Source organism: Aliivibrio sp. A6 (assembly GCF_028765505.1).
Lineage (GTDB): Bacteria > Pseudomonadota > Gammaproteobacteria > Enterobacterales > Vibrionaceae > Aliivibrio > Aliivibrio finisterrensis_A.
This window is the reverse complement of the sequence record NZ_JARACR010000004.1, coordinates 1-227,254: the sequence shown is the minus strand read 5'-3', so window position 1 is coordinate 227,254 and position 227,254 is coordinate 1. Positions and strand designations below refer to the sequence as shown.

General features: G+C 39.3%; 213 protein-coding genes and 2 other RNA genes. 138 read left to right on the top strand and 77 right to left on the bottom strand.

Annotated elements, in window-relative coordinates:
- Window positions 1–159 precede the first annotated feature (159 nt).
- The 3 genes from PVK70_RS04470 to gltB all read right to left on the bottom strand — a co-directional run bounded on the left by PVK70_RS04470 (window position 160) and on the right by gltB (window position 6,724).
- Window positions 160–594, bottom strand: a complete 435-nt coding sequence (locus PVK70_RS04470) for a DUF1499 domain-containing protein (protein WP_422836531.1) — start codon at window positions 592–594, stop codon at window positions 160–162.
- Window positions 595–704: 110 nt separating this feature from the next.
- Window positions 705–2,177 carry a glutamate synthase subunit beta gene (locus tag PVK70_RS04465; protein WP_130047732.1) on the bottom strand — a complete coding sequence of 491 codons (1,473 nt, stop codon included), beginning with the start codon at window positions 2,175–2,177 and terminating at the stop codon, window positions 705–707.
- Entirely contained in the window at window positions 2,177–6,724 is a 4,548-nt protein-coding gene (gltB, locus tag PVK70_RS04460) for a glutamate synthase large subunit (protein ID WP_130047733.1), read from the bottom strand. The genes PVK70_RS04465 and gltB overlap by 1 nt, the downstream gene beginning before the upstream one ends.
- 570 nt (window positions 6,725–7,294) lie before the next feature.
- On the opposite strand from gltB, the gene PVK70_RS04455 reads away from it, so the two are divergent.
- The 3 genes from PVK70_RS04455 to PVK70_RS04445 are packed head-to-tail and all read left to right on the top strand — an operon-like array spanning window position 7,295 to window position 11,109.
- Window positions 7,295–8,236 (top strand): TIGR01212 family radical SAM protein, encoded by a 942-nt coding sequence (locus tag PVK70_RS04455; protein WP_130044914.1) that lies wholly within the window; start codon window positions 7,295–7,297, stop codon window positions 8,234–8,236.
- 54 nt (window positions 8,237–8,290) lie between these two features.
- Window positions 8,291–10,654 (top strand): aerobic respiration two-component sensor histidine kinase ArcB, encoded by a 2,364-nt coding sequence (gene arcB, locus PVK70_RS04450; RefSeq protein ID WP_130047734.1) that lies wholly within the window; start codon window positions 8,291–8,293, stop codon window positions 10,652–10,654.
- An 8-nt stretch (window positions 10,655–10,662) separates the two neighbouring features.
- Complete coding sequence (locus tag PVK70_RS04445; protein WP_130047735.1) at window positions 10,663–11,109, top strand: membrane lipoprotein lipid attachment site-containing protein; 447 nt, start codon at window positions 10,663–10,665, stop codon at window positions 11,107–11,109.
- 72 nt (window positions 11,110–11,181) lie between these two features.
- Here the strand turns inward: PVK70_RS04445 and arcA are convergent, their stop codons facing one another.
- Complete coding sequence (arcA, locus tag PVK70_RS04440; protein WP_130059996.1) at window positions 11,182–11,901, bottom strand: two-component system response regulator ArcA; 720 nt, start codon at window positions 11,899–11,901, stop codon at window positions 11,182–11,184.
- Between the two features lie 446 nt (window positions 11,902–12,347).
- Between arcA and PVK70_RS04435 the strand changes: the two genes are divergently transcribed.
- The 4 genes from PVK70_RS04435 (at window position 12,348) to thrC (ending at window position 17,923) form a co-directional block, all read left to right on the top strand.
- Complete coding sequence (locus tag PVK70_RS04435) at window positions 12,348–12,824, top strand: putative 4-hydroxy-4-methyl-2-oxoglutarate aldolase (RefSeq protein WP_130047737.1); 477 nt, start codon at window positions 12,348–12,350, stop codon at window positions 12,822–12,824.
- A gap of 401 nt (window positions 12,825–13,225) precedes the next feature.
- Window positions 13,226–15,685 carry a bifunctional aspartate kinase/homoserine dehydrogenase I gene (gene thrA, locus PVK70_RS04430; RefSeq protein WP_130047738.1) on the top strand — a complete coding sequence of 820 codons (2,460 nt, stop codon included), beginning with the start codon at window positions 13,226–13,228 and terminating at the stop codon, window positions 15,683–15,685.
- A gap of 1 nt (window position 15,686) precedes the next feature.
- Window positions 15,687–16,643 (top strand): homoserine kinase, encoded by a 957-nt coding sequence (gene thrB / locus PVK70_RS04425; protein WP_130047739.1) that lies wholly within the window; start codon window positions 15,687–15,689, stop codon window positions 16,641–16,643.
- Window positions 16,640–17,923 carry a threonine synthase gene (gene thrC / locus PVK70_RS04420; RefSeq protein ID WP_130047740.1) on the top strand — a complete coding sequence of 428 codons (1,284 nt, stop codon included), beginning with the start codon at window positions 16,640–16,642 and terminating at the stop codon, window positions 17,921–17,923. The genes thrB and thrC overlap by 4 nt, the downstream gene beginning before the upstream one ends.
- Before the next feature lie 124 nt (window positions 17,924–18,047).
- Here the strand turns inward: thrC and grcA are convergent, their stop codons facing one another.
- Complete coding sequence (grcA, locus tag PVK70_RS04415) at window positions 18,048–18,425, bottom strand: autonomous glycyl radical cofactor GrcA (RefSeq protein ID WP_045102834.1); 378 nt, start codon at window positions 18,423–18,425, stop codon at window positions 18,048–18,050.
- Between the two features lie 362 nt (window positions 18,426–18,787).
- On the opposite strand from grcA, the gene nfo reads away from it, so the two are divergent.
- The 3 genes from nfo to PVK70_RS04400 all read left to right on the top strand — a co-directional run bounded on the left by nfo (window position 18,788) and on the right by PVK70_RS04400 (window position 20,930).
- Window positions 18,788–19,636, top strand: coding sequence for a deoxyribonuclease IV (nfo, locus tag PVK70_RS04410; RefSeq protein ID WP_130047741.1), 849 nt, complete (start codon window positions 18,788–18,790; stop codon window positions 19,634–19,636).
- A complete protein-coding gene (gene ung, locus PVK70_RS04405) occupies window positions 19,636–20,304 on the top strand; it encodes a uracil-DNA glycosylase (protein ID WP_130047742.1) in 669 nt (222 codons plus the stop codon). Before nfo ends, ung begins: the two co-directional genes overlap by 1 nt.
- A 98-nt stretch (window positions 20,305–20,402) precedes the next feature.
- Window positions 20,403–20,930, top strand: coding sequence for a hemerythrin domain-containing protein (locus tag PVK70_RS04400; protein ID WP_130044932.1), 528 nt, complete (start codon window positions 20,403–20,405; stop codon window positions 20,928–20,930).
- 66 nt (window positions 20,931–20,996) lie between these two features.
- Here the strand turns inward: PVK70_RS04400 and PVK70_RS04395 are convergent, their stop codons facing one another.
- Window positions 20,997–21,176, bottom strand: a complete 180-nt coding sequence (locus tag PVK70_RS04395; protein ID WP_165366873.1) for a DUF3545 family protein — start codon at window positions 21,174–21,176, stop codon at window positions 20,997–20,999.
- Window positions 21,177–21,925: 749 nt separating this feature from the next.
- Between PVK70_RS04395 and PVK70_RS04390 the strand changes: the two genes are divergently transcribed.
- The 4 genes from PVK70_RS04390 to PVK70_RS04375 all read left to right on the top strand — a co-directional run bounded on the left by PVK70_RS04390 (window position 21,926) and on the right by PVK70_RS04375 (window position 26,194).
- Window positions 21,926–23,359, top strand: coding sequence for an alanine/glycine:cation symporter family protein (locus PVK70_RS04390; RefSeq protein ID WP_130047743.1), 1,434 nt, complete (start codon window positions 21,926–21,928; stop codon window positions 23,357–23,359).
- Window positions 23,360–23,471: 112 nt separating this feature from the next.
- Complete coding sequence (yaaA, locus tag PVK70_RS04385) at window positions 23,472–24,251, top strand: peroxide stress protein YaaA (protein WP_130047744.1); 780 nt, start codon at window positions 23,472–23,474, stop codon at window positions 24,249–24,251.
- Window positions 24,252–24,505: 254 nt separating this feature from the next.
- Window positions 24,506–25,366 carry a small-conductance mechanosensitive channel MscS gene (gene mscS / locus PVK70_RS04380; RefSeq protein WP_130047745.1) on the top strand — a complete coding sequence of 287 codons (861 nt, stop codon included), beginning with the start codon at window positions 24,506–24,508 and terminating at the stop codon, window positions 25,364–25,366.
- A gap of 132 nt (window positions 25,367–25,498) precedes the next feature.
- A complete protein-coding gene (locus PVK70_RS04375) occupies window positions 25,499–26,194 on the top strand; it encodes an oxidative stress defense protein (protein WP_130044937.1) in 696 nt (231 codons plus the stop codon).
- A gap of 76 nt (window positions 26,195–26,270) precedes the next feature.
- Here the strand turns inward: PVK70_RS04375 and serA are convergent, their stop codons facing one another.
- The 5 genes from serA to zapA all read right to left on the bottom strand — a co-directional run bounded on the left by serA (window position 26,271) and on the right by zapA (window position 29,614).
- Window positions 26,271–27,500, bottom strand: coding sequence for a phosphoglycerate dehydrogenase (gene serA, locus PVK70_RS04370; RefSeq protein WP_130044938.1), 1,230 nt, complete (start codon window positions 27,498–27,500; stop codon window positions 26,271–26,273).
- A gap of 193 nt (window positions 27,501–27,693) precedes the next feature.
- Window positions 27,694–28,350, bottom strand: a complete 657-nt coding sequence (rpiA, locus tag PVK70_RS04365; RefSeq protein ID WP_130047746.1) for a ribose-5-phosphate isomerase RpiA — start codon at window positions 28,348–28,350, stop codon at window positions 27,694–27,696.
- A gap of 142 nt (window positions 28,351–28,492) precedes the next feature.
- Window positions 28,493–29,074 (bottom strand): 5-formyltetrahydrofolate cyclo-ligase, encoded by a 582-nt coding sequence (locus PVK70_RS04360; protein WP_130044940.1) that lies wholly within the window; start codon window positions 29,072–29,074, stop codon window positions 28,493–28,495.
- Between the two features lies 1 nt (window position 29,075).
- Window positions 29,076–29,256: non-coding RNA, 6S RNA (gene ssrS / locus PVK70_RS04355), on the bottom strand.
- A 31-nt stretch (window positions 29,257–29,287) separates the two neighbouring features.
- The gene (zapA, locus tag PVK70_RS04350; protein WP_165366879.1) at window positions 29,288–29,614 is read right to left on the bottom strand and encodes a cell division protein ZapA; all 327 of its coding nucleotides are present in this window, start codon (window positions 29,612–29,614) and stop codon (window positions 29,288–29,290) included.
- Between the two features lie 256 nt (window positions 29,615–29,870).
- Between zapA and PVK70_RS04345 the strand changes: the two genes are divergently transcribed.
- The 3 genes from PVK70_RS04345 to PVK70_RS04335 are packed head-to-tail and all read left to right on the top strand — an operon-like array spanning window position 29,871 to window position 32,856.
- Window positions 29,871–30,440 (top strand): YecA/YgfB family protein, encoded by a 570-nt coding sequence (locus PVK70_RS04345; protein WP_130047747.1) that lies wholly within the window; start codon window positions 29,871–29,873, stop codon window positions 30,438–30,440.
- An 11-nt stretch (window positions 30,441–30,451) separates the two neighbouring features.
- The gene (ubiH, locus tag PVK70_RS04340; protein WP_165367153.1) at window positions 30,452–31,639 is read left to right on the top strand and encodes a 2-octaprenyl-6-methoxyphenyl hydroxylase; all 1,188 of its coding nucleotides are present in this window, start codon (window positions 30,452–30,454) and stop codon (window positions 31,637–31,639) included.
- A gap of 2 nt (window positions 31,640–31,641) precedes the next feature.
- Window positions 31,642–32,856 carry an FAD-dependent 2-octaprenylphenol hydroxylase gene (locus PVK70_RS04335; protein WP_130047749.1) on the top strand — a complete coding sequence of 405 codons (1,215 nt, stop codon included), beginning with the start codon at window positions 31,642–31,644 and terminating at the stop codon, window positions 32,854–32,856.
- A 251-nt stretch (window positions 32,857–33,107) separates the two neighbouring features.
- Here the strand turns inward: PVK70_RS04335 and PVK70_RS04330 are convergent, their stop codons facing one another.
- Both PVK70_RS04330 and ygfZ read right to left on the bottom strand, forming a co-directional pair.
- Complete coding sequence (locus tag PVK70_RS04330; RefSeq protein ID WP_130044945.1) at window positions 33,108–33,311, bottom strand: DUF1107 domain-containing protein; 204 nt, start codon at window positions 33,309–33,311, stop codon at window positions 33,108–33,110.
- Between the two features lie 543 nt (window positions 33,312–33,854).
- Window positions 33,855–34,811: a tRNA-modifying protein YgfZ gene (gene ygfZ / locus PVK70_RS04325; RefSeq protein ID WP_130047750.1), complete on the bottom strand. Its 957-nt coding sequence runs from the start codon at window positions 34,809–34,811 to the stop codon at window positions 33,855–33,857.
- Between the two features lie 181 nt (window positions 34,812–34,992).
- Here ygfZ and PVK70_RS04320 point away from each other — a divergent pair, with 181 nt between their 5' ends.
- Together PVK70_RS04320 and PVK70_RS04315 are read left to right on the top strand one after the other, a co-directional pair.
- Window positions 34,993–35,253: an FAD assembly factor SdhE gene (locus PVK70_RS04320; RefSeq protein ID WP_130044947.1), complete on the top strand. Its 261-nt coding sequence runs from the start codon at window positions 34,993–34,995 to the stop codon at window positions 35,251–35,253.
- The gene (locus tag PVK70_RS04315; protein WP_338000487.1) at window positions 35,225–35,614 is read left to right on the top strand and encodes a protein YgfX; all 390 of its coding nucleotides are present in this window, start codon (window positions 35,225–35,227) and stop codon (window positions 35,612–35,614) included. The genes PVK70_RS04320 and PVK70_RS04315 overlap by 29 nt, the downstream gene beginning before the upstream one ends.
- A 52-nt stretch (window positions 35,615–35,666) precedes the next feature.
- On the opposite strand, the gene nadB is transcribed toward PVK70_RS04315, so the two are convergent.
- Window positions 35,667–37,286 (bottom strand): L-aspartate oxidase, encoded by a 1,620-nt coding sequence (gene nadB / locus PVK70_RS04310; RefSeq protein WP_165367152.1) that lies wholly within the window; start codon window positions 37,284–37,286, stop codon window positions 35,667–35,669.
- A 317-nt stretch (window positions 37,287–37,603) separates the two neighbouring features.
- On the opposite strand from nadB, the gene rpoE reads away from it, so the two are divergent.
- The 11 genes from rpoE to acpS all read left to right on the top strand — a co-directional run bounded on the left by rpoE (window position 37,604) and on the right by acpS (window position 46,806).
- Window positions 37,604–38,182, top strand: coding sequence for an RNA polymerase sigma factor RpoE (gene rpoE / locus PVK70_RS04305; protein WP_130045021.1), 579 nt, complete (start codon window positions 37,604–37,606; stop codon window positions 38,180–38,182).
- 29 nt (window positions 38,183–38,211) lie between these two features.
- Window positions 38,212–38,829, top strand: a complete 618-nt coding sequence (locus tag PVK70_RS04300) for an RseA family anti-sigma factor (RefSeq protein WP_130047753.1) — start codon at window positions 38,212–38,214, stop codon at window positions 38,827–38,829.
- The gene (gene rseB / locus PVK70_RS04295) at window positions 38,829–39,806 is read left to right on the top strand and encodes a sigma-E factor regulatory protein RseB (protein ID WP_130044951.1); all 978 of its coding nucleotides are present in this window, start codon (window positions 38,829–38,831) and stop codon (window positions 39,804–39,806) included. The genes PVK70_RS04300 and rseB overlap by 1 nt, the downstream gene beginning before the upstream one ends.
- 5 nt (window positions 39,807–39,811) lie before the next feature.
- Window positions 39,812–40,297: a SoxR reducing system RseC family protein gene (locus PVK70_RS04290; protein WP_130047754.1), complete on the top strand. Its 486-nt coding sequence runs from the start codon at window positions 39,812–39,814 to the stop codon at window positions 40,295–40,297.
- A gap of 89 nt (window positions 40,298–40,386) precedes the next feature.
- Window positions 40,387–42,180, top strand: a complete 1,794-nt coding sequence (gene lepA, locus PVK70_RS04285) for a translation elongation factor 4 (RefSeq protein ID WP_130047755.1) — start codon at window positions 40,387–40,389, stop codon at window positions 42,178–42,180.
- Between the two features lie 118 nt (window positions 42,181–42,298).
- Complete coding sequence (gene lepB / locus PVK70_RS04280; protein ID WP_130047756.1) at window positions 42,299–43,201, top strand: signal peptidase I; 903 nt, start codon at window positions 42,299–42,301, stop codon at window positions 43,199–43,201.
- A 10-nt stretch (window positions 43,202–43,211) separates the two neighbouring features.
- On the top strand, window positions 43,212–43,883 hold the full coding sequence (rnc, locus tag PVK70_RS04275) for a ribonuclease III (RefSeq protein WP_130044955.1): 672 nt from the start codon (window positions 43,212–43,214) through the stop codon (window positions 43,881–43,883).
- Complete coding sequence (era, locus tag PVK70_RS04270) at window positions 43,883–44,848, top strand: GTPase Era (RefSeq protein WP_130044956.1); 966 nt, start codon at window positions 43,883–43,885, stop codon at window positions 44,846–44,848. Before rnc ends, era begins: the two co-directional genes overlap by 1 nt.
- A 133-nt stretch (window positions 44,849–44,981) precedes the next feature.
- Window positions 44,982–45,698: a DNA repair protein RecO gene (gene recO / locus PVK70_RS04265; RefSeq protein WP_130047757.1), complete on the top strand. Its 717-nt coding sequence runs from the start codon at window positions 44,982–44,984 to the stop codon at window positions 45,696–45,698.
- Window positions 45,695–46,426: a pyridoxine 5'-phosphate synthase gene (pdxJ, locus tag PVK70_RS04260; RefSeq protein ID WP_130044958.1), complete on the top strand. Its 732-nt coding sequence runs from the start codon at window positions 45,695–45,697 to the stop codon at window positions 46,424–46,426. The genes recO and pdxJ overlap by 4 nt, the downstream gene beginning before the upstream one ends.
- Window positions 46,426–46,806: a holo-ACP synthase gene (gene acpS / locus PVK70_RS04255; protein ID WP_130047758.1), complete on the top strand. Its 381-nt coding sequence runs from the start codon at window positions 46,426–46,428 to the stop codon at window positions 46,804–46,806. Before pdxJ ends, acpS begins: the two co-directional genes overlap by 1 nt.
- A 168-nt stretch (window positions 46,807–46,974) precedes the next feature.
- On the opposite strand, the gene barA is transcribed toward acpS, so the two are convergent.
- Window positions 46,975–49,764: a two-component sensor histidine kinase BarA gene (gene barA, locus PVK70_RS04250; protein WP_130047759.1), complete on the bottom strand. Its 2,790-nt coding sequence runs from the start codon at window positions 49,762–49,764 to the stop codon at window positions 46,975–46,977.
- Between the two features lie 174 nt (window positions 49,765–49,938).
- Here barA and rlmD point away from each other — a divergent pair, with 174 nt between their 5' ends.
- From rlmD to rpoS, 14 genes are all read left to right on the top strand, one after another.
- Complete coding sequence (gene rlmD, locus PVK70_RS04245) at window positions 49,939–51,255, top strand: 23S rRNA (uracil(1939)-C(5))-methyltransferase RlmD (RefSeq protein ID WP_165367151.1); 1,317 nt, start codon at window positions 49,939–49,941, stop codon at window positions 51,253–51,255.
- Between the two features lie 71 nt (window positions 51,256–51,326).
- Window positions 51,327–53,564 carry a GTP diphosphokinase gene (gene relA / locus PVK70_RS04240; protein ID WP_130047761.1) on the top strand — a complete coding sequence of 746 codons (2,238 nt, stop codon included), beginning with the start codon at window positions 51,327–51,329 and terminating at the stop codon, window positions 53,562–53,564.
- 203 nt (window positions 53,565–53,767) lie between these two features.
- Complete coding sequence (locus PVK70_RS04235) at window positions 53,768–54,901, top strand: flagellin (RefSeq protein ID WP_130047762.1); 1,134 nt, start codon at window positions 53,768–53,770, stop codon at window positions 54,899–54,901.
- A gap of 100 nt (window positions 54,902–55,001) precedes the next feature.
- Window positions 55,002–55,823 carry a nucleoside triphosphate pyrophosphohydrolase gene (gene mazG / locus PVK70_RS04230; RefSeq protein WP_130047763.1) on the top strand — a complete coding sequence of 274 codons (822 nt, stop codon included), beginning with the start codon at window positions 55,002–55,004 and terminating at the stop codon, window positions 55,821–55,823.
- Window positions 55,824–55,954: 131 nt separating this feature from the next.
- Entirely contained in the window at window positions 55,955–57,595 is a 1,641-nt protein-coding gene (locus PVK70_RS04225) for a CTP synthase (RefSeq protein ID WP_130047764.1), read from the top strand.
- A 79-nt stretch (window positions 57,596–57,674) separates the two neighbouring features.
- Complete coding sequence (gene eno, locus PVK70_RS04220) at window positions 57,675–58,973, top strand: phosphopyruvate hydratase (protein ID WP_130047765.1); 1,299 nt, start codon at window positions 57,675–57,677, stop codon at window positions 58,971–58,973.
- Window positions 58,974–59,145: 172 nt separating this feature from the next.
- The gene (gene ftsB, locus PVK70_RS04215; protein WP_130047766.1) at window positions 59,146–59,430 is read left to right on the top strand and encodes a cell division protein FtsB; all 285 of its coding nucleotides are present in this window, start codon (window positions 59,146–59,148) and stop codon (window positions 59,428–59,430) included.
- Window positions 59,431–59,433: 3 nt separating this feature from the next.
- Entirely contained in the window at window positions 59,434–60,150 is a 717-nt protein-coding gene (gene ispD / locus PVK70_RS04210; RefSeq protein WP_130047767.1) for a 2-C-methyl-D-erythritol 4-phosphate cytidylyltransferase, read from the top strand.
- Window positions 60,150–60,626, top strand: coding sequence for a 2-C-methyl-D-erythritol 2,4-cyclodiphosphate synthase (gene ispF, locus PVK70_RS04205; protein ID WP_130044969.1), 477 nt, complete (start codon window positions 60,150–60,152; stop codon window positions 60,624–60,626). The genes ispD and ispF overlap by 1 nt, the downstream gene beginning before the upstream one ends.
- Window positions 60,627–60,638: 12 nt before the next feature.
- Window positions 60,639–61,685 (top strand): tRNA pseudouridine(13) synthase TruD, encoded by a 1,047-nt coding sequence (gene truD / locus PVK70_RS04200; protein ID WP_130047768.1) that lies wholly within the window; start codon window positions 60,639–60,641, stop codon window positions 61,683–61,685.
- Window positions 61,686–61,715: 30 nt separating this feature from the next.
- Window positions 61,716–62,477 (top strand): 5'/3'-nucleotidase SurE, encoded by a 762-nt coding sequence (gene surE / locus PVK70_RS04195; protein ID WP_130047769.1) that lies wholly within the window; start codon window positions 61,716–61,718, stop codon window positions 62,475–62,477.
- Complete coding sequence (locus PVK70_RS04190) at window positions 62,477–63,103, top strand: protein-L-isoaspartate(D-aspartate) O-methyltransferase (RefSeq protein ID WP_130044972.1); 627 nt, start codon at window positions 62,477–62,479, stop codon at window positions 63,101–63,103. The genes surE and PVK70_RS04190 overlap by 1 nt, the downstream gene beginning before the upstream one ends.
- Window positions 63,104–63,108: 5 nt before the next feature.
- Window positions 63,109–64,104 carry a peptidoglycan DD-metalloendopeptidase family protein gene (locus PVK70_RS04185; protein ID WP_130047770.1) on the top strand — a complete coding sequence of 332 codons (996 nt, stop codon included), beginning with the start codon at window positions 63,109–63,111 and terminating at the stop codon, window positions 64,102–64,104.
- A 55-nt stretch (window positions 64,105–64,159) separates the two neighbouring features.
- Window positions 64,160–65,122, top strand: a complete 963-nt coding sequence (gene rpoS / locus PVK70_RS04180) for an RNA polymerase sigma factor RpoS (RefSeq protein WP_130047771.1) — start codon at window positions 64,160–64,162, stop codon at window positions 65,120–65,122.
- A gap of 79 nt (window positions 65,123–65,201) precedes the next feature.
- On the opposite strand, the gene PVK70_RS04175 is transcribed toward rpoS, so the two are convergent.
- The 3 genes from PVK70_RS04175 to PVK70_RS04165 are packed head-to-tail and all read right to left on the bottom strand — an operon-like array spanning window position 65,202 to window position 68,134.
- A complete protein-coding gene (locus tag PVK70_RS04175) occupies window positions 65,202–65,837 on the bottom strand; it encodes a CDP-alcohol phosphatidyltransferase family protein (RefSeq protein ID WP_130047772.1) in 636 nt (211 codons plus the stop codon).
- Complete coding sequence (locus PVK70_RS04170) at window positions 65,830–66,477, bottom strand: ATP-binding cassette domain-containing protein (RefSeq protein ID WP_130047773.1); 648 nt, start codon at window positions 66,475–66,477, stop codon at window positions 65,830–65,832. Before PVK70_RS04170 ends, PVK70_RS04175 begins: the two co-directional genes overlap by 8 nt.
- Window positions 66,437–68,134 (bottom strand): ABC transporter permease, encoded by a 1,698-nt coding sequence (locus PVK70_RS04165; RefSeq protein WP_207216407.1) that lies wholly within the window; start codon window positions 68,132–68,134, stop codon window positions 66,437–66,439. Before PVK70_RS04165 ends, PVK70_RS04170 begins: the two co-directional genes overlap by 41 nt.
- Window positions 68,135–68,791: 657 nt before the next feature.
- On the opposite strand from PVK70_RS04165, the gene PVK70_RS04160 reads away from it, so the two are divergent.
- On the top strand, window positions 68,792–70,006 hold the full coding sequence (locus PVK70_RS04160; protein WP_130047775.1) for a NupC/NupG family nucleoside CNT transporter: 1,215 nt from the start codon (window positions 68,792–68,794) through the stop codon (window positions 70,004–70,006).
- Window positions 70,007–70,083: 77 nt separating this feature from the next.
- On the opposite strand, the gene PVK70_RS04155 is transcribed toward PVK70_RS04160, so the two are convergent.
- Window positions 70,084–71,412, bottom strand: a complete 1,329-nt coding sequence (locus PVK70_RS04155; protein WP_130047776.1) for an anaerobic C4-dicarboxylate transporter — start codon at window positions 71,410–71,412, stop codon at window positions 70,084–70,086.
- A 255-nt stretch (window positions 71,413–71,667) separates the two neighbouring features.
- Window positions 71,668–72,606, bottom strand: coding sequence for a homoserine O-acetyltransferase MetA (metA, locus tag PVK70_RS04150; RefSeq protein ID WP_130047777.1), 939 nt, complete (start codon window positions 72,604–72,606; stop codon window positions 71,668–71,670).
- Between the two features lie 226 nt (window positions 72,607–72,832).
- On the opposite strand from metA, the gene PVK70_RS04145 reads away from it, so the two are divergent.
- On the top strand, window positions 72,833–73,249 hold the full coding sequence (locus tag PVK70_RS04145) for a YeeE/YedE family protein (protein WP_130047778.1): 417 nt from the start codon (window positions 72,833–72,835) through the stop codon (window positions 73,247–73,249).
- 9 nt (window positions 73,250–73,258) lie between these two features.
- A complete protein-coding gene (locus PVK70_RS04140; protein WP_130047779.1) occupies window positions 73,259–73,690 on the top strand; it encodes a YeeE/YedE family protein in 432 nt (143 codons plus the stop codon).
- 77 nt (window positions 73,691–73,767) lie between these two features.
- On the opposite strand, the gene PVK70_RS04135 is transcribed toward PVK70_RS04140, so the two are convergent.
- The gene (locus tag PVK70_RS04135; RefSeq protein WP_130047780.1) at window positions 73,768–74,187 is read right to left on the bottom strand and encodes a VOC family protein; all 420 of its coding nucleotides are present in this window, start codon (window positions 74,185–74,187) and stop codon (window positions 73,768–73,770) included.
- Between the two features lie 575 nt (window positions 74,188–74,762).
- On the opposite strand from PVK70_RS04135, the gene cadC reads away from it, so the two are divergent.
- Window positions 74,763–76,385, top strand: a complete 1,623-nt coding sequence (cadC, locus tag PVK70_RS04130; RefSeq protein WP_130047781.1) for a lysine decarboxylation/transport transcriptional activator CadC — start codon at window positions 74,763–74,765, stop codon at window positions 76,383–76,385.
- An 80-nt stretch (window positions 76,386–76,465) separates the two neighbouring features.
- Here the strand turns inward: cadC and PVK70_RS04125 are convergent, their stop codons facing one another.
- Complete coding sequence (locus PVK70_RS04125; protein ID WP_130044985.1) at window positions 76,466–77,935, bottom strand: alanine/glycine:cation symporter family protein; 1,470 nt, start codon at window positions 77,933–77,935, stop codon at window positions 76,466–76,468.
- A gap of 657 nt (window positions 77,936–78,592) precedes the next feature.
- On the opposite strand from PVK70_RS04125, the gene cadB reads away from it, so the two are divergent.
- The 3 genes from cadB (at window position 78,593) to pdxY (ending at window position 83,129) form a co-directional block, all read left to right on the top strand.
- A complete protein-coding gene (gene cadB, locus PVK70_RS04120) occupies window positions 78,593–79,927 on the top strand; it encodes a cadaverine/lysine antiporter (RefSeq protein WP_130047782.1) in 1,335 nt (444 codons plus the stop codon).
- A 117-nt stretch (window positions 79,928–80,044) separates the two neighbouring features.
- A complete protein-coding gene (locus tag PVK70_RS04115) occupies window positions 80,045–82,183 on the top strand; it encodes a lysine decarboxylase CadA (RefSeq protein ID WP_130047783.1) in 2,139 nt (712 codons plus the stop codon).
- A gap of 76 nt (window positions 82,184–82,259) precedes the next feature.
- Entirely contained in the window at window positions 82,260–83,129 is an 870-nt protein-coding gene (gene pdxY / locus PVK70_RS04110; protein WP_130047784.1) for a pyridoxal kinase PdxY, read from the top strand.
- Between the two features lie 96 nt (window positions 83,130–83,225).
- Here pdxY and PVK70_RS04105 read toward each other — a convergent pair whose 3' ends face one another.
- Window positions 83,226–84,299, bottom strand: a complete 1,074-nt coding sequence (locus tag PVK70_RS04105; RefSeq protein ID WP_130047811.1) for a hypothetical protein — start codon at window positions 84,297–84,299, stop codon at window positions 83,226–83,228.
- A complete protein-coding gene (locus tag PVK70_RS04100; RefSeq protein WP_130047785.1) occupies window positions 84,299–85,348 on the bottom strand; it encodes a hypothetical protein in 1,050 nt (349 codons plus the stop codon). Before PVK70_RS04100 ends, PVK70_RS04105 begins: the two co-directional genes overlap by 1 nt.
- Before the next feature lie 397 nt (window positions 85,349–85,745).
- Between PVK70_RS04100 and PVK70_RS04095 the strand changes: the two genes are divergently transcribed.
- The 4 genes from PVK70_RS04095 to PVK70_RS04080 all read left to right on the top strand — a co-directional run bounded on the left by PVK70_RS04095 (window position 85,746) and on the right by PVK70_RS04080 (window position 88,748).
- A complete protein-coding gene (locus tag PVK70_RS04095) occupies window positions 85,746–86,375 on the top strand; it encodes a magnesium transporter (RefSeq protein ID WP_130047786.1) in 630 nt (209 codons plus the stop codon).
- Window positions 86,376–86,651: 276 nt separating this feature from the next.
- Window positions 86,652–88,112, top strand: a complete 1,461-nt coding sequence (locus PVK70_RS04090) for a glutathione synthase (RefSeq protein WP_130047787.1) — start codon at window positions 86,652–86,654, stop codon at window positions 88,110–88,112.
- Between the two features lie 190 nt (window positions 88,113–88,302).
- Window positions 88,303–88,620, top strand: a complete 318-nt coding sequence (locus PVK70_RS04085; protein ID WP_242504767.1) for a helix-turn-helix domain-containing protein — start codon at window positions 88,303–88,305, stop codon at window positions 88,618–88,620.
- Window positions 88,617–88,748, top strand: a complete 132-nt coding sequence (locus tag PVK70_RS04080; protein ID WP_274441271.1) for a hypothetical protein — start codon at window positions 88,617–88,619, stop codon at window positions 88,746–88,748. The genes PVK70_RS04085 and PVK70_RS04080 overlap by 4 nt, the downstream gene beginning before the upstream one ends.
- 107 nt (window positions 88,749–88,855) lie before the next feature.
- Here the strand turns inward: PVK70_RS04080 and PVK70_RS04075 are convergent, their stop codons facing one another.
- Entirely contained in the window at window positions 88,856–90,382 is a 1,527-nt protein-coding gene (locus tag PVK70_RS04075) for a hypothetical protein (protein WP_130047788.1), read from the bottom strand.
- Between the two features lie 112 nt (window positions 90,383–90,494).
- Here PVK70_RS04075 and PVK70_RS04070 point away from each other — a divergent pair, with 112 nt between their 5' ends.
- The 3 genes from PVK70_RS04070 (at window position 90,495) to PVK70_RS04060 (ending at window position 93,979) form a co-directional block, all read left to right on the top strand.
- Window positions 90,495–91,886 (top strand): hypothetical protein, encoded by a 1,392-nt coding sequence (locus PVK70_RS04070; protein ID WP_130047789.1) that lies wholly within the window; start codon window positions 90,495–90,497, stop codon window positions 91,884–91,886.
- 330 nt (window positions 91,887–92,216) lie between these two features.
- Window positions 92,217–92,855, top strand: a complete 639-nt coding sequence (locus PVK70_RS04065) for an inovirus Gp2 family protein (protein ID WP_130047790.1) — start codon at window positions 92,217–92,219, stop codon at window positions 92,853–92,855.
- Window positions 92,856–93,034: 179 nt separating this feature from the next.
- The gene (locus PVK70_RS04060) at window positions 93,035–93,979 is read left to right on the top strand and encodes a DUF4339 domain-containing protein (protein ID WP_130047791.1); all 945 of its coding nucleotides are present in this window, start codon (window positions 93,035–93,037) and stop codon (window positions 93,977–93,979) included.
- A 34-nt stretch (window positions 93,980–94,013) separates the two neighbouring features.
- On the opposite strand, the gene PVK70_RS04055 is transcribed toward PVK70_RS04060, so the two are convergent.
- The 7 genes from PVK70_RS04055 to radC all read right to left on the bottom strand — a co-directional run bounded on the left by PVK70_RS04055 (window position 94,014) and on the right by radC (window position 98,334).
- Entirely contained in the window at window positions 94,014–94,445 is a 432-nt protein-coding gene (locus PVK70_RS04055) for a hypothetical protein (RefSeq protein WP_130047792.1), read from the bottom strand.
- A gap of 77 nt (window positions 94,446–94,522) precedes the next feature.
- Window positions 94,523–94,879, bottom strand: a complete 357-nt coding sequence (locus PVK70_RS04050; RefSeq protein ID WP_130045001.1) for a hypothetical protein — start codon at window positions 94,877–94,879, stop codon at window positions 94,523–94,525.
- Window positions 94,876–95,610: a hypothetical protein gene (locus tag PVK70_RS04045; RefSeq protein WP_130047793.1), complete on the bottom strand. Its 735-nt coding sequence runs from the start codon at window positions 95,608–95,610 to the stop codon at window positions 94,876–94,878. Before PVK70_RS04045 ends, PVK70_RS04050 begins: the two co-directional genes overlap by 4 nt.
- 313 nt (window positions 95,611–95,923) lie before the next feature.
- Window positions 95,924–96,814, bottom strand: a complete 891-nt coding sequence (locus PVK70_RS04040) for an LPD25 domain-containing protein (protein WP_130047794.1) — start codon at window positions 96,812–96,814, stop codon at window positions 95,924–95,926.
- Between the two features lie 77 nt (window positions 96,815–96,891).
- Entirely contained in the window at window positions 96,892–97,359 is a 468-nt protein-coding gene (locus PVK70_RS04035; RefSeq protein WP_130047795.1) for a DUF2787 domain-containing protein, read from the bottom strand.
- A gap of 64 nt (window positions 97,360–97,423) precedes the next feature.
- Entirely contained in the window at window positions 97,424–97,867 is a 444-nt protein-coding gene (locus PVK70_RS04030; RefSeq protein ID WP_130047796.1) for a DUF2787 domain-containing protein, read from the bottom strand.
- Entirely contained in the window at window positions 97,867–98,334 is a 468-nt protein-coding gene (gene radC / locus PVK70_RS04025; RefSeq protein ID WP_130047797.1) for a RadC family protein, read from the bottom strand. Before radC ends, PVK70_RS04030 begins: the two co-directional genes overlap by 1 nt.
- Before the next feature lie 170 nt (window positions 98,335–98,504).
- On the opposite strand from radC, the gene PVK70_RS04020 reads away from it, so the two are divergent.
- From PVK70_RS04020 to PVK70_RS03995, 6 genes are all read left to right on the top strand, one after another.
- Window positions 98,505–98,696: an AlpA family transcriptional regulator gene (locus tag PVK70_RS04020; RefSeq protein WP_130047798.1), complete on the top strand. Its 192-nt coding sequence runs from the start codon at window positions 98,505–98,507 to the stop codon at window positions 98,694–98,696.
- Window positions 98,697–98,786: 90 nt separating this feature from the next.
- Complete coding sequence (locus PVK70_RS04015; RefSeq protein WP_130047799.1) at window positions 98,787–99,278, top strand: ribonuclease HI; 492 nt, start codon at window positions 98,787–98,789, stop codon at window positions 99,276–99,278.
- 119 nt (window positions 99,279–99,397) lie between these two features.
- Complete coding sequence (locus tag PVK70_RS04010) at window positions 99,398–101,725, top strand: ATP-binding protein (RefSeq protein ID WP_130047800.1); 2,328 nt, start codon at window positions 99,398–99,400, stop codon at window positions 101,723–101,725.
- On the top strand, window positions 101,709–102,785 hold the full coding sequence (locus PVK70_RS04005) for a hypothetical protein (RefSeq protein WP_130047801.1): 1,077 nt from the start codon (window positions 101,709–101,711) through the stop codon (window positions 102,783–102,785). Before PVK70_RS04010 ends, PVK70_RS04005 begins: the two co-directional genes overlap by 17 nt.
- A gap of 4 nt (window positions 102,786–102,789) precedes the next feature.
- Window positions 102,790–103,515: a hypothetical protein gene (locus PVK70_RS04000; RefSeq protein ID WP_130047802.1), complete on the top strand. Its 726-nt coding sequence runs from the start codon at window positions 102,790–102,792 to the stop codon at window positions 103,513–103,515.
- Window positions 103,515–105,335 carry an Eco57I restriction-modification methylase domain-containing protein gene (locus tag PVK70_RS03995; RefSeq protein ID WP_130047803.1) on the top strand — a complete coding sequence of 607 codons (1,821 nt, stop codon included), beginning with the start codon at window positions 103,515–103,517 and terminating at the stop codon, window positions 105,333–105,335. The genes PVK70_RS04000 and PVK70_RS03995 overlap by 1 nt, the downstream gene beginning before the upstream one ends.
- A 196-nt stretch (window positions 105,336–105,531) precedes the next feature.
- Here the strand turns inward: PVK70_RS03995 and PVK70_RS03990 are convergent, their stop codons facing one another.
- The 3 genes from PVK70_RS03990 to smpB form a co-directional block, all read right to left on the bottom strand.
- Window positions 105,532–106,773 carry an integrase domain-containing protein gene (locus tag PVK70_RS03990; RefSeq protein ID WP_130045013.1) on the bottom strand — a complete coding sequence of 414 codons (1,242 nt, stop codon included), beginning with the start codon at window positions 106,771–106,773 and terminating at the stop codon, window positions 105,532–105,534.
- Between the two features lie 189 nt (window positions 106,774–106,962).
- Window positions 106,963–107,329, bottom strand: a transfer-messenger RNA (tmRNA) gene (gene ssrA / locus PVK70_RS03985).
- 73 nt (window positions 107,330–107,402) lie between these two features.
- Window positions 107,403–107,888, bottom strand: a complete 486-nt coding sequence (gene smpB / locus PVK70_RS03980) for an SsrA-binding protein SmpB (protein ID WP_130047804.1) — start codon at window positions 107,886–107,888, stop codon at window positions 107,403–107,405.
- Window positions 107,889–107,989: 101 nt separating this feature from the next.
- On the opposite strand from smpB, the gene PVK70_RS03975 reads away from it, so the two are divergent.
- Together PVK70_RS03975 and PVK70_RS03970 are read left to right on the top strand one after the other, a co-directional pair.
- Window positions 107,990–108,427: an SRPBCC family protein gene (locus tag PVK70_RS03975; protein ID WP_130047805.1), complete on the top strand. Its 438-nt coding sequence runs from the start codon at window positions 107,990–107,992 to the stop codon at window positions 108,425–108,427.
- Complete coding sequence (locus PVK70_RS03970; protein ID WP_130045015.1) at window positions 108,414–108,725, top strand: RnfH family protein; 312 nt, start codon at window positions 108,414–108,416, stop codon at window positions 108,723–108,725. Before PVK70_RS03975 ends, PVK70_RS03970 begins: the two co-directional genes overlap by 14 nt.
- An 80-nt stretch (window positions 108,726–108,805) precedes the next feature.
- On the opposite strand, the gene bamE is transcribed toward PVK70_RS03970, so the two are convergent.
- The 3 genes from bamE to nadK all read right to left on the bottom strand — a co-directional run bounded on the left by bamE (window position 108,806) and on the right by nadK (window position 112,070).
- Window positions 108,806–109,162, bottom strand: coding sequence for an outer membrane protein assembly factor BamE (gene bamE, locus PVK70_RS03965; RefSeq protein ID WP_130047806.1), 357 nt, complete (start codon window positions 109,160–109,162; stop codon window positions 108,806–108,808).
- 229 nt (window positions 109,163–109,391) lie between these two features.
- Entirely contained in the window at window positions 109,392–111,059 is a 1,668-nt protein-coding gene (recN, locus tag PVK70_RS03960; RefSeq protein ID WP_130047807.1) for a DNA repair protein RecN, read from the bottom strand.
- Window positions 111,060–111,185: 126 nt separating this feature from the next.
- Window positions 111,186–112,070 carry an NAD(+) kinase gene (nadK, locus tag PVK70_RS03955; protein ID WP_130047808.1) on the bottom strand — a complete coding sequence of 295 codons (885 nt, stop codon included), beginning with the start codon at window positions 112,068–112,070 and terminating at the stop codon, window positions 111,186–111,188.
- Between the two features lie 193 nt (window positions 112,071–112,263).
- Between nadK and grpE the strand changes: the two genes are divergently transcribed.
- From grpE to PVK70_RS03935, 4 genes are all read left to right on the top strand, one after another.
- Window positions 112,264–112,848: a nucleotide exchange factor GrpE gene (grpE, locus tag PVK70_RS03950; protein WP_130047809.1), complete on the top strand. Its 585-nt coding sequence runs from the start codon at window positions 112,264–112,266 to the stop codon at window positions 112,846–112,848.
- A 224-nt stretch (window positions 112,849–113,072) separates the two neighbouring features.
- Window positions 113,073–114,977, top strand: a complete 1,905-nt coding sequence (gene dnaK / locus PVK70_RS03945; protein ID WP_274441270.1) for a molecular chaperone DnaK — start codon at window positions 113,073–113,075, stop codon at window positions 114,975–114,977.
- A 318-nt stretch (window positions 114,978–115,295) separates the two neighbouring features.
- Window positions 115,296–116,438, top strand: coding sequence for a molecular chaperone DnaJ (gene dnaJ / locus PVK70_RS03940; protein ID WP_105062839.1), 1,143 nt, complete (start codon window positions 115,296–115,298; stop codon window positions 116,436–116,438).
- Window positions 116,439–116,620: 182 nt separating this feature from the next.
- Window positions 116,621–117,715 (top strand): DUF3541 domain-containing protein, encoded by a 1,095-nt coding sequence (locus PVK70_RS03935; protein ID WP_130047726.1) that lies wholly within the window; start codon window positions 116,621–116,623, stop codon window positions 117,713–117,715.
- Window positions 117,716–117,815: 100 nt separating this feature from the next.
- Here PVK70_RS03935 and PVK70_RS03930 read toward each other — a convergent pair whose 3' ends face one another.
- The 3 genes from PVK70_RS03930 to rdgC form a co-directional block, all read right to left on the bottom strand.
- On the bottom strand, window positions 117,816–118,070 hold the full coding sequence (locus tag PVK70_RS03930) for a YfhL family 4Fe-4S dicluster ferredoxin (protein WP_063659444.1): 255 nt from the start codon (window positions 118,068–118,070) through the stop codon (window positions 117,816–117,818).
- Between the two features lie 3 nt (window positions 118,071–118,073).
- Window positions 118,074–119,462, bottom strand: coding sequence for a prephenate-dependent tRNA uridine(34) hydroxylase TrhP (gene trhP / locus PVK70_RS03925; protein ID WP_130047725.1), 1,389 nt, complete (start codon window positions 119,460–119,462; stop codon window positions 118,074–118,076).
- A 308-nt stretch (window positions 119,463–119,770) separates the two neighbouring features.
- On the bottom strand, window positions 119,771–120,682 hold the full coding sequence (gene rdgC, locus PVK70_RS03920) for a recombination-associated protein RdgC (RefSeq protein ID WP_207215638.1): 912 nt from the start codon (window positions 120,680–120,682) through the stop codon (window positions 119,771–119,773).
- A 213-nt stretch (window positions 120,683–120,895) separates the two neighbouring features.
- On the opposite strand from rdgC, the gene phoB reads away from it, so the two are divergent.
- The 8 genes from phoB to PVK70_RS03880 all read left to right on the top strand — a co-directional run bounded on the left by phoB (window position 120,896) and on the right by PVK70_RS03880 (window position 130,040).
- Window positions 120,896–121,588, top strand: coding sequence for a phosphate regulon transcriptional regulator PhoB (gene phoB / locus PVK70_RS03915; protein ID WP_130044007.1), 693 nt, complete (start codon window positions 120,896–120,898; stop codon window positions 121,586–121,588).
- Window positions 121,589–121,623: 35 nt separating this feature from the next.
- Window positions 121,624–122,922, top strand: coding sequence for a phosphate regulon sensor histidine kinase PhoR (gene phoR, locus PVK70_RS03910; protein ID WP_130044008.1), 1,299 nt, complete (start codon window positions 121,624–121,626; stop codon window positions 122,920–122,922).
- A gap of 7 nt (window positions 122,923–122,929) precedes the next feature.
- Entirely contained in the window at window positions 122,930–123,919 is a 990-nt protein-coding gene (locus PVK70_RS03905; protein WP_130044009.1) for a PstS family phosphate ABC transporter substrate-binding protein, read from the top strand.
- A gap of 75 nt (window positions 123,920–123,994) precedes the next feature.
- Window positions 123,995–126,208, top strand: a complete 2,214-nt coding sequence (locus PVK70_RS03900) for an ABC transporter permease subunit (protein WP_130047724.1) — start codon at window positions 123,995–123,997, stop codon at window positions 126,206–126,208.
- 25 nt (window positions 126,209–126,233) lie between these two features.
- A complete protein-coding gene (gene pstA / locus PVK70_RS03895) occupies window positions 126,234–127,757 on the top strand; it encodes a phosphate ABC transporter permease PstA (protein ID WP_130047723.1) in 1,524 nt (507 codons plus the stop codon).
- Window positions 127,758–127,761: 4 nt separating this feature from the next.
- On the top strand, window positions 127,762–128,580 hold the full coding sequence (gene pstB, locus PVK70_RS03890; protein ID WP_130047722.1) for a phosphate ABC transporter ATP-binding protein PstB: 819 nt from the start codon (window positions 127,762–127,764) through the stop codon (window positions 128,578–128,580).
- A 38-nt stretch (window positions 128,581–128,618) separates the two neighbouring features.
- Window positions 128,619–129,317: a phosphate signaling complex protein PhoU gene (phoU, locus tag PVK70_RS03885; RefSeq protein ID WP_130044013.1), complete on the top strand. Its 699-nt coding sequence runs from the start codon at window positions 128,619–128,621 to the stop codon at window positions 129,315–129,317.
- A 162-nt stretch (window positions 129,318–129,479) separates the two neighbouring features.
- The gene (locus PVK70_RS03880) at window positions 129,480–130,040 is read left to right on the top strand and encodes a VC2662 family protein (protein WP_130044014.1); all 561 of its coding nucleotides are present in this window, start codon (window positions 129,480–129,482) and stop codon (window positions 130,038–130,040) included.
- A gap of 251 nt (window positions 130,041–130,291) precedes the next feature.
- On the opposite strand, the gene PVK70_RS03875 is transcribed toward PVK70_RS03880, so the two are convergent.
- The 3 genes from PVK70_RS03875 to PVK70_RS03865 form a co-directional block, all read right to left on the bottom strand.
- Window positions 130,292–130,786, bottom strand: a complete 495-nt coding sequence (locus PVK70_RS03875; protein WP_130047721.1) for a hypothetical protein — start codon at window positions 130,784–130,786, stop codon at window positions 130,292–130,294.
- 504 nt (window positions 130,787–131,290) lie between these two features.
- On the bottom strand, window positions 131,291–132,214 hold the full coding sequence (locus PVK70_RS03870) for a LysR family transcriptional regulator (RefSeq protein WP_130047720.1): 924 nt from the start codon (window positions 132,212–132,214) through the stop codon (window positions 131,291–131,293).
- A gap of 328 nt (window positions 132,215–132,542) precedes the next feature.
- Window positions 132,543–133,472, bottom strand: a complete 930-nt coding sequence (locus PVK70_RS03865; protein ID WP_130047719.1) for a LysR family transcriptional regulator — start codon at window positions 133,470–133,472, stop codon at window positions 132,543–132,545.
- Window positions 133,473–133,604: 132 nt separating this feature from the next.
- Here PVK70_RS03865 and PVK70_RS03860 point away from each other — a divergent pair, with 132 nt between their 5' ends.
- Both PVK70_RS03860 and PVK70_RS03855 read left to right on the top strand, forming a co-directional pair.
- Entirely contained in the window at window positions 133,605–134,243 is a 639-nt protein-coding gene (locus PVK70_RS03860) for an AcfA family outer membrane beta-barrel protein (RefSeq protein ID WP_130047718.1), read from the top strand.
- Between the two features lie 45 nt (window positions 134,244–134,288).
- The gene (locus PVK70_RS03855; RefSeq protein ID WP_130047717.1) at window positions 134,289–134,651 is read left to right on the top strand and encodes a YgiW/YdeI family stress tolerance OB fold protein; all 363 of its coding nucleotides are present in this window, start codon (window positions 134,289–134,291) and stop codon (window positions 134,649–134,651) included.
- Window positions 134,652–134,737: 86 nt separating this feature from the next.
- On the opposite strand, the gene PVK70_RS03850 is transcribed toward PVK70_RS03855, so the two are convergent.
- Both PVK70_RS03850 and PVK70_RS03845 read right to left on the bottom strand, forming a co-directional pair.
- Window positions 134,738–135,481, bottom strand: a complete 744-nt coding sequence (locus PVK70_RS03850; protein WP_130047716.1) for a copper homeostasis protein CutC — start codon at window positions 135,479–135,481, stop codon at window positions 134,738–134,740.
- Window positions 135,482–135,729: 248 nt separating this feature from the next.
- A complete protein-coding gene (locus tag PVK70_RS03845) occupies window positions 135,730–136,338 on the bottom strand; it encodes a peroxiredoxin C (protein WP_122034387.1) in 609 nt (202 codons plus the stop codon).
- A 148-nt stretch (window positions 136,339–136,486) separates the two neighbouring features.
- On the opposite strand from PVK70_RS03845, the gene PVK70_RS03840 reads away from it, so the two are divergent.
- The 3 genes from PVK70_RS03840 (at window position 136,487) to aceA (ending at window position 140,908) form a co-directional block, all read left to right on the top strand.
- On the top strand, window positions 136,487–137,386 hold the full coding sequence (locus tag PVK70_RS03840) for a hydrogen peroxide-inducible genes activator (RefSeq protein WP_130044024.1): 900 nt from the start codon (window positions 136,487–136,489) through the stop codon (window positions 137,384–137,386).
- A 574-nt stretch (window positions 137,387–137,960) separates the two neighbouring features.
- Window positions 137,961–139,565: a malate synthase A gene (gene aceB / locus PVK70_RS03835; RefSeq protein WP_130047715.1), complete on the top strand. Its 1,605-nt coding sequence runs from the start codon at window positions 137,961–137,963 to the stop codon at window positions 139,563–139,565.
- Between the two features lie 14 nt (window positions 139,566–139,579).
- Complete coding sequence (aceA, locus tag PVK70_RS03830) at window positions 139,580–140,908, top strand: isocitrate lyase (protein WP_130047714.1); 1,329 nt, start codon at window positions 139,580–139,582, stop codon at window positions 140,906–140,908.
- 97 nt (window positions 140,909–141,005) lie between these two features.
- Here the strand turns inward: aceA and PVK70_RS03825 are convergent, their stop codons facing one another.
- Window positions 141,006–141,449, bottom strand: coding sequence for a CBS domain-containing protein (locus PVK70_RS03825; protein ID WP_130047713.1), 444 nt, complete (start codon window positions 141,447–141,449; stop codon window positions 141,006–141,008).
- A gap of 243 nt (window positions 141,450–141,692) precedes the next feature.
- Between PVK70_RS03825 and queA the strand changes: the two genes are divergently transcribed.
- The 5 genes from queA (at window position 141,693) to secF (ending at window position 147,371) form a co-directional block, all read left to right on the top strand.
- Complete coding sequence (gene queA, locus PVK70_RS03820; protein WP_130047712.1) at window positions 141,693–142,745, top strand: tRNA preQ1(34) S-adenosylmethionine ribosyltransferase-isomerase QueA; 1,053 nt, start codon at window positions 141,693–141,695, stop codon at window positions 142,743–142,745.
- Window positions 142,746–142,946: 201 nt separating this feature from the next.
- Window positions 142,947–144,074 (top strand): tRNA guanosine(34) transglycosylase Tgt, encoded by a 1,128-nt coding sequence (gene tgt, locus PVK70_RS03815; RefSeq protein ID WP_130047711.1) that lies wholly within the window; start codon window positions 142,947–142,949, stop codon window positions 144,072–144,074.
- A gap of 91 nt (window positions 144,075–144,165) precedes the next feature.
- Window positions 144,166–144,498, top strand: a complete 333-nt coding sequence (yajC, locus tag PVK70_RS03810; protein WP_130044029.1) for a preprotein translocase subunit YajC — start codon at window positions 144,166–144,168, stop codon at window positions 144,496–144,498.
- Between the two features lie 53 nt (window positions 144,499–144,551).
- Window positions 144,552–146,408: a protein translocase subunit SecD gene (gene secD / locus PVK70_RS03805; protein ID WP_130044030.1), complete on the top strand. Its 1,857-nt coding sequence runs from the start codon at window positions 144,552–144,554 to the stop codon at window positions 146,406–146,408.
- A 12-nt stretch (window positions 146,409–146,420) separates the two neighbouring features.
- Entirely contained in the window at window positions 146,421–147,371 is a 951-nt protein-coding gene (secF, locus tag PVK70_RS03800; protein ID WP_130044031.1) for a protein translocase subunit SecF, read from the top strand.
- Between the two features lie 74 nt (window positions 147,372–147,445).
- Here secF and PVK70_RS03795 read toward each other — a convergent pair whose 3' ends face one another.
- From PVK70_RS03795 to map, 3 genes are read right to left on the bottom strand one after another with little or no spacing between them, the layout of a single operon-like run.
- Window positions 147,446–147,826, bottom strand: a complete 381-nt coding sequence (locus PVK70_RS03795; RefSeq protein ID WP_130044032.1) for a DUF3461 family protein — start codon at window positions 147,824–147,826, stop codon at window positions 147,446–147,448.
- A 30-nt stretch (window positions 147,827–147,856) separates the two neighbouring features.
- Entirely contained in the window at window positions 147,857–150,478 is a 2,622-nt protein-coding gene (gene glnD / locus PVK70_RS03790) for a bifunctional uridylyltransferase/uridylyl-removing protein GlnD (protein WP_130047710.1), read from the bottom strand.
- A gap of 59 nt (window positions 150,479–150,537) precedes the next feature.
- Entirely contained in the window at window positions 150,538–151,365 is an 828-nt protein-coding gene (gene map / locus PVK70_RS03785) for a type I methionyl aminopeptidase (protein ID WP_130044034.1), read from the bottom strand.
- A gap of 355 nt (window positions 151,366–151,720) precedes the next feature.
- On the opposite strand from map, the gene rpsB reads away from it, so the two are divergent.
- The 21 genes from rpsB (at window position 151,721) to PVK70_RS03680 (ending at window position 174,268) form a co-directional block, all read left to right on the top strand.
- On the top strand, window positions 151,721–152,449 hold the full coding sequence (gene rpsB, locus PVK70_RS03780) for a 30S ribosomal protein S2 (RefSeq protein WP_130047709.1): 729 nt from the start codon (window positions 151,721–151,723) through the stop codon (window positions 152,447–152,449).
- Between the two features lie 134 nt (window positions 152,450–152,583).
- A complete protein-coding gene (gene tsf / locus PVK70_RS03775; RefSeq protein WP_130047708.1) occupies window positions 152,584–153,429 on the top strand; it encodes a translation elongation factor Ts in 846 nt (281 codons plus the stop codon).
- A 165-nt stretch (window positions 153,430–153,594) separates the two neighbouring features.
- A complete protein-coding gene (pyrH, locus tag PVK70_RS03770) occupies window positions 153,595–154,326 on the top strand; it encodes a UMP kinase (RefSeq protein ID WP_130047707.1) in 732 nt (243 codons plus the stop codon).
- Between the two features lie 35 nt (window positions 154,327–154,361).
- Window positions 154,362–154,919, top strand: coding sequence for a ribosome recycling factor (frr, locus tag PVK70_RS03765; RefSeq protein ID WP_130044038.1), 558 nt, complete (start codon window positions 154,362–154,364; stop codon window positions 154,917–154,919).
- A gap of 135 nt (window positions 154,920–155,054) precedes the next feature.
- Entirely contained in the window at window positions 155,055–155,816 is a 762-nt protein-coding gene (locus PVK70_RS03760) for an isoprenyl transferase (RefSeq protein WP_207216401.1), read from the top strand.
- Between the two features lie 3 nt (window positions 155,817–155,819).
- The gene (locus PVK70_RS03755) at window positions 155,820–156,659 is read left to right on the top strand and encodes a phosphatidate cytidylyltransferase (RefSeq protein ID WP_130044040.1); all 840 of its coding nucleotides are present in this window, start codon (window positions 155,820–155,822) and stop codon (window positions 156,657–156,659) included.
- Window positions 156,660–156,762: 103 nt separating this feature from the next.
- Window positions 156,763–157,965 carry a 1-deoxy-D-xylulose-5-phosphate reductoisomerase gene (gene ispC, locus PVK70_RS03750; protein WP_130047705.1) on the top strand — a complete coding sequence of 401 codons (1,203 nt, stop codon included), beginning with the start codon at window positions 156,763–156,765 and terminating at the stop codon, window positions 157,963–157,965.
- Between the two features lie 2 nt (window positions 157,966–157,967).
- A complete protein-coding gene (gene rseP / locus PVK70_RS03745; RefSeq protein ID WP_130047704.1) occupies window positions 157,968–159,326 on the top strand; it encodes a sigma E protease regulator RseP in 1,359 nt (452 codons plus the stop codon).
- Between the two features lie 28 nt (window positions 159,327–159,354).
- Window positions 159,355–161,781, top strand: a complete 2,427-nt coding sequence (gene bamA, locus PVK70_RS03740) for an outer membrane protein assembly factor BamA (RefSeq protein WP_130047703.1) — start codon at window positions 159,355–159,357, stop codon at window positions 161,779–161,781.
- Between the two features lie 74 nt (window positions 161,782–161,855).
- Window positions 161,856–162,371 (top strand): OmpH family outer membrane protein, encoded by a 516-nt coding sequence (locus PVK70_RS03735; RefSeq protein WP_130044044.1) that lies wholly within the window; start codon window positions 161,856–161,858, stop codon window positions 162,369–162,371.
- Window positions 162,372–162,379: 8 nt separating this feature from the next.
- Window positions 162,380–163,399 (top strand): UDP-3-O-(3-hydroxymyristoyl)glucosamine N-acyltransferase, encoded by a 1,020-nt coding sequence (gene lpxD / locus PVK70_RS03730; protein WP_130047702.1) that lies wholly within the window; start codon window positions 162,380–162,382, stop codon window positions 163,397–163,399.
- A 127-nt stretch (window positions 163,400–163,526) separates the two neighbouring features.
- Entirely contained in the window at window positions 163,527–163,979 is a 453-nt protein-coding gene (fabZ, locus tag PVK70_RS03725) for a 3-hydroxyacyl-ACP dehydratase FabZ (protein WP_130047701.1), read from the top strand.
- A gap of 2 nt (window positions 163,980–163,981) precedes the next feature.
- Window positions 163,982–164,770 carry an acyl-ACP--UDP-N-acetylglucosamine O-acyltransferase gene (gene lpxA / locus PVK70_RS03720; RefSeq protein WP_130044047.1) on the top strand — a complete coding sequence of 263 codons (789 nt, stop codon included), beginning with the start codon at window positions 163,982–163,984 and terminating at the stop codon, window positions 164,768–164,770.
- A 73-nt stretch (window positions 164,771–164,843) separates the two neighbouring features.
- Entirely contained in the window at window positions 164,844–165,995 is a 1,152-nt protein-coding gene (lpxB, locus tag PVK70_RS03715; protein ID WP_130047700.1) for a lipid-A-disaccharide synthase, read from the top strand.
- A 4-nt stretch (window positions 165,996–165,999) separates the two neighbouring features.
- Window positions 166,000–166,623, top strand: a complete 624-nt coding sequence (rnhB, locus tag PVK70_RS03710; RefSeq protein WP_130047699.1) for a ribonuclease HII — start codon at window positions 166,000–166,002, stop codon at window positions 166,621–166,623.
- Window positions 166,623–170,102, top strand: coding sequence for a DNA polymerase III subunit alpha (gene dnaE, locus PVK70_RS03705; RefSeq protein ID WP_130047698.1), 3,480 nt, complete (start codon window positions 166,623–166,625; stop codon window positions 170,100–170,102). The genes rnhB and dnaE overlap by 1 nt, the downstream gene beginning before the upstream one ends.
- Before the next feature lie 51 nt (window positions 170,103–170,153).
- The gene (accA, locus tag PVK70_RS03700) at window positions 170,154–171,113 is read left to right on the top strand and encodes an acetyl-CoA carboxylase carboxyl transferase subunit alpha (RefSeq protein ID WP_130047697.1); all 960 of its coding nucleotides are present in this window, start codon (window positions 170,154–170,156) and stop codon (window positions 171,111–171,113) included.
- 73 nt (window positions 171,114–171,186) lie between these two features.
- Window positions 171,187–172,536: a tRNA lysidine(34) synthetase TilS gene (gene tilS / locus PVK70_RS03695; RefSeq protein WP_130047696.1), complete on the top strand. Its 1,350-nt coding sequence runs from the start codon at window positions 171,187–171,189 to the stop codon at window positions 172,534–172,536.
- A gap of 51 nt (window positions 172,537–172,587) precedes the next feature.
- Window positions 172,588–172,899: a c-type cytochrome gene (locus tag PVK70_RS03690; RefSeq protein WP_130047695.1), complete on the top strand. Its 312-nt coding sequence runs from the start codon at window positions 172,588–172,590 to the stop codon at window positions 172,897–172,899.
- Window positions 172,900–172,976: 77 nt separating this feature from the next.
- Window positions 172,977–173,315 (top strand): nitrogen regulatory protein P-II, encoded by a 339-nt coding sequence (gene glnB, locus PVK70_RS03685; protein WP_060991646.1) that lies wholly within the window; start codon window positions 172,977–172,979, stop codon window positions 173,313–173,315.
- Window positions 173,316–173,401: 86 nt separating this feature from the next.
- A complete protein-coding gene (locus tag PVK70_RS03680) occupies window positions 173,402–174,268 on the top strand; it encodes an endonuclease/exonuclease/phosphatase family protein (protein WP_130047694.1) in 867 nt (288 codons plus the stop codon).
- Here the strand turns inward: PVK70_RS03680 and PVK70_RS03675 are convergent.
- The 3 genes from PVK70_RS03675 to gloB form a co-directional block, all read right to left on the bottom strand.
- Entirely contained in the window at window positions 174,249–174,941 is a 693-nt protein-coding gene (locus tag PVK70_RS03675) for a YIP1 family protein (RefSeq protein ID WP_130047693.1), read from the bottom strand. The two genes, PVK70_RS03680 and PVK70_RS03675, sit on opposite strands and share 20 nt — an antisense overlap.
- Window positions 174,938–176,503, bottom strand: coding sequence for a lytic transglycosylase (locus PVK70_RS03670; protein ID WP_130047692.1), 1,566 nt, complete (start codon window positions 176,501–176,503; stop codon window positions 174,938–174,940). Before PVK70_RS03670 ends, PVK70_RS03675 begins: the two co-directional genes overlap by 4 nt.
- 111 nt (window positions 176,504–176,614) lie before the next feature.
- Window positions 176,615–177,373: a hydroxyacylglutathione hydrolase gene (gene gloB / locus PVK70_RS03665; protein WP_130047691.1), complete on the bottom strand. Its 759-nt coding sequence runs from the start codon at window positions 177,371–177,373 to the stop codon at window positions 176,615–176,617.
- A 51-nt stretch (window positions 177,374–177,424) separates the two neighbouring features.
- Between gloB and PVK70_RS03660 the strand changes: the two genes are divergently transcribed.
- Entirely contained in the window at window positions 177,425–178,165 is a 741-nt protein-coding gene (locus PVK70_RS03660) for a methyltransferase domain-containing protein (protein ID WP_207215640.1), read from the top strand.
- Here the strand turns inward: PVK70_RS03660 and rnhA are convergent.
- Window positions 178,162–178,635 (bottom strand): ribonuclease HI, encoded by a 474-nt coding sequence (gene rnhA / locus PVK70_RS03655; RefSeq protein ID WP_130047690.1) that lies wholly within the window; start codon window positions 178,633–178,635, stop codon window positions 178,162–178,164. The genes PVK70_RS03660 and rnhA overlap by 4 nt on opposite strands.
- A 37-nt stretch (window positions 178,636–178,672) precedes the next feature.
- On the opposite strand from rnhA, the gene dnaQ reads away from it, so the two are divergent.
- The 3 genes from dnaQ (at window position 178,673) to PVK70_RS03640 (ending at window position 181,037) form a co-directional block, all read left to right on the top strand.
- Window positions 178,673–179,401, top strand: coding sequence for a DNA polymerase III subunit epsilon (dnaQ, locus tag PVK70_RS03650; RefSeq protein ID WP_130044060.1), 729 nt, complete (start codon window positions 178,673–178,675; stop codon window positions 179,399–179,401).
- Between the two features lie 9 nt (window positions 179,402–179,410).
- The gene (locus PVK70_RS03645) at window positions 179,411–180,673 is read left to right on the top strand and encodes a TIGR03503 family protein (RefSeq protein ID WP_130047689.1); all 1,263 of its coding nucleotides are present in this window, start codon (window positions 179,411–179,413) and stop codon (window positions 180,671–180,673) included.
- A 172-nt stretch (window positions 180,674–180,845) separates the two neighbouring features.
- Window positions 180,846–181,037, top strand: coding sequence for a hypothetical protein (locus PVK70_RS03640; protein ID WP_242504764.1), 192 nt, complete (start codon window positions 180,846–180,848; stop codon window positions 181,035–181,037).
- Between the two features lie 72 nt (window positions 181,038–181,109).
- Here the strand turns inward: PVK70_RS03640 and fadE are convergent, their stop codons facing one another.
- Complete coding sequence (fadE, locus tag PVK70_RS03635; RefSeq protein ID WP_130047687.1) at window positions 181,110–183,557, bottom strand: acyl-CoA dehydrogenase FadE; 2,448 nt, start codon at window positions 183,555–183,557, stop codon at window positions 181,110–181,112.
- 353 nt (window positions 183,558–183,910) lie between these two features.
- Between fadE and lpcA the strand changes: the two genes are divergently transcribed.
- The gene (gene lpcA, locus PVK70_RS03630; RefSeq protein WP_045102705.1) at window positions 183,911–184,492 is read left to right on the top strand and encodes a D-sedoheptulose 7-phosphate isomerase; all 582 of its coding nucleotides are present in this window, start codon (window positions 183,911–183,913) and stop codon (window positions 184,490–184,492) included.
- Window positions 184,493–184,565: 73 nt separating this feature from the next.
- Window positions 184,566–185,393: a class II glutamine amidotransferase gene (locus PVK70_RS03625; protein WP_130044064.1), complete on the top strand. Its 828-nt coding sequence runs from the start codon at window positions 184,566–184,568 to the stop codon at window positions 185,391–185,393.
- Window positions 185,394–185,444: 51 nt separating this feature from the next.
- Here PVK70_RS03625 and purN read toward each other — a convergent pair whose 3' ends face one another.
- Both purN and purM read right to left on the bottom strand, forming a co-directional pair.
- Window positions 185,445–186,083, bottom strand: coding sequence for a phosphoribosylglycinamide formyltransferase (gene purN, locus PVK70_RS03620; protein ID WP_207215637.1), 639 nt, complete (start codon window positions 186,081–186,083; stop codon window positions 185,445–185,447).
- 133 nt (window positions 186,084–186,216) lie between these two features.
- On the bottom strand, window positions 186,217–187,257 hold the full coding sequence (purM, locus tag PVK70_RS03615; RefSeq protein ID WP_130044065.1) for a phosphoribosylformylglycinamidine cyclo-ligase: 1,041 nt from the start codon (window positions 187,255–187,257) through the stop codon (window positions 186,217–186,219).
- Between the two features lie 231 nt (window positions 187,258–187,488).
- Between purM and upp the strand changes: the two genes are divergently transcribed.
- Window positions 187,489–188,115 carry a uracil phosphoribosyltransferase gene (gene upp / locus PVK70_RS03610; protein ID WP_005420493.1) on the top strand — a complete coding sequence of 209 codons (627 nt, stop codon included), beginning with the start codon at window positions 187,489–187,491 and terminating at the stop codon, window positions 188,113–188,115.
- 77 nt (window positions 188,116–188,192) lie between these two features.
- Here upp and PVK70_RS03605 read toward each other — a convergent pair whose 3' ends face one another.
- A complete protein-coding gene (locus tag PVK70_RS03605; RefSeq protein WP_130047686.1) occupies window positions 188,193–189,443 on the bottom strand; it encodes a uracil-xanthine permease family protein in 1,251 nt (416 codons plus the stop codon).
- Window positions 189,444–189,649: 206 nt separating this feature from the next.
- Here PVK70_RS03605 and PVK70_RS03600 point away from each other — a divergent pair, with 206 nt between their 5' ends.
- Window positions 189,650–190,801, top strand: a complete 1,152-nt coding sequence (locus PVK70_RS03600; protein ID WP_130047685.1) for a DUF2066 domain-containing protein — start codon at window positions 189,650–189,652, stop codon at window positions 190,799–190,801.
- Window positions 190,802–190,879: 78 nt separating this feature from the next.
- Here the strand turns inward: PVK70_RS03600 and PVK70_RS03595 are convergent, their stop codons facing one another.
- From PVK70_RS03595 to PVK70_RS03585, 3 genes are read right to left on the bottom strand one after another with little or no spacing between them, the layout of a single operon-like run.
- Entirely contained in the window at window positions 190,880–191,311 is a 432-nt protein-coding gene (locus PVK70_RS03595) for a DUF2069 domain-containing protein (RefSeq protein ID WP_130044068.1), read from the bottom strand.
- A gap of 20 nt (window positions 191,312–191,331) precedes the next feature.
- Window positions 191,332–191,682 (bottom strand): arsenate reductase (glutaredoxin), encoded by a 351-nt coding sequence (gene arsC, locus PVK70_RS03590; RefSeq protein WP_130047684.1) that lies wholly within the window; start codon window positions 191,680–191,682, stop codon window positions 191,332–191,334.
- A 16-nt stretch (window positions 191,683–191,698) separates the two neighbouring features.
- Window positions 191,699–193,153: a beta-barrel assembly-enhancing protease gene (locus PVK70_RS03585; RefSeq protein ID WP_130047683.1), complete on the bottom strand. Its 1,455-nt coding sequence runs from the start codon at window positions 193,151–193,153 to the stop codon at window positions 191,699–191,701.
- A 163-nt stretch (window positions 193,154–193,316) separates the two neighbouring features.
- Here PVK70_RS03585 and PVK70_RS03580 point away from each other — a divergent pair, with 163 nt between their 5' ends.
- Both PVK70_RS03580 and PVK70_RS03575 read left to right on the top strand, forming a co-directional pair.
- On the top strand, window positions 193,317–193,538 hold the full coding sequence (locus PVK70_RS03580) for a sulfurtransferase TusA family protein (RefSeq protein WP_130047682.1): 222 nt from the start codon (window positions 193,317–193,319) through the stop codon (window positions 193,536–193,538).
- A gap of 8 nt (window positions 193,539–193,546) precedes the next feature.
- Window positions 193,547–194,617: an AI-2E family transporter gene (locus PVK70_RS03575; protein WP_130047681.1), complete on the top strand. Its 1,071-nt coding sequence runs from the start codon at window positions 193,547–193,549 to the stop codon at window positions 194,615–194,617.
- Window positions 194,618–194,715: 98 nt separating this feature from the next.
- On the opposite strand, the gene bcp is transcribed toward PVK70_RS03575, so the two are convergent.
- Both bcp and PVK70_RS03565 read right to left on the bottom strand, forming a co-directional pair.
- Entirely contained in the window at window positions 194,716–195,183 is a 468-nt protein-coding gene (bcp, locus tag PVK70_RS03570; RefSeq protein ID WP_165367149.1) for a thioredoxin-dependent thiol peroxidase, read from the bottom strand.
- 28 nt (window positions 195,184–195,211) lie between these two features.
- The gene (locus PVK70_RS03565; protein ID WP_130047679.1) at window positions 195,212–195,742 is read right to left on the bottom strand and encodes a glycine cleavage system protein R; all 531 of its coding nucleotides are present in this window, start codon (window positions 195,740–195,742) and stop codon (window positions 195,212–195,214) included.
- 274 nt (window positions 195,743–196,016) lie between these two features.
- Here PVK70_RS03565 and dapA point away from each other — a divergent pair, with 274 nt between their 5' ends.
- Window positions 196,017–196,898: a 4-hydroxy-tetrahydrodipicolinate synthase gene (gene dapA / locus PVK70_RS03560; RefSeq protein WP_130047678.1), complete on the top strand. Its 882-nt coding sequence runs from the start codon at window positions 196,017–196,019 to the stop codon at window positions 196,896–196,898.
- An 11-nt stretch (window positions 196,899–196,909) separates the two neighbouring features.
- Entirely contained in the window at window positions 196,910–197,962 is a 1,053-nt protein-coding gene (bamC, locus tag PVK70_RS03555) for an outer membrane protein assembly factor BamC (protein ID WP_130047677.1), read from the top strand.
- Window positions 197,963–197,998: 36 nt separating this feature from the next.
- Here the strand turns inward: bamC and PVK70_RS03550 are convergent, their stop codons facing one another.
- From PVK70_RS03550 to PVK70_RS03535, 4 genes are read right to left on the bottom strand one after another with little or no spacing between them, the layout of a single operon-like run.
- Window positions 197,999–198,199, bottom strand: a complete 201-nt coding sequence (locus tag PVK70_RS03550) for a DUF2897 family protein (protein ID WP_130047676.1) — start codon at window positions 198,197–198,199, stop codon at window positions 197,999–198,001.
- Window positions 198,200–198,201: 2 nt separating this feature from the next.
- Window positions 198,202–198,870, bottom strand: coding sequence for a M15 family metallopeptidase (locus PVK70_RS03545; RefSeq protein WP_130047675.1), 669 nt, complete (start codon window positions 198,868–198,870; stop codon window positions 198,202–198,204).
- Between the two features lie 56 nt (window positions 198,871–198,926).
- Window positions 198,927–200,060, bottom strand: a complete 1,134-nt coding sequence (gene dapE, locus PVK70_RS03540) for a succinyl-diaminopimelate desuccinylase (RefSeq protein WP_130047674.1) — start codon at window positions 200,058–200,060, stop codon at window positions 198,927–198,929.
- A 50-nt stretch (window positions 200,061–200,110) separates the two neighbouring features.
- A complete protein-coding gene (locus tag PVK70_RS03535; protein ID WP_165366830.1) occupies window positions 200,111–200,458 on the bottom strand; it encodes an ArsC family reductase in 348 nt (115 codons plus the stop codon).
- Between the two features lie 188 nt (window positions 200,459–200,646).
- On the opposite strand from PVK70_RS03535, the gene PVK70_RS03530 reads away from it, so the two are divergent.
- Entirely contained in the window at window positions 200,647–200,931 is a 285-nt protein-coding gene (locus tag PVK70_RS03530; protein WP_130047729.1) for a type VI secretion system PAAR protein, read from the top strand.
- 165 nt (window positions 200,932–201,096) lie between these two features.
- On the top strand, window positions 201,097–201,378 hold the full coding sequence (locus tag PVK70_RS03525; protein ID WP_130044082.1) for a winged helix-turn-helix domain-containing protein: 282 nt from the start codon (window positions 201,097–201,099) through the stop codon (window positions 201,376–201,378).
- Between the two features lie 113 nt (window positions 201,379–201,491).
- Here PVK70_RS03525 and PVK70_RS03520 read toward each other — a convergent pair whose 3' ends face one another.
- The 3 genes from PVK70_RS03520 to narQ are packed head-to-tail and all read right to left on the bottom strand — an operon-like array spanning window position 201,492 to window position 204,150.
- Window positions 201,492–201,827, bottom strand: coding sequence for a DUF4156 domain-containing protein (locus PVK70_RS03520; protein WP_130047673.1), 336 nt, complete (start codon window positions 201,825–201,827; stop codon window positions 201,492–201,494).
- Between the two features lies 1 nt (window position 201,828).
- Entirely contained in the window at window positions 201,829–202,440 is a 612-nt protein-coding gene (locus PVK70_RS03515; RefSeq protein ID WP_130047672.1) for a response regulator, read from the bottom strand.
- 18 nt (window positions 202,441–202,458) lie between these two features.
- Window positions 202,459–204,150 carry a nitrate/nitrite two-component system sensor histidine kinase NarQ gene (gene narQ / locus PVK70_RS03510; RefSeq protein WP_130047671.1) on the bottom strand — a complete coding sequence of 564 codons (1,692 nt, stop codon included), beginning with the start codon at window positions 204,148–204,150 and terminating at the stop codon, window positions 202,459–202,461.
- A gap of 188 nt (window positions 204,151–204,338) precedes the next feature.
- On the opposite strand from narQ, the gene napF reads away from it, so the two are divergent.
- From napF to PVK70_RS03480, 6 genes are all read left to right on the top strand, one after another.
- Window positions 204,339–204,857, top strand: a complete 519-nt coding sequence (gene napF, locus PVK70_RS03505; RefSeq protein WP_130047670.1) for a ferredoxin-type protein NapF — start codon at window positions 204,339–204,341, stop codon at window positions 204,855–204,857.
- The gene (locus PVK70_RS03500; protein ID WP_130044087.1) at window positions 204,857–205,141 is read left to right on the top strand and encodes a chaperone NapD; all 285 of its coding nucleotides are present in this window, start codon (window positions 204,857–204,859) and stop codon (window positions 205,139–205,141) included. Before napF ends, PVK70_RS03500 begins: the two co-directional genes overlap by 1 nt.
- Window positions 205,138–207,627: a periplasmic nitrate reductase subunit alpha gene (napA, locus tag PVK70_RS03495; protein WP_130047669.1), complete on the top strand. Its 2,490-nt coding sequence runs from the start codon at window positions 205,138–205,140 to the stop codon at window positions 207,625–207,627. Before PVK70_RS03500 ends, napA begins: the two co-directional genes overlap by 4 nt.
- Window positions 207,628–207,703: 76 nt before the next feature.
- Window positions 207,704–208,177, top strand: a complete 474-nt coding sequence (locus PVK70_RS03490; protein ID WP_130047668.1) for a nitrate reductase cytochrome c-type subunit — start codon at window positions 207,704–207,706, stop codon at window positions 208,175–208,177.
- A gap of 32 nt (window positions 208,178–208,209) precedes the next feature.
- Complete coding sequence (locus PVK70_RS03485) at window positions 208,210–208,785, top strand: NapC/NirT family cytochrome c (protein ID WP_069593673.1); 576 nt, start codon at window positions 208,210–208,212, stop codon at window positions 208,783–208,785.
- 9 nt (window positions 208,786–208,794) lie between these two features.
- Window positions 208,795–208,926, top strand: coding sequence for a TIGR02808 family protein (locus PVK70_RS03480; RefSeq protein ID WP_069593672.1), 132 nt, complete (start codon window positions 208,795–208,797; stop codon window positions 208,924–208,926).
- Between the two features lie 144 nt (window positions 208,927–209,070).
- On the opposite strand, the gene PVK70_RS03475 is transcribed toward PVK70_RS03480, so the two are convergent.
- Window positions 209,071–209,424, bottom strand: coding sequence for a DUF2956 domain-containing protein (locus PVK70_RS03475; protein ID WP_069593671.1), 354 nt, complete (start codon window positions 209,422–209,424; stop codon window positions 209,071–209,073).
- 224 nt (window positions 209,425–209,648) lie between these two features.
- On the opposite strand from PVK70_RS03475, the gene PVK70_RS03470 reads away from it, so the two are divergent.
- The 3 genes from PVK70_RS03470 to PVK70_RS03460 all read left to right on the top strand — a co-directional run bounded on the left by PVK70_RS03470 (window position 209,649) and on the right by PVK70_RS03460 (window position 211,495).
- On the top strand, window positions 209,649–210,098 hold the full coding sequence (locus tag PVK70_RS03470; protein ID WP_130047667.1) for a DUF2919 domain-containing protein: 450 nt from the start codon (window positions 209,649–209,651) through the stop codon (window positions 210,096–210,098).
- Between the two features lie 16 nt (window positions 210,099–210,114).
- The gene (locus PVK70_RS03465) at window positions 210,115–210,507 is read left to right on the top strand and encodes a hypothetical protein (RefSeq protein ID WP_130047666.1); all 393 of its coding nucleotides are present in this window, start codon (window positions 210,115–210,117) and stop codon (window positions 210,505–210,507) included.
- Between the two features lie 82 nt (window positions 210,508–210,589).
- Window positions 210,590–211,495 carry a Dyp-type peroxidase gene (locus tag PVK70_RS03460; RefSeq protein WP_130047665.1) on the top strand — a complete coding sequence of 302 codons (906 nt, stop codon included), beginning with the start codon at window positions 210,590–210,592 and terminating at the stop codon, window positions 211,493–211,495.
- A gap of 82 nt (window positions 211,496–211,577) precedes the next feature.
- Here PVK70_RS03460 and crr read toward each other — a convergent pair whose 3' ends face one another.
- From crr to cysZ, 5 genes are all read right to left on the bottom strand, one after another.
- The gene (gene crr / locus PVK70_RS03455; RefSeq protein ID WP_130044093.1) at window positions 211,578–212,087 is read right to left on the bottom strand and encodes a PTS glucose transporter subunit IIA; all 510 of its coding nucleotides are present in this window, start codon (window positions 212,085–212,087) and stop codon (window positions 211,578–211,580) included.
- 74 nt (window positions 212,088–212,161) lie between these two features.
- The gene (gene ptsI, locus PVK70_RS03450) at window positions 212,162–213,886 is read right to left on the bottom strand and encodes a phosphoenolpyruvate-protein phosphotransferase PtsI (RefSeq protein WP_130047664.1); all 1,725 of its coding nucleotides are present in this window, start codon (window positions 213,884–213,886) and stop codon (window positions 212,162–212,164) included.
- A 56-nt stretch (window positions 213,887–213,942) separates the two neighbouring features.
- Window positions 213,943–214,200 (bottom strand): phosphocarrier protein Hpr, encoded by a 258-nt coding sequence (gene ptsH / locus PVK70_RS03445; RefSeq protein ID WP_005420435.1) that lies wholly within the window; start codon window positions 214,198–214,200, stop codon window positions 213,943–213,945.
- A gap of 319 nt (window positions 214,201–214,519) precedes the next feature.
- Window positions 214,520–215,488 carry a cysteine synthase A gene (cysK, locus tag PVK70_RS03440; protein WP_130047663.1) on the bottom strand — a complete coding sequence of 323 codons (969 nt, stop codon included), beginning with the start codon at window positions 215,486–215,488 and terminating at the stop codon, window positions 214,520–214,522.
- A 129-nt stretch (window positions 215,489–215,617) separates the two neighbouring features.
- Complete coding sequence (gene cysZ, locus PVK70_RS03435; RefSeq protein WP_130047662.1) at window positions 215,618–216,376, bottom strand: sulfate transporter CysZ; 759 nt, start codon at window positions 216,374–216,376, stop codon at window positions 215,618–215,620.
- 302 nt (window positions 216,377–216,678) lie between these two features.
- On the opposite strand from cysZ, the gene zipA reads away from it, so the two are divergent.
- The 6 genes from zipA (at window position 216,679) to gltX (ending at window position 225,538) form a co-directional block, all read left to right on the top strand.
- Window positions 216,679–217,626, top strand: a complete 948-nt coding sequence (gene zipA, locus PVK70_RS03430; protein WP_130047661.1) for a cell division protein ZipA — start codon at window positions 216,679–216,681, stop codon at window positions 217,624–217,626.
- Window positions 217,627–217,717: 91 nt separating this feature from the next.
- Window positions 217,718–219,724, top strand: coding sequence for an NAD-dependent DNA ligase LigA (ligA, locus tag PVK70_RS03425; protein ID WP_130047660.1), 2,007 nt, complete (start codon window positions 217,718–217,720; stop codon window positions 219,722–219,724).
- Window positions 219,725–220,250: 526 nt separating this feature from the next.
- Complete coding sequence (locus tag PVK70_RS03420; RefSeq protein WP_130047659.1) at window positions 220,251–221,546, top strand: porin; 1,296 nt, start codon at window positions 220,251–220,253, stop codon at window positions 221,544–221,546.
- Window positions 221,547–222,011: 465 nt separating this feature from the next.
- Window positions 222,012–223,118 (top strand): porin, encoded by a 1,107-nt coding sequence (locus PVK70_RS03415; protein ID WP_130047658.1) that lies wholly within the window; start codon window positions 222,012–222,014, stop codon window positions 223,116–223,118.
- A 78-nt stretch (window positions 223,119–223,196) separates the two neighbouring features.
- Entirely contained in the window at window positions 223,197–223,961 is a 765-nt protein-coding gene (locus PVK70_RS03410; protein WP_130047657.1) for a YccT family protein, read from the top strand.
- A 149-nt stretch (window positions 223,962–224,110) separates the two neighbouring features.
- Entirely contained in the window at window positions 224,111–225,538 is a 1,428-nt protein-coding gene (gene gltX, locus PVK70_RS03405; RefSeq protein WP_130047656.1) for a glutamate--tRNA ligase, read from the top strand.
- A gap of 125 nt (window positions 225,539–225,663) precedes the next feature.
- Here the strand turns inward: gltX and PVK70_RS03400 are convergent, their stop codons facing one another.
- Entirely contained in the window at window positions 225,664–227,070 is a 1,407-nt protein-coding gene (locus tag PVK70_RS03400; RefSeq protein ID WP_130047728.1) for a tetratricopeptide repeat protein, read from the bottom strand.
- Between the last annotated feature and the right edge of the window lie 184 nt (window positions 227,071–227,254).

Here is a 227,254-nt window from a genome sequence, read left to right as displayed (position 1 = left end):
GGGGGTCGCGGGTTCGAGTCCCGTCCACTCCGCCACTATATCAAGAAAGCCCTAATCGAAAGATTAGGGCTTTTTTACGTCTGTATGAAAGTTGAATGATGCAGAATAGACACTGCGGAATGGTAGTTCAGTTGGTTAGGCTTTTTATTACAGGCCTTTTTATTTAGAAATTATGTTTTTTTCTAGTAGCATCGTTCTTAATTGTTCTACGCGTTTTCTATTTACACCAAAGTCAGAGTGTCCAGTACGAGACTCTGAACGAACAATAAGATTGCTCCCTTCTATTCTAAGCTCTAAGTCATCAACAAAGCGAAAGACCGTACTTGTTGATTCTATTCTGGCGTAGTTTTCTTTAATTACCGCTATTTTTGCTCCTTTCAGTTGTTCTGCTATTTGAGCGATAGTCTCTATTGTTGTGTTGGGGTTATTCAGTGTGAAAGGGGCGGCGCTGAAGTCAGCTCTAGCTTCTAGTGTAGAGATACAATTAGGTTTATCTGCACACATCATTTTTGATTTATCAGGCATATTGTCGATTCCTTTACTGCAGGCGGTAAGTGTTAGCAATATTGAAAATATGGTGAGTATTTTTATCATAGGTAAGTTCATTATTTTGAATAGGCGTTGTCAGTATAGAATAAAAAAGGCCAACATCGAAATGTTGGCCAAAGGTTTGGAAGGAAACCTGAATTAATCTATTTTAAAAACTAGGATGCAGATAGCATTAGTGAATCCGCTTTTGCTTCTAGGTTCGAGTTACCCATTAGGTAAGCATCGATTTCTCTAGAGCATTCACGGCCTTCATTAATACAACGTACAATCAGGGATTGACCAGTACGCATATCACCCGCGGCAAAAACACCTTTTTGATTGGTTGCATAACCATCTGTTGCTACGTTACCACGGTCATCCAGTTTAATATCTAGTTGAGCTAATACACCTGTAGGTTCTGGGTGCAAGAAACCCATAGCCAAGAAGGCTTGATCACAAGGGATCACTCGTTCGCTACCAGCGACTTCATCAAATCCTGGGCGTTCACCTGGTTTCGCATCTTGCCAAACGATATCAGCAATACGTAGGCCTTTCACATTACCTGCATCATCAGAGATAAATTCTTTGGTTAGGATATTCCAATGACGCTCACAGCCTTCTTCGTGAGAAGTAGTTGTTTTCATGATCATTGGATATTGAGGCCAAGGCATATTTGCAGGGCGTTTTTCTGGTGGGATCGGCATGATCTCAACCTGAGTAATACTTGCTGCGCCATGACGATTCGATGTACCTACACAGTCAGAACCTGTATCGCCACCACCAATAACAACAACATGCTTACCTTTAGCGTGGATCTCTTTAGTTTTAAGATCCATATTATTAGCACGGCGATTGTTTTGACCTAGGAACTCCATCGCAAAGTGAACGCCATTGAGTTCACGACCTGGAATTGGTAGATCTCGTGGAACAGTAGAACCACCAGTGAGTAGAACGACATCGAAGTCTTGGCGTAATTGCAGGGCATTAATATCGACACCAATATGCGCATTTACTTCAAACTTGATACCGGCATCAGCCATTAAGTTGATTTTACGATCAATGATATCCATACCTAACTTGAAATCAGGGATACCAAAGCGCAGTAGACCACCAACTTTTTCATCGCGTTCATAGACAGTGACAGAGTGACCAGCACTGTTTAATTGTTCAGCCGCGGCTAAACCAGCAGGACCTGAACCGATAATAGCAACCGTTTTTCCTGTGCGAGAACGAGGTTTTTTAGGTTGCGCGTACCCTTCACGGTACGCGGTTTCTACAATCGTTTTTTCGATATTACAGATAGTGATTGGGTCTTGATTGATACCAAGAACACAAGCACTTTCACAAGGAGCAGGGCACACTCGACCGGTGAATTCAGGGAAGTTATTGGTTGAACTTAAGATCTTCCATGCTTCTTCCCAGCTATCACGGTATACCGCATCATTAAACTCAGGAATGATGTTACCGATAGGGCAACCGTTGTGACAAAAGGGAACACCACAATCCATACAACGAGAGGCTTGTGTGCCAATCTTATCGCCAAATTCTTCGTTTAAAACAAATTCTTTATTGTCTTGAATTCGAACCGTTGGGTCGAGTTTCTTTGGTAGCTCACGACCATGTTCTAAAAATCCAGTAGGCTTACCCATTATACTGCCTCCACTTCTTCCGTTTGTGCCTGTTGTGCTTCAGCTTTACGCTTTTGAAGAACCGCTTTGTAGTCACGCGGCATCACTTTAGCCAGAGAGGCTAAGTTTGCTTCAAAGTTATCTAAGAAAGACTGAGCAACTTCACTTCCTGTGAATTCAACATGCTTAGTTAGCATTTCTAATAGAAGATCTTTATCTTCTTGTTCAATAGGGTCTAGGTCGACGAGTTCAGGGTTTAGTTTGCTTTCGAAATCACCAGACTTATCCCAAACATAGGCAACACCACCGCTCATACCTGCCGCAAAGTTACGACCCGTTGAGCCAAGGATAACGGCAACACCACCAGTCATGTATTCACAACCGTGATCACCAACCCCTTCTACAACGACTTTTGCACCTGAGTTACGTACACAGAAGCGCTCACCAGCCATACCACGAATATACGACTCACCAGAAGTTGCGCCGTAGAAACAGACATTACCGACAATAATGTTATCTTCAGCGACAATCGTTGATTTTTCGTTTGGATAAAGCACTAGCGTACCGCCAGATAAACCTTTACCCCAATAGTCATTCGCATCGCCTTCGACTTCAAATTTCACGCCTTTTGCAAGGAATGCACCTAAACTTTGACCAGCAGAGCCATTGAACTTCACGTTCATTGGTTGTGGTAAGCCTTGGTCTTTATACACTTTTGATATCTCATTCGACAGCATAGTACCTACACTTCGGTCGGTATTTAGGATATCGAACTCAGCAGTAACTGTTTCACCTTTCTTTAGAGCAGGAATAGCAGCTTGGATAAGCTTGCGATCAAGAACATCTTCAAGATTATGCTGTTGTTGAATTTGGTTATAAATTCCATCTTCAGCACGAGGTTGTTCAACATGGAGTACTGGAGTTAAATCTAAGTTTTTGTATTTCCAATGGCCGATATCATCACGAACTTTTAGTTTATGAGATTGACCTACCATTTCATCGATAGAGCGGAAACCAAGTTCAGCCATCACTTCTCGTAGACCTTCAGCCATGTATTGGAAGAACGTAACTACGTCTTCTACGCGGCCGTCAAAGCGCTCACGCAAGGTTTTATTTTGTGTTGCGATACCAACAGGGCAGGTATTCTTATGACACTTACGCATCATGATACAACCTTCAACAACCAGAGCTGCGGTTGCTACGCCCCATTCTTCAGCACCAAGAAGCGTTGCTACTGCAAGATCTCGAGGTGTTTTCATTTGGCCATCAGACTGAACAACGATACGGTTACGTAACCCATTTTTCAGTAGTGTTTGGTGTGTTTCTGCTAGACCAAGTTCCCACGGAAGGCCTGTATGACGGATAGATGACATTGGCGATGCACCCGTACCACCATCAAAACCAGCGATAAGAACGACGTCTGCTTTTGCTTTGGCTACACCAGAGGCGATAGTACCAACACCCGCCTCAGATACTAACTTAACGTTAACGCGACCTTTACGGTTGGCGTTTTTCAGATCGTAAATAAGCTGTGCTAAATCTTCGATTGAATAAATATCATGGTGTGGCGGTGGTGAAATCAGACCAACTCCAGGAGTTGAGTGACGTGTCGCACCGATCCAATCATCGACTTTATCACCAGGTAGTTGACCACCTTCGCCAGGTTTTGCACCTTGAGCCATCTTAATTTGTAGCTCATCAGCGTTAGTTAGGTAGTAAGACGTTACACCAAAACGACCAGAAGCTACTTGTTTGATTGCTGAGCGTTCCCAGTCGCCATTGTCTTTTTTCTCAAAACGAATCGGGTCTTCACCACCTTCGCCTGAGTTAGATTTAGCGCCGATACGGTTCATTGCAACAGCAAGTGTTGAGTGAGCTTCGTGTGAGATAGAACCAAACGACATTGCACCAGTGGCAAAGCGTTTTAGAATATTCTCAATTGGCTCTACTTCTTCTAAAGGAATAGATCCTGCTGGATTTTTGATGAAATCTAATTGGCTACGTAATGTTGCTGCATCATCACCTTGATCATCAACCGCCTTCGCGTATTTCTTAAATTTCCCGTAATCTTTATTACGAGTTGACTCTTGAAGCAGTGAAATTGTCTCAGGGTTAAACAGGTGTTTTTCACCACGTTGTTTCCACTGATATACGCCACCCACATCAAGTACTTGAACAGGGATCTCACGAGTTGGGTAACCAACACGGTGACGGATTAACACTTCTTTTGCGATATCATCAATCGTTAGACCTTGGATACGAGAAACGGTCCCTGTGAAGTATTTATCAACCACTGATTTACTGATACCAAGCGCTTCAAAGATTTGGGCACCATGGTATGACTGCAGTGTTGAAATACCCATCTTAGAGAAGATCTTAAGCAGGCCGCCGTTAACCCCTTTACGGTAGTTATCAAACAATACTTTTGGATGTACTGTTGGGTCTAGCTTTTTAACTCGTTGAAGTTCAACAATGGTTTCAATAACAAGATATGGGTTAACTGCGTTTGCGCCGTAACCAACCAATGTTGCAAAGTGATGAGTTTCACGAGCATCACCCGTTTCAATTACGATGTCACATTTAGCACGTAACCCTTTACGAATTAGGTGGTGATGAACCGCACCAACTGCAAGCATTGCAGGAATAGCTGCGTGGTTTGAGTTTACTGCGCGGTCTGTTAGTAGAATGATAGAGTAGCCATCAACGACGGCATCTTCTGCATACTGACAGATACGTTTAAGTGCACGCTCAAGTTTGCCAGCATCTTCATTGGCTTGGAATACGATATCTAGCGTTTTAGCTTGTAGATGCTCGTTATCAATAGCACGCAGTTTTTCTAGCTCAGAGTTAGAAAGAACCGGTGATTCAAGTTCAACTTTCTGGCAGTGCTCAGGCGTTTCAGCAAGTAAGTTTTGGTCTTTACCTAAATAAGTGTTTAGCGACATAACCATACGCTCACGGATCGGGTCGATCGGTGGGTTAGTTACTTGAGCAAACAACTGCTTAAAGTAGTTAGATAAATGCTGTGATTGATGAGATAGAATCGCCAGTGGCCAATCGGCACCCATTGCAGTTAATGGCTCATAAGCCGTTTTTGCTAATGGTAGGATAATCTCATTCACTTCTTCAGAGGTAACACCAAACGCTTGTTGACGGTTAAGTAGGCGCTCAGGAGAAGGTTGGCTGTATTGGTTTGTTGCTTCAGGCAGCTTATTTAAGCTTAATAGGTTCTCTTCAACCCATTTTTCATAAGGTTGTGAGTTCGCAATGCCGTCTTTTACTTCTTCATCAGAAATAATTCGGCCTTGCTCTAAGTCAGCAACAAAGATACGTCCCGGTTGCAGACGACCACGGAACTCAACATTTTCTGGGGCAATTTCAACAACACCAGATTCTGATGCCATGACAAGGAAATCATCTTTAGTTACGGTATAACGAGAAGGACGAAGACCGTTACGATCAAGAGTAGCACCTACTTGGACACCATCGGTGAAACAAACAGACGCAGGGCCATCCCAAGGTTCCATTACGTTTGCGTGGTATTGATAGAACGCACGACGTGTAGGGTCCATGTTTTTATTTTCTTGCCACGCTTCAGGGATCATCATCATTAATGCGTGAGGCAAGCTGCGGCCAGAAAGAACCAGCAGTTCTAACGCCATATCAAAGTTCGATGAATCCGAGCTGCCTTCCTGACAAATCGGAAGTAGCATATCCATCTCTTGCTGGCTAAATAAATCAGACTCGATGATAGCTTCACGCGCTTTCATCCAGTTCAAGTTACCACGAACGGTATTAATCTCACCATTGTGCGCGATGTAACGGAATGGTTGAGCTAAACGCCAGCGAGGGAAGGTATTTGTAGAGAAACGAGAGTGAACCAGCGCTAATGCCGTCACCATTGTTGGATTTTGTAAATCAAGGAAGTACTGTGGTACTTGTTCAGTTGTTAATTGACCTTTATAAACAAGTGTTTTGTACGATAGAGAGTTAATGTAGAAGTCATCACCAATATTAGAAATACTCTCCAAACATACTCGAACAGTGTAGTTACGTAGAACATACAATTTACGCTCAAGCTCTTCTGGTGTCATTGATGGGCCACCAGAAATAAATACATGCTCAAATTGAGGCTCTGTACTTAGGGGATCGTCGCCTAGCATTGAATTATCAACAGGGAGAACACGATAACCAATGATTTCTAAATCAAGACGCTGAGCATTACGCTCTAAAATATCTCTACATTGTTGACGTTTATGCTCATCCTTAGGGAATAAGACAACACCAACACCGTATTTCTCAAAAGATGGCAGTTTAATACCAAGTTTTCCGGCTTCTTCTAATAAAAACTCATGAGGCTTTTGTAAAAGAATACCCGCGCCATCACCACTGCATGGATCACAGCCTTGACCACCGCGATGCTCCATACGAGCAAGCATATCAAGTGCTTGAGTGACTACATCATGAGATTTGCGGTTTTTGAGGTGAGCGACAAAACCGATACCACACGCATCATGCTCCAACTCGGGAGTATACATGCCTTGTGTATTCTGCTCTCTATCTACCATAGATACATCCTTCCAGTATTATGCAGACACAACTTCTCTACGTAAGTTTCTGTCTAGTCCTTTGCTAAATTTTAAATCGCACTTGCTGTGAGTTAGTCTCAAGAGGTAGCAAGTTTGAATCCATTCTGGTGTTTGCGGGCATCACTTAACATGACGTGCAAACAAACCCAATCCATTGTGGTATCTATCAAATACACCTTTATCCATTGTATTTGTTGTTTGAGAGTAGATACCACTATCGAAAAACCACAACATTCGTGTTGGTGGCAAATTAAACTATATTAACGATGTAACTATCCTACATTTTTGTCATATTAAATACCAACGAAAGTTGCACGTAATTTTCACTTTTTTTACTCAAAGTGAATAAGTATTTATAATAATTCGGCTTTTTTTACGATAAATTGCCTCTTTATGCGCCTTTTATTGATATAAATTACAATTAAGATGGGTGAATTTCGATATTATTTACGGTCTTTTTTTACAAACGAGTTAGCAACTTTCACAAATAGGAGTGAGACTTCTTTTTATTTGTGAACTAAGTGTTTGATTTATTAATTGGTTATCGCAATGCAACTTCATGAACTAGCAAATACCTTTGGGCAAGATCTACAACGCCGTTATGGCGAAAAAGTACATAAACTTACTCTTCATGGTGGTTTTAGTTGCCCAAATAGAGATGGAACAATTGGGAAAGGGGGGTGCACCTTTTGTAATGTCGCTTCATTTTCTGATGAACAAGAGCAGTTCAAATCGATTCATGATCAACTGACAGATAGAGCTGGGGAAGTGCAGAGAGCGAAAAAGTATCTTGCTTATTTCCAGGCGTATACGAATACCTTTGCTGAAGTGCAGGTATTAAGAAATATGTATGAAGAAGCACTTAAGTCGGCCAATATTGTTGGATTATGCGTTGGAACTCGTCCTGATTGTGTGCCAGATGCCGTATTGGATTTACTAAAAGGGTATGTTGATGATGGTTATGAAGTTTGGTTAGAGCTTGGGTTACAAACGGCCAATGATAAAACGTTAAAGCGTATTAATCGAGGACATGATTTTGCCTGTTATGATGAGATTACTCGTAAGGCGAGATCGCTTGGAATTAAAGTGTGTACTCATTTAATTATTGGTTTGCCGGGAGATACTCAAGATGACTACCGAGCGACATTAGCAAAGGTACTTGAAACGGGGACCGATGGATTAAAGCTGCACCCTTTGCATATCGTAGAGGGAAGTACCATGGCAAAAGCATGGCGAGCAGGAAAAATTGAAGCACCAGAAATGGATGATTATGTTGATATAGCTTGTGAGTTAATCCGATTAACGCCACCAGAGATTGTGTATCATCGAGTGTCAGCAACAGCAAGACGACCTACTTTACTTTCGCCATTATGGTGTGAGCCTCGCTGGTTAGGGTTAACTAACGTAGGTATGGCCCTTAATAAAAAAGGGGCGCAAGGTTCTCTGATAAACCAACCCTTCAAATATACAACGCCAATATTGAAAAAATAACTCAAATAGAACTAACCCTGATATTATTTAGTTGAATACTATCAGGGTGTGTTTATGAAGCAGTTAAAAATTCTCGCGCAATTTTATGTCGATCTCATGGTGAGACTTGGCATTGTTCGTTTTAGTCTCTTACTTGCCATTGCATTAGTCGCATTGGCCGTTATTGTCCAAGTTGGCGTTACACTTGTATTAAGTGGTGAAGTCAATGACCTAGACATTGTCCGTTCCGTTTTCTTTGGTTTGCTTATAACGCCTTGGGCTGTCTTTTTCTTATCTGTCGTCGTTGAACATTTAGAAGACTCACGTCAGAGACTTTCTAAATTAGTCAGTAAAATGGAAGAGATGCGTACTCGTGATTTAGAGTTAAATAAAAAATTAAAGGGCAATGTTAAGAAACTTAACCAAGAAATTGAAGAGCGTGAAAAAGCAGAAGATGCTCGACAAGAAGCGATGGAAGATCTAGAAAATGAAGTTTTTCAGCGTGAAAAAGCACAATTAGAGTTAGCAGAACAAACCGCATTACTTCGATCTTATTTAGATACTTCTCCAGATATTATTTATTACCGTAATGAATTAGGTTTATTTTCTGGCTGTAATAAAGCCATGGAAGAGCTGACGGGTAAAACAGAAAAAGAATTAATTGGTTTATCTCCTAAAGACGTTTATAACGCAGAGGTTGCAGCAAAAGTTATTGATACCGATAGACAGGTACTGCAAGATAATAAACCATTAACTTATGAACAATGGCTAGATTACCCTGATGGGCGAAAAGCATGCTATGAGCTCAGTAAAATTCCTTTCTATAGTAAATCGGGACGCCATCTTGGTTTAGTCGGCTTTGGGCGAGATATAACAGAGCGCAAAGAGTATGAAGAGGCACTACAAAAAGCCAGTCGAGATAAAACCACCTTTATTTCTACCATTAGCCACGAATTACGCACGCCACTAAATGGTATTGTGGGCTTAAGTCGAATGTTATTAGATACCCGTCTTGATGATGAACAGCATAACTATATGCGAACCATTAATGTCAGTGCGATCACGCTTGGTAATATTTTTAACGATATTATCGATATGGATAAATTTGATCGTCGTAAATTAGAGTTACTTCCAAAACCTCTTGATTTTATAAGCTTTGTTACTGAGATGGAAAATATTTCAGGTTTGATGGCTGAGCAAAAAGGTCTTCGTTTTGATCTTGAGCGATTAACAGACTTACCAGCAAATATTAGTGTTGATAGTACACGTTTGCGACAGGTACTTTGGAACCTAGTTGGTAATGCCACTAAATTTACCAAAGAAGGTAGCGTTATAATGTCGGTTGGTGCTGAAATTTATTCAGACAGTGCTGAGATCACTTTTGAAGTTGAAGATACAGGGATCGGGATCCCTGAATCAGAATTAGATAATGTTTTCGCCATGTATTATCAAGTTAAGCAAGGCAAAGATAATCTGCATGCTGTAGGAACAGGCATTGGCTTAGCGGTATCTAAAGAGCTTATTAATCTGATGGATGGAGACATTACCGTCAGTAGTGAAATAGGTTTTGGTAGTACATTTACCGTAACGATCAATGTGCCATTAGTCGATTCTGTAGAAGAAGAGGAGGCGATGCCGGAGGTAAAAAGCGCGAAGTCATTACGTATTTTTATGCTGGAAGATATTGAATTAAATATCACGGTTGCTCGCTCGCTGCTTGAAAGTCTCGGACATACTGTAGATGTTGCCATGTGCGGCGAAGATGCTCTTAACCGATTTGATCCAGCCAAATACGATTTAGCGTTACTTGATATTCAATTACCAGATATGACAGGGTTTGATGTTGCTCAAGCATTAAGAGAAAGGTTTGATGAGTTACCGCCACTCGTTGCTTTAACTGCTAATTTATTAAAAGAAAAAGATGAATATTTTGAAAAAGGCATGGATGAAGCAATAAGCAAACCTCTGAGCGTTAAAGCTTTAACTGAGGTGCTTGAGTTATTTTCAATGTCGGATAAGAAAATAATTCAAAAGCAATTACAGCAACCGATTAAAACGGATGAGCAGTTGGAAAATGAGCAATTGATTGAGCGTTTATTGGATGTCGAGATGTTAGAGTCATACATTGATATTGTTGGTACTAAACCTGTTTATACCAGTATTGAGATGTTTGAAAAGAGTATGAAAGAATACATTCAAATCTTAGATACTAATATGACAGCAAGAGATCAAGACGGTATTGTATTTGAAACACATAAGATGAAAGGTGCTGCAGGCTCTATTGGGTTAAAGCATATTCAACAAATCGCTCAAAAGGCTCAATCGCCAGAATTACCTGCGTGGTGGGAAAATATTGATGATTGGGTTGAAGAAATCAAAAATGAATACGAACATGATATTCAAATTTTAAAAAGCTGGTTAGAGCAGCAAGATAAGTAAGGAATAATATGAAAAAGGTACTATTTGCCGCAACACTAATAACAGCTTTATCTGGTTGTCAAATGACGAATCAATCAGAAGCGGATTGGAAACAAGATAATAAAATTGAAATGATGAATGCCAAAATTGAATTGAATTCAGCTATTTGGATTGATCAAATGCCAACCATAGGCGAAAAAACAGATGAAAGTAAGGTTAATTTTGCACTGACATTAACATCAGAACAAGTAATTGCGCCTGAGTTAATGATTGATAAAGTTATTCTTCGTCAAGGTGATAATTCGTGGTCATTATCAGATGATGAGTTCGAAGTGAGAGTTCATGATAACCATACATGGGAAGTTACAGGTCAATCTTTCTATAATATAGATGCGACACAAGTTATTGATATTGCGATTGAAGCAAATAATGAGTGGATTGTTGAAACTGATGTTCAGGTTGATACGGTTTATTAGTTGTTTTGTATAAACTAAAAATGCCCAGCTATCACTAGCTGGGCATTTTTTATTGGATAAAATAAAAGAGGTTTATAGCTCTTCTAAATCACCACAAAAACGGTAACCTTCACCGTGAATCGTAGCAATGATTTCTGGAGTATCAGTTACTGATTCAAAGTGCTTACGGATACGACGAATTGTCACATCAACCGTACGATCGTGCGGCTTAAGCTCACGACCTGTCATTTTTTTCAGAAGATCAGCACGAGTCTGGATCTTACCTGGGTTTTCACAGAAGTGAAGAAGAGCACGGAACTCTGAGCGAGGAAGCTTGTAGCTTTCGCCGCTTGGACTAACAAGAGAACGGCTATTAATTTCAACTGTCCAGCCATTGAACGCATAACGCTCAACTGTTTTCTTATCTTCAACAGTTGTGCTTTGGTTCATTGAACGAGTTAATAGGTTACGAGCACGAATAGTAAGTTCGCGAGGGTTAAATGGCTTAGTGATGTAATCATCAGCGCCAATTTCTAAACCTAAAATCTTATCAACTTCGTTATCACGGCCTGTTAGGAACATAAGAGCCATATCACCACGCTCGCGAAGTTCACGAGCAAGAAGAAGGCCATTTTTGCCTGGAAGGTTGATATCCATAATCACAAGATTAAGTTGTTGCTCAGAAAGCACAGTGTGCATCTCTTCGCCATCGCTCGCTTCAAAAACATTGTAGCCTTCAGCTTCAAAAATGCTTTTAAGTGTATTACGAGTTACGTGTTCATCTTCAACGATTAGGATCTGAGGGGTTTGCATGGGCGGTACCTAACTAACTGGTTAAAGTCAAAAGTAGAATTAATAGTACTAATTCTATAATAAAAAATTTACAAATAGGAAATATATTCTTCAATAGTAAACTAAAATGTTAATTGAAGAATAGAAACCTAAACGGTACGCCATCCTTGGTGGTTGTTATTGAATATATAATCAATAACATGATAAAGCTCTAAATTCGTGAGCTACTCGCTGAAACTCCAATAGAAGGGAGATTTTAATCCCTTAACACCACTCTAACAATAACCGATTTTTATTTCCATACATTTTATTGATTTAAGTCAATATCAACTAAGGTCAATACAGTGTAGTAATAAATATAGACATATATCTATATTAAAATTGTAAATATCTATACGATTTGTCGCTAAATATTTTAACAAATGTTGTTATTGTAGAGTCAACTTTACAAACAAGGAGAAAATAAAATGGATTTATTACCTGATATTTGTGATCAATTTGAAGAGAAAGTACAGCTGATTGATGTCGAGTTTAAAAACTATGGTGGAAAAGCATGCTTTTATGGTGAAATTGTAACAGTTCGTTGCTATCAAGATAACTCTTTAGTAAGAGAGGTTTTGCAAACTAGCGGAAAAGGCAAGGTGTTAGTGATTGATGGTAACGGCTCTTGCCAAAAAGCGTTATTGGGTGATCAAGTCGCTACACTTGCGGTAGAAAACCAATGGGAAGGCGTTATCGTTTATGGTGCAGTACGTGATGTCGGTGCGATACAGAATATGCCATTAGGTTTGAAAGCGCTAAATGCCTCCCCATTTAAGACAGAAAAAAGAGGAGCAGGAGAAAAACAAGTGTCCGTTACTATTAATACTCAGATCATTTCTCCTGGTGATTATATTTATGCTGATCTTAATGGGGTTTTGATGAGTAAAGAGTTGTTAATTTAATTGCAGAAGTTAAATCTATAAAATTTTATTTTATATTTAATACTCAATAACTTGAGGCGATATATTCTTCTTTTGTTAAGTGAATGAGTAAATTTTCGGTTGACTTGTAAGCAGAAAGTAAGGTAGTTATGGTATATCGCAATCATTTATTTCAGAGTTTTTATAATATGTTTACTATCAGCTCAATGATTATTACCACAACAATTACCGGCACCATGGTTGCTGGGGTGGGTTGATACGCGTAAGTATTTTAAAAAGCCCGCCCTGATTTTCAGAGCGGGTTTTTTTTTGCAATTTCGTTACTAATTCTTAACTGTATTCTTTCATTATTGACCGAAAAGGTTATTATGCTAAGAGCAGTAAGGATACTGTAGTAACACTCGTTTTTAGGGAGGATAGAAATGCGAGTATTAAAGTTTGGTGGTTCGTCATTAGCCGATGCAGATCGTTTTTTACGTGCCGCAGATATTATTGCCAATAATGCACAACAGCAAGACGTTTCAGTTGTGTTATCAGCTCCAGGAAAAGTGACTAATAAATTAGTTTCTGTAGTAGATAATGTTCTTAGCAATGGAGAAGCAGAATTACAGATTACAGAGCTAGAATCTACGTTTATTCAGTTATTTGATGGTATTTCTAACGCTCTTCCGCAAGTTGATCTTAAAACGCTTGAAAACAAGCTAAAAGACTCTCTTTCTCAACTTCGTCAATACGTCCATGGGATCACCTTATTAGGTATGTGTCCAGATAACGTATACGCAAAAATTATCAGTAAAGGCGAGCGCATTTCTATTGTAACAATGAAAGCGGTGCTTGAGGCCAAAGGCCAACCGGCAAGTCTTATTGACCCTGTTAAATATCTATATGCTCGCGGTGATTTTCTTGAAGGTGCTGTTGATGTTGATATCTCAACGCTTAACTTTAAAAATGAACCTTTGCCTTCTGGGCATGTAAACATTATGCCGGGTTTTACTGCGGGTAATGCAAAAGGTGAATTAGTTACTCTGGGTCGTAATGGTTCAGATTATTCTGCAGCTGTACTTGCAGCCTGTCTTCGTGCTGAATGTTGTGAGATCTGGACCGATGTTGACGGTGTCTATAATTGTGACCCTCGATTAGTTGATGATGCACGTTTATTAAAATCATTAAGCTATCAAGAAGCAATGGAACTCTCTTATTTTGGAGCCTCTGTTCTGCATCCAAAAACAATCGCACCTATCGCGCAATTCCATATTCCTTGTTTGATTAAAAACAGTTTTAACCCTCAAGGCCCTGGTACTTTAATTGGACAGGATACTGGCGAAGATAATCTTGCGATTAAAGGAATTACAACACTAAACAACTTAACAATGGTTAATGTCAGCGGTCCGGGAATGAAGGGCATGGTTGGCATGGCAAGTCGTGTATTTGGTGCGATGTCTACTTCTGGTATCTCCATTGTTCTTATTACACAATCCTCTTCAGAGTACAGCATCAGTTTCTGTATTGAAGCTGAAGACAAATGTAAGGCTGAGCAAGTATTAAGAGAAGCGTTTGAACTTGAATTAAAAGATGGCTTACTAGAGCCGGTAGAATTCACTGATAACGTAGCAATTGTAACCTTAGTTGGTGATGGTATGCGTACATCTAAAGGTGTCGCATCTCAATTTTTTACTTCTTTAACTGAAGTAAACGTTAATATTATTGCCATTGCACAAGGTTCTTCAGAGCGAGCAATTTCAGCTGTTATTCCAGAAGATAAAATCTCTGAATCAATTAAAGCCTGTCATGAAAACTTATTTAACAGTAAGCATTTTTTAGATGTGTTTGTTGTTGGTGTTGGTGGCGTTGGTGGCGAACTTGTCGATCAGATTAAGCGTCAGCAGCCAAAACTTGCAGAGAAAGGCATTGAAATCCGTGTTTGCGGTTTAGCAAATAGCCGTGGTTTATTGCTTGATAGTAAAGGTATTCCGCTAGAGACTTGGCGTGATCGTATGAGTAATACGTCAGAAGAATTTAGTTTAGCTCGACTGATTGCTTTGGTACAACGTAACCATATTATTAACCCTGTGATTGTCGATTGTACTTCTGACCATGGAATTGCAGCTCAGTATGTTGATTTCTTATCCGCAGGTTTCCATGTTATTACGCCAAATAAAAAAGCCAATACCGACTCAATGGCGTATTACCATCAATTACGTAATGCAGCGCGCGGTACTCGTCGTAAATTTATGTATGAAACAACAGTAGGTGCTGGTCTACCTGTTATTGAGAACTTGCAAAATCTCATTGCAGCAGGTGATGAGCTTGAAAAGTTCAATGGCATTTTATCTGGCTCTTTATCTTATATCTTCGGTAAGCTAGATGAAGGAATGTCGTTAAGCGAAGCAACAAATGTTGCAAAACAAAACGGCTTTACTGAACCTGACCCTCGTGATGATCTTTCAGGTATGGATGTCGCTCGTAAGTTGCTTATTCTTGCTCGTGAATCCGGCCTTGAAATAGAGCTAGATGATGTAGAAGTTGAGCAAGCTCTGCCACCAGGTTTTGATGATTCTGGCACAGTTGATGAGTTTATGGCTCGCCTTCCTGAAGCGGATGCTTATTTTGCTCAAGAGTCAGCAAAAGCGGCAGCAGAAGGTAAAGTATTGCGCTATGTTGGTGAAATTCTAGAAGGTAAATGTAAGGTACGTATTGCTGCTGTTGATGGTGATGATCCTATGTTTAAAATCAAGGATGGTGAGAATGCGTTGGCTTTTTATAGCCGCTATTACCAACCAATTCCATTAGTATTACGTGGTTATGGCGCAGGAACCGAAGTAACCGCTGCTGGCGTGTTCTCTGATTTAATGCGTACGCTTGGTTGGAAATTAGGAGTATAAAATGAGTGTTGTTGTTTATGCTCCAGCATCAATTGGTAATGTAAGTGTAGGCTTTGATGTATTAGGTGTCGCCGTTTCTCCTATTGATGGCACATTACTGGGTGATCGTGTTTTAGTTGAATTAGGAACCGAAGCTTTCACTTTAGCAACCGCAGGTAGCTTTGTAGATAAGTTACCGGAGAACCCAAAAGAAAATATTGTTTATGATTGCTGGCGTGTATTTGCAAGAGAGCTTGTAAAAAAAGGCACTGAACTTAAACCGATTCATATGGTACTTGAGAAGAACATGCCAATTGGCTCTGGGCTTGGTTCTAGCGCCTGTTCGATTGTAGCCGCATTAGATGCGTTGAATTTATTTCATGATAAACCATTAACAGACATGGAAGTGTTGGGATTAATGGGGGAGATGGAAGGGCAGATATCAGGTGGTATTCATTATGATAATGTTGCTCCTTGTTATCTTGGTGGCCTGCAATTAATGGTTGAAGAGTTAGGTATTATTAGCCAAGAAGTTCCGTGTTTTGATGAATGGTATTGGGTGATGGCATACCCAGGAATTAAAGTATCAACAGCAGAAGCGCGTGAGATTTTACCTTCTCAATACCGCCGTCAAGATGTGATAGCACATGGTCGTAATTTAGCCGGTTTTATTCATGCATGTTATTCAAAGCAGCCTGAGTTAGCTGCTAAAATGATTAAAGATGTGGTGGCTGAACCCTATCGTGAACGCTTATTACCTAACTTTGCGAAAGCGCGTGAATATGCAGCCTCAGCAGGAGCGCTGACAACTGGGATCTCAGGTTCTGGTCCAACGCTGTTTAGCATCTGTAAAGATAAAGACGTCGCTGAGCGAGTATCTCGTTGGCTACAAGAAAACTACGTACAAAATGATGAAGGATTTGTCCATGTTTGTCGTTTGGATAAGCAAGGCTCACAAGTAACAGGAAGTAAACTATGAAGCTGTATAACATAAAAGAAAATGATGAACAGGTCTCTTTTGGTCAAGCTGTTCGTCAAGGTTTAGGTCGTAATCAAGGACTATTTTTTCCATCAGAATTGCCTAAGTTTGATGATGTTGATGCGCTTCTAGCTGAAGATTTTATTCCTCGTAGCACTAAGATTTTATCTGCGTTTATTGGTGAGGAATTATCACAAGATACAGTGAAAGGCATGGTCGAAAATGCGTTTCAATTCCCAGCGTCAATTCATGCAGTAAAAGAGGGCGTTTATGCGCTTGAATTATTTCATGGCCCGACATTAGCGTTTAAAGATTTTGGTGGTCGTTTTATGGCGCAATCTTTAGCTGCGGTGACCGAAGGCAATGAACAAATTACGATTCTAACGGCGACATCAGGTGATACTGGTGCAGCCGTTGCTCATGCATTCTATGGTATGGATAACATTAAAGTCGTTATCCTTTATCCAAAAGGAAAGATCAGCCCGCTGCAAGAAAAGTTATTTTGTACACTAGGCAAGAATATTCATACCGTTGCCGTTGATGGTGACTTTGATGACTGTCAGGCATTAGTTAAACAATCGTTTGATGACGCTGAGCTACGTAAAGAAGTTGGACTGAATTCAGCAAACTCAATTAATATCAGCCGACTAATGGCGCAAATTTGTTACTACTTTGAAGCGGTATCTCAACTGCCAAAAGAAAAACGTAGTGATGTCGTTATCTCAGTACCAAGCGGTAATTTTGGTAATTTAACCGCAGGCCTGTTAGCTAAATCATTAGGCTTACCAGTTAAGCGCTTTATTGCTGCAACTAATGTTAATGACACCGTACCGCGCTACCTTGAAACTGGTAAGTGGGAGCCAAAAACGACGATCCCAACGATTTCCAATGCAATGGATGTGAGCCAACCAAACAACTGGCCTCGAATTGAAGAGCTATGTCAGCGTTTAGGTTGGGGCTTAGAAACGCTTGGTAAAGGTGCAGTGACGGATGAGCAAAGCGCTGAAACATTAAAAGCAATGAATGCTGAAGGGTATTTATGTGAGCCACATGGTGCCATTGCTTATCGCATTCTTGAAGAGCAACTTAATGACGGTGAAACCGGGCTTTTCTTATGTACAGCACATCCTGCGAAATTTAAAGAAGTCGTCGATGATATCTTAGGTGGTGATATTGAACTGCCTGCTCCATTAGCTAAACATAATGCAATGGAGCTGTTATCTGAAGATCTTGCTAACGATTTTGATGCATTAAAAGCAGTACTTCGTAAAGTACAGTAACCAAAAGTATTAATAATAAAACTCAAATAGCACATCATAATTAATTGATGTGCTTTTTACGCATAAAAAAACGGCACTCATGAGCAATGAGTGCCGTTTTTATTGAATTCAATTCACTCTAAAATTATAGAGTTTCAGTGAATGTACGTGCGATAACGTCTTTTTGTTGTTCAGTAGTTAGAGAGTTAAAACGCACAGCATAACCAGAAACACGGATAGTCAGTTGTGGGTAGTTCTCTGGGTGTTTAACAGCATCTTCTAATGTATCACGTTGTAGAACGTTCACATTTAGGTGCTGACCACCTTCGATTTTTGGTGCTTTTTCAATTGCAACGTCACGGCTTTCGTATTCGCCTAGCTCGTTTGCTGCAATTACTTGATCTGCTTCAAAACCTGCTGTTGCAACAACACAACGTGCTTCGTTTTTCTCGCTATCTAGTAGCCAGATAGAGTTAAGAAGATCGTCATTTGCAGCTTTAGTAATTTGGATACCTGTGATCATTTTACTTTCTCCTAGTCCACTTTGTGGTTATTTTGTAAATATCTTATGGGTCACATTATATACATGATACCCTTACTTTGTATATTGATATAGGTCAAAAAACTACAAAAAGTGATAATTAATTCATCTTATAAACCTTGCTCTAAATCAATAAAGCACCATATAACTAGTCTGTAGCACGAAAAATGCAGTCTACCACTTTATTGTTATACCTTTGTTTTGTTGTAATATTACTACAAAATGGTTTTTTATGTTGGTGCCAAAATAAAGGTTCAATTTTAGTAAAATGATAGAAATACTGACAAATAAAGTGTTTACCGTAATAATAGTGACGACGTTAATTTTGAAAGGAAAGTACAGAGATGAAATATATTGGAGCTCACGTATCTGCGGCCGGCGGGGTTGATCAAGCACCGAAGAGAGCCTATCAAATAGGAGCAAATGCATTCGCACTATTCACTAAGAATCAACGTCAATGGGCAGCCAAGCCACTAACAAGAAAAGTTATCTCTGATTTTAAAACAAACTGTAAGCGCTTTGGTTTTTCAAGTGATCAAATTTTACCACATGACTCTTATCTTATTAATTTAGGTGCTCCAGAAGAAGATAAGTTAGAAAAATCTCGAGCGGCATTTATTGATGAGATGGAGCGCTGTAATCAGCTTGGTTTAACGTTATTAAATTTCCACCCAGGAAGCCATTTAAAGAAAATTTCAGAAGATGAGTGTTTAGCTTTGATTTCTGAGTCAATTAATTTAGCTCATCAAGCGGTTCCTGATGTGATTGCTGTTATTGAAAATACGGCAGGTCAAGGTACAAACCTTGGATGGAAATTTGAACATTTAGCTCAAATAATCGATCTGGTTGAAGATAAAACACGAGTAGGAATTTGTCTTGATACTTGTCACACCTTTGCGGCAGGTTATGACTTAGGATCGAAAGAAGCTTGCGATCATACCTTTGCTGAATTTGAGCGAATTGTTGGTTTTCAATATTTACGTGGTATGCATATTAACGATGCAAAAATTGAGTTAGGAAGCCGTGTAGATCGTCACCATTCTTTAGGGCAAGGAACTATCGGGTGGGATTGTTTTGAATACATCATGCAAGATGAACGATTCAATAATATCCCCCTTATATTAGAAACAATTGATCCTGAAATTTGGAAAGATGAAATATCTCAATTAAGAAAACTGAGCGAGAAGGCATAATGACAGTGACCTGGAATTCGGTTTTATCGGCTGAAAAAGAAAAAACCTACTACCAATCTATGATGGCAAAGATTGATAGAGAGAGAGCGCTTGGCAAAAATGTTTTCCCACAAGAAAAAGATATTTTTACTGCCTTTGATTTAACTGCTTTTAATGAGGTTAAAGTCGTGATTCTGGGCCAAGATCCATATCATGGTGAAGGGCAAGCACATGGTCTTTCTTTCTCTGTATTGCCTGGGATAAAAACGCCGCCTTCATTGCGTAATATGTATAAAGAATTAGCCGAAGATATTAGTGATTTTACTATTCCTGAACATGGCTACTTGGAGAGTTGGGCTAAGCAAGGCGTATTATTGTTAAATACAGTATTAACCGTTGAAGAAAGCAAGGCGCACTCTCACGCTAAGTTTGGCTGGGAAACATTCACAGATAGCATCATAGAGCAGCTGAACTTACATAGAGAAGGTGTAATCTTCTTATTATGGGGAGCTCATGCTCAAAAGAAAGGTGGGAACATAGATAAGGAACGCCACTCTATTTTAAAAGCACCTCATCCCTCTCCGTTGTCAGCTCATCGTGGTTTTTTTGGTTGTAAACATTTCTCAAAAGTGAATGAATTACTTAAATCGAAAAAGTTAGCAGAGATCAATTGGCATTCAGTTTCATAAGTTTGCTGTATAAATTTTGAACTAAATCCTGTGCTCTTATCTCAGTGATATACACTTTAGTTATCTTAAATAAATTAAGAGACTGTAGGGAGGAAAGGATGCTGATAGAAAGCATATATAAAGAGCATGGGTATATTAATCGTATCATTCAGTTATTAGAGAGTAAGCTGTCTCGGCTAGAAGATGAAAAGAGCGTTAATTATAATGTGATCCGAGAAAGTGTTAGTTATCTGTCGTCTGTTGCAGAGAAGATGCATCACCCTAAGGAGGACATGATATATCAATATTATATTGATCATTATGGTGAGCATGAAGGGTTAGATAACTTACTGCAAGAGCATCACACATTATCAGACAGCACTGAAGCCTTCTCGATAACGATTGAGATGATTTTAAATGATGCGATTGTTCCCAAGGATATTTTTAAAGAGCACTTAAAAGCATTTACCTCTCGAGTACGACAACACCTTGAACTCGAAGAAAAAGAGATCTTACCTTTTCTTAAAGCACACCTGACCACCAACGATTGGGAGGAATTAGAAAGGAGTTGGATTGAAGAAGAAGATCCCGTATTTGGTAACATAATTGATAAACGTTATTTAGTGCTTGCTGAAAAGGTAAGATAGGTTTGTTGTCAATTAAAAAGGAGAGTTCCGTACTCTCCTTTTTGTTTAGTGATTTAATGTGATGTCTTATTTGAAGAAAGCCTCATCAATGCTTCCTTTGAATGAAGGATCGAGTTCTCTTAATTCATGTAATAGCTGACGACGATCTTGAAATGCTTCAATTTCTCGCCATAAACGTTTTTTTGGCTTCTTTTTAGTTGTTGATGTTTTTGTAGCTAATAAATCATTTAATGTGTACCCATCCATAAGCACCTCGTTTTATAAAATAATGAATCATTACAAAGAGTAAGTTATCTACCATCGTGTGTTATTAAATATCACAGAGTGTCGATTATGACCTTGAACTGTTTCTCATTTGTTTCTTTTTAATGAAATTTTTGTGAGATAACGGTCACTAAAATGACTTTAATTTTAATTAATAACGCCTAACAACCTTTTATTAATCTATTCCATACGGAATAAAAGTATATTTTTTTGTTTAACTTTTGTTAATGTAGGTTCTTTTTTTTATTGGTTTTTTAGTCTATTACCTTGCTAAGGGTTGAGATGCTTATTATTTACTTAGGTAAAAATAGAGAGGATGAGCAACGTTGATATCTTACTGTTTTCTATGGCTGTGGAAGCGTATTTTCATAACGTAAACAATGTGAATTATTATTTGTTGATGTTTTTGCATTGATTTAAATGTCAATAGTATGATTTTTTATGTTGTGAAAATGAACGGCAAGTCCAAGATTGTAGAAAAAGTGTCATAACTACAACATTTGTTTTTTATTGATTTTTTAGTAAATACTGAGCATCATTCAGCCCGCTAATCTTATTGGATGAGTAAATATTTAGATTTACTGCTAATAACTGAATAGAGTTGCACTGTGCAGAGTTAACTCTTCATCATATCCAAATAAATAATCGACAATAACAAGGAAGATTAGTAGGGGCACTTATAGTGATAAGTGTGTGCAATCATAAATTATTGACGTAATTGAGAGGGAAGTGTGACAAGTCTTATTAACTTACTGAATGACCTATTATGGGGTTCAGTATTGGTCTATTTATTAGTCGCTATTGGTATTTATTTTACTGTTCGTTTAGGGTTCATTCAATTCCGCCATTTTGGTCATATGTTTTCGGTTTTGAAAAACAGTAGAAAATCAGATCCATCTGGGATTTCATCATTTCAAGCCTTGTGTACTAGTTTAGCCGCCCGTGTCGGTACTGGTAATATGGCAGGTGTCGCTGTGGCGTTAACTGCTGGTGGCCCTGGTGCCATTTTCTGGATGTGGTTAATTGCTATGTTAGGTATGGCAACCTCTTTTGCAGAAAGTACATTAGCTCAATTATATAAAACTAAAGATGACGATGGTAACTACCGTGGTGGTCCTGCTTATTATATGGAGAAGGGATTAGGAATGCGCTGGATGGGCGTTTTATTCTCTATCTTTTTAATTATTGCGTTTGGTTTAGTTTTTAATGCGGTACAAGCCAACTCCATTGTAGGTGCAATGCAAACGGCGTTTGGTTGGGAACCTCTCTATGTTGGTATTGCGATTGTTATTATCTCTGCGGTTGTTATTTTTGGTGGCTTTAGAACGATAGCAAGAACCGCTGAAATTGTTGTTCCAGTTATGGCTTTGGCGTATTTGGCAATAGCATTGTTTATTATGCTAACCAATATCGAAAAATTACCAGGCGTTATTGCTTTAATTTTCAAAAGTGCGTTTGGCCTTCAAGAGGCCGCTGCTGGTGGTTTAGGCTACGCGATTGCCCAAGCAATGATTAATGGCATTAAACGTGGTTTGTTCTCGAATGAGGCGGGGATGGGATCTGCACCTAATGCTGCAGCTTCGGCGACACCATATCCACCGCACCCAGCATCTCAAGGTTATGTTCAAATGCTTGGCGTATTTATGGATACGATTGTTATTTGTTCTGCAACCGTCGCAATAATCTTAATGTCTGGCGAATATGTGCCGCATGGTGAAGTGACAGGGATAGAATTAACTCAACTAGCTTTGACTAGTCAAGTTGGTGATTGGGGCGGAATTTTTGTTGCTATTGCGATTTTCTTCTTTGCATTTACGTCAATTATCGCAAACTATTCGTATGCGGAAACAAACTTGATTTTTCTAGAACATAATCACAAAGCAGGTATTGGCATATTCCGTGTCATTGTATTGGGAATGGTTATGTTTGGTGCTTTATCTTCACTACCAACGGTATGGGCACTTGCTGATGTATCAATGGGACTAATGGCTATTGTTAACTTAATCGCTATTTCATTACTATCTGGCACGGTAATAAAGCTAGCTAAAGATTATAATAAGCAGTTGGCAGCGGGTAAAGTACCTACCTTTGATAGTAAAGATTATCCAGAGCTACACTCGCAGCTAGAAGAAGGTATTTGGGATAATACAAAAGAACAAAAATAATCATTTGTTTTATCCATCAAAGAAATAGACAAAGCCACGCAAGCTAGCGTGGCTTTTTTATATCTGAATAGTTACTATCTTAGTATATAAAAATACATAGGATATCTTGCTCATGCTTATTGTTGTTTCACCTGCGAAAACACTGGATTACGAAACGCTATTACCCGTTAAAAGCTTTACTCAACCTGACTTTATTGCTGATTCAGCTGAGCTTGTAGAGGTATGTAAACAATTAACGCCATTAGATATCTCCGGCTTAATGAAGGTGAGTGACAAAATTGCAAGTTTAAATGCGGTGCGTTTTGAAGAGTGGTCAACGACGTTTACTCAAGATAATGCTCGTCAGGCCCTATTTGCATTTAAAGGTGATGTCTATACTGGGTTAGATGCAAACAGCCTAACGGAGAGTGATATCGAGTTTGCTCAAGCGCATTTACGTATGTTATCTGGGTTGTATGGGCTATTGAAACCATTGGATCTTATGCAACCTTATCGCTTGGAGATGGGAACAAAGCTAGCGAATGGTCGTGGCAGTAATTTGTATCAGTTTTGGGGGAATAAAATTACAGAGCAATTAAACCAAGTGTTGAAAGCACAAGGTGATGATGTTTTAGTGAACTTAGCCTCAAATGAATATTTTAAAGCGGTAAAACCAAAAGTATTAGCAGCAAAGGTGATAACCCCGGTCTTTAAAGATTGCAAAAATGGACAATATAAAATTATCAGCTTTTATGCCAAAAAAGCGCGAGGCTTAATGGCTCGTTTTATTATTGAAAACAGGGTAAAAAGCAAAGAAGAGCTCAAAGAGTTTAGTGTTGCGGGTTATTACTTTGTAGACGCAGAATCAACAGAAAGTGAATTTGTTTTCAAAAGAGAAGAGCAACAAAAATAATTACGTCACGACAGTTGAATGTATTATTTTTGTAAGTAAAATGTAGTCAGGATAATTTAATCTGCTAGTGTTGGGTAGGTTATTGTAATTCAGGTTGTTTTTCTTTCTTACTGAAGAGAATCGAAAGAGAAAAGTGTATTTTAGAAAGGGATTTTACATCAAGCTAACGCTGATAGTGTTAGAATTGGTATAAATCGTCAATATATGGCAATCATCTCAATTTATACTGAGAATAACTATAAAGGACAAATTACATGGCAGATCAAGGTGCAGTCACTGATTTAGCTACCACAGGTGTGGCTAATTTAGAGCATTGGTTAACAGACAATTCAGAGCTATTTATCACGTATGGGGTAAATATTATTTCGGCATTGGCGATCCTTTTTATCGGTAATATTATCGTTAAAAAAATCGCAGGTGGTGTAAGTAAGGCTCTTCAGAAAAAGAAAATGGATAAGGCCGTTGTCGACTTTGTTCATACGCTAGTTCGTTACCTTTTATTCATCATCGTTTTAATTGCAGCACTGGGTAAAGTTGGTGTTCAAACCGCTTCTGTTGTTGCTGTTATTGGTGCGGCCGGTTTAGCGGTAGGCCTTGCGCTTCAAGGTTCATTATCAAACTTTGCAGCAGGTGTATTAATCGTAGCATTCCGTCCATTTAAGTCTGGCGATTATGTTGAGATTGGTGGCGTTGCAGGTTCTGTTGATTCAATTCAAATTTTCCAAACAATTCTAACTACACCAGATAATAAAATGGTTGTAGTGCCAAATGGTGGCGTTATCGGCAGCCCAATCACTAACTATTCACGTCATGCTACTCGTCGTGTAGACCATGTGATTGGTGTGTCTTACAGTGCTGACCTGAAGAAAACAAAAGAAGTGATTACTAAAGTTCTTGAATCTGATGAGCGTGTACTTAAAACACCGGCACCAACCGTGGGTGTTGTTGCTCTTGCTGATTCATCAGTAAACTTTGTTGTTCGTCCTTGGTGTAAAACAGAACAATATTGGGATGTTTACTTTGATACACTTCAAGCGATTAAAGAGGGTCTTGATAATGAAGGTATTGAGATCCCATTCCCACAAATGGATGTGCATTTAAATAAAGTAGACTAAGGTTTACTTAAATCAATACATGAAATGCTGCCTTCGGGTAGCATTTTTTTTGAATGGAACTTTGGTTGGCTAAGGGAATTATTTATTGTTCCTATAGTCATAACCCTATGATGTTACTTTGAGATATTAACCATGAAAAAAATAATCAGTGCTTTATGTTTATCGGCTTGTTTAACGCCAATGGCTTTTGCTTCATCACCCGATTTTCCTCATCTTGAAGTATTAGGTACAGGAGAGGTACTTGTTGTGCCAGATATGGCGCAGTTTTCAGTTGATGTGGTAGAAAGTAAAGCAACCGCAGAAAAAGCAAAGCAAGCAGCAGATAAAGCCGTGACGAGTTTTCTTGCTCGTTTAGAAGTACAAGGTGTGAAACGTGAAAATATTAACAGTGGAAATATTCGCTTAACACCAGAGTATCGTTATCCAAAAGGAAAAAAACCAGAGCTTGTTGGGTATAAAGCTATTCGTAATATTACGGTTACGGTAATGGATTTAAATAAGTTAAATGGATACCTTGATAAAGCGCTAGGTGATGGCATCAATCGTATTAATCATATTGAATTAAAGACAAGTAAAGAGAAAGAATACATTGAAGCGGCACGTTTAGAGGCAATTAAAGATGCCAATGAAAAAGCAACATCATTAGCAAAAGGTTTTGGCAGTGAAGTTAAAGGGGTATGGAAGGTTTCTTATCGCAACAACTACAGCCAACCAGTCTTAATGAAAAGCATGAGAATGGATGCAGCTTCTAATGTTGCAGAAAGCTACCAAGATAACCAAATGGTGATTTCAGATTCAGTGTCTGTTGTTTATCGACTAAAGGAATAGTTGCTTAAGCTCAGAAAAATATAGAGCAGAAAAATAAAAAAGGGGTTACCGCGTGGTAACCCCTTTTTTAGTGATGTTAGTGTAGGATTCGAGCGCGGATTGTGCCTTCAATAGCTTTTAGCTTAACTAATGCTTCTTCAGAACGAGCGGTTTCAACATCAATTACGACATAGCCCATATCCGCAGATGTTTGTAGGTATTGAGCGGCAATGTTAATCCCTTCATCAGCAAAAATGCTGTTTATCTGAGTTAGAATACCTGGACGGTTCTCATGGATATGAAGCAAACGAGACGTATCAGTATGTTCAGGAAGAGAGACTTCAGGGAAGTTTACTGATGACAATGTTGAACCATTATCAGAGTATTTAGTGAGTTTCCCTGCGACTTCAACGCCGATGTTTTCTTGAGCCTCTTGAGTCGAGCCTCCGACATGTGGAGTAAGAATAACATTATCAAACTTTTGTAATGGCGATTCGAATGGGTCTGCGTTTGTTTTAGGCTCCACAGGGAATACATCGATAGCTGCACCACCTAAATGACCAGACTCTAATGCATCGCATAAGTCAGGGATCTTAACGACAGTGCCACGAGCGGCATTGATAAAGATAGCACCTGGCTTCATACGGGCAAACTCTTCAGCTCCCATCATGTCTTTTGTTCCTAGTGTTTCTGGAACATGAAGAGAGATAACGTCACATTTATTTAATAGCTCACTCATGGTTTGGATCTGAGTTGCATTACCTAGCGATAGCTTGTTTTCTATATCGTAGTAATAGACTCGCATACCTAAGTTTTCAGCTAAAATACCTAATTGTGTACCGATATGCCCATAACCTATGATACCCAAACGTTTGCCTCTTGCTTCAAAAGAAGCGTCGGCACTTTTTTTCCAGATACCACGATGAGCTAACGCATTTTTCTCAGGGATACCACGCAGGAGTAATAGGATTTGCCCTAAAACAAGCTCAGCAACACTTCGAGTGTTAGAGAAAGGGGCATTAAATACTGGAATACCGCGTTTTGCAGCGGCCGTTAAGTTCACTTGGTTCGTTCCGATACAGAAACAACCGACGGCAACTAACTTGTTTGCGGCATCAAACACTTCTTGAGTTAATTGAGTGCGTGAGCGAAGACCAATAAAGTGAACATCTTTTACTGCCTCAAGAAGATCCTCTTCTGACAACGATCCCTTATGATATTCGATGTTTGTATAGCCATCAGCCTGAAAAACTTCAACACAAGATGGGTGCAACCCTTCTAAAAGAAGAATTTTTATTTTTTCTTTTTCCAGAGATACTTTTGCCATGGTCGTTCTTATCCTTAAAAACAAATTTATGATGGGAAGTTTATGTTCAATGATTATAAAGTATCAAAAAATAATCAGTTTGGGTAAGAAAATTACGGAATAGTTAATAAAAAACGGTGCTAATGAGCACCGTTTGTAATCAAATGACATTTTTAACGCCCGATTGGTGGGAGCATTAAGACAAAAAAGAAACTTAATCGAACTTTTTAACGCCTTCAGGAGCGCCTACTAATAGGACATCTGCACCGCGATGAGCGAATAGACCAACCGTTACCACACCTGGTAATGCATTGATTTTATCTTCTAACTCTTTCGCATCAGTAATTTTCATACCATGAACATCTAAGATCACGTTACCGTTATCAGTGGTTACACCATGACGGTATGCAGGATCTCCACCTAGTTTTACTAATTCACGAGCAACGTAAGAGCGAGCCATTGGAATAACTTCAACAGGAAGCGGGAAGGCACCTAATACATCAACTTGTTTTGTGTCGTCGACAATACAAATAAACTTATCAGAGATAGCAGCAACGATTTTTTCACGAGTAAGAGCAGCACCGCCACCTTTAATCATCTCGTTTTTACCATTAATTTCATCAGCGCCATCAACATAAACGTCAAGACCTGCAACATCATTACAGTCAAAAACCTCAATGCCCAGCTCTTTAAGTTTTTCTGTTGAAGCAACAGAGCTTGATACTGCCCCTTTGATTTTGCCTTTCATTGTCGCAAGCGCGTCGATGAAGTGATTTACTGTTGATCCTGTACCTACACCAACAATGCTGCCAGCTTCTACGTATTCTAACGCTGCCCAACCAGCTGCTTTTTTCATCTCGTCTTGAGTCATGACATTCTCCTAATGAAATAATAGTCTTCAAATGAAAGCGGCGTGATTATAACGCACTGTTTTTTCTTCGTCAGAAAAAATAAGTCAGAAAAGAGCAAAAATTGAAGGAAATACAGTCAAAGCAAACGATTTCGGTTGGGGTTTACCAGAACCATGTTTTTTTAGGGGTGATGATTTGAGGTAGTGGTACATCCCAAGATTCGATCGGCAATAGTGGTACTTGCTGGCAGGAATGAGATAAACCTATTGGCATTGGCCCTTGCTGGTCAGTGTGCCAACGTGAGAGGGTTCGATCATAATATCCTCCCCCCATGCCTAGACGGTTACCGGTATGATCAAAAGCCACCAATGGGGTCAAAATAAGATCCAGCTCTGAGGTCGGTACGATTTTTGTTTTATCTAATTTTGGTTCAAGTATTTGGTATTTATTATGAATGAGTGGGGTTGTTTTTGTGTACTCAAGAAACAATAAATGACCCTTTGCAAAAGGGTGTATAACAGGCAAAGAAACTTGCTTACCTTGTTGCCATAACCATTGAATGAGTGGGTCAGTATCAACTTCACCATCAGATGATAAATATACGGCTATCGTATTTGCTTTTTGAATTATAGGGTTGGTAGCACATTGAAGGACAAGCGCGTCAGCAGCTTGTGATTGTTCTGTAGGAGATAAGGTGTTACGAAGTTGACGTATCGATTGTCGAATGCGTCGACGAGATGTCATGGAATACCCCAAAGTGCCGTAGTGGTCGTAGCCCTTGAACCCTAGGTTCAAGGCGGATCAGCAAGGTTCACCGTAGGCTTCTCAGTACGAGCCGAGCATGCTCAGTAGTAAACAAATACTAACCCTAATTTGTGCTTATCGGCTCAGGGACATAGATCCGCCTACAAACACTCCAGGGTAAATTTTATTCTTTTGCTATCCTTAGCGATATTTCTATTCTGCCGTACTTTCCTCTGTTTGGCTAGGCTTAACTGTAGAAATCGCTGCTTCTAATGCATTAGCAAGTAATCCCATACGCTCATAAACATCAGAAGAGTGTTTACTTGCCTCTTTTTTCGCCATATGTAATTCATAGCATATATTTAATGATGTAATAGTTAATAGCTGTTCTGTATTGGTTACTTTAGTTCGTTCAGATAGCTCATTTACTCGGTTATCCAAATCTTTCGCTGCTTCTTTCAATGCAGCTTCTTGACCAGCAGGGCAGTTAACCTTGATGGCTCGTCCTAATATTTGGACTTGCACGGCTTGGCTTGTCATCAATACATTACTCATCGTTAAACAATAGAATTACACCATTCAGAAAAGGGAATAGTGATAAGTGAATGAAACTATAAGAAATGCCGTAATAAGATTCAAGTATTTCCCCTCTCTTTGTTGATGAGGGTTAACTATATTCTTAATAAAACAACAATCTGATGAAAAGATACTCAATTGCGAGAGATCGTGAGTTTTCTGAAAATGCGCAAAGTGGTAGCATTGTGTTATTGATTATAAATTCAGAGATCGTTTTACTATGAGTGAAATAAAAATGCCAACATTCCTAGCTGTAGAGTCAGCGCTAAAGGACAGCGGATTAGCGGTTACCCCATCAGAGTTGCATGGCCTACTTGTCGGAATGGTAAGTGGTGGTTTGCCACTAGACGATCAAACATGGAAGCCGTTAATTTATGATTACACAAATGAAGGCATGGGCTGGCCTGATAGTGCAATTAAAATGGGTGAGCAGGTATTTCAATCAACGGTTTCTGAATTAACGTCTGACGTAATTGTGTTAGAAATGTTGATCCCAGATGACACTGAAACATTAATGAATCGAGCTGATGGATTAAGTGAGTGGGTAAATCATTTTATCTCAGGGTTAGGCTTAGTTGAGCTAAAAATGGACAAAGCATCAGAATCATTAAAAGAAGCCTTGTTAGATTTAGAAGAAATTGCTCGCCTAGGCATTGATGAAGATGATGATCTTGAAGAACAAGAAGCCTTATTTGAGCAAGTCTTAGAACATGTTCGTATTTGTGTACTAACGATTCATGCTGAACTAGGGCAACGAGTACATAAAGACAGTTCTAAAACCGTACATTAATGGATAATGCTATGACACATTATGATGTAGTGATCGTGGGCGGAGCTATGGCTGGAGCAACACTCGCTTTGGCCCTAGAGAAAATGAACCAAGAGACATTGTCTATCGCCGTCATTGAAGCGGTTGAGCCAAAGTTAGATCAACATCCAGGTTATGATTCGAGAAGTATTGCTCTTTCAAGTGGAACGACTCAGCTGCTGCAAGATATTGGTCTTTGGTCAGGTATCGCATCATTTTCAACGCCAATTGATCATATTCATGTGTCAGATCGACATCATATGGGGTTGACTGAATTAACCGCTAAAGAGCTTAATGTTGATGCATTAGGTTATGTGGTTGAGTTAGCCGATGTCGGTCGTTTTTATCATCAAAAACTTGAAACTTCACCTCATATTGAGCTTATTTGTCCTGCCTCGGTCTTAGGTATTGATAGAGAACAATCATTATCTAAAATCACTTTATCGACAGGTGAACAGATTTCAACATCCTTAGTTATTGCCGCTGATGGCGCTGAATCAAAAACGTGCAAAAGCATGAATATAGAGAGTCAGAATGATGACTTTCAACAAGTAGCCATTATTGCAAATATCACGACGGATATTCACCCTCAAGGCAAAGCATTCGAGCGCTTTACAGAGCATGGACCATTAGCTTTACTTCCTATGTCTCAGGGACGCAGTTCTTTAGTGTGGTGTGTGAGCCCTGAAGAGTCGCAACAAATACTTGGATATGATGACGATACGTTTCTAGCGCATTTACAACAGGCTTTTGGCTGGCGTTTAGGTCAGTTGACTAAAACGGGGCAACGAGCGCATTACCCATTGTGGTTACGTCGTCAAAAACAACATATATCACACCGTTTTGCTGCTATTGGGAATGCAGCTCAAACATTGCATCCAATTGCTGGCCAAGGTTTTAATTTAGGAATAAGAGACGTATTCTCATTGGCAGATTGTATTACCCTAGCAAATCAAGCAGGTAATGATATTGGCGAATATTCAGTGTTGTCTGCGTATCAAAAACGCCGTCAGCCAGATCAACAACAAACAATAACCATGACTGCAGGATTGGTGTCTATTTTTGCAAATAATGCATTTCCTATGGTGATAGGAAGAAATGTCAGTTTGTGTGCAGTTGATACTTTTCGTGCTTTTTTAAAGCCCTTAACGTTACGAGCTATGGGCAGAGTGAATAGATAATTATGATGCAAAGTGTAGATGTTGCGATTATTGGTGGTGGCATGGTTGGTTTGACCGTTGCTGCTGCATTAGAGGGCAGTGGATTAAGAATCGCGGTCATTGAAAGTCAATTACCAGACACTGATCTAACTGACTTACCAGATGTTCGTGTATCAGCAATCAGTCGAGCAAGTGAATATATTTTAGATAATGTTGGTGCATGGCAGGGGATCACCTCTCGTAGAGCCGCTCCTTACCGTTCAATGACAGTATGGGAGCAAGACAGCTTTGCTCGTATTGATTTTGAAGCGGAACAAATTGCACAACGAAACCTAGGGCATATTGTTGAAAACCGAGTGATTCAACTTTCTTTGTTAGATATGGTTTCTAAACAAGAAAATGTAACGTTATTAGCTCCAGAACGTTGTAGTAGTATTATGTTTGGCGAGAGTGAAGCGTGGTTAAATTTAGAATCAGGCAAAGCAATTACGGCTAAATTAGTGGTCGGTGCTGATGGCGCAAACTCTTGGTTACGTAATCAAGTTAATATCCCACTCACTCATTGGGATTATGGACACAGTGCTTTAGTTGCCAATATACGAACCGTAGAAAATCACACAGAAACGGCTCGTCAAATTTTTAGACCAGAAGGTCCATTAGCTTTTCTTCCATTGAGTGAAAGTAATTTGAGTTCAATTGTTTGGTCACTCGATCCTCTTAATGCAGAAAACTTAGTTTCAATGCCAGAAGACGAATTTAATAAGCAATTGACTGCAGCGTTTGATAACCAACTAGGCCTATGCAGTGTCGAAGGAGAGAGACAAGTCTTCCCTTTAAAAATGCGTTATGCCAAAGATTTTGTAAAAGATCGCGTTGTATTAGTCGGTGATGCGGCTCATACGATTCATCCATTAGCAGGGCAAGGAGTAAACCTTGGTTTAGCTGACGCCGCAGCATTAGCTGAAACGATTATAGAGCTACATCAAGAGGGTAAAGATATTGGGTTAAAAACCAATTTACGCCCATTTGAGCGCTGGAGAAAAGCGGAAGCGGCACAAATGATAGCGTCGATGCAAAGCTTTAAGGCTCTTTTTTCTGGTTTTAATCCAATTAAGAAATTAGTGAGGGGGATAGGAATGTCTCTAACTAATGAGGTTACGCCAGTTAAAGATGAATGTCTTAAACGCGCCTTAGGCTTATCAGGGCGACAACCAAAAATGGCTCAACATAAAGCGTAAATAATACCAATCTACATAAGTATTTGATCATTATTGCTTGTTAAAATCGATTATATCTTCGTTATAAATTTTGTAATTAGATCCACTAGTTACTGCAATTTATGCCTTGCTCTAATCGATTTTTCCTACGCAATTATCTGAACAACGACTTATCCAGAATGGTATAATACCGTCAAAAATAAGCATTAAAAAAGGTAGCCACAGCTACCTTTTTTTATTCGTATCGATTTTACATAGTCAGTTTGAGGCTATTAATAAGAAAGTCGTAATCGAGCAACTTCCAAGTTAATCTCTTTTATCATTCGATATTGCGCTCTTTCTGCTTGAGAGGGAACGATTAACTTTCCTTCTTCAAATCGAAACTCACCAATACCATGAATATGAATTTTCCCATTAAACAGTCGACTAATATGTTTAGCAATCATGCTTGGTGCATAGTGCTTAAAAAATCGCATCACCTTGTCCTTTTGTGATTAATACAACAAAGCTCGTAATGTGCTTTGGTTGTATTATAAAACAGAAAAGATGAAGGTAGCGTTACAAATATAGAATAGAGTGATGGTTGAATCAGTTTTTGTACTTTTATCGTTTTAAATTTGATCTTTATCTAATATTAAATACTGTTATTCAGTGGGCATAAATAAAAAAAAGCCCGAATAAATTCGGGCAAACAGTCACAGATGCATATTCAATATATATAGGTATATTGAATTAAATTGTTTGGAGTTAAACAATTTATGCGCTCTTTTTTAAGAAAAGAACACTGTAAAGATAGCTAAATAACAAACGACTTGCTACTTATTCACTTAAAATAAATAAAAATTCAAATATTGTTGTTGATATCTGCGTTTGAGGTCAAGGTTGGAAATGTAACGATGAAACTTAATCTTACCTTCGACACAGAATTGTTGTGCCTAATTGGATTATTAATTTAAGAAAGGGAATTTAGGAAGTGGGTCTGCAATTTTTTGCAGACCCTTCTTGTTTATGGTGTTGAGTTACTCATCGTCAAGAGAGTAAGGAAGTGGCATTTTTTCCCAAATCGCATCTTGAAGTTTAAATTGAGTGTCACTATCAAGATCATTAGGGAGAATAGCTAAAGCTAAAGTATGTCCATCTTGATATCGGAAAGAAGAAACAATGGTTCCGCCTTTACGCCAGTTGTCACCAACACTGCGCTCAATCGCATCGCCAGCAACGGGGGCTTGTTCTGATTGCCCTGCAACTAAATACATAGCTCGTTTATTCATACCGCGGTATTTTGCTCTTGCTACGGTTTCTTGACCTGTATAGCAGCCTTTTTTGAAACTGATCCCGTCAATGGCTTGTAGGTTTAATGCTTGAGGAATATGCTCATTACTTAGTGCTGCATCAATTTGAGGGTGAGCTTGTTGAATGGTATAAAGCTCCCATAATGACTCATCACATAATGCCGCTTGAGTTAACGATGACATTAAAGTGTCTTTATGTTCACTTGTCGTTACCAATAACCACTGTAGCTTTCCAATTTTAGCGAAAGTACCAAAGTTACAAGTGCGGACACTTTCTTGTGAGTCAGTTTGCTCGTTAATCCACTCTTCAGCCGCAGCGCCAGTTAAGCCAAGTAATACTTCGTTGCTGATTTCAATATCAACTTTAGAAAATACGGCGTATTTTTTGATTTCTGTTAATTCAGTTTCAATAGCACTTTTGCGTTGAAATAAGGCATAACCGTCATTGTGGTGAAACAGTTGAAATATACTCCATAACTTTCCCTTTGCATCACAGTGACCGCCAAAGGTAATCTCGCCTTGTGTTAAAGCAACAACATCACAGGTTACTTGCCCGTGTAAGTAGGATTTTTTATCGTTACCTACCATAGTTATTAATGCCCAATCAGTTAATTCTGAAATAGCAAAGCTTGGTAAGGGATCGTTTAGGTTTAGCGATAACGTAGAGAAAACAGTACTCATCATGAAATTCTTATCCAGTTAGGTTATCCCTTTATAGTAAATGCCTAGATTTTAAATGTCAGTAAAAAGAAACAAGTAGTTTTATGTCTCATCTTCTTCATCTTGTGACTTTAGATCATGGTTGTCATAGAAATAGACTGATAAACTCCGGTCAGTTATTTCTATTTTTAAGCTAGAGGACCGTATGTACAGTGTCGAAGAAAAAGCACGAGTAAAGTGGGCTTGCCGTCGTGGGATGCTAGAATTAGATGTGGTAATTATGCCATTTTTTGACGAATGTTTTGAAGAGCTAACAGAAGCTGAGCAACAGAATTTTGTTTCATTGTTAGAAAGTGATGATCCAGATTTATTTACTTGGATCATGGGGCACGGACGCAGTGATAACCTAGGTCATGCATCTATGGTAGATAAGATCGTTGAGCACAACCTCAGCAAACTCCGTTAAGTTTACGCTCCACTTTTCCTATATCGCCTATCTCACATTGTATGGTAGTTATATCTACTTGGGATGGGCGGTAATGTTAATGGATATAATTCCATTTCCTTTATTACCTCTCCTCTTTTATTTTATTCATCAGCATATTACATCTATTTATCATCAATTATTAGAGTTGCAAGGTGATTATACTTTTGTAATCAAAGCGTCTGATGATCATAGAGATTGGATTGTTAAACGAGTATTTTGGATAAGTCGAAGTATGAGTGTTTTTTATGCGGAAAATGAATATACCAAGCAGTATTTTTATTTATTTAGAGATGCAATGAATGAAGATGAGCAGCATCAATTAGCGGTTTTATTAAGATGATCTCTATTCTATTTATAGGTTTAGAATAGAGACCAACAAATGAAAGCGAAAATTAGTTGAAATTCTTAGGCACTAAAATTGTAGGACCGGACTCCTCAAGCGCTTCTGGGTAATCTAGTGTGTAATGTAAACCACAGCTTTCTTTACGCTCCATTGCACAACGAACCATTAATTCAGACACATCAAGCAGGTTTCGCAGTTCGATCAAGTTATTAGACACGCGGAAATTACTGTAGTAATCATGGGTTTCTTGTTTTAGTAACTGAATACGACGAAGTGCTCGCTCTAGACGTTTATCAGTGCGAACAATACCCATGTAATCCCACATAAATAGACGTAGTTCATGCCAGTTATGTTGGATTACTACTTCTTCATCTGAGCATTCAACCTGACTCTCATCCCAAGCGGGTAATGACGGAGGAAGAGCTCGGTTATTCATGTCTTTAATAATATTTTCAGCAGCAGACCATGCATAAACAACGCACTCTAGTAGAGAGTTAGAAGCTAAGCGGTTTGCGCCATGAAGACCAGTATAACTCACTTCACCAATTGCAAATAAACCATCAATATCTGTTTGGCCTTGTTTATCAACCATAACACCGCCACAAGTGTAGTGAGCAGCAGGCACGATAGGGATAGGCTCTTTTGTCATATCGATACCAAATGAAAGCAGTTTTTCATTAATGGTAGGGAAATGGTGATGAATGAAGTCTTCAGGTTTATGGCTGATGTCTAAATACATACAGTCAGCACCTAGGCGTTTCATTTCAAAGTCGATAGCACGAGCAACGACATCACGAGGTGCTAATTCACCACGCTCATCGAAGTCAGGCATAAAACGTGTGCCGTCTGGACGACGTAAATAAGCGCCTTCACCACGTAAGGCCTCGGTCATTAGAAAATTGCGAGCATCAGGGTGGAATAAGCACGTAGGGTGGAATTGATTAAACTCTAAGTTAGCGACTCGACAACCAGCACGCCAAGCCATTGCGATACCATCACCTGAAGATACGTCAGGGTTTGAAGTATATTGGTAAACTTTAGAAGCGCCGCCTGTTGCTAATACAACAAATTTAGCGCGAACGGTTTCAACATGCTCGGCATCACGGTTCCAAATATAGGCACCAACAACTTTATCTGCTTCTCCGCCAACTTTATCTTCAGTGATTAAGTCGAGCGCATTGTGACGTTCAAAAATAGTGATGTTGGGGTGATTTAGAACATTCTCTTGCAGTGAGTTTTGCATTGCTTTGCCGGTAGCATCTGCTGCGTGCAAAATACGGCGATGGCTATGGCCACCCTCACGAGTTAAATGAAACTTTGGATCGGTAATGTCGGTTTCTTTTTCATCATCGTGATCAAAAGGAACACCGCCATCAATTAACCATTGAACGCAATGTTTCGCATTTTCAGCAATAAAAGTAACAACATCTTTGTCACAAATATGTGCGCCAGCAACTAAGGTATCATCAACATGAGATTCTACCGTATCACTTTCATCAAATACGGCTGCAATACCGCCTTGAGCGTAGTAGGTTGAGCCTTCATTACGAGGACCTTTACTTAAAACGATCACCTTTCCATGTGGTGCGACTCTAAGTGCAAGTGAAAGACCAGCAGCACCACTGCCTATGACTAAAACGTCGCAACTGTGTTCATTGGTTATGTTCATATATTCATCATTTTCCTGTGATAATCCGATCATTTTACCAGAATCTAGGTGGTTGCGTTATATTTTGAAGTGGAATCTTAAATATCAAGAATAAAAAAGTGAAAATGAGAGATAAAAACAAGCTAAAAAAAGCCTTAAATTACTCATTGAACTATTAAATTGATAAAAAAATGTAATAATGACGGAACTTTCTAAAGATTAGAAACTCATACATAGTGCTCAAGTTAATCGTGGTATAGCTGAATTTATTATCAGCTGTTTGCGTAATCTAAACTTTATGCGCATCTAAGAAGAATAACATGGGAGTACCCGCTCCAATGAGTGAGCAGTTAACAGATCAAGTTTTAATTGAGCGTGTTCAACGTGGTGACAAGCAAGCCTTTAACCATTTGGTAGTTAAATATCAAAACAAAGTATGTAGTCTTGTTGCTCGTTATGTAAAAAACAGTGGTGATGTACCTGATGTTGCGCAAGAAGCGTTTATTAAAGCGTATCGTGCGTTACCAACCTTTCGTGGGGACAGTGCATTTTATACTTGGTTGTATCGAATAGCAGTGAATACAGCGAAGAACTACCTTGTCGCTCAAGGACGCAGACCGCCAGCATCTGATGTTGATGCGGAAGAAGCAGAATATTATGAAGGGGCAAGTGCCTTAAAAGAGGTCACTAACCCAGAGAATTTATCATTAACCGAGGAATTACGACAAATCGTATTTTCGACAATTGATGGTTTACCTGAAGATTTAAAAACAGCAATAACATTACGAGAGCTAGAAGGTTTAAGTTATGAAGATATTGCTGCTGTAATGGAGTGTCCGGTAGGTACGGTTCGTTCGCGTATCTTCCGAGCTCGTGAAGTAGTTGAGAAAAAAATCCAACCGCTGATGCAGCGTTAATTATTTCCAACGGTCAAACGGTGAAGACAATGACTGATAAAGAACAAATTTCAGCGTTTATGGATAATGAGGAAATGGACAATGCGTTCATAGAATCCCTATCGCAAACAGAAAGCGCAGAAACCTGGAAAAATTACCATTTAATTGGTGATGTAATGAGAGGCGAGACACCTGAAACACAAGAGTGGGATATTGCCGCCAATGTGGCTCTTGCTCTTGAGGATGAACCTGCTCACCAGTTGAATGATACGGTAACGGAATTCATGCCTTCTCAGCCTACGCCAAGTGAAGCAAAGAAGACAATGCCAAGTTGGTTGACTCAGTTTAGTCAAGTTGCGATGGCTGCGTGTTTCTCTCTTGTTGTTATTGTTGGTGTTCAACAATATAACGGTTCAGAAAGCAATGCTATCCCTGCGAGTGGTGACATTCAGGTACTTGATACGATTCCATTTAGTGGAACGGCAGAGCCTGTGAGTTTAACCCGTGACTCACTAGTAAATAAAACCTCGACAGAAGCAGATGTCATGGAGCAGCGTAAGCGTATAAATGCCATGCTGCAAGATTATGAATTACAACTACGATTGAACGCTCATGATGGTTCGATTGACCGTGATTTACTCGAGCAAAATACAACATTGGCAGAATAATGAAACGTATCCTGATCGGCTTTATCGCTTTGATCAGCTTCTTTCCAATAACAGCCTCAGCAGAAGAAACGCCTTCTGCTGAGGCTTTGTTACATCAAATGGGAGAGGCGAGTCATAAGCTAAATTACGAGCTTTCTTATATTTTGGTTAAGAAAAACAGTATTGAACCTTTTATGTATCGCCATTCTCATCTAGAGAATATGACGTTATCTCATCTTGTTTATTTAAGTGGTTCAATGCGCGAAGTGATTCGTAGAAATGAAGAAATCACTTATTTAGAGCAAGGCAGTAAACCTTTTTCTATTCAAGCTGAATCTATTGTTGCTCCTATTATCCCTCTTTTACATAAAGAATTGCCTCTTTTAAAACAATATTATGATTTTGTATCAATGGGTAGAGCAAGAGAGGCAGGGTCTCCTTCACAAGTGGTTCGCATCGTTTCAAAGGATGGAAATCGTTATTCTTATATTGTGTGGATTGATGAGCGAAGCAAGTTGCCGTTACGTACTGATTTAGTGAGTAGAGATGGCGACATTATTGAGCAATATAGAGTGGTTTCTTACACCGTTAATGATCAAATTGCAGGATTTATGAATCAGCGTTTAGGTGAGGTAGAGTTACCTAAAGTATTGCCGTTACCACCTACGACACAAGAAGAAGCAGCCTGGTCGATAAAGTGGCTGCCTAGCGGCTTTAAAGCCATTCATTTCAATCGCTATCGTCTTGCTATGAATCAACGAGCAGTTGAAAGCCAAATGTATACCGATGGGTTATTTAATTTCTCCGTGTATATTTCAGAAGCCGATGAATTAAGTCAAAAAGAACAATCAGTACGCCAAGGGCGACGTTCATTGTATAGCTACATACAAGGGGATTATGAAATTAGTGTCGTTGGCGATATTCCTGTAGTTACAGCAAAACGTATCGCTGATTCCATTGTTTTTCGTCCCTCTGTATTAAAAAATGAGGATAAATAACGCCTATGATGACAGCGTTAGCAACAGTACTTGATATTCAAGATGACATAGTTGTTGTTGGTTGCCAGCAGAAAAGCAGTTGTAACCATTGTTCATCGAAAGATTCTTGTGGCACAGGTATTGTATCAAAGGTACTTCCAGGAAAGGTGCATCACTGGGCTTTTCATACCGATAAAAAATTAACCATTGGTCAAATGGTAGAAATAGGTTTACCTGAAAAGAACCTACTTCAGTCCGCTGCTATTGTATATTTAGTGCCGTTACTCTTTTTACTCATTGGGGCGTTTATTTCTGATGCGCTTATTTCTCCACTTGTGGGCGTTGGTGAGCTAACAACCATCGTGGTTGCTGCGCTTTCATCATGGGGCGGGTATGTGCTTGCGAAATCACTTTCTCACCGAATTGAGCAGAATACAGAACAACAAGTTAGCTTGATCCGTGTCCTCGGTGAGCCAGTTTCTGACACTATCTCAGTAAATGCTGCACGATAAGATAGCGACTTGCGACGAAATTGGGTAGAATCCCACAACTTGATCTCACGATCCAATCCCATTAACTAATTGAGTTTGTCACATCATTTATGAAGCACATTCGTAATTTTTCTATTATTGCCCATATCGATCACGGTAAATCGACACTATCTGACCGCCTAATCCAAGTTTGTGGTGGCCTGTCAGACCGTGAAATGGCTGCACAAGTTCTTGATTCAATGGATCTAGAACGTGAACGTGGTATCACTATCAAAGCCCAGAGTGTGACGCTCGACTATACGGCTAACGATGGTGAGACTTATCAACTAAACTTTATCGACACACCTGGACACGTTGACTTCTCTTATGAAGTATCGCGTTCACTTGCTGCCTGTGAAGGTGCGCTATTGGTGGTTGATGCGGGTCAAGGTGTAGAAGCACAGACTCTAGCAAACTGTTATACCGCAATCGAAATGGATCTAGAAGTTGTGCCAATCTTAAATAAGATTGACTTACCAGCGGCAGATCCAGATCGTGTAGCTGAAGAAATTGAAGAAATCGTTGGTATTGACGCCACGGATGCAACGCGTTGTTCTGCTAAGACAGGCTTAGGCGTTGATGAAGTTCTTGAAACTATCGTGAAATCAATTCCAGCACCAGAAGGTGATCCTGAAGCGCCAACACAAGCGCTGATCATTGACTCATGGTTTGATAACTACTTAGGTGTTGTTTCTCTTGTTCGAATCAAAAATGGTTCACTAAAGAAAAATGACAAGATCAAAGTAATGAGCACAGGCCAAGTTTGGGGTATCGACCGTATTGGTATCTTCACTCCAAAACAAATTGACACCGATGGATTAAACACCGGTGAAGTTGGCTGGGTAGTTTGTGGTATCAAAGATATCCTAGGTGCACCAGTGGGCGATACCTTGACTCATGCAAAGGGTGGCTGTGAAGAGCGTCTACCTGGTTTCCAAAAAGTGAAACCACAAGTGTATGCAGGTCTGTTCCCAGTATCTTCTGATGATTATGAAAACTTCCGTGATGCATTAGGCAAATTAAGTCTGAATGATGCTTCTCTGTTTTATGAACCAGAAAGTTCGGCTGCACTTGGCTTTGGTTTCCGTTGTGGCTTCCTTGGTATGCTTCACATGGAAATCATCCAAGAGCGTCTAGAGCGTGAATACGATCTTGATCTGATCACGACAGCACCAACGGTAGTTTACGAAGTGGTATTAAATAACGGTGATTTACTGTACGTAGATAGCCCATCAAAATTACCAGCAGTAAATGATTTAGATGAAATTCGTGAACCAATTGCTCGTTGTAATATCTTAGTACCAGCAGATTACTTAGGTAATGTGATCAGTCTATGTATTGAAAAACGTGGTGTTCAAGTTGATATGGTTTATCACGGTAACCAAGTAGCGTTGACTTATGATATTCCAATGTCAGAGGTAGTTTTAGACTTCTTTGACCGATTGAAATCAACGTCTCGTGGTTATGCATCACTAGATTACAACTTCCAACGTTATGAACAGTCAAACATGGTTCGTGTTGATGTATTAATCAATGGTGACAGAGTTGATGCACTTGCTATCATTACTCACCACGATAATGCACAAAGCCGCGGTCGTTTACTTGTTGAGAAAATGAAAGAATTCATTCCTCGTCAAATGTTTGATATTGCGATTCAGGCAGCGATTGGTGCCCACATTATTGCGCGTTCAACGGTTAAGCAGTTACGTAAAAACGTAATCGCAAAATGTTACGGTGGCGATATTAGCCGTAAGAAAAAACTGTTGAAGAAGCAGAAAGAAGGTAAGAAACGTATGAAGCAGATTGGTAATGTTGAATTACCTCAAGAAGCTTTCCTTGCGATTCTTCATGTAGGTAAAGATTAATAGGTCATCACTGATTATTCAGAGTGACGTAAATTAAGCTTTATTACAGCTCAAAGAAAGCGATGATCAATGGTCTTCGCTTTCTTTGTTATTGCAACACTTAACTTAAGGGAATGAAATGGCGAACACTTTTTCACTAATTTTAGTTCTGGTAACCCTATTTACAGGTGTTATTTGGGCTATTGATAAATTCGTTTGGGCTCCAAAGCGTAAGCAAAAAATTGCGGCAGCGAGAGAACAAGCGGGTGGACAAGTTGATGAAGCAACACTAGCAAAAGTCGCACCTCAACCGGGGTGGGTAGAGCAGTCTGTTTCAATTTTTCCAGTGATTGGCCTTGTTTTAGTGTTGCGCTCATTTATTTATGAGCCGTTCCAGATCCCATCCGGTTCGATGATGCCGACGCTTTTAGTCGGTGATTTTATCTTGGTTGAAAAATTCTCATATGGAATTAAAGACCCTGTTTGGCGTTCACAACTTGTAGAAACGGGTAAGCCTGAGCGTGGTGATATTGTTGTATTCAAATACCCACCTCAACCAAATATCGACTATATTAAACGTGTAGTAGGTGAACCAGGCGATACCGTAATTTACAGCTCTTCAAAGCAGTTGTGTGTAAAACCAAAAGGCGAGAGCAAGTGTAATATCATCCCGTTAACGAACATGAAAGACAGTGAATTCATGCAAGATCGTACTAACCTAGTTCAATATACAGAACAGTTAGCAAAAGAGACGACGCATGATATTTTGGTTAATCCTATGAGAGCTGATCGTGTATCAATGTACCAACCACGACCAGGTTACAATGAATGGGTTGTACCAGAAGGAAACTATTTTGTGATGGGCGATAATCGTGACAACAGTGCTGACAGTCGTTACTGGGGTTTTGTCCCTGAAGCGAATCTGGTTGGTAAAGCGGTCGGGATCTGGATCAGCTTTGAATTTGAACGTGGTAGCGATAGTGTGCTGCCTTCCTTTATTCCTACTGGTGTGCGTTTTAACCGCATCGGTGGCATAGACTGATTGAACGATTATGAATGCTTCATTACAACGCCTAGAGAAAAAAATAGGCTATCAATTTAAAGATGAAAATTATTTAAAATTAGCACTGACTCACCGTAGTGCTAATGGTACTCACAATGAACGTTTAGAGTTTTTAGGCGATTCAATTTTGAGTTTTGTTATTGCTGATGAGTTGTATCACCGTTTTCCTAAAGTGGATGAAGGTGATATGAGTCGTATGCGTGCAACCTTAGTTCGTGGTCATACATTAGCTGAGCTTGGTCGTGAGTTTCAGTTAGGAGATTACCTATACTTAGGCCCAGGTGAGCTTAAAAGTGGTGGCTTCCGTCGTGATTCAATTTTAGCTGATGCGGTTGAAGCGATTATTGGTGCTATTTATTTAGACAGCGACACAGAAATCATTCGTGGCATCATTCTGTCTTGGTACCAAACGCGTCTTGATTCGATTGAACCAGGTGTTTCTCAAAAAGATCCAAAAACACGTCTTCAAGAATACCTGCAAGGTCGTCGTAAGCCATTACCAACGTACACAGTAACAAAAATTAAAGGTGAAGCTCATAATCAAGAGTTCACTATTGAATGTATCGTGGCTGGCTTGGATACGCCGGTTATCGGAAAAGGAAGTAGCCGCCGCAAGGCAGAACAGTCGGCTGCTGACATAGCATTAGGACAGTTAAACTAATGTCAGATGAAAAAGAATTCGATCTAGATGCATACTTTGCATCTTCAGAAAAAACAGAAACAAGTGACAACCAACACTGTGGCTTTATTGCGATTGTTGGCCGTCCAAACGTGGGTAAATCAACTCTTCTTAACCAAATTTTAGGTCAGAAGATTTCAATTACATCACGTAAACCTCAAACGACTCGTCACCGTATTATGGGTGTTGATACGGAAGGGGATTACCAAGCAATTTACGTTGATACTCCAGGGCTTCATATTGAAGAGAAGCGTGCGATTAACCGATTAATGAACCGAGCAGCAAATTCATCGTTAAGTGATGTGAATTTAGTTCTATTTTTGGTGGATGGCACACACTGGACACCAGATGATGAAATGGTATTGAATAAGCTGAAAAAAGCAGAGTTCCCTACGGTTTTATTAGTAAACAAAGTAGATAACGTTAAAGATAAAAATGATGTGATGCAGCATCTGCAAACCATGACAGAAAAAATGGACTTTGTGGATGTTGTGCCAATTTCAGCAAAATCAGGTTCTAATGTTGATGTTGTGCAAAAATTGGTTCGTCAACATTTACCAAAAGCGGTACATCACTTCCCTGAAGAGTATGTTACTGACCGTTCTCAACGTTTTATGGCATCTGAAATTATCCGTGAAAAGCTAATGCGTTTTACGGGTGAAGAGCTACCATATTCAGTTACGGTTGAGATCGAACGTTTTGATTACAACCCTAAAATGGATGGTTTCCATATTAACGGTTTGATTCTTGTTGAACGCCATGGCCAGAAAAAAATGGTTATCGGTAAGAATGGCGAGAAAATTAAAACGATCGGTCGTGAAGCTCGTATTGATATGGAAGAACTGTTTGACCGTAAAGTGTATTTAGAGCTTTGGGTTAAAGTGAAATCTGGATGGGCTGATGATGAGCGAGCACTTCGTTCTCTAGGTTATATCGACGATTTATAGAAAAAGCAGGGTTCAGATCGGTCGCAAGCTCCCTTAAAGGGCCAGAAGAGCCGCGGTAGGCATCGAGTCTTACCGCGGCTCTTCTAAAATCTGCAAGCGAAGCGATCTGAACTCTTATTTATAGGTAAGAAACGTGGAAGAAGGCCTACAGCGCTGTTTTGTCCTGCACCGAAGACCATATAGTGAAAGCAGTCTAATTTTAGATGTGTTTAGCGAAGAGTATGGCCGTTTATCTATTATCTCCAAAGGGGCGCGAAGCAAGCGTTCTAATCTAAAAGGCGTATTACAAGCGTTTACCCCATTATTAATGAAATGGTCAGGCAAAGGCTCTATGCGTACACTGCGACAAGCTGAAACCATTAGCTTGGGCATTCCACTCTCTGGTATTAATCTTTACTCAGCCATGTACATCAATGAATTAGTCGTTCGAGTAATAGAGCAAGAAACGCCGTATCCAGCCCTTTTTTTAGATTACCTTACCGCTCTTACTGAGCTTGCTCAAAGTTCAAACCCTGAACCCGCATTAAGACGTTTTGAACTAGCGCTTTTATCTTCATTAGGTTATGGCGTTGATTTTTTACATTGTGCAGGCAGTGGTGAAATGGTCTCTCCAGAGATGACGTATCGTTATCGTGAGCAGCAAGGCTTTATGGCATCCATCCGTCACGACCCTTTAATGAGCTTTAAAGGTAATGAGTTGATTGCGATTAGTGAGCGTCGATTTACCACCCCTGAGCAATTAAAAGCAGCAAAACGCTTTACACGCATAGCATTAAAGCCGTATCTTGGCGGTAAGCCCCTAAAAAGTAGGGAACTGTTTCTTCCAAGAACAAGGAGTATTCTAAAATGAGTTCAATTTTACTTGGCGTTAATATCGATCACGTAGCCACCCTTCGTAATGCACGAGGTACAAAATACCCTGATCCTGTTCATGCGGCAGAAATCGCAGAGCGAGCTGGCGCGGCGGGTATTACGATCCATCTACGTGAAGATCGTCGTCATATTAACGATCGTGATGTGCGTATCTTACGTGAAACGTTGCAAACACGAATGAACTTAGAGATGGCAGTAACGGATGAAATGGTAGGCATTGCGCTTAAAACACAGCCAGAGTTTGTTTGTTTAGTGCCTGAGAAACGTGAAGAGCTAACCACTGAAGGTGGCTTGAATGTATTAGGTCAACTTGAAAAAGTAAAAGCAGCAACGAAAACATTGTCTGACGCAGGAATTAAAGTTTCTCTATTTATCGATGCAGATAAAGAACAAATTGATGCAGCGGTTGAGTGTGGCGCCCCGTTCATTGAACTTCATACTGGTGCTTATGCGGATGCAGAAACAGAAGAAGCACAACAAGATGAGTTGAAAAAAATCGCTGCAGGTGCAAGCTATGCTGCAGCTAAAGGCTTGATTGTTAATGCAGGCCATGGTTTAACGTATCACAATGTTGAAGCGATTGCGGCACTGCCAGAAATCTATGAATTAAACATCGGCCACTCTATTATGGGACGTGCAGTGTTTGATGGTTTAGAAAAAGCGGTCGCGGATATGCACCGTATTATGCTAGGTGCTCGTAAGTAATGGCGATTGTTGGTCTAGGGACTGATATTGCTGAAATAGAAAGGGTTGAAAAAGCCCTTTCTCGTTCAGGGGATGCGTTTGCAGAGCGCATCTTAAGCCAATCTGAATTTGAAAAGTATCAAAGCCTAAAACAAAAAGGACGTTTTTTAGCGAAGCGTTTCGCAGCAAAAGAAGCCGCCTCAAAAGCATTAGGAACCGGCATTGCCCATGGTGTTACTTTTCATGATTTTAGTGTCTCTAATGATGAGAACGGTAAACCCATCTTAAAACTCATGGGTAAAGCTCTTGAGTTATCTCAAAAAATGAATGTTTCCCATATTCACCTTACAATATCCGACGAGCGCCATTACGCGGTTGCAACGGTAATTTTTGAATCCTAACTAATACCAATCTACATAAGTATTTGATCATTCTTGCTTGTTAAAATCGATTATATCTGCGTTATAAATTTTGTAATTAGATCCACTAGTTACTGTAATTAATATCTTGCTCTAATCGATTTTTCCTACGCAATTATCTGAACAACTACTTATCCAGAATGGTATAAGCTACTTTAGCCATTGAGTGGCATCTTTTGTCACTTTATACATTTCATCTTGCAGCTCAAATAATTCAGGTTCAATGTCTTCAATCGATTGCTCCTGTCTTAGCGCGGTTTCAATTAAATTGCATAACTGCTTTAGTCTAGGCACGCCACAATATGAGCTACTTCCATGAAGTTTATGTATGTAATGACACAGTTCTTCAGTTGATAAGTTCCCCTTTAGGGCTTTTTCTATCCAGCTATCAACTTCCGGAATAAACTCTATCAGCATTTCAAGCATCTCTTTTGCGAGATCATCTTTTCCTGCTGATTGCTTTAATGCCGCTTCCCAATCAATACTGCTACTCTTATCACAACTTGCTTCTTCCACATGAAGTTCAGGGATCGCGTCGGCTAAAATTTCAATTTTTTCCACATCAGATTTATCCGTTAAGGGACTCCAGTGAATGATGACTTGTTGAAGGACATGTTCTTCAATTGGTTTGGTTAAGTAATCATCCATTCCTTCACTGATTAATCGTTCTCGTTCACCAGTCATGGCATGAGCTGTTACGGCAACAACAGGGGTTTGAGCGTTTAGTACTGTTTTTCGGATTTCTTTACATGCCATAACGCCATCCATTTTAGGCATTTGAATATCCATTAAAATAATATCGAACTTTTGTTCTGTGGCTTGCTGCACTGCGTCAATGCCATTTTTACAAGTTACGACGGTTTCTACTTGTTCATGTAATAAGGCGGAAATAAGCTTAAGGTTAGCGGGATTATCATCGACAGCCATCACTTTAATCGGTAAGCGTTGAGGCTTATCGTCATGCGTCATTAAGTCCGGCAATGCGAGTTCTTGCATTGGTTGCTTATGGTGTAATAAGGCATCAAGTAATTTTTTCTTAGCAAATGGCTTTGATAAACAAGTAATATGAGAAAGTTGATTTAACTCTTCAGTGAGTGCGAGCTCGGTACTTGGTAAACCAATCACAATTGTTGGGCAATAAGGTGCCAGTTTTTTAGATATGAGCTCTAATGATTGTGCTGTAGGTTTAGAGCTTGAGTTTAAGCTAATCAAAGCAAAATCATGAGGTTCAATAATATCAGGCAAGGTTGAGCGATAGGTAACAAATACCCCGTGATGAATAAACTGTTGTTGTAAAATAGAGGCAGATTGCATATTCGGTTCAATCAACAGCAGTTTTTTATTTTCTAATTGAGATACATCGCGTTCATCAATCATTGGCAGCTCTGTTGAGCTCATTTTAATCGTAAACCAGAATGTAGAACCTTGATGTAACCGGCTGCTTAGGCCTATTTCGCCGCCCATTTGATCAACCAGTTTTTGGGTAATAACTAAGCCCAGACCTGTACCGCCATAACGACGAGAAATACTGGCATCAGCTTGACTAAAGGCTTGGAACAGTTGAGCTTGTTGGCGTTCAGAAATACCAATCCCTGTATCTCTAATAACAAACTGAAGATCGATGCTGTCGTCATGCAAGTGTTTTAATTCAACAGAAATATCGATATTGCCTTTTTCGGTAAATTTAATCGAGTTACCAACTAGGTTGTTCAGTACTTGCTGAATACGAAGTGGATCGCCAATTAACCCCGATGGAACGCGTTGATCTATCTTAAGAGTGATTTCTAAGCCTTTTTCATGTGCGCTCGGGGCAAGTAAACTTACCACTTCATCAAGAGTATCTTGGAAATTAAACGGCAAGTTTTCTAGTAGCAACTTACCCGCTTCAAGTTTCGAGAAATCAAGAATGTCATTGATGATCGTTAATAGGTTATTCGCAGAACGCTCTATGGTTTGTAAGTAATCTTGTTGGTTATTTGATAGAGAGGTTTTTAGCATTTGGCGAGTAAAACCGATAACGCCATTAAGTGGAGTTCGCAACTCGTGCGACATATTGGCTAAGAATTCAGACTTAACACGAGCCGCTTCTTGAGCTCGTTTCTTCGCAATATCTAACTCGACGTTTTGAATTTCTAATTGCTCTAAGGTTTCACGCAAATCAGATGTCGCTTGGTCGATACTTTGTTGCATCTCAACATGATATTCAGATAAAGAAATCGCCATGGCATTGATACCATTCTTAAGCGTATCTAGTTCACCATGCAATTTGTTTTCAATACGAACATTTAAATGACCACGGCGAATACGGTCAACCACGCTAACCATGTGTGAAATAGGTTGAGTGACATCTTGCATTAAACGATAAGCAAAGACGCCAGACAGACTAAGTCCAAGCATTAAAACAATCAAGGCAGAGAATATTTCTTGGTATTGCTGAAGTCGTAAACTCGATAAGTCCAGTTCAATCGCAATATAGCCCAATGGTTCGTTGATATGAGAAGAATCAAAGTTGGTAGAGAATTGGCCTTCTGGAAGGATCGGAGTTCTTAATATGATCGATTCTTCTTGAAAAGTAATATCTAATAATAAAGGGATCGGTTGGTTTTTGGGAAATGTTAAACTTTCAAAGTTAGGGTGGAAGTTGGACGTTACAAATAGCTCATGATGTTCATCAAATACGGCAATACTACGAACAATTTTAGAGTGTTTTCGATGAGCATAGCTGATTAAACGGCGAACGGCCTCACGGTTTTTTCCCGTCATTCCATATTCACTCGAAATTGCCAATGGTTCAATAATACTTGTACCACTAGAAATGAGCTGCGTTTCCAAATCATTGTATCGGTTCATGGTAAAAAAACCACTTAGCAATAAACCGATGATTAATGTTGGTGCCAATGTTAGCGTGATGACTCGTGCACGCAAGCCGTATTTTGTCATATAGATTCGTTCTGATTAACTTCCTTGACCGCGTAGCTTAATCAAGTTGAAGAGGAAGCTCAATTATTCTATGTCGAAATCGGAAGATGAAACGTAAATGAATGACTAATCAAGACTGCATATTAGTGTTCTTTCGGTATAATGGCCCTAATTTTAGTAAATCAGGCAATAATCATGGCGCAGTTCTTCAAAGCGAAAAAGAAAGCTTCAGTAAATACAAAGCATCAGTCGGTTGATGTGGTTCGATTAGATCATAATGGCGCAGGCATCGCCTTTGTGGATAAGAAGCCTGTATTTATTGATGGTGCTCTACCTGAAGAAAAGGTGATTATTCAATTTACAGAGCAGAAAAAACAATATGCTCGCGCTAAGCTGATTAAGTTAATTCAAAAAAGTACGAAACGCCAAGCACCAATTTGTCAGCATTATCATGAATGTGGTGGATGTAATTTACAGCATTTACAGCATCAAGAACAAATTGTAGCAAAAGATCAAAAGCTGCAAGAATTAATGCAAAAACAAGGTGTTGATCATTGTGAAGTCGTCTCTCCAATTATTGATAATGAACAAGGTTACCGCCGACGAGCTCGTATCAGTTTAATGGTAAATAAGCAGACGAATCAGTTAGATTTTGGTTTCCGCAAAAAGCAAAGTAAAGCTATTGTTAATGTTCGTCATTGCCCAGTGCTTGTTCAGGAATTGGATCAACATTTAGAGTCTTTATTTGCGTTATTGAACCAACTAAAAGGTAAAAAGCATCTAGGGCATGTTGAGCTTGTGCAAGCGGATAACGGCAGTGTTTTACTTATTCGCCATGTTGCTGAGTTTAATGAGAAGGATCGTCAAGCCTTAGTGAATTATTGTGAAGAACGCAATTTGATCTTATACCTAATGCCTGAGAGTGACGTATTAACTCACGTTTGTGGAGAAGAACCATATTATGTAATTGATGGTGCTAAAATTTATTTTACGCCGAAAGATTTCATTCAAGTGAATCGTCATGTTAATGACAAAATGGTTGAACAAGCATTGTCTTGGCTCAACCTAAACGAAACAGATAGTGTGTTGGATTTGTTTTGTGGTCTTGGTAATTTTAGTTTGCCTTTAGCTCAAAAAGTGAAAAACGTCGTTGGTATTGAAGGCGTGGATGAGATGGTTCAACGCGCTCAATCGAATGCAAAACGAAATGGACTAGATAATGTCACGTTTTATCAAGCAAATTTAGAAGAAGATATCACTGAGCAAGTGTGGGCTAGCACAAAGTTTACAAAGATTTTACTCGATCCTGCCAGAGCAGGGGCTGCAGGAGTGATGGAAACTGTGGCAAAATTAACACCTCAAACCGTGGTTTATGTATCGTGCAACCCGGCAACGCTTGCACGCGATAGCCAATTACTTATTCAACACGGTTATAAGCTTACTAGGCTAGGTATGCTTGATATGTTCCCACATACAGGACATTTAGAATCTATGGCTTTGTTTGAGCGATAATTAGCGGTAATGCTAACTTAGCTTAAGAAGTCTAAAAGAATCATTATAAAATTGGATTATAGGAAACGGACATGGTCGCAGTTCGCGGAGCACATCTTAAGGAAAATGAAGAGTTCGAGTTAGGTGAATGGATCGCCAGCCTTGAACAAGATAAAAACACCTCAAAAAAATTGACTGAGGTGTATAAGCAATGTGAAGAGTTAGTCGCTTCCCATGAAGAAGGACAGCTCTTGCTATGGCGTGGTCGTGAGATGATCGAAATATTGATCACCTTAAGTATGGACAAGCCAACACTTATTGCTGCTCAGTTATTCCCTTTAGTTTCCTCTGGTATTTTAGACAGAGAAACGTTAACTGAGAACTACAATAAAGAAATTGAAAAATTGATTGATGGCGTTGAAGAGATGGACGCTATTGGTCAATTAAATGCGTCTGTAGATGCAGAGTCAGCCTCTTCTCAGGTGGATAATATTCGTCGAATGCTACTGGCGATGGTGGACGATTTTCGCTGTGTGATCATTAAATTAGCAGAACGTATTTGCAATTTACGTGAAGTGAAAAATGAACCAGATGAAGTGCGCCGTGCTGCAGCAAAAGAGTGTAATAACCTATATGCACCATTAGCAAACCGTTTAGGTATTGGTCAATTAAAGTGGGAAATTGAAGATTACTCTTTTCGTTACCAACACCCTGATACTTATAAAAAAATTGCCAAGCAATTGTCTGAGCGACGCATTGTTCGAGAACAGTATATCGAAGATTTTGTCACCGGTCTTAGTGATGAAATGCAAGAGTACAACATCAATGCAGAGGTGAGTGGACGTCCTAAACACATCTACAGTATTTGGCGCAAGATGCAGAAAAAGAGCTTAGCATTTGATGAGCTGTTTGATGTGCGTGCGGTTCGTATTATTGCAGACAAACTGCAAGATTGTTATGCGGCTCTTGGTGTTGTTCATACCAAATTTAAGCATTTGCCAAGTGAATTTGACGATTATGTAGCGAATCCTAAGCCTAATGGATATCAGTCTATCCACACCGTGGTATTAGGCCCAGAAGGGAAGACGATTGAAATTCAGATCCGTACCAAGGATATGCATGAAGACTCAGAGCTAGGCGTTGCCGCGCACTGGAAATACAAAGAAGGTTCATCAAACAGCAGTCGTAGTGGTTACGACGAAAAAATTACATGGCTACGTAAGCTGCTTGATTGGCAAGAAGAGATGTCTGATTCTGGCGAAATGCTGGATGAACTTCGCAGTCAAGTATTTGATGACCGTGTTTATGCCTTTACGCCTCGTGGCGATGTCGTCGATTTACCAATGGGCGCAACACCGTTAGATTTTGCGTACCACATACACTCAGAAGTCGGACATCGTTGCATTGGTGCAAAAGTAGGGGGACGAATAGTTCCATTTACGCATCAATTGAGCATGGGTGATCAAGTTGAAATTATCACACAAAAAGAGCCGAACCCATCACGAGATTGGTTAAACCCAACATTAGGTTTTGTTAACTCAGGCCGTGCTCGCGCTAAAATTAACGCATGGTTCAGAAAGCAGAGTCGAGAGAAGAATCTTGATGCAGGTAAAGAGATCTTAGAAACAGAGCTTGCTAAGATTGGCGGTACATTAAAAGACGCTGAGCGCTATGCACTTAAGCGTTTTAATGTGAACTCGACAGATGAGCTTTTTGCAGGCGTTGGCAGCGGTGACTTACGTATTAACCAAGTGATTAATCATATTAATGCGTTAGTGAATAAACCGACTGCTGAGCAAGAAGATCAAAAGGCACTCGAACAACTGCAAGAGTTAGAAGCCAAAGCACAAGCACAAGCTCAAGCGCAAAATAAAAAGCGTAATGATGCGGTTGTCGTTGAAGGGGTTGATAACTTAATGACTCACCTTGCTCGTTGTTGTCAGCCGATCCCTGGAGATCCAATTGCCGGCTACATTACACAAGGGCGCGGCATTTCGGTTCACCGCAGCGATTGTGATCAATTAAACGAACTTCGTCATCATGCTGCTGAACGTATTATTGACACGGTGTGGGGCACAGGTTTTGAAGGGTCTTACATACTGACACTACGAGTGACAGCAATGGATCGTTCAGGTTTGCTAAAAGATCTTACCAGCTTGTTTGCCAATGAAAAAGTGAAAGTCTCTGGGATGAAGAGCCGGAATGATCATAAGAAACAGCTGTTGATCATGGACTTTGATCTTGAAGTTTTTAATGCTGATATCTTAGGGCGATTGCTCACACGAGTAGAGCAAGTGAAGGATGTAATAGAAGCTACACGACTTTCATAATAAATTTATCACTTGAATAGCTATCGTTAACTTATTGATAAATAATGTTTATCTTTTAAAGCCGAATGCATTTAATTGCATTCGGCTTTTTTATTGAAAAAAAATCTCAAGTTCTGAAATGGCAGGCCGTAAATATAGGTATCAACGATGAATTATAGGCTTCTATCCTATAACAATAAGTGAAGCCGACCGGAGCAAACATTATGTCAATTTCAGTAAATACAAACATCTCAGCAATGACAGCACAACGTTACATGAACAATGCAACTGCTGCACAAACTGACTCAATGGAGAAATTGTCTTCAGGTTCAAAAATCAACAGCGCTGCTGATGATGCTTCTGGTCTGCAGATCTCAAATCGTATGACAGCACAAACTCGTGGCTTAGACGTTGCGGTTCGTAACGCTAACGACGGTATGTCAATTGCGCAAACAGCAGAAGGCGCAATGAAAGAAACAACGAATGTTCTTCAACGTTTACGTGATTTATCTCTTCAATCAGCGAATGGTTCAAATACAGACGCAGATCGTCAAGCAATGCAAGAAGAAGCAAGTTCACTAACTGATGAACTGAACCGTATTGCAGAAACAACTTCTTTTGCTGGTACCCGTTTAATTAATGGCGAGTTTGGCACAAAATCTTTCCAAATTGGTGCTGATTCAGGTGAAGCAGTAGCAATGACATTAAACAGCATGCGTGCTGACGAAGCGACAATGGGTGGTAAATCTTACTTCGCTGAAGAAGGTCGTGATATCAACTGGAAAGTAGGTGCAGAAAACACGCAGTTTAATGTGACATACAATGATAAAAACGGTAATCCTCAAGAAATCAACATCTCAGCAAAAGCAGGTGATGATATTGAAGAATTAGCAACTTACATTAACGGTCAAACAAACGAGTTAAGCGCATCGGTAACTGAAGATGGCGTACTGCAAGTATTTATGTCAGGTGAAACTATCTCTTCACCATTAGAGTTCAATGGCTCTCTAGCGAATGAATTAAAAATGGGTGGCGAGTCGGACGATACTGTAGCATCTATGGACCTAACAACCGTTGGTGGTGCACAGCGTTCAATTGATGTGATTGATGCCGCTCTAGAATACGTTGATGGTAATCGTGCTTCATTAGGTGCATTCCAAAACCGTTTTGAAAGTGCAGTTAAAAACTTAACTAACATTAACGAAAACATCACGGATTCAAATAGCCAAATTAAAGACACTGATTTTGCTAAAGAGACAACAAACTTAACGAAGACACAAATTTTAAGTCAATCAAGTTCGTCAATTTTGGCACAAGCAAAACAAGCGCCAAGCATGGCAATGAGCTTATTAGGTTAAGTTAACAAAAAGCCTTCTTAATTTAAGGCGAATGTATTTTTAAAAAAGCGGTGACTATAATGGTCACCGCTTTTTTTGTTTTTAAATCGAAGGGATAGATATGGCCGCTCAAAATAACATTGAACAGTTACTCTCAATAATGGCTCAATTAAGAGATAAAGAATTAGGTTGTCCGTGGGATAGAAAGCAGACGTTTGATTCTATTATCCCCCATACAATAGAAGAGACTTATGAAGTGGTAGATGCGATTCATAAGAAGGACTGGAGCAATTTAAAAGAAGAGTTAGGGGATTTACTATTCCAAGTTATTTTTTATGCGCAAATGGCGAAAGAGGAGGGGTTATTCGATTTTAATGATGTAGTAGATACACTAAATGAAAAGTTGGTTCGTCGCCATCCACACGTCTTTGGAGACGAAGTGTTCTCATCAGAAGAGGAGATAACAGCGAATTGGGATAAAGTGAAGCAACAAGAGCGCTTAGAAAAAGAAGCGTTAAATAACATATCCCAAAAGCAAGGAAGCATATTAGATTCAGTGCCTACCGCTTTACCTGGGTTATTACGAGCAAATAAAATCCAGAAGCAGTGTGCTAAAATTGGTTTTGATTGGGATGAATTACAGCCAGTTGCAGATAAAGTAAATGAAGAAGTGGCAGAGGTGTTAGAAGAGGCACTGAAAAAGCCGAGAAATGAAGCCAAACTGGAAGAAGAATTGGGGGATTTACTTTTTGCTACAGTAAATTTTTCACGTCATTTAGGAAAAAATCCAGAGCAAGCTTTATGTAAAGCAAATGATAAATTTGAACGCCGTTTTCGTCAAATTGAAGCGAACGTCGCCAAAAAGAATAAAAAAATAGAGCAATGTGATTTAAATGAACTAGACTCTGAATGGGAAAATGTGAAGCGAAGCGAGCGGAATTGATTTGGAGCAAAAAATAAATCAATTAACTGTGATACTTTTCACGTTGTGGCGATAAAGCGGTTCTGGTATATTCACTTCCCGTCCAGATGAAATCCATTTTTATTCCTCATTACACCAATTTCAGGTAACGTATGACGACGAATTACATTTTTGTAACTGGCGGGGTTGTATCCTCACTAGGTAAAGGTATTGCAGCAGCATCATTAGCAGCTATTCTTGAAGCTCGTGGCTTAAAAGTCACTATGATGAAGCTTGACCCATACATCAACGTTGATCCAGGCACAATGAGCCCAACTCAACACGGTGAAGTATTCGTCACGGAAGACGGCGCAGAAACAGATCTAGACTTAGGTCACTACGAGCGCTTCATCCGCACCAAAATGACTAAGCGTAACAACTTTACCGCTGGTCGTGTATACGCAGATGTTCTACGTAAAGAACGTCGCGGTGACTACTTAGGTGCAACAATCCAAGTTATCCCTCATATTACTAATGCGATTAAAGAACGTGTTATTTCAGGCGCTGAAGGCCACGATATCGCAATCGTAGAAGTTGGTGGTACCGTTGGTGATATCGAATCTCTACCGTTCATGGAAGCGATTCGTCAGCTAGCAGTAGAGTTAGGCCGTGAGCGTGCTATGTTTATGCACTTAACACTGGTTCCTTACTTAGGCGCTGCAGGCGAGCTTAAAACTAAGCCAACTCAACACTCAGTAAAAGAACTACTATCTATCGGTATCCAACCAGATATCCTAGTTTGTCGTTCTGATCGTGTTATCCCAGCGAACGAACGTAAGAAAATTGCTCTTTTCTGTAATGTTCAAGAAAAAGCAGTTATCTCAATGAAAGACGTAGATTCAATCTACAAAATCCCACAACTTATCAAAGCACAAGGTACTGATGATCTAGTATGTCAACGCTTTGGTATTACAGCTCCTGAAGCTGATCTTTCTGAGTGGGAACAAGTAATTTATGAAGAAGCGAACCCAACTGGTGAAGTTACTATCGGTATGGTTGGCAAATACATTGAATTACCAGACGCTTACAAGTCAGTAAACGAAGCATTAAAACATGCGGGCTTGAAAAACCGTCTAAACGTCACTATTAAATATGTAGATTCACAAGATGTAGAATCTAAAGGTACTGAAATCCTAGAAGGTCTAGACGCAATTCTAGTTCCTGGTGGTTTCGGTGACCGCGGTGTTGAAGGCAAGATCCTTGCTGCTCAATACGCTCGTGAAAATGAAGTACCATATTTAGGAATCTGTCTAGGTATGCAAGTTGCGTTAATTGAATATGCGCGTAACGTTGCTAATATGGAAGGGGCTCACTCTTCTGAATTCTCTAAAGACACTAAGTTCCCTGTAGTTGGTTTAATCACTGAGTGGATTGATGGCGACGGCAACGTTGAAGAGCGTACTGAGAAATCAGATCTAGGCGGTACAATGCGTCTTGGTTCTCAACTATGTCACCTTGCTAAAGGTTCAAAAGCTCGTGAGCTTTACGGTAACGCAACTGTTGAAGAGCGTCACCGTCACCGTTATGAAGTAAATAATAATTTACTTCCTCAGCTTGAAAAAGCCGGTCTTAAGATTTCTGGCCTATCAGCTGATAAGAAGCTGGTGGAAATTATTGAAATCCCTAACCACCCATGGTTTGTGGCTGCTCAATTCCACCCAGAATTCACATCAACACCTCGTGATGGTCACCCATTATTTGAAGGTTTTGTTAAAGCTGCGGGCGTAAATGCACGCGGTGAATTCGAAAAGTAATAGGATATTACGGATAGCTGCTCAATGTTGTAGCAGCTATTTTTAGCTTTTAAATTAAAGATAAAGTAGAGGAAACACAATGTCTAAGATCGTTAAAGTTCTAGGTCGTGAAATCATCGATTCTCGTGGTAACCCAACAGTTGAAGCTGAAGTTCACCTAGAAAGTGGTTTTGTAGGTATGGCTGCTGCTCCATCTGGCGCATCTACAGGTTCTCGTGAAGCTCTTGAGCTACGTGATGGTGACAAATCTCGTTTCCTAGGTAAAGGTGTTCTTAAAGCTATCGCAGCTGTAAATGGTCCAATCGCAGAAGCTCTAATCGGCAAAGACGCGAAAAACCAAGCTGAAATCGACCAAATCATGATCGATTTAGATGGTACAGACAACAAAGCAAACTTCGGTGCTAACGCAATCCTTGCTGTTTCTCTAGCGAATGCTAAAGCAGCTGCAGCAGCTAAGTCTATGCCTCTTTACGCTCACATTGCTGACCTAAACGGCACTCCAGGCGTATTCTCTATGCCTCTACCAATGATGAACATCATCAACGGTGGTGAGCACGCTGATAACAACGTTGACATCCAAGAGTTCATGATCCAACCAGTTGGCGCTAAAACTCTTAAAGAAGCTCTACGTATCGGTGCTGAAGTATTCCACAACCTAGCTAAAGTTCTTAAGTCTAAAGGCTACAGCACTGCAGTTGGTGATGAAGGTGGTTTCGCTCCTAACCTTAAATCTAACGCTGAAGCTCTAGAAGTTATCGCAGAAGCTGTTGCAGCTGCTGGTTACGAGCTAGGTAAAGACGTTACTCTTGCTATGGACTGTGCTGCTTCTGAGTTCTTCAACAAAGAAGACGGCATCTACGACCTTAAAGGCGAAGGTAAGAAATTTACTGCTGAAGAGTTCAACCACTACCTAGCTGGTCTTGTTGAGCAATTCCCAATCGTATCTATCGAAGATGGTCTTGACGAGTCTGATTGGACTGGTTTCAAACACCAAACTGAACTTCTAGGCGACAAAATCCAACTAGTTGGTGACGATCTATTCGTTACAAACACTAAGATTCTTGCTCGTGGTATCGAAGAAGGCATCACTAACTCAATCCTTATCAAGTTCAACCAAATCGGTTCACTTACAGAGACTCTAGCTGCAATCAAGATGGCTAAAGATGCTGGTTTCACAGCAGTTATCTCTCACCGTTCTGGCGAAACTGAAGATGCAACAATTGCTGATCTAGCAGTTGGTACAGCTGCAGGTCAAATCAAAACTGGTTCTATGAGCCGTTCTGACCGTGTTGCTAAGTACAACCAACTAATCCGTATCGAAGAAGCTCTAGGTGAACTAGCGCCATTCAACGGTCTTAAAGAAGTTAAAGGTCAATAATCTCAATTTTTGAGAGTATGACTTGATTCTTTAATCGTTCGATTAGAATTTAGATATAAAAACCGTCTCATTTGAGGCGGTTTTTTTTATTTCAGTAAGACAGCTAGTGAAGTTCTAATGATGGATTGATATAGTTAGCTTTCTTTTATCATTTCTTATTTTCGGAGCCATTATGCGTACATTTGCCATTTTCTTATTGATTGCTTTAGGGTGGTTGCAATACACCTTATGGTTTGGAAAAAATGGAATGTCCGATTATTCGCAAGTATCAAGTGATGTCGCTTTACAAGAAGAAGTGAATCAAGGGCTTAGAAATCGTAATCAACAGATGTTTGCTGAGATTGACGATTTGAAAAAAGGCTCAGAAGCGATTGAAGAAAGAGCCCGTCATGAACTGGGAATGATAAAAAAAGGCGAAACTTTTTACCGAATCATAGATGAAAATAGTGAGGGTTAATTGATGACATCAACCAAGCCGTCTTCTATTGTTGCAATAGTTCCAGCAGCAGGTGTTGGTAGCCGCATGAAAGCGGATCGCCCAAAGCAATATTTAGTTTTAAATGGAAAAACCGTTTTAGAGCATACCATCGAACAGCTCCTTTCTTATCCTTTGATTGAAAATGTGGTTGTTGCTATTACAGATGGAGATCCCTACTTTCCTGAGCTCGCTATTGCGCAAGACAGTCGTGTTATTCGAGTCTCTGGTGGTAAAGAAAGAGCCGACTCCGTATTATCCGGCCTATTGTATGTTCAAGAAAATCAATTAACTGAATGGGTTATGGTCCATGATGCCGCTCGTCCTTGCATCCGTCATTCTGATATTGAAAAGTTGATTGATGACGTTATTCCAGAGCACGTAGGCGGTATATTAGCGACGCCTGTTCGGGATACAATGAAACAAGCAAATACAGATACAACAATAGAGAAGACTATCGATCGTAGTGTATTATGGCATGCACTTACGCCACAGTTATTTACCACAGAACTGCTTTATTTAGCTTTAAAAACAGGGCTAGATAAGGGGCTATCAATAACCGATGAATCTTCAGCTATTGAGTTGATGGGGCATCAACCTAAATTGGTTCAAGGCCGTGCCGATAACTTAAAGATCACCCAGCCAGAAGATCTTGATTTAGCAGCGTTCTATCTTCAAAAAATGAAAAAGGAAACCAAATAATGAGAATTGGACACGGATTTGATGTACATAAATTTGGTGGTGAAGGCCCTGTAATTATCGGCGGGGTTAGCGTTCCTTATGAACAAGGGCTTATTGCGCACTCTGATGGTGATGTTGCTCTGCACGCTTTATGTGATGCCTTATTAGGCGCGATTGCAGAAGGTGATATCGGTCGTCATTTCCCAGATACTGATGATAAATGGAAAGGGGCGGATAGCCGAGCTTTGCTAAGAGATGTTTATCGCAGAGTAAAAGAGAAAGGTTTAGTGCTAGGTAACGCTGATGTCACTATCATTGCTCAGGCACCTAAAATGGCTCCTCATATTCAAGCTATGTGTGCTGCTATTGCCGAAGATTTAGAAACCGGCTTAGACAACGTGAATGTAAAAGCAACAACATCTGAACGTCTAGGTTTTACAGGAAGAAAAGAAGGCATTGCTTGTGAAGCAGTAGTGCTATTAGTTAACGCATCTTAAGAGATTCATACTATGTCAGACATTATGTCTACTTTTTCGTGGTTATACGGAAAGCCAGTGGCGACAGGTAAATTAAAGCAATTACCTGAGCATTTTATCGTTAAAGAAGTATTAGGTTTTACGTTCACAGGAAAGGGTGAACACTTAATGGTTAAGATCCGTAAAACGGGTGAAAACACTAAGTATGTAGCAAACGAGCTAGCAAAGTTTTGTGGTGTAAAATCAAAAGATATTAGTTGGGCTGGCCTTAAAGACCGTCATGCAATAACAGAGCAATGGTTGAGTGTTCATTTACCAAAAAGTGATCATCTTAAATTTGCTTTGTTTGAAGCTACGCACCCAGGTGTTGAAATTTTAGAAATGACGCGCCATAACAAAAAATTGCGTCCTGGTGATCTTCTAGGAAATAGCTTCCAGTTAATTGCAACTGAAGTGAGTGACATGGAAGATGTATTGGCTCGTTTAGAAAAAGTGAAGTTAACTGGAGTGCCAAACTATTTTGGTGCTCAACGTTTTGGTCATGAAGGCAATAACGTAACAGAAGCTCGCCGTTGGGGTCGTGAAAATGTACGAACTCGTGATAATACAAAACGTAGCTTCTATTTATCAGCCGCTCGTTCATGGATTTTCAATCATATTGTTTCTCAAAGAATAACAGAGGGTTACTTCACTCAGCCAGTTGATGGTGATATTCTCCTTGATGAAAATGGTCGTACGGTTAATGAGAATGTAACCTCGGAAGAGAATATTCAAAAAGTTCAAAATGGTGACTGGTCAATTAGTGCTGCATTAGCAGGTGATAATCAATTACCAACAAGTGAAACTGCATTAACTCTAGAGCAACCACAACTTGATGCTGAACCAGATTTAATGGCCTTGATCCGTGGTAACCGTATGCGCCATGAGCGTCGTGCTGTTGAGTTACATCCAGAGAATCTTAGTTGGTCAGCTGAAGGCGATACGTTAACGCTTAATTTCTCTTTAACATCGGGCAGTTTTGCAACCGTAATTATGCGTGAACTATTACAAGAAATTGAAGTAGAACGTACATACGAGTAATTCAATTTTAAAGAAAGGAATGGAGATAGAGTGAATAAGTTACGCATATTGTTAAGTAATGATGATGGTGTCTTTGCTGAGGGGATAAATACTCTCGCGGCCGTATTATCAGATATTGCGGATATTACCATTGTTGCTCCTGATCGTAATCGTTCTGGTGCATCAAATTCATTAACTCTTGAATCTCCACTTCGAGTTCGCCAAATTGAAACAAATATTCATTCAGTGCAAGGCACACCAACCGATTGTGTACACTTTGCATTGAATGAATTAATGAAAGACAACCTACCTGATTTAATTATTGCTGGTATTAATCATGGTGCGAATCTGGGAGACGATACGCTTTATTCCGGAACGGTTGCTGCCGCAACAGAAGGGCACTTTCTTGGATTACCCGCAATTGCCATGTCATTAGTAGGGCGTAATCATTTTGATACCGCCGCTCAAGTTGCCTTAGAGTTAGTGCGCAATCATATAGAAAAACCGCTAACAACGGAGAGAGTATTAAACGTTAACGTCCCCGATTGTGCTTATGCACAAATAACGTCTTGGGAAGTGACTCGTTTAGGTGCAAGACATCATTCAGAAAGTATGATTAAAGCAACAGATCCTCGTGGCGAAACGATTTATTGGTTAGGCCCTCCTGGTAAAAAACAAGATGCAGGCAAAGGGACTGATTTTTATGCAATTAAACATAATCAGGTGTCGATTACTCCGCTGCAGGTCGATTTAACCGCTCATGACTCCTTGGCCATGATGGCGGATTGGTTATCAATAGAGAGTGCTAAATAATGAATAATTCGCGTACTGAATTGCTTGTTCAATTTTTACGTCAAAAAGGCATTCAAAATGAGCTGGTACTGGCTGCAATTCGAGCTTTACCGCGCGAGCGCTTTGTATCTGAAGCATTAGCTCATCAAGCTTATCAAAATAATGCGCTTCCTATTGGTGAAGGGCAGACAATCTCTCAACCTTATATTGTCGCTAAAATGACAGAGCTTCTTGCTTTGCAACGTGATTCTACTGTTCTTGAGATTGGTACCGGGTCGGGCTATCAGACTGCGGTATTAGCGCAATTACTTGATCATGTAAACTCAGTAGAGCGTATTAAATCATTACAATGGAATGCAAAACGGCTTTTAAAACAGCTAGATATTTATAATGTATCAACAAAGCATGGCGATGGTTGGCAAGGTTGGGCAAGCAAAGGTCCATTTGATGCGATAATTGTAACCGCTGCTGCTGAGTCCATTCCTAATGACTTATTATGGCAACTTAAAGATGGGGGACGATTAGTGATCCCTATCGGTGAGGAAACACAGCATTTATTGCTTATTCTTCGACATGGTGATGAGTTCAGCTCTGAAACTATTGAAGAGGTACGCTTTGTTCCATTAGTTGCAGGTGAATTAGCATAGTAGTAATGAATAAGATGATATTTATCCCCTCTCGTTTGTGGCTCATGGCTGCACTTTTTAGTTTATTACTTTCGGGTTGCTCTATGGGGCCGCACCGTCCTGCTCCCGTATCTAGTGTTAATAATACGAGTACTTCCTCTTATGGGGGCGCTGAACGTGGTAGCTATCGAGGCAGTTATTATCGAGTGGAAAAGGGAGATACACTGTATTTTATCTCTTATGTTACCAATAAAGATGTCAAAGAATTGATTGCCTATAATGAACTTCAAGCACCATATGTGATTCACCCAGGACAAAAAATAAAATTATGGGGCCCTAAGTATGTCGCTCCGGCTTATGGTGATGATGGGCATTTAGTTAGTAAAAAGAACACCTCCCCAACAACCACTGCAACAGCGGTTGCGGTAGTTCCTGTTACTAATAATAAGCCTGTCAGTAGCTCGAAATCGGTAACGCCAAGCAATAAAAAAACATCAACTGCTCAAAAAGAAAGCACGAAAAAGGTTGAAAATCCGAAACCTAAGGAGTATGTTGATTCTAACAAATCGATAACATCTTCTAAGCCAAAGCCGGTTGCGAAACCTGCACCAAAACCGACGCCTAAACCAAAGCCGGTAGAAAAAAAATCGGAAAAGGTTGATTCTTGGTTATGGCCAACAAAAGGAAGAGTTATTGCTAAGTTTTCAACAGGAGACCAAGGTAATAAAGGGATCGATATTGCAGGTCAACGAGGCCAAGATGTCATCTCAACCGCAAAAGGAACGGTAGTTTATGCGGGTAATGCACTAAGAGGTTATGGCAATTTAATTATAATTAAACATAACGATGATTACTTAAGTGCTTATGCTCATAACGAATCACTTTTTGTTAAAGAAGGTCAAAATATCGCTGCGGGACAAAAAATCGCATCAATGGGTAGCTCAAGTACGAGCAGTGTTCGTTTGCATTTTGAGATCCGCTTTAGAGGGAAATCGGTAAATCCACAACGGTATTTACCGTAACAAGGATGACATAGCTGAGTTGTAATGTCTTGCTGGCTCGCCATGGGGAGGCGCTATGAGTAAAAGCAATGCAGTAACTAAAGAAGTTGAAGAGTTCGATTTAGAGACGATTAATGACAATGAGGTTGTTATTGAGGATGAATCGGAACGCCTTGAGGTAAGTAGTTCGCAAAAAGTAATGGATGCAACGCAACTATACTTAGGTGAAATTGGCTTTTCTCCACTACTAACAGCAGAAGAAGAAGTTTATTTTAGTCGCTTAGCCTTAAAAGGAGACGAAGCAGCACGAGCTCGAATGATTGAAAGTAATCTTCGATTAGTGGTTAAAATTGCCCGTCGATACAACCACCGTGGCTTGGCATTATTAGACTTAGTTGAAGAAGGTAATCTTGGGCTAATTCGTGCGGTTGAAAAGTTTGACCCAGAAAGAGGTTTCCGCTTTTCTACTTATGCGACATGGTGGATCCGTCAAACGATTGAGCGTGCGATTATGAATCAAACGCGAACTATCCGCTTGCCTATTCATGTCGTTAAAGAGTTGAATGTCTACTTGCGTGCAGCACGTGAGTTGTCACAAAAACTTGACCATGAACCGACACCTGAAGAAATTGCAGAAAAGCTCGATAAACCAGTGAGTGACGTCAGCCGTATGTTACGCCTTAATGAGCGAGTTACGTCTGTTGATTCCATGGTTGGTGGTGAATCGGATAAAGCGCTTCTGGATATTATTCCTGATACTAAACATTGTGATCCAGAGTCTGAAACCCAAAAAGACAACATAAATGCTTCTCTTGTTGGTTGGCTTGGTCAACTCAATCCAAAGCAGAAAGAAGTTGTTGCTCGACGCTTTGGTCTGCTTGGCTATGAAACGGCAACGTTAGAGCAGGTCGGTAAAGAGATAGGATTGACGCGTGAGCGAGTAAGGCAGATCCAAGTAGAAGGTTTGCGTCGATTAAGAGAAATCATGACGCAACAAGGTTTAAATATGGAAACACTATTTGCCGTAGAGGAATATTAACCCTTACTCTAACCTTAATAAGTAAATGATAAATAAAAGCCACAGTGATTTTTTATTACTGTGGCTTTTTCCTTTTAGACTAGGTATTAATATTATCTTGTTCTTCGCTTTCCTTTAGTGTGTGGAATCCTGACCAAATTCGATTAAAGGTAGTTATCCAGCACAGAGAAGAATAAATATAAGCAATGATGGCAAAATGAGCAGGAAAAAGGCAGAACAATACAAAACAAGCAATGGTTTCAGTTCCCTCCGTTAAACCACTCATATAATAAAGAGATTTGTTTTTATAGATTGGATTTTCAATGTTTCGCTTTCCAGCCATAGAGGCAAATGCTAAAAAGCTGCTTCCTGTGCCAATGAAAGAGAAAATTAAGAAAGCACCCGCAATCGCATTTTGTTCAGGGTTAGCGAGAACAAACCCAAATGGAATTAAAGAATAAAACAAAAAGTCTAAGCTGATATCAAGAAAACCACCAGAGTCAGTAATGCCATTAATCCTCGCGAGTGCACCATCAAGTCCATCACAAACGCGATTTAAGACAATTAAAACCAATGCCAAATGGTATTGTTGAAATATTAATGCAGGGAAGGCTAAACAGCCTAGAGCAAAGCCAAAAAGTGTTGTTTGATTTGCAGTGATCCCCAGTTTATCTAACCCAATGGCAGACATAGCCAGGGATTTTCGGATTAATTGAATGCTGAATTTATCAAGCATGAGGGCTCTCCATTGGCCAAATCAATTGTTGACTGTTTTTTGGTACATCATCAACATCATGAGTCACGAGTAATGTCGGTATATTTGCTTCTGCTAACTGTTCAAACACCCAATCACGAAATTGTACTCGTAGCGCTTTATCCAGTTTACTAAAAGGCTCATCTAGTAAGGCAACAGCCGGCTTAGCAAGTAACATTCTCACAAGACTTATTCGCGCTCGTTGTCCCCCTGATATTTGGTCAGGGAAGGCATTGGCAAGTTCGTTTAAATGTATGTGATTCAGTGCATTAAGAGCCTCTGCTTTCCGTTGCGGACCTTTGATGTTATTGGGTAATGCAAAAGCAAGATTCTCCCAAATACATAAATGGGGAAACAGCAGATCTTCTTGAAATAAGATCCCAACCTTCCTTTCGTGAGAAGTAAGATGAGTAATTGTATTGCCGTTAACTTGAATATCACCAGTATAAGAAAAATCTTGAGCTAGGTGTCCTGCGATAACACTTAATAATGTTGATTTCCCACAACCGCTAGGGCCCATAACACTGAGCGTTTCTCCTTTTTGAATTGAAAAAGAACAATCCGTTAATAATGGTGAACTGTTACGAGTGAGTATGCTGAGATTTGTTATTGATAGACTCATTACTCATCACTTTCCTTGTTGTTGAATTAAGATGAGAACGACGTGAATAGTGCCGTCCAATAAAGAGTGCCAAGCTAAAGAAAACAAACGGCAACAATGCTTGCCATAGTCCATATAAGGCAGTAATTCGGCGATCAAAGCCGCTTGATAAGGCGACGGCTTCGGTTGTTAATGTCATTATTCTGCCTGCACCAAGCATTTGAGTCGGGAGGTACTGAGCAAGGCTTACGCTTATTCCCACAGCCCAAGCATACAAAATAGCAGGAAGCAGTAAAGGGAGTTTTATTTTTATCCAACATTGCAGTGGTGATTTACCAAGACTTAGTCCGGTTTGTGTTAATCGTTGATCAAAACTACGCCAAGGGCCATCTAATGCTAGAAAAACATAAGGAAAAGCAAAAAAAACATGAGCCCAAATAACCCAAAGCCAATAAGAATCACTTGAGAAATAAAGCGCACTGACTTGAATACCAAAAAGAAGTGAGAGTTGTGGTATCAACATAGGAACAGCAATCAAAATCGATGGGATATGCCAACGGTATTTCAATTTATATTCATGACCAAGTAAAGCGAAAATAAGAGCCAGAGATGACGAGATAACGGCAATAATAATGCTGTCAGCGATAACGGGAAATAGCGTAGTCCATTCACTTTCCCAAAAGCGTAAGGTGAATTGTGTCGGTAATAAATTAGGAAAACGCCATCGCTGAGAGGCACTCCATAACATCATTATAGGAAGTGAAAGTGCGACAATGCCACTAAGGCTAACAAAAAGAGATAGGCCAGGAAGGCGAATTCCCACTCTTCCCGATATTTGCCAATGACGGCAGTGTTGCGTTATTCCCCACTCTAAAAAACGATGTAATCCAATAAGTAATAAGCAAAGTAAAAGAAGGATCATAGCGCCAGCCGCTGCTCTGGGTTGTAATTGAATATCAGGGTCACTAAACCATTGCCAGACTAATACTGCAAAGGTAGGAGGATTGGTTGAACCAAGGATCAAACTGACATCAACAACGGATACGCTATAGGCAATTACCGCTAATATTGGAAAGCGGGCTTTTCTTAACCATTGTGGAAAAATACATTTCCACCAAATCTGATGTCGTTGATACCCAAGACTGGCTGCAACTCTCTCTGATTTATCCACCTGTAATTGCTGCATTATAGGAATACTCATCAGCAGTAAAAAAGGCACTTCTTTAATAATTAAAACCAGAATTAACCCAATGTTAGCAGCATCATTGATAATGACAGGGAACTCAAATACCCAAAAAGGATTCAGGAGCCTTGCTATCATTCCAGTTGGTGAAAAAAGAAAAGCAAAGCCAATAGCAAAAGCAACATGAGGCATAGCAAGCAGTGGGGATAGTAAAGGTTCTACTTTTTTCCAAACAGGTTGCTGCCAAGTGGCTTGTAGAATAGCAAATGCAACAATACAAGAAACAAAAGTACTAACAAAAGCACTAGTAAGTGTTAGGAATATTGAATGTGAAACGCCACTCCATTCGAGAGCAGATAAATAACCGTCTAGTGAAAATGTAGACAGACCAATAGAGGGCATATAACTCAATGAAGCGCTCAATACGCCGAGCACACCAGGAGCAATAGGAAGAATGCACACAATAACAAGAAAAATATAGAAAATAGGTAATATCATGGTCTTGCTATTAATGCCTTAGTTAAGAGTTAGATTACTTCAAACATCAAGAAGTAACTTATGCCATACAGTGTTACCGGCGTGAACGGTGTAAAGCTAAAAGTAAACTAATTAGTTCATTTTTGGAAGTGCTAATTTTGATAGAGTTTTTTTGTTACCAATATCAAAATGTAATGGCATCTTCCATTTTTGTATTGATAGAAAAAGAAAAATGACAGCATTTGCCATTTTGAGGCCTTATAGCTGGGGGGCTCTTTATATTAACTCTAGCATGCTTGGCTTGATGAACTTATGTGATATTCGTAGTTAATGCGTTTTTTCGTTATTTTTGTAACCATTTGTTTTTGTAGTTTGTGTATATTTGCTGTGAATATTTTTCAGATAAGTAAAATTTGTGATTTAATTCACATATTTCGTGATTTTAAATCTGCTCTATGTATACTCCTACCCCCAATACAAGCCGTCACATGGAACAGTGAATGACCCCAAGGACTTGGACCAGCTACTGTTAAACAGCTTGTAAGGGTAATCAATGAACATACTTATTTCTATCATCACTTCCTCTTGGTGTAGTCACTCCTCACCGATCTCGTCATCTACGATGGCAACCCCTTTTGTTTCTTCTTTTTATTCTAAAATTTCATAGGCGTAATTATGACTATTTTATTTAGCCTATTAGGCATGTGTGCACTTATCTTTTGTGCATGGGTATTTTCTGAGAAACGTTCAGCAATTAATTGGAAGACCGTATCTAGAGCCTTTTTATTACAACTCTCTTTTGCTGCTCTGGTGTTGTATTTTCCATGGGGGCAGGCCGCATTGGCAGGATTAAGTAATGGCGTCGCTAGCCTACTTGGTTTTGCTGATGAAGGTATTGCTTTCTTATTTGGTGATTTAGCTTCCAGTGGTTTCATTTTTGCAATTCGTGTTCTTCCTATCATTATCTTTTTCAGTGCTCTTATCTCCGCGTTATATTATTTAGGCATCATGCAAAAAGTCATCGCAATTCTTGGCGGTGCAATTCAAAAATTCCTCGGTACAAGTAAAGTAGAATCTCTCGTTGCAACTGGTAACATCTTCCTTTCTCAAGGTGAATCTCCCCTTCTTATTCGTCCATTCCTAGCTCAAATGACACGTTCTGAACTGTTTGCTGTAATGGCGGGTGGTATGGCATCGGTTGCTGGTAGTGTGCTTGGCGGTTATGCAGGTTTAGGGGTAGAGCTTAAATACCTAATCGCAGCAAGCTTCATGGCAGCACCTGGTAGCTTATTAATGGCGAAGATTCTAGTCCCAGAGCAAGCGACTCCTGTTGATCAGCATGAACTAACCATTGATAAGAGTGAACAAAGTAATGTGGTGGATGCGCTAGCAAGTGGTGCAATGAACGGCATGAAAGTCGCGGTTGCTGTAGGTACTATGCTAATTGCGTTTGTGAGTGTTATCGCAATGGTAAACAGTGGCCTAGAAATGGTGGGTGAATGGTTTGGTTTTGCGGGCATTACACTGCAAACATTATTCGGTTACTTGTTTGCACCTGTTGCATGGATCATTGGTGTACCTAAGCATGAAATGATCATGGCGGGTTCTTATATCGGTCAAAAAGTAGTACTGAATGAGTTTGTTGCTTTCATCGACTTTGTTCAACATAAAGATCAATTATCTGCTTATACTCAAGTTATTATCACGTTTGCATTATGTGGTTTTGCTAACATTGGTTCTATTGCGATTCAATTAGGCTCTATTGGTGTGATGGCTCCTGAGCGTCGTGCTGAAGTTGCGAACATGGGTTTTAAAGCGGTACTGGCTGGTACGTTAGCTAACTTGATGAGTGCATGTTTAGCGGGTCTATTCTTTAGTTTATCGATGTAATTACTTTAAGCTAAAACAAAGCCCATGCAGTATGAGAATACGCATGGGCTTTTTTATTTTTTAAATGACTATTTTAATTAACCAATTACTATTTGGCCTAATACATAGCCAAGTATACAGGCAGAAACTACCCCGATTAAACCGACTGACATAAATGAGTGGTTAAAGTAGTACTTACCAATTTTGGTTGTTCCTGAGCTATCAAAGTTCACCGTTGCAATGTCTGATGGGTAGTTCGGAATGAAGAAATAACCATATACCGCAGGCATTAAACCAATCACCAAGGCAGGCTCTAATCCTAGAGCAAGACCAACAGGTAACATCATACGAGCCGTTGCGGCTTGTGAGTTTACTACAACAGATACAATGAATAATGCTAAAGCAAACGTCCAAGGATGCAGCGTAACCATATCTACAATGCCCGCTCTAAACTGAGGCATCGCATATTGGAAATACGTATCAGACATCCATGCGATACCAAATATAGCGATTGCCGCAACCATACCTGATTTAAATACCACACCATTAGGCACATCACGAGGATCGGTTTTCGTTGCCAATAGAATGACACCACCAAACGCCAGCATCATCATTTGGATAACAACAGACATTTTGATTGGCGCACCACCTTCGGTGATCGTTCTCACTTCTGGCCACATTGCGATAACAACGATAGAAACAATCGCACCTAAAAAGATAAGTACTGCGTTGCGTGCTGTTGTTGGTAGTTTCTCATCTAAAGAAGTTGATGTTGTATTTAAGATTTTTTCACGCCAAACAGGATCTTTTAAACGAGCTTGGTATTCTTCATCATCTTCTAACTCTTTACCACGGCGTAAGCTGTAAAGCGCTAACATTAATGTACCGAATAGCGTGGCAGGCACGGTTACCAGTAAGATAGACATTAGAGTAATGGAAGCGTCAATATCCACTAGTTGTGCTAGATAATACACAACCGCAGCAGAAAGAGGTGAGGCTGTAATAGCGATTTGAGAAGCGACAGAAGCCGCGGCCATTGGGCGCTCAGGACGAATGCCATTCTTTAATGCCACATCACCAATGATAGGCATAATAGAATAAACAGCATGACCAGTACCTAGTAGGAATGTCATTGCATAGGTAACAAAAGGGGCAATGATGGTGACGCGTTTAGGGTTCTTTCTTAAGATCCGCTCAGCCACTTGTAACATGTATTTCAACCCACCTGCCGCTTCTAATATAGAGGCACAAGTAACAACGGCTAAAATGATTAACATGACGGTGACTGGCGGAGAGGTTGGTGGCATTTTGAAGATAAAGACTTCAATCACCAAACCAATCCCAGAGACAACCCCTAAGCCAATTCCACCAAATCGGGAACCGATATAGAGTACGAGTAATAAAAAGAGAAATTCAAAATACAACATAGATCCACCTGCATAAATTTTATTTATAATTAAAATCAACTACAGACATTAATACCTTATATTTCATGGGGTTTAATTGAGCGAGTTCTCATTTAGATTGTTGTTGGTTTTATAAATAGAGGCTTGGTTGATCTGAATTAAATGAAAGGTCATTTTTTATCAAAAAAAGAAAAAATGGGCGCTACCTATCGGATTGTATTAGCTATCATATGTTGGGGTTTGGGTATTAACTAAGAGCTAATACCCAAAATTAGATTAATCTCGAGTGAAGTTTTGTTCTGAGAAATGCTCAAGATCGTACGGTGTTTGTTGGTAAACACAGTAATTGAGCCAGTTAGAAAACAGCAAGTGTCCGTGACTGCGCCACGTTGCTTTAGGGGGGAGTTCAGGATTGTCATCAGGATAGTAATTTAGTGGGATGGTTGGTTCCATGCCTTCACCAAGATCACGAATGTACTCATTATGCAGAGTAAAAGAGTCGTATTCAGGATGACCTGTAACAAACACATTTCGTTTATCTTTAGTTGCTGCTAAGTAGACCCCAGCTTGTTCAGACGTTGCTAGAATATCTAAATCAGTATGTTCGCTTAAATATTTAGCTGAGAAATCAGCGTAACGAGAGTGAGGCGCTAAAAATTGATCATCGAAACCTCGTAAAATAGGGTGGTGCTGATCGAGATTATCATGATTATACACGCCGGATAACTTCTCTTTACGTGTACGTTTTGGTAAATCATAAAGCAGTTTTAAGCCAGCTTGTGCAGCCCAACAAACATAGAGGCTTGAAGTTACATGATCTTTTGCCCATGTCATAATGGTTTGTAAGTGATCCCAATAAATCACATCTTCAAATTGCACTAAACCTAATGGTGCGCCAGTGATGATCAGTCCATCAAAGTTACGATTTTTAATGCCTTCAAATTGACGATAAAAAGTATCTAAATGCTCGGTTGGTGTATTTTTACTGGTGCGATTATCAATGCGTAATAGCTCTACATCTACTTGCAGTGGGCTATTAGAGAGTAAGCGTAAAAATTGAGTTTCTGTTTCAATCTTCTTTGGCATCAAATTTAAAATGATCACCTTCAAAGGACGAATGGCTTGCGTGGTGGCACGAGATTCTTGCATGATAAAGATATTCTCTTCACGCAATATTTCAGCAGCAGGGAGTTGATCTGGTATTTTTATCGGCACAACTTATCCTTAAGTTATTTTTTATCTGTAGCATTCTATACGTCTATACCCCTAAACTACCTTATTCCTTCTTGAGTGTCGAGGCTGTGTTTTGTTCATTTCAATTTTTTATCAATAACAACTTTAGTGATAATTAATTTACCATCTACTAATTAAGGGTTGACTAATATTAATTTGGACCGTATTCTAAATATATGTGTTTAATAAATAACCGAACGGTGTAGTGATGACGATTCCATGGAGCTCTTTATTTGGCGGTATGTTGCTAGGTGTATCTGCAACGTTACTGCTTTTACTTAACGGTAAAATTGCGGGTATTAGTGGTGTACTTACAGGGTTAATGACACCGAAAAAACGCGATTATGCATGGCGATGGTTATTTGTTATTGGCATGGTAAGTGGTAGTTTAGTTGGGGTTTATTTTTTAGGCGCGGAAGTGCCAAAAGAATATCAAACTTCAATCAGTATGCTTATTGTTGCAGGTTTACTGGTGGGTATTGGTACTCGTTTAGGTAATGGTTGCACAAGTGGCCATGGTATTTGTGGTATTGGGCGTTTATCCGTTCGCTCAATGGTTGCCACTGTAGTCTTCATGTTTGTTGCAGCGATAACTGTGTTTGTTCGATTGCATGTACTTTACTAAGGGATGGTTATGAATAATGTATTGTTTCGTTTAGTTGCGCTTATCTCTGGCCTTCTATTTGGTTTAGGTATGGCAATATCTGGCATGGCTGATCCTGCAAAGGTGATTGGCTTTTTAGATGTCGCTGGTCACTGGGATCCAAGCTTGATGTTTGTAATGGGAGGGGCGCTATTGGTGTTCATGCCTGCGTACTTTCTATTGATTAAATCAAAAGCAAAACCACTCAATGCTGAAGAATTTTGTTTATCTACCAGCAAAAAAATTGATGCGAAATTACTATCAGGTGCAGCCATCTTTGGTCTAGGTTGGGGGATTGCTGGAGTTTGTCCTGGGCCTGCGGTATCAAGTTTAGGCCTTGGAAATGGTGATGTTGTTATATTCATTTTTGCCATGATGTTAGGGTTAGGAAGTACTCACTTTATTCTTAATCGAAATACATAACACCGAACCGTCCTCAAGGAGGAGCTAATCTCAGCATTAGCTCCTTTGCATTTATTTAAGTACGGATAACCTATTATTTACTCATAGAAATAGCGTTCTTCTTCTTTATCACTACTGTATTCGACTAATTCCCATTCAAAGTGTGCTTTATCATAAAAATATAAGCGTCTGCCATGCTTCTCTCGCATGATCTCTCCATTCTGCTCATACCCTAAAGCCAGCAGTTTCTCTTGGATTTTGTCTAAATCTTCAACGATTAAGCCGATATGATTAATCCCTATGTTTTGATATGGATGGCGCGTGTCTTCCGAACTATTCATCTCATGTGGCTCTTGTAGAGCAAAATAGCAGTGGGAATTACCAATATGAGCCCAGCGACGCCCATCATCAAATGTATTATCTACTTTAATACGAAAGTCGGGTGCTGCATTTAGCAAAAAAGCAGTAGCGGCATCGATGTTGAGTACTGTGATATTTGCGTGTTCAAATCGTGTCATAGAGACTCCTTGTCATTGACTTATCTTGTTAATGTCCGTTCACTTTAAAACCTCAACTTAACTGTAGGTCAACCGTTTATTTTTTGTTTTCTTCTTAAGGTATGCGGAGATCCATTTCTCTTAGTTGGTGGATATATTAATAATTTTTTAGCTTTTATTTATCCTTATTATTTTAAATGTATAAAAAATGATGAGTTGAGATTTCCTAATCTATTTATATCCTATTTATGTTGTATTCATATTGGATGAATTTCATTCATACTAACAACCGAACTGTTAATCGAGTGGATAAAAAAACAATAGTGAATCATACAACGTTTGGCTCTATAGACTGGTATTTTTTTATTTTGAAAATCATGATCTTATAATTTATTGGCGTTATTTTTTACCGTTCTCCTTTGCTTGGATCCTAAGATTTCATTTTTGAAAGGGAAATCTCATATAAAAGAGAGTTAGGGTTATCTATAATCAATTTTTCATTTTATATAGACGTAAATATCACGCTAAAGATTATTATTTTTGAGGCGTTTATTTCACTCGTTTTATATTAATACCTAATTAATTATGAGTATCTTATGGTCGGGATCTGTTTTCAAATTAATGACTGGACACTAGTTATTGAAGAAAATAAGTTGTATCGCCAAGATAGGGAAGTCTCAGTCGAACCTCGTTTAGTCAACTTATTACAGTTTTTAGCCCAGCATTCCGGGGAAGTATTTTGTCGTGATGAACTGATTAAGCACGTCTGGGATGGTGCATTTGTCACTGACCAAGTCGTAACGCAATCAGTATTTGAGCTACGAAAAATATTACGTGATGGTCGATTAGACAATACTCGCTATTTAGTCACTGTGCCTAAACGAGGGTATAAACTGGTTGCTGAAACTCATCAGGTTCGTCTTGAAGATACCCCATATTGGAAGCCGTGTGATGGTGCAAAATTACCGTTAGAGAACGTAGTGTCATCAGATGGTGATTCGCAAGACATACATCAACACCAAGAAACAGAATCGCAGAGTGTATTGCCTTTTCCCGCTGCGCCACTTACTCGTTCTGTAACGGCAATTTCAGATCACGTAAATAGTGAAAAGAAAAAACAAGGTGAAAGCTTTAATAGCTTACATCGTTGGAAGCTACTCGCGTTTGATGGTTTTTTAATTCTTGTATTAATAGCCGTTATCTTTTCTGTGACCTATCAACAAACATCAACACATATTACCAAAGCTATTGATACTGATTTAATTGAATTTACCTTTCATACTAGTCGAAATGATAACAATGAAACTGAGTCTCTCGCTGATGGAATAAGCCAAAAATTAATGGCTGATTTAGCAAGCATTGGTGACTATCGCGTTCAATTAAACAAAACGACTTTTACCACTGGGATATTGCCTGGGAAAGCGGTGAATGTTCGTGTTGAGGAGCAGCAAAATAAAACGTATTTGGATGTAGAGTATCGCAGTAATACTTCAAATCGAGTCCTGTTTAGCCGTCAATATTTAATGACTAATGCAAATCTTGAGCATGTATTACGTCAGTCTTCTTTAGATTTAATGAGCGCGCTTAATGTCAAAATAACAGAAGCCGAGATGGATAGATTGATGCTTGGTTTACCGAAAGAGCATGGCTTACTTGAAATGCTTATTCGAGCGAATCATTTTATTAATCAGTCTGATCCCGCAGAGTTTGAACAAGGGATTGATTTATTAGAGAAAATTTCGTTAGCTGAGCCAAATAATGATTATGTACTTTCAGAGTTATACATTGCTTATAATGCTTTCTCTGCGTTAAATCCTGAATTGGATCTCGATGATAATACCACTAAGATCGAAAAGTTAAGTCAGGACCTAGCATTACGTTATTCGACGTTAAATGAAGAGGTGTTGCCTTCTCGTATCTATGAAGCACTAGCAATGATAGCAATTAAGCAAGATAACAAAGAGGTTGCAGCTGAATATTTAACCTTGGCATTTAAGCATAGAGAGTCCGCATTCTCATACATACTAGAAGGGAAGTTAGCAGAGTTGAATGGGAATTTAGATAAAGCAGGAGATGCATACAGCAGAGCTTTCTTTATGGATACGTCTCTTGAAACTTATATGTTAAGTGAAAATCTTGCGTTCTATAGTGACTTAGAGACCGTCGCTTATTTTATGTATCGAGCGGTTAATCCAAGTGAAGTTCGTTTACTGGGATGATTGGTATAAATAAGAAAAGCCCGTCGAACTTATGTTCGGCGGGCTTTTTGTTTTTATGAAAGTAGGTTATCTAAAGTAGATTATGCTTTCTTTTTCTTTGGATGCCATGCACCGTCTAGGTCATCAAGTTCAGGGAACTTAGTTCTATCAAACTCAGGCGTTTTACCTGCTTTAAGTTGAACTTCGTAATCCTTGATAACTTTGATTGCTAGTTTAGACAGTAGAACTAAAGCAACAATGTTGATTAGCGCCATCATACCCATAGAAGCATCAGCTAGGTTCCATACGACAGGCAGAGAAGCTACTGAGCCGAACATAACCATTGCTAGCACACACAGACGGAAGCCAAATAAGCCCTTCTTAGAGTTACCGTTCAAGAACATTACGTTTGTTTCAGCATAGCTGTAGTTTGCAATGATAGAAGTGAAACAGAACAGAAGAATAGCTAGTGCCATAAAGTAGCTTGTCCAGCCGCCTAACTCGTTAGTTAGTGCTTGCTGAAGAAGGCTGATACCCGTAGCAGCATCTGGCTGGTCCATTACGCCAGAAAGCATAATCATCGCAGCAGAAGCAGTACAGATAACTAACGTATCAACAAAAACACCTAGCATTTGCACAAAACCTTGTGATGCAGGGTGGTTAGGGTTTGGTGTTGCACTTGCTGCGATATTAGCAGCAGAACCCATACCCGCTTCGTTTGAGAATAGACCACGAGCGATACCAGATTGCATTGCTTGAGCGATAGTGTATGCAACACCACCTGCCGCCGCTTCTTGCCAGCCGAATGCACTCTTAACGATAAGCGTTAATACTGCAGGAACTTCAGTAATGTTCATCACTACAATAATTAGTGCAATCGCAAGGTAACCAATTGCCATTACAGGAACGATTTTCGATGATGCGCTAGCAACACGACGTAAACCACCCATGATAAAGAAGCCAGAAACCGCAACAATTACCACACCCATGATAGTTTTATCAAAACCAAATGAGTGATTCAGAGCATCGGTGATTGTGTTTGCTTGAACCGCGTTGAACACTAAACCAAAAGCGATGATTAAGAAGATAGAGAAAAGTGTCCCCATCCAGCGTTGACCAAGGCCTTTTTCCATGTAGTAAGCAGGGCCGCCGCGGTATTGACCGTCAACGTCTTTCACTTTGTATACTTGAGCCAGTGTCGATTCAATGAATGCTGTCGCCATACCAAATAGAGCGATAACCCACATCCAGAAGATAGCACCAGGGCCACCAACGGTTAAAGCGACTGCCACACCTGCCATGTTACCCGTTCCCACGCGAGCTGCCATAGAGGTGCAAAATACTTGATAAGAGCTGATTCCGCTGTCGATCTCTTGACCGCTGCGTAAGATTTTAACTGAGTGACCAAGCTGGCGTAGTTGAATAAAGCCAAGACGTACCGTGAAGTAGATGCCGACACCAACAAGAAGATAAACGAGGACTTGTCCCCAAAGAAGGCCATTGATAGTGCCAATGACAGACATTAACGCCTCGTTCATTGACTCAATTAGCGTTGAATCTGTGTTTGTCATGAAATTTCCTTATTATTAATCGTTAATTTATTTTTCCTAAACAATGGATAACGAAATGCCAATCTTTAAGAAATATAAGTAACTTTGTTATAAAGTTGTATAAAATATCGTTTGCTAAGGATTTGCGGCGATTAATATAGTTCAGTCGACTTTAGCTAGTCAATCATAATGAAACAATATGTCGTACTTTTTTTACGTGTGGCGATAAATATTTACAATTTTTTCATTGAAATTTTCTCACTCAATTAACCATGAAAAAAAACGGGTCTTTAGTTGGTTAGTATTTTTATAACGAAGAGATAAAGGTCATAAATAAACCCTTATTCTTATCAATATTAGAGGTTTATATTTTTTGTTTTTTTTAATTAAATCTAAAGTTGAAATTTTAACTTATTGAAAGTAATCGTAATTTAATTTTGGCCATCTTCGCTTATCAGTTTTCTTCTTTATTTTTTTATCATTATTTTATTGATAATTTTATCCTTATTTTTTTTCGATTCATTGGGCGTAATCTTCATCTCAACATTCGAGCGGGATGTTGTGTATTTACCCCAACAGAGTTTGCATGCTCCGTCTAAATAACATCTCGCCCTCTTAAATAAAATTTCGCATCACGGGCTAAATAATAGAGCCCATTCGATAATCCCTGGAGATGTTATGGAATCGAATACAAAAAAAATTGGCTTAATTGCCTGTACGGGTGTTGTTGCCGGCAACATGATGGGGAGTGGTATTGCACTATTACCTTCTTCATTAGCGGCAGTTGGCTCAGTATCCATCTTTAGTTGGATTATCTGTTTAGTGGGTGCATTAAGTTTGGCGTTTGTTTTTGCCCGCTTAGCAACGAAAAACCCTCAAGAAGGTGGCCCAATTGCTTATGCAGGTGAAGTCTCTCCTGTATTTGGTTTCCAAACCGGTGTCCTTTACTACCACGCAAACTGGATTGGTAACTTAGCCATTGCTATTACTGGCGTTTCTTACCTATCTGTTTTCTTCCCTGCTTTGAATGACCCTATCCCTGCAGCTGCCGCGACGATTGCATCAGTATGGTTATTTACCTTAGTTAACTTACTAGGTGGTAGCTGGGTAAGTCGTCTTTGTACTTTAGGTTTAGGTCTTATCCTTATTCCTGTTGTGGGGACTGGTCTTGTGGGTTGGACTCACTTTGATCCTGCTTTATATAACCAAAACTGGAATGTATCTTCAGGCACAAGTAGCCACGCTATTATCAGTGCTGTGCTTATCTGTTTATGGTCTTTTGTTGGTGTTGAATCAGCAGCGGTATCATCTGGTATGGTAAAAAATCCAAAACGCACCGTTCCTCTAGCAACAATGTTAGGTACAGCGATTGCGGGTGTGATTTATATCCTATCAACTCAAGTAATCAGTGGCATGTTCCCAGCAGCAGAAGTTGCAGCATCAGGTGCGCCATTTGCTCTAGCAACCACTGAGATTTTCGGTAGTTGGTCAGCCCCATTTGTTGCGGCATTTACAGCCCTAGCATGTTTCACATCACTGGGTTCTTGGATGATGTTAGTTGGTGAAGCAGGTAAACGTGCCGCTCACGATGGTAACTTCCCTAAAATCTACGGTGAAACTGATAAAAACGGTGTTGCTAAAAAAGGCTTAGTCTTAGCATCACTTAAAATGACAGCACTAATGATTGCGTTAACTGTGTTCAGTTCTCAATCAGCTCACACTGCGGATTTATTTAATCAGTTAACGACTGATGCTGTACTACTAACAATGCTTCCTTACTTCTACTCAAGCATTAACTTAATTCGATTCGAAGGTATGACAACACGCAGCGGCTTTACCATGTTCTTCTCTGGTATTGCTTGTGTATTCTGCATGATTGCACTGGCTGGTGCAGAGGGTGCAACACTAACTGCAACCTTTATCGTGTCACTTGTCATCCTTATGTTCTACGCAAAAAAAATGGGTCTGAAACAATCAGAGCAACACGTAAGCACTGAAGCTGCTGCCCATTAATGTCACTCGATAGCGTAAACACTTAACGCTACCAACTTAATAATTTTACCCTCAGGCGCTCCACTACCTCACCATCAAAAAGATGGGGAGCGCCTTGTTTCGTCTTGGAGATATAAAATGAATATTTTTGCTATCCTAAATCACTCAGGTGTTTTCTTTAAAGAAGAGCCAGTTCGCGAATTGCATGCTTCTTTAGAAAAAGCAGGCTATAAAGTGGTTTACCCAGTAGATGCACAAGATCTATATAAAATGATTGAAATGAACCCACGTATTTGTGGTGTGTTATTCGATTGGGATAAGTACTCACTAGACCTATGTACTGAAATTAATACGTTGAATGAAAAATTGCCGCTATATGCATTTGCAAACCAACATTCAACATTAGATATTTCATTAACTGATTTACGTCTAAATCTACATTTCTTCGAATATGCCCTAGATATGGCTGACGACATCGCACTGAAAATCAATCAAGCGACAGAAGAATACAAAGACCAAATCATGCCTCCTTTTACTAAGGCATTATTCAAATACGTAGAAGAAGGCAAATATACCTTCTGTACTCCGGGTCACATGGGCGGCACGGCTTTCCAAAAAAGTCCTGCTGGCAGCATCTTCTATGATTTCTACGGTCCAAACGCATTTAAAGCGGATGTATCAATCTCAATGCCTGAACTAGGTTCATTACTTGATCACTCAGGTCCTCATAAAGAAGCTGAAGAGTACATCGCTCGTACCTTTAATGCAGACAGCTCTTACATCGTAACTAACGGTACTTCTACATCAAACAAAATTGTAGGTATGTACTCAGCACCTGCAGGAAGCACAGTACTTGTTGACCGTAACTGTCACAAATCTCTAACTCACATGATGATGATGAGTGATGTTACGCCTATCTATTTCCGCCCAACGCGTAACGCTTACGGTATTTTAGGTGGCATTCCACAAAGTGAATTCACTCGTGAAGTGATTGAACAAAAAGTAGCAGCAACACCAAACGCAACCATGCCAGGTTATGCAGTTATTACTAACTCAACTTACGATGGTCTGTTGTACAACACTCAATACATCAAAGAAACGCTAGATACTAAATACATTCACTTCGACAGTGCTTGGGTTCCTTACACTAACTTCAACAAAATTTATGAAGGTAAGTGTGGTATGAGTGGCGAAGCAATGCCGGGTAAAGTGTTCTATGAAACACAATCAACTCATAAATTATTGGCTGCGTTCTCTCAAGCATCAATGATCCACGTAAAAGGTGAATTTGATAAAGAATCATTCAACGAAGCGTTCATGATGCACACATCAACATCACCTCAATACGGTATTGTTGCATCAACTGAAACCGCTGCGGCAATGATGCGTGGTAATACAGGTAAGAAACTAATCCAAGATTCAATTGATCGTGCGATTCGTTTCCGTAAAGAGATCAAACGTCTACAAAGTGAAAGTGACAGCTGGTTCTTTGATGTATGGCAACCAGAAAACATCGATACAACAGAATGTTGGAAACTGGATCCAAAAGATACATGGCACGGTTTCAAAGACATCGATGATGATCACATGTACCTTGATCCAATCAAAGTAACGCTATTAACTCCAGGAATGAACGAAAATAGCGAAATGAGCGAGACAGGTATTCCTGCATCAATCGTTGCTAAATACTTAGATGAACACGGTATCGTAGTAGAGAAAACGGGTCCATATAACCTATTGTTCCTATTCTCTATCGGTATTGATAAATCAAAAGCAATGCAATTACTGCGTGCATTAACTGACTTTAAACGTGGCTTTGATCTAAACTTAACAGTGAAAAACTTCCTTCCTTCACTGTACAACGAAGATCCAAGTTTCTACGAAGGCATGCGAGTTCAAGAGCTGGCACAAGGCATTCATGACTTAACTCGTCAATACCGTTTACCAGAGCTAATGTTCAAAGCGTTTGACGTATTACCTGAGCTTAAAGTAACCCCACACGCAGCATGGCAAGAAGAGCTACGCGGTAATGTGGAGGAAGTGAAACTGGAAGAAATGGTTAATCGTGTAAGTGCCAATATGATCCTTCCTTACCCACCAGGGGTTCCACTAGTACTTCCAGGTGAAATGGTAACGGCTGAGTCTCGTCCAGTACTTGATTTCTTAGAAATGCTATGTGCTATCGGCGCACATTACCCAGGCTTTGAAACGGATATTCACGGTGTATATGCTCAAAAAGATGGCAGTTACACAGTGAAAGTTCTAAAAGAAGATTAAGCCCTAGGGTTTTGAAGGAATATCGTTTATTTTAGGGCACGGAAGCCCTTACTCTATTTAAAATTATGGTGATGTTATGAAACGTATTCTTTCCATTCAGTCTCATGTGGTATTTGGTTGTGCAGGCAACAGTGCTGCGGTTTTTCCAATGCGAAGAATGGGAATGGAAGTATGGCCTATTAATACGGTACAGTTTTCAAATCACACACAATATCAACAAGGTTGGAAAGGCATCGCCATGCCTGCTGGCCACATTTCAGAATTGGTTGATGGTCTATCAGCGATTGAAGCAACTCATGTTTGTGATGCGGTGTTAAGTGGTTACTTAGGATCAGCAGCGCAAGGTCAAGAGATCATCACAGCGGTTCAGAAAATAAAAAAAGACAATCCAAACGCAATTTACTTCTGTGATCCAGTAATGGGTCATCCTGAGAAAGGCTGCATTGTTGCACCAGAAGTGACCACTTTCTTTAAAGAGTCCGCACTTGCATCAGCAGATATTATTGCGCCTAACTTATTAGAGTTAGAAAGTTTAACCGGTATGACGATCAGCACCTTAGAGCAAGTGATTGAAGCGAATAATCAACTGCTTGAGCAGGGCGTTAAGATGGTGGTGGTAAAACACTTGAGTCGTGCGGGTATTAAAAAAGATCGCTTTGAAATGCTATTAACCACCAAAGAAGGTAGCTACCACGTTTCTCGTCCTTTATATGACTTTGATGCTAAGCGTCAGCCAGTAGGGGCAGGGGATTTAATTAGTGGCGTAATGCTTGCCAACTTAATGGCGGGTTACTCTCCAATTGATGCGTTTGAACGTACTAATGCTGCGGTTGATTCGGTAATGCAAGAAACCTTCAATCGTGGTGCGTATGAACTGCAACTTATCGCATCACAAGAACATTTCAATACGCCAGAAATCACGGTAAAAGCAGAAAAAGTCGCTTAATTACGGGAAGAAAAACAAGCAATAATACTCTACTATAAGTAAAAAATGCATGAGCCCGTTATTCTTTTCATTAAAGAATAACGGGCTTTTTTCGTTTTATTGCTGAGCAATATCATTTAAAAATCGCAGGCGTTCTTTTTCTTGTTCTGACATTTGATAGGGCTCATCACTTAAACTTGAAATATCAAAAGATGAAATAGTAAATACGGTTTTCCGACTTGTGCCATAACGCGTTTTCTCTCCTGGAAAATCAGACATTTTTTCAACCGTGATATTTCGTAGTTCAAACTCTGTCACATCATTTTTAAGTACTGAACTGTGTGCTTTTAGTTCAAATACAGCATCACCTTGAGAGAGTTTTTCTTTATTGTTCAAAGAAGCAATCGGCTTTCCATTGGTTTGAAATAAATTGGCTCTAATTCGGTAGTTACCGGACTCTTTCACTTCAACGTTAAGCGGTAATATCATATCGCTTCCCGCAGAGTAAGGCGGCTCTATTGAGTTAACATAAGCCACTGGATTTGAAAATTGAATATCGGTAGTCAGAGTGTCCTTTCCATCAACAAAAGAGATTACCGCTTTAATTCTAACCTCTTGAGGCCACTCTTTTTGAGGTGAAAACTCAGTAGTTAACTCTTGTGTATATTGAGTTGTGAGGGATTTTCGAGTTTCTGGGTCTAATAACTCATACTCGATATGATCAACCGCGAGATCTGAATTGAGAGTGACGGTAATAGGCTCAGGGTAAGAAAATCGATATTTATCCAAAGAGAGGGAAGCTTTATGAGCCCCATCTAATACGGGGATCTTAACTTCACTGAAGTGATTGGGCTCAAGATAACTTTTATCGTTAGAAAGCAGTGGCGTTGAGTAAGAAGGATAAATCATATCAGCGGCGTAAGCTTTAGATAATAAGCCAAACTGTTTGGTTAGTTCTTGCGGTAAAGCCTTCAGTGCCTCATCTTGTTCTTGTAGAGAGATAAGGTCTGTTTTTGTTTGCACGACTTCTTTTTTTAATTGCTTTTCTGAAGCTGCTTTTATTTTTTGGTGAGTTTTTACTGAAGAATGCTCTCCTACCATCGTTTGGGCGGTGCTATCCTGCATTATCCAATGAAAGGTCGCCGCTGAAGTCACCAGCAGCGCACCAATAAATAAAGCGTTTTTATTCATCACAATAAATCACTAACCAGTTCAGACATGCTTTCATTTTTTGAGTTATCAACGTAACGATATGTATTGCCGCTTAACCAATAAGTAGAATCTGTCGTACTTACTTTAATGATTGTACCATCGAGCAATGTTTTTTCTTGGCTTACGGCCGTTACTTTACCTTGATGTTTTGTGCCAATTAATCCGCTATGGCTGTAATTATCCCCCATTAATAGTGGGTAATGATAAGGCATAAAATTAGTCACCGCTTGTGGTTGGTTTTCTATTTTTCCATCAAAAGCGAGAGTTGTTGAGCAACTTGTAAATGAGCCAGATTGACTTGAACCACAAGAAGAATGGCTTGATACCACGCCATCATCTTTACCCGGTAAAAATCCACTGGTTGATCCAAAATAGTCACTGCCTTTACCGACAAAGCGAATGCGAGGAATTCGGTTATCAGGTAAAGGGGCTAATTGACGTGCATTGGTAACTTTTAAATCATTAAGTACGCCGGTATTTCCTACACTAGGTGTTTCACCTAACCATAATGACATTGCATATTTTAAGGGGGCATTTAATACGCCACTGCCTTCTGAAATATTAATCGCCATATCGCCTAGCTCAGAGCCACCACCTGCACCGGCAAAGTCGAAGGTCGCAATAATATTAAGCGGCGTTAACCCTGCATTGATGAGCCAGTTTTCTTGATTGTCTAATAGATAACGAGCAACCAGATCCCCAGTAGAATGAGTGACTAAAATACAGCCATTTTGACAGGTGTTATTTTCAGAAAGAGCTTTTAATTTTGGCCACACATAATCGCTTGAGATCTTTCCTGCGACACGTTCGTGCGAAGGCCAGTCGATACGCTCATCGGCTTTGGCTAGCCAAAAATCTTGCCAGTAGGTTTTTCCATCAGCAATAACCGCATCATGATCGGGCTTGGTTTGAAGTTGACCAGCTTGAAAACCATGAATCAAGATAATGGGATGCTCATCTAGTGCAGCCAAACTAGGAAGAGAAGCTGTCGCTGTTATTAATAGGAATAGACGTGAAAGAAACTTCATAAGAGTTAACTCTTTTTGAGTAATTATGTTTATAGAGTAATTGCTCAACTCTTATTTCGCAAATGGAGGTATCGATTGCGTTCTCATTTATGAGGTGGGACGTATTGAACGCTTATTATTTAACAGGAAATAACCTTTTTCTCATGACATATTTCTGAATGTAAATGAAGGGCCTATTTGCAATACCTCCTTACACACCGTAATGGTATCTTTTGCTGTTATTGGGTAAAGTCCGCCCGTCTTTGAATGCAGTTTTACTGCTATCCATTAACCCATCTTGTTTATACAAGGAAGCACATCATGAACACCAGTAAACAGGAACCCCCAAGTTGGTGGTTTAACTCTTTTTCTACATGATGATCTGAGGGTGATATGTCTTCAGATCTGGAGACGTATTATGGAATTCGTACAACAAAAAACAGACACAGAACATATTGAAACATCAGACAACATGCATAAAGGTTCTGGTGTTGAAGACATTAGTATCAGCATAAAAAATGCATCAATTGGCGTGCTTTATAAGAAACGTGTATTTTGGTTAGTGCTGCTTGTTTTTGGTAATGTATTTTCAGGGGCGGGTATTGCTTACTTTGAAGAAATTATTACCTCTTATGTCGCGTTGGTTTTTTTCTTACCTTTATTAATTGATAGCGGTGGTAATGCCGGCTCTCAATCTGCAACCTTAATGGTTCGAGCGTTAGCTACCGGTGATGTAAAACCAAATGACTGGGGTAAAATGCTTGGCAGAGAAGTCTTTGTCGCTCTAGGACTTGGTTTGAGTATGGCTGCCGCTGTTTACCTTTTAGGTTTATATCGCGGTGGCTATGAAATAGCGATGGTCGTTGGCTTAAGCATGATAGCGATTGTGCTTATAGGTAGCTTAATTGGCACTATACTTCCTTTTGGTTTACATAAACTCAATTTAGATCCCGCTTCTGCTAGTGCCCCAATGATAACCTCTATTGCTGATATTTCAGGGGTATTAATTTATTTTGCGATAGCTTCTGCGGTATTAGAGATCGGATAAATAGTTCTATTTATTTTAAAATATTCGCTCATTGATGAATGGATTAAAGACACTATAAAGCTCAATGTCATTTGTGATATTGGGCTTTTTGCTTATATAAGAGATTATCGATTACAATCAGGTATCAGCGAGTTATTTATTTTTCGCATTTTTTAAGAAATACACCTTCAATAGATAGAGTCATTTAATAGTAAAAGTGAGCCAGACCAGCAAAAGGAACATGATGATCTTATTGCTAATAAAGAGGCTTTATTCTTGAGTTTAAGAGTCATAAAAATGAATATAGACAATAAACGATTAGTTTCTCAACAAATTATTGAAGACGCTTGTGAGTGGACGATTATGAACGGTGTGGCTTTTCGACAAGCAGATAATACAGCACGACACTGTCCATTTAGTATCGCCCCAATGAGTATTGAGCGCGAAGTGTATAATCATTTATTAGCAGTGACCCCATTGATAACTAAGCTTATTCATAATGTCTCTGAAGATCATGATTTCCTACAAACGTCATTAAGCAATATGGCAAAAGCCGATCCTTTCTTTGGTTTATTAATGTCACGACATCAACAATTGCATGGTGATGCAGGTAATAAACTAATTGCCGAGCGTAAGCCATTATTATTGATGCGAACTGATTTTATGGATGACCGTCAGCACGGCGCAAAAGTCATTGAATTTAATGGCATCGCAGCAGGAATGGGGCCGTTTGGTCAACGTGCTGCAGAGTTTCACTCATTTATGAAAAATCAATGGCCTGATACTTATAATCAATGGATTGAAGACAGCTCCGCGGTACCAGCGGATAATCATGGTTTGGAGCAATTGGCCTATGGTATTGCAACTACTGCGAAAGCGATTAAAACGGATTTTTCAGACCAAGGTAAACCTACGTTTTTAATGGTGGTTCAAAAGAATGAAGATAACGTTTATGACCAACATTTACTTGAAGTTGAACTGCAGAAACAAGGAATACGCACAGTAAGACGCACCTTTGAGCAGTTAAGTACTCAACTTTCTAGTGGTGAGAATAAGCGCTTACTATTAGAAAATGTCGGTGCCATTGATGTTGTGTATTTAAGAGCGGGTTATCAATATGAAGATTATTTCGCACCGGAATTAAATGAGCCTGTGTGCTGCCATACATTAAGTCAAATTAGATTGTTTATCGAGCAGCATCATGTCGCCGTGAATGCCACCATCAGTCAGCAATTAGCGACCAGTAAAACAATGCAAATGCTATTAACCATGATGCCAGAAAGTGAATATGCACGGTGGGGTCTAAGCCTTGAAGAGGCAAAAATGGTGAAGAGTGTTTTGGCAGAGATGAAACCCATTAATGTTGAAACGATTAAATGGTTTGAAACAGAAGCGATTCAAAATGAGTGGGTATTAAAAAACCAAGGAGAAGGTGGTGGGCATTGTATTTTTGGTCAGGATATAGCGGAAAAATTAAATCACTTAGCACCAGAAGAATATGATGCTTGGGCGTTAATGCAACGCTTATATCCACATGAGCGTGATACGCCAACCATTGCCGTTCGTGATGGTGAACAAACTATGGTGGATGATTTGGTGAGTGAAATTGGCTTATTTACAGCGTATTACAAGGGTAAACCAGTGACCGAATTTGAAGGTTATGCAGGGTATTTAATTCGCAGTAAACCTGCCAGTGAAAACGAAGGTGGGATCCACAGCGGCAAAGGTATTTTAGATTCATTGGTGTTAATTGATTAAAAAGCTTTATTATTAATACAAAGCCCAATCAACTTTGCACCCCTTTATAAGCCCCCTTCGTTCCATATTAATAAAAACAACTTTAAGGTTGTTTTTATTAAATATTACAACTTATAAGTTGTTATCTCTTTGGGTTACAACTAAAGTGTTGTATATAATTTTGTCGTAATATCAGCGTCGACTGGAGTAAATGATGAAGAGTATTGTTGAAATTTCAAAATTGCTGATTGAGCAACGCAAAGAACTGGGTATCGAGCAAAAAGATATGTACATGCGGATTGGCATGAAGCAACAGCAGTATCAGCGTATTGAAGCTGGTAGCGATGTAAAGCTGTCAACCTTGCTCAGGGTCTTAGAAGGACTAGACTTAGAACTATCTATTACACCTAAAGGTACCAAAACTCCTTCTAATCAAGTGTCTGAAAGTTCTGTTGACCTAAATAAAAGCGATCTGCAAGATGATACCGATGATTTAGAATTTTGGTTTGGCTCTGAGGATAAATCATGAATAAGCAAGTCGAGCAGGTTGAAGGTCTTATGACACAAAAAAGCCCAACCTCTTTCGAAGTTGGGCTTTTCCAAACGTTTGGTGGGCTGGGGTCATCTGATTTTATGTTGTATCATTTTGTTTTATAAATGATAAGTCGTATTGATTTTATTTTTGGAATACGTTTTGGAATACATCAGGTGTTTTTGTTACCTTATTTGTGATTATCGATATCTAATTGTAGGTGTTATAAGGTCTAATTCATCTTAGAATCTATTGCTGGATCTATATACAGGAAATATGACTCTGGCTCAAACATTGAAATACCAATGTTAATTAATTCATCATTGGCTGTTAGAATTTGAATATCATTTGTTTTCACTTTTTCACTTTTCTTCATTATATCTCGTACTACTTTATCTACTTCAGTTAACGCTGAGTGCTTAGAGTTCGTTATTGAAAGAGTATTAGATAAATCACAGGAAGTCAGTCCTATTGTACTTAGAGACCATGGAACTAAAGCGAGGATATGATAATCTGTAAGTGTAATGGAAATACTTCCTGTGGAGAATGCACCATATGATTCTATTTCTGTGGAAACATCAATGGTATTGAAATATGAAGTCATTAATTGCTTGAAATGATTATTCATTGTGCTTAACGGTTTAAGCCATTTATCCCCTTTACTTTTATGAATAAGAGATTCGATATTTTCCCATTCATTTGCAATGTTGCATATTTGAACATCTGTTTGTAGATAGAACTTTAATAACTCATTGTAAATATTAGTGGCATGAGTAATTATTATTGCTTTAACCGATTCTGGTGCGTTGATGTTTTTTAACTCATCAATAATATTGCATTTATTTTTTGTTTCTTGCGATTTATTTACCCATTCAGTATGCCATTTTTTTGCATGTAATGCCTCTTCTTCAGATACGTCAATTTCATTTTTTTTAATCCAGCTTGATAATACTGTGTGAGATTTAGGGTCTATTTTATTATATTTGATTGTTTTATGTATTCTATTTATAGCATCAATTACAGTGTTAGCATTAGACTCAGTAAATGTCTTTGTTACGAGTTCTAATTTTAATGGAGCATCTATATTATGTTGCTCTTGAGGTATGATAAGGCCAGATAGCATAGACTCTAACTTCTCAAACCTAGCGTTAGTGTCATTGTTAAGAGCCTCTATCTTTGCAATTATCTGGCTTTCTACTTGTGCCTTATCTTCGATTTGTTCTGCTTGATGATTATTAGAAATAGACTCTATTTCTACAGGTGATTTAACACTTCTTTTTGGCACTTCTGCTCGTGCTTTCTTTCTCATTTCTTGTGTTATTTCTTTTCGGAGTTCTTTCTCTAATTCCTGTCTTATATCTTGATGTTCACCATATTCATTGTAAATTAAATCAAGAATTGTATCTTTGATTGTGGCTTTTTTACCTTCAAGTTCTTTAAGATCTTTTAGAGAGATTAACTTATCATACTCGTCACTTGTTAGTTCTATGTTAATCTGTTTGTGATTTTTACGTTGTTTAAGTTTCTTCCTCCAAGCAGACATTACATTTTTTCTGATCTTCTTATCGTGTTCAGTGCCACCTTGAAGTTTCTCAAAAAACAGCTCAAACAGTTCTTGTGATTTTGCTTCTCTAGTTCCTTTTATGTTAGGTATTGAAATATCAGATTTTAGCTTTCGAGTACTGTCTAGGAAGTACTCTGTTAACCATGCTCTATCACCTTTATCGTTCCAATCAAAGTCAGTTAGCGTGTTGTTCATTGTTGTATATCCCTTTTTAAAAAACTTATTTTAGGTATTATACAAGCCTTCCATGTTAACTAGTATCTATTAAAACTAGTACTTGATTATTTAGGTTTGACAGGGTGTATGTATGGATTTTAATTGTAATTTGATTGGTTATATATTGGCTGAAACGGAAGGGCTTAGCCCTGAAGGGCGTTTTTTGTTGCTGTGCTTGCTCTATGAGTACAGCATGGAAAGCAAAGAAATAGACATTTCAGTAGAACAGCTTGTTAGTAAGTATGGAGTGACAAGAACTGTTTGTTCGGAAGTATCGAAATTTTTGTCGTTACCTAAAAATAAATTAGCCAAAATAAGACGGTCAAAAGTACGGTGTTGTGAGTTTGATTCAGTCTCGTTAAGTAAGTTTAGTTCTGATTTTGATAACGGACAGTATGGCAATGTTCATCGTTTTACAGTTGTTGATTTGTTAACAAGGAAGTCTACGGTAGATGGTGTGAAAAATGAATGTGACTTGAGCGTGTCAAATCTCTTGCTCTTAATTATTCTATTAATCCACTCTGATTCTTCTGGTTCCGTTGAGGGGGTGAGTAAAACCAAAATTAGAAAAATGATGGGTGGGATATCTGCTGACCGTTTAAAATCTCAGTTAAAAACTTTAAATAAAGTTAAGTACATTCTTGTGGACAGTAGAGGGGGAACAGGGCGTAAATTATTTGGGAAAGTATCAAATAACTACGTATTGAATATAGGTAAGTTACAAGGGAAGGGGGAAATAGTAGAAAAAGAAATCGAGATTGAAAGTAACTCGGTGCTATATGATGTTAAGTTGATGACTAGGGACATGCAGCAAGTTATTCCATTTATTAAAAAATTAAAAGATGGTGAACGCAAGAGTTTGCTACATCTGTTTGGTGATGATGCAGATCGATATATGGATATAACTCGAATCCTCATCAATAAGTGTGAATGTCTTATTTCAATTATTCTTAAACAATATTGGGGTGAATTAGATGATTTAACAGTAGCAGATTGCCAATTTCTAGATGATCCAAGAATGAAAGCATTCTTAACTGCTAGAAGTCTTTTTTCTATGAAATATATTTATGATGTTAGAAAACCTAAAGATAAAGAAGAAAAAACACGATACTTAGAAGAGGTACTTGTGACAAATGATTCTTTTAATAAATTCTGCTTTGGGGGGGCTGAGATTAAAGATGATCTTATTATAGAGGCACATTACTTAATCGAATTCTTACTTACTCATTCGATAGCGATAGCCGTTAAGGTTAAGCATTTACTGATTTCTCATCCTAAATATGAAAATAATGAAATAAAGAATATTGCTATTGGTTTCGGCACTATTGTGATGAATGGAATAAACCGTAACTCTTATGACCTAGTGGTAAGCCTGAGAGATACTGAAGGGTATCGGATTTATTCAATATTAGCATTAGTATCAAAAAAAGAAGCTAGAAAGTATGACTGTAGGATTAATTTGACCACATGGAAGTGCACCTAACGTCAGAGTAAATTCATTTCTACTATCCTGTGAATGTCTAGGGTGTTTTTGATTAATGCCCTTAACATCCTTTAAGTAACAACATTCGTGTAGTGTTGGATATAATATTATATATATTCTTTATTACAGTATTCTCTTAACTATACATACTCTCTCATAAATACCATTGTTCTTTAGTAATACACACTAACCATACTACCTACTGATACCTCATTAGTAATCCTAACCAACACATACTCATTACTCATTTGATTAACGTTACTCCTTATCACCAATAAAAAATAATCTATTCAACTATTCCTTTGAGACTAACTTTGAAGGAATAACAACATGACTAATCAATCATATCCATACTCACTGTATAACCAAGGCGAAGGCTTAAATTATCAATACCTAACTACTTTAGATAATACTGTTCAGGATATGCTAGACGACTACACAAGAGTCTTTGCATTAAGAGTAGATTTACACTTACCAGATAATGAGCTAATCAATCAGTCTAGATTAATGACTCGTTTTATTAGTTCACTTAAAGCACAACTCAAAGCCTATGAATCAAAGCGTAGCAAGCTAGGTACTCGTATTTACCCTAATACCCTACGTTATGTATGGGCGAGAGAAATAGGCACAGAGAACGAACTAGAGCACTACCATTTACTATTGCTGTTTAACAAAGACGCTTATCACTTATTAGGCCATTATCGTGTAGTAGGAACATTAGCGAATCGAATACAGCAAGCGTGGTTTAGTGCATTAGGTGAAGCGGTAGCGAGTGAATCAGGATTAGTACACTTCCCTAAGAATGGTAGTTATTACATTGATGGTAAGTCACCTTATTATGAAGACCAGCTAGATAGCTTAATGTATAGAGCCAGTTACTTGTGTAAGAGACAAACCAAAGTCATTTCATCTAGAGTACGGTCATTTGGTGCTAGTCCTCGTATCGTCGTAAAAAGGGCTTTTAGTTAATAATATATTATCTAAATCATTAGGAAGCGTAGCGATCTTCCTTAGTCCCATATCACTTTGTTTCTGCGTTACTTATCACAAAACAAATCATTACTCATATTACTAATACGGTATGAGACACTTAATGCCCCTACGGATTGTACGTTTCTCTTTTATTGTTATTACGTTAGGTAAATAAAATGAGTGAACAAGCAATATGGTTCTATGAATCGAAAGGTAAAAGGGAAGGGAGTATATCCACCACTGAGATAATTGAATTGATTACTCAAGGGGTTATTCATCAAGGAACTCAAGTATGGAAAAAAGGAATGACAGAATGGGTAACACTAGAAGAAAGTGAATTAGCTCAATACCTAGAAGATGTGCCACCACCACTAAGCAACAATGATGTACCACCACCGTTACAAACAGTGCTAACCCCTAAGTCTAATGAAGAAAGTTTTAGTACTAAGCTTGGGGGTATTTGGCGTTTTATCTATGCGCCTACCTTTGCAGCCATTGCAACGTATCTTGTATCTTATTTGATTGAGGGAAGTAGTAGGCAAGCATTTGGGTTATGGTCAACATCGGGTATGGCTGTAATTTCGTTATTAATTATCCTTACTGCATGGGCAGAAGACTTATGGCGATTTAAGAAGTCAGCCAGTTACACTGGCTGGTCTTGGTGGTGGTTATTTGCCCCTTGTTATATTCATGACCGTATGGGTAAGCAATGGAAGTGGACAATAGGGCTAATCGTTTTATCGTTAGTTTGTAACCTAATAGCGTCTGCGGCTATTGCATTACATGGTGATGGGTACTTTGATGATAATGACTCATATAGCTACCAGCCACAATCTAACGCTCAAGTAGGTGGGATGGATTTGAATACCATCGAGTTAGAAACGTATCTGAACACCACGAATACTGACGCAGCAATGACAGGGCATATTAGTGTTGTCATGCTTGATGATGTTACTTATCGAATTTCTTACTCTAATCTGTGCGGCTCTAATGGATGTGACTACAGCTACCTTAAATCAGCGCAAGATGGGGGTTACTGTTATGTTCAAGGTAATAATGATGCAGAAGGTATGGCAGCAACGCAGTGTAGTTCTGAGTCATTTAGATTGACATATAACTAAAAAAAAGAGGAGCTAAACCTCCTCTCGTTGATATCTAGGCAGGGAGCTTTTTAGCTCTCTGTTTTCTCATAATAAGAATAATGATTAATGCTGCTGCGTATTGAAACTTAAGGATTAGTGCACAGCCTATGATTATTGATACAAAGAAAATTGAAAAATAACGAGCCACTAATTTTGCCAATACTCCTGAGTCTTTTGATGCATTCCAAATGCCACGTAAAGTAACGTAAGCATAAACAGGCCAAACAGACAGTACCGTAGTGAGTGCCGAATTAACTTGATACTCTAAGGTACTTGTATTGAGTTTATCCATGAAGAACCAAATACTAATCCCATACAGCAATACGCTACCTAGAACCCCAAATCCCCAGAATGTTGCCTTTAGGCTAAATGCCCCTTTTGTTATTGGTAAATTGTTAATCTGATTTATGAATAATGCGAAAAGAATTAAAACGGCAAATGACATGATGAATAACTCCAATTGAAAATAAAACAGCACACCTCCTTTGAAGTGTGCCGTTGGTTTTTTGGTGATAGTTTGAATTAGTTAAATGTCCACGTCCAATCACCTTGATTACTTTGAACAGTAATTTCACGAACGTCACATTGATACGTTAATGCGTAAGCATTAGTGCTTTGTCCATAATTCAGTGCAACAGGGTAACGAGGGCGTGGTTTGTTTTGGATTAGTTGCAAGCGTGTTTGAGCCAGCTTCACGTCACAGTTACCACGGTTCATTACAATACCTGTCACCTTTAGATTATTAGCAAGAGCCGTTACTTTAATGTTGTGTTGAGCTGGAAGTGTTTCTACTGAAATATCCATAGGTGCAGACTCAGCTAATGCTTGAGTTGTAAAGGTACTTGCGATTAGTGCCAGTGTGATAAGTGTCTTTTTCATGGTGTTTCTTCCTTAATGGTATTGGTTATATTATTTTTCCAATGCGTTTTCACATTGAAGGTGGATGGGTATTCAAAGGTGAACGTTGATACGCTCACGGTGTTGATGTGTTCAATGGCTATGACTTGAGTTTCTAATTGCTCATTGATGTATTGCCCTATGACTAATTCAATTTGTGAGTGGTGGTGAATTAATCCTAGCGGCATGACATACAAGGCTGCGGTTTCATACAGATGCAAGGTAAGCCAGTGATTGTGATAAAGAGCCGTGTTTATTTTTTGAAAGTTATCCTCATGGGTTTGGCGTGGTAATTGACTGCTTATCTTTTTAAGCCATTGTCTTTCTTTAGTGGTACTCGCTATTGAAGACAGGGAGCGTCGAGCATCTTCAAATCGATTCTGTAATGCCTTTAAAAGACTCGCTGGTGTTAGGTGAATTAAATGCTCATTCGCTAACTGAAAGATAAGTGCGTCTCTTGGTGGTATGGTGTGGTGGTGTAATCTGTTTTGATAACCATAAGGTTTGCTGCGGTCATCTTTTTCAATCAAGTTAAGATCCACTAATATATTGAGATTGCGCTGTATGGTGCGCGTATCACGATGTATATCCCTTTCAATTAATTGGTTTCTAATCTCTCTGGTGGTGGTCTTAAAGTGATGAGGAACGAGCTGATATATCTCAAACACAACAGATAAGTGATCTTGAGTACTAAAGCGTGTTTGTTTAGTCATGGGTAAATGCTCAGTGATTACTGATTATCTGAATTAGCAATGAGGGTAATGTCATCAAGGGTATAACCACGTCTGAGTAGTTCATCCGTAGCTATCTCTTTGGTTTGTCTAGATGTGCTGGTTTTTATTAATTCAAATAGCTCATGAATGAGTTTGGTTTGGATGGTGTTTCGATTGATGGCTGGCATAGTGATGACTCAAATAATGACGTCCCTAGAGTGTAAATAGCCATTGGGCATCAAGCGTCCAATGCAGTTTTAAGCGATGAAATAATAGAGGAGGCCGTTTAGCCTCCTCATTGTTTTTATGCTTTTCATTCAGGAATACTCATCTCTCCCAATGGCACGTACTGTGATTTACTGCGATACGTTCCAAAGGTGATTTTCTCCACGCACCAACCATGATAAAGATAATCCACATTCGTTAAGCCAGAGCCTTGCCCTATACCGTAGTTATTACGATGCTCACAGCTTTGCTCTTTGTCGTTTAGAAATACCGTATCAGGGTAATTCAAACAGGCTTTACGTAACTCTGGAAATAATCGTCTGGTATGGGTAGACCACGCTAAAATAATAGTGCGAAGGGTTTTAGTATGATGCTCTCCTGAATACGGCTCACTGCGTTCTTTATCGTATTCGGTGTAAGTGGCTACGATCACGCCTTTCGCCCATTCAGGGATCACTAGAGTCGCTTGAAATGCCTTTTCATTGGCTTGATGGGCTTGCCATTCTTTTTCTTCTTGCTCACGTTTGGCTTGCTCTTTATCTCGCTCTTGTTGCTTGGCAAGTTCAGTGGCTTTGATGGTTTGAATTCGAGCGACAGTCACAAACTCGATATCAAAACGATAGGTTCTAATAAGAGAGATTAATTGCTGATGTTCAGCATCATTACGTAACCACGGCTTATCCGCATCGAGGTGATGTTTTTGATGGTATTCAAGCGTACTAAGACAATGGTCAGCAAAGCCTGTGTCATTGCCACCACAACCTAAATCTAATCGACATTGGTGTTCATCCCCATTTTCAAATGTCACCGTCACATTGGTTTTGTCGTAACCGCCTAATGGGTTTTGTTTAGCAACGTTCAATGCTTTATGTTCAAAGTCCATAAAGTCATACAACTGACCTTCATTGAATTCGTTAGATTCAGACCAATTGACTAAGACAGAAAATGGATTAAGGGTGGGTGTTATTTGTTTATTCATGAGTTAGTTATCCTGATTTTTAGGCATAAAAAAACCGCAACCAAAAGGCTGCGGCATGATGTGTGATTGAGTGCTGATTAAGATAGGTTGATTTCTATTTCGTCATACATCCCCATAGAGGCATAAGCCAGAAAGTTACCTTCCCATAAGCGGTATAGTTCAGCGGCATTCGCATTGTTTTTAATGGATGAGTAATCCCTTAAGTAGCTGGCAAACCATTCCCCACTTAGAAAATCAAAATCTAATTCTTTGACTAACTCAGGGTAATGATTACCCACAAAGGCAAAGTCAGTGATGTAGGCGTAGTGCCATGTGTTATCGGCTTCTTTGGTTAGTGCAATCTCAACAGGGTGAAAGCCACCGTTTTCAGCACTGTAGCTTTTATCTCGAAAGTTAAAGGTGACGCTGTTTGTTTCCTCTAAGCCAGAATGCAATTCAGGACGTTGATTCAATGCATCAATAAGGCACTGGTTCAGCTTGTTTGATACTGGCAACAACGTAGGAATAAGAGTAGTGGTGGTAATGATGGTTTGTAATTCAGACACGGTGTGCCCTCCTATGATTGAAATAAGATAATGGATTGGTAAAACAAATTAAGGTTGGAGCAGATTAAATGCGTATCTCGTTAGCCGAGATATCATCGAAATGTTGATTTCTGAGTTGACGACAAAAGGCGAGTGCCCATGAGGTAAATAGGTCGATGACTTGCGGCCTTGCAAGCTCACAGCCTTGAATGTCAGGTTGATAGAACCAACCACGCTTAAAGTTAAAATACAGCTCAGGTGCAACGTTTGGGCTGTGTTCATCGGGATAAGCAAAGCTAGCAATAAACACTAATTTCCAAATGTGACGATTATCTTCGTCTCGCTCAAAGCGCATTTCTACAGGGTGCAATCCCTCACGTCGATGGTAATAGCTGGTGTCTCGAAAGTTCACTGAAAGTCGGTTGATGTCAGTACGAAGGGAAAAACTATCAAGTACCACTTCAAGATGACGATGCAAATTTTTCGGTAAGGCTAGGTATTTACCATGAACGACTACTTCTCTTTTCATTAGATAAGCCCTCGCTCTGCAAAAGAGACACAAGGCGAGCCAACCACCACATGATCAAGCACTCGAATATCTAGCAGGTTTAATGCGTCCACTAATTTAGTGGTAATGCGTTTATCGCTTCCTGATGGTTCAGCAATACCTGAAGGGTGGTTGTGCGCAAATATCACCGCAGCGGCATTGGCTTGTAATGCAGCCTTGGCGACTTCACGAGGATACACGCTGGCAGAATCCACCGTTCCATAGAACAGCTCTTGATAGCTAATCAGTTGATGTTGGTTATCTAAAAACAGCACAGCAAACACTTCACGCTCTTGGTGGCCTAATTTCATCGATAGGTAGTGCTTGGTGTGCTCAGGGTTAGTGAATGACTGCTCACGTTTGTATTGGTGTTCAAGTAACTCAGCGGCTTTCTCAAAGACTTGTAAGGCCGTCATAGGGGCAGTAGTGACGTAATCGGTTGAATGCATAATGGAACTCCTTGAAAGAATAGATAGGTATATACAAGGAGGTAATATGTGATTGAAATTATTTGGAAACGTGGTGGATAGAGGTAGGAGAGATAAAGGGAAGCATACCCAAAATAAAAAAGTATTTTGGAGAGGAATCTTTTGAACTTATAACTCAAAGGATAACCATCATGCGTTTTTTAAAACTAAAAGAAGTCATGGCATTAACGGCATTAAGTCGTTCAAGCATTTACAAATTCATGGAAGAAAGCCGATTTCCTAAAAGCGTGTCGTTAGGTGATAGAGCCGTAGCATGGGTAGAAAGCGAAGTTGAAGAATGGATGTACGAACGCCTAAGCCAGCGTGATGAGAAACAAGCCTAAGCAATCCTCCCCAAGAGCAAATCCACCACACTTAAGAATTAATTAAGGCTGGTCTACTAAGGCCAGCAAATCCAAATAAGGAAGAACCTCATGAGCACAAATACTTACTCAATTTACGTCGATGGCGCAGCACCAAACAATCAAGGCGGTTGTATGAAAGGCGGTATCGGTATTGCGGTATATGATGAAGATAATGATTTAATCGATTCATACTCAATCACGGTCAATAGAGCAACAGACAATGCAGAGCTAGAACTTATGGCATTAGTCGAAGGATTAGAATATGCCGCTGATGGCGACATCATTTACTCAGACAGTGAGTTCTGTGTAAAAGGTTATAACGAATGGCTTGATGGTTGGAAAGCGAAAGGATGGCGTAAAGCAAACAAAAAGCCAGTGGCTTATCGTCATTTATGGCAACAAGTGGATGAACTACGTAGAGAGAAGTATGTAGAGGTAGTAAAAGTGAAGGCGCACAGTGGTATTGAAGGGAATGAAGAGGCCGATTCTTTAGCATCAATGGCGGCATGTAGTGATAAAATTTCTGCAGGAAAGGTGTTAATAAATCAAAAGACTATTTAGAATTAGAGCGTATGATTGATACTTTACAAAAAGGCCACGTAGCCTGACATTCAATAAATGGCTAAGTAATTATTAAAAATCACAATACTCTGACTAATAAATCGCATGGAAATATAGAAATGGAAGATAAATTGAATACTCTTAGTGAGCTGAAATCTCAACTAACAACACATTTAAAAAGCGATGAACTTGATCACGGTTTAGTTTTAAAGCTTAGTCATGAAATTGCTGCATTAGAAGAAGGGAAAGTGAGGTTTTCTATAGATGCAGGAGTGATCGATAGATTGGGCCAAGAACTAGTTGCTAGGCAAGAAACTGCAGTATCCGAGCTAGTAAAAAATTCCTTTGATGCTGATGCAGAGTTAGTTACTTTAACTTTTAAAGATTCTGATTCAATAGGTGGAACTCTCATTCTTGATGATGATGGTGATGGTATGACTCGTGATGAATTAGTTAACGGATTTATGAGGATATCTTCGACATCAAAAATTCATAATCCTATATCGAGAACATTCAAAAGACAACGTGCAGGTCAAAAAGGTATAGGTCGCTTTTCAGTTCAAAGGCTTGGCTTAAGTCTAACTATTATCACTCAAGTTGCGGATTCTGATTTTGCATTAGTCCTTAAAATTAATTGGGATGATTATCAAAAAGATTCCAATTTGTTAACTATTGCAAATGAACTTGAAGTTACGAAAAAAGTGAAACACAAGGGAACTCAACTAGTTATTACAGGGCTTCGAGACAAGTGGAGTAAAGCCGCTATTCGTCGAGTTTATCGCTATGTATCTAATATTATTCAACCCTTCTCTTTAGCTGATGTTGTTACAACAGAAAATAGCTACAAGGGTAATATTGACCCAGGATTTAAAGCTTTATTTTCTAAGCAAGACGGAAACTCTCGTCCTATTAAGGTAGCAGACCAAGAAGTCATGATTTATGATCATGCGGTAGCAGAGATACATGGACAAATAGATGGAAGTGGAATTGGCGTTTATACCGTAGATAGTAAAAAATTAGATATCAATGAAATTGGTGAAATTGGTAATGATCAAGAGGATTCAAGTGTCCCTTTTAGTAAACTTAAAAATGTAAGATTCAAAGCTTATTATTATATTTATGATGGGGACTTACTACCAAAAATGCATTCGACAAGTATTCGAAAGCTAGCTCAACGTGAAGGCGGTATTAAGTTATATCGTAATGGGTTTAGGGTATTACCTTATGCGGAACCTGGTAATGATTGGTTAGATTTAGATCGGTCAGTAAGAAGACGAACAATTCTTCCACAGCATGCTAATATAAATTTCTTTGGTTTTGTAGAAATTAAAGATCCTGATAATTTTTTCAATGAAACGTCTAGTCGAGAAGGGATAATTGAAAATGAAGCATTTATTCAATTAAGAAACTTTGTTCATAGAACTATACTTGCCGGTGTGTTGAAAGTAGCAGCAGTTAGGAACATAAAACAAACACCTTCTCAAGTTAAAGATGACAATGGGAATTATGAAGAGATAAGCGTTAAAATTAAGAATATAGCAAAGACAATTGAAGAGCTAGAACGTGAATTTGAAGAAGATAGTGGTGGAAGTAAGAAAAGAGGAAAGCGTAAAACTAAGGTAATTAAAGACGCAATTGAAGAGCTGGATGCTTTGCATAAGTCAGAATTAAAAAAGACAATTAAAGAACGTTCAATGTTGAGAGTTTTAAGTAGTGTAGGTTTAACCGTATCTCAATTTATCCATGAAATTAAACACCATATGGATCATATTAAAAGTGACATTTCTTTTCTTATAAGTGAATTAGAAGGAAATAAAGTAGCACTTGAACGACTTACAATCTTGGACTCTAATTTCGAATCATTTACTAATTATACCTCTTATTTTAATGACGTTGTCTCACAAAATATAATTCGAGATATTCGACCTCAAAATATGCTTAAAATATTAAAAAGCTTTGTTAATTCAATGAGGGCGGATGCTTCTAAATCAGGAATCGAGTTATTACCACCCAAGTTTAGTAAAGATTGGCTATACACCAAATCAATGCATCCTTCTGAATGGTCGTCTGTGCTGTTTAATTTTTATACTAATTCTAAGAAGGCTATTCAAAGAGCAAAATCAAATGGGAAGATATTCATTGAGTGTGGTGAAGAAAATGATTTAATTTTTTTAGAGTTTTCAGATAATGGTGATGGAATTGAACTTGGTGAAGAAGAAAAAATATTTGATGAATTCTACACAACCACAAGTGTCGGTTCATTGTCAGAATTAGATCATAATACTGAAATTTTAGGGACAGGATTGGGATTGAAAATTACCAAGGATATTATTAAAGGATACCGTGGGAACATACGTGTAGTTTCAGCGAAAAGTGACTTTTCAACCTGTATTCGCATTGAAATTGGAAAAGCAACAGATAAGGAGTTAGATGAGCATGGTATATAAAGTTGTTTACATAGAAGATCAAGATGCAGAATCTGTTATTCATGATTTATCACAGTGTGATTTAGAAGTAGTTCATTGCCACCCTGGTACATTTAAAGAAACTATAACAAAAGTAGATAGCCATAAGCCTGATTTAATATTAATGGACTTTAGGCTAATGCAAGGTGGTGGGGAAGTTAATGCACCAGCAATTGCTCAATATTATAGAAGCTTATCTATCGATAACCCTAGCTTATGCTTGCCTGTGGTTTTATTGTCAAACGATACTAAAATTCATGGATTTTATGATGATTTTACCAGTCATGATCTCTTTGATTTTTTTATAATTAAAGAGAATTTATCAGAAAATAAAGAAAAATATTCACTTTTAATGAAGGAGCATATTGAGTCTTATAAGTTTATTTCAACTTTACAGGCTAGAGAAGAAGATTTAACAGAATTATTAAAAGTTCCTAAGAAGCTAGAACTAGACATAGATCCTCGTATTAAAGAAACTTTAAGAAATAAGAAGTATAAATCCAATATTTATATGGCTTCAAAATTTATTTTTAATAATGTGGTTAAGTCTATAGGTGTATTAATTGGAGAAGATGTTCTTTCTGCACGACTTGGGATTGATAAGTCTTCAGAAAGTTGGGATGAGCTTTGTAGCCAACTTAAAGAGTGTGAATATACAGGTATTTATTCTGGTTCATATAGACGATGGTGGGCTGATGGAATTGAAGTTTGGTGGAATGAAACCATTGAAGAATCGAATCATCTTAGACGGTTTAACTCTGAAGAAAAATTGACAGTTATTTGTAGTAAACTTCCTGGACTTAAACTTAAAAAAGTGGAAGGAGATTTAAACACTAAAACAGATAATTTTTGGACTATCTGTCAATGCAGCCTGCTACCCGTAGATCCTAGCGAGGCTTTTGAGATTCAAGCAGACTTAACATTAATGCCCTGGTTAGATACACAATATTATTCTTATGAAAGTGTTAGAGATTATGATTTAAATGATCAATTAACAGATATTGAAAAATCGCGCTATAAAGATATAGCTAGAGGAATTTAGCCAAATGGAATGGAATAGAGCTAAATATGTAAATGATCTGTCACAATTTTCAGCATTGGTAAAGAGATATGATACAGATAGAATTTTTAAAAATTTAGATAGTATTTTAAGTGTTGCTCAAGGAAAGTTAAATGGTGCTCAAGGAAATATATTATCAGTTGAAGCAAATGGAATAGAACTTATTCTAAAGAAAAGAATTGCAGGGACAATCCCATCTGATCTTCAATCTGTTACAATTTTTTTTGAATCTAAAAGTGAGTTTGATTTATCTATAGATATAGATGTGAAAGATAGAATTCTTGATACATATAATTTTCAAATAGGAGTTAAAGGTATTAATAGTAAAGGAGAGCATCATAACGCTTGGCATCTTGATAGAGATATTCGTATGCCTAATTCAGGAAGGCCTAGATATGATCATCCTCTATATCATTTTCAACCAGGGGGAAATAAGTTAGAAGGTAAAGATATAATGGGGGCGGTATTTATCGGTGCTCCAAGATTACCACACCCTCCAATGGATGTTATTTTAGGTGTGCATTTTATTTTAAGGAATTTCTGTAGTACGAAAGACTATCCGTTTTTTGATAAGTTATTTGCTAAGCCCGATTATCAAGATATTGTTAAAAGAGCGAAGGAAAGAATGTTTATTCCTTATTTTAAAGCCTTCTCTGAAGGTTGTACTCATGAAGATTATACAATGAAAAATGTATTTCCAATGGCTGTTTAATGAAGAAAGAAATTTTTAATTTTTTGAAGTCATACTCCTGTGGCACACTGGAAACTAATAGACTGATTGTGTCATCATTTATGATGGCTAATAAACTGGATGTTCCTAGAAATAAACTAATTTGTTCTTTATTCATTAATAAGGATGATTCTGATTTTGAACAACTTATAGAGTTTAACAATAGACATCAAATATCAACAATAGAAGATTTAATTACAGCATTTGAATTTGTTATTTCACCAGAGGAAAAGGTAGTTACTGGTGCAATATACACGCCTATAAAAATCAGAGAGTTTATAGTTACTAATGTACTATCTCAATTTCTCCCCGATAAGCCTAGCGTATGCGATATCGCTTGCGGTTGTGGTGGTTTCTTATACACGTCCACAGAGACTCTTAAAGAAAATTTAGATATAACATATAAAGAAATTTTTGAAACTCTCATCTTTGGGGTTGACTTGATGGACTATTCTATCTTGCGAACTCAAATATTATTATCTTTACAAGCTATTATTGGAGGAGAAGATGAAGAAGAGTTTCGTTTTAATTTATATGTGGGAAATTCGTTAGATTTTGATTTTAATGATGTGGTAAGTAACTTTAGCGGCTTTTCTGCGATAGTTGGTAATCCACCTTACGTTTGCTCTAGAAATCTAGATACGGTATCAAAAAGCCTGTTAAAAAAATGGGAAGTGTCTTCAACTGGACATCCTGATTTATATATCCCGTTTTTTGAAATAGCTTTAAGTTTTCTGAAGGAATCAGGGTTCTTAGGCTATATAACAATGAACTCTTTCTTTAAAAGCTTAAACGGAAGAGCATTAAGAGCTTATTTCAGCAGAAATATGTTTAAAATGAGAATTCTAGATTTTGGAGGTGTTCAAGTTTTTGATTCTCGTTCTACATATACTTGTATTTGCTTGATTCAGAATAACCCTACTGGCCATATATCTTATAAAAAAGTCACTTCTATTGATAAACTTAGTTTTAAAAACCTAAGTAAATTGACATACCAAAAGCTAGATGATCATAATGGATGGAATTTTCAGTCATATAAGATTATTAATAAAATAGAATCTATAGGAACTCCTTTTTATAAAGTATTTAATACAAGTAGTGGGATAGCAACATTAAAGAACAATGTCTTTATAATTGATTATATTAATGAGGATGAAAAATATTATTACTTATCAGGAGATGAAAAGGTAGAGAAGTCAGTATGTGTAGATATTATAAATCCAAATAAATTTATAAGAACAAATGATATCGATAAGATAAAAAAGAAAATAATATTTCCATATATATATGTTGATAATAGGGCTTCTATAATTTCTGAAAGTGAATTTAAAAAGAAATATAAATTTACATATAAATACCTTAAGACTCATGAAAAAGATTTATTATCAAGAGATAAAGGGAAAGGAATTTATCCTGAATGGTATGCTTTCGGTAGGACTCAAGGTCTAGATAAAAGAAAATACAAATTATTTTTTCCTCATATTACTCCAGTAATACCAAATTTTGTTTTGACTGATGATGATTCCCTTTTATTTAGAAATGGAATGTCTTTAATTAGTGATGATAAAAATTCAATGCTATTGGCTCAAAAGATTATGAAATCTAATCTATTTTGGTTTTATATAGAGAACACAAGCAAACCATATGGATCAAACTATTATTCACTAAGCCGAAATTATATAAAATCTTTTGGTATTTATGATTTTAGCGAAGAGCAAAAGGAATATATTATAAACGAGAATGATCAAGAGAAAGTTAATGAATTCTTAGAGGAATTATATGGAGTGCATATCCCTATTTAACTAGGTAGACTAAGTATATTATTACACACTCGTCTTTTCCGTTAGAAAGGCTAGTGTATATATTATGATTTTTAGATTCTGCTTACTTTTCGATTAGATATGTATATATCGTATAATTATAAGTAAAAATAACTAAGTTGAAATTCCTTTTCTTATTATCTAGATAATAAGAAAAGGAAGCTGGCGTTTATGGCTTTTATCCAACTAAAGATAAACACTTCATTCCTGATATAGATAAGCTTCCTTTCGATGCTTCCTCAATATGACCACTCCACCATGCCATCATCGATATTCTTCGGTCAAGATAATCAGTACGGTTATAAGCCGCACGTACTTGGCTGTCATCAACGTGGGCAAGAGCCGCTTCAATTAGGTCTGATTCAAAGCCTTGCTCGTTTAGCGTAGTGCTGGCTACTGAACGTAATCCATGACTTACTAATCTGCCAGCAAATCCCATGCGTTTTAATGCCATATTAGCAGTTTGGCTATTTGATGGTTTTAATGGTGCTCTATCTGAAGGGAATACAAACTCTCTATGAGCACTAATAGGCTTCATTACTTCAAGTAAAGAAAGAGCTTGAGCAGTTAAAGGTATACGATGTTCTCTACGCTTTTTCATTCTCTCTGGTGGAATTGTCCAAATTCCTTTCTCTAAATCTACTTCTTCCCAACGTGTTCCAGCCGCTTCTGATGGTCGAGTCATAGTATGAAGTTGCCATTCAATTAAACAACGAGTAGTACGCTTAATTGAAGCATTAGCAATGGCTATCATAAGTTCTGGTAACTCATCAGGCTTAAGAGCTGCCATGTTTTCTTTTTTGGGTTTCTTAAAAGCAGCTTTAATCCCAGCAAGAGGGTTAGCATGAATAAGCCCACAGTTTACTGAATAGGTCATGATCTCATTTAGTCGTTGAGTCAGTCGCTTAACTGTTTCTAAACTTCCTTTCGCTTCAATTGGTCGAAGTAATTCAATAATCATTGGTGCTGTAATTTGAGATACAGGTGTACTTTTAAGTATAGGGAATATGTGTAGCTCTAAAGATCTCCATACGTCTTGAGCATAATCTACAGTGATGTCATCTTTTTTACGCTCAAACCATTCAGTAGCAACATTGAAAAAAGTATGTTCATGGATTATCTGATCTTGGTGTTTTTTCTCATCACGATGTTCTTTAGGATCTATCCCTTGAGCAACTAACTCTCTTGCTGACACTGTTAGCTTTCTGGCATTCGCAAGACTAAGTGAAGGGTAAGAACCTAGCCCCATATTCAATCGTTTTTTAGTTTGAGGATGAATGTAGTTGAAGTTCCATAGTTTAGAACCGTTAGTACGAATTCGTAATTGAAGACCTTCACCATCAGAGAGGACATAATCTTTCTCTCGTTCTTTTGCATTATCAATTTGTTTATTATTTAAGCGAGTTGTCTTTAATGCCATGGTAAATCCCTCAATTATGTATTCCACAGATCTCTATTATAGACTTGGAATACATAAAGGAATACATGAAATGATGGAAGTAACTGGACATTATTGGACGCTAAAATGATGCAATGCAACGTAAGTTATTGATTTTTGGTTTATTTAGATACAAAAAAAGACGCCCGAGGACGTCTTTAAATGTGTATTTGGTGGAGCTGGGGGGATTTGAACCCCCGTCCGAAAACCGTTCACCGTTGGCGCTACATGTTTAGTCGATCTTTAATTTCACCGTAAAACTGCGAACCGACACGCTATCTTATGGCTAACCTGAATTATAATTCGAACTTCATCTCTCAGGTGGGAGAATCCATTCTAGTTCGTTTGGGTTTGATCCCCTGTTATTCCCCGTCTTACAAACGGAAGCTAGGGCAGGAGAGCTCTGAGCAGGTTATTAAGCTGCTAGTGCGTAGTTTTCGTCGTTTGCGACTATTTTTTTGCGGCTTTTTACGTGGCCAACCGCCCCACGACATGCTCCTCGGGTTTCAAAATTCCCGTCGAATCCTGAATCAGCCCCAAAGTTTTGTTACCAGATGATACTAACAGAAAAACAGCGTCTGTCTAGTTAGTATCAATCTAACTGGTTGAAATTAACGCAAACTACTCTTCATAATTCGTGCTTTATCTCGATTCCAGTCTTTTTCTTTTGAATCTGTACGTTTATCGTGCAGTTTTTTACCTTTAGCAACGCCGACTTTGATCTTTGCCCAAGAGCGAACCCAGTACATTGTTGTTGCTACTAACGTCATACCTTCACGGTTTACACGACCAATAAGGTTGTCGATTTCTTTGCGGCTCATTAGTAATTTACGAATACGAGTTGGATTCGCTACAACATGAGTCGATGCCGCTTGTAGTGGAGTGATGTTCATACCACTAATAAAAATTTCACCATCACGAACATAAACGTAACTTTCCGCGATATTTACTTTACCAGAACGAAGAGATTTAACTTCCCAGCCTTGGAGTTCGATTCCAGCTTCGATTTCATCATCAATGAAATATTCGTGGCGAGCTTGCTTGTTCATAGCAATGGTATTACTGCCCGCTTTATCTTTAGATTTTTTCTTTGCCATAATGCCCACATTATACGTTATTAGTTGAGAGTTGGGGAAGTAGTTTGGCTCTTAACATCAAGATGGTATGATGCTTACCTCTATAATGTAAAGGATAATTTATGCCACAGGTTAGCCGATCTGCATTAGTGCCGTTTAGCGCAAAGCAGATGTACGATTTAGTCAACGATGTTGCGTCATACCCTCAATTTTTACCAGGATGCTCAGGATCTAAAATCATTGAACAATCAGAGCATGCGATGGTGGCTTCTGTTGATGTCGCTAAAGCTGGGATAAAGAAAACATTTACGACAAAGAATACCTTGGTTGACTCAGAAGTGATCGGCATGAACTTAGTTAATGGTCCTTTTAAGTCATTGACTGGCGGTTGGCACTTTATGGCGTTAGATGAAACGGCATGTAAAGTTGAATTGAAATTAGATTTTGAGTTCTCAAATGCGTTAGTTGCAATGGCGTTTGGTAAAGTATTTCAAGAGCTAACGAATAATATGGTGAATTCATTTACTCAAAGAGCGAAGCAGGTTTATGTCAGTAATTAATGAGATGATCCACGTTGAAGTGGTTTACGCACTACCAACGGAGCAAGTGGTTTTTAAGCTTGCTGTAAAAGCAGAACAAACCGTAGAAGAGATCATTAGGCAATCTGGTGTATTAGAGCGTTATTCTGAGATCGATTTAAAAGTGAATAAAGTGGGTGTCTTTAGCCGTAACGTAAAATTGGACGCAACGATTAGAGATAAAGATCGCATTGAAATTTATCGTCCATTATTGGCTGATCCAAAAGAAATTCGTCGAAAAAGAGCGGAACAAGCAAAGAAAGCGGCGGCGAAAAAATAGTTTATTGACCCAATATAGATAATAAAAAACCGGAGATCGTTAAACGATGTCCGGTTTTTTTGTTTTAACGTCTTAAAAAATTAGATTTTTTCGAAGAAGCTATCGCTCATAGGGAAATCACCGTCGATATTTGTCAGGTTCCCGCTATCGTCAAAATAAGCGATCATGTTTTTTTGAATCGCGTTTTCATGGCCATGAGTGAAGTGATAAATGTAATACCATGTGTTTGGGTAGCCTGATTCGACAAGCATTGGCGAGCCCATAACAAACTGCACTTGTTGTTTTGTCATTCCAAATCGCAGTTTGTCGACGGCTTCCTGCTCGACGTAATTACCTTGGGCAATATCGATTCGATATACCAATGGTTCTAATAGCGAGCAACCACCCAGAAGCCCAACAGCAAGGGGTAGAGCAATGATCCATTTTTTGAATTGCATAGTCTGTACAGCTTTAGCCTTTAAATAATGAAAGAGATGATAAACAAGCTAGCCTAAGAAGTAAAAAGGTTAAGCGTGTTCTGAGTGTGTTTTGACCCTAAACTTTGAATCTAGTTGCATTGAACGTATGAATTTTATCAGTTAGCACTAATGTAAAAGCCAATATCAAATCATGATATTGGCTTTATTTTTGTGAACAAGGATGATCCGTCATGTTCTGCGATTAGTATTACGCGGCACTTAGCAGATCTTTCGCATTGGCTAAGGTATGAGAGGTAATTCTGGTTCCACCTAGTAGCCTTGCTAATTCTCTAATACGTTCTTCTGTGCTTAGTGCTCGCATTTGAGTTTCCGTTTTACCTGAGTTGGTGTGCTTAGCAACAAACAGTTGATTGTGACCACAACCTGCAACTTGAGGTAAATGGGTAACACATAATACTTGGGTAGATTCACCTAAAGTACGTAGCATTTTCCCAACAACTGCTGCGGTTGGTCCGCTAATACCCACATCAACTTCATCGAAAATAAGACTTGGGGTATCCACTTTTTGAGCCGTGATCACTTGAATAGCTAATGAAATACGTGATAACTCACCACCAGAGGCGACTTTGGCAATAGGGTGTAATGGCTGCCCTGGGTTGGTTGAAACTTTAAAGCATAAGGTATCAATGCCAAGCGGTGAGATTTTACTTACAGCATCACTTTCAATTTGAATATCAAATACTGCTTTTTCCATGCTTAATGTTTGCATGCTTTCGGTAATTTTATTATTCAATTCTTTAGCATAACGCTGACGGCTTTTTGTTAGTTTATGCGCAGCTTCTAAGAAGTGTAGCTTCAGTTCTTCTACTTCTTGTTCGCGTTGTTCGCGTTTCTCATCAGAGCAATCAAGGCGATCATATTCAGCCAAAAGCTGCTGATGGTGTTCATATAATTCTTCAGCAAGTACGTGGTGTTTTTTAGCCATAGACATTACTCGGCTAAAACGCTCTTCTACAAAAGCGATTTGCTCGGGATCAACATCAATATTATCTAAATAGTTTTTGATCTCATGATTTGCTTCTTCAACTTGGATCATTGCCTCATTAAGCATATCTGATAATGGGGCAAGTTTAGGATCAAGTTGCCCTAATTGTTGGATATGATTATTTGCATATTGCAGTAACTGAAGTGCGTTAACTTCATCGCTTTCGTATAGAACTGAAACTGCTTGCTGACAACAGTCAACCAATTCGCCAGAGTTAGAGAGCCTTGTATGATCTTCTTCTAGCTGGACGAATTCTTCTTCGCCTAATGCCAGTTCGTTTAGCTCTTTGATTTGGTATTCGATCAGTTGTTTTTGCGCTTCGTTTTGCTGACTGTGCTTGATCATTTGCTTTAATGCGTTGTCAGCTTGACGCCATGCTTGATAACGGCTGCGCGTTTTGTTTAATAGAGAGACGTGACCTGCATACTGATCCAACATATTTAATTGGTATTCAGGTTTCATTAGTTCGTGATGAGCGTGTTGACCATGAATGTTGATCAATAAATGGCCCAATGTTTTTAACTGTGCAGCAGGAACAGGGCTACCATTGATAAAGCCACGAGAGCGGCCTTCTTTGGTGATGACACGGCGTAAAATACATTCATTACCGTCATAGAGTTCATTATCTTCTAACCATCGCTTAGCGTTAAGATTATTCTCTAATGTGAAAAGGACGGTGATCTCTGCCTTTTCTTCTCCTTGACGAACCATTGACGCTTCAGCGCGATCGCCTAAACATAATCCAAGGGCGTCAATAGCAATAGATTTACCAGCACCAGTCTCACCTGTAATAGTGGTCATGCCCTTGGTTAAATCCAATTCTAACGATTTTACGATTGCGAAATGAGTAATTTTAATATGTGCCAACATAAGCCATTCTCTGCGAAATTCAAACACTAAAAACACTGTATAAAGAAACAGTATATACTGTTTCTTTATACAGTAAAGTGAATTTAATTTTTTTGTGAGTGGCTTATCTTTTATTAATCGATAACACTAGAACAGTTTACTAGACCAACCTAGTTTATTTCTAAGTACATGATAGTAGCTATAATCTTTCGGATGAATGAGTTTTAGCTTATTTGGACTTTGATAAATATGGACCTCGTCTCCCGGGCTTACAGGTAGAGATACCTGTCCATCACAGCTGACTTCAAGTGCACTGCGATTCTCAGGGGAGATGAAAAGTTTAATATGACGTCTTCCTTCAACCACTAGTGGGCGGCTTGAAAGTGTATGTGGGAACATAGGGACAATAGAGATAGCGTTTAGGTTTGGTGACAGAATTGGACCGCCACCAGAGAGTGAATAAGCGGTTGACCCTGTTGGTGTCGAAATAATGAGACCATCTGAACGCTGAGAGAAAGCAAAGCTATCATCAATATAGACTTCAAATTCGATCATATGTGCGACTTGACCTGGGTGGAGTACTACCTCATTAAAGGCGGAGTTGTGACTCTTTACCTGGCCGTGACGATGTACTTCCGCTTCGAGTAAGAAACGTTCTTCTTTAACGAATTCACCATTGAGAACTGCGGTTAATGGCTCTTCAAAATTATCAGGATCTAGATCGGTTAAGAAACCAAGGTTCCCACGATTCACACCGATAACTGAAATATCAAAACGAGATAACACTCGAGCAGCCCCAAGCATATTACCGTCACCACCAACAACAATAGCGAGATCCGCTTTTTCTCCTAAAACCAATAAATGTTTGAAGCATTCATCAGGAATATCGGGCAAAGCTTCACGTAGGCGATCATCTAATAATACTGAGTAATTTAGCTTAGTTAGCCAAGTATAGAGTGCTAAATGGGTTTTTATTGCACTTGGATCTCTTGGCTTACCAATAATGGCGATAACGTTAAAATGTGTTTTCATATCTATCATCCATCATGAAATGGGGAACAAATGTTACAATTCGTACTATTATGCTTGAATCGCTTTATTTAGTCCCCATAATAATGACAAAGTTTTAATTTGCGTAAAGTTTTAATTTGCGTATAGAGCGACGCCTTGGTTTGTATTAAGATCGCTTTATATAGCTAGTCATCAGCATTCTGGAGAAGCAGTAATGAGTAACGAAGAAAATAAAGTAAATGAAGAAGCAGTAGTGGAAGAGCATGTTGAAGCAGTAGGCTCAGAAGCAGATGTTGAGTGGAATGAAACGGCTGAAGAAAGCCAAGAAGCAAAAATTGCTGAATTAGAAGCGGCATTACTTGCTAGCCAAGCGCAGCTTAAAGAGCAGCAAGATGCAGTATTACGAGCTAAAGCAGAAGAGCAAAATGTACGTCGTCGTGCAGAAGGCGATATTGATAAGGCGCGTAAATTTGCTTTGAAAAAATTTGCCGGTGAATTGCTTCCTGTTATTGATAACTTAGAGCGCGCATTAGAAAGCGGTGATAAAGAAAGTGAAGCGGCTAAAGCACTGCTTGAGGGTGTTGAGCTAACACTACAAACATTTATCTCTACCATTGAAAAATTTGGTTTAACGGTAATTAATCCTGTAGGTGAAGCGTTTAACCCAGAGCTTCATCAAGCAATAGGTATGCAAGCAAGCCCAGATCACGAATCAAATACTGTTATGATCGTGATGCAAAAAGGCTACACATTAAATGAACAAGTATTACGTCCAGCGATGGTAATGGTTGCTCAATAATTGCAGTTGTATTAAACAATCTAGCGATTAAATTATAAGCGGTGTCAGTGATGATGCCGCTTTTTTATTGTTTTGGAAAAAAAATACAGTTTTTTTTATTGTTTCCCTTGAATTGTGATTTAGCGCCCTTATTTATTACTCATAGAATGAATTATGGGATTAAGTCCCAACCTTTACTCAAGTTGTTTTGGGTGAGTTTAAATAGATAAATTGGAGATAACCTGATGGGTAAGATCATTGGTATTGACTTAGGTACAACTAACTCTTGTGTTGCTGTTTTAGATGGCGATACGCCACGTATTTTAGAGAATGCAGAGGGTGAACGTACAACGGCATCGGTAATTGCATACACAGATGGCGAAACTCTTGTAGGTCAGCCAGCTAAGCGTCAAGCGATTACTAACCCACAAAACACATTATTTGCGATTAAGCGTTTGATCGGTCGTCGTTTTGAAGACGAAGAAGTTCAACGTGATATCGAAATCATGCCGTACAAAATCGTTAAAGCTGACAACGGTGATGCTTGGGTTGAAGCGCAAGGCCAAAAAATGGCTGCTCCTCAAGTTTCTGCTGAAATTCTTAAGAAAATGAAGAAAACAGCGGAAGACTTCCTAGGTGAAGAAGTGACTGGCGCAGTAGTTACTGTACCTGCTTACTTTAACGATGCTCAACGTCAAGCAACGAAAGATGCTGGTCGTATCGCAGGTCTTGATGTTAAACGTATCATCAACGAACCAACAGCAGCAGCATTAGCTTACGGTCTAGACAAAAAAGGCGGCGATCGCACTATCGCAGTATACGACCTTGGTGGTGGTACATTCGATATTTCTATCATTGAAATCGACAACGTTGATGGCGAGCAAACGTTCGAAGTTCTTGCGACAAACGGCGACACTCACCTAGGTGGTGAAGATTTCGATAACCGTATGATCAACTACTTAGTAGATGAGTTCAAAAAAGAGCAAGGTATCGATCTTAAAACTGATCCACTTGCTATGCAACGTGTTAAAGAAGCAGCAGAAAAAGCGAAGATTGAACTGTCTTCAGCTCAACAAACTGACGTAAACCTTCCTTACGTTACTGCTGATGCGACTGGTCCTAAGCACATGAACGTTAAAGTGACGCGTGCAAAACTAGAATCTCTAGTTGAAGACTTAGTAATTCGTACGCTTGAACCGTTAAAAGTAGCTCTAGCAGATGCTGATTTATCAGTAAGCGAAATCACTGACGTTATTCTAGTTGGTGGCCAAACACGTATGCCTATGGTTCAAGCTAAAGTAGCTGAATTCTTCGGTAAAGAAGCGCGTCGTGACGTGAACCCTGATGAAGCAGTAGCAATGGGTGCTGCAGTTCAAGGTGGTGTATTAGCAGGTGACGTTAAAGACGTTCTACTACTAGACGTTACTCCTCTGTCTTTCGGTATCGAAACGATGGGTGGCGTAATGACTAAGCTAATCGAGAAGAACACAACAATCCCAACTAAAGCGGACCAAACGTTCTCTACTGCTGAAGACAACCAAAGTGCGGTAACTATCCACGTACTTCAAGGTGAGCGTAAGCAAGCAAGTTACAACAAATCTCTAGGTCAATTTAACCTAGAAGGTATCCAAGCAGCACCACGTGGCATGCCACAAATCGAAGTAACATTCGACCTAGATGCTGATGGTATCCTAAATGTATCTGCAAAAGATAAATCGACTGGTAAAGAGCAGAAGATCACAATCCAAGCTTCAGGTGGTCTAACAGACGAAGAAATCGAAGCAATGGTACAAGAAGCTGAAGCAAACAAAGACGCGGACAAAAAGTTCGAAGAGTTAGTAACAGCACGTAACCAAGCGGATCAAATGATCCACGGTACGAAGAAACAAATCGAAGAAGCAGGCGATGCACTTCCAGCTGACGAGAAAACAAAAATCGAAACAGCAATTACAGCACTAGAAGAAGTTAAGTCTGGTAATGATAAAGAAGTAATCGATGCGAAAACTCAAGAGCTAATGCAAGCAGCACAAAAGCTAATGGAAATCGCTCAACAGAAAGCTCAAGCACAACAAGGTGCTGAAGCGGGTGAGCAACCTAAGCAAGAAGATGATGTAGTAGACGCTGAATTTGAAGAAGTTAAAGACAAATAATTGAGATTTAGTCGCTAGAAAGCTCGATTCCTGTGTCGGAAGTGCTCATTTGCGTTCGCAAACTCCGCGCTTCCTCCTTGGACTCAAACTTTCTAGCTTATAAATCAACAATTATTTCTAATTAGAAACTGATGTTTTTTATTAGAATTCTTCGTTGAAAATATATTGCGGGCGTTGGAGTTTTCTCTACCGCCCGCAAATTTGTAATTAGGTCAATCTAGATAATCACTTTCGGTTTGTGCTGATCCTAATTATCTAGATTGAACTCATACTGATGGTGTCACTGCCGGCAGTATCAAAAGAATTGGTGACCAAAGCATGTCTAAACGTGATTTTTATGAAGTATTGGGCGTAAGCCGTGATGCTTCTGAGCGTGATATTAAGAAAGCCTATAAACGTCTAGCGATGAAATTCCACCCTGACCGTAATCAGGGCGATGAAACAGCGCCAGAAAAGTTTAAAGAAGTAAAAGTAGCGTATGAGATCTTAACGGATGCTCAAAAACGTTCAGCTTATGATCAATACGGTCATGCAGCCTTTGAACAAGGTGGCATGGGCGGTGGCGGCTTCGGTGGCGGTCAAGGTGACTTTGGCGATATCTTTGGCGATGTGTTTGGTGACATCTTTGGTGGCGGTCGTCGTGGCGGTGGTCAACAACGTGCACAACGCGGTTCAGATTTACGTTACAACATGGAACTTACGCTAGAAGAAGCGGTTCGTGGTTGTGATAAAGAGATTGAAGTACCAACATTAGTGTCTTGTGATCCATGTGAAGGTACTGGCGCTAAGAAAGGCACTTCTTCATCAACGTGTAGCACTTGTCATGGTCATGGCCAAGTTCAAATGCGTCAAGGTTTCTTTGCGGTACAACAGGCTTGTCCTACATGTCATGGTAAAGGCAAGATCATTAAAGACCCATGTAACTCTTGTCATGGTGAAGGTCGCGTTCAAAAAACGAAAACACTTAATGTTAAGATCCCATCAGGTGTTGATACTGGCGATCGCATTCGTTTATCTGGCGAAGGTGAAGCGGGAGAGCACGGCGCTCCAGCAGGCGATCTATACGTACAAGTGCACGTAAAAGAGCATAATATTTTTGAGCGTGACGGCAACAACTTATACTGTGAAGTGCCAGTAAGCTTTACGATGGCGGCATTAGGTGGTGAAGTTGAAGTTCCTACTCTTGATGGTCGTGTAAGCTTAAAAGTACCTCTAGAAACGCAAACAGGCCGTATGTTCCGTATGCGTGGCAAAGGTGTGAAAGGCGTTCGTACGCACAGTACGGGAGACTTAATTGTTAAACTGATTGTTGAAACACCGGTTAAACTTACCAAACGTCAAAAAGAGCTTCTTCAAGAATTCCAAGAATCTTTTGATGGTAAAGATGCGAAAAAGCACAATCCGAAATCTGAAGGTTTCTTATCAGGTGTTAAAAACTTCTTTGATGATTTAACTAAATAAGTTTATTGCTCAACGAATAAATTGAAACCTAATGATATTAATTTTATATCATTAGTTTTTTTTTATGCCAAAAACAAATGATAAAGTACGGTTTATTTACACCTTTTTGACCGTTACTTATACTTCTCGTTTATTATGTAACCAATTATGTTTTTAGCTTCTTAATAGATGAGAGAGTCGACATGGTGTTATTTAAACGGACATTATTACTGTTTATTGTTTTATTATTTGGTTTAGCTTCTGCTAATGCAGAAATCATGCAAGGTGGAAAAACAGTACCAAGCTTCAAGCAGGATGCGGCGTCTATTCGTCATACTTATGAAACCCAACTCTATACTCTATCGGCATTTAAAGCTGGCCACTATGGTTTACGCATGTATCGTCAAACGATGGACCCTAAATATTCAGCGGCGGTTTGGTCTGATATGGCGCGAGTGGCAAGTCGACTTAATCAATTCTCTTCGGAAGTTCATACGCCCGAACAAATAGATATCTATGCTCAAAAGCGATTAAGTAGCTATGTTGATGACACTGACATTCGCAGTACTTTACGTTACCAAGCGACAAAAAATATGCCTGAGTATTTCTATCTTGGTGTGGATTTACTTGGCTCAATGGCTCGTGCTAATGAATATGGTTTAAAGCATCGTAACGATAAACAGTTGCGAGAAATTATCCGTCGTTATGATTTTAAAAAATACGCGACTGATGAAGCGATGATTAAAGCATGGGCAGCTCAGCTAGCGAACCAAGTTTATTGGTTACGTCAATTAGGTGAGCAGGATGTGGTTGATGAGTTTGTTGAAGCATTCAAATTAGCCTACCCAGATAATAAAGATGCAGCGCTTTCTAAGCAGCAGTATGGCAATAAAATCTATGGTTTAACGCATATTTTATTAGCCGACTCTCAATATTATCAATACCCCCTAAAAGAGTCTGACCATCAATGGATATATGATTATCTGCGTAATAACATAGATACGATCTTAAAGAGAACAAAAGAAGACATTATTTCAGAAGTCGGAATTACCTTCTTATTAGCAGGGTTAGAAGATGATCCTGTGGTGTATAAAACGCAAAAACACATTCAAGATGCGATTAACCGTGAGAAGAATATGGTGCCATCAACATCAAATAGTACTGATTTAACTGATGGTGAGCACCGTAATGTATTAGCGATAATGTTACTTGATTGGCAAACGCCACATGCCGCACCGACGATTCAAAATGAACCAAAGGTATTCAAAAGTAAACCGTATGGTCTTGTGAAAAAGTAAACAACTACTTGATGTTATAAGTTACTGAAATAAAAAACGCCCAGAGATAGTGATATCGCTGGGCGTTTTTATTTGAATCAAATCAGGTAATTAGAGATTATTACGCTAGGCCTTGAAGCTTAACGAATTTTTCTAATAACTCTTCATCTGTTTCTACGTTGTTTGGATCTGAAATAACGCAGTTACTGATAGGGCAAACTGACTGACATGTTGGCGCATCGTAATGCCCTTTACATTCAGTACAAAGATCTGGGTTAATTTCATAGATCTCATCACCCATGCTGATTGCTTCGTTTGGACACTCAGGTTCACACATGTCGCAGTTAATGCATTTTTTATTGATCAATAACGCCATTACTTACTTGCCGTGTGGGTTACGAGTATCTTCACCCGTGTGTAAGTTACGCATTAGCAGGCCATATTCTAGATCAACGTTTGCAGGAACAGGAATGAAGACAAAGTGACCATTGCCTTTTGCTTCATCAACAGCTTCACTCTTACGGTTTTCCATTACATCTAGAGTCAGTGTCAGGTTACCTTGTGGTGTCATGATCTCTACAGAGTCACCGACTAAGAATTTATTCTTAACATCAACTTCAGCTAAATCACCACGGCGTTTACCTGTGAACTCACCAACGAATTGTTGAGAATCAGAGATAGAGTAACCGTAATCGTAGTTTTGGTATGCATCGTGTGTATGACGACGTAGGAAACCTTCAGTGTAACCACGGTGAGCTAGGCTTTCTAGCGTACCCATTAGGCTTTCATCAAATGGTTTACCTGCAACGGCATCATCAATCGCTTTACGGTAAACTTGAGCTGTACGAGCACAGTAGTAGAAAGACTTAGTACGACCTTCAATTTTAAGAGAGTGAACACCCATTTTAGTTAGACGCTCAACGTGTTGGATTGCACGAAGATCTTTAGAGTTCATGATGTAAGTACCATGCTCATCTTCAAATGCAGCCATTTTCTCTTCAGGGCGGTGAGATTCAGAAAGAAGAACTACTTCGTCTGTTGGTTTACCTAAGCCTAGAGTGTTGTCTGGACGTTCGTTTTGAACTTCAACGTCTTGGATCTCAACACCAGCTGGATTAGCTTCAACGATTTGACCATTTTCGTCTTCTTTTGCTGCTTCTGTTTTGTATTCCCAGCGACATGCATTAGTGCACGTACCTTGGTTTGGATCACGCTTGTTCATGTAACCAGATAACAAGCAGCGACCAGAGTACGCCATGCATAATGCACCGTGTACAAAGATTTCTAATTCAGTATCAGGACAGTGCTCACGGATCTCTTCAATTTCTTCTAGTGATAATTCACGAGATAAGATCACACGCTCAACACCTTGAGTTGCCCAGAATTTCACTGTTGCCCAGTTAACCGCATTGGCTTGAACTGACAGGTGAATAACTACTTCAGGGAAAGCTTCACGAACCATCATGATTAAACCAGGATCTGACATGATCAATGCGTCAGGACCCATTTCTACGATTGGCGCTAAATCACGAATGAAGGTTTTTAGCTTTGAGTTGTGTGGTTGAATATTACATACCACATATAGCTTCTTACCTTGCGCATGCGCTTCATTAATACCGATTTGTAGGTTTTCGTGGTTGAATTCGTTGTTACGAACACGAAGGCTGTAACGTGGCTGGCCTGCATAAACGGCATCTGCACCGTAGGCAAACGCATAACGCATATTTTTAAGGCTGCCCGCAGGCGAAAGTAGTTCTGGCTTAAACATGATTGCTTCCCAATGTTGTATTCTGATCTCAGGTCAGGTCATATCACAAGGATATGAAGGAGGCCGGATTTTACATGGAAAGTGAGAGAAGTGCTAGGGTATAAAGAAAGGTTTCAGGTCGCTTCACTTGCAGGCTTCAGGGAAAAGCAAAGAAAATATGAGATAAAGAGTTCAGATCGCTACGCTAGCAGATTTCAGAGGTATTCGCTGAACGTAAAGAATCCAAGATAATTTTTCTTGAGCTGAGAAATAGCCGCAAGCACCTCTGAACCCTTCAAGGGAGCTTGCGACCGATCTGAACCCTGCTTTTACTCTTTCTCTTCAATGCCACCAAGTGCTTTGAAAAGGTCAGGTAGTAGAGCATCAAGCTCAGAACTCATTAGAGAGAAATCTGCATCAAAGCGTGCTGCTTTGTCTTCAAAACCAATGTCTTCGTTTTGATCTTTAATCTCATCGCTGAACTTTAGGCGTTTTAGTGATAGGTCATCAGCAAGGATAAACTCTAAACGCTCTTGCCAAGTTAGCGCTAACTTAGTAACCATTTTGTTTGCATCAATATGAGCGTGGATTTCATCACACACTAATTCTTGCTGCTTACAACGGATCACGCCGCCGTCTTCTAAAATTGCTTTTAGTTCCGCTTCTTCACCCATCTCAAAACCTTGAGGCGTAGTACCTGTTTTAACCCACTCAGTTAAGGCATTTTCAATAGGTTGAGTTGAAGTTAGAGGGACAACAGGTAGACTACCGATAGATTTACGAAGCAACGCTAATACGTCTTCCGCTTTTTTGTAACTGCCAGCATCAACAATAATAAACCCAGCTTCTGGAAGAATTAATGCATAGGTTTGTTGGTGCTTGCTAAATGCTCGTGGAAGAAGATCAATAACGATGTCATCTTTGATAGAGTCTTTCTCTTTTTTCTTAAGAGGGCGACCTTGTTCAAGTTCCATGGCATCAATTTTTGCGTTCATTGATTCTTTAATCACTGACGCGGGTAACATTTTTTCTTCTTTTTTAGCACAGATCAGAATATTTTTGCTTGCGACGTGAGTCAGCATATCACCATGACGGCCCATTGCAGTTACCCAGCCAAACTTTTGCATATCTTGGCTACCACAAGGTGTGAAACGGAAATCGTTCAGTTGTTTTTCAAGTTGCTCAGGGTTGAGATCAACTTCTTTAGTAAAACGATAAATTAAACAATTTTTAAACCACATCATGCTGCTGAATTCCTGTCTTTTTTAAGTGCGCTTATGATAGGAGATTTTGTTGAATATTGCTTGTATAGATTTCAGGTTCTTGGATAAATGACACTGAGATAGTATTTCATTGATGAGAATATGAACTTTTCTTTTCAATAGTCACAAAAGTGTCATAATTAGCTTTAATAATAGCGTTATAAATTTTGTTGGCTAATTTAGGTAAAAAGAATGTCTAGAAGGATACTTGTAGTAGAAGATGAAGCGCCAATCCGTGAGATGCTGTGTTTTGTATTAGAGCAGAAAGGATATGAACCGATAGAAGCAGAAGATTATGACACTGCACTTGGTTTACTCTGCGAACCTTACCCTGATTTAATTTTGTTGGATTGGATGTTGCCAGGTGGCTCAGGCATCAATTTAATCAAACACCTTAAGCGCGATGAATTTACCAAAAAAATCCCAGTAGTTATGCTAACAGCTCGCGGCGAAGAAGAAGATAAAGTTCGCGGCCTTGAAGTGGGCGCAGATGATTACATTACAAAACCATTTTCACCAAAAGAGTTAATGGCGCGCTTAAAGGCCGTTATTCGTCGAGTATCCCCAACCTCTGTTGAAGAGTTGATTGATGTTCAAGGGTTAAAATTAGACCCAGTATCACACCGTGTTACAGCCAATGATAAAGCATTAGATATGGGTCCGACAGAATTTAAAATGCTGCACTTCTTTATGACTCATCAAGAGCGTGTATATAGCCGTGAACAACTATTGAATAATGTTTGGGGTACGAATGTATACGTAGAAGATCGTACGGTTGATGTTCATATTCGTCGCTTACGTAAGGCATTAGAAATGGAAGGGCATGATCGCTTAGTGCAAACCGTTCGTGGCGCGGGTTATCGTTTCTCTGTTCAAACGTCTTAATTCTTAAATATAAATAGAAGCAAAAGGTAAAATACATGGTTGAACGTCTCTCATGGAAAAAGCTCGTTGGAGAACTGGCGTTTTTTTACGTACCTTGGGTGATTGTTGGGTATTTATTTGATGCGCTATGGCCACTATTATTCCTTGCTTCATTTATTTTATTAATTTGGCATTTACATAATCAAATCAAAATGTCGCGCTGGCTGCATGAGGGAAGAAAAGCAACACCACCGTCAGCCTCAGGGAGTTGGGAGCCGATTTTTGATGAGACTTATCGTTTACAAAAACGCCATAAAAAACGTCGTAAAGAGCTGTCTGCGTTAATTCGTCGCTTTCGACAAGGGGCAGAAGCGCTGCCTGATGCTGTAGTGGTATTTCGTCACGAAGGTAATATCGTATGGTGTAATAGTCTAGCTCAATCGCTGCTGGGATTCCGTTGGCCTGATGATTCAGGGCATCCGATCACCAATTTGATTCGAACTCCTGACTTTGTTCAATACCTAATGGCGCAACAGTTTGATATTCCATTAGATATGCCATCACCAATTAACACGGATAAGACACTTGAAATACGTATTGTGCCGTATAGTGATGGTGAGTTTTTAATGGTGGTCCGTGATGTGACACAAGTTAAGCAACTAGAAGGTATGCGCCGCAACTTTTTTGCTAACGTTTCTCATGAACTACGTACACCAATGACGGTGCTTCGTGGCTATTTAGAAATGTCTGAAGACCCAGATATGTTGGTTGGCCCAATGTGGAATCGAGCGCATGGGGTGATGACTGAGCAATTATCACGCATGGAAGGCTTGGTTGAACAATTACTGACGCTGTCGAAAATTGAAGCCGCAGCGACGTCTCAATTAGAAGATCATGTTGATGTGCCTTCTATGTTAGATATTTTAGAGAAAGAAGCCATCGCATTAAGTGGTGAGCGTAATCACAGCATTCGTTTTGATGTCGATCCTCGCCTTAAAGTATTAGGGGATGAAGATCAGTTACGCAGTGCGATTTCAAACTTGGTTTATAACGCGGTAAAACATACTACTGATGGTGCAGATATTATTGTTGAGTGGCAGGCAACGAACCTAGGGGCTAAATTAAGCGTAAAGGATGGTGGGCAAGGAATTGAACCACAGCACATTCCTCGATTAACAGAGCGTTTTTATCGCGTAGATAAGGCGCGTTCAAGAGATACTGGTGGTAGTGGACTTGGACTGGCAATTGTAAAACATGCACTTAGTCATCATGACTCACAGTTAGAAATACAGAGCCAATTGGGTAAAGGAAGTACTTTCTCGTTTGTTCTCCCTAAAAAATTGATTTTAAAGTAATGGAATAATGAAGAAGACGCAGTATAAACAGCAGCGATGGTTTAGGGTATTAATTCCCGTGGGATTGCTTTGGCTGGGGTTTATATCAAATGCGTTTTCTTATGATGGAAAACTCGCTCCTTATGAAAGAGTTGCCGGAATTTCTGGTAACTTATCCTCAATAGGCTCAGATACGTTAGCGAATATGATGACCTTATGGGCTGAAGATTTTCAACGTATTTATCCTAATGTAAATATTCAAATTCAAGCATCAGGATCGTCAACGGCACCGCCAGCATTAATTGAAAGTACGGCTCAGTTTGGCCCTATGAGCCGGCGGATGCGGCAAAGTGAAAAAGCCGCATTTGAACGCCAATTTGGTTACCCGCCAACTGAAATCCGAGTTGCTATTGATGCGCTCGGAATTTTTGTGCATCAAGATAACCCAATAAAAGGACTTAACTTTAGTCAGCTCGATGCTATCTTTTCGGCAACATTACGATGTGGTTCTGTAAAACCCATTAATCGTTGGCAAGATTTAGGTGTAAACAGTAGTTGGTCTAAACACCGAATTCAATTATTTGGTCGAAATTCAGTCTCTGGTACTTATGGTTACTTTAAAAAGAACGCCTTATGTAACGGTGACTTTAAAGTGAATGTCAACGAACAACCAGGATCGGCATCCGTAGTTCAAGGTGTTTCGGCATCATTAAATGGCATTGGTTACTCTGGTGTTGGTTATCACATGTCGGGTGTAAAGCTGTTGCCAATTACAAGGGAAGGGACGAACTATATTGAACCAAGTACTGATAATATTATTAGTGGTCAATACCCTTTAGCTCGTTTTTTATATATTTACATCAATAAGCCACCAACAGCCAAACTGCAGCCTTTAGAAACCGAATTTATTCGTTATATGTTGTCATTAGAAGGGCAGAAAAGAGTTGAGCAGGATGGCTATATCGCATTATCGGAACGTTTTGTCTTACAAGAGCTTTCTAAATTAGATCTCCATTAAGTTGTCATTATAGTGTCATTCCTATACTGAAAAATACGTAAACAATCATTTAATAAATACAGAGGTTATCTCATCATGGCATACGCCAAACCTAATCAGATTATCCGAGACAGGCAACGCTATGTTGTCGATCTGATTATGCGTATTTGGGTGAAATCCAGTGGCATAGGGATCATCGCAGCTCTTATGCTTATCTGTTTTTATTTATTGGCGGTTATTGCGCCTATTTTTACTTCTGTAACGGTTGAACCTTTATCTCAATATTCAGCATCATATGATAATGCCACCCTTGCTATTGGCTCTGATGAACAAGGAAAAATGGCTTACCGAATTGATGATAAAGGCCGAGTTCAGTTTATAGATCTTCTTAACAAGAAGCAGGTCAGTGAAACACAAATTATCACGAATCCTACGGCTTTTGCTGCCACCATTGAAAGCCAAGATTGGTTCGCTTTTGGGGATGCAAAGGGCCAAGTGCAGTTTGCTCAAATTGGCTTTCAAACTAATTACAAACAAGGGCTTCGACAACTTATTCCTTACGTTGAAAGCTTTACTCCATTTCCTCTGATTCAAATTGATGAACAAAAGAAGGAGCTTACACAAGTTGCGCTTAGCTTAACGGCAACCGAAGGGGTTGTTTTAGCACAAACCAAAGATAAGCGATTGTTAGGGGTAGAACTTGATAGTGTGATTAACCAAATGACGGGTGAGTCCATTTGGAAAGCGATCCCGATTGAGTTTGAAGGGGATGCGTTAGATAAGACGAAAAAATTATTATCCATGGTGATCACTCCAAATAATAATTTTTTGTATTTCTTATATCAACATGAGCTACAAGTTTGGACATTAAAAGACCATAAAGCCAATTTACGAGAGCGTATTGCATTAAAAGAATCGGCACAGAAACTGACGTTATTGTCTGGTGCCCATTCAGTGTTGGTGCAATTTGACAATGGTAGCTTATCTCAGTGGTTTGATACGATTAAGGATGAAAAACGTCAACTAACCTTAATTCGAACCTTTAATGTAGATGCTCCAATTAAGCAATTAGCACCAGAGGTTTACCGTAAAGGTGTGACTATTATTGATGCTAAAGGCAATGTATCTTTAGTTCACACGACAACAGAAAAAGCGCTGTATAGCCAGCATCTGTTTAATGAAGAAGTATTGGCGGTAACTCAACCTCCCAATGCAGAGAAGCTTATTGTATTAACCCAAAAAGGGTGGCAATGCTTTGAGGTAACCAATCCTCATCCTGAAGTGAGTGTACAGTCTGTTTTTGGCAAAATATGGTATGAAGGCTACCCAGAGCCTGCGTATATTTGGCAATCGACAGCAGCGAACGATGACTTTGAATCTAAATTCAGTTTAATGCCGCTGGCTTTTGGAACCTTAAAAGCGGCTTTTTATGCGCTTATTTTCGCAGGCCCAATAGCTATTGGTAGTGCTATTTATACCGCTTACTTTATGTCTTCTAATGTTCGTCGATACGTAAAACCGACGATTGAGATAATGGAAGCACTGCCGACGGTGATTATTGGTCTATTAGCGGGCATTTGGTTAGCGCCCATTGTTGAGAATAATCTCGTTGCCGTATTTAGCCTATTTGTACTCTTTCCATTAAGTATGATTATTATTGCGTTTATCTGGCACATATTACCTGCACATATCATGAGAAAATTACCGCGCGGGCAACATGCAATATTACTGATCCCTGCTTTGATTGGGATTGGCTACCTTACTTTTCAATATGGGTACGTTATCGAAAATTGGTTGTTTAATGGTGATTTACGTAGTTACCTTGGTGATAACGGCGTGGGTTACGACCAGCGCAATGCTTTGGTGGTAGGGATTGCCATGGGCGCCGCGATTATTCCGACGATTTATACCATCGCTGAAGACGCGATTTTCTCAGTACCAAAACACTTATCTGAAGGCTCGTTAGCATTAGGGGCTACGCAATGGCAAACATTAACCAAAGTGGTGTTGCTAACGGCGAGTCCAGGTATTTTCTCAGCGGTAATGATGGGATTAGGGCGAGCAGTTGGTGAAACCATGATTGTATTAATGGCGACCGGAAACACCCCGATTATGGATGGTAATATTTTAGAAGGAATGAGAACCCTTGCCGCAAATATTGCGATTGAAATGCCAGAATCAGAGATAGGAAACACTCACTTTAGAATGCTTTTCTTAGCTGCATTTTTACTGTTTGTGTTTACTTTTTTTGTGAACTCTTTGGCTGAGTGGATACGCCAAGGGTTGCGTGAAAAGTACCGTAGTTTATAGGTTTGATCTGAATGAAGGTAAATAAATGAAGCATTGGATTAAATCAGGTTCACCTTGGATATGGCTAACCGCAGGCTCTGTGAGCATTAGCATGATTGCCGTTCTTGGTATTTTGTTATTAATTGGTTGGAAGGGCTTATCCTATTTTTGGCCTACAGCATTGCAAGAATGGCACACAACAGATGGACAAGTGATTGTCGGGCAGTTGTATGATGTTGAAAAGTTTCATGGGAAAAGTTCAGAGAACCAAGAGCGTTTAATTATAAAAGTTGGGAATCGAGATATTAATGGATTCGATTTTATTAATATTAATCAGGATAAGATCCAATCGGTTACCAAACCTAAAGATCTTGTTGTGGTTGATCGACTCCAACATGGTAAATATTTTGGCACTATTATTGAAACATCGAATGGCCTTGAGCTTAACCGACAACAGGTAGAGGCATGGGTTAGAAGTGAAAAAGCGAAAATTGATTTATTAGAACAAGAGCAATATAAGCTTTATCGTCAACTTGATGCATTACCAAGTTCTGGCTTGCCTAGTAATAAGCGTAAGCAACAAGAAAGTGCGCTTAATGAACAAGTAAAAACAATGTCAACTCAATTAAGCTATAGTTATTTAACGTTAAAAGACAGCCAAGGAAAGAGCTATAAGTTAAGCAGTGATAATGTCGTTGATATATGGTTTCCCAATGCGATGTCACTGCAAGAAAAAATAGGCCATTGGTTTGATGAGTTGTATGACTTTGTTTCTGATAGTCCGCGAGAAGCGAACTCGGAGGGCGGTGTTTTCCCTGCTATTTTCGGTACTATTTTATTAGTTCTTCTTATGTCTGTTATTGTGATGCCATTAGGGGTTATTGCTGCGATTTATCTTCATGAATATGCAAAACCTAATATGTTGACTAGGTTAGTTCGAATAGCTGTGATAAACCTTGCAGGTGTGCCGTCCATCGTTTATGGCGTGTTTGGTTTGGGGTTCTTTGTTTATGTGGTGGGAGGAACGCTCGATCAGCTGTTCTATTCTAATGAGTTGCCGACCCCTACATTTGGAACGCCTGGTTTATTATGGTCGGCATTAACCTTGGCTATTTTAACATTACCCGTCGTTATTGTTGCAACTGAGGAAGGGCTCAGTCGTATTCCAAACTCAGTACGTCATGGCTCCTTAGCATTAGGTGCAACTCAGTTTGAAACCTTATGGAAGATCGTTTTGCCTATGGCAAGCCCTGCTATTATGACGGGATTAATTTTAGCGGTAGCAAGAGCCGCGGGAGAGGTCGCGCCTCTTATGTTAGTTGGTGTAGTAAAACTGGCTCCTTCTTTACCCGTTGATAGTGTTGCTCCTTATTTACACTTAGATAGAAAGTTTATGCACCTTGGTTATCATATTTATGATGTTGGTTTTCAGAGCCCCAATGTTGAAGCGGCAAGACCTATTGTGTATGCAACGGCTTTTTTATTAGTCACTGTTATCATTGGATTAAATTTAACGGCTATCGCGATTCGTAATAATTTACGAGAGAAATATAGAACATTGGAGTTATAACTGTATGTATTCATTATCACCGGATCTCTCTTTTCTATCGCCAATAGACGTAAATAATTTATCAGATGAAAATACAGCCATAGAGATTAATAATCTTAGTTTAAATTATGGTAAAACGTCAGCACTATCGAATATTGAAATGCGTATTCCTAAGGGGCAGGTAACGGCGTTTATTGGGCCGTCCGGCTGCGGTAAATCAACCTTATTACGTTGTATTAATCGCATGAACGATTTGGTTGATAATTGCAAAATTAAAGGGGCAATTAAGTTGTTTGGTGATGATATTTATCAACCCAATACTGATATCCCTTCACTGCGTCGCCGTGTAGGAATGGTCTTCCAAAGGCCAAATCCGTTTCCTAAATCAATTTATGAGAATGTGGTTTACGGTTTACGTTTACAAGGGATTAAAGAAGCGCGAGTATTAGATGAAGCGGTTGAAGATGCGTTGAAAGCAGCTGCATTATGGGATGAAGTCAAACATCGATTACATGAGAATGCCTTTGGGTTATCAGGCGGTCAGCAGCAACGCTTAGTTATCGCTAGAGCTATCGCTATTGAGCCAGAAGTATTATTACTCGATGAGCCAACGTCAGCATTGGATCCTATTTCTACTCTGACGATTGAAGAGCTTATCTATGAGCTAAAAAGTAAATATACCGTTGTTATTGTGACGCATAATATGCAACAAGCAGCACGAGTGAGTGATCACACCGCTTTTATCAATCAAGGTAAATTGGTTGAATACGGTAATGCAAATACGATTTTTACATCGCCAGTACATAAGCAAACAGAAGACTACATTACAGGCCGTTATGGATAACCTCCTACGATAGGCTAATAATAAAATAAGGACATACCATGCAACTTGGTCGACATATTTCAGGCCAATTTAACACAGAGCTTGAAGCCATTAGAACTCATGTATTAACCATGGGTGGGATGGTGGAGCAGCAGCTTACCTATGCATTAGAGGCATTGCATAATCACGATGCTGATTTAGCAAAACGAGTAATGCATGAAGACCATAAAGTAAATGCTATGGAAGTTGCAATTGATGAAGCGTGCACTCGCATTATTGCTAAGCGACAGCCGACTGCCAGTGACCTGCGTTTGGTTATGGCGATAATCAAAACCATTACCGATCTAGAGCGTATTGGTGATGTAGCTTCTCAAATAGCAAAAGTATCACTAGAAAACTTTTCGAATAAACACCAGTCGTTATTGGTTTCTCTTGAGTCTCTAGGTCGTCAATCCGTTAAAATGATGCATTCAGTGTTGGATGCTTATGCTCGAATGGATGTAAAAGCAGCCACAGAAGCGTATAAGTTTGATGATAAAATAGACGCGGAATATGATGCTGTTATTCGTCAGTTAATGAACTATATGATGGAAGATCCAAGCTCTATTCCAAGCGTGATGAAAGTAATGTGGGCGGCTCGTGCAATTGAGCGAGTGGGGGATCGTTGCCAGAATATTTGTGAGTACATTATTTATTTTGTTAAAGGTAAAGATGTGCGCCATATTGGCGATCAAAATATAGATGATGTGATCAAGTAAGGATTTGGCTTAAAAATAATAATCATAGTGTTACTTTTTGAACTATGCTGTATTTATCAGAATTAATGCGTATATTATGAACTGTCGTACTTATTATGCGATGAATGATACAAAAAAAGATTCAGTTAATAATCATAAATTACAGTAATAAAGGAATATATTATGAAGAAGATTTTAGTTGGTACTTGCGCGGCGTTATCTATGGTTTCATCATTCGCTATGGCGGATAGTACACCTGTGATGTTTTCATCATTGAATGGATTTAACGCACCAGCAGCAAGTGAAGTAAAAGGCGTTCGTTTAGCGGCTCTTCATGGTAAAACTGGCGATGTAACCGGTGTCGATTTTGCTCTTGGTATGTCAGAAAGTGATAATCTAACCGGTGTTAACTTCCCGCTATTTATTGGTGCAAACAAAGTTAATGGCAACATGACAGGTGCATCTTTTGGTCTGTTTAACTGGCATATGGGTGATGACTTAGGTGCGAACCTAGGTTTTGTAAACATCACGAATAATGTTAAAGGTGCAAACGTATCTGCAGTGAACTATTCTGAAGGCTACACCATGGTTGATGTGGGTGTTGCTAACCTTTCAAATGATTCACACGTTCAAGTTGGTTTCTTCAACATGACATCTGACATAAAAGGCGTTCAGGTTGGTTTGATTAACTGTGCAGAAAATGGTTTCCTACCTTGTTTCCCAATCGTAAACTTTGCGATGTAATTTGATTCAATTCGATATTAAATAAAAATGGCGCTGTTTAAATAAACAGCGCCATTTTTTGTATCTGAACTTAATGTGATTGGTATAATTATACCAATTCCAGTAATTCTCTAGCCATTATTTCTGGTTAAATCACATAATAGCTTCGTTAAAAATTATTTAAGTAGAATAACTACTTATCAGAATTTTTGCCTTGCTCTTAAGTGGTTTCCCTGCGTAATAAATAGACCATTTAATTAATGGCAATGGTATTAAAAAGTGAATGTCATACCGATATTGAAGTTAGTTGATAAATCATAAGGAATATAAGTATCACTCATTGGAAAGTAGTTTAAGTCAACACCGGCTCTTAGTCCTAAATGGTCCGTTGCTTGGAAAACATAAGATGCGCCAATGCTTGAGCCTAATGCACTTTCTTTTGTAGTTTCACCACTTTTAGTTTTCTTTCCATCATAATCGGCAAGACCGACCTCAAGCTGCATACCATGCATTTTTGATGCGCCAAACATCTGCTGAATACCAAAACGGTATGAATCTATGGTTTCGTCATACATAGAACTGCTATAAACCGTACGTCCATAACTGATAAATGCCGCATCAAAGCCAAGTGCGTCAGTCACACCTGCTTGAATACCAAAGCCGCCGTAAGGACCGATTTTAATTTCAGGAGAAAGGTGGAAGTCATTAGCAAAAGTGTTTGCGCTAAATAGGGTTGCAATAGCAAGAACTAGGTGTGATTTTTTCATAATGGATACTCTCTCATAATCGTTTTAAAAAAGCATCCGTGCTTTGTTTTATCTTTAATTGTTTGATGGAGCTATAGTAAGAAATCCTTGCATACATCACTAATCACTAGTGTTTATCTCATTCATAACCAGAGCTTATTAATGAGGAGGGGAGTTTTAGGCATAAAAAGTAAAAAGCCCCTGCACTAAGTTACCTATGCAGGGGAGAGAGTTACCAAAAGGTAATTATTTATCTTGTAGCATTGATTTTATTGATATAAATAAAATAATTAGAGGGAGTGAAAGCATAATTAAGAAAGTCATAAATCCCCAACGTTTTAAAAGCGTAAATTGAATCCAACTTCATAACTGTTTTCTGTTCTGGTTCTATCTAGCCAATCAGAAAAAACAGATTCGCGCCATTCGTGAGAAGTATATGAAATGTAAAAAAAAGCCTCTAATCCCTTAAAAGAATAGAGGCTTTAACGTTGAGTTATTAATGAGAGAGAGGAATAGTCGTAATAACTACTGGTTATCAATGAGTAATGATTGAAGGATTTTTTTTAACCACAACATGGTCGCGTTATTACGATTTTTGTGGTGATAATAAACACAAACTTGTGGATTAATATCTTGATTATCAAATAGTATTTTAAGACTTCGTAGTTGATTATTATGTTCGATATTTAAGAATTTAGATGCAGGAAACATCATATCTGAGTTATTAACGACATCAATAACGGCTGATGGCAATTCAGATCTAAAGCCAATATTTGCTTCTAAGCCTTTAATCTTTAGTATTTTTTCAGCTAAAGATTGATGGGAATTCCAATCAACAGCAATGACAGTTGCTAATTCAAAATTAACGCCATCTTTTACTTCAATACTGTTACCTTCATAGGGGTGGTCTTTTCTTACATAGCCAGTAAAACGGTCTTGAGCGATTGGTTTTTGAATTAACTCTTTTGGTGCGTGGCCTATCTCATAATTAAGGCCTAATTGAACTTCATCATTAATAATGTCGGTCATTGTTGATTTAGACCAGTTTAATAACTGAACTTGGACATTAGGTGCTTCAGCTCTGATTGCTTGAAATAATTTATTGGCAATAGCGCTTAAAAGAAAAGGGGATAGCGCTAGTTTTATCACACCTTCAAGCTCTTGAGGGTTAAACTCATTACTTTCATTTAATGTAGAAGAAAGATCATCAAGTATTGGTGATATGCTTTCAGCTAGCTGATTTGCGTATTCAGTTGCACGCAGCCCGTGATGGGTTTTGACAAACAATTCATCATTAAAATGATCTCGTAAGCGTTGTAAAGCTTTACTGATTGCAGGTTGAGAAACAAATAAGCGATCAGAAGCTTTACGCATATTTCGTTCTTGATGTAGAACGATAAATGTCCTTAAGAGGTTTAAGTCTAAACTGGAGAATAAATCTTTAGCCATAATATCAATCCTTTGATTTTTTATTATTTGAACAAAGAAATTAAGAAGGGTAAAGAAAAAAAGCCTCTGTATGAGAGAACAGAGGCGAAGTTACCTAATGGTAAAGTGTCAAAGACGGAAAGTAGAGTTGCAATAAATCTATTTTAAAAACTTCATCATTCCCTGATAAAGAAAATGTCGCAGTTACAGTAGTAATACGCCTGAGTATCACTACTGTTGACTGGTCTAGATAATATAAATATTAATGAAAGGAAACTAATCACCTGTGGTTATATAAGTTATAAGGAGTACTTATTTTTTAGTGTGTTTTTGGTTTTATTTATAATGATTATTTGATGTTTGCTTCTGATAATAAATCGGTAATAAGTTGATTTATCCAAGCATGCAATGCATTTTTTTTATGTCGTTGGTGATAATAGGTATAAATAGGGTAATTTAATGGCACATCATCAAGAGATAAATCGATTCGCCTTAAACTTGAATATTGGTGAATAGGGAAAAGCGAAGTGGAAGGGAAGTACATATCTGTATGTTGAACCACATCGATCAATGCCATCGGAAGCTCTGAGCGAAATCCTATTTTATGCTCGATATCCATATTCGTTAATACTTCACTCGCTAAGCTTTTATTATCGTTCCAGCCAGGGATGATTAATGATGCAAGTTCATAGCCTTCAAAATCATAAGGTGTCGCGATAGTTTTCTTTATTGGGTGATCCTTCCTAATGATTACGCAACCTGTTATTGTCATTAGGTTTTTTGAAAGTAATTCTTTTGGAACCTTGTCATATTCGTAATTGATTGCCATATCTAACTTGCCTTTAGAAAGATCATCAAAAGTTGATGCTGACCAATTTACAAGTTGTAGATCGACATTGGGTGCCTTTTCTTTTATTTCATGAAATAACGCGCCAGATAAGCAGGTTAATACTTGAGGTGCTAGAGCTATTTTTAGTATTTTATTTAAATTTGCGGGCTGAAATTCTTGAGATGCGTTTAATACTGAAGATAAACCATCTAAATAAGGCTGGATATTATCAGCTAACTCTTCAGCAAAAGGGGTTGGTTTAAGACCATGACGAACTTTAATGAATAGCTCATCATTAAAATGGTTACGCAGTTTTTGTAGCGCTTGGCTGATTGCCGGTTGTGAGACAAATAAGCGTTCAGAAGCTTTGCGCATATTTAACTCTTGAGAAAGAATTAAAAAGGTTCTCAATAAATTTAAATCTAATGTAGTGAACAGATCTTTTGCCATAGTGAATTATTTCCTTATAAATTTAAAATTATTTAATCACTCTTCACGCTTCCTTCACGATCTATCCTCTATAGTACCTACATAACGAATTAAGACCAAGCTTAACCCCATAACTATAGGATTGAATTTATAATGAAAAAGTATGTATTTTTACTAATGACTGCAACTTCAACAGCAACGGTTGCTGCTCCATACGTTGGTTTAGAATATGGCGTAACAAATATGAGTCATGATTACTCAACAACTTTTTCACAAGATAAAGTGATACTCACTCCTGATGATTCAAGTTCAGCTTTTGGTGGTTTTGTTGGCTATCGTTTTAATGATTTTGGTCTAGAATTAGGTTATAAGAAATTTGAGAGTGATGATTCTCGAAGTAAGGTTTTAAGCTATGTTTACCCAGTTAAAACTGAACGTGAATGGGATGCTGATTTAGATGCGAGCCAATTTACCTTTAAGCCAGTATACTTCTATAATATTAATGAAAGGTTACAATTAAAAACAGGCTTAGGTTTAACGGTTACAAAATACAATTTCGATTCATCCGCTTACACTGAAAGCGAAAATGATCTTACCGACATCGACGTTATTGTACCCGGTAGTTACGTTCCAGGGGCATCAACATCAGAAACAGCACTAGGCGGTATCGCAAGCGTAGGCCTTGAGTACATGGTGATCCCAAACCTAGCTTTAGGTGCTTCAGCAAGTTATCAAGCGGATAGCGTAGCTAATTCAACCTCGTTCATGTTGAGTTCAGCTTACTACTTTTAATATAGCGTTACTTAGTATTTAATTATAAATTTCGGACACAATAAAATGAAAAAAATTATCTTAGCAAGCGCATTAGTATTAGCATCTTCAACAGCATTTGCTGCACAAAACGCCCCTGTTACTGGTGGATTCAATGGTCCTAGCTCTGTTTCTGTAAGTACTGTTCGTTCAGCGTTAGATTCAGCTGATGATGCAGCGGTAGTATTGACTGGTTACATTACGTCATCACTGGGTAATGAAGAATACCAATTTAAAGATGCTACTGGTGAAATTAGAATTGAGATTGATAATAAAGACTGGAACGGTATCGAAGCAACACCAGAAACGAAATTAGTTATTCATGGTGAAGTAGATAAAGAGTGGACAGAGACGATGATCGACGTTAACTCTGTTCAATTAGCAAAATAATACTAACCCCAGTAATAAATCGTTATTTTATAGTGAAAATGCCAGAGTGATTAACTCTGGCATTTTTGTCATTAGAGTAAAGCGTATTAACTAATTTGTTGTCTTACAGCATCAATTTTTTTAGAGTCCGTTACAGGGACAATAAAATCATCCAAATCCCCTGCGCCCATTTTTACACTATCCAATACTAATTTCATTTTACTTGGACGAGTTGATTTTCCAGATAAATGAATTTCAGTTATGCCTGTCTTTTCAATGATCTCTTTTGCATTGTCAGCGGTGACGCCTGCTCCCGCCAATATTTCAAATCGCCCATTTGCTAATTTAACCATTTCAGTCAAAACGTTAATGCCATCGTAGGCATTCGCTGCAAGTCCTGAGGTCAGAATGCGTTCACATCCAAGCTCTGCAATATTATCAATCGCTTTTTTATAATTAGAGCATTGATCAACAGCGCGATGGAAAGTCACACCTAAATCATTGTCATTAGCTATTTTCATTAGCCGTGCAGATAATGGCATATCAATATCGCCATTGGCTTTTAATACCCCAAAGACAACCCCCTGTAAGCCAGCTAATTTTGCCGCATGAATATCTTCTATCATTGCAGAGATATCATCGTTGTCATATAGGAAGTCGCCTTGTCGAGGGCGGATCATGGCATAAACCGGAATAGGAGAGATCGCAGCTGCTTTTTTCATGAAACCAAAACTTGGAGTAAGCCCACCTAATGCAAGAGATGAACATAATTCAATACGATCAGCACCGCCATTAATAGCATTATGCAGTGATTCTAAGTTATCGATACAGACTTCAATTTTAATAGACATGATGTGTAGAAAGAATAATTGGGAATAGAGTAGTGTAAGGGATATTCAACCTTAGATGTGTGAAGAGATCGTCAGAATTGAGTTCTAAGAACAAAGAAAAAGCCCTGAAGATAACTTCAGGGCTTTTAGTATTAGGCAAACTTTCTGATTTTAGGCTACTGCGTTTATACGCTTTTAATATTCTAGCCACATGCACCGTTGAGCTTAGGTGCAGTCGAGTATTTGATATAAATACTCTAGGTTAGCAATTACTTGCTTAGGTCGTCAGCGTGTTCAGATAGGAATGCTGCAACGCCTTTTGGAGATGCGTCCATACCTGCTTTACCTTCTTCCCATTGTGCTGGACAAACTTCACCGTTCTTCTCGTGGAAGTTTAGTGCGTCAACCATACGTAGCATTTCGTCAATGTTACGACCTAGTGGAAGATCGTTAACTACTTGATGACGAACAAGACCGTCAGCATCGATTAGGAAAGAACCACGGAAAGCAACGCCAGCTTCTGGGTGCTCAACATCGTATGCTTTACAGATCTCGTGCTTAACGTCAGCAACTAGTGGGTATTTAACTTGACCAATACCGCCATCTTCGATAGCAGTGTTACGCCATGCGTTGTGAGAGAATTGAGAATCGATAGAGATACCGATTACTTCTGCGCCTTTAGCTTGGAAGTCAGCTAGACGGTTGTCAAAAGCGATTAGCTCTGAAGGACAAACGAAAGTGAAGTCTAGAGGGTAGAAAAATACTACCGCTTTCTTACCTTTAGTGAATTCTTTGAAGTTGAAGTTATCAACGATTTCGCCATTACCTAGAACAGCTGCAGCAGTAAAGTCTGGTGCTTGACGACCTACTAGTACCATTTTTGAATCTCCTAAAAATTAGATTTCCCAAACTTCGTGTTTGGCTTTGTTTTTGAAAACAATAAATTGTTTCAACAGGACAAACTATAGTACAAAAGGTATGATTGAAAAAAGCGAATTAAATAGATTAATGTAATCGAGAAAAACGATGAACAAATGGCCATCATTAAAACAGTTACACTACTTTATTACCCTGCATGAGACTCGCCATTTTGGTGACGCAGCAGAAAAGTGTTTTGTCAGCCAATCAACATTAAGTAAAGGAATACAAAACCTTGAAGAGTTAATTGGTTGCCCTTTATATGAACGAGATAAAAAGACACTCGTGTTTACACCTATTGGTGAAAAAGTAGTAGAGCAAGGACGAGAACTATTAGCTAAAGGCCAAGATTTAATTGAGCTAGGGTCACTTTGCCAAGGTGATGCGATGCAAGGGCAGCTTCGAGTCGGTTGTATCCCGACCATTGCGCCTTTTTTGTTGTGCGATTTAGTTCAAGAAGTGAATCAAACCTACCCACAACTAACTCTCTTACTAAGAGAAGACACGACAACTAATTTATTAGCGGCGTTGAGACAAGGTCAGTTGGATGTTCTTATTCTTGCTTTGCCTGTTGATATCGGTGGAATGGAGAGCCTAATTGTAGGGCATGATCCGTTTAAAATGGTCATAAGTAAAGATCAAGCACGCTCAATCTCCACTCCGATTCATTATGATGATCTCCCGGATGAATACGTCTTCTTATTAGAAAAAGAACACTGTTTAACGGAACATGCTGTCTCTGCATGTAAATTGACGAAAAAAGAAAAAATTAATCCATTCACGGCAACCAGTCTGCACACTTTGGTTCAGATGGTGGCAAATGGATTAGGTACTACCTTTATTCCTCAAATGGCGATTAAACATGGTTTATTAGATAACCAAAACCTTGTGGTGGTTGAGCCACCGGGTCAAGAAGCGTCGCGAGCTATTGGCTTAGTTTGGCGCCCAAGCTCTTCTCGTTTACAGGCTTTTCATCAGCTAGCTGATATTGTTAAGCATATTTTATAGCTTTATTTTTGTACTTAAGGCACTTATTTATTGATTTAAATAGGTGCCTTTCTACTTTTGAATGATAGGACAATTAGTGACCAGATTCTCACTTTTCTATATTTCTTATTAAACAGATCTGACCAGTTTATTTCTTCTCTTCTTGTTGTATATCGCCACTTTCTTTTTACTCCCCTCTAAATAAGCTCAAGTGTTATCAATTTTTTATGCTATCCCGCTGTTTTCTTTGTGAAATTAAAACTGTGAATTTTACATGTTCAATTTTACAAGTTTAATTTGTGTAATTTTACAACGTAAATAGCAGATCATTCTTTGATGGCCATGTTATCAGTTTGTAAAAATTAAACTTTGACAATTCTCTTTATAGAGCATTTACTCATAACTCAACTTTCTGATTTATGTCGACATCTTATTGAAATATCAAGGCAGTATTAGCCTTTAGTAGGGGTTGTAATTCATTCGCTCTTTCGAGAATGTAATAGACGTAAACAGCAAGAACGATAAATAGGATGAAACATGAATACTGATTCGTAGTGTTTTAGTTACAAATGTAATTTTGCCGGAGGCGCAGACCATGACAGATACCATGACGACGAAAGAACAAGAATTATCCATTATTGGGCCGAGTCTTCCTCAAGTTGATGAAGTATTAAGTGCAGGAGCGATTCGCTTTCTTACCCATCTGGTCGAAAAGTTTGCGCATCGAGTTCCTGAACTTTTAGAAACCCGCAAAGTAAGACAGCGAAAAATAGACGCAGGACAACTGCCCGATTTTTTAACGGAAACACGTTCAATCCGAGAATCTAAATGGAGTATTCAAGGTATTCCAAGTGATCTTCAAGACCGACGTGTTGAGATTACAGGCCCAACAGACAGAAAGATGGTAATTAATGCATTGAATGCAAATGTAAAAGTATTCATGGCTGATTTTGAAGATTCATTAGCACCGTCATGGGAGGCGGTACTTAATGGTCAAATTAATCTTCGAGATGCAATGAACGGCACAATCCAATACACCAACCCTCAAACTCAAAAGGTATATCAGCTTAAGCAAGATCCTGCGGTATTGATTTGTCGAGTTCGAGGTTTGCATCTTCCAGAAAAGCACGTGCTTTTTAACGGTGTTGCTATTCCCGGAGCTTTGTTTGATTTCGCGCTTTATTTCTATCACAACTATCAGACGTCATTAAAAAAAGGCAGTGGTCCGTACTTCTATCTTCCTAAACTACAAGCCTACCAAGAAGCGGCGTGGTGGAGTGATGTATTTACTTTTGCGGAACGTGAGTTTGGTTTAAAGCAAGGCACGATTAAAGCAACAGTATTAATAGAGACGCTGCCTGCTGTGTTTGAAATGGATGAAATTTTATACAGTTTGAAAGAACATATTGTTGGATTGAATTGTGGCCGATGGGATTACATTTTTAGCTACATTAAAACCTTAAAAAATCATCCAGAACGCGTGCTACCTGATCGCCAAGTGGTGACCATGGAAAAACCGTTTTTAAATGCCTATTCACGATTACTGATCAGAACGTGTCACCGAAGAGGAGCGTTTGCGATGGGAGGAATGGCCGCCTTTATTCCATCGAAAGATCCGGTAAAAAATGATTGGGTGTTAAATAAAATTCAAACCGATAAATCACTGGAAGCCAATAATGGACACGACGGTACTTGGGTTGCTCATCCTGGGCTAGCTGATACTGCAAGAGCGGAATTTGACAAGGTTTTAGACTCGCGGATCAACCAGTTGGATATTAGCCGAGAAAATGACCATCCCATTACCGCAGAAGAATTATTAACACCTTGTGAAGGAAAGAGAACAGAAGAGGGCATGCGTCATAACATTCGAGTCGCGGTTCAATATATTGAAGCGTGGATCACAGGTAATGGGTGCGTGCCTATTTATGGATTAATGGAAGATGCTGCAACGGCAGAAATATCACGAACGTCTATTTGGCAATGGATACAACATGGGAAAACCTTAGATACAGGCGCTGTTGTAACGGCTGATTTGTTTAGAACCATGTTATTAGAAGAGATGAAAGTTATTGAACAAGAATTGGGAACAGAACGCTTTGATTCTGGCCAATTTACTCAAGCAGCAAAACTGATGGAGCAATTGACCACCAGTGATCAACTAACAGACTTTTTAACACTACCTGGCTATGAATACTTATAAGAGAGGGAACTATTATGACGACATTTAAACCGCAAACTCGCCAACAACAAATTGATGCATTGGAAAAAGACTGGGCAGAAAATCCACGTTGGGATGGAGTAACTCGTCCTTATACCGCTGAAGAAGTTATTAATCTTCGAGGATCTTTTGCACCAGAAAATACCATTGCACAAAAAGGGGCTGACAGGCTATGGGAGCTGGTGAATGGCTCATCAAAAAAAGGGTATGTAAATTGTCTTGGCGCGCTAACGGGTGGACAAGCAGTCCAACAAGCGAAGGCGGGAATTGAAGCTATTTATTTGTCAGGTTGGCAAGTAGCAGCGGATAACAACACCGCATCGACCATGTATCCAGACCAATCACTATACCCGGTAGATTCGGTACCTTCGGTAGTGAAACGTATTAATAATGCCTTCCGTCGTGCGGATCAAATTCAATGGTCAACAGGAACAACACCTGAAGAGGGAATTGATTATTTTCTTCCGATTGTTGCCGATGCAGAAGCCGGTTTTGGTGGTGTACTTAATGGCTATGAGTTGATGCGTAATATGATTGAATCAGGTGCGGCTGGGGTTCACTTTGAAGATCAGTTAGCGTCAGTAAAAAAATGTGGTCACATGGGAGGCAAAGTATTAGTACCAACTCAAGAAGCGGTACAAAAACTAGTAGCTGCACGACTAGCAGCCGATGTGGCAGGCACAACGACATTGGTTATTGCAAGAACCGATGCCAATGCCGCAGATTTGCTAACCTCAGATTGTGATCCTTATGATCAAGAGTTCATTGAAGGGGAGCGTTCGGCTGAAGGTTTCTATAAAGTGACCGCAGGTATTGATCAAGCCATTTCTCGTGGTCTGGCCTATTCACCTTATGCTGATTTAGTGTGGTGTGAAACCGCAACGCCATGTTTAGAAGAAGCGCGTAAATTTGCAGAGGCGATTCATGCAGAGTATCCAGATCAACTGTTAGCCTATAACTGTTCGCCGTCGTTTAACTGGGAGAAAAATCTGGATTCAGAAACGATTGCTAAGTTCCAACAAGAGCTGGCAGATATGGGGTATAAATACCAGTTCATTACGTTAGCGGGTATTCATAACATGTGGTTTAACATGTTTGAACTAGCGCACTCTTATGCACAAGGTGAGGGAATGCGTCATTATGTTGAGATGGTTCAGCGTAAAGAGTTTGAAGCCGCGGATAAGGGCTATACTTTTGTTGCCCACCAACAAGAAGTAGGTACAGGCTACTTTGATAAGATGACAAATATCATTCAAGGTGGAAATTCATCAGTAACCGCACTAACAGGCTCAACAGAAGAAGAGCAATTTAAAACCAACGCTTAATTAATACTAACCCCATATCCACATAATAAAAAAGAGTCGTATTATCACGTTTTAGGGAGAATGGAGTCTCCCTTTCTTTTTGTCTTGAATGTATGATTTATTCGTCATCTTCAATAGGTTCAACTTCTTCTTGCAGTTCCAATAAGTTAATAGCAATCGTAACAAAATCAGAATCAGTAATTATTCCCACCAATTTCCCATGATTGACCACGGGTAAACATCCCACCTTGTGTTTTTGCATAAACAAAGCCGCTGACTTTAAGCCACCGTGCGGAGAAATACTCATTACATTTTCATGCATAATACTATTTAGAGGGATATCAAGCACAGAAAACTCTTCTAGTGTTGGTTTCTCTAAACAAGAAGATTGCGCAGACAATAGATCTCGTTGAGTAACTAGACCAATTAATGCTTGGTCTGTATCTACAATAGGTATATGCCTAATACAATGTTCGTCCATGAGTGCTTTAGCATCTTCTAAAGAGTTGGAGCGAAGCAATGTATGAGGGTGAGTCGTCATCATGTCTTTAACGGTAAACATAGTGTGCTCCTGCTATCGATAAGTCCTACAGTAAATATAGTGCGAGATGAAAGAGAAAAGTGAGAGCTAAGTTGATTTTTGAAGAGATAAAAAGATTGATGCGACTTTCTCTGTTTAATGTCAATTTCATTAGTTAAAGTACATATTTATTGAAAAATTGAGAGGTATATTGCTTCATCTCTTGCTATTGCTCTGGGCGTGAATATACTACTCTGTCTGCCATTTTTGATGAAGAAGTAAACCATGCAAGTATCCGATTTCCACTTTGAATTACCCGATGAACTTATTGCTCGCTACCCTCAACCAGAGCGTACGGCAAGTCGCCTATTACACCTAAATGGTAATAGCGGTGAATTAATTGATGGTCAGTTTACTGATGTGCTTGATTTAGTACAGAGTGGTGATCTTGTTGTATTTAACAACACTCGTGTTATCCCTGCTCGTATGTTTGGTGTTAAAGCATCAGGTGGCAAGCTAGAAGTATTAGTTGAACGAGTGCTTGATGAGCATTCAGTATTGGCTCATGTTCGTTGTTCTAAATCACCAAAACCGGGTAATCAACTATGGTTGGGTGAAAACCAAGAATACGAAGCGGAGATGATCGCTCGTCACGATACCCTGTTTGAAATTCGCTTTACTTCAGAGAAAAAAGTATTAGATATTTTGGATGAAATTGGTCACATGCCATTACCTCCTTATATCGACCGTCCAGACGAAGACGCGGATAAAGAGCGCTATCAAACGGTATACAATGAAAAACCGGGGGCGGTTGCTGCTCCAACGGCGGGTTTACACTTTGATACAGAGATTTTAGAAAAAATGAAAGCAAAAGGCGTAGAATTTGCCTACGTTACGCTTCATGTTGGTGCAGGAACATTCCAGCCTGTACGTGTCGATAATATCTTAGAACATCACATGCATTCTGAATATGCAGAAGTATCTCAAGAAGTGGTTGATGCCATTAAAGCAACCAAAGCTCGTGGTGGCCGTGTTGTTTCTGTTGGAACGACTTCGGTTCGCTCATTAGAAAGTGCGGCGCAACATGCATTAAAGCAAGGCACAGAGCTAGCACCATTTTTTGATGATACTGAAATTTTTATCTACCCAGGCTATGAATTTCAAGTTGTTGACGCTTTAGTAACAAACTTTCACTTACCAGAGTCTACACTTATCATGCTTGTGAGTGCATTTGCAGGGTATGAAAATACAATGAAAGCTTACGATCAAGCGGTGAATAATCAATATCGTTTCTTTAGTTACGGTGATGCGATGTTTATTACGAAGAAAACCGCGTAATAAAGAGTCGATGGCTGTATTAAAGCCAGTAATATACTAGATTGAAATTTCACTCACGGAGCCAGTGAAAGTAGGAAAACAGGACGTTTTCGACCATATAAACTGCATTATTTAGTTTTATGGAGGTGTGGCATTAATGTTTTATTAATGTCGCAAATTAAACAAGTTGTCAGATTGTTTCTCTGGCTTATTGGAGGTTTCGTGAAGTACGAACTACTCAAAAAACAAGGCCGCGCACGTCGTGGTCAATTACAATTTGACCGTGGTACGGTTGAAACACCAGCATTCATGCCTGTAGGTACTTACGGTACTGTTAAAGGGATGACTCCGGAAGAAGTGAAAGGTACTGGTGCTGAGATCTTACTAGGCAATACGTTCCATTTATGGTTACGCCCTGGTCAAGAGATCATGAAACTGCACGGTGATTTACATGACTTCATGAATTGGAAAGGCCCTATCTTAACGGATTCAGGCGGTTTCCAAGTATTTAGTCTTGGTAAAACACGTAAGATCACTGAAGAAGGTGTACATTTCCGTAGCCCTGTAAACGGTGATAAGGTCTTTATGGATGCTGAGAAATCAATGCAAATCCAATACGATCTTGGTTCTGACGTAGTTATGATTTTTGATGAATGTACTCCGTACCCAGCAACGCATGACGAAGCGCGTATCTCAATGGAGCGTTCTATTCGTTGGGCTGACCGTAGCCGTAATGAATTTGATCGTCAAGAAAACCCGAATGCACTGTTTGGTATTGTTCAAGGTGGTGTATACGAAGATTTGCGTGATGTGTCTGTTGAAGCGTTAACTAAGATTGGTTTTGATGGTTATGCTGTTGGTGGCCTAGCAGTAGGTGAACCAAAAGAAGACATGCACCGCATTTTAGAGCATACATGTCCACAATTACCTGAAGATAAGCCACGATACCTAATGGGTGTTGGTAAACCAGAAGACTTGGTTGAAGGCGTTCGTCGCGGTATTGATATGTTTGACTGTGTTATGCCAACTCGAAATGCACGTAATGGTCACCTATTTGTGACTGGCGGTGTGATCAAGATCCGTAATGCGAAACATAAAACAGATACAACACCATTAGATCCTGAGTGTGATTGTTATACTTGTCAGAATTACAGCAAGTCTTACTTACATCACCTAGATCGTTGTAATGAAATTTTAGGTGCTCGTTTAAATACGATCCATAACTTACGTTATTACCAACGTATTATGGCGAGCATTCGTAAGGCTTTGGAAGAAGAGCGCTTTGAGCAGTTCGTAGAAGAATTCTACGCACGTCGCGATCGTGAAGTTCCGCCATTAAAAGACCTTTAAAAACAGAGTTATCACCCATATATCTACTAGATATGTGTATGGTCACATTTTAGAAACTGGAAATTAAAATTAGATACGAGGACGTTATTAAATGAGTTTTTTCATCTCTCAAGCTCACGCAGCTGGTGAAGCACCACAAGGCGGTGGTATGCAAATGTTTATCATGCTTGGTATGTTTGCAGTTATCTTCTACTTTATGATTTATCGCCCACAAGCGAAACGTCAAAAAGAGCATAAGAACCTAATGTCTTCTATGGGCAAAGGCGATGAAGTTCTTACTGCGGGTGGTTTAGTGGGTAAAATCACTAAAGTATCTGAAGAAAATGATTACATCGTAATTGAGCTTAACGCAAATAACGAAGTAACAATTAAGAAAGACTTTGTTTCAGCTGTTCTGCCAAAGGGCACTCTGAAATCACTATAAAAATTGTACCCTCTAACTTCGGTTAGGGGGTATTTTTCGTTAAGGACATCGCTGTGTTAAACCGTTTCCCTTTATGGAAGTATTTGATGGTAGTTTCAGTGCTACTTATCTCAGCTCTCTATGCACTTCCAAACCTTTATGGTGAAGATCCAGCAGTTCAAATCACGGGTAGTCGTGGTACAGAGGTTCAAACCTCAACGCTGGATGTTGTTGCTGAAAACTTAAAAAATAATGACATTGCGTATAAGTCTATTGCATTCGAAAATGGCAGTGTTCTTGTTCGCTTTAACGATACTGATTCCCAAATCAGTGCTCGAGATATTATCAATGAATCGTTAGGTAAAGATTACATTGTTGCATTAAACCTTGCTCCGCTTACTCCTGACTGGTTGACATCTATTGGTGCTGCACCAATGAAGCTGGGTCTAGATTTGCGTGGTGGTGTTCACTTCTTAATGGAAGTCGACATGGATGCGGCAATGACTAAGCTAATTGGTCAACAAGAAGAATCTTTCCGTACTGATCTTCGTGAAGCTAAGATCCGTTACCGTGCGATTCGTGATTCTGGAAAAGATGCGATTGAAGTGGTACTTCGTGATCAAGAGCAATTAGCTGAAGCCAAAAAAGTATTGTCTGATGTTCATCGTGATATGACCTTTGTAGAATCTGAATCAAATGGTCAATTCAAATTAACAGCAAGATTTACAGATCAGCGCCTACAAGAAATTCGTAATTATGCGGTTGAGCAAAACATTACGATTATTCGTAACCGTGTGAACGAATTAGGTGTTGCTGAACCGCTTGTTCAACGTCAAGGTGCAAGTCGCATCGTAGTTGAGCTACCGGGTGTACAAGATACAGCGCGAGCAAAAGAAATTTTAGGTGCAACAGCGACTCTGGAATTCCGTGAAGTGGATGATAGAGCGGATCTTGCTGCAGCTGCAAATGGTCGAGCGCCAGCAGGTAGTGAGATCAAAGAAGATCGTAATGGTCGTCCAGTTGTTCTTAAAAAGCGTATCATTCTTGGCGGTGAAAGCATTACAGATGCAAGTTCAAGCGCTGATGAGTATGGCCGTCCTCAAGTAAACATCTCACTAGACAGTGAAGGTGGCAGCAAGATGACTGCGTTCTCTCGTAAAAATATCGGTAAGCTAATGGCGACGGTATTTACAGAGTACAAAGACAGTGGTCGTCGTACACCTGAAGGTCGCGTTATTCTTTCTAAGACGGAAGAAGTGATTAACCAAGCAACGATTCAATCAGCACTTGGCCGTAGCTTCCGTATTACAGGTATCGACTCTCAAGCTGAAGCTCATAACCTAGCACTTCTACTTCGTGCTGGTGCTCTGATTGCACCTATCTCGATTGTTGAAGAACGTACGATTGGTCCATCAATGGGTCAACAGAATATCGATATGGGTATTCAAGCGTGTATTTGGGGTATGGTTGCAGTAATGATCTTTACTTTGGTTTATTACCGCGGTTTTGGTCTTGTTGCGAACTTAGCCTTAATGGCAAACTTGGTATTAATCATTGGTGTTATGTCGATGATCCCTGGTGCGACGATGACGCTTCCTGGTATTGCCGGTATCGTATTAACGGTAGGTATGGCAGTCGATGCTAACGTACTTATTTTCGAGCGTATTCGAGAAGAGCTGCGTGATGGGCGTAATCCACAACAAGCGATTCACCAAGGTTATGCGAATGCCTTCAGTACGATTGCCGATGCGAACATCACAACGTTAATTACGGCTATCATCCTATTTGCTGTAGGTACTGGCGCAATTAAAGGTTTTGCTGTTACGTTATCTATCGGTATTTTAACGTCAATGTTTACTGCGATTGTTGGTACTCGTTGTGTGATTAACTTAGTTTACGGCGGTAAGCGCGTAGACAAGCTGTCGATCTAAGGACTCATTATTATGTTTCAATTAATGAAAGCAGAGAAAACGATCGACTTTATGCGTTGGTCTAAAGCTGCCTTTCTTTTCTCAATGTTGATGATTGTTGCTTCTATCGCAACATTATCGACAAAGTGGTTAAACTGGGGCTTAGACTTCACGGGTGGAACTCTGATTGAAGTGGGCTTTGAGCAGCCAGCACAACTACCAGATATCCGTAGTGCGTTAGAAGCGAAAGGTTTTGGTGATGCAACGGTTCAAAACTTTGGTACTGCACGTGATGTTATCGTTCGTCTTCAACCTCGTGAAAACGTAAAAGGCGAAGAGTTAGGTAACCAAATCATCAGTGCAATTAAAGAAGGCACTGGTGAACAAGTAGAGATGCGTCGTATTGAGTTCGTTGGTCCAAATGTGGGTGATGAACTGACAGAGGCGGGTGGTTTAGCTATTCTCGTTTCTTTGTTATGTATTTTGGCTTATGTTTCGATGCGTTTCCAATGGCGTTTAGCTGCTGGTGCGGTATTGGCATTAGCACATGATATTATCATTACGTTAGGTATTTTCTCTTTCTTACAAATTGAAGTTGATTTAACGATTATCGCGGCACTGTTAACGGTGGTGGGTTATTCCTTGAATGATACCATTGTTGTATTTGACCGTATTCGTGAAAACTTCTTGAAAATGCGTAAGGGTGATTCTAACGACATTATTAATGATGCGATTACACAAACATTAAGCCGTACATTAATTACATCAGCAACGACGCTATTTGTAGTTATTGCATTGTTCACTCAGGGCGGTGCGATGATCCATGGCTTTGCGCTTGCATTGCTATTAGGTATCACGATCGGTACCTATTCTTCTATCTATGTAGCATCAGCATTGGCTCTGAAATTAGGCATCACTCGTGAGCACCTAATGCCAACACCTGTTGATAAAGAAGGTGAGGAAGAATTTGAGCAAATGCCGTAAAGGACTTGCTTGATATTGAACTCATAAAAAATGGACCTTAATCGGTCCATTTTTTTATTTTGGTATAACAGCAATTATAGTTTGTCTAAATCACGTTCGATTTCTTCAATTTTGCTTGCAACAACTTTCTCTAAATGGCGAAGATCTTTCAATATTTTCTTTTTTACATCCGCGGCCGTTTCTTTTTCAGGACGAGTGATTTTATTTAGCTCATCGATAATAAGCGTTAGATTACGGTTAATTTCAGTGGTTTCTTTATAGCGATGACTGCCGCCATCAACAAGAACATTTTTTACTTGGCGCGGGTATTTAAATTTTACACTCTTTGCAAAAAGTTCGCCTTTTTGCTTACCAAAGTAAATTTTTAATACGTCTTTTTGTGCTTCTTGTCGTAGAGAGTAACGCTCTATTTTCTCAGGATCTGATATTCCAAGGTTAATTAAGTGTGGGTACATAGCTAACTCCATTATTATTATGCAAAAACATTAATTGATAAGGTTATCAACATTTTCAATTAATGCTGCTTTTAGTTCCGCTTGCTTTTCATCATCTAGTCGTCCGCCAAGATCTGAGGTTAATATAAATAAATCTTCAGCTCTCTCACCAATGGTTGTGATTTTTGCAGCATGAAGATTAATGCCAAGCTGAGCGAAGGTAGCGCCGACGGTAGCGAGTAATCCAGGTGTATCCAATGCAACAAATTCCATCAATGTTCGCTTTCCTGTTCTTGTAGGTAAAAACTCCATACGTGTTTTTACTGTAAAGTGTTGTAGCTGACGTGGTGGGCGACGTGTTTTGATGTGAGTTTCTTGGGTTTCAAGTTCAACGGCATACAGTTGAGCAATCAAGCGCTGTTGTCTTTCTTCATCTATAGGGTCATCGTTTTGATCTAAAACCATGAAGGTATCAAGCGCGTAACCATCTTTACTCGACATGATTTGAGCATCATAGATAGTAATACTGCGTCTATCCAATTCCGCTGCAACCGTGGCAAATAGGTGAGCTTTATCTTTACTGTAGATAAATATTTCTGTGCCACCACGAGTTGGATTTTTACTGATGAGAATGAGTGACTTCTCTATGTCTGAATGATTCAGAAGGTTGCTTGCGTGCCATGCAATTTGTTGATGGGTATGACGCAAGAAATAATCAGCTTTAAAGCGACGCCATAAATCTTCAATTTGCCATTGCGTAAATCCTTCAGATCTAAGTTGAGCTGAAGCCATGTGTTGATTATGGCGAATACGATCACGCAGGTCGGGTGGGTTTTCTAACCCTCTACGCAGGGCTCTTTGAGTCGCATTATATAAATCAGCAATTAGAGAGCGTTTCCAGCTGTTCCAAAGATCAGGATTAGTTGCACAAATATCGGCAACGGTCAGGCAAACTAAATAGTCGAGACGTTCTTCATCTCGAACTTGTTTGGCGAACTCGGTTATCACATCAGGATCATAAATATCACGGCGCTGTGCAGTGACAGACATCAATAAATGACTTTTTACCAACCAAGAGACTAAGTTTGCTTCGGGTTTTGAAAGTCCATGAATAATACAAAACTCGTAAGCATCGACGGCACCTAATTCTGAGTGATCTCCCCCACGTCCTTTGGCGATATCATGAAAGATAGCCGCGATGATTAATAGTTCTTTTTTAATCATTTTTGGATAGACTTCGCAGCAAATAGGGTGTTTTTCTCGGTTTTTTGGGTCTGAAAATTTATTAATGTGTTTTAGTAAGCGAATACTATGTTCATCTACGGTATAGGCATGAAATAAATCAAACTGCATTTGTCCAACAATGTGGCTCCATTGAGGTAAATAAGCAGAGATAACACCTAACTTATGCATTGAACTAAAGGCATTATGGAGCGCATTTGGGTGTTGAGTTAGTTGTAAAAATTTTTCACGCGCTTCTGGGATATCACATAAAAAACGATTCAAACGGCGTCGAGCTGTGCGTAATTGTCGCATTGTTGGAGGGGAAACCCCTTCAATACTAGAGTCACTGGCCATTAATAAGAACATATCCAGAATGGTATCAGGACGAGCTTGGAATAAAGCAGGCTTTCTTGCTTCAATAAGACGACCGCGACGTTGAAAATCATTATTGATAATAATGGCTTTGGTTTGTTCACCTTGGTTAAGGATAGCTTGGTCGAATATTTTTAATAGCATGCTATTAAGTTCTGCAACACGTCGTAAAGTGCGGTAGAACTCTTTCATCATGCGCTCGACACCACGGTTGCCTTCACCGATAAAACCTAAATGTTCAGCGACAGAAGCTTGATGGCCAAAGGTGAGCCGATTATCGTAACGCTTTAGCTCAATATGCAAAGCAAAGCGAACGCGCCATAAGAACTCTTGGCATTCTAATAATTCTCGATACTCCGCGTCTGTTAAGAAACCAGCTTGGCTCATCTCAAGCAGAGACGTTGCTCCAAAATGACGTCGAGCAATCCAGCTAAGGGTGTGAATATCTCTCAGCCCACCAGGACTTGATTTAATGTCGGGCTCTAAGTTGTAAGTGGTGTCGTGATAGCGACTATGGCGTTTTTTTTGCTCATCAATTTTAGCTTGATAAAAGGATTCACTTGGCCAGAAACTATCTGAGTGAATATTCAGTTTCAATTGATGGGCAAGTTCTTTATCTCCGCAGATATAACGCGCTTCTTGTAAATTGGTCGCTACGGTTAAATCGCTTTTTCCAATTTCGATACATTCAGATAAAGTTCGAACACTGTGGCCGATTTCTAGCTTTAAATCCCAGAGTAAGGTAACGAAATGGCTGACTTTTTGACAAAATCCCTCGTCAGTATTTCCTTTGGTAAGCAATAGGATATCAATATCAGACAAAGGGTGAAGTTCACTGCGCCCATAACCACCAACGGCAATGAGAGAGGTGTCTGAGGCGTCATTGAATGCAAAGAAAGCCCAAAGGCGAGACAGTAATTGGTCAAAATAATCAGCACGTTGTAGCACTAAGTCTGACACTGGTAAACTTTGATGGAAGCAATCAATTTGATATTGAGAGAAAAGGGCAAGCTGATGTTTTAGCTCTGTAATCGTGAGTTGCTGATCAGATAAAGCAAGAGGAGATGTATAGTTCATAGCAATCCTTGCTAATGTAAAACAGAAGACCGAAGCCTTCTGTTTATTTTAATGTTTGATTATTTATTGTTCATATGACGAGGGATACTTTCTTCAGCGCGAAGTGTTAATACTTCGCAACCGGTTTCTGTAACCAAAATAGTATGTTCCCACTGAGCGGTATTCTTACCATCACCAGTATAAACTGTCCAACCATCATTATCGTCTTGTAGGCAACCAAATTTACCTAGGTTAATCATTGGTTCGATAGTGAAGGTCATGCCTTCTTTTAAAATGGTTCGATCGTTATTCTTATAATGAACAATTTGAGGCTCTTCATGGAATTCAGAGCCAATGCCGTGACCGCAATAATCACGAACAATTGAACATTTAGGTGTTGTACCTTTAATGTATTTTTGGATAGCAGTGCCAATCTCACCAAGTTTTACACCCGGTTTCACTTTACGCATACCAACATATAAGCTTTCTTGAGCGATTAAACATAGACGCTTATCGGTAGCGCTTACGTCGCCAATTAAAAACATCTTAGAAGTATCGCCATGATAGCCATCTTTAATTACAGTAATGTCGATATTAAGAATATCACCATCTTTTAAAACCGCAGGTTTTACGAAACCATTGTATTGCTCATCTTGTGTTGCTGGAATGCCGTGACACACAATATGATTGATTGATGTGCAAATAGATTTAGGGAAGCCATGGTAGTTCAGTGGTGCAGGGATAGCCCCTTGCACTTCAGTAATGTGCTTATGGCAAATTTGGTTAAGTTCCTCAGTGGTAACCCCTGCTTTTACATAAGGTTCAATCATCTCGAGTACTTCTGCGGCCAGTTGACCGGCTATGCGCATTTTTTCAATTTCAGCGGCGTTTTTAATTTTTACTGACATGGGCTTTTCTCTATCTAAAATAAATCGTATTAAACGATAATGGTTCTTAGTTTACCTAGCCAATCTTTATCTTTCAATTATAAGGTGAACTGAGAGCGTGGATCAGTCAAATGATCGTTTAATCGTAGTGAATTATGTGAAAAGGGTAGATTTTAGCCGCGTTTTTATGGTATAAAGCGCGCCGGATTGGTGAACAATTTGTTCTCAATACCGACTATACTTTAATTTTAAATCACACACATACCGTCACGCTGTCCGGGGTGCTCAACTTTTTTGATTTTTTATCAAATGGTTAGGGTCGGATTACAAGCGGGGTATGTGGAGGCTTAACCCCATTTAATAGAGGAATTCTCAAATGGCAACTGTATCAATGCGCGATATGCTTAAAGCTGGTGTTCACTTCGGTCACCAAACTCGTTACTGGAACCCAAAAATGAAGCCATTCATCTTTGGTGCTCGTAACAAAGTTCATATCATCAACTTAGAAAAAACTGTACCAATGTTCAACGAAGCTTTAGCAGAACTTGCTAAAATCGGTAACAAAAAAGGTAAAGTTCTTTTCGTTGGTACTAAGCGCGCTGCATCTGAAGCTGTTAAAGAAGCTGCAATCAACAGTGACCAGTACTACGTGAACAACCGTTGGTTAGGCGGCATGCTTACTAACTTTAAAACTGTTCGCCAGTCTATCAAGCGTTTAAAAGAATTCGAAGTTCAATCTCAAGACGGTACTTTTGAGAAAATTACTAAGAAAGAAGCGCTAATGCGTACACGTAGCATGGAAAAACTAGAGAAATCTCTAGGCGGTATCAAAAACATGAACGGTCTTCCAGACGCGTTATTTGTTATCGATGCTGATCACGAGCACATTGCAGTTAAAGAAGCAAACAACCTAGGTATCCCAGTATTTGCTGTTGTTGATACTAACTCAAACCCAGATGGCGTTGACTACATTATCCCAGGTAACGATGACGCAATCCGCGCTATCCAACTTTACCTAAACGCTGCTGCTGATTCTGTAAAGTCTGGTCGTAACCAAGACGTTGCAGCTGTAGCTGAAAAAGACGGTTTCGTAGAAGCTGAATAATATTTCGATTCGTCGAAAATATTATTTGCTCCTAGTGAGTCTTTTGGTTTCGTAGTAAACTAAAAATAGTTAGCAGGGGCCCAATTTGGCCCCTGATTTTTAACTTTATACCTATTTATATTGAGGAATTGAGAATGGCAACTGTAACTGCTGCTCTAGTTAAAGAACTTCGTGAACGTACTGCTGCTGGTATGATGGAATGTAAGAAAGCACTTGTTGAAGCTGAAGGCGACATCGAGCTAGCGATCGAAAACATGCGTAAATCTGGCGCAGCAAAAGCGGCTAAAAAAGCAGGCAACATCGCTGCTGAAGGCACAATCATCATTAAAGAAGAAGCTGGCGTTGCTGTTCTTCTTGAAGTTAACTGTCAAACAGACTTCGTTGCTAAAGACTCAGGCTTCCTAGCATTTGCTAACGAAGTTGCTGAAACTGCTCTAGCAGAACGTCTAGACATCGAAGCGCTTCAAGCTAAATTTGAAGATGCTCGTATCGCTCTAGTAACTAAAATCGGCGAAAACATCAGCATCCGTCGCGTTCAACTAGTTGAAGGTGTTGCTTTAGCTGCTTACCGTCACGGTGAGAAAATCGGTGTTGTTGTTGCTGGTGAAGGCGAAGCTGAAACACTTAAGCACATCGCTATGCACGTTGCTGCTTCTAAGCCTGATTACGTTAACCCATCTGACGTACCAGCTGAAGTAGTAGCAAAAGAGCAAGCTGTTCAAGTTGAAATCGCTATGAACGAAGGCAAGCCTCAAGAAATCGCAGAGAAAATGGTTATCGGCCGTATGAAGAAATTCACGGGCGAAGTTTCTCTAACAGGTCAAGCTTTCATCATGGAACCTAAGAAAACTGTTGCTGAAATTCTTAAAGAAAAAGGCGCATCAGTATCTAACTTCGTACGTCTAGAAGTTGGTGAAGGTATCGAGAAAGCGGCTGAAATGAGCTTTGCTGACGAAGTAGCTGCAGTACAAAAAGGTTAATCCTTTCGTATTGTTGATAAAAAAGACCGTGGCCATGCTGCGGTCTTTTTGTGAATGCTCAATAAATAACAAGTTATGATGATAATTGTGCCCTTTTGTGTATTTAAGTTCTAATATCAAAAGGCTACAGTTATTTCGACAACTCTTAGTGAAAAGGTAAGAACCATGACGACGAACCCGAAACCAGTATATCAGCGTATTCTATTAAAACTTAGTGGTGAAGCACTTCAAGGCGAAGAGGGTTTTGGTATCGACCCTGCAACACTTGAGCGTATGGCTCAAGAAGTAAAAGAACTGATTGAACTTGGCGTACAAGTTGGTGTTGTAATCGGTGGTGGTAACCTTTTCCGTGGTGCAGGCCTTGCAGAAGCAGGTATGAACCGTGTTGTAGGTGACCACATGGGTATGCTAGCAACGGTAATGAATGGCCTTGCAATGCGTGATGCGCTTCACCGTGCTTATGTGAATGCTCGTGTAATGTCAGCGATTCCTCTTAAAGGTGTATGTGACGATTACAACTGGGCGGATGCAATCGCTCAACTTCGTCAAGGTCGTGTAGTGATCTTCTCTGCAGGTACTGGTAACCCATTCTTTACGACAGATTCAGCAGCGTGTTTACGTGGCATTGAAATTGAAGCTGACGTAGTATTAAAAGCAACGAAAGTAGACGGTGTATTCACTGCTGATCCAGTATCTAACCCAGACGCTGAATTGTATGATAAACTGGATTACAGCACAGTTCTTGAAAAAGAATTAAAAGTTATGGACTTAGCTGCATTTACTCTAGCTCGCGATCACGAAATGCCAATTCGTGTGTTCAATATGAACAAACCTGGTGCATTACGTCGCGTTGTTATGGGTGAAGCTGAAGGTACTCTAATCAGTAACGCTAAATAATAGTCCGAAATAAAAATAACAATTAAGGTGAAGTTGTGATTAACGAAATCAAAAAAGACGCTCAAGAGCGCATGGAAAAAAGTGTAGAAGCACTGAAAAACAATCTATTAAAGATTCGTACAGGCCGTGCTCATCCAAGTCTTCTTGCTGGTCTTTCAGTAGAATACTATGGTGCTAAAACACCTATTAATCAAGTTGCTAACATTATTGCTGAGGATTCTCGTACTCTTGCAATTACTGTTTTCGATAAAGAACTTGCTGGTCTTGTTGAAAAAGCAATCATGATGTCAGATCTTGGCCTAAACCCAATGTCTGCTGGTACAGTAATTCGTGTACCACTTCCACCGCTAACTGAAGAGCGTCGTAAAGACCTAGTTAAAATCGTTCGTGGTGAAGCTGAAAATGGTCGTGTTGCTGTTCGTAACATCCGTCGTGATGCTAACGGTGACGTTAAAGCACTTCTAAAAGAGAAAGAAATCTCAGAAGATGACGATCGTAAAGCACAAGATGAGATCCAAAAATTAACTGATGCTGCCGTTAAGAGTATTGATGAAGTACTTGCAGTTAAAGAAAAAGAGTTAATGGAAGTATAATTTACTTTTATTACTCATTGTTCAGACTGATGTTTTTATTTAAATAATGATATGATATCTGTGATGAACACGATAAGAAGCGCTATGTGTAGACATTAGCGCTTTTATTTTTAAGGGAGTTATATGGCCAGTCAAATGAATAACGAGTCTTTATCATTAGAAGTATTACCCAAGCATATTGCGGTAATTATGGATGGTAATGGACGTTGGGCGAAAGCTCAGGGAAAGCCTCGTGTATTTGGTCATAAAGCGGGTGTTGATGCGGTAAGAAAAACCATATCAGCAGCCAGTAAATTAGGAATCCGTGCCATAACACTTTTTGCTTTTAGTAGTGAAAATTGGCGTCGTCCTGAAGAAGAAGTTAGTGTTCTTATGGAGTTGTTTATCACGGTTCTTTCACGTGAAGTAAAACGTCTCCATAAAAATAATATTCAATTACGTGTTATAGGTGATACTTCTCAATTTAGTACACGTCTTCAGAAGAAGATCCTAGAGGCTGAAGCTGTAACTGCTGAAAATACAGGCTTAGTACTAAATATCGCGGCGAATTATGGCGGGAAATGGGATATCACCCAAGCAGTAAAACGTCTTGCTTATCAAGTAGAGCAAGGCAACTTACAGGCAGACAGCATTGATGAAGCTGCGATAGCATCTGAGTTAATGATGTCAGATTTGCCTGATGTGGATTTGATGGTAAGAACCAGTGGTGAGTGCCGTATAAGTAATTTTATGTTGTGGCAAATGGCATACGCTGAGTTCTATTTCACTGACCAATATTGGCCAGACTTCAACGAGCAAAGCTTAGCAGATGCTGTAGCTTGGTTTGTAAGTCGAGAAAGACGATTTGGGTGTACCGGTGAACAAATCCAAGCTCTAATGAACGAAAAGGATCAATAAAGTTTGAAACAGCGCATTATTACCGCTCTTATCTTAGCCCCTTTGGTTATTGCTGGCATTTTTATGTTACCAATGCAGGGCTTTCTTATTGCTATTGCTGCAATTACCTTAGTAGGCTTTTGGGAGTGGACTCAGTTTACTGAATCAAAATCTCGTTATATAGCTTTAATTCCTTCTGTTGCGGCCTTAGCGGCATCTCTTTTCTTATTGCCTACCTCTACACTAGAACTTGCAATACCAAGTGATGGCCACCAAGCAGTACTGCTTATCGGTTCAATTTGGTGGTTAATTGCATCAGGGTTAGTACTTACTTTTCCCAAAAGTAAAGCATTGTGGCAAAACAACCTTCCTTTAAAACACATTTTTGGTTGGCTAACCATGATCCCGTTTTTATGGAGTATTTTACTACTTCGCGCGGATCACTACGCTTTTGACAGTTTTTACGGTGCTAAATTAGTACTGCTAGTTTGTCTTTTGGTATGGGCTGCTGATAGTGGCGCTTATTTTGCTGGCAAATCTTTTGGTAAACGTAAAATGTCACCAGCAGTGAGCCCAAACAAAACTATTGAAGGATTAATTGGTGGTATTATTACCGCGATTATTATTGGCTGGACAGCAGCATCTGCGTTTGATATTCGTTTTGAAAGCACCGCGGCAATGCTAGGTATATTTATCGCAACCATCATTATTTCTGTGTTAGGCGATCTCGTTGAAAGTATGTTTAAACGAGCGTCTGGGATCAAGGACAGCGGAACCATTATCCCTGGCCATGGCGGCATTTTAGATCGTATAGATAGCTTAACAGCAGCCTTCCCAGTATTTGCTTTCTTATACTTCCTATAGACCAATAGCTCTTCTTTATTGAAGAGTGAAATTAAGGTCACGGTAATTTATGCGGTAGATATTATAATCTACCGTTTTTCTATTTTTTCAATGGCAAATTATTATGCGCAAGTTAACCATTTTAGGAGCAACAGGCTCCATTGGCAGTAGTACGCTTTCAGTCGCAAAACATAACGCCGAACAATTTGAAGTTGTGGCTTTAGGTGCAGGATCTAATGTTGAGAAGATGCTGGAACTTTGTTGTGAATGGCAACCAAAATATGTCGCAATGGCGTGTCAATCTGCAGCTGATGAACTAAAAGAACAATTTAAAGCACATCAGATCACAGCAGAAGTATTCTCTGGTGAAGAAGGCTTGTGTCATATTGCCCAGCTTGATGAGGTTGATACCGTAATGGCAGCGATTGTCGGTGCGGCTGGTTTACTTCCAACTATGTCAGCGGTTAAAGCGGGTAAACGTATTTTACTTGCAAATAAAGAAGCCTTGGTGATGTCGGGGCAATTGTTTATTGATGCAGTTGAACAATATGGTGCTGAGTTATTGCCTGTAGATAGTGAGCATAATGCTATTTTTCAATGCCTTCCGGAGTCTATTCAAACCAATTTAGGCCGTTGTGATCTTGATGCTCATGGTGTGAGCTCTATTTTATTAACAGGCTCAGGCGGCCCTTTCCGTTATACTGATGTCGCTGAGCTTGATGCGGTTACCCCTGAGATGGCAATTGCGCATCCAAATTGGTCAATGGGGCCTAAAATTTCAGTTGATTCAGCAACCATGATGAATAAAGGCCTTGAGTATATTGAAGCTCGTTGGTTGTTTAATGCGAATAAAGAACAATTGAAAGTTATCATCCACCCGCAATCAGTGATTCATTCAATGGTGCAATATAAAGATGGTTCCGTTCTCGCGCAAATGGGGCTACCAGATATGAGAACACCCATTGCATGTACCATGTCTTACCCTAAAAGAGTAAATGCAGGTGTTGAACCGTTAGATTTTACCAAAGTTGGTGAGTTTAGTTTCATCGCTCCTGATTTTTCTCGTTATCCATGTTTAAAGTTGGCGATTGATGCGTGTTACTTAGGCCAGCATGCGACTACTGGATTAAATGCTGCAAATGAACAGTCAGTTGCTGCTTTTTTAAACGGTGAAATTAAATTTACCGATATCGCTCGAATTAATGAGTTGGTTTTGAACAAAGTATGCGCAAACTTCCAAAACCTTGAGCTAGATAGCTTGGAAAGCCTGATTGACCTAGATAGAATGGCGCGTCATTATGCCGATGAGGCAATTAAAAAGGTTTAACTATGTCAGAACTTCTATGGAATTTAGCATCATTTATTATTGCACTAGGCATTCTTGTTGCCGTGCATGAATACGGCCATTTTTGGGTTGCGCGCCGTTGTGGTGTCATTGTTGAGAAGTTTTCAATTGGTTTTGGTAAAGCGCTTTGGAGCAAAAAAGGCAAAGACGGCACTGAATACAGTATCTCAATGATCCCGCTTGGTGGTTATGTGAAAATGCTGGATGAACGTGTTGATGAAGTTCCTGAAGAGTTAAAAAAACACGCATTTAATAATCGTCCATTATGGCAGCGCAGTGCCATTGTTGCCGCTGGGCCAATAGCAAATTTCTTGTTTGCAATTGTGGCATGTTGGTTGGCATTCATGATTGGTGTGACGGCACTTAAACCCATCGTTGGTCATGTCGATAATGGTTCTATATTTTCTCAAGCAGGAATTGCATCTGGTGTGGAACTAAAAGCCATTTCAGGAATCCAAACTTCCGATTGGGAAGCGGTGAATATGGCCATTGTTTCTCATATTGGTGATGAATCAATGACGGTGACTTACAGCGATAAAGAGAATATCGGTGTTGATGTGACAAAACGTCTTGATTTAACTAACTGGGCGTTTGACCCAGAAAAAGACTCTCCAATGTTGTCACTTGGTTTTCTTCCATACCGCCCAGCGTTAACTCTTGATGTTGCAAATGTTAGTAGTAACAGTGCTGCTGAAAAATCGGGTTTATTAGTTGGTGACCGCTTACTTTCAGCTAATGGTCAAACGTTAACTGAATGGCAAGGTATGGTCGATGTGATACAAGCAAATCCAAATAAAGCCGTTACTATCGCCGTTATGCGTGATGGTAAAGAGATTGCTTTAACTCTGACCCCAGACAGCAAAGAAACGGCTACGGGAGAGGTAATAGGCTTTGCTGGTGTTTCTCCGATATTTGAAGAGTGGCCAGAAGGCTACCGCTATGAGAAACAATATGGTCCAATCGTTGCTTTTGGGAAAGCGATTGAAAAAACAGGCAGTATTATTGATTTAACGTTAACGATGACAAAGAAATTGTTCACCGGTGACGTCGCTTTAAATAACTTAAGTGGCCCTATTTCTATTGCAAAAGGAGCAGGGACAACAGCCGAATATGGGTTAGTATCATTTTTAGGATTTTTAGCCCTAATTAGTGTTAATTTAGGTATTATTAATTTATTACCTCTTCCGGTTCTGGATGGCGGACATTTACTCTTTTTTGCTATTGAAGGCATTACGCGTAAACCAGTACCAGAGCGAGTTCAAGAGATTGGTTATAAAGTAGGTACAGTAATGATCATGTCATTAATGGCCGTCGCTTTATTTAACGACTTTATGCGCCTTTAAGTAGTAGCAGGGAATTATAAAACGTATTATGGCGATGAAAAAATTGTTGATTGCTTCACTGCTGTTTAGCAGTGTAGCAGCGCAGAGCGCAGAAACATTTGTAGTGGATGATATACGCTTCGAGGGATTACAGCGTGTCGCATTAGGTGCAGCATTACTTAAAACTCCAGTTCGAATTGGCGACTCAATGAGTCAGCAAGACGTATCTCAAGTCATTCAAGCTTTATTTGCTTCAGGTAACTTTGAAGATGTAAAAGTATACCGTGATGGTAATGCATTACTAATCAAGGTTACTGAGCGTCCGACGATCGCGAATATCTCTTTTTCTGGCAACAAAGCCATTAAAGAAGAGCAGATGCAGCAGAACTTAGAAGCGTCATCGATTCGTGTTGGTGAAGCACTTGATAGAACAACCTTAAGTAATATTGAAAAAGGGTTAGAAGATTTCTATTACAGTGTTGGTAAGTATAACGCGACGGTTCACGCGGTTGTTACTCCACTTCCACGTAATCGTGCTGACTTAAAGTTTGTTTTCACTGAAGGTGTTTCGGCAAAAATCCAGCAAATTAACTTTATTGGTAATGAAGTATTTACCGATGATGAGTTATTGGGACGTTTTAATCTAAACGTAGATGTGGCTTGGTGGAACTTCTTAGCTGATGAAAAATATCAGAAACAAGTTCTTGCTGGTGATATTGAAGCGTTACGTTCATATTATCTTGATCGTGGTTATTTAAAGTTTCAAGTTGATTCAACTCAAGTCTCTATCTCTCCGGATAAAAAAGGCGTTTATATCACACTGACGATAAAAGAGGGTGAACCTTATACTGTTAGTGGCGTTAAATTCCAAGGCGAGTTAATCGGTAAAGAAAAAGAGTTTCAAGAACTGGTTCCTTTTGAAGATGGTGACGTTTATAACGGTTCTGCAGTTACTCGTTTAGAAGAAAATATTAAACGTATTTTAGGTGAAGCAGGTTACGCTTATCCTCAAGTTCGTACCATGCCTGAATTTGATGATGAGAACCAAACTGTATCTTTAGTAATTAATGTCGAAGCGGGCAACCGTATGTATGTTCGCGATATTAAATTTGTCGGCAACACCTCGACTAAAGATGAAGTATTGCGTCGTGAAATGCGTCAAATGGAAAGTGCTTGGTTAAACTCAAAGTCGATTGAGACAGGTAAAAATCGTTTGAATCGTCTAGGTTTCTTTGAAACGGTTGATGTACAAACTATTCGTGTTCCTGGCTCTGATGATCAAGTAGATCTGGTTTATTCTGTAAAAGAAGCCAACTCAGGTAGCGTAAACTTTGGTGTCGGCTACGGTACTGAATCAGGAGTCAGTTTCCAGGTTGGTCTTCAGCAAGATAACTTTATTGGTTCTGGTAACCGTGTTGGTATCAATGCGATGATGAACGATTACCAAAAGAACATCAGTTTAGATTACCGTGACCCTTACTGGAACCTTGATGGTGTCAGTTTAGGTGGTAAGATCTTCTATAACGAATTTGAAGCATCTGATGCAGGTATTGTTGACTATACCAACCAAAGTTACGGCGGTAATTTAACGTGGGGTTTCCCATTTGATGAGCTGAACTATTTCGAGATCGGTGTTGGCTATACTCATAATAAAATCGGTAATCTGGATGAGAATGAACAAGTAAGTAAGTTTAAAGAGTCTGTTGGTGATGCTTATGATGACAAAAACAACGAATTAAATTTAAACGACTTTGATGTCACCTTATCGTGGACGCGTAATAACCTGAATAAAGGGTACTTCCCAACGGCAGGTAACTATCAACGTGCATCATATAAAATATCAACGCCAAACTCTGATGCTAAATACTTTAAAGCGCAGTATGAAGTGCGCCAATATTTCCCATTAACCAAAAAACATGAGTTTGCTTTATTAATGCGTGGTAAGGCAGGGTATGGTAACGGTTATGGGAAAACGGATGGCAATGATAATCTGTACCCATTCTACGAGAACTTTTATGCTGGTGGTTTTACAACTTTACGTGGTTTTGGCTCAAACTCAGTAGGCCCTAGAGCGGTATATGCTCAAGGTTCAGGTTCTGCTGGAGGAAACAATCCAGAATATATCGTTACAGATGATTCAACCGGTGGTAATGCGACAGCATTAGCCAGTGTTGAATTGATTGTACCAACCCCATTTGCAAGCGAAGAAACTCAAAGCCAAATTCGAACCAGTGTGTTCTTTGATATGGCAAGCGTGTGGGATACGGAAGCGCAATATAGTGACAGCCAAATCGCAAGCGGTAGTCAATATTATTACGACTATTCAGACCCAAGTAACTTCCGTTCTTCATACGGTGCAGCGCTGCAATGGATGTCTCCAATGGGACCTTTGGTATTCTCAGTAGCGAAACCTGTGAAAATTTATGAAGGTGATGATGAAGAATTCTTCAGTTTTACCATCGGTCGAACTTTCTAAGCATTGATAGCTCTAATAGAAAAGTGTTAATGTAAACTGTATTAGTTTATATACGATAATAGTTAAGTAAGGATATGATTTTGAAAAAATTAGTGAAAGCAGCCGCTTTAGGCGCAGTACTGGTAAGTGGTTCATTTTTTGCTAATGCAGCAGAAGCAGCAACCAAGATTGGCTATGTAAATATGGCTCAGATCGTTCAACAAATGCCGCAACGTGAAGCAATTTCTGAAAAACTTCGTGCTGAGTTTAAAGATCGTATCGATGAGTTGCGCAGCCTTGAATCGAAAATCAAAGATAAAGTTGAAACGATCAAGCGTGATGGTGAATTACTTGGTGCATCAGGTCAAACGAAACTAGAGCGTGAAATCGCTTCACTTCAGTCTGATTACAAACTAAAAGCACAAGCTTTAGATGAAGATAACCGTCGTCGTCAAGGCGAAGAGCGTCAAAAACTGATTATGCAAGTTCAACAAACTGTTGAAAAAGTAGCAAATAAAGAAGGTTACGATATGGTTGTTGATGCAGCGACACTGCTTTGGGCAAAACCAGAAGACAACCTATCAGAAAAAGTTATTAAAGCAATTAAATAAGGTTCACCATGACACGTATTACGCTTGCTGAATTGGCAGAAAAACTTGGTGCAACAGTTCATGGAAATGGAGATGTTGTTGTTCACTCTATCGCTTCGATGAGTAAAGCTTCTGAAGGCGATATTACATTTCTTTCAGATGCTAAATACCGCAAGCACTTAGCAGAATGCAAAGCGTCTGCGGTGATAGTAAAAGAAGCAGATATTGAATTTTGCCAATCAAACGCATTAATAATGAAAGACCCATACTTAGGGTTTGCATTAGCGGCGCAAGCGTTAGATACAACACCTGCACCAGCAACAAACATTGCCGCATCAGCTTACATCGCTGACGATGCCATTATTGGTGAAGGCGTTGCTATTGGACATAATGCAGTGATTGAATCAAAAGCAGTGATTGCTGATGGTGCAATTATCGGTGCGGGTTGTTTTATTGGACAAGAAGCCAAAATTGGTAAAAATACGAAATTATGGGCAAATGTCTCTATTTACCATCGTGTTGAACTTGGTGAATCGTGTCTCGTACAATCAGGAACCGTGATTGGTTCAGATGGTTTTGGTTATGCGAATGACCGAGGTACTTGGGTTAAAATCCCACAGTTAGGAACCGTGATCATTGGCGACAATGTTGAAATTGGAGCCAACACAGCGATTGACCGTGGTGCGATTGATAACACGGTAATAGAAAGCAATGTAATCATTGATAACCAAATTCAAATTGCGCATAACGTACAAATCGGATCTGGTTCAGCGATGGCTGGTGGTACTATAGTTGCTGGCAGTACTAAGATTGGTAAGCACTGTATTATTGGCGGTGGCTCTGTAATTAATGGTCATATCGAAATTACTGATGGTGTAACTATCACCGGTATGGGTATGGTGATGAGAGGCATTGATGAAAAAGGCATGTATTCATCAGGCATTCCACTGCAAACCAATAAAGAATGGCGTAAAACAGCGACTCGAGTTCATAAAATTGATGAAATGAACAAGCGACTAAAAGCCGTTGAGAAAAAGCTAGTTGATTAATATCAGCTTTACTACATTCTAATTAATAAGTATTGGTCTGCATTTTGCAGACCTTTTTCTATCTATTATTACTCTATTTGAGCTACACTATTGTTCAGATACGATATTGTTTTACAGGAATACTATTTTGACTCGTGAAAATAAAACATTAAATATTACTGAAATCCAAGAGTTACTACCTCATCGTTACCCATTTTTATTGGTTGACCGAGTAACTGATTTCGAAGAAGAGAAATACTTACACGCGATCAAGAATGTGTCTGTGAATGAACCTCAATTTACAGGTCACTTCCCACAAATGCCTATCTTTCCTGGTGTATTAATTCTTGAAGCGATGGCTCAAGCAACTGGATTATTGGCGTTTAAATCATTCGGTGCTCCTGCTGAGAATGAACTGTATTACTTTGCAAGTATCGATAAAGCAAAATTCCGTAAGCCAGTAGTACCAGGTGACCAATTAGTTCTTGAAGTTGAATTTATTAAAGATCGCCGTGGCATCGCATTATTTAACGGTGTAGCTAAAGTTGACGGTGATGTCGTTTGTTCTGCTGAACTTAAGTGTGCAAGACGAGAGTTTTAATTATGATTCATGAAAGCGCTAACATTCATCCATCAGCCGTTATTGAAGGTAATGTAACGATTGAAGCTAATGTATCTATTGGCCCATTTACTTACATTTCAGGCAATGTAACGATTGGTGAAGGCACAGAAGTGATGTCTCATGTTGTTATCAAAGGCGATACAACAATAGGCAAAGAAAACCGAATTTTTGCTTTTGCAATTATTGGTGAAGAAAGCCAAGATAAAAAATACAGTGGCGAACCAACAACGGTTGTCATTGGTGATCGTAACGTTATCCGTGAAAGTGTTCAAATTCATCGTGGTACGGTTCAAGATCGTGGTGTAACAACAATTGGTAGTGATAACCTACTTTGCGTAAATGTCCATATTGCGCATGACTGTATTGTTGGTGACAACATTATCATGGGCAACAATGCGACATTAGCTGGCCATGTAACAATTGAAGATTACGCGATTGTTTCTGCACTATCTCCAGTTCATCAGTTCTGTACTGTTGGTGCTCATAGCTTTATTGGCGGTGCTTCTGTTGTTGTTCAAGACGTACCTCCATTTGTTATGGCACAAGGTAACCACTGTAAGCCGTTTGGTATTAATATCGAAGGCCTAAAGCGTCGTGGTTTTGAGAAGCCAGAAATTCACGCTATTCGCCGAGCTTATAAAGCCCTTTACCGTAATGGTAATACGCTTGAAGAAGCGAAAGTAGAAATAAACAAAGAAATTGAAGCATTTCCAGTACTTCAAGGCTTCTTAGATTTGTTTGAGAAATCAACGCGCGGTATTATTCGTTAATCACGGCGTTTAGAAAAATATAAGCATATTATAAAGGCCTATCAATGTAGGCCTTTTTTATTTTGGAGCAAAAATGACCAAACCATTACGAATCGGTATTGTCGCTGGTGAGCTTTCGGGTGATACGCTAGGCGAAGGCTTTATTAAGTCAATTAAAGCACAATACCCAGATGCTGAGTTTGTTGGGATCGGCGGACCAAAAATGATAGCTCAAGGCTGTAATTCTTTATTTGATATGGAAGAGTTAGCCGTAATGGGATTGGTTGAAGTGCTTGGCCGTTTACCTCGTCTATTGAAAGTAAAAGCAGAGTTAGTGCGCTACTTTACTCAAAATCCACCCGATGTATTTATTGGTATTGATGCCCCTGATTTTAACCTTCGTCTTGAAAAAACGCTAAAAGACAACGGAATCAAAACAGTTCATTACGTTAGTCCATCGGTATGGGCGTGGCGTCCAAAGCGTATTTTTAAAATTGATGCGGCAACGGATCTAGTGTTGGCTTTTCTGCCATTTGAAAAAGCATTCTATGATAAATACAATGTGGCTTGTGAATTTATTGGTCATACCCTTGCTGATGCCATTCCAATGCACAGTGACAAAACAGCGGCAAGAGATCTTCTTGGGCTAGAGCAAGATCGCCAATGGCTTGCGGTTTTGCCGGGGAGCCGAGGTGGTGAAGTTGCATTAATTGCCAAACCATTTATTGAAACCTGCCAGCGTATCCATAAACAACACCCTAAAATGGGATTTGTTGTGGCAGCGGTAAATGAAAAACGCCGTGAGCAATTTGAGACAATTTGGAAAGAAACAGCGCCAGAATTAGAATTTACTATTATTCAAGATACCGCTCGTAACGTAATGACTGCAGCAGATGCAGTGTTACTTGCTTCAGGAACGGTTGCTCTTGAATGCATGCTCGTTAAACGCCCAATGGTGGTTGGCTATCAAGTAAATAAACTGACTGGCTGGATCGCGCAAAAGCTGTCGATTACAGAGTTTGTGTCATTACCGAATGTACTCGCAGGTAAAGAGCTAGTTCAGGAGTTTATTCAAGAAGAGTGTCATCCTGATTTTCTTTATCCAGCAATGGAAAAAGTATTATGCGGTGATAATCATGAACTGATTGAAAAGTTTACCGAGATGCATCAGTGGATTCAAAAAGATGCCGATAAACAGGCAGCTAATGCTGTTTTACGTTTAATTAATAAAGAAATTACAGAATAACCTCATGACAAAAAAAACAGACTCAAAAGAATTACCACCATTTGAATACCCTGAAGGATACCAGTTATTTGCCGGTGTTGATGAAGTCGGGCGTGGGCCATTAGTTGGTGCTGTTGTTACTGCGGCTGTAATTTTAGACCCGAATAATCCGATAGAAGGGTTAACAGATTCAAAGAAACTGACAGATAAAAAACGAGAACAACTGTTTCCCGAAATTCAAGAAAAAGCCTTAGCATGGTCACTAGGCCGTTGTGAGGCACATGAAATTGATGAGTTGAATATTCTGCAAGCGACAATGGTTGCGATGCAAAGGGCTATTGCTGGGTTGAAGATAACGCCTGATTTTGCCTTAATTGACGGCAATAAAGTCCCTGATTTACCAATGGCCGGTTTAGCGGTTGTTAAAGGCGATTTACGAGTTCAAGAGATCAGTGCTGCATCCATTATTGCAAAAGTAACTCGTGACAGAGAGATGGAAGAGTTAGATAAAGAATTCCCTCAATATGGATTTGCCAAGCACAAAGGTTATCCAACCAAAGCACACTTTGCTGCGATTGAAGAGCATGGTGTGATTGCTGAACATCGCCGCAGCTTTAAACCCGTTAAGCGTGTGTTAGGGATTGAATAATGTCTGAACCTAAATTCGTACACCTCAGAGTACACAGTGATTTCTCACTAGTGGATGGGCTTTCAAAAGTGCCACCATTAGTGAAAAAAGTCGCTGAGTTAGGAATGCCTGCAATGGCATTGACAGATTTCACCAATTTATGTGGCTTAGTTAAGTATTATTTTGCTGCACATGGTGCTGGTGTTAAACCTATTATTGGTGCCGATTTTAAAGTTCAGTCACCAGAGCTTGGTAAGGAACTGTTTAATTTAACCATCTTAGCTAAAAATAATGAAGGGTATAAAAACCTAACATTATTGATCTCCAAAGCGTATTTACGCGGACATGTTCAGCATACACCGGTAATAGATAAAGAGTGGTTAATCGAGCATAAAGAAGGCTTAATACTTCTCTCTGGTGGTAAAAGCGGTGATGTTGGAAAAGCCTTATTAAAGGGCAATAAAGATCTCGCTCGTGACTGTGTCGCGTTTTATCAAGAACACTTTTCAGAACATTACTATTTAGAGCTAACGCGAACAGGCCGACCTGACGAAGAGAGTTACTTGCACTTCGCTGTTGAGTTAGCCGAAAATGAAGGCCTACCAGTTGTTGCCACTAATGATGTTCGTTTTATTAAAGCCGATGACTTTGATGCGCATGAAATACGCGTGGCAATTCATGATGGTTTTACTTTAGAAGATCCTCGCCGCCCAAAACTCTACAGTGAACAACAATACCTGCGCTCAGAAGAAGAGATGTGTGAACTCTTTTCTGACATACCAGAAGCACTAGAAAACAGCGTTGAAATAGCAAAGCGCTGTAACGTAACGGTACGTCTGGGTGAATACTTTCTGCCTAACTTCCCAACAGAAGGGATGAAGATTGAAGATTTCCTCGTTAAGAAATCTCAAGAAGGTTTAGAAAGACGTTTGGCCTTTTTGTTTCCTGATGAGAAAGTGCGTTTAGAGCGTCGACCTGAATATGATGAACGTCTACAGATAGAGCTTGATGTTATTAACCAAATGGGATTCCCGGGTTACTTCTTGATCGTAATGGAATTTATCCAGTGGTCAAAAGATAACGATATTCCAGTTGGTCCTGGTCGTGGCTCAGGTGCGGGTTCTTTGGTTGCTTATGCTTTAGACATTACCGATCTTGATCCTCTTGAATACGACTTACTGTTCGAACGTTTCTTAAACCCTGAACGTGTATCCATGCCCGATTTTGATATCGATTTCTGTATGGATAAACGTGATCAAGTTATTGATCACGTAGCGGAAATGTATGGCCGTGATGCGGTATCTCAGATCATCACTTTTGGTACTATGGCTGCTAAAGCGGTAATTCGAGATGTAGGTCGAGTACTTGGTCATCCTTATGGTTTTGTTGACCGTATTTCTAAGTTAGTACCGCCAGATCCAGGAATGACGCTAGCCAAAGCGTTTGATGCTGAGCCACAACTGCCCGAACTCTATGAGGCGGATGAGGAAGTTAAAGCGCTGATCGATATGTGTCGTATCCTTGAAGGGTGTACACGAAATGCAGGTAAGCATGCGGGTGGCGTTGTTATTTCACCAACGACGATTACAGATTTTGCACCATTATATTGTGATGCCGATGGTAATTTCCCTGTAACGCAATTTGATAAAAATGACGTTGAAACAGCTGGATTAGTTAAGTTTGACTTCTTGGGTTTAAGAACGTTGACCATTATTGACTGGGCATTAGGCCTAGTTAACCCAAAGCTAGCAAAAGAAGGAAAAGATCCAATTCGAATCGAATCGATTCCTTTGGATGATCAGGCGTCATTTAATCTATTACAAAACTCGGAAACGACCGCGGTATTCCAACTAGAATCCCGTGGTATGAAAGATCTTATCAAACGTCTACAACCAGACTGTTTTGAAGATATTATCGCATTGGTGGCACTATTCCGTCCGGGGCCATTGCAATCAGGCATGGTAGATAACTTTATTGACCGTAAGCATGGTCGAGAAGAGGTTTCATATCCGGATGCAACGTGGCAGCACGAGTCGTTAAAAGAAACGTTAGAGCCAACTTACGGCATTATCTTGTATCAAGAGCAAGTAATGCAGATTGCACAGATCTTAGCGGGCTATACGCTAGGTGGCGCGGATATGCTTCGTCGTGCAATGGGTAAGAAAAAGCCAGAAGAGATGGCAAAACAACGTGGTACCTTTAAAGAAGGTGCAATTGCAAATGGCGTTGATGGCGAGTTGTCGATGAAAATCTTCGACTTGGTAGAGAAGTTTGCAGGTTATGGCTTTAACAAATCTCACTCTGCGGCTTATGCACTCGTTTCTTATCAAACCTTATGGTTAAAAACGCATTATCCAGCGGAATTTATGGCTGCAGTAATGACGGCTGATATGGATAATACGGAAAAAGTCATCGGCTTGGTTGATGAATGTTTCCGTATGAAGTTAAAAGTATTGCCACCAGATGTGAATGCGGGTTTATATCGTTTCAATGTCGATGAAGATGGTGCCATCGTTTATGGTATTGGTGCAATCAAAGGCGTTGGTGAGGGACCAATTGAAAATATCATCGAAGCACGAAATAAAGGCGGGCATTTCCGTGATTTATTCGATTTTTGTGCTCGCATTGATACAAAGAAAACCAATAAGCGTGTTGTTGAAAAATTGATCCGCTCAGGCGCATTAGATCGACTTGGACCGCATCGTGCAGCATTAATGGCTTCATTAGAGGATGCCATGAAAGCGGCAGGCCAGCATCATCAAGCCGAAGCTTTTGGTCAATCGGATATGTTCGGGGTGTTAACTCAAGCGCCAGAAGAAGTAGAGCAAGCGTATATTCATGTACCAAGATGGCCTGAAAAAGTATGGCTTGAGGGAGAGCGTGAAACATTAGGTCTTTATTTAACTGGACACCCAGTGAATGCCTATATTAAAGAGTTGTCTCGATATACGACTTGGCGATTGAATGATGCTCACGTTACGAGACGTGATCAAACAGTAACAGTTGCAGGTTTAGTGATTGCTGCTAGAGTAATGACCACTAAACGAGGTAATCGTATTGGTTTGATGACATTAGATGACAGATCTGGCCGAATGGAAGTGATGTTGTTCTCAGATGCGCTTGATCGATACGCTGATTTACTAGAAACTGATAAAATAGTGCTCGTTTCGGGACAGGTCAGCTTTGATGATTTCAATGGTGGGCTTAAAATGTCAGCCCGTGAAGTGATGTCATTGGGAGATGCACGAGAAAAATACGCTCGTGGGCTATCCGTTTCTGTTACCGATGCGCAAATTAACAACCAATTTTTTGAACGCTTTAGTCAAATACTAGAGCCGAACCGGGCAGGGACTGTTCCGGTAAATGTATATTATCAGCGAGCTGATGCTCGTGTTAAGTTGGTCTTAGGAACAGAATGGCGAGTGACGCCAACAGACCAACTGATGGATGATTTGAAATCGTTGCTTGGCGAACAGCAAGTCGAGCTTGAATTTAACTAGAATAAATAAGGCTACTAATTTGAGTAGCCTAGAACTAACAAGGATTCTTTAATGAGCCTAAATTTTCTTGAATTTGAAAAACCAATTGCAGAACTAGAAGCTAAGATTGAAGCGCTGCGTGATATTTCTCGTCGTGGTGGAGATAATACGCTTGATCTAGAAAAAGAAATTAAGCAATTAGAAGATAAATGTTTAGAGCTTAAAAAGAAAACATTTAGTGACCTAGGTGCATGGGAAGTTGCTCAACTTGCTCGTCATCCAGAGCGCCCATATGTATTAGATTACATCGAACATATGTTTACCGAGTTTGATGAATTAGCTGGCGATCGTGCTTTTGCTGATGATAAAGCGCTTGTCGGTGGTATTGCTCGTTTAGACGGTCGCCCAGTGATGGTTATTGGTCATCAAAAAGGTCGTGGAACAAAAGAAAAAGTATTACGCAATTTCGGTATGCCAAAACCAGAAGGCTACCGTAAAGCAAAACGCCTAATGCAAATGGCAGAGCGTTTTAAAATGCCTATCATTACTTTCATTGATACCGCTGGTGCTTATCCAGGTGTTGGCGCGGAAGAGCGTGGCCAATCTGAAGCGATTGCAATGAACTTAAAAATCATGTCTGAGCTAAGCGTTCCTGTTATTTGTAACGTGGTTGGTGAAGGTGGTTCAGGTGGAGCACTAGCAATTGGTGTGGGTGATTACGTGAACATGCTCCAGTATTCTACTTACTCTGTAATTTCTCCAGAAGGTTGTGCTTCAATCTTATGGCGTGATTCAGATAAAGCGCCACAAGCTGCTGAAGCGATGGGTCTTGTAGCTCCTCGTCTAAAAGAGTTAGAGTTGATTGATACGATTATCGATGAACCACTAGGCGGCGCGCACCGCGATCATAAAGCAACTGCTGCAAATATTAAGGCACGTTTGATTGAACAATTGAATGAGCTTGAAGGTTTTGACGCAGAAGCTCTGCTTGATCGTCGTTACCAACGCTTAATGAGTTACGGTTACTGCTGATAATTTTTGTCAGATAGAGTAAAGTGAAAGCGAGCCTGAGTGCTCGCTTTTTTATTATCTGGATATACTGTTTATGCTTTATTCTCAATTCTCATCTCAGTTAGCTTCTTATCCTGTCGCTACACCACATCTTGTTGTTGCCTTAAGTGGTGGTATTGATTCTATGGTACTTCTTCGGTTGGCGTCTATTTATGCTAAAGATAAGCAATTAGAATGCATTGCCGTCCATGTTAATCATGGTTTAAGTCAGCATGCATTTGATTGGGAAACCGTATGCCAAGCGCATTGTGATTCTTTATCAATCCCATTAAATATTGAGCGGGTTCAACTTGTTGTGAGCGCTCAAGATAGTTTGGAAGAGGTAGCAAGAAAAGCACGCTATAAAGCATTAGATAAGCATATGCAGGCCAATAGCTTATTACTTACGGGTCAACATCAAGATGACCAAGCCGAAACCTTTTTTTTGGCACTAAAAAGAGGCAGTGGACCGGCTGGATTATCCTCTATGCCATCAATTACGCCTTTATCTCAAGGTTATAAGTGTCGGCCATTACTTTCTGTTTCTCGAACTGAGATTGAGCAGTACGCACAAGAAAACCAACTTGAATGGGTTGAAGATGAAAGTAATAACGATACGCGGTTCGACCGTAATTTTTTACGTCATGATGTTGTGCCTAATTTAGTCCAACGTTGGCCAAGTTTTACTTCTGCGGTATCCCGTAGTGCTCAGTTGTGTGCCGAGCAAGAAAGTCTGCTAAATGAATTACTTTCCCCAAAGCTGGTAGAGTTTCAAAATGCGTATCAAGGTATTTATATTTTACGATTGATCCATGAATCGCCATTAGCTCGTAATATGTTATTAAGATTATGGTTAAAGCAGTTTGCTATTCCTTTGCCAAGCCAAGTACAACTTGGTGTGCTATGGAATGAAGTGGCGCAAGCAAAAGAAGATGCGAACCCTACATTAGCACTTGGCTCTGTTCAACTTAGACGCTCCCAAGGTTATTTATACTGTTTGCCTCATTATGAAGAACTGTCTGAGTGGAGAAGTGAGCTAAAGGATAAGTTACTACTACCAGACGCCCTTGGGAAACTGACCTTGTTACCAGTAGTGACAGAGGATAAAGCCGCTACCATTACTTCTTCAAATCAAGAGGCTTTGTTATTAAGAGCACCTTCAGAAAACGAGAAAGTTGAAGTACGTTTTAATGTGGTAGGTTTAACGCCTCATCCTGAAGCTCGTCAGCACAGTCGAAAAATGAAAAAGTTATATCAAGAGTATGAAGTACCCAGTTGGCAAAGAACTCGAATGCCAATGGTTTTTTATAATGATGAACTGGCTGCTGTTGCGGGCTTATTTGTTTGTCAAAAATTTTCAGGCGAAGAATGTGAGCTACACTGGCATAAAACTGAATTTGAATAGACATTGATAACTAACTTGGCAAAATAACCAAAAATAATAAGGAGCAATGGAATGAAAAAAATAATTGGATTGGCGTTTGTCGCTTTATTTGCATCAGCACCAACACTAGCGGCAGGGGATGCGGCAGCAGGGAAGGCAAAATCGGCGATATGTGCTTCTTGTCATGGCGCTGATGGTATTGCGGTTATTCCAGGTTATCCAAACCTGAAAGGTCAAAATGCTCAATATATTGAATCTTCATTGAAAGCGTATAAAAATAAGCAACGAAGTGGTGGTAATTCAGCAGTAATGCAACCAATGGCAGCAATGCTAAATGATGCAGATATGGCGAATTTAGCGGCGTATTACTCGACAATGAAGTAATGTAATTCCTTGGTTGTATGTTAGCTTTGGCTCAAGGATAATAGGTGGATACTATTTATTAATGTTAAGGGACTAATATGAAAAAGATCGAAGCCATTATTAAGCCATTTAAACTTGATGATGTGCGTGAAAGCCTTGCTGATGTCGGAATTACAGGTATGACTGTCTCTGAAGTTAAAGGTTTTGGTCGTCAAAAAGGTCATACAGAGTTGTACCGTGGCGCTGAATATATGGTTGATTTTTTACCTAAAGTGAAATTAGAAATCGTAGTGACTGATGACGTGGTTGATCAGTGTGTTGATGCGATTATTGAAACGGCGCAAACAGGTAAAATTGGTGATGGTAAAATCTTTATCACAGATGTGAGTCGAGTTATTCGTATCCGTACAGGTGAAGAAGACGAAGACGCAATTTAATACCCACATAAACATGAGTATCTGCTAATCTAGTTAGCATTATTACTATTTAAGGAAGGAGTGATGATTCACTCCTTTTTTTGTTTATGAAAATGAAAACCCGCTTATTATCATGTGCTGCGATTGCTGTTGGTTTAACGTTGACGGCAAAGGCATTTATTTTCACTGTACCTACAGATCCTGAATTTATTGAGATCTCCTCAACACCAGAGCAAGTTGTTCCTCAATATAAATCCGGTTGTGCTCAGTTTGATGTTTCTGCACCGATTGACCGTAATGGTCAATTGAATGTATTGGTGTGGAATATTTATAAACAACAGAAAGTGGATTGGGAAAAAGCATTAAAGGCATTATCTGAACCATCAGATTTAGTGTTGTTGCAAGAAGCCAGTCTAACGCCTGAGCTAAAGCAATTTGTGATTGATAGATCCTACTCAGCAGAATTAGTGCGTGCCTTTGATGTGTTTGATACTAGCGCAGGTGTATTAACGTTAGCAAAATCGCCGGCAACCAAAGTGTGTGCGCATACCGCAATAGAGCCTTGGCTTCGCTTGCCTAAATCGGCGCTGCTGTCTGAATATAGACTTTCGAATGGTGAAAACTTGATGGTTGTTAATCTTCATGCGATTAACTTTACCTTAGGTACTGAAGACTATAAAAAACAAATAGAGTCGCTCTCTAAGGAGGTCGAAGAACAGCAAGGTCCTTTAATTGTTGCAGGTGATTTTAATTCTTGGAGTGATGCAAGGTTAAGTGAATTAACCCAGCAAACTGAACGGTTGAATTTAAAAGAAGTGATCTTTACACCAGATGAAAGAATGCGTTTTATTACAGGCTTACCGTTAGACCATATTTTTTATCGTGGATTAAAAGTAAAAGAAGCGCACTCAATAAAGAGCAACGCTTCTGATCATAACCCTTTACAGGTAAGTTTTAGCCTGAAAACGCCGTAACAAAGCCCCACAATGTAAAGCAGCTAACCCAAGGTAGAATGGCAATGATAAGTGCCTTTGAGCGCTCTAAGTCTGTCCATGCGCCTAAAGCAGCATAGCTTAGCGCAATATACCAAGGCATTAGTAGTGGGAAAGAACTCGCATAAGCAGACCAGTGATCTGTCATTGGCAACTTCATTAAGCCATTTAAGCTGTTTAAATCGGCAGCGTAAGGCATGATATTCGCGTGATTAAGCAATAGGCTAGCGTAACTTGCGATATCACCAATTAATGCAGGGAACATCACAATGGTGCTGCCTGCTACCCATTTGAAGTAACCGTGCTGATATTGGCTCTGTTTTGTTGCCAGTTTGAACCACAATGCTAATAGCAGAATAGTCGCAGTTCGGCCCATAACATCGTTAATCACTTCGCCGGCCAGTAATATCTCTTTAGTTAACCATTCAGGTTGAACTTGCCCACCAATACTTTCTATTTGGGCGGTTAAGTTAGTGGTTACCCATTCGAAATTCACTAAATCGAAATAGGTTCCCCAAAACATGAATGGTGCGAAGACCAATAAAATATAAGGTAGCCATGCCCATTTGCCACGCTCGTATAGCGCGGCAAAACAGTCAGCAGGTGAGCGGAATATATCGACCAATAAGATCAATGGATTTGAAGACGGTGTCATACGTTTACCTTAGTAACATCAACGTAAAGTTTTAATTTTTGACCTGGCTTAATGTAAGAGCCTCGTTCGATGTTATTCCATTTCATAATATCTGTCACAGAGACACTGAATTTCTGTGCGATAGAGCTTAGGTTATCCCCTTGTCTGATTTGATAATGCACAGTTCGGATGATTGCGCCATCAGAGCTGTTTTTCCAAATCACTAAGTTCTGACCTACGCGTAATGAATCTTTTGGTGCCATGCCATTCCATTTTGCTAAATCACGGTATGAAATTGAGTTATCACGCGCGATGCTCCATAAGCTTTCACTGTCTTTTACTTTATGACTTAGTTTATATTTACCTTTGGCTTTTGCTTGTGTTTTCTTTAAGCGCTGAGGTGCACTTAATGCATAAGTTTTATTGCCTTGAGAAGCGGTTGGAATAAGTAAGTGTTGCCCAACACGAATACTAGAACCATTCAAATCATTGGTTTGTTCTATGATTTTTGTTGTTGTGTTGTGTTTTACTGCAAGCTGACTAATCGTATCACCAGGTTGTACTTTATAGCGTACAACTTTCATGGTTTTATCACCATTCTTCTTTAGGTTCGCATTAAATTGCGCTACATTTTCAATAGGTAGCAATAGGTGGTATGGGCCATCTGGAGAGGTTGCCCATTGGTTATAAGCTGGGTTATAACCTTGCAATTCGGTAATTGAAATACCAGCAAATTCTGCAGCAATGGCAAGATCTAATTGTTGCTTAGGATCAACCATTTCTAAAACAGGTTTGTTTGGAATAGGTAGCAGCTCTACGCCATATTTCTCATGGTTTTTAATGATATCTGCTAATGCTAATAGTTTTGGAACATAGCCACTGGTTTCTTTTGGTAAATCTAATGAGAAGAAATCGGTTGGTTTGCCTAATCTTTTATTTTTCTTAATGGCTCTTGATACGCGGCCTGCACCACTATTGTATGACGCGATAGATTGCTGCCAGTTACCATCAAAGCGACTGTCAAAATATTCCATATAGTCTAAAGCTGCGTTTGTGGCTGCTGGTACATCACGACGACCGTCATACCACCAATTACGTTCTAGCTTAAAGCGATCGGCAGTTCCGGGTACAAACTGCCATAAACCGGCCGCACTGCCGTGAGAATACGCAAATGGGTCAAACGAACTTTCAACTACAGGAAGCAAAACAAGCTCCATAGGTAAGTCACGTTTTTCAATTTCAACCGTGATCATATACAAGAAGGGCTTTGCTCGCTTTGCAACGGTACGCAAATGACTTGGGTGCTTGATGTACCAATTACGGTAATAATCAATCGATTCATGCTTTGGAATAGGCATGTCTAATTGCATAGCAATGCGTTGCCAAACATCTTCTTGTTCTTGTGGTGTTGGTGCTGGCTTCTCAACGGGTGTTGTTTTTACTGGTGTAGTATCTGGTTTTGAAGGCGCAACTATCGATGATGAAGTTCCTGAGGTGTTGTCAGTTTGATTTTCTTCAGGTGAGGGTACAGTTTGACAGCCTGCAAGTAATGCCAATCCAATCCAGTGGAGTTTAAATTTCATTGTGTATTGCCTTCAGTGTGTTGCGCCAACCTCTTTGACGAGATTGGCATTCATATTTTTTATTTGGAGACGGATAATACGTTGCAACCACACTTCAAACAAGTTTCCTACTTAAAACTCATCTTTCCATCTTCTTAATGCGGCAAAGGTCTCAACTTCTGTATTGTCGTTAACCTTGTTTGCTACGGCGTGTTTAACCGCAGGTTCATTGGTTCTTAAGAAGGGATTGATTAGCTTCTCACGTTGAAGTGTTGATGGAAGTGTCGACTTACCATGAGCTCTAAGTCGCAATACTTTTTCTCTGTATTGCTGTAGGTAATCATTATCTGGCTCAACAGCAAGGGCAAAAGCTAAGTTTGATGCAGTGTATTCATGAGCACAATACACTTCAGTTTCATCGGGTAGGGCAGCTAATTTTTGTAGTGAATTAAACATTTGCTCTGCGGTTCCTTCAAATAATCGTCCGCAGCCAGCAGAGAATAAGGTATCACCACAAAATAGTTTTTCATCACCGATATAAGCTATATGCCCTTTAGTGTGGCCTTCAACACCAAGTACCATGAACTTTTCATCAAATATTTCAACAAAGTCACCGTCGCTAACTGGGTGTGTTAATGTCGGAATCGGTTCATGTTCAGGGCCAACAACATTAACGCTTGGAAATTGTCGGACAAGTTCAGGTACACCACCAATATGGTCATGGTGGTGGTGAGTAATTAAAATAGCATCTAAAATAAAGCCATCAGCGTTGATTACTTCTAAAACAGGGGCTGCATCACCTGGGTCAACTACAACACAGTGATTATCATTGTTGTGAATTAACCAAATGTAATTATCATTAAATGCAGGTATGCTTTTGATAGTTAGCATTAACCTTTCTCCAAATTCGATGTCATAAAATAGTTATAGGTAACGATATTGATTAAGCCAGCACTGCTTGATAAAAAAATTGAGAAACCACATTCATGGTCAGATATTCCTCACGGTACATGGATAAGTGAGTTGATTCAGTCTCGTCTTGATGAATGGTGTCCGAAACTGTTTGGCTATCATATGCTTAAAATTGGTGGTTTGAGTGCTGAACTCGAGAGTCGCTTTTGTAATATTAAACACCAAGTAAACCTAGATAACAAAAATTCATTACGAAATATTACGTCTGATTTACCTCAACTTCCTTTTTTAGAAAAAAGTATTGATGCTTGCGTGCTTGCTCATCAGCTTGATTATTCATCAGATCCTCATCAATTATTGAGAGAGGTTGATCGGGTATTAATTAATGATGGCTATGTTATTTTAACTGGGTTTAACCCAATGAGTGCGATAGGGCTTGCTAGCTTATTCCCATGGAGAAAAAATAACCTACCGTGGAGTGGGCGAATGTTTACACCACATCGAATCAAAGATTGGCTTAGTGTGTTAAATTTTGAAGTAGTCTACAGTGACTGTTTTGCATTAGCGCCTTTAACTCGCTATCGCACAATATGGACTTGGTTTGAAAATTTAGGTGGGGATTCTGTTAAACCAATCAGTGGTATCTATTTTATCGTAGCAAGAAAGCGTACCTATCCATTGCGACCGATTAAATCTGCTTGGAAAAAGAAGCCGAAATTGGCTCCTATTTCAGTTGCTCAAACACATCAGAGTAAAGTTAAGTCAGATTAGCCAGGATAACCCGCATCATCTTTAGTCGGGTTTTCTGCTGCTGTTCTTGCTAGTTCATCACACATTTCATTTTCACGATGACCAGCGTGACCCTTAACCCAGCGCCAATCTATAGTGTGGCGCTCTGCTTCCGCATCTAATTGCTTCCAAAGATCTGCATTAACAACCGGTTTCTTATCCGCTTTTTTCCATCCACGTTTTTTCCAACCGTGAATCCATTGTGTGATCCCTTGGCGAACGTATTGGCTGTCTGTAGTTAGTACGACAGAGCATGGCTCTTTTAGATTACGTAGAGCAACCACGGCAGCAAGCATTTCCATACGATTATTAGTCGTTTGATTAAACCCCTCAGAAAACGTTTTTTCTGTACCTTTATAGCGCATTACAATACCGTATCCACCTGGACCTGGGTTACCTAAACAAGAACCATCTGTGAAAATTTCAACCTGCTTCATTATCTCTGTTATCATTAGAAGAATTTAGAAATAGTCTGACACAAATGAGCCTATGAATACTAGCGACAATTCCCCGAATCGAATTATTGTTCTCGATACAGAAACCACAGGTATGAATTTTTCCGGTGGCCCAGTTTATGAAGGTCACCGTATTGTTGAGATTGGTGCAGTCGAGATCATCAATCGAAAATTAACCGGTAATCACTTTCATGTATACATTAAGCCTGATCGATTAATTGATCTTGAGGCAATTGATGTTCATGGTATTACTGATGAGTTTTTGTATGACAAACCAGAATATAAAGATATTCATGATGAATTTTTAGCCTTCATAAAAGGTGCGGAGCTGGTTGCTCATAACGCGCCCTTTGATGTTGGCTTCATGGATTATGAATTCAGTAAATTAAACAAGCTTATCGGTACTACGGATCAGTATTGTAAGATTACCGATACCTTGGCCATGGCGAAGAAAATCTTCCCAGGTAAGCGTAATAACCTTGATATTCTTTGTGAGCGCTATGGAATTGATAACTCACATCGTACGCTTCACGGCGCTTTACTCGATGCCGAAATTCTAGCTGATGTTTACTTATTAATGACGGGTGGACAAACAAGCTTGAGTTTTAATGCTGGTAATCAATCCGATTCCTCAGAAGAAAGCATTAAAAGATTGAATTCAGGAAGAAAAGGATTAAAGGTTTTGCATGCTACGGCCGATGAAATAGAAGCGCATGAAAAGCGCTTAGATATCGTTGGTGATGCCTGTTTGTGGCGTAGTTAGGAGTGTAATATGTGGCGGTTATTGATCATTGTACTGTTTTTCCCAATGCTTTCTTGGGCAAAGAGTACTGAAATGTCGTGGCTGGATAACCGTTTTCGTGTTGATCCAACCATAAAGCAAGTCTCTTTTTTAGTTTATAGAGAAAAAGCATCACAAGCCGTAACGATCGTTCGTCCAGATGGCACTAAATACTACGCATGGGAACACCCAGAGCATGTAGCTTGGTATGAAGAAAATGGCATGGATATTATCTCTATCGAAAATCCAATGCCGGGGCCTTGGCAGGCGATAGGTAAGATCACACTTAAAAATAAAGTTAAGATATTATCTAACCTTACTTTGAATGTAGATTCGTTACCTAAAAAGCTATATCAATCAGAAAGTTTGAAGTTTACAGCCAGATTATTACAAGATGGTAAGCCATTAGTATTACGAGATTTTTTAAATCGTATCAAACTCAATGTGACGTTTACTCCTTATCTTGCCAATGAAAAAGAATTGGTGAAAGAAGCACGTCCATTAGCTGAAGTTCTAGGGACTTTTGAAGATGATGGACAAGATCTTGATGAAGTCGCAGCAGATGGCGTATTTACGGTAAATCTGCCTATTAATGTTAAACCTGGAAAATACTGGGTTCGAATTCAATCTCGCAATGGTGTATTTCTACGTACAGTAGAGCAAGACGTATTAGTTTACCCTGCGCCGATTCGGGCGAGTTTTACCCAAGCTCGTAATCAAAGCCTTTCTCACTCTATGAGTGTTGATACCGAAGGTGGCGTTATTAAGAGCGGCTCACTTGCGGCTCATATTGAGCAAATCGACCCAAATAAAGTGGTAACGATTACTCAATCTCAAGCTGAAAAAGAGGAGAGTAAACTGTATTTCGATTTACCTAATAGTTATCTTCCTGGCAAAAATACGTGGTCAGGATGGGTGTATGCCACCGATCTCGCGACTTCTCGTCCGCTTCAGTTTTATCTTGGTAAACACAACTATGGCGTTACTGAACCTATCGATTTAAAAGCAGCGTATGAAGCAAGACTGAAAGAAGAAGCTGCTCAGCGTAAGATTGAAGAACAGAAAAAACTAGAAGAAGATCGTGCAGAGGCGCGTAAGTGGTTTTGGATTTATATTGGGGTTGGTAACTTACTTATCATTGTTCTTATTTTTGGCGGTATTTTTGGTTGGAAAAAAATAAAATCAATTAAAGAGAAAAAAGCGGCAGCACCTAAGTCAGAAAAATTGTCGATGCCACCGCCGCCTAAAGTTTAAATTGCAGTATTAAATATAAGCAAAATCAATATAAGGCCGCAAAAATGCGGCTTTTTTATCGATTCTTTATTTTGTTACATTTTTTAATTAGATAACGTTTGCTTTTTTATAACATTTGTAATTTATATTTCGATTAAATATAATCCGCTCAATTATTGATAGGGGAACTATTTTGGATAAGTATAAGGTAACGTTAGAAGCGGCTTTTAAAGATCAATTAATAAAAAATAATAAAGTTACACTGAGTAATTTAATTGGTTGTGGCCTGCTAGGTGTTGATAACAACAGCGTTGATTATTTATCCATTGAAGAGATTATTTACTTAAAGTTAGTTGTTAACTTGAATAGTTCACTTACAGCTTAAAATTAAAATAGGTTAAAATAAAAAGGCCAGAGTAGTGACTCTGGCCTTTTGCTATCTATTAAGGTCAATCTATTACGCTATTTTACTGTGCTCAAATTCATTCGTTTGAGGTTTTACAATAAGTTCGCTTGGATCAAAGTCTTCAACACTAATTGTTGCTAAACGACTTTTCTCGGCTTTACGTAGTAAAAGCGCCTCTTTATCCGAGATAATGTTTAGTTCTAAACCGACTTTAGCAACACGGTCTAACTGCATAAATGGTAGGCGTTGTTTTGATTCTTTACATACTCGGTCATAAATGGGCTCAGCAGTTAAGATATCAATTAATGCTTCTTCCATTTTTCCTACTGGATTAAATCGGCTTGCTTCCAAGAATAACCCGCGACCAATTCGGCTACGTGCACCTGATGGTTCTTGAAGAATACGAGCCAGTTTATGGTCTAGTTTGTCACTTGGACGCTGACGACGTAACCCAGTCGGTAATAGGATAAAACGCATTGCACCTGCAACAAATCGGTTAGGGAAGTTAGACAGCAGCCCATCAATTGCTTGCTCTGCTTGGTGTAGTGAATCTTGAACACTCCAATGAACTAACGCTAAATCTTCTTTTTGACGGCCTTCATCATCAAAGCGTTTTAATGTTGATGTCGTTAAATAAAGTTGACTCAATACATCACCGAGACGAGCAGACATACGCTCACGACGTTTTAAACTACCACCTAGTACAGCCATTGAAATGTCTGATAATAAGGCAAGGTTAGTACTGTAGCGGTTTACTTGTTGATAATAACGCTTTGTTTCATCACTAAATGGGGCTTTAGAACCACGACCATCAGTTAAACCAAACCACAGTGAGCGAACAAAGTTGCTGATACCAAAACCAATATGGCCAAATACGGCAGCATCAAATTTTTCAAGAGAAGCTTGTTTATCTTCTAAATAAGCCGCACCCATTTCTTCGAGTACGTAAGGGTGACAGCGAATCGCGCCCTGACCATAAATGATCATTGAACGAGTCAGAATATTTGCACCTTCAACCGTAATTGCAATTGGAGATCCTTGGTAACCTCGAGCCAAAAAGTTTGAGTTACCTAAACAAATCCCTTTACCGCCAGCAATGTCCATTCCATCAATGGCAATACGTTGTGCACGATGAGTACAGTGGTATTTTACAATTGCAGAGATAACCGATGGTTTTTCACCTTGAACGATACCAGCTACCGTTAGGTTACTTGCAGCATCCATCATGTAAGCGTTACCCGCCATACGTGCCAATGGCTCTTCAATCCCTTCCATTTTACCAATCGGTAGTTTGAACTGACGACGAATTCGCGCATAAGCACCTGTTGCAAGGGCTGCTGTTTTTGCACCACCTGTTGCGTTTGATGGTAGCGTAATACCGCGGCCAACTGACAAGCATTCCACCAGCATACGCCAACCATGTCCTGCCATTTTTTCACCACCGATAATGTAATCCAATGGAACAAACAGATCATTACCTTGGGTTGGACCATTTTGGAATGGCACATTAAGAGGGAAATGACGACGACCAATCTTCACGCCTTCTAAATTTGTAGGGATAAGCGCACAGGTAATACCAAGGTTCTTTTTATTCCCTAATAAACCATCAGGATCTTGAAGCTTAAATGCTAGGCCTAATACCGTAGCTACAGGCGCAAGCGTGATGTAACGCTTATTCCAAGTAATGCGCATGCCGACAACTTCTTTGCCTTCCCACATTCCTTTGGTTACGATGCCAAAATCAGGAATAGATCCCGCATCAGAGCCCGCTTCAGGACTTGTTAACGCAAAACATGGGATCTCTTTGCCTTCAGCCAAGCGAGGTAAGTAATGGTTTTTCTGATCTTCTGTACCATAGTGTTGCAGTAGTTCTCCTGGCCCTAATGAGTTAGGCACACCAACGGTAATAGAAAGTACACCAGAGACACTGGTCAATTTTTGTAATACACAAGACTGTGCATACGCAGAAAACTCTAAACCGCCGTATTTTTTCTTAATGATCATGGCGAAGAACTTATGGTCTTTCAGATACTGCCAAACTTCAGGAGGTAAGTCGGCAAGTTCATGTGTTACTTCATAGTCGTTTACCATGCGACACACTTCAGTTACAGGACCATCCATAAAGGCTTGTTCTTCAGCTGATAAGGTATTTTTGGGAATATTATGTAGAAATTTCCAATCAGGGTTACCTTTAAATAGCTCAGCTTCCCACCAAACAGTTCCTGCTTCAATCGCATCTTTTTCCGTTTGTGACATTTCAGGCATTACGCCTTTAAACATAGCCAATGCTTTATTACTGAAGAGGGATTGCCTTATTGAAGGAATATTTAATGGTACCGAAATAGCTAAGAAAACAGCCCATGTAATAGGGCCGGCGTAACCTAGCCCTGAACTGACGGCAAGGATCCCTGCGGTTACTAAGGTTGCAGTTCGCAAAGATTGTCGATGGTAACTTAATGCAGCAAGTGCGATTACAGTTGCTAATAGTGTCAGGGCCATGTGATTCTCCTTTTCCGGCGCTGCTCTGTTTGTAGGAACAGAGGTGATTACGATACTCGGTCGTAATGTTATTGTTGGAATACTATCTGATAAGAGGTCTAACCAGTTAAGGTAAGTGTAGTGCTAATGTTAATAAAAAGTAAATAACAATAATGGTCAAAAAGTGATCCAGCTTGAGTAATTAATAAACAATCTGTTTTTTTCACTGCTTGATATCTAATTTTTTTAGAGAAATAGGGAGGAATTTATAGGCGAGTAGAAGAAATATAGGGAGGATCTCTTTTAAAGATTTCGTGGGATAGGTACACTGAGAACAACCCCAAATTAGGGAACATAATAAAAGAGAGTATCCTATGTCTTATCAAGATCTGATCCGTTCTGAATTAACAGAAGCCGCTCAAGTACTGAATGACTTTTTAGCTGATGATAAAAACCTTGCTCAAATTGAGTTAGCTGCCAAAACCATTGCCGATTCATTTAAACAAGGCGGTAAAGTATTGTCTTGTGGTAACGGTGGCTCTCACTGTGATGCAATGCATTTTGCTGAAGAGTTAACAGGGCGTTACCGTGAAAATCGTCCAGGTTACCCAGGGATTGCGATTTCAGATCCAAGCCATTTATCGTGTGTGAGTAATGATTTTGGTTATGACCATGTTTTTTCTCGCTACACTCAAGCAGTAGGCTCTAAAGGCGATGTTTTATTTGGTTTATCGACGTCAGGCAATTCAGGTAATATCTTAAAAGCCATCGAAGCGGCTAAAGAAAAAGGCATGAAAACCATTGCGCTTACTGGCAAAGATGGCGGAAAAATGGCTGGTTTAGCCGATGTGGAAATTCGCGTTCCTCACTTTGGCTATGCGGATCGTATCCAAGAAATCCACATTAAAATTATCCATATCGTGATTCAATTAATTGAAAAAGAAATGGAAAAATAATTCATCGAAAGCCAATGTCGAGCTTATAACTGTTTGATGTTGGCTTGATTGCGAATAAAGGAGTAGCGCAAATATGTGTGAATTACTCGGAATGAGTGCAAACGTACCAACCGATATTTGTTTTAGTTTTAAAGGTTTAGTTCAGCGTGGTGGCAATACCGGCCCGCATCGTGACGGTTGGGGAATTACTTTTTATGAAGGGAAAGGATTTCGCACATTTAAAGACCCAAAACCAAGCTGCCATTCAAAGATAGCGAAACTTGTTCAAGATTACCCTATCAAAAGTAAAGCGGTTATCAGTCATATTCGACAAGCAAATCGCGGTGACGTTAACCTAGAAAATACACACCCTTTTACGCGAGAGTTATGGGGGAAGTATTGGACGTTTGCTCATAATGGTCAGTTGACTGGGTTTGATGAGTTGTCGACAGGACGTTTTCGACCTGTGGGTGAAACAGACAGTGAGCGTGCTTTTTGCTGGTTATTAAATCAGTTAGAGGATAAATACCCAGAGCCGCCGCAAGATATGATGCTAATGTTTGAGTTTGTCTCTGAGTGCTGCGATCACCTTCGAGGATTAGGCGTATTTAATATGCTTTTGAGCGACGGTGAGTATTTAATGACTTATTGCTCGAATAACTTACATTGGATCACAAGACGTGCACCTTTTGGCCAAGCGTCCTTGATTGATGAAGATGTCACAATTGATTTTCATAAAGAAACGACCCCAAATGATGTGGTTTCTGTCGTTGTAACTCGTCCATTAACAGATAATGAAGAGTGGCACAAAATGAAAGTTGGCGAGTACGCGTTGTTTCATTTTGGAGAATTGATTGCAGGCAATCACGATACGGTACCAGAAATGGCGCCACCACCATCGGAATGCCCAATTAATGCGTAAACGTTATATAAAAAATACCATTGATAGATAATATCGATGGGCATTTTTATATTATTCTGTCTCTAATCCTGACGGTCCCAATACGTTCCCATCTAAGACAGCTTTACCATCTTGCATTATCAATCGTTCTTCAACTAACCACTTAGCCACCATTGGGTAGATTACATGCTCTTGAGCTTGTACGCGTGATGCCACCTCTTCTGCAGTATCATTTTCAAAGATTGGCACTTTCGCTTGTAGTATGACAGGGCCACCATCTAACTCAGGAGTAACAAAATGAACACTGGTGCCATGTTCTTTATCACCAGCATCAATTGCGCGTTGATGAGTGTGTAGCCCAGTGTATTTTGGTAAAAGAGAAGGGTGAATGTTCAGCATTTTCCCTTGATAGCGAAGCACAAAATCTTCACTTAAAATACGCATAAAACCGGCAAGAATAATCACATCAGGCTGATGAAGATCGATAAGAGTCGCTAAGGCTTGATCGTACTTCTCGCGATTCTCGTATCCTTTTGCACTTAATGAGTGAACATTAATACCAGCATTAATGGCTCTTTGTAATCCAAAAGCATCGCTTTTATTTGAAATGACGGCGCTAATATGAGCGTTTGGAATGTTGCCACCACAAGCATCGATAAATGCTTGTAGGTTGCTTCCACTTCCTGAGACTAATACAACAATATTTTTCATTATAATTATCTTATTCTGTTTAATATTAATATCGACCATTCGAGCACAAATGGCAGATATAAAAAAGGTGATCGAATAATTGATCACCTTTTATTTTTTGTTTATGAACGAGTTCAAAGTTTGTTGAAATCGATTAGCGGATCTCTACTTGCTCTTCGCCTTGTTCAGCTGCGGCAACTTCACCAATTACCCAAGCGTTTTCGCCTTCAGCATTCAGTAGAGCAACAGCTTGTTCTGCTTGATCTTTTGGAAGCGCGATAACCAGTCCAACACCACAGTTAAAGGTACGGTACATTTCGTAAGTATCAACGTTCCCTTTTTCTTGTAGCCAGTTGAAGATTGCAGGCCATTCCCAGCTGTTGCCATTAACAACGGCTTTTGTTCCTTTTGGAAGTACGCGTGGAATATTCTCCCAGAAACCACCACCGGTAATATGAGAGATGGCATGAATATCATGCTCAGCAATCATTTTTAGTGCTGATTTAATGTAGATTTTTGTTGGTTCGATTAGGTGAGCGGCAATAGTTTTACCATTCAGTTCTTCGTTAAGATCGGCATTTGATACTTCAAGGATCTTACGAATTAATGAGTAACCATTTGAGTGTGGACCGCTTGATCCTACTGCGATTAGAGCATCACCAGCCGCTACTTTTGTGCCGTCGATAACGTCTTCTTTTTCAACAACACCAACACAGAATCCAGCAACATCGTAATCTTCGCCTTCATACATGCCTGGCATTTCAGCGGTTTCGCCACCGATTAATGCACAACCTGCTTGAATACAGCCTTCACCGATACCGGTGACTACTTCAGCTGCTACATCAATATCAAGTTTACCTGTTGCATAATAATCAAGGAAGAACAGTGGTTCTGCACCTTGAACAATCAGGTCATTAACACACATAGCAACTAAGTCGATACCGATAGTATCATGCTTGTTTAAATCTAATGCTAAACGCAACTTAGTACCAACACCGTCAGTACCAGAAACAAGAAGAGGTTGCTTGTATTTAGTCGGAAGTTCACATAACGCACCAAAACCACCAATGCCGCCCATTACTTCTGGGCGACGAGTGCGTTTCACTACGCCTTTAATTCGATCAACAAGTGCATTACCAGCATCAATGTCTACGCCAGCATCTTTGTAGCTAAGAGAAGTTTTGTTGTCGCTCACGGAGGTGTCCTCGCCATAGGTTGGATTTCAAAAATCCGCGCCATTCTAACAGCACAATGTAAAAAGGGAAACGTTTGCGTAAGGAAAATTGCATAAATTTTGTAATAAAAAATAATAAGTTCGGTAAATGCTTTTACGAGGTATAAAATATTTTCTTATAACGTCATTTTTCAATTCAAAATTATGTATAATTAGAAGGTTTGATTAATGTATCAGTATCTGGAGTCAGAAATGAAAGTTGTTGAAGTAAAACATCCGCTAATAAAACACAAAATTGGTTTAATGCGTGAAGGCGAAATCAGCACTAAGCGTTTTCGTGAATTAGCAACAGAAGTAGGTAGCCTACTAACGTATGAAGCAACATCAGATTTTGAAACAGAAAAAGTAACTATCAATGGCTGGAATGGCCCTGTTGAAGTTGACCAAATTAAAGGCAAAAAAGTAACAGTAGTACCAATTCTTCGTGCAGGTCTTGGCATGATGGATGGTGTTTTAGAGCACATTCCAAGCGCACGTATCAGTGTTGTAGGTATCTACCGTGATGAAGAAACATTAGAACCAGTACCGTACTTTAATAAATTGGCTTCTAACATCGATGAGCGTATTGCTCTTGTTGTCGACCCAATGTTAGCAACTGGCGGTTCTATGATTGCTACGCTAGATCTTTTAAAAGAGAAAGGTTGTAAGCACTTTAAAGTTCTTGTACTTGTTGCTGCTCCAGAAGGTATTGAAGCGCTAGAAAAAGCACACCCAGACGTAGAGCTTTACACTGCGGCTATCGATGAAAAGCTAAATGATAAAGGTTACATCGTACCTGGTCTTGGCGATGCTGGTGATAAGATCTTCGGTACTAAATAATTTAGTTTAGAAACTAGAAATGAAGAATTAAAAAAAGGCTTGATGAATTAATCATCAAGCCTTTTCTTTACCTAGAATTATTTATCTTCTTCCATTTGTGCGTTATCAACAACATGGCTTTCGCCTAAATCATTAGGAAGAATTAAATTAAGCGCAATCGCAACGATACCACACAGACTTACGCCTTGAAGGTTAAAGTCACCAATACCTACCGCCATACCACCGATACCAAACACAAGCGTTACACCAACAATGGTAAGATTGCGTGCTTTATGCAGGTCGACTTGGTTTTTAATAAGAGTATTTAAACCAACAGTAGCAATCGAGCCAAACAGTAAAATCATAATCCCGCCCATAACGGGTACTGGAATAGTTTGGAGCATTGCGCCTAATTTACCAACCAGAGCAAGAACAATGGCACATACCGCCGCCCACGTCATTATTACTGGATTAAACGCTTTAGTTAGCATAACCGCACCAGTTACTTCACTGTAAGTTGTATTTGGTGGAGCACCAATTAATGATGCGGCCATTGTTGCTACGCCATCACCAGTGATTGTGCGATGTAATCCTGGTTTTTTAAGATAATCTTTTCCGGTTACATTTGAGATAGCTAACATATCACCAACGTGTTCAACGGCTGGTGCAATTGCTACCGGGATCATGAACAGAATGGCATTAATATTAAATTCAGGAAACGTGAAATTAGGCAGTGCAAACCAAGCGGCTTGATGAACTGGAGTGAAATCGACTACGCCAAAAATAAGACTTAAAGAATAACCAACAATAATGCCAGAGAGGATTGGCAGCAGTTTGAAAAAACCTTTAGAGAAAACACTCACTGCAATAGTGGTAAATAATGAAGCCGCCGCAATCCAGAAAGCAAGTTGCCCATCAACTAATTGAAATGCACCATCGCCCGTTTTACCTAAAGCCATATTTACAGCTGTTGGCGCAAGCCCTAAACCAATAACCATGATGACCGGACCAACAACCACTGGAGGCAGTAATTTATGAATAAAAGCAACGCCTCTCACTTTAATCACGGCGCCTAAAATGACATAAACAAATCCAGCAACCATTAAGCCACCCATAGTCGCAGGAATGCCCCATGTTTGGGTGCCATAAATAATTGGAGCGATAAAGGCAAAGGAGGAGGCAAGGAAGATAGGGACAGATCGACGAGTAACTAATTGGAAGAGAAGGGTACCAACACCAGCACCGAACAGAGCAACATTAGGGTCTAAGCCAGTAAGAAGGGGAACAAGAACGAGTGCACCAAATGCAACGAACAGCATTTGAAAACCTTGGAACAAATTGTATAGCATTTCCATTTCCAGTAATGAATTTGAGGGATTCTATCACTATTCCATTAATAAATATCTTGATTTAGCTCGTGAAAAAATAAAACTTTTCTGCCTTGTATCACTCTAATAGCTTGAAAGTTAGATCTGAGTCAATTCGAATCCTTGCTGAATAAGGGGATAGCCCTTATTATCAGCAGTAAATTATAAAAGTAATTATAGGTTGTTTGATGTTACGTATTTTGTGTTTATTAATTTGTATGATTACAGGGCCTGTTTTTGCTCAACAGCAAAACGATCTCTATCATACAGAAGTGCAATTAACAGGAGCAGAAAAAGCAGAAAGTATTGCTAAACAAGATGGTTTAGTTAATGTTCTGATCAAAGTGTCAGGAAAAACTGATATTGCTCAAAATGAAGTAATAAAGAAAGCGCTAACACAGAGTGATCGCTATGTAACACAAATGAGTTTTGTTGAATACGATGACGCACCTCGAGCAATGAAGTTAGGCTATAACTCAAAGATGGTGTTGAGCTTATTAACTCAAGCAGAGCAAAGTATTTGGGAAACACCGCGTAAATCAGTCTTGGTTTGGGTGGTGAATGAATATAATTACCAAAGAAGCATTATTTGGGAACAGTCAAACAACAGCCTAATTACGCGAATTAAAGATGCCGCGAATGAGAGAGGCTTACCTGTCATGTTCCCTGTTGGGGATTTTGACGATGTAACTTCAATCGAGATCCCTGATTTATGGGGTAACTTTAAAAAACCAATTGCAGATGCGAGTGAGCGTTATAACCCACAAGCCATATTGGTGGTAAAAGTGCGTGGCAATAGTTCAACATGGACTTTATTTGATACAACGCCTCAATATTTAGTTACTGCATCAAAAAAACCGATTGAAGGTCGTGTATCTGGCTCTGTTCAATTGGCTGATATGGTTAATGAGGTGAGTGATTACTTTGCTAAAACCTACACTAAAAACTTAGGGGCAGTGGCGAGTGATTCAGAAACGGTTTCTATTCAAGGCATTCACACAACACGTGCTTTTTTCAGTATTGAGAAGCAATTAAAGCAAATGAATTCAGTGGCAAGTGTGCAAGTAAATACCATTCAAGGGGACAAAGTGACCTATACATTAAGCTTGTTGGGGGATTACCAACAGTTTAATGATGAGCTTTTGAGTAAAAACGCTCGTATTTCACTTATTCCAGAAGAGCCTGTTGTAAATGATGGGACTGAAAAAAGTGCTATCACTGAGGGTGTTACTCAGAATGTAGCGCAAGAGGCTGATAAGTCAGTAGACAACGAGATCTCAGTTGAATCAGAAGAACCAATAAAACCTGTTGTCCATGAGTACCAACTCAGCGCAAGTTAATAGATTTGAACTATCGATAATTATAAATAAAAAAGGTGACTATATAATGTAGTCACCTTTTTTGTATTTGTAAGCTCACTATTTCTCGGTATATTTGGCTTTTTCTATTTTTTCGACTTCAGACAGACGTTTGAGTTTTAACCCTAATTCCTTGCCTCGTAAGCGAGCATAATAAATATTACCAACAAAAGCACCAGAGGTAATGATAACTTCAATTAAAGCGAGATAACGCTCTCCCTCATCAAGCCAAAGAATGGTTAAACCATGCAAGAAGTAAAACATTAAAATAAAGTTTGCCCATGCATGAGTATAAGGTTTCCCTTGGATAATCCCTTTAAGTGGAAAAAGCATTGGTATTATCCACGCTACCATAATGCCATAAGGGTTTATTAGTGGATGAGGTGAAAGGGTACTGTGCCAAAGTGCAACAAAACCTAACAGTGCTAAATTACAAAATAGTGCAAGAAAACGATAGCGCTTTGTTTCTGCGCTCATTTCAACTGAATCCATGTTAGCTTCCTGCTTCCTATCTATAAAATCTCTAGAACTTGCTCAGGCGGACGACCAATTTTTGCTTGATTACCATGAACGACTATTGGGCGTTCAATCAACTTTGGTGTTTGTACCATTGCTTCAAAAAGTTGCTCGTCGCTTACCGAGCTATCTTCTAGGTTTTGTTCTTTATATTCAGCTTCTTTTGTTCTCATCATGTCACGAACTGAAGTAAACCCTAGCTGAGAAAACAAGGTTTTTAATGTCGCTACACTTGGTGCTTCTTCTAAATATTTCACAATTTCAGGGGTAACGCCCTGTGCTTCTACGAGTGCTAACGTTTCACGGCTTTTTGAGCAACGAGGGTTATGATAAATAACAACAGACATACTATTTCCTTATTGATTATAAAGCGCTAAAACGCTCTCTTGATAGACGAAGCTGATCGATTCTTGCGTCGTATCTTGCTTGATCTAAACTTCCATACTCAACCAATTGGCTTGCTTGAGTATAATTACTTAATGCTTTATTCCACATTCCTTTAAGCGCGTAAACTTCAGCTCTTGCTGCTAATTCACCATCAGAGCTGCCATTATCATGATACGCCTTAGCTAATAATTGCCATCCCGTTGGATCGCTAGGATTATCGTGGGTGTAGCGCTGTAATACTCGAACGGCTTCTGCTGGTTTATTGGATTCAGAGAGGGCGTGAGCATAATTAATAGTTAACACCGCATTATTTGGCAGTTGAACTAACCCATTTTTTAGACGTGTAATGGCTTGTTCATTCTTTTTTGTGTACAGATCTAAGTCTGTTGCTGCATCAATATAAAACGTATTAAGGGGATCGTTCTTTAATAAGTTATCGATCAATGGCTGCGCTTTATCGTATTGCTTTGAATCGATATAAACTAACGCTTTACCATAATTTAGAGCATTTTTTATATCGACATTATGAGTTTTTGATTTACGAGAAAACCAATCAAGTGCGGCATTACTATCAATACCTGCAAAACGAGCCACAATGCGTGAGCGAGCCAGATGGTAACGCAGAGAAGTATTGACTCTACGCATTGGGTATTGTTGTGCTCTTTCTCGACTGTCAGTAATACGAGATGTCGGTAATGGGTGAGTTAACAGCATAGGTGGTGGTGTACTTGCGTAGCGGTATTGATCTGCTAAGCGAGAGAAAAAACGAGGCATAGCAGAGACATCAAACCCTGATTTTGCGAGCGTATCAATACCAAATCGGTCAGCTTCTTTTTCATTACTGCGGGTGTAGTTAATAGAGCTTTGCATTGTACCTGCAGTGGTTGCTGTAATCGCTGCAATACCTGCCTCTGGTGCTGCAATGGCTAATAATAATGAACCAACAAGTGCTGCCATTGTTGCAGGTGAACGTCTTGCTTGTTCTTCCATACTTCGAGCAAGGTGTCGTTGAGTAATGTGTGCGATTTCGTGAGCGACAACCGAGGCTAATTCACTTTCTGATTGTGCGTATAAAAATAAACCAGAGTGCAGAGCAACATAACCACCAAAGAAAGCGAAGGCGTTAATGTCTCTGTTATTAATCAGAAAGAAATGGAATGGGGTTTTTACATCACTGGCGTTAGCGACAAGGCGATGACCAAGATCTTGAACATATTCGGCTAAAACAGGATCATTAATCACAGGTTGGCTAGCTCTAAGCATACGCATGTAGGCATCACCGTAGATTAACTCTTGATCAATCGTCAGGGTTGAAGCCGCTGTTGTCCCTATATCAGGCAAGTCTAAATCGTTCTTTGCCATTGCAGAGAAAGGGCTCGTTAGTAATGAAGTGATCAGTAAACAACTGGCCAGTTTTTTTAGTTTGAACATGTCGTATTTACAAATCCTTTTTATAGCACTCAGTTATGTTTATTAAAGAGATAATAACTCAATATACAGCGAATAAGAGCACCAAAACTTAAATTGGTTTCTTTTTTGTAGAAATTATGTGATTTATACTTATTCAAATCCATCATATCTATAGAGATGAAGAATGGAAACCCGAACCTTAGATTTATCACAACAACGTTGCCCAATGTCGCTACTGTTGGCCAAGCGAGCAGCGCAACGCTTAGATAAAAATGGAAAATTAGAGATCAAAGTCGTCGACAAAACATCGTTAGCCGATATCATGAAGTATTTTGAGCTCAATGCATTTGCGATTAACGTAGAGCATGAAGCGTCATACGCATTTTTAACCGTCACTAGGAAGTAGAATATAATATGTTAGATATGGTAACAAAGTGGTATAAGCGCCGCTTTTCAGATCCACACGCGGTGAGCTTAGTTGCGATTCTTATTGTCGGCTTTATTACTATTTATTTCTTTGGTCACCTTATTGCCCCCCTGTTAGTTGCCATCGTGTTAGCGTATTTACTTGAATGGCCGGTAGTAAAATTGACTCGATTAGGGGTACCAAGAACACTTTCGGTTATTTTAGTGATCATTTTATTTATCAGTTTGATGTTGATGGCTGTTTTTGGTCTTGTACCGACTATTTGGACTCAAGTTGGGAACTTAATTAATGATCTTCCTTCGATGTTTAATGGTTTGCATAACTTCTTGTCTAGCTTACCTGAGCGCTATCCTGAGTTTATTCAACCTCAATCGATTGAAACCTTATTAGATACCATTCGTGACAAGGTCTTAGGGATGGGAGAGAGTTTAGTGAAAGGCTCATTATCTTCGTTAGTTAGCCTTGCTGCATTAGGTGTGTATTTGATTCTTGTGCCTTTGCTTGTGTTCTTCTTGCTAAAAGATAAAGACGAAATGGTAGCAACAATGAGCCATATCCTGCCTCAAAACCGCCGTTTAGCGACGAAAGTATGGGTAGAGATGAATGAACAGATAAGTAATTACATTCGCGGCAAAGTGGTTGAAATCATTATTGTCGGAGGCGTGAGTTACATTACGTTCTTTATTATGGATCTTCGATATGCATTGTTATTAGCTGTGATGGTTGGTTTTTCTGTATTGATTCCATATATTGGTGCAGCAGCAGTAACGGTGCCAATTGCAATTGTTGCTTTGTTTCAGTGGGGATTAACGCCAGATTTTTATTGGTTGGTATTCTCTTATGCGATTATTCAAGCGCTAGATGGTAACGTATTAGTGCCTGTTCTGTTCTCTGAAGCGGTCAACCTACACCCGGTTGCCATCATAGTGTCAGTATTAGTTTTTGGCGGTTTATGGGGTTTTTGGGGCGTGTTCTTCGCTATTCCACTTGCGACTCTAGTGAAAGCTGTATGGAAAGCATTACCTGCAACAGATGAGACATTTAATAAGCAGGCGTAATATGATCAATTGCGCTGGTAGTCTTTAAAATTAGAAAGGCGATGCTATGTTATGAGCATCGCCTTTTATAAATGATTCAACGGTTATTTCTCGTTTAATTATTTATTATTTAAATAGTCCAATACCACTTCATGGTGCGTTTTCGTTTTAAATTTATTGAATACATGTTCAATCACACCTTCTTCATTAATTAGAAAGCTAATACGGTGCAACCCATCGTAAACTTTCCCCATGAATTTTTTCTCGCCCCACACACCGAATGCGTCTGCTGCTGCATGGTCTTCATCTGATAATAAGGTGAAGTTTAAGCTGTCACGCTCAATGAATTTACCTAAGCGTTTCACAGGATCAATACTGACGCCTAGTGTTACGACATTATGCGCATCTAATTCTGCTTTAATATCACGTAGACCTTGAGCTTGAACCGTACAGCCAGGTGTCATCGCTTTAGGGTAAAAATAAAATAAGACTTTTTTGCCTTTTAAATCAGATAGAGAAATTGACTCTCCATCTTGATCAAAAAGTGATACGTCTGGTGCAGGAGAGCCTGCGTCTAATGGCGTGATCATGATATTTCCTTTTAGCTGTGTTTTTCTAATTGGTTTTATAAAAATTTATTTTCCCGCTGACGCCTAATGAGTCACAAAGTGCTTCAAATTGCTCTTGAATCTCAATGATGTGACATTCTTGAAAGATTTCAGCGGTGATTTGAATTTGAAACGTATTTTGGTTTTCGCCCTTTTTAAGCGTTTGAGCACTAAGCGTTTTTAAATCAATATCACGATTGGCTAAGAAATCTGTGAATTTTTCGGTTAATCCAGGACGATCTTCTGATTCAACAAAGGCATCAATAGTATAAAAAATATCTTTCTCTTGATGAGGTGATGTTCGCTTCATCATGGTGATTAAATCGTGCTGTTGCCCAAGTAAAGGCAAGGTATTTTCAATACGAGAAATCGCATTTGCAGTACCAGAGAGCAGCATGATAAGCGTAAATTCATTACCAAATGACGCTATACGGCTATCAACAATATTGCAGCTTGATTCGGTGACAAGACGAGTCACCTTATTAGAGATACCCGGTCTGTCTGTACCAACCGCGGTAATTACAAGGTACTGAGGCATAAAAAACTCGATATTGAAAAAGATACCCCATACTAACACGCAAGTGATTGTGTGATAAGCAAGCAATAGTAGACAATCGTCAAAAAAAAGACTCTACAACAGAGGCTTTTATGTAATATCCTTGAGGTATATTGATTGAATGATTCTGCTCATAACATAGAAGACGAAAACCATAGTGTGTTTACTGTGGTCAAGGACGATGACTCTTTGTTGTGAAATTAATGAATAACAGAATCAATTCGTACATTCAGGCTAAGAAAAAAGGGAGAAGGATATGTTCTCAGGTAGCATTGTCGCATTAGTTACACCATTAGATACCGATGGTGAAGTAGATTACAACAGCTTAAAAAACCTAGTAGATTATCATATTAATGCCGGTACTAATGGTATTGTTGCTGTTGGTACAACCGGTGAATCTGCGACATTAAGTGTAGAAGAGCATGTCAAGCTAGTGATGAAAACACTAGAGTTTGCTGATGGACGAATTCCTGTTATTGCTGGCACTGGTGCTAATGCCACTCATGAAGCGGTAACATTTAGTAAGCTTTTCCACGACTCAGGTGTTGCAGGCTGTCTAAGTGTGACGCCTTACTATAATAAGCCAACCCAAGAAGGTTTATTCCAACATTATAAAGCGATCTCAGAAGCGACGGATATTCCGCAAATTCTTTATAATGTACCTGGCCGTACTGCGGTAGATTTATTACCTGAAACAGTGGCTCGTTTGTCAGAGTTTGACAACATTGTTGCACTAAAAGATGCAACAGGTGATTTAGAGAGGGTTGCACTTACTCGTGAACTTTGTGGCGAAAAGTTTATCCAACTTAGTGGTGATGATGCAACGGCGCTTGATTTTGTTAAGTTAGGCGGTCACGGTGTTATTTCGGTAACGTCAAATGTTGCAGCAAAAGAGATGGCAACCATGTTCGCATTAGCGGCTCAAGGTAAATTTGAAGAAGCGGAAGTGATTAACCAACGCTTAATGCCACTACATAACGATTTATTCGTTGAAGCAAACCCAATTCCAGTGAAATGGGCTGCGCATCGTTTAGGTATGATTACTCACTCAGACATTCGTTTACCATTGACGGAATTAAGCTCATCATTACAGCCTGTGGTTGAACAAGCCTTAATTAGTGCTGGTGTGCTGAAGTAATAGGATTAAAAATGAAAGTGAAGACTCGCTTTGTTGTTGGATCATTGATGATTGCTGTGCTATCAGCGTGTTCAAGCAGTCCAACAGAGCGTCGCCAAGCCAAACAAGATTTTAAATACTTGGATACTCCACCGTTAGAAGAGTGGAAGCAGCCTGCAGAGGCAAGACCCGAGTTCTACCCTCAGTATGATATTCCACAAGGTGAGTACAGTGGTGGAATTGGGAAAGACGTGGATATTCGTCCTCCTCAACAAGTGCTTGAATTGATCCCTGGTGCTCGTATTGAAGAGCAAAAGGGTGAAGTGACCGTGTGGCTTGTGAAAGAAGAAGACGTCGATAAACTATGGCAAACGGTATTAACGCTAATTGAAAAACGCGATATTGGTATTGTGTCGCAAAGTGACGATAAGATAGAAACAGATTGGCTTAAATGGAATTCAGAAGATGAAGACCATGAGTTTGGTGCGCGCTACAATATTGAGAAATTGAGTGAAAATAATCGCTCAGGCTTTCAAATTACGTTAATTGATTGGCAAGTTGATGGTAAGCAAACTGAAGTAACGCAAGCGAATAAAGCACGTTACAACATTTTGATGACCAATTTAGTGACGTCAGCTTATGATGAACAACTGCGTGAAGAAGCGCGCATACGTGCTGAAGAGTTAGTTAAGCGTATACCAATATCTATGGGCCAAGATAGAAGTGGCTTGCCGGTTATTATTGCTCGTGCGCCGTATAATATCTTTTGGGAGCGCCTGGGTGAGTTACTGCCTATGATGGGATTAACCATTGAAGACAGAAATCGCTCTCAAGGTACGATTGAAGTGAAATACAAAGAGCCTGATGATGAGTTCTGGGAAGAAATTGGTACCAAACCACTTTCTTTTGAAGGCAGTACATACAATCTACTGTTAGGTGATTTAGGTAACCGTACTTCAATTAACGTAACAGATGCAGCAGGTAAACCTGTTAATGAAGCGACATTAGATTCTGTGGTTCCTGTTCTTGCCGCTATGATTGAAAAATCAAATAAGATGCCGAAAGAAGAAAAGCCTGAAGAGTAAAATTACAGGTTAATTTATCAGCAAAAGACGCTCATTTTACTGAGCGTCTTTTTTTTCATCTTCTTTGTGCTGAATTGTTGTTTCTTGCTCTGATTTTTCCTCTTTTTCTTGAGGAGTAACTGTTTTTTTTGTGTGCTTAAATTTCATATTTGCCGTTGCTTTTAAAGCAGCAAGATTACCAATGACCACACTCAAAACAATCACGATGATAACCCAAGGGTTCATTAACCATTCCATATTTAATCCTTACTAATATTAGTAACGTAACGTACAAACAGTGTATCAATATGTTTAATGATAGTGCCTTTTCCGGCTAAGTCGACGCCTTTCCATGCTTGCAACAGAATATCGGGCGTTAACATTGCCATTAATTCAGCCCCTTTTTCTTTATGGCTAATATGCCAAGGTTCGACAGCTACGCCTTTTCTATCTGCGTTATAAGGGAAAAAGAACCCATGTTGTGAGGCGTTCTCTTGTAACCATTCACTAAATTGAGTTTGGTGACCGGTATTGTATTCCCAAGGCTCAAGTTGAAGATTGACACCTTCTGGAAGCGTATTTTCAGCATAGACATCAAGGTCGGTTCCCCAGTGGTGGCGGCTAGAGCCGGGAAGGGCAGACCAACGCATAATCGCGTGAACTTTCTCTATATCACTCATGTGGCTAGTATCTAGTGGCTGTCCATCATTACCAGAAATAGGGCGAATACCATTAAATTTATTATTCCAAATCATAAGTTGGCGTTCAAAATCACGAAAGCTACTGGCAATAGTCAGAGCAAACCCTGCGTCCTGTGCTGCTTTTTCTAATGATTTAAATGAAGAGACACAATCATGATGAAGTTGACGATAAGGGGTAACAAAAGAAAGGTGTTGGCTTGATAAGCCTGTCAGTTCTTGATAAGTCATAAAGTACCAATGCAATGATGAGAGGAGCTTCCTCCCATCATAACGCCAATCGATGATTACGCGAGTAGATTATTTAAGACTTCTTGATACATATCAGTTAGTTTTTCTAAATCATCAACATTTACACACTCATTTACTTTATGGATAGTGGCATTAACAGGACCAAGTTCAATAACTTGCGAACCCATTTGAGCAATAAAACGGCCATCCGATGTTCCACCTGTGGTGAGCAATTGCGGTTTTTGTTGGTTAACCGTATCAACAGCATCGACCACAGCGGTGAGAAGAGCACCTGTATCGGTTAAGAAAGGAAGGCCATTGATAATCCAATCTAAGTCATACTCTAAATCGTGTTTATTCAATGTATCAATAACCCGTTGTTGTAAGCTTTCAACGGTTGATTCTGTGCTGAAGCGGAAGTTAAACATGACTTCAACATCTCCAGGGATCACATTAGATGCTCCCGTACCGCCATTCATATTTGGAATTTGAAAACTGGTTGGAGGGAAGTAATCATTGCCTTTATCCCACTCAGTCATTACCAAGTCAGTTAATGCAGGCATTGCTTGATGAATTGGGTTTCGAGCAATATGAGGATAAGCAACGTGGCCCTGAATACCTTTAACGGTTAAGTTACCAGTAAGAGAGCCACGACGACCATTTTTAACCACATCACCCACATAATCAGTACTGGATGGTTCTCCAACAATACACATATCAATGATTTCATTACGCTCTTGTAGTGTATCTACTACCCGAGTGGTTCCATTAATGAATGGGCCTTCTTCATCGGATGTGATCAGAAAAGAAATCGAACCTTTATGATCTGGATGTTCAGCAACAAAACGCTCAACGGCAACAACCATACAAGCCAGTGAGCCCTTCATGTCTGCTGCTCCACGAGCGTACAACATGCCATCAATAATGGTTGGTTCAAATGGGTTGGTATTCCAATGATCTAGCGAACCGGTTGGTACGACATCGGTATGGCCTGCGAAAGTAAACAGTGGTGCTTCTGTACCACGGCGAGCCCAAAAGTTAGTGGTGTCTTCAAAAACCATGATTTCAATGCTAAAACCAAGTGCTTCTAAGCGTTTAATCATTAGTTCTTGGCAGCCAGCATCTTCAGGGGTAATGGATTGACGGCTCAATAGATCTTTTGCAAGCGTTAGTGTTGGGGTATCTGACATTATGTATTCCTTTACTTCATTCTAAACGGTCACTGTAATAATACAGTAAATTAAACGTTAAACAGGGTTTCGTATTGAGCGGGTTTAAAACCTAAATGGTATTCATTATTATGAATAAGAACAGGGCGTTTGATCATTGCTGGCATTTCTAGCAATAATTCAATTGCGGCTTCTTCATTGAGGGATGCTTTTTGCTCGTCACTCAACTGGCGGTAAGTCGTGCCTCGTTTGTTTACCACGTTTTCCCATCCTAATTGTTGAACAAACGTAGTAACCATTTCTTTATCAATGCCATCAGAACGGTAATCGTGATAAGTAAAGGTGATTTCGTTGGCGTCTAACCATTTTTTACACTTCTTAATGGTATCGCAGTTTTTAATTCCGTAAATTGTAGTCATGACTTTCTTCATTATGTTATTAATTATGGTCTATTTATAACGAGATTTGAGCAAATACGCCAGAGCTGCGCGTTATTTAGTATTCTATTGATTATAATTTGAAGTGACTCGTCTTTTTCTTTGCCATAATTCTTATCTTTGTTGAGAAAATATACAATTTTTAATCAATATCAAAAATGGAATGAATGATGGGAAATGCAGTAAAAGTAGGTGACATAGGCAGTGATCATGATGGGTTTCATCCAACTCCAGTACTTGCGGGGTCGGGAACAGTAAAAGTTGATGGTGTACCAGCGGCTCGTGAAGGGGATCCATTAGCAGCACACTCAAAACCCAAGCATCCACCTCATCCAAGAGCAATATCAGCAGGGTCTAGTTCTGTATTTATAGATGGAAAAGCGGCAGCAAGAAGTGGTGATGCAGTCGGCTGTGGCGGGACAGTTGAAGGGGGAGGGACTGTTAACATTGGGTGATTATTGGTATGTATAATGGAATGGTTATGAAAACTAATTACAGAAAATGCATTTTTATGTGTTTTTTAATGGAATTGTACAATTATTTTCGTAATTAGTTGATCAATCTCAACATCATAAATATTGAATGATTAATAATTGATCTTATTAAATCAGGAGGTATCAATGGAGTTGAATCCAGTGTTTGCCAGACGCTTATATTTAGCGTTATTGGTACATAATTTAGAAAGGCCGAATGTGCCTAAGCTTGTTGAGCTAACCGGTTGGCCTCGTCGTACGATTCAAGATGTATTGAAAGCCCTGCCTGGTATTGGTATAGAGTTAATGTTTATTCAAGATGGTCGACGTCACAACGACGGATATTATCGCCTTTCAGATTGGGGGCCGTATGATCCTGACTGGGTATGTTCACGCGAAGATGAAATTGCATCAACCTTATACCATTAGTCTGCTATTTTTAGGCTTACTAAAGAGTGAATAAAACGCCAACATTATTGTTGGCGTTTTTGTTTGCGTAAGATTTTGTTTTGGTATTATTATTTACTACGATGGTATAAGCATTATGGACAAATATAAGCAGAACCAAGCATGGTCACTGATGTGTTAAATGCCATTGGATCTTGAAGTACAATAGTATTTGCGTTTAATGCTTGAGCTTCATTTTTAATATCATTAACTGCTGCGATCATAAGATCCTTGTTTGATATAAAAAAGAACGTGTACCAATGGCCTTCACTTCCTGTCACCGTTCCCACTTCAGTACATTTTTGATCTTGAATAATGCTGTCATTATAATGCAAAGTAATAGCTTCAGACTCAGTATCTATTGGTTGTGTTGTGATAGCGCAGCCACTGAGTAAAGTCAGGCTTAAAAGAGCAGAAAGAAATAATTTCATATTAAGAATCCAAGTAGAGTAGAGTTGCCGCTACTCGTGATTTCACATTCAACTTTTTCAATAAACTTTTCATGTGTACCTTTACGGTAGCCTCAGAAATAAACAGTTTATCGGCCACTTGCTTATTACGCATACCTTTGGCGACATTTTGTAAGATCTCAAGCTCACGAGCGGTTAAACTTTCCAGTTTATCATCACCGTTAGTTTCTTGTTCTAAGCACGCTTTTACTTGCTCTGAGTAAGCCTTTCCACCTTTCATTGCTTCTTTTAATAAAGCAATTAATTCATCTGGTTCACTGTCTTTTAATAGGTAACCGTCGGCACCGGCCTTCACTAAAGTTTTAATGTCTTGTTTATTATCAGATACCGTTAAGATAACAATAGGGCAAGTTACGCCTTCGTTACGTAGAGCATGGAGGGTGTCTAAACCAGACATCCCTTTCATGTTGAGATCTAATAACACTAAGTCAGGCTCATCTTTAGAGATTAGTGCAACTGCATCTGTACCGTTACTGGCCTCACCTGTGAGTGTAAATTCTTCATCAAATGAAAGTAATTGCCCAATACCACGACGCATTAACGGATGATCATCAACGATAACAACATTCCACATAGTTTGTACCTCTATTATTTATTGGTTAAGTGGAAACGTTACGTTCACTGTACAACCGTGTTCTAGTTCGGAGTTTATGGATAGGTGGCCACGAACGCAATGTGCTCGTTCTTGCATTATCCTTAATCCATAATGATTAATTTTTTCTTCTGCAGGATTAAATCCTACGCCGTCGTCTTCAATGTTAATATAGCCTTGCTCACCTTCTTGAAAACAAGTAATGATAATATTATCAGCTTTTGAGTGTTTGATGGCATTTAATGTTGCTTCTCTAATTAATTGCAATAAATGAACGTGCTGTTGTGCATTTATGGGCAAAGAAGGTAGCTCATTATTCAAATGAATTCGTATCTTTGTTTGTGAAGCTAATGTGGTGGTAATTTCTTGTAATGCCTCACCAAAGTGCGCTTTATTAATGGTTAGTCTAAAGGTATTAAGTAATTCTCTTAATTGAGTATAGGCACTTTTAAGACCCTCATCTAATTCAGTCAGTGTTGTATTGGTACTTTGGCAATTACACTTGGCCAATTGTCGCTTTAATAATGTAGTTTGTATTTTTAAGTATGAGAGTGATTGAGCAAGTGAATCATGTAACTCTCTAGCAATCGCTGATCGTTCTTCTAAGAGAATTAATTGGTGAGTTTGTTTTTGAGCTTGATTATAAAATACGCCACGCGCAAGAATATTCGCAATGTTTATGATTAATTTTTGATCTGGGCAAGGCAAAGTAAATTGCCACATTAAATAGCCGAGTTGTTCTCCATCAATACTGAGTTCTTGTAAACTCCAAGGTGAGTTATTTGACTCCCCACTGGTTATCTCCCAATCCCCACCGGATTCTTCTTCTACAATTAACCTTGCACTTATGATGCCTTCAATATTTACAAAAGTATCTAGGATATTTTTAAACGCTTGTTCATCTAATTGAGACGCAGAAAGCTGTTGAGAGCATTGATAGAGAGTGGTGAGCGAGCGGTTCGCTTGGCTTAACTTCTTCGTTTTATCTTCAACTCGGTTTTCAAGTTCTCTGTAACTGAGATCAATTTGTTTTGCCATATGGTTAAACGAATCGCTTAATTGTCCTAATTCGTTATCACTTTTTAGATCTACTTGAACTGAATAGTTTCCTTTCGTCATGGCTTTACTTGCTGCAACAAGATGATGCAGTGGGCTTACAATTTTGCGTTGAGTAAAAAAGATAATGAAAATACTCAAAGAGACAATTAAAGATAAACCTAAACCGCCAATAAGAGAAAGTAGTTGTAATTTACGTTCTGAGAATTCTTGCAGTCGAAAAACAAAATGGTCAATTTGATCAACAAAAATGGAGACTTTATTTAAGTAGATCTGTTTGTTGTCACTGAGTAGTGAGGGTTGTAAAGATTGCCACTGCAAGAGAATATCTTGATAAGAAAGCTCAATATCGTCTGGTACAAACCATTGCTCTAACGCTTTAAAAGAGGGCGATTTTATAGATTGAGATAGCTTACTGAGGTGTTCTACAAGCTCTGGAGAATTGGTTTCAATATCATAGGCCAAACGATAACTTTGCATACGCAATGAGCCTGCAATATTAACGGCTTCGGCATCTTTCAAGCTAGAAGATAAAGTTATTAATGCCAAGCTAGTTGTAACTACTGAGATTAATACAATCAGTAACATTACTTGCGCAATGGTTTTTGTTAAAATTGAGGTTTTATTGTGTTTCATCTTTGTTAATTGTGGCCTATGATTAGTTAAAGGCAAATGAGCTCTATTTTGTTGTTTTTATTTATTTTAAAAATTGATCTAGAACAAGAATGCCCCTTGTTTAACCATTATGGGGTATATCAATAAATATGACAAAATTTAAAATTCACCATATAGAAATGTTAATGGAACTCTGGAGTTATGAATAGATGAGTCAGAATAATATGATTGATCACTCTAAGCGAGGTATTTTTCGTCGCTTCTCCACAAAGAAAACAGAGAGTCCATTAACACAACAGCGCCTACCTTGGGTTAAGAATGAGGTTGATTTCGTATCTCAATGTACTCGTTGTGAAAAATGTATTACAGCTTGTGAAGAGCAAATAATTGTTAAAGGTGATGGTGGTTTTCCTATTGTGGATTTTACCAAGGGAGAATGCACCTTTTGTGAAGCTTGTGCAACTCAATGCCCAGAGCATTTATTTGATTTACGCATTACCCCTGCTTTCACTCATCAAATATCTATAAATAAAGAGTGTCTGGCAAAACAGTCGGTAGAGTGTCGTAGTTGTAGTGATATGTGTGAGACACAAGCCATTCGCTTTCAGCTGGTATTGGGTAGCGTAGCTCAGCCTCAAATTAATTTTGATGCTTGTAATGGATGTGGTGGTTGCGTAGCCGCTTGCCCTACTTCTGCTATTAGCATGACACTGGAAGAAACAAAATAATGTTAGAAAATTTACCTGAAAATGAAGTTCATATTTCAAGTTTAGTGGTTCATGTACGCCCTGAATTATTAGAAGTGACAAAAGAAAAAATATTAGCGTTACCGAATACGGAAATCCACGGTGAAAGTGAAGAGGGCAAGTTAATTGTTGTGCTTGAAACTGAAAATCAGGGATATATCACCGATTCAATCGATAAAATAAATGACTTCGAAGGAATACTAAATGTCGCTTTAGTTTTCCACCAAATCGAGCACTTTGATTCGCAATGTGAGGATGAATCATGAAAATGACAAGACGTGCGTTTGTTAAAGCAAACGCCGCAGCATCAGCTGCAGCCGTAGCAGGAATTACTTTACCTGCATCGGCAACTAATTTAATCGTTAGTTCTGACCAAACAAAAATTAAATGGGATAAAGCGCCTTGTCGTTTTTGTGGTACTGGTTGCTCTGTACTTGTGGGTACTCAAAATGGTCGCGTTGTTGCGACTCAAGGCGATCCAGAAGCGCCAGTAAACAAAGGTCTTAACTGTATAAAAGGCTACTTCCTATCTAAAATTATGTACGGCAAAGATCGTCTACAAACGCCAATGTTGCGTATGACAGATGGTCAATACGATAAGAACGGTGATTTTGCCCCTGTTTCTTGGGATGTCGCGTTTGATACGATGGCTGAGAAGTGGAAAGCCGCTCTGAAAAAACACGGTCCAACCGGTGTTGGGATGTTTGGTTCAGGTCAGTGGACTGTAATGGAAGGCTACGCAGCTGTTAAATTGATGAAAGCGGGCTTCCGTTCAAATAACATCGATCCAAATGCTCGTCACTGTATGGCTTCAGCAGTGGGTGCGTTTATGCGTACGTTCGGTATTGATGAACCAATGGGTTGTTATGATGACTTTGAACACGCAGACTCTTTTGTTCTGTGGGGCTCAAACATGGCAGAAATGCACCCAGTACTATGGACTCGCATTTCAGACCGTCGTTTAAGTAACCCACACGTTAAAGTGAACGTATTATCTACTTACTACCACCGTTCATTTGAGTTAGCAGATAAAGGGTATATTTTTGAACCTCAATCTGACCTTGCGATTGCTAACTTCATCGCTAACTACATCATTCAAAACGATGCAGTAAACTGGGACTTCGTAAATAAACACACGAACTTCAAGCAAGCAACAACAGACATTGGTTATGGTCTTCGTGATACTGATCCACTACAAATGAAAGCGGAAAATCCTAACTCTGGAGCGATGAGCTCAATCAGTTTTGAGGAATATAAAGCATCAGTTGCACCATACACAGCGAAAAAAGCCTCTGAAATGTCAGGTGTATCAGAAGACGATCTGATCACTCTCGCTAAGCAGTATGCGGATCCAAAAACAAAAGTAATGTCTTTATGGACAATGGGTATGAACCAACACACTCGTGGTGTTTGGATGAACAGCCTTGTTTATAACATTCACTTGTTAACGGGTAAAATTTCAACGCCGGGTAATAGCCCATTCTCATTGACTGGTCAACCTTCAGCATGTGGTACCGCTCGTGAAGTAGGTACATTCTCACATCGTCTACCAGCTGACATGGTTGTTGCTAATCCTAAGCACCGTGCAATTTCAGAAAAAATCTGGAAACTACCTGAAGGTACATTGAACGGCAAGCCTGGCGCACACGCCGTTGTTCAAGACCGCATGCTTAAAGACGGCAAGATTAACGCTTATTGGGTAATGTGTAATAACAACATGCAAGCGGGCCCAAACATTAACACGGAACGTTTACCTGGTTACCGTAACCCAGAAAACTTCATTGTATGTTCTGACCCATACCCAACTGCAACAGCTCAAGCATCGGATCTTATTCTTCCAACAGCAATGTGGGTAGAAAAAGAAGGTGCTTACGGCAATGCAGAGCGTCGTACTCAAGCTTGGTATCAACAAGTACAAGCGAAAGGCGAAGCTAAATCTGATTTATGGCAAATCATGGAATTCTCAAAACGCTTCACAGTAGAAGAAGTGTGGGGCGAAGAGCTGCTTGCAAAAGCGCCTGAATTCCGTGGTAAAACTATGTATGACGTACTTTACAAAAATGGCAACGTAGATGCTTTCCCATTATCTGAAGCTCAAGAGTTGAATGATGACGCGAAAGCTCAAGGTTTCTATGTTCAAAAAGGCCTGTTTGAAGAGTATGCCGCATTTGGTCGTGGCCACGGCCATGATTTAGCACCATACGATACATACCATAATGTACGTGGTTTGCGTTGGCCTGTTGTTGATGGCAAAGAAACATTATGGCGCTTTAAAGAAGGTTCAGATCCATACGCTAAGAAAGGATCGGATTGGGACTTCTACGGCAAGCCTGATGGTAAAGCGTTGATTATCTCTGCCCCATATGAAGCGCCACCAGAAGTTCCTGGTGATGAGTTTGATATGTGGTTATGTACGGGTCGTGTTCTTGAGCATTGGCATACAGGTACTATGACGCGTCGTGTTCCTGAGCTGTATAAAGCCGTTCCTGATGCGCTTTGTTATATTCACCCTGCGGATGCGAAGAAACGTAACCTGCGCCGTGGTGATGAAGTGTTAATTTCTAACAAACGTGGCGAAGTACGTGTTCGTGTTGAAACTCGTGGTCGTAACCGTCCGCCTGAAGGATTAGTATTTGTTCCATTCTTTGATGCTCGCATCTTAATTAACAAATTGATTTTGGATGCAACGGATCCTCTGTCTAAACAGACAGATTATAAGAAGTGTCCAGTTAAGATCACTAAAATTGCTTAATTAATAATAGATAGGTTACTGGCCAAGATGTGAGTAACCTATTTCAAAGAGTTTGCCTTAAGGCGGAGAAATTAGAATGAAAAAATTCATTATAGCGCTTATGTCAGCAGGACTTTTGTTTGCTGGTGCAGTACAAGCAGAAACCGAACAATCTGCAGAATTGAATAATCCAGGAGGCATTGGTGGTGTTGAATCATTACGTGGTGCATCGGAATTAGAAACAACGCGTCCAGCGGATGATTTTAAACGTTTTCCACGTGATCACGCATTAGACAGTGATTACGTATACCAACCACCATTAGTACCTCATACTATTCGTAACTATGAAGTGTCATTAAACGCAAATAAGTGTTTATCATGTCATAGCTGGAAAAACGCAAAAGAAATGGGTGCGACAAAGATCAGTGTAACTCACTACGTGAACCGTGAAGATGCTGTACTTTCAGATGTATCACCTCGTCGTTACTTCTGTCTACAATGTCACGTCCCTCAAGCTGATGCTAAACCATTAGTTGAGAATGAATTTGAACGTGTGGACTCATTGCGCTAGTTGATAGCCAATACCGTTAAGAGAGGCTATACATGAAATTTTTAAAAGCATTTTGGAAGCGTTTTTCATCACCAAGTAAAGCAGCGGTAGGTGTTGTCCTATTTATGGGCTTTATTGGTGGTTTGCTTTTCTGGGGCGCATTTAACACGGGTATGGAAGCAACCAACACAGAAGAATTCTGTTCTGGTTGTCATGCTCCAATCGTTAAAGAAATCCAAGAAACGATTCACTACTCTAACCGTTCGGGCGTACGTGCTATCTGTTCAGATTGTCACGTTCCTCATAATTGGACAGATAAAATTGTACGTAAAGTTCAAGCATCTAAAGAGTTATATGCGCACTTTATTGCTAAAACTATTGATACAGAAGAGAAATTTAAAGAGCGTCGTGCGCATTTAGCTGAACGTGAATGGCATCGAATGAAAGAGAATAATTCTCAAGAATGTCGTAATTGTCATGAATTCGACTTTATGGATTTCTCTGAGCAAGGTCCGCGTAGTGCGAAACAACATTCAACGGCATTAGCATCAGGTGAAAAAACCTGTGTAGATTGCCATAAAGGTATTGCACATAAGCTGCCTGATATGTCTGGCATTGAAGGTTGGTAAGGAGATAGTATGAGTACATTAGAGTCTGTTATTTGGCATACGTTGGGTTACATCGCAATGCCGAGCATTATTCTTGGTGGTTTTGCTGCGGTTGCAGTGCTATCAATTTGGATACTGTCATTAAAAGCAGATAAAGAATAAATAATTTAGCTTAATCTAAGTAGATAACAAAAAGAGATGGGTATTTATAACTCATCTCTTTTTTGTATCTGCTTGTTTGTAGTGTTCAAGTTAAAATCACTTTTCCTACGCAATTATCTGAACAACGACTGATCCAGAATGGTATTACATACCTAAAAATGTGTAGTAAATAAAGGCAGCCCAGCTTACCGCAAGTAAAATCCATGGTAAATTTTTGCTTGATTCTTTATTAATGTGATCTTGTTGAGCTTGTTTATCTTCTACATCAGAGTGGTTATGTTTACTCTGCTTTTGACGCTGTGTCTTTTTCTTCAGCTTATCTGCTTCTCGTGATTTTTCTTTTTGCTGTTTCTTGTAAAGCGCAATGCCTTTTTCTATACCTTGCGCAATCAATTTAGTTTGTTCTTTTGTTTGTGCTGGTTTTTGTGTAGCTTTAGCAATTGCCATTGCTTCTTGTTGAGATTCTATTGATATCTGTGCTTTATTGTTATTTTTCATACGGTATTCTTAATTCTTCATATTTGATTTTATCTTTATACATCGTTGAAATGTAAACGATACAAAGTGTGACGGCAATATAGATTTTGAATTTAAAGGTGTATCTAGCTCAAAGTTTTTATTTTATTCAATCGTTATTTTTAATCATTTCAGTAATCTGGACAAGTCTACTGAGAAGATTGTTAGTTAATTCTTTCGTCTGTTTAATGTTCAAAGGTAGATAAATGCTGTACTCGTTTGATGCATACGACCAACATGGATGGTTAAAACCACCTATTTGGCTATGGTTTGGTTGGGCTATTTTAATTCGCTCCGTTGTCGTTTTTGTTATGGCCGGTGCTAGCCGTGAGCAAGGTACTGATTTATTGGCCCTGTTTTACCCAAGTCATGCGCATTTATATACTAGTTTATGTTTGAGCTTACCCATTGTATTTTATATGTGGTTAAGTAGTTTTAAAAAGCCCACACGCCCTTTTATGCTGACTCTTTGGAAGCAAGGACGGTGGCTAACCATTATGATGGTTTTGATCGATCTCATGATGTTAATTCAATCGGTTATTGTTAATCGAGGAGAGTTTCAGCCAGGAAGTGCAATGATTATCTTACTTCTTAGTTGGTTTCTTATATTTTTATGTCGCAGTAAACGAGTGAAAATATGTTTTAGTCTGACTTAATGAGAGGGGGCAGACAATGGATTTATCAACAGGTGCATTATTATTTAGTGCGTTATTAAGCCCGCTAGCAATGGCGGATTGGCAGTTAGATTTAGGATTAGAGATTAATCGTCCTAACTTGCAACACATTACTAATTCATCAGCGTCGTTAGTGCTGGGTGAAGAAACATTAGTGTTTAATTCATTCGATAAGAAATCTCAGGTACAAGCTTGGGCGGAGTTAAAAAACATTGATGCTGAGAATGTTGAAATTGCTTTTCGAGTAACAGAGGAGGAAGGGGAAGGTAAAGTAAGAACATTATGTGCGCCAACCATTATCACCAAGTTGAATAATTTAGAATCTTACATGGTGTCTGATTCATCAGCGAATGAAACCGTAAAGCTTTCAGTGGAAGTTATTTCTTCATAAACTCTTATCTTTTATCAAACAATCTTATGTTTTATTGCATATAATGAGCTCAGTTAATTCAAAATAGAAAGGAACTGAGTTCATGTCTTACACTCCTCAAACGGCATTACTGCCAGAACCAGATCGATTTGCATTATACGTTACCTTAAATATCAAAAGTAACCCTCAGCTTGTTTTAGAGCAGCTACAGACACTTCCTGCATTAATTGTCGAATTAAATGAGAATCAGCCAGACGCTAACTTAAGCAGTGCCGTTTCTTTTGGTGCTGATTTCTGGACTACATTGTCTGCACCTATGCCGCCAGAATTGGCAAACTTTAAGCAATTAGGTAAAGGTGACATCATTGCACCAGCGACGCATGGTGATGTGCTAATTCATATTCATTCAAATCGCCATGACTTACATTTTTATATCTTACGTAAGCTAATGAATGTGATTTCTGAACACGTTGAAATTAAAGAAGAAGTATCAGGTTACCGCTTTTTAGATTCGCGCGATATGACAGATTTCGTTGATGGAACAGAAAACCCTAAAAATGAAGCGCGCGCTGAAGTTGCATTGATTGCTGATGGTGAATTTGCTGGCGGCAGTTACATGATGTGCCAACGCTTTGTTCACAAACTACCTGCGTGGAACCGTTTGTCCGTTTCAGCTCAAGAAAAAGTGATTGGTCGTACTAAACCTGATTCAATAGAGCTAGAAGACGTTCCAGCTGCTTCACACGTAGGCCGTGTTGATATTAAAGAAGATGGTAAAGGGGTTAAGATCCTACGCCACAGCTTGCCGTATGGCTCGGTTTCTGGTGATCATGGTTTATTGTTTATTGCTTATTGTCACTCTGTACATAATTTCCAAGTGATGTTGGATAGCATGTATGGCGAAGTCGATGGAAAAACTGATCAATTATTGCGTTTTACTGATGCAGTAACTGGTGGTTATTTCTTTGCTCCATCACAAGAGATGCTTGCTGAACTGACCGTTAAATAGATACAAAAAAGCCGCTGTTATCTAAAAGAAAACAGCGGCTTTTTTATGTCTTAGATAAACTAAAATCTGTCAGTAAGAGAGATTACTTAGTTACTTTAAGAACTGGAGATTCACCAACAGTAACAGCACCAGAAAGCTTAGTAAGCTCTTTGATTTCGTCCATGTTAGAGATTACAACTGGAGTAAGCGTTGATTTAGCGTGCTCTTCTAGGTACGCAAGATCGAATTCGATTACTGTGTCGCCAGCTTTAACTTCTTGGCCTTCTTCAGCGATACGAGTAAAGCCTTGACCTTTAAGTTCAACGGTATCGATACCAAAGTGAACGAAAAGCTCGATGCCGTCGTTAGATTCGATAGAGAAAGCGTGGTTAGTTTCAAAGATTTTGCCGATTGTACCGTTTACTGGAGCAACCATTTTGTTGCCAGCAGGTTTGATAGCAATACCGTCACCAACGATTTTTTCAGCGAACACTACGTCTGGCACATCTTCGATGTTTACAATTTCACCAGAAAGAGGTGCGATGATGTCGATTGCACCAGCTGCAGTGCTTTCAGAAGAAAATGCGCTTTTAATTTTGTCAAACAGACCCATTGTGTAGCTCCCTAAAGTTATATTAAATAGCCACTAAACTTAGTGGCTATATTTAATTCTTTGCAACTATACTATTACTTAGTATTTTCTGCGATAAATTTTTCAACGTGCGCTTCAATTTCTGCTGCTGTAGGCATTTGAAGAGCTTCATCTGCCATTGCTTTTACTGCTGCAAAGTTTGAGTTACGAACAATTTTCTTAACAAGAGGGATAGAGATACCGCTCATGCTGAACTCGTCTAAGCCCATACCTAGAAGAAGTAGACTAGCACGCTCATCACCAGCTAGCTCACCACACATACCTGTCCATTTACCTTCTTTATGAGAAGCGTCGATTACTTGCTTGATTACAAGCAGAACCGCTGGAGATAGTGGGTTATATAGGTGAGAAATCATTTCGTTACCACGGTCAACCGCAAGAGTATATTGCGTTAAATCGTTAGTACCGATAGAGAAGAAGCTCACTTCTTTCGCTAAATGGTGTGCAATTGCAGCGGCTGCTGGCGTTTCAACCATAACACCGATTTCGATGCTTTCATCAAACGCATGGCCTTCAGCACGAAGTTCTACTTTGTATTCTTCGATTGCATTTTTCAGCTCACGGATTTCTTCAACAGAAATGATCATTGGGAACATGATACGCAGTTTACCGTGTGCAGATGCACGTAAAATGCCACGTAATTGGTCACGTAGGATTTCACGACGGTCTAAACTGATACGGATTGCACGCCATCCTAAGAATGGGTTCATTTCTTCTGGAAGATCCATGTATGGTAGATCTTTATCACCACCGATATCCATAGTACGGATGATCACTGGCTCACCATGCATCGCTTCAGCTACTTCTTTATAAGCAACATATTGCTCTTCTTCAGTAGGAAGTGCATCACGATCCATGAATAGGAATTCTGTACGATACAGACCAACACCTTCGCCGCCGTTACGGATGATACCGTCACAGTCTTTAACTGTACCGATGTTACCGCAAACTTCAACTTGGTGGCCATCAAGAGTGATAGCTGGTAGGTCTTTTAGTTTTGCTAGCTCTTCTTTTTCTGCAATTTGTGCATCACGAATTTGCTTAGCTTCTGCTAGTTCTGCTTCTGATGGGTTGATAACAATCTTGTTGTTAACCGCATCAAGAATTAGCATATCACCGTTCTTCACTTGCTTAGTGATATCGTTAGTACCAACGATAGCAGGTAGTTCAAGAGAACGAGCCATGATAGAAGTATGAGAAGTACGACCGCCGATGTCACAAGCAAAACCAAGAACGTAGTCTAGGTTGATTTGTGCTGTTTCAGAAGGTGTTAGGTCGTTAGCAACTAGGATAACTTTTTCATTGATAGCACTTAGTGAAACAATGCTGATACCTAATGCATTTTTAACAAAGCGGCTACCGATATCACGGATATCTGTAGCACGCTCTTTTAGATAATCATCATCTAATGACTCTAGTGCACACGCTTGCTCTTCAATTACAGAGTAAATAGCAAAGTCTGCAGCCATTTTATCATCTTTGATAAGGGCTAAGATTTCTTCTTCTAGCTCTTCATCTTCAAGAAGCATAATGTGCCCCTCAAAAATAGCTTCTTTTTCTTCGCCAAAAGTAGCTAGCGCTTTTGCTTTAATAGCTTCTAATTGCTCAGAAGACTTATTACGAGCATCAAAGAAGCGTTGAACTTCTGCTTCTACTTGAGAATCAGAGATTGGAGTTTTGTTTAGGACAATTTCATCTTCCTGAAGTAATAGTGCTTTACCAAAAGCAATACCTGGAGATGCTAGAATGCCAGAAATCATAGCTTTACCTTAAAATTGATCAAATTAGAGAATGAGAATAATAAAGAAAAAGCTGATTAGTGCAGCTCATCCATTAGTTTAACTAGGTGGTCTACTGCTTCTTTCTCTTGAGCGCCTTCAGCAGAGATAGTTACGTTAGTACCTTTAGTTAGACCTAAAGTTTGAAGTTTGAAAAGGCTAGTAGCACTTGCACTTTTACCATTAGAAGTAACAGTGATTTTTGCATCAAAACCTTTAGCTTCTTTAACGAACTGAGCCGCTGGACGAGTGTGAAGGCCGTTTTCTGCAGTGATTACTACGTCTTGTGAATACATTGTGTATACCCCGATTTATATTTTATGTTGAATTAATGTCGTTAACCAATTCGGTTTGCGAATGTACTTTCGCATATCATAGACTCAGAAACAATCTATCTTCAATCAAATAAGTTAACGGCAGTAATTTATACATTCTTTCTTATTTTGTCATATTAAGTTGCCTTAATACTGATACTTTATACTGGATTGTAATTATTTTACACCTAAAAATAAAGTGGTTTGATTATTACTAAGGAGGGAAATGAAATCAACAAAAAAACCCCAGAAGGGGCTTTTTTGGCGTAAAAATTGATTTGAACACATAGATATTACAAAATTATTGCTCATTTTCCTGTTCTGTAAACAATCCTGCAAAGAGTGCTGTACTTAAATAACGTTCACCTGAACTTGGTAAAACAACAACAATTTGCTTATTTTTAAACTCAGGAAGTTCTGCAATACGGTTAGCTGCTACAACAGCAGCACCTGAAGATATGCCAGCTAAAATACCTTCTTCTTCCATTAAACGACGAGCCATGGCAATTGCGTCATCCGAGGTAACCGCTTCAACACGGTCAATCAGCGTAAGATCTAAGTTACCAGGAATAAAGCCAGCACCAATCCCTTGTATTTTGTGAGGCGCAGGTTTGATCTCTTCACCAGCAAGGGCTTGAGCGATAACTGGAGACTCTGCAGGCTCTACAGCAACAGACAGAACGGCTTTATTTTGAGTGTGCTTTAGGTAACGACTTGTGCCTGTTAGTGTACCACCAGTACCTACACCAGCAACGAATACGTCTACATTACCTTCTGTTGCTTCCCAGATCTCTGGCCCTGTTGTTTTTTCATGAATCGCAGGGTTGGCTGGGTTATTGAATTGCTGAAGAAGTAGGTACTTACTTGGGTCGCTTGCTACAATTTCTTCTGCTTTGGCTATTGCACCACCCATACCTTTAGGCGCTTCGGTTAATACAAGGTTAGCACCTAGAGCTTTGAGTAGTTTACGGCGTTCAAGGCTCATTGAAGCAGGCATTGTTAGTGTTAATTTATAACCACGAGCAGCAGCAACAAAAGCCAGAGCAACACCTGTATTACCTGATGTCGGTTCAACTAACTCAATCCCTTCTTTTAGCGTGCCCGCTTTTTCTGCTTCCCAAATCATATTTGCGCCAATACGACACTTCACGCTAAAGCTAGGGTTACGAGCTTCTACTTTTGCTAATACGTTGCCGTTACTAACACGGTTAAGACGTACAAGAGGTGTGTTGCCAATAGTTTGAGAATTATCTTCGTAAATCTTTGTCATGATCTGTTCCTTCATTTCACGTAACGCGTGATTCAATATGGACTAAATTTTTGGTGACTCATTTGAGTAACTCGACCTACTTAGAATACGAAGAGTTTCTTAAATGAGAAAGGATCAAAAGGTTATAAGTTATGGATTAATAGCTTTATGTGTATCACGGTAAACATCAACCCACATAGCGGTTGCGCCACAAACTGCGATAGGCATAACAAATAGGTTTAAGATCGGAGTCATCGTAAAGAGAGTAACGAGTGAACCAAAAGATAAGCATTTACCACGTTTGGTTTTTAGTTCATCACGCATGGTTTCAAAAGGGACTTTATGGTTATCAAACGGATAATCACAATATTGAATTGCCATCATCCAAGCGGTAAATAAAAACCATAAAATAGGCGCTATACTTTGACCAATAGCAGGGATAAAGAAAAGAATAAACAAGCCAAGCGCCTTCGGGATATAGTACTTTAGTTTTTGCCATTCGCGCTTAAAGATCCGTGGTAAATCTTTTAATGCGTCGAAAACACCACCACTTGGCGCAGGTTGTCCGGTTAACTTTGCTTCAAGATGTTCGGAAAGTAAACCATTAAAAGGCGCCGCTATCCAGTTAGCGATAGTACTAAAAAAGTACGAGAAAACAGCAAGAATACTAATAACAATTAATGGCCACAATAAATAGGAGAGCCAATCAAGCCAACTTGGAATTTGAGCTAGGATCTGTTCAATCCATCCGCCAATTTGATTAAATAGATAAAAAAATGACCCACCTAATAACGCAATATTGATTAAAAGAGGGATAAAAACAAAGCGTCGAATACCTGGCGTCATCGCCAAAGATATCCCCTTTAAAAAATATTGTACGCCTGATTGAGTTTGCTTATATGTATTCATTATCCGAATTTATACTTATGTATCATGTCTTCACTATACTCAAAAATGGGCATAAATAAATGCTGTTATTGCAGTTTATGCCATTCTAAATAGTTCAAATGTAAGATTTATGTCACCACTTTCATTTTGTTATTCAAAAATAGGGGTATTATTTGGTACATTACCAATAAGTAGTGGTAGATTATCGTTTATGGATAAACTACCTTAATAGTAGTTGAGAGTAGATTTCCCTTTTTATGTTCCTTTTATGGGATAAAAAACACTAGGGAAGTTCAATAAAGCAGAAGAGCAGAGAGTTAGCGATGCAAGAATTGCGATTAGTGTTGATACTTGTTGGGGCATTAGCCATTGCGGCGTTATTGTTTCATGGCTTATGGACAAGTCGAAAGGAAACAAACTCAAAATTTGGGAAAAAAGTAGACATAGATTTTGATATTGATGAAGAGCAACCTACACCAGAACGTAGCTTTGCTAAATCTAAAGATGACATTGCTGCGCCAAAAGAAAGAAAAGAACCTGCATTTGCTCGTGAGGAGCCTGCTTTTTCAAATGATCCTCTTTTCGATTATGAAGAACAAATTATTGAATCCAATAAACCAGAACCAATAAGCGAGCCGTTTATTGAGGAACCTGTAGTTCAAACCAGTAATAAAGTTATTGATGAACCTACTGTTACTGTTAAAGAGGAACCAACGATTTCATTCTCAGCGATTGATGATGCGGTTGTTGCGCCAAAAGAAGAACCTCAAAGTATTTCTCAACCAGAAGAGGTTACGGTTGTAGTACCTGAACCTATTATTGAGCCAATTCAAGAACCAGAGCCGGAACCTGAAGTTAAAGAAGACGCAATTATTATTAATGTACACGGAATGGGAAGTGAGCGCTTTAATGGTAGTCGATTATTTAATAGTTTAGAGCAAAACGGCTTAGTATTTGGTGATATGGCTATTTACCATCGTCATTCAGATCTCTCAGGAGCGGGTAAAGTATTATTTAGTGTGGCGAATATGGTTTCTCCTGGTCACTTTCAAGTACCAGAAGGCGAAGAGTTTTCTACTCCGGGCATTTCCTTTTTCTTACCTTTGCCTTGTCATGGCGAAGCTGAGCACAATTTTAAACTGATGCTACAAACAGCACAGCTAGTGAGTTCAGAGTTAGGTGGTAATATTCTTGATGAGAAGCGAGATATGTTGACACCAAATAAGATTGATGAATATAAGCAGCGAGTAAAAGTTTTCTGCGCTAAATAGATCGTCTATCATAGTATTATTGTGAATTGAGAAAGGCTCTTTATGAGCCTTTTTTTATTTTTAGAAAGACAGAACAAGAAGTTGATGAATCATGACTATTGAACAGACCTTAGATCAGCTAAGACAGCAATTGAATTACCACGCTTATCGATATTATGTAGAAGATAGCCCAGAGCTGCCTGATGCAGAGTATGATCGTATGATGCAGCAATTGCTTTCTATTGAATCTGAACACCCAGAACTTGTTACTGTCGACTCTCCAAGTCAACGCGTTGGTGGTGAAGCTCTTGATGGCTTTACCCAAGTTCAACATGAAATTCCAATGCTTTCTTTAGATAATGCTTTTAATGATGAAGAATTAGCAGCATTTGAGAAAAGAATGAATGATCGCCTTATCTCTAAACCCGTTTCTCTTTTTTGTTGTGAGCCTAAGCTAGATGGTCTTGCAGTAAGTCTACTCTATGTAAATGGTAAATTAGTACAAGCAGGAACTCGTGGTGATGGTGCTACAGGAGAGAATATAACCGAAAACGTAAGAACGATTCGTTGTATACCATTAACACTGCAAGGCGAAGGCTGGCCAACGCGATTAGAAGTTCGTGGTGAAGTCTTTATGCCAAAAGCAGGGTTTGACGCGTTAAACGAGCGAGCATTAAAGCGTGGTGAAAAACCGTTTGCAAACCCACGTAATGCAGCTGCAGGTAGCTTACGTCAATTAGATTCAAAGATAACAGCAACACGTCCATTGAGTTTTTATGCTTATAGTGTCGGTGTTATTGATGGCGGCGAATTAGAAAAAAGTCACTATCAACGTTTTGTTCAGCTTAAAGGCTGGGGCCTACCTATGTGTGAAGAGACAAAACAATGTCACTCTTTAACAGAAGTAAAAGCCTACTATAAAGACATTCTAGAACGTCGAGATGCATTGAAATATGAAATCGACGGGGTTGTAATTAAAGTTGATGACATTGAACTTCAAGTGCAACTAGGCTTTGTTGCTAGAGCACCTCGCTGGGCAATCGCTTATAAATTTCCAGCTCAAGAAGAATTAACGGTTTTAAATGATGTGGAATTCCAAGTCGGCCGTACAGGGGCTATAACCCCAGTGGCAAAACTGGAGCCGGTTTTTGTTGGTGGGGTTACGGTAAGTAATGCTACGTTACATAATGCTGATGAAATTGCACGTTTAGGTGTTCATATCGGTGATACGGTTATTATTCGTCGTGCGGGTGATGTTATTCCGCAAATAGTATCAGTCGTCGAAGCTCGTCGCCCTGTGGACAGTAGAGCCATTGTTTACCCAACTAATTGCCCCGTTTGTGATTCTAATCTTGAAAGAATCGAAGGTGAGGCGGTGACTCGTTGTGGAGCTGGGTTAGTCTGCCAAGCACAGCGTAAAGAAGCACTAAAGCATTTTGTTTCTCGTAAAGCACTCGATGTTGATGGTTTAGGCGATAAAGTAGTAGAGCAATTAGTTGATAAAGAAATGGTGGAGACTCCTGCGGATTTATTTAAGCTTTCAGCGGGTGTCATCACAGTATTAGAACGAATGGGGCCAAAATCAGCTCAAAATGTGGTGGATGCATTAAACAAAGCCAAAGCAACGACCTTACCTCGATTTTTATATTCGTTAGGCATTCGAGAGGTTGGTGAGGCAACCGCTGCAAACTTGGCCGCTCATTTCTATACATTAGAAGCGGTTCAAGCGGCTACGTTTGAGCAATTAATAGAAGTGAGTGATGTAGGTGATATTGTTGCTAAACATGTTTTAAACTTCTTTTCAGAACCACATAACCAAGCGGTAATTGAAGACTTGCAAGTAATGGGAATTCATTGGCCTGAAATTAAAGCGCTTGATGAATCAGTGCCGCAACCATTAGCGGGAAAAGTGGTTGTTCTTACTGGTACACTTCATAAACTAAAACGTAATGAAGCTAAAGCGGCTCTACAGGAACTTGGTGCAAAAGTGACAGGCAGTGTTTCTAAAAAAACCGACATTCTTTTTGCAGGTGAAGCTGCTGGCTCTAAATTAGCAAAAGCTGAAGAGCTTGGTATTGAAGTGATGAATGAAGAACAGTTAATTGAGTTATTAAATTAACAATAAAACAGCCATTCATTAAATAAAAGGAGCTTAGAGCTCCTTTTTTTATATCTGAAATTAATGGTTTTCATTGTTTGGTATAACTTAAATTTTTTGTATCGACACTTGTTGTAACTAATTATATGGTTCGATCAACTGTTTTCAAAATAAGGTGATACTCGTCGCATTGAGTATTTTTTTATATTTATAACCTACTGTTTTAGCTTTGAAAGCTGTTTTTTGATGTTTTTTGATCTATTTAATTTGATCTTAATCACTAATGCGAAAGAAGTTTGCACTCGCTCATATTTTTTTTATGAAAAATTAAGTTTTTGTTTTATGTTTTTTTAGCTGGGTTTAGTCTTAATTACATGGATGCACAGTGTGTATGCAGGAAAAAATATAAGGTAATTACGATTTTTAAATTTTCCTTTTCTTATTTAAAAATTGTGTGAATTAGGAGAGTTATTTATTGCTTTCGGCGGCCAACTTAAAGCCAGTAGATAACGAACACAGCTATATCCATTTTTAGGAGTTTTATTCCATGGAAAACAAATTTTTTAAAGTATCAGCAATTGCAGCTGCACTTACAGGAGCTTTAGTTGCCCCACAAGCGATGGCTAATGTAGAAAGTGCAGCTGGTGGTGAATACGTCGAAGTAATTAATGAATTTATCGAAGGTTCAACATTATCTGGATTAATGGTTGTTGATACACGTTACCGTTCTAAAGATACAGGTGATGGTTATAAAGCAGGCCAAGATTATTCAGATTATAACGCAGTTTTAGATTTTAAATCTGGTTACCATGATGGTTGGTTAGGTGCAGATGTTGCAGGTTATTTCTCAGGTTCATTATACAATAACACAGGTTGTAGCGAGATTACGCTTTGTGATGGTTGGGATCGTAGTCAAGACTCACTTAAACTAACTACTGCAGCTTTAAAGTTTAAAACTGGTGAAGTTATTACTAAGGTTGGTTATATCCAGTCACATGGTATAGGTACCGTTGGTAATGTATGGTCATTTGTTCCTGGCACATATCGTGGTGCAAGTGTAGTTGCTCCAATTGGTGATTGGACATTAGGTTATATATTTGCAGATGACCATAGTGCACCATGGTGGGAAAATACATCAGAATCAAGTGTTGATCCTGTAACTGGTAAGTTTAATGGTGAAAATGCATTTAATAGCCTTCAGTCTATTGGTTTAAATGGTCAAGTTGGCCCTGTTGCACTTAATATGGGTTTAGGCTACTCAAGTTTAGGTCATGGTGAAGATAGTACATCATATAAATTTGCAGCTAAGTATGCCATTACAGATACTGCATCGATTGCATATGATATTTATGGGATTCAAGATGATACTCGTTTCGATGGGGCAGGTATAACGCAGGGTGTTTCCTATGCTCAAAGTTTTGGCTCATTGACGTTTAACTCTGAAGCTCGTTACGTAACATCGGATAATGATGCAGCGGTTGCTCCTAGAACAGCAGGCGCTTATGGGTCGAATAATGGTACATTTAGTCAATATTGGAATGCATTATCAGATTGGGATCAATCAAATCAATTATCTTGGTATAACAAAGCGTCATATAACTTTGGTAATGGTTGGTTTGCAGGTGCAGGTGTAGCTGTAAGTACTATTGATAATGACGTTTCTGGTTATGATGGTGAATATGCTGTTAATGGTGATATTGGTTATTCTGTGCAATCAGGTAGTTTGAAAGGTTCAACTCTTAAACTACACGTAACACAATTAACGCGTGATATGACTGATGGTTCTGATTACGATTGGAGTGATGTTCGTCTGCAAGTATTTATTCCATATAACTTTATGTAATAACATTATAAGACAAGAGATAAAGCGAACTTAAGTGTTCGCTTTTTTTGTTTATTAAAAAAGTGAAAGAAGGAGAGAGTATTTTCCTTCAAAGAAGATAAACGAGTGCGACTTAGTTCGCACTTTTTTTTTATTTAAAATAAATAGTTATAATTTTAGCTAAATTCAATGTGATCTAGATCGACTAAAATTGCATAAATGTGTGCTTTTTTTGAGATTTTTGTCTCTTTTGTTTTATTTTCAATCAGTGAGTTATATTTTTGAGGGATATTAAGCTATTGATATTTAAGTGTTATATTTTTTTATAAATATTGATATTTGAGGTGCGTCACTCAAAAAACGTAACTATATTTTCTTTGTGAAAAAACATTGTCATAGTCCACTCCAGACAACAAATCTAGTGCATGGTTCATTTCGGCGACCAAGTTAAATGACTGTGCATTACTTAATTAGTTAAATGAAGGAATTATGACTATGTTCAAGAAAACACTTTTAGGTGCTGCAATTACTGCTGCTACATTAGTTTCTGGCTCTGCAAATGCAGCGATTCAACTGGCTGGCGATGCGGTTCAAGTATACGGCCAAGCTGCTGGTTTTATGACTGTTATTAACGATAGTGACTCTGAAAATAGTGCAGGCGCAGTTATTGAGTCTCGTATCGGTTTCCGTGGTACGGTTGAGTTTGAAGATTTTGCGCCAAACTTAATTTGGCAAGTTGAAAGTGGTGATGCTAACAACAATGGTGCTGGTGCATTCGGTGTGCGTGATACGTTCGTAGGTTTAGATTTTGACGGTGTTGGTTCATTCAAATTCGGTCGTCAATTAGTAGCTGCTTATAACTATGTTGATTATCCTCACACTAACCCTGGTTTGGGAAATGTATTTGACTGGAACAACGACCTTGGCGTTACGTTTGAAGACCGTGCTGATAATAACTTAAGATTTGATTCTGCTAACTTCGGTGGTTTTAACTTCCAAGCGACATTAAGTGGAATGTCAACAACGACAGATGCAATGGTTGCGAGTATTGCAACATCTTATACTCAAGATTTATTTAGCGTTCATGCTGCTTACTATACTCGTGGTGAATATACATCTTTAGCAAGTGAAGAACCAAAATATATAATTAATGATCAAGGTCAAGTAGTAGGTAATCCAAAGTATGTAAAAGGTGGGGCTACAACAACTCATTATGCTAATAATTATGCGATTGTTGGTGGTAGCATGTTCTTAGGTGATGTGACATTAACCGCTGCATACAAAATGATGGAAACAGATACAGCTACAGGCACTAATGGTCAAGATGCTGTATCGGCAACAGCTCAGTATGTACTTAACAATCAGTGGGTATTTAAAGCTGGTTACTCTATGACTACTGATGCTGATAAGGATGTTTTGAAAGGTGACGGCACAGTAGCTACTAAAAAAGAAGATACGGGTGATACAGCAATCACTGCTCGTTTAGGTTATTTACTACCAAGCACATATTTATACATCGACTCTCGTAACTATAAGATAGATAACAAAGATTGGACTAATTCAATCTTAGTTGGTGCTGAATACTACTTCTAGTCAGTACATGGATTAAATAATTTATTGGCGGGCTTCATATCATGATGCCCGCTTTTTTCATTTAAGGAGTACTTCAAGATGAAAAAAATAGCTCAAATATTAGCAATTACTTCTCTGTTTAGTTGTTCAGCTGCAATGGCAGAAGTGAATGTGGAGTTAGATAATGATATTCATATCGTTGCAATAAATGGGGAATCTCTAGGTTTTACTCTTTTGAAGGATAGTGATTTAGAACTACAAAATGGAGTGAACCAACTTGTTGTAAGAATTGAAAAATTGATTACTTCTGAATATGGAGAAAAAGAAAAATATAACTCAGTACCAGTTGTTATGACATTTGATGCAAGTGATTTGAACCTTCAGTTATCTGCATCGAAGAATATTAAAAATGTTAAAGAATCGATAGTATTTAATAAGAACCCTATATTTATCTTAAAAGAGCCACAAGCGAAAACTGGATTGCTTGTAGAGCAAAGTATTTTACCTAGTGCGGGAGGCTTTACTCGTGATTATGAATTAGAAATTGCTCGTTATAATGTGAAAAATAATATAGCGCTATCTGATATATCTGCTGCTGTGTTGGAAGTAGAGAATAAAGATAAAATTCAAACGGTAGAGAACGAAAATAGTATTAATACCATAGCAATGGTTGAGCACTGGTATTCAAAAGCATCAGGAAAAGAGAAGGAAGAATTTACCGAATTAGCTTTCCAATCACGTAAAAACAACATTAATTTAGACGAAGAAAATAACTCTAAAGCATTAGATATGATGGTACATTGGTATAATGAATCTACCACAGAGCAAAAGAAGAATGTTATCTCTTGGCTTTTTGAGCAATAAATAATGAAATCATTGCTAAGGCGTTAATTTAGATAATACGGAACTTAAAGTAACTCAATCATTGTAGAATTACCTTATAGTGCTAAAATAGCGCATAAATTATGTGGTGCTGACAGATTCAGCTCAACCTCTTCAAAAAGGTAATAACAATGACGGTTAAAACTCGTTTTGCTCCAAGCCCAACAGGCTATCTTCACGTTGGCGGTGCACGTACTGCACTTTACTCATGGCTTTTTGCTAAAAACCAAGGTGGCGAATTTGTTCTACGTATTGAAGATACGGATCTAGAGCGTAACTCTCAAGAAGCGGTAGACGCAATCATTGAAGGTATGCACTGGATGGGTATGGAATGGGATGAAGGTCCTTATTACCAATCTAAGCGTTTTGACCGTTACAACGAAGTTGTTGACCAACTGCTTGCTGCAGACAAAGCATACAAGTGTTATGCATCAAAAGAACTGCTAGATGAAATTCGTGCAGAGCAAGAAGCAAATAAAGAAATGGCTCGCTACGATGCAAACCACCCTAAAATTGTTGAAGCTAATGCTGCGGCAAAAGAAGGCGATGCGTGTGTTATCCGCTTCCGTAACCCTAAAGAAGGTTCGGTAGTATTTGATGACCAAATCCGTGGTCGTATCGAAATCTCAAATAGCCAATTAGATGATTTGATCATCCGTCGTACTGATGGTGCACCAACCTACAATTTCGTAGTAGTGGTTGATGACTGGGATATGGGTATTACTCAAGTTATCCGTGGTGAAGATCATATCAATAACACACCTCGTCAAATTAACATCTATGAAGCATTAGGTGCTCCAGTACCTAAATTTGCACACTGTGCAATGATCTTAGGTGATGATGGTGCAAAACTGTCTAAGCGCCATGGTGCGGTTTCAGTAATGCAATACCGTGATGAAGGTTACCTACCAAATGCACTAAATAACTACCTAGTACGTTTAGGTTGGTCTCATGGTGACCAAGAGATCTTCTCACAAGAAGAGATGATTAACTTATTCAGTTTAAATGCAGTAAGTAAATCAGCATCAGCGTTCAATACTGATAAGCTTCTATGGTTAAACAACCATTACATTAAAACATCAGAGCCTGAGTACGTTGCAAAATACTTACAATGGCACCTAGATCAAAAAGAGATCTCTTTAGAGAATGGTCCAGCAATTACTGATGTAATTAAACTGGTCGGTGAGCGTTGTAATACGCTGATTGAATTAGCAGAACAATCTCGCTACTTCTACCAAGACTTTGAAGAATTCGAAGCTGGTGCTGCGAAGAAACACCTACGTGGCGTAGCAAAAGAGCCGCTAGAGTTAGCATTAGCAAAAGTTGAAGCTCTAGAAGAGTGGACAACTGAAAATCTTCACAATGTGATTGAAGAAGTATGTGCTGAGCTAGAAATTGGCATGGGTAAAATAGGTATGCCATTACGTGTTGCAGTTACAGGTGGCGGTCAATCTCCATCGGTTGATGCGGTAATGCAATTGATTGGTAAAGAGCGCGTAGTTGCTCGTATCAAAATGGCATTAGCGTTTATTGCTGAGCGTGAAGCTAACGCACAGTAAAAATAAATGATTACATAAATAAACAAAGCCGTTGGACTAACCGTTCAGCGGCTTTTTTATTTACCACTACAAATAATGTGATATTTTAACAAGCAAGAATGATCAAATACTTATGTAGATTGGTATTACCTACAGTGGTTGCTATTATCAGTTAGTGGCTTAACTGCCGTACTTTTGTTCTTTAGCCAATGACTAGAGCGTAGAGTTATTGCAAGAAAAACCATAGCAATGATAATTAGGATTAGAACGAATAAGTATTTATTTTGATTGAAATTTAGTTGTTGATTAGTTTGTTTTTGTAAAGTTTCAATCAATGCCCCTTCTGTTTTAATTACACTATTTCGAAATTCAAGTGCTTCGTAGGCTTTTCGAGTGTTTTTAGCGTAAATTAGATCTAGAGTTTCTCGATACTTTTTTTGAGCTTCTAGCGCATCTTTGTAGTCCTGAGTAAGTTCTTGAATTTTCGATTGAAATAAATAGGAGTTAGCGAGCTCTATTTGGTTTTGTGCCGTTTTTGATTTTTCTATAGCGATTTCTATGTACTCTAACGCTTTATTTGGATTTTGATACTCTAAATAGATCTGACTAAGAGATTGATGGATATTAATTGTTAGAGTGGCATTCGATTTTCTTTCTTGTGCTTTTAAAGCAAGTAGTAGGAACTCAATAGCTTCATCACTTAATTCTTTTTTATGAAGGATACTCCCCAGAGTATAATAAGCCAGGGAAGTAGAGTAAGTATGTGTTGATTCTTGTAAGCCCTCTAACGCAGAGCGAACAAGGCTTTCTGCTTTATCATATTTAGCCAATGTTAAATTAATTTTGGCTAATAAGATCTTTGATTGAGCTATTTTTTGAGGAATATTCCGTTTTATTCGAATATCCAGCGCTTTTTTTCCGTACTCTTCAGCCCTGCTTAAATGACCCATATTTAGCAATAAAGTTGCAATATTTGAATAACTGGTATCATTAATATCATAAGGCTTACTAAAACTGAGGGCTTTTTCATTAGCCGTGAGTGCCGCTTCTAGGTTACTACTGCCTTGATAACTTAACGCGAGTAAGCGATAGGCCCATTTGATATCAATATAATGGCTGCTGGTTTTTTCTAACTGCTTGATACTTGATTGGCAATAAAATTCAGAAATAAAATAATTACCGAGAGCAAGATTAGTTTTGCACTGTTTTAACAAGAGTAATGCATCTAAATCAGGATCATTGAGTGTTGCTGCCGTGATTTGTGCTAGCTTAATGGTAGCTAGGGTCTTTTCTTGCTCTCCTTTATCATCAAGATCCATTGATTTTAGAATTAACCATTCAAGCTTTTCATAAGGATTTTTACTGTGCTCAGAGGTTTGATGGGTATAACTATCCCCACGGCGCGTGACAAAACCATGAATGCGGGTCGCGACATAAATACGTTCAGCACTGGGAGATATCGTTAAATATACCTCTTTAAGCATAGCTAGTGCGCTGTGTGGAGAGGCGACTCTATTGTGATGATATTGTTTCTGCCACTCTTCATCCTCCATTTGTGTTTTAGCGGATAAAGAAAAGTTTATTAGCAGTAAGCCACTAATAAGCAAGCCAAATTTTCTTAGCATAATATATAATTAGTATTTTGTTCTGATTGTATGGAAAGAATATCGCAAGAGAAGTGGAAAAACGAGGGACGCATAACTCAAAAAGAAAAGAAACCACATAAAGCTGTGGTTT

Coding starts and splice junctions, on each gene's coding strand:
- PVK70_RS04470 (WP_422836531.1), bottom strand. CDS start 594: ATGATAAAAATACTCACCATATTTTCAATATTGCTAACACTTACCGCC.
- PVK70_RS04465 (WP_130047732.1), bottom strand. CDS start 2,177: ATGGGTAAGCCTACTGGATTTTTAGAACATGGTCGTGAGCTACCAAAG.
- gltB (WP_130047733.1), bottom strand. CDS start 6,724: ATGGTAGATAGAGAGCAGAATACACAAGGCATGTATACTCCCGAGTTG.
- PVK70_RS04455 (WP_130044914.1), top strand. CDS start 7,295: ATGCAACTTCATGAACTAGCAAATACCTTTGGGCAAGATCTACAACGC.
- arcB (WP_130047734.1), top strand. CDS start 8,291: ATGAAGCAGTTAAAAATTCTCGCGCAATTTTATGTCGATCTCATGGTG.
- PVK70_RS04445 (WP_130047735.1), top strand. CDS start 10,663: ATGAAAAAGGTACTATTTGCCGCAACACTAATAACAGCTTTATCTGGT.
- arcA (WP_130059996.1), bottom strand. CDS start 11,901: ATGCAAACCCCTCAGATCCTAATCGTTGAAGATGAACACGTAACTCGT.
- PVK70_RS04435 (WP_130047737.1), top strand. CDS start 12,348: ATGGATTTATTACCTGATATTTGTGATCAATTTGAAGAGAAAGTACAG.
- thrA (WP_130047738.1), top strand. CDS start 13,226: ATGCGAGTATTAAAGTTTGGTGGTTCGTCATTAGCCGATGCAGATCGT.
- thrB (WP_130047739.1), top strand. CDS start 15,687: ATGAGTGTTGTTGTTTATGCTCCAGCATCAATTGGTAATGTAAGTGTA.
- thrC (WP_130047740.1), top strand. CDS start 16,640: ATGAAGCTGTATAACATAAAAGAAAATGATGAACAGGTCTCTTTTGGT.
- grcA (WP_045102834.1), bottom strand. CDS start 18,425: ATGATCACAGGTATCCAAATTACTAAAGCTGCAAATGACGATCTTCTT.
- nfo (WP_130047741.1), top strand. CDS start 18,788: ATGAAATATATTGGAGCTCACGTATCTGCGGCCGGCGGGGTTGATCAA.
- ung (WP_130047742.1), top strand. CDS start 19,636: ATGACAGTGACCTGGAATTCGGTTTTATCGGCTGAAAAAGAAAAAACC.
- PVK70_RS04400 (WP_130044932.1), top strand. CDS start 20,403: ATGCTGATAGAAAGCATATATAAAGAGCATGGGTATATTAATCGTATC.
- PVK70_RS04395 (WP_165366873.1), bottom strand. CDS start 21,176: ATGGATGGGTACACATTAAATGATTTATTAGCTACAAAAACATCAACA.
- yaaA (WP_130047744.1), top strand. CDS start 23,472: ATGCTTATTGTTGTTTCACCTGCGAAAACACTGGATTACGAAACGCTA.
- mscS (WP_130047745.1), top strand. CDS start 24,506: ATGGCAGATCAAGGTGCAGTCACTGATTTAGCTACCACAGGTGTGGCT.
- PVK70_RS04375 (WP_130044937.1), top strand. CDS start 25,499: ATGAAAAAAATAATCAGTGCTTTATGTTTATCGGCTTGTTTAACGCCA.
- serA (WP_130044938.1), bottom strand. CDS start 27,500: ATGGCAAAAGTATCTCTGGAAAAAGAAAAAATAAAAATTCTTCTTTTA.
- rpiA (WP_130047746.1), bottom strand. CDS start 28,350: ATGACTCAAGACGAGATGAAAAAAGCAGCTGGTTGGGCAGCGTTAGAA.
- PVK70_RS04360 (WP_130044940.1), bottom strand. CDS start 29,074: ATGACATCTCGTCGACGCATTCGACAATCGATACGTCAACTTCGTAAC.
- zapA (WP_165366879.1), bottom strand. CDS start 29,614: ATGACAAGCCAAGCCGTGCAAGTCCAAATATTAGGACGAGCCATCAAG.
- PVK70_RS04345 (WP_130047747.1), top strand. CDS start 29,871: ATGAGTGAAATAAAAATGCCAACATTCCTAGCTGTAGAGTCAGCGCTA.
- ubiH (WP_165367153.1), top strand. CDS start 30,452: ATGACACATTATGATGTAGTGATCGTGGGCGGAGCTATGGCTGGAGCA.
- PVK70_RS04335 (WP_130047749.1), top strand. CDS start 31,642: ATGATGCAAAGTGTAGATGTTGCGATTATTGGTGGTGGCATGGTTGGT.
- PVK70_RS04330 (WP_130044945.1), bottom strand. CDS start 33,311: ATGCGATTTTTTAAGCACTATGCACCAAGCATGATTGCTAAACATATT.
- ygfZ (WP_130047750.1), bottom strand. CDS start 34,811: ATGATGAGTACTGTTTTCTCTACGTTATCGCTAAACCTAAACGATCCC.
- PVK70_RS04320 (WP_130044947.1), top strand. CDS start 34,993: ATGTACAGTGTCGAAGAAAAAGCACGAGTAAAGTGGGCTTGCCGTCGT.
- nadB (WP_165367152.1), bottom strand. CDS start 37,286: ATGAACATAACCAATGAACACAGTTGCGACGTTTTAGTCATAGGCAGT.
- rpoE (WP_130045021.1), top strand. CDS start 37,604: ATGAGTGAGCAGTTAACAGATCAAGTTTTAATTGAGCGTGTTCAACGT.
- PVK70_RS04300 (WP_130047753.1), top strand. CDS start 38,212: ATGACTGATAAAGAACAAATTTCAGCGTTTATGGATAATGAGGAAATG.
- rseB (WP_130044951.1), top strand. CDS start 38,829: ATGAAACGTATCCTGATCGGCTTTATCGCTTTGATCAGCTTCTTTCCA.
- PVK70_RS04290 (WP_130047754.1), top strand. CDS start 39,812: ATGATGACAGCGTTAGCAACAGTACTTGATATTCAAGATGACATAGTT.
- lepA (WP_130047755.1), top strand. CDS start 40,387: ATGAAGCACATTCGTAATTTTTCTATTATTGCCCATATCGATCACGGT.
- lepB (WP_130047756.1), top strand. CDS start 42,299: ATGGCGAACACTTTTTCACTAATTTTAGTTCTGGTAACCCTATTTACA.
- rnc (WP_130044955.1), top strand. CDS start 43,212: ATGAATGCTTCATTACAACGCCTAGAGAAAAAAATAGGCTATCAATTT.
- era (WP_130044956.1), top strand. CDS start 43,883: ATGTCAGATGAAAAAGAATTCGATCTAGATGCATACTTTGCATCTTCA.
- pdxJ (WP_130044958.1), top strand. CDS start 45,695: ATGAGTTCAATTTTACTTGGCGTTAATATCGATCACGTAGCCACCCTT.
- acpS (WP_130047758.1), top strand. CDS start 46,426: ATGGCGATTGTTGGTCTAGGGACTGATATTGCTGAAATAGAAAGGGTT.
- barA (WP_130047759.1), bottom strand. CDS start 49,764: ATGACAAAATACGGCTTGCGTGCACGAGTCATCACGCTAACATTGGCA.
- rlmD (WP_165367151.1), top strand. CDS start 49,939: ATGGCGCAGTTCTTCAAAGCGAAAAAGAAAGCTTCAGTAAATACAAAG.
- relA (WP_130047761.1), top strand. CDS start 51,327: ATGGTCGCAGTTCGCGGAGCACATCTTAAGGAAAATGAAGAGTTCGAG.
- PVK70_RS04235 (WP_130047762.1), top strand. CDS start 53,768: ATGTCAATTTCAGTAAATACAAACATCTCAGCAATGACAGCACAACGT.
- mazG (WP_130047763.1), top strand. CDS start 55,002: ATGGCCGCTCAAAATAACATTGAACAGTTACTCTCAATAATGGCTCAA.
- PVK70_RS04225 (WP_130047764.1), top strand. CDS start 55,955: ATGACGACGAATTACATTTTTGTAACTGGCGGGGTTGTATCCTCACTA.
- eno (WP_130047765.1), top strand. CDS start 57,675: ATGTCTAAGATCGTTAAAGTTCTAGGTCGTGAAATCATCGATTCTCGT.
- ftsB (WP_130047766.1), top strand. CDS start 59,146: ATGCGTACATTTGCCATTTTCTTATTGATTGCTTTAGGGTGGTTGCAA.
- ispD (WP_130047767.1), top strand. CDS start 59,434: ATGACATCAACCAAGCCGTCTTCTATTGTTGCAATAGTTCCAGCAGCA.
- ispF (WP_130044969.1), top strand. CDS start 60,150: ATGAGAATTGGACACGGATTTGATGTACATAAATTTGGTGGTGAAGGC.
- truD (WP_130047768.1), top strand. CDS start 60,639: ATGTCAGACATTATGTCTACTTTTTCGTGGTTATACGGAAAGCCAGTG.
- PVK70_RS04190 (WP_130044972.1), top strand. CDS start 62,477: ATGAATAATTCGCGTACTGAATTGCTTGTTCAATTTTTACGTCAAAAA.
- PVK70_RS04185 (WP_130047770.1), top strand. CDS start 63,109: ATGAATAAGATGATATTTATCCCCTCTCGTTTGTGGCTCATGGCTGCA.
- rpoS (WP_130047771.1), top strand. CDS start 64,160: ATGAGTAAAAGCAATGCAGTAACTAAAGAAGTTGAAGAGTTCGATTTA.
- PVK70_RS04175 (WP_130047772.1), bottom strand. CDS start 65,837: ATGCTTGATAAATTCAGCATTCAATTAATCCGAAAATCCCTGGCTATG.
- PVK70_RS04170 (WP_130047773.1), bottom strand. CDS start 66,477: ATGAGTCTATCAATAACAAATCTCAGCATACTCACTCGTAACAGTTCA.
- PVK70_RS04160 (WP_130047775.1), top strand. CDS start 68,792: ATGACTATTTTATTTAGCCTATTAGGCATGTGTGCACTTATCTTTTGT.
- PVK70_RS04155 (WP_130047776.1), bottom strand. CDS start 71,412: ATGTTGTATTTTGAATTTCTCTTTTTATTACTCGTACTCTATATCGGT.
- PVK70_RS04145 (WP_130047778.1), top strand. CDS start 72,833: ATGACGATTCCATGGAGCTCTTTATTTGGCGGTATGTTGCTAGGTGTA.
- PVK70_RS04140 (WP_130047779.1), top strand. CDS start 73,259: ATGAATAATGTATTGTTTCGTTTAGTTGCGCTTATCTCTGGCCTTCTA.
- PVK70_RS04135 (WP_130047780.1), bottom strand. CDS start 74,187: ATGACACGATTTGAACACGCAAATATCACAGTACTCAACATCGATGCC.
- cadC (WP_130047781.1), top strand. CDS start 74,763: ATGGTCGGGATCTGTTTTCAAATTAATGACTGGACACTAGTTATTGAA.
- PVK70_RS04125 (WP_130044985.1), bottom strand. CDS start 77,935: ATGACAAACACAGATTCAACGCTAATTGAGTCAATGAACGAGGCGTTA.
- cadB (WP_130047782.1), top strand. CDS start 78,593: ATGGAATCGAATACAAAAAAAATTGGCTTAATTGCCTGTACGGGTGTT.
- PVK70_RS04115 (WP_130047783.1), top strand. CDS start 80,045: ATGAATATTTTTGCTATCCTAAATCACTCAGGTGTTTTCTTTAAAGAA.
- pdxY (WP_130047784.1), top strand. CDS start 82,260: ATGAAACGTATTCTTTCCATTCAGTCTCATGTGGTATTTGGTTGTGCA.
- PVK70_RS04105 (WP_130047811.1), bottom strand. CDS start 84,299: ATGAATAAAAACGCTTTATTTATTGGTGCGCTGCTGGTGACTTCAGCG.
- PVK70_RS04100 (WP_130047785.1), bottom strand. CDS start 85,348: ATGAAGTTTCTTTCACGTCTATTCCTATTAATAACAGCGACAGCTTCT.
- PVK70_RS04095 (WP_130047786.1), top strand. CDS start 85,746: ATGGAATTCGTACAACAAAAAACAGACACAGAACATATTGAAACATCA.
- PVK70_RS04090 (WP_130047787.1), top strand. CDS start 86,652: ATGAATATAGACAATAAACGATTAGTTTCTCAACAAATTATTGAAGAC.
- PVK70_RS04085 (WP_242504767.1), top strand. CDS start 88,303: ATGATGAAGAGTATTGTTGAAATTTCAAAATTGCTGATTGAGCAACGC.
- PVK70_RS04080 (WP_274441271.1), top strand. CDS start 88,617: ATGAATAAGCAAGTCGAGCAGGTTGAAGGTCTTATGACACAAAAAAGC.
- PVK70_RS04075 (WP_130047788.1), bottom strand. CDS start 90,382: ATGAACAACACGCTAACTGACTTTGATTGGAACGATAAAGGTGATAGA.
- PVK70_RS04070 (WP_130047789.1), top strand. CDS start 90,495: ATGGATTTTAATTGTAATTTGATTGGTTATATATTGGCTGAAACGGAA.
- PVK70_RS04065 (WP_130047790.1), top strand. CDS start 92,217: ATGACTAATCAATCATATCCATACTCACTGTATAACCAAGGCGAAGGC.
- PVK70_RS04060 (WP_130047791.1), top strand. CDS start 93,035: ATGAGTGAACAAGCAATATGGTTCTATGAATCGAAAGGTAAAAGGGAA.
- PVK70_RS04055 (WP_130047792.1), bottom strand. CDS start 94,445: ATGTCATTTGCCGTTTTAATTCTTTTCGCATTATTCATAAATCAGATT.
- PVK70_RS04050 (WP_130045001.1), bottom strand. CDS start 94,879: ATGAAAAAGACACTTATCACACTGGCACTAATCGCAAGTACCTTTACA.
- PVK70_RS04045 (WP_130047793.1), bottom strand. CDS start 95,610: ATGACTAAACAAACACGCTTTAGTACTCAAGATCACTTATCTGTTGTG.
- PVK70_RS04040 (WP_130047794.1), bottom strand. CDS start 96,814: ATGAATAAACAAATAACACCCACCCTTAATCCATTTTCTGTCTTAGTC.
- PVK70_RS04030 (WP_130047796.1), bottom strand. CDS start 97,867: ATGAAAAGAGAAGTAGTCGTTCATGGTAAATACCTAGCCTTACCGAAA.
- radC (WP_130047797.1), bottom strand. CDS start 98,334: ATGCATTCAACCGATTACGTCACTACTGCCCCTATGACGGCCTTACAA.
- PVK70_RS04020 (WP_130047798.1), top strand. CDS start 98,505: ATGCGTTTTTTAAAACTAAAAGAAGTCATGGCATTAACGGCATTAAGT.
- PVK70_RS04015 (WP_130047799.1), top strand. CDS start 98,787: ATGAGCACAAATACTTACTCAATTTACGTCGATGGCGCAGCACCAAAC.
- PVK70_RS04010 (WP_130047800.1), top strand. CDS start 99,398: ATGGAAGATAAATTGAATACTCTTAGTGAGCTGAAATCTCAACTAACA.
- PVK70_RS04005 (WP_130047801.1), top strand. CDS start 101,709: ATGAGCATGGTATATAAAGTTGTTTACATAGAAGATCAAGATGCAGAA.
- PVK70_RS04000 (WP_130047802.1), top strand. CDS start 102,790: ATGGAATGGAATAGAGCTAAATATGTAAATGATCTGTCACAATTTTCA.
- PVK70_RS03995 (WP_130047803.1), top strand. CDS start 103,515: ATGAAGAAAGAAATTTTTAATTTTTTGAAGTCATACTCCTGTGGCACA.
- PVK70_RS03990 (WP_130045013.1), bottom strand. CDS start 106,773: ATGGCATTAAAGACAACTCGCTTAAATAATAAACAAATTGATAATGCA.
- smpB (WP_130047804.1), bottom strand. CDS start 107,888: ATGGCAAAGAAAAAATCTAAAGATAAAGCGGGCAGTAATACCATTGCT.
- PVK70_RS03975 (WP_130047805.1), top strand. CDS start 107,990: ATGCCACAGGTTAGCCGATCTGCATTAGTGCCGTTTAGCGCAAAGCAG.
- PVK70_RS03970 (WP_130045015.1), top strand. CDS start 108,414: ATGTCAGTAATTAATGAGATGATCCACGTTGAAGTGGTTTACGCACTA.
- bamE (WP_130047806.1), bottom strand. CDS start 109,162: ATGCAATTCAAAAAATGGATCATTGCTCTACCCCTTGCTGTTGGGCTT.
- recN (WP_130047807.1), bottom strand. CDS start 111,059: ATGTTGGCACATATTAAAATTACTCATTTCGCAATCGTAAAATCGTTA.
- nadK (WP_130047808.1), bottom strand. CDS start 112,070: ATGAAAACACATTTTAACGTTATCGCCATTATTGGTAAGCCAAGAGAT.
- grpE (WP_130047809.1), top strand. CDS start 112,264: ATGAGTAACGAAGAAAATAAAGTAAATGAAGAAGCAGTAGTGGAAGAG.
- dnaK (WP_274441270.1), top strand. CDS start 113,073: ATGGGTAAGATCATTGGTATTGACTTAGGTACAACTAACTCTTGTGTT.
- dnaJ (WP_105062839.1), top strand. CDS start 115,296: ATGTCTAAACGTGATTTTTATGAAGTATTGGGCGTAAGCCGTGATGCT.
- PVK70_RS03935 (WP_130047726.1), top strand. CDS start 116,621: ATGGTGTTATTTAAACGGACATTATTACTGTTTATTGTTTTATTATTT.
- PVK70_RS03930 (WP_063659444.1), bottom strand. CDS start 118,070: ATGGCGTTATTGATCAATAAAAAATGCATTAACTGCGACATGTGTGAA.
- trhP (WP_130047725.1), bottom strand. CDS start 119,462: ATGTTTAAGCCAGAACTACTTTCGCCTGCGGGCAGCCTTAAAAATATG.
- rdgC (WP_207215638.1), bottom strand. CDS start 120,682: ATGTGGTTTAAAAATTGTTTAATTTATCGTTTTACTAAAGAAGTTGAT.
- phoB (WP_130044007.1), top strand. CDS start 120,896: ATGTCTAGAAGGATACTTGTAGTAGAAGATGAAGCGCCAATCCGTGAG.
- phoR (WP_130044008.1), top strand. CDS start 121,624: ATGGTTGAACGTCTCTCATGGAAAAAGCTCGTTGGAGAACTGGCGTTT.
- PVK70_RS03905 (WP_130044009.1), top strand. CDS start 122,930: ATGAAGAAGACGCAGTATAAACAGCAGCGATGGTTTAGGGTATTAATT.
- PVK70_RS03900 (WP_130047724.1), top strand. CDS start 123,995: ATGGCATACGCCAAACCTAATCAGATTATCCGAGACAGGCAACGCTAT.
- pstA (WP_130047723.1), top strand. CDS start 126,234: ATGAAGCATTGGATTAAATCAGGTTCACCTTGGATATGGCTAACCGCA.
- pstB (WP_130047722.1), top strand. CDS start 127,762: ATGTATTCATTATCACCGGATCTCTCTTTTCTATCGCCAATAGACGTA.
- phoU (WP_130044013.1), top strand. CDS start 128,619: ATGCAACTTGGTCGACATATTTCAGGCCAATTTAACACAGAGCTTGAA.
- PVK70_RS03880 (WP_130044014.1), top strand. CDS start 129,480: ATGAAGAAGATTTTAGTTGGTACTTGCGCGGCGTTATCTATGGTTTCA.
- PVK70_RS03875 (WP_130047721.1), bottom strand. CDS start 130,786: ATGAAAAAATCACACCTAGTTCTTGCTATTGCAACCCTATTTAGCGCA.
- PVK70_RS03870 (WP_130047720.1), bottom strand. CDS start 132,214: ATGGCTAAAGATTTATTCTCCAGTTTAGACTTAAACCTCTTAAGGACA.
- PVK70_RS03865 (WP_130047719.1), bottom strand. CDS start 133,472: ATGGCAAAAGATCTGTTCACTACATTAGATTTAAATTTATTGAGAACC.
- PVK70_RS03860 (WP_130047718.1), top strand. CDS start 133,605: ATGAAAAAGTATGTATTTTTACTAATGACTGCAACTTCAACAGCAACG.
- PVK70_RS03855 (WP_130047717.1), top strand. CDS start 134,289: ATGAAAAAAATTATCTTAGCAAGCGCATTAGTATTAGCATCTTCAACA.
- PVK70_RS03850 (WP_130047716.1), bottom strand. CDS start 135,481: ATGTCTATTAAAATTGAAGTCTGTATCGATAACTTAGAATCACTGCAT.
- PVK70_RS03845 (WP_122034387.1), bottom strand. CDS start 136,338: ATGGTACTAGTAGGTCGTCAAGCACCAGACTTTACTGCTGCAGCTGTT.
- PVK70_RS03840 (WP_130044024.1), top strand. CDS start 136,487: ATGAACAAATGGCCATCATTAAAACAGTTACACTACTTTATTACCCTG.
- aceB (WP_130047715.1), top strand. CDS start 137,961: ATGACAGATACCATGACGACGAAAGAACAAGAATTATCCATTATTGGG.
- aceA (WP_130047714.1), top strand. CDS start 139,580: ATGACGACATTTAAACCGCAAACTCGCCAACAACAAATTGATGCATTG.
- PVK70_RS03825 (WP_130047713.1), bottom strand. CDS start 141,449: ATGTTTACCGTTAAAGACATGATGACGACTCACCCTCATACATTGCTT.
- queA (WP_130047712.1), top strand. CDS start 141,693: ATGCAAGTATCCGATTTCCACTTTGAATTACCCGATGAACTTATTGCT.
- yajC (WP_130044029.1), top strand. CDS start 144,166: ATGAGTTTTTTCATCTCTCAAGCTCACGCAGCTGGTGAAGCACCACAA.
- secF (WP_130044031.1), top strand. CDS start 146,421: ATGTTTCAATTAATGAAAGCAGAGAAAACGATCGACTTTATGCGTTGG.
- PVK70_RS03795 (WP_130044032.1), bottom strand. CDS start 147,826: ATGTACCCACACTTAATTAACCTTGGAATATCAGATCCTGAGAAAATA.
- glnD (WP_130047710.1), bottom strand. CDS start 150,478: ATGAACTATACATCTCCTCTTGCTTTATCTGATCAGCAACTCACGATT.
- map (WP_130044034.1), bottom strand. CDS start 151,365: ATGTCAGTAAAAATTAAAAACGCCGCTGAAATTGAAAAAATGCGCATA.
- rpsB (WP_130047709.1), top strand. CDS start 151,721: ATGGCAACTGTATCAATGCGCGATATGCTTAAAGCTGGTGTTCACTTC.
- tsf (WP_130047708.1), top strand. CDS start 152,584: ATGGCAACTGTAACTGCTGCTCTAGTTAAAGAACTTCGTGAACGTACT.
- pyrH (WP_130047707.1), top strand. CDS start 153,595: ATGACGACGAACCCGAAACCAGTATATCAGCGTATTCTATTAAAACTT.
- PVK70_RS03760 (WP_207216401.1), top strand. CDS start 155,055: ATGAATAACGAGTCTTTATCATTAGAAGTATTACCCAAGCATATTGCG.
- ispC (WP_130047705.1), top strand. CDS start 156,763: ATGCGCAAGTTAACCATTTTAGGAGCAACAGGCTCCATTGGCAGTAGT.
- rseP (WP_130047704.1), top strand. CDS start 157,968: ATGTCAGAACTTCTATGGAATTTAGCATCATTTATTATTGCACTAGGC.
- bamA (WP_130047703.1), top strand. CDS start 159,355: ATGGCGATGAAAAAATTGTTGATTGCTTCACTGCTGTTTAGCAGTGTA.
- PVK70_RS03735 (WP_130044044.1), top strand. CDS start 161,856: ATGATTTTGAAAAAATTAGTGAAAGCAGCCGCTTTAGGCGCAGTACTG.
- lpxD (WP_130047702.1), top strand. CDS start 162,380: ATGACACGTATTACGCTTGCTGAATTGGCAGAAAAACTTGGTGCAACA.
- lpxA (WP_130044047.1), top strand. CDS start 163,982: ATGATTCATGAAAGCGCTAACATTCATCCATCAGCCGTTATTGAAGGT.
- lpxB (WP_130047700.1), top strand. CDS start 164,844: ATGACCAAACCATTACGAATCGGTATTGTCGCTGGTGAGCTTTCGGGT.
- rnhB (WP_130047699.1), top strand. CDS start 166,000: ATGACAAAAAAAACAGACTCAAAAGAATTACCACCATTTGAATACCCT.
- dnaE (WP_130047698.1), top strand. CDS start 166,623: ATGTCTGAACCTAAATTCGTACACCTCAGAGTACACAGTGATTTCTCA.
- accA (WP_130047697.1), top strand. CDS start 170,154: ATGAGCCTAAATTTTCTTGAATTTGAAAAACCAATTGCAGAACTAGAA.
- tilS (WP_130047696.1), top strand. CDS start 171,187: ATGCTTTATTCTCAATTCTCATCTCAGTTAGCTTCTTATCCTGTCGCT.
- PVK70_RS03690 (WP_130047695.1), top strand. CDS start 172,588: ATGAAAAAAATAATTGGATTGGCGTTTGTCGCTTTATTTGCATCAGCA.
- glnB (WP_060991646.1), top strand. CDS start 172,977: ATGAAAAAGATCGAAGCCATTATTAAGCCATTTAAACTTGATGATGTG.
- PVK70_RS03680 (WP_130047694.1), top strand. CDS start 173,402: ATGAAAATGAAAACCCGCTTATTATCATGTGCTGCGATTGCTGTTGGT.
- PVK70_RS03675 (WP_130047693.1), bottom strand. CDS start 174,941: ATGACACCGTCTTCAAATCCATTGATCTTATTGGTCGATATATTCCGC.
- PVK70_RS03670 (WP_130047692.1), bottom strand. CDS start 176,503: ATGAAATTTAAACTCCACTGGATTGGATTGGCATTACTTGCAGGCTGT.
- gloB (WP_130047691.1), bottom strand. CDS start 177,373: ATGCTAACTATCAAAAGCATACCTGCATTTAATGATAATTACATTTGG.
- rnhA (WP_130047690.1), bottom strand. CDS start 178,635: ATGATAACAGAGATAATGAAGCAGGTTGAAATTTTCACAGATGGTTCT.
- dnaQ (WP_130044060.1), top strand. CDS start 178,673: ATGAATACTAGCGACAATTCCCCGAATCGAATTATTGTTCTCGATACA.
- PVK70_RS03645 (WP_130047689.1), top strand. CDS start 179,411: ATGTGGCGGTTATTGATCATTGTACTGTTTTTCCCAATGCTTTCTTGG.
- fadE (WP_130047687.1), bottom strand. CDS start 183,557: ATGGCCCTGACACTATTAGCAACTGTAATCGCACTTGCTGCATTAAGT.
- lpcA (WP_045102705.1), top strand. CDS start 183,911: ATGTCTTATCAAGATCTGATCCGTTCTGAATTAACAGAAGCCGCTCAA.
- PVK70_RS03625 (WP_130044064.1), top strand. CDS start 184,566: ATGTGTGAATTACTCGGAATGAGTGCAAACGTACCAACCGATATTTGT.
- purN (WP_207215637.1), bottom strand. CDS start 186,083: ATGAAAAATATTGTTGTATTAGTCTCAGGAAGTGGAAGCAACCTACAA.
- upp (WP_005420493.1), top strand. CDS start 187,489: ATGAAAGTTGTTGAAGTAAAACATCCGCTAATAAAACACAAAATTGGT.
- PVK70_RS03605 (WP_130047686.1), bottom strand. CDS start 189,443: ATGCTATACAATTTGTTCCAAGGTTTTCAAATGCTGTTCGTTGCATTT.
- PVK70_RS03600 (WP_130047685.1), top strand. CDS start 189,650: ATGTTACGTATTTTGTGTTTATTAATTTGTATGATTACAGGGCCTGTT.
- PVK70_RS03595 (WP_130044068.1), bottom strand. CDS start 191,311: ATGGATTCAGTTGAAATGAGCGCAGAAACAAAGCGCTATCGTTTTCTT.
- arsC (WP_130047684.1), bottom strand. CDS start 191,682: ATGTCTGTTGTTATTTATCATAACCCTCGTTGCTCAAAAAGCCGTGAA.
- PVK70_RS03585 (WP_130047683.1), bottom strand. CDS start 193,153: ATGTTCAAACTAAAAAAACTGGCCAGTTGTTTACTGATCACTTCATTA.
- PVK70_RS03580 (WP_130047682.1), top strand. CDS start 193,317: ATGGAAACCCGAACCTTAGATTTATCACAACAACGTTGCCCAATGTCG.
- PVK70_RS03575 (WP_130047681.1), top strand. CDS start 193,547: ATGTTAGATATGGTAACAAAGTGGTATAAGCGCCGCTTTTCAGATCCA.
- PVK70_RS03565 (WP_130047679.1), bottom strand. CDS start 195,742: ATGCCTCAGTACCTTGTAATTACCGCGGTTGGTACAGACAGACCGGGT.
- dapA (WP_130047678.1), top strand. CDS start 196,017: ATGTTCTCAGGTAGCATTGTCGCATTAGTTACACCATTAGATACCGAT.
- bamC (WP_130047677.1), top strand. CDS start 196,910: ATGAAAGTGAAGACTCGCTTTGTTGTTGGATCATTGATGATTGCTGTG.
- PVK70_RS03550 (WP_130047676.1), bottom strand. CDS start 198,199: ATGGAATGGTTAATGAACCCTTGGGTTATCATCGTGATTGTTTTGAGT.
- PVK70_RS03545 (WP_130047675.1), bottom strand. CDS start 198,870: ATGACTTATCAAGAACTGACAGGCTTATCAAGCCAACACCTTTCTTTT.
- dapE (WP_130047674.1), bottom strand. CDS start 200,060: ATGTCAGATACCCCAACACTAACGCTTGCAAAAGATCTATTGAGCCGT.
- PVK70_RS03535 (WP_165366830.1), bottom strand. CDS start 200,458: ATGACTACAATTTACGGAATTAAAAACTGCGATACCATTAAGAAGTGT.
- PVK70_RS03530 (WP_130047729.1), top strand. CDS start 200,647: ATGGGAAATGCAGTAAAAGTAGGTGACATAGGCAGTGATCATGATGGG.
- PVK70_RS03525 (WP_130044082.1), top strand. CDS start 201,097: ATGGAGTTGAATCCAGTGTTTGCCAGACGCTTATATTTAGCGTTATTG.
- PVK70_RS03520 (WP_130047673.1), bottom strand. CDS start 201,827: ATGAAATTATTTCTTTCTGCTCTTTTAAGCCTGACTTTACTCAGTGGC.
- PVK70_RS03515 (WP_130047672.1), bottom strand. CDS start 202,440: ATGTGGAATGTTGTTATCGTTGATGATCATCCGTTAATGCGTCGTGGT.
- narQ (WP_130047671.1), bottom strand. CDS start 204,150: ATGAAACACAATAAAACCTCAATTTTAACAAAAACCATTGCGCAAGTA.
- napF (WP_130047670.1), top strand. CDS start 204,339: ATGAGTCAGAATAATATGATTGATCACTCTAAGCGAGGTATTTTTCGT.
- PVK70_RS03500 (WP_130044087.1), top strand. CDS start 204,857: ATGTTAGAAAATTTACCTGAAAATGAAGTTCATATTTCAAGTTTAGTG.
- napA (WP_130047669.1), top strand. CDS start 205,138: ATGAAAATGACAAGACGTGCGTTTGTTAAAGCAAACGCCGCAGCATCA.
- PVK70_RS03490 (WP_130047668.1), top strand. CDS start 207,704: ATGAAAAAATTCATTATAGCGCTTATGTCAGCAGGACTTTTGTTTGCT.
- PVK70_RS03485 (WP_069593673.1), top strand. CDS start 208,210: ATGAAATTTTTAAAAGCATTTTGGAAGCGTTTTTCATCACCAAGTAAA.
- PVK70_RS03480 (WP_069593672.1), top strand. CDS start 208,795: ATGAGTACATTAGAGTCTGTTATTTGGCATACGTTGGGTTACATCGCA.
- PVK70_RS03475 (WP_069593671.1), bottom strand. CDS start 209,424: ATGAAAAATAACAATAAAGCACAGATATCAATAGAATCTCAACAAGAA.
- PVK70_RS03470 (WP_130047667.1), top strand. CDS start 209,649: ATGCTGTACTCGTTTGATGCATACGACCAACATGGATGGTTAAAACCA.
- PVK70_RS03465 (WP_130047666.1), top strand. CDS start 210,115: ATGGATTTATCAACAGGTGCATTATTATTTAGTGCGTTATTAAGCCCG.
- PVK70_RS03460 (WP_130047665.1), top strand. CDS start 210,590: ATGTCTTACACTCCTCAAACGGCATTACTGCCAGAACCAGATCGATTT.
- crr (WP_130044093.1), bottom strand. CDS start 212,087: ATGGGTCTGTTTGACAAAATTAAAAGCGCATTTTCTTCTGAAAGCACT.
- ptsI (WP_130047664.1), bottom strand. CDS start 213,886: ATGATTTCTGGCATTCTAGCATCTCCAGGTATTGCTTTTGGTAAAGCA.
- ptsH (WP_005420435.1), bottom strand. CDS start 214,200: ATGTATTCACAAGACGTAGTAATCACTGCAGAAAACGGCCTTCACACT.
- cysK (WP_130047663.1), bottom strand. CDS start 215,488: ATGACAAAGATTTACGAAGATAATTCTCAAACTATTGGCAACACACCT.
- cysZ (WP_130047662.1), bottom strand. CDS start 216,376: ATGAATACATATAAGCAAACTCAATCAGGCGTACAATATTTTTTAAAG.
- zipA (WP_130047661.1), top strand. CDS start 216,679: ATGCAAGAATTGCGATTAGTGTTGATACTTGTTGGGGCATTAGCCATT.
- ligA (WP_130047660.1), top strand. CDS start 217,718: ATGACTATTGAACAGACCTTAGATCAGCTAAGACAGCAATTGAATTAC.
- PVK70_RS03420 (WP_130047659.1), top strand. CDS start 220,251: ATGGAAAACAAATTTTTTAAAGTATCAGCAATTGCAGCTGCACTTACA.
- PVK70_RS03410 (WP_130047657.1), top strand. CDS start 223,197: ATGAAAAAAATAGCTCAAATATTAGCAATTACTTCTCTGTTTAGTTGT.
- gltX (WP_130047656.1), top strand. CDS start 224,111: ATGACGGTTAAAACTCGTTTTGCTCCAAGCCCAACAGGCTATCTTCAC.
- PVK70_RS03400 (WP_130047728.1), bottom strand. CDS start 227,070: ATGGAGGATGAAGAGTGGCAGAAACAATATCATCACAATAGAGTCGCC.